Raw genomic sequence first — 230,686 nt, forward strand, 5'->3', positions numbered from 1 at the left:
TCTTGCCTTACTGAGGAGGGACACGCATGAAAAGCTTGGATGCCTCTCGGCTGCAAGCACTACGAAGCCGTGAAATCATACTCGAAACTCTCGAAGATCGCGTGGTGCTGGATGCTTCCATTCCTGTTGAAGCTTCCCAGGTTGCCTCAGCTCAGGAACAAGCACACGATGACGTGTCAAGCAATGCGGTCGAGCCTCTGGAAGCGATAAACTGGTTCGACGGACAATGGCACTACTACGGTGATGGATGGTGGTATCAGCGATGGCCGAACAACTGGGATTCCTGGTACCATGGACCGCATCAATGGTATGCGCAGGAACTCTCTACAGGCGCATGGTTCTGGTACGACGACGTCGAAAATCGCACATGGGAACCCTGTTGGCAGTGGTACTACGATACTCAGTGGATTTATAACGACAGCATAGGAACCTGGTACTACACGGACAGCAACCACTCTTTCTGGCATGACATTGCCAGCGACACCTGGCTTAAGCAGTCCGGCAGCTCATGGATCGCATGGAATCGAGGGGACACCGGAACTCAGGCAGATCAGATCATCGAATACTGGATTCTGCACTACGTGAACGACATCAGAGTTGCAAACGGCTTACCTGCCTTTGTCTCCAATGCCAATATCGATTGGGTCGGAGAAATCAACACTGACAATATCTGCAATACCCACGTGTTCGCGCATGAAAGCACGGCCTTCCCTGCCGGGTGGCAAACCCTTACCGAGCGCTACGCTCAAGTCGGCTGGACAGGCTGGGGTTCAGGCGGCGATGTGGGAGACAATCTCTATGCCGTTTACTACAATACTATCGGCGATTACAACTGGAACAGTTATTCCGATCTACAGTTGAAAGACATCGCATATGATGTGGTGTACTCTTGGGTTTATGACGATGCTGGTAGCAACTGGGGCCACAGAGCCATAATTCTGAACGAGAATAATTGGGATGTGTTCTATGCGGGTGTTGCGGCGCAAAACGGCGTGGTTACTATGACATTCTCGCAATACAATCTCTGATACAAGTTCGCATCAAGAAGGAAAACCTGGAAGAAACTCCTTGTTTCGCTTCAGAAACCAAAGAGGGCGGCACGGAGGCCACCCACTACCGGCTTGCAGTAGGGCCCGGCGTCTCTGCCGGGCCACTCGGTTTTATCCGTTTATTGGTGCCAAATGGGAGTAATAGCCGGAAACTAAGAAAATCCACAATCCTTATATGCGCTAACTTTGTTGTAATTCTCTGTCTCGCAGGGACTAAAGAGAATAGCCCGGTAATTCATTGCCGGGAATTTGTATATCAGCCGTCCCTCCGGGACTCGAAAATTATTAGGTTTTTCCGTAACCGGCGATGAATCGCCGGCCTATTGTCAGTTGTTCCTCCGGAACAAACGACCAAAAACACGATAAGTTAGCGTCTATACTCACAAATCCTTATTTCATTACTTTGGGTTCCCGCCAATCGGTCACGGGTTTCATCGTTCCTGCGGGCACGTCTGCTTTGTAGATCTTACACTTGTTCTGAGGGGCGTGGCTCGTGGATGTGTACGTAACCGGCGGCATGATTCCCGCCAGATCATAGTTGTTCAAGGTCTCCAGTGCAGACTTCAGCGATTCCGGGGTCAAATCCGTGCCGGCACGTTTCAGACCCTCTTCGAAGAGCAGCCCGACAGCCGCACCGGAGGTGTACAGCGAAGTGAGCATCTTCTTGGGATCCCGGTTGTATTTCTTGGCAAGCTCACGGACTTTGGCCATTCCCGGAGAATTGTCTTCCCAGCCACCGACGAAACTCACGCCATAGTAGTTGTTGGCCGCTGTTTTACATGCATTGATCACCATATCGTCGCAGGACCAGTTGATACCGAACACGGTGGGTTTGTAATCGAATTTCTCTGCATCCCTCAGGAAGGTGATAATGGGCGGGACAAGGTTACACGTGACCACGTAATCTACCCCGGCCTTTTTGAGGGCAAGTACCTGGGAACTGGCATCGACTGTGCCGATATTCAGAACCTGTTCTGCTTCCAGTTTGAGTCCATACTGCTGTGCTCGTTTTCTTGCCGCTTCCAATCCTTTTTTGCCGAACTCGGTTTCCGCGTACACTACCGCAATCTTGGGATTCTTTGCTTTAAGATCTTCCATGATGTAATCGAACATAATGTCGATCTGGGCTTCGTACGCTGCCCCGAAAATGAACATGTACGGTCTGTAGGGATTGTACATTTCCTCTGTAAGAGCGTTGGGAATGTTGGGGACTTTGTATTCCTGAATAAGGTCCATCAATGCGATTGTCTGTGGAGTTCCTCCGCATGTCACAATTGTGAGCACGTTATCGGTGAAGAGGAGTTTCTTGAATTGCGCGATTGCGTTGGGAGTTTTGAACTGATCGTCCTCCCAAAAGAGTTCTATCTTGCGCCCGTTTATACCGCCTTTTTCGCTCGCTTGACGAAAGACATCTTCTGTGCCCCAGCCGTAAGGAAGACCCAAAGCGGCGACCGGACCCGTTTTCACCATGATCATGCCCATTTTGACACTGTCTTTAGTAACACCTCTGGTTTCGGCGAAGCAGCAGGTGGACAACAGAGCCACCATTGCCAGCACAGTGCAGAGAATCCCCAACGATTTTCGGTTCAGCATTCTTCCTTCTCCTTCTTCGTCTTTGATTCTGAACTGGTGATTAATAGGTGAAAGGCCAATTTTTGAAACTCGTTCTGATTCGAACCCAAATTCCGTTCAACCCTGTAGGCTCGGCAATGAGAAACAGCATGATGAGCAGCCCGAATGCCGCTATATTCCATTCCTCATTGTAGCTTCCGTGAAAGAAAGCCATGTATTGGCCGAGAAACGTGAGACATGCTTTGATTACGTCCGGCATGACAGTCAGGAAAACCGCGCCGAATATTGTACCCAGAATCGACCCGAGTCCACCGACAATGATCATCGCAATATATTCAATGGATAGCAGGAGCGTAAAATTCTCGGGATGCAGATAGGTGATGGAATAGGCATAAAGACCACCGGCAACTCCGGCGTAGAACGCACTTATGGCAAACGACATCACTTTATAGTGCGTGAGATTAACCCCGATCACGCTTGCTGCAATGTCCTGATCGCGGATTGCCACGAATGCACGTCCGACTCTCGTCCGCATGAGATTCTTTGCCGCCGCTGTAAGGAGTATGACAACTACCAAAATCAGGTAAAACATGCTGTATTCGTTGGAAAGCGAATACCCGAAGAGCGACGGGCTCGGTACCTTTATCCCGCGGACACCCATTGTGAGCGATTCCCAGTGAGTGACTGCATATTCTACAACTATCCCGAAAGACATGGTAGCCATAGCGAGGTACAAACCTTTGAGACGCAGGCACGGAAACCCGAGAAGAATCCCGAATGCGGCAGCCACTATTCCGCCGCCTGGCAGCGTGATCCAAAAAGGTAGACCAAATCTCGTTGAAAGAATGGCCGCAGAGTACGCTCCCAATGCTACAAACGCGGCATGACCGAGGGAAATCTGGCCGGTAAATCCGGTGAGTATATTTAAACCGAGGGCAGCAATGATGGCTATCCCTGAAATATTGGCCATATAAACAAAATAAGGTCCTCCCCACCACGGAAGGGTCAAAAGTGCCGCCAGGAATAGCGTGAGCCAGGACTTGGTCCAGACCGTATTGAATATCTGAATGTCTTCTCTGTAGGATTCTCTAAAGGTCTTGCTTCTCATAAGCCTTCTTTCGAGCTGTCTTGTCAGACACGTTCAATCTCTTCTTTGCCGAACAGCCCGTACGGCCTGACCATAAGAACAATGAAAAGGACTACGAATGCAGTCAAATCCCGAACGCCCGGGAATGTTTGATCCAGGTATCCACCTACAAGGGTTTCCAGAATACCAATGACTATGCCGCCGATAATTGCTCCCGGAATACTCTCCATGCCGCCCAGAATCACAGCAGGGAATGCTTTGATGGCGACCAGAGCGAGACCGATATTCAGAACCATGACGTTCGCCAGAAATATCCCGGCAAGAGCGGCAATGACAAAAGACAGTCCCCATGTCATGGCAAAAACACGTTTAACGCTAATTCCCATGAGCATAGCAGTATCCAGATCGTTCGCTACACCCCGCATTGAAAGACCCAGGCGGGAATACCGGAAAAAGAGAAAGAAAAGGATCACCATAAGGGCGGAGACTCCGATTGCCCATAGATGCGTCTCGGAAAGCACAATGCCTTCAAAACTGATGGGAGCTTTAGAAAAAGGAGATGGGAAGACTTTATTATCATGGCCGAAGACGATTCCCGCCAGGCTCCTGAGGAAAATGGAAAGCCCAATGGTGATCATCACTGTCGAGAACTGTCCTTCTCCCACCAGTGGACGCAAGACGAGCCGTTCTGTCAGCATCCCGAATAAGAGGGCAAGGCCGCCTGTAATAATGACTGCCCACAGGAAAGGGACTCCAAGCATAATCAACGTATAACACACGAGAGCGCCGATCAGCATGGCCTCTCCATGAGCAAAGTTCAGAATATCCGTGGCCTTGTATATCAACACAAAGCCAAGTGCCGCCAGTGCATAGAGACTGCCCACTGCAATCCCTGACGCCACCAACTGCAGAAAAAAGAACAATCCGTCAGACAAGCCGTCATTCCTTTCAGTGAAAAGCGAGGTTCATTTGAACTCTGCATATGCTCGGGATCGGATTCCGTACCGCATATGATATCTGCATTGTCATTAATACATTTTATCGATCAAGTCTTTGTACTTCCGCTCCACTACGCTTCTTTTTACTTTCATGGTAGCAGTGAGCTCTTCGTCGTCCTGATCCAATTCCTTGTCCAGGATGGTGAACTTCTTGATAGTCTCCACACGGGCGAAGTTCTTGTTACTGGTTGCGACCTCTCCCTGGATCAGCTTCTGCACTTCAGGATGATTCGCAAGACTCTTGTAGTTCGTGTATGCAATACGATTCTCCTGCGCCCAATGTGCAACATTTTCATATTCAAGTTGAATGAGGCAACTGAGATATTTTCGCCGGTCTCCGATAACCACCGCTTCTTTTATGTACGGACTGAATTTGAGACTGTTTTCTATTTCGGAAGGTGAGATATTCTTTCCTGCGGCCGTTATGATGACGTCTTTCTTGCGGTCCGTGATGCGGAGATTTCCCTGCTCGTCGAACTCGCCCACGTCTCCGGTTCTCAGCCAACCATCATCCATAATTTCGCTGGTCGCCTCGGGTTTTCCGTAATATCCTACAAACACGGAATCGCCTCTCTGCATGATTTCACCATCGTCCGCGAGTTTCATCTCTATTCCGGGAATCGGAGGTCCTACCCATCCGATTTTCGGTTCGTTCGTGCGTGGCAGACATGAAATACCGGTACACTCCGTCATGCCGTAGGCTTCACGTATGGGAACTCCTATAGCAATGTAGAACCTGACGAGCTCCGGGGATATGGGAGCAGCTCCGCTCACGCAAATTCGGGCTTCCAGGAGACCGAGATGATTCTTGAGAGGCCTGAACAGCATCCAATACGCAATGCCGTTGAGAAGCTTCCACGCGGCGGGCAAAGGCTTTCCGCTCAGTCTGTAATCCGCAACCCGTTCTCCGATGCCAAACATCCATTTGTACACCCATTGTTTGAAAAACACGGATTCTTTCATGCGAATCACAACACTTGAATGCATCTTCTCCCAGATTCTCGGGACGCTGAGGAAAGCGGTCGGCGATATTTCTGCGAGATCTTGCTGGAGAGTTTCCACGCTTTCCGCGAAATTCACCGTGCATCCCGCCCACATGGGGAAAATCAGGGAAAACATGCGCTCCGCAATGTGGCACAGCGGCAAAGCAGACACGAACGAATCGGTATCCCGGAAATTGAGTATCTGAGACACGCCTGCAATCATGCTGAGCATATTCTTGTGCGTCAACATGGCACCTTTCGGTGCACCTGTCGTACCTGAAGTATACACAAGGATGGCCACACCTTCGGGCTGAGTGGCTCTGACCATATCCTCGAACAAACCCGGATGCTTCGCATCCAAGTCTTTTCCCAGGGATTCCACATCCGAAAAGCTGACGATCATGGGATCGGAGTAGCGCCTGAGACCCTTCATGTCTACGACGACAATATTCTTGAGCAAGGGGAGCTGGTGCTTTACCTCCAAGACTTTGTCCACCTGCTCCTGATCTCGTGCAACCACAAATGAGGATTCCGAATTCTCGAGTATATATTTTACCTGAGCTGCAACATTGGTGGGATAAATACCTACTGAAACCGCCGAAGATCCTTGCGCTGCGAGATCTGCGTAAAGCCATTCCCTGCAGTTGTCACCGAGAATGGATATCTTATCGCCGGCGTTCAGGCCCAGTACCTTGAGCCCCAACGCGAAATTCTTCACATGTTCCCAGTATTCGTTCCAGGAAGTGCGTTGCCAGATTCCAAGATCTTTCTCTCTGAGGGCGACTCTGTCGCGGTATATGTCTCGATTTTTCAGAAATAGTTTGGGAATGGTGTTATCACTCATGCGAGTTCCTCATCATTTCGGGTCACGGCTAATTTCCAAGATATGCCTCGATTACTCTCCGGTCGGAGCGCACTTCCGAGGGGGTGCCTTCGCTGATCTTGGAACCGAATTCAAGAACCGTAACCCGATCTGCTATGTCCATAACAACACCCATATCGTGCTCAACCAACATGATGGTGATGCCCATTTCATCTTTGATATCCAAGATGAATCGGGCAATATCTTCGGTTTCTTCCACGTTCATGCCCGCAACAGGCTCATCGAGCAGCAGGAGCTTGGGATTCATAGCGAGTGCTCGGCCAATCTCCACTCGTTTCCGAATACCGTATGGTAAGGTGGAAACAACTTTCTTTCGGACTTTCTCGATCTCCAGAAAATCTATGATTCGTTCCACGCGAAGTCTGTTTTCCACTTCTTCTTTCAACGCTTTTCCGAAAAAGAACGCTCCGGAGAAGGGCCCTGAACGCATGCGTATATGACGGCCCAAGAGCAGATTTTCTATGACCGTCATATGGGTGAATAAAGCGATATTTTGGAACGTACGAGCAACCCCCATTGCTGCAATCGCATACGGTTTCTTGAAAGTAATGGGATTCCCGTCGAGATGTATGCTGCCGGTCTTCGGTTTGTACACACCACTTATACAGTTGAAGAGAGAAGTCTTTCCAGCCCCATTAGGGCCGATTACCGCATGTATCTCCCCCTTGCGCACAGCGATTTCCAGTCTGTTGAGCGCAGTGATTCCTCCGAAGTGCAGAGAAAGGTCTCTTATGTCTAATAATTCCATTTCCGCAACCTCAGGACAGCCATCGTTTGCGGCGTTTATAGTGTTTTACATCCGCATAACTTTTCTTGTCCGAGTCTTCAGTGACTCCGAGATAAAATTCCTTGATATCTTCATTCTCCATGAGAGTCTGAGAAGAGCCGTCAAGGACAATTTTTCCGTTCTCCATGATGTATCCGTATTGAGCAAACTTGAGGGCGATAAGGGCGTTCTGCTCCACCAGAAGCAGAGAAGTCCCACGTTCTCTGTTTATTCGTGCCAAAATTCTGAAGATTTCTTTCACGACAAGAGGAGCCAGGCCGAGCGAAGGCTCATCCAACATGAGCAGCTTGGGACGTGCCATGAGAGCCCGCCCGATCACCAGCATCTGTTGCTCGCCTCCGCTGAGCAACAAAGCTCGCTGCTTGAACCGCTCACGGAGCAAAGGGAAATATTCGAGGACCATTTCAAGATCGCGGGAGACTTGTTTCCTGTCCTGCTGTGTATGTGCACCTATGCGGAGGTTTTCCGCGACACTCAAATCCTCGAAAACGCGTCTGCCCTCGGGAACAAGGGAAATTCCCATACGGACTATCCGGTCAGGATCCAGGCTGGTGATTGAATTCTGGTCGTACCGTATTTCGCCTTCTTCGACTTCACCGTTCTGGTATTGTACGATGCCGCTGATGGCCTTGAGAGTGGTAGTTTTTCCGGCGCCGTTTGCACCGAGCAGTGCCACTACACTCTTGTCGGGAACTTCCAGTGAAATCCCTTTCAGGACCATAATGACATTATTGAAAACTACCCGAATGTTGTTCACACTGAGCATGGCTTTACGTTCCGGGTCGATTATAGCAGTTGACGTAATTTCTAACCATTTGGACACCCTACCATTTATACGGAACGGTAGGGCCCGGCGTCCCTTGTATGTTTCTGTCCATGAAGTACTGAATCTCTGGAACCGGTACCGAGCTGAGGGGAGGGGCTGATACTGGATCAATGATACGAGGTACTTCAAAAAATAGGACTCTTGGTTGCCAAGATATAAGAGTCCTGATAGAGGGGGGATGCACGTCTGTCAGACTCTCTGCAGGAGTCGGGCAGAGGCACCGGTAGATCGTTCGTCCCTTGGTCCTCTGAGACTGCCCGGCAGCTGGATCACCGGAGGCCTTCGTGTAAAAAGCCCGAACAGTCGCCTGGACTCGTTGAGAAGTCCGTATCCACAAGGGTGGGATGTTACACATGCATGAAGAAGTTTTTGTTGGCATAGATATCTCTAAAGATCAGTTGGATGCGCATGTGCTGCCAAAAGGCATGCACACCACCGTCAAGAATGACACTCAAGGCATCGACTCGCTGATTGAGATCCTCCACGCAGAGACCCCCATGGTAATCGTGATGGAAGCCACCGGAGGCTACGAGATAACCGTTGCGGCCCAGTTAGGTCTCGCCGGCCTGCCGATCGCTGTCGTCAACCCTGGTCAGGTGCGGGACTTTGCCAAAGGCATCGGAAAACTCGCCAAGACAGACGCCATCGATGCTTATGTGCTGGCACGCTTTGCCCAAACGGTTAGGCCCATACCGAAGCCGCTGCCAACGGAGGACGAAAAGCAAATCAAGGAACTCGTAACACGTCGAAAGCAGCTTGTTGATTTGCGTGCATCAGAAAAGAATCGCCTCCATCGAGCCCGTTCCAATCGCGTGCAGCGCAGCATTCAAACGGTCATAGCAGCCCTAGATAAGGAAATCGAAGACATCGATAAAGATGTCGATGACCTTATCAGGAAATCGCCTCTGTGGCGTGAAACAGAGGAACTCCTCCGAACCTTCAAAGGCGTGGGCCCCATAACTGCCAGAGTGCTCATGGCAAAACTGCCCGAACTGGGACATGTCAGCCGTCATGAAATCAGTCGCCTCGTCGGCCTGGCGCCTCTCAACAAAGACAGCGGAAAGAAGAAAGGCAAGCGCGAGATTTCGGGTGGACGGGCGGATGTACGCTCAACCCTGTATATGGCTGCAGTCGCGGCCATAACGTCCAATGTAGTCATCAAGCCTTTCTATCAACGCCTCATTGAGGCTGGAAAACCTTTCAAGGTTGCCATCACGGCTTGTATGCGTAAGATGATCGTCATCCTAAACGCAATGCTCAAGAAAAAACAGCCTTTCCAGGTAGTTTTTCCTTGACAAGAAACACAGTCGCTGCCGGGCCGAACGGGTCGATTTGTTCTGAAAAAATGTGCCGGCACGGAGGCCGGCACCCACCAATTTTCGAGAAGCGCTTTTCGCAATCTGACGAAAATTGTGACATTTGCCGTAACACGAAGATATACGTGATAACTGAATTGAGAGATCTGCTTCCTTATCATTTGCAGCTACTCGAGACGCTCCAAAACCATGGCGAATCCCAGTCCGCCGCCGGCACATAGTGAAGCTACTCCAAAATTAAGATTTTGAGCCAGCATGCTATGAAAGAGCGTCACGATAAGTCTGCAGCCCGTCGCACCCACAGGGTGGCCGAGGGCAATTCCGCTTCCGTTCACGTTCACCTTGGTCCGATCGAGCTCCAATTCTTTCTCGCATGCAAGATACTGCGCCGCGAAGGCTTCATTGATCTCAAAACGGTCTATCCGATCGAGCCCAAGTCCAGCCTTTTTCAGAGCGCCGCGAATTGCCGGAACAGGACCGATCCCCATGATATTGGGATCGACACCCGCGACATGATAGGATTTGATACTTACGAGAGGGGCGAGTCCCAGTTCGGCAGCGGTTTCAAGAGTAGTAACGATGAGACCCGCTGCTCCGTCATTCATGCCGCAAGCGTTTCCGGCAGTCACCGTGCCGTCCTTCTTGAATGCCGCGGGGAGCCTGCTGAGCTGTTCCAAGGTAATATCTTTTCTGACGTGCTCATCGGTATCGAATATGATGGGCTCTTTTCTGGGCACAGGGACCGGTACAGGGACGATCTCGGCATTGAAGTCCCCCCGGGCGATAGCGGATGCAGCGCAATGATGGCTTCTGAGTGCGTACTCGTCCTGCTCCTGACGGGAAATGCCGTACTTCTCCGCCAGGTTTTCCGCTGTCAGACCCATGCCTACTCCTATGGGATACTCCTGCATCCCCCGCCACAGGAGATCATAGGCCTGAAGATGTTTGATTCGTTGGCCCCAGCGGGCGGATTCCATGATGTAGGGTGCGCAGCTCATGCTTTCAACGCCACCCGCGAGAACCATCCGAGCTTCACCACACTGAACGGACTGAACTGCATTAATAACGGCTTGCATAGACGATCCGCACGTGCTGTTTACCGTAAATGCCGGGACACTTTCCGAAATGCCCGCTCTGTACGCAGCGATACGTGCTATATTCACATCCAGAGGGGCAAAGCAGTTCCCCAGGATGACTTTGTCGATGTATGAGACGTCTTCGACAGTCTTTGCTACTTTCTCAATAACCAGTTGAGCCAGATCGGCCGGCGAAATCGATTTCAGCGAACCACCGAAATCGCCAACCGGAGTTCTCATTGCAGACGTGATGACCACTGTCACGAGTTACCTCCAACCTGCTGAACCACTTCGTGATCTCTATACACATTCGCTCCTTTTGACCGATTCGGTCCGGAACAGAGACCGGTCGCCACTGGTTGACAGTGGGGACTCGGCTTCCAAGCGCTCATGGTTTTTTTGTCCATTTGTCGGCGATGGTATGTGTGTATATTACGAAGTCTTTTTTTCCACAAAAAACAATATCCAAGCTCTCTCTCTACACGATATAATACCGATCCACATTCATCCGAATTACACAATCAAAGATTTGCGTTTGCTAGATCATAGCCGAATGTCGGAATCTCATCGTTAGCATCTTTGTTTCCAAAATGCACGTGCAAAACTCCTTCCCGGATCTCTGTCAATCACACGATCCAAAGAAGTATTCGCTTTGATTCCTGGAAGCCTTCGAAGCCATAACCGATATATTGTCGCAACATGTTTTGATCAGTCCGTGGAGCAGGATTTGTCTGAACGTGTGCACGTACGTTTCTTCGTTAAGACGGCTTCTATTTAACACCCCTTGATGAAGAAATCCAATACGAAGGGAACCTAACCGGTGATCGAAGCCACTGTCAAGTTTTTTTTCTTATATTTTCAGATAGTAAGCGGTATTATACAAAGTATTTTGAATATCGGCTCCAGCTCAACACTTTTTGATCGCCCATACTTGCCGCAGAGTCAAACAAGTTCAGATTTATCCAACTTCACTGCATGATACGGCTCCAGGGCGTCCTGGCATATATTCGTGACTTAAAGGCTCTGGAGGCAGGAGGACCTCCTCCACGATAAACTGAATGGATGCGCCATACGCTTCCGTTTTCCTTGACAAGCCCCTGGAGAGGAAAGTAGCATTCCGCCCGTTCACTATCACGCCTCTACAAAAGGAATCCTGTCATGGAATATACGCTGTCCGACGATCAGAGAAATATAGTAGAAGCAGCCCGAAAATTTGCCACCAAGGAATTTCCCCAGGTTGCGCGGGAATGCGATAGGGATGAGAAATTTCCTCGGGAATTATGGCAAAAGGCGGGCGAATTGGGGTTCATGGGGATATTCATCTCTCCAGAGTATGGTGGATTGGGTCTCGGCATTCTGGAGCATGCAATGGTCATGGAGGAGTTTTGGAGAGTTGACCCCGGAGTTGGCAACATTCTCCTTGCAGTGTTCGGAGCTGAAATCCTGGGAGCGTTCGGCACTGCAGAACAAAAACAGAAATATTTGCCCGCAATTGCTGAAGGCAAAGCAATCATGGGCTGCGCCATCACCGAGCCCAATGCAGGGAGCGATATCTTCGGGGTCAAGACGAGAGCTGCTAGGACGGAGAATGGCTACAGGATCAGCGGCACAAAGCAGTTCATAACAAACGGCAGCATTGCAGATTTCCTGGTCGTGTTCTGTCTCACCAATCCTGATGCCGAACCGACGAAACAGTTCAGTTTTGTCATGATAGAGCGGGACAGAAAGGGATTCACTTCAAGCAAACTTACCGGAAAAATGGGAATACGAGCATCAGATACGGCAGAGCTCTCCTTCGATGAGGTGGAAGTTCCGGCTGAAAACCTCATAGGCGGAAAAGAAGGGCAGGGGTTCAGGCAGGTCATGCATCTGTTCAACCTAAATCGAATTGTTGCTGCCGCTCAGGGAGTAGGCGTAGCTCAGGGTGCTCTGGACAAAGCCATATCGTATGTCAAGGAACGATCGCAGTTCGGATCTCCTTTGGCTTCTTTTCAGGGACTCCAGTTCAAGCTCGCGGAAATGGCAGCAGATATCGAGAGCGCACGATTACTCTACCATAAAGCTGCCTGGTCCGTGGACAACGGCACAATAGATCGCAAACTTATCTCCATAGCGAAGCTTCTCTCAGGCAAGACCGCTGTCCGGGTTACGGATGAAGCGCTCCAGCTCCACGGCGGGTACGGTTATATGGCTGAGTATGATGTGGAAAGATTCTATCGGGATGCCAAGATAGTGGAGATCTATGAAGGCACGAAAGAGATAGAAAAGGTCACCATAGCAAGGGAACTCCTGAAATAGAATTCTTGGCTGGTGACGAGGCCCGGCGTCCGCCGGGCCGAACGATACAATCCTTTTCTCAAGAGTAATAGTAATTACGGTGCTGTCAGGGATTAACGACGGACAAATGCCATAGCGACATCATAGAGCGCATCGATCACAGGTGCGGCATAGTATCGATTAGAGCGCCATCCGCCGCCTCCTCGACCGGCCAACAGCAGGCCCAAACCCAGTCCGACCCCGAACGCGATCAAGGTGGTTCTTTCAGGGTTTTTGTGAGCGTATTCGCTTACCTGGTGATACGAATCGCTCAGGACCTTAGATGTTTGATCGTATGCCTGGCTCGCGGCATGTTCCACTTTCTGGTAGGTTTCAGCACCGGCCTTCCGAATATCCTTTGGGATGACCGTGCCGCCTGTTTCTTCCAGAGTATGTTGTTCAAAGACTTGATCTTCAGTATTCATCTTCTTCTCCTCAACATTGATCGACCGTCTGTTGGTTGTAGATAATTGATGACCCCTGTCAATGTGTTAATCTGGATGTGTCACTTCGATGTTGTTCCAGGCGCGTGTTTATCCATTCCGTTGCTGCTTTTGTTGCAAGGCCCAACAGAGTCATCTTGATGATGCTCCGACCACTGTTTCTGGTCGAAAGATCGTGTATTGCAGCGGCAACTTGCTCCAGCGGATTGGCTCGTCTTCGAAATATTCCCGAGGCCAGAAAACCTACCCCTGCCGCAGCTCCTAAAGCCAAAAAGGGGTGTTTTCTGACCTGTCCTCGCCAATCCACTTTTTCATGAATCCGTTGGCCGAGCCGATTCACAGCTTCAGTGATAACTTCTTTCTTCTCATCGATATCTCTTCTTATCTCTTCTGCGCTGCGTCGGCCTTCCGTTCGCCTGGAACTCTGCATATTATCAGCTTCTTCGAGCATCTCATTTCTCCTTAATGCAAAAATGTCTCTTTCGAGTCCGTCCCTCGTGTTCTAAGTTGACGAACACCGACCAAGACCAAAAGCGATCCTATCAAGCCAAGTCCGATTCCTGTGAGCAGCGCAGCGACTTCAGGTTCCAAATAATACGTGAGAAGGATGATCAGTGCAGCAGTTAACGCAATGAGAGCGACCAGTAACACGGCGGCCCCGATAGCTACCTTGATAGCTCCCCTACTAAGATATTGCACTTCCTCGCGCGCTTCTTGTTTGATCAACTCTACTTCATCGCGTGCCAGTATCGTTGAATGATTAAGGATTTCTCCCACCAATTCGCTAAAGGATTCGCGCCGGTTGATAGGATGTTCCCTTATTGATTGGTGATTCATCGCAAAAAGCTCCCTCCTTACCTTCGTCGCACAAGAGCTCCGATGATCCAGCCTGCCGCTCCGGCAAGTAGAAGACTTAATCCGGGTTTTTCAGCGACGTGCTCTCGAATCTTGGCATTCATTCGTTCGTAATCAAAATGCTGAACATACTCTGCTGACCTGTCCAACCACTTAGACAATTCTCTCTCGTAACTACTTACTGTGGGTTCAAGATCTGAAGATGAGGCTTTCTGTGAAAGCTCTTCAGCAGCACTATGCAATTTTTCGGCAATCATCAGCTTGATATTCTCTAAACTGGAACTCTTGTCTTCGATTTCACGTAAGGTCAGGTCTTCACCGCTGCCCGAAAAACCGGAATCCTTTATTTCCATAATTACACCTCAATAATGCGAATCTACCGTATCATCAACCGCCTCTATCAATTTGTGCAGTCACAATCAGTGGAAGTAACACAATGTTCCGCATTTCCAAACCGAACCTTCTTGACATGCGCGACATCCGTTGACATGCCTTAAAGGAATATCTGTACGATTTTAGACAGTTCAAGGCCAGCAGAGTTTTATTTTCTTTCTTGTCGGCTTTTGAACCGAGCAATCCGGCATGTTTTATACCGATTCGCTGTTAGAGCGATTGCCCAAAATTCTGACCTTTATCCCACGCTTCAATACAAGATATTAATGGGGACCGGCGTTCCGTGCCGAAAGTGTCTCAAAAATCAAAATTTATCCCAGATCGTGGCACGAAGTTCTCATGATCTTCACAGACTGATTGTAGGGGCGCCCCTCGTGGGTGCCCGGTAGTGACCGGCCTCCGTGCCGGTCATTGCAGGAGGGTAGGCACGAGACCTACCTCTACAAGGATGATGAATCGTGGCACGATTTTTGTGTACTCGAGAATTTTGAGACAGTCTCTTCTTGTCGGTCCATTTTAGCGATATCATTGATCAAATAGAAGAGGTGCCGGCACGGAGGCACGGCACCCACCAATACTCCGATCCTCATTCGGACATCAATTTCGGCAATTGCTATATGCAATAAGATAGCGAAGGCTGGGGCGTTCTGAGCGGAGTGGTGAGACGTCTTTGCGTCGTCCGGAGCGAAGGATACCGCAGCCTCCCAGATTATGAAAAGAAAAGCGAATGTAATTAGAATCGACGTAGATGTAGGAAAACGTCTCCACTATGCGACAATTCTGAAGGTTCTCATGGCCGGGGAACCCGTTGCCGGTTCTCGATAAGAAGGGCTTCATGTGAGCTGGAATTTCCCTCGGTGTTCTTGGCACATCGGTTGCATTGGGTCAGGGCATCATTGCAGCATTGCCGCACATATCCGGGAGCAGACATGATAAAAGACCTTTTTGAAGAGATGATGAGAAGAATGGATTGGGCAAGAAATAGAAATCTCGAGATCCAGATTAACAAGACTGCTTCAGAGTATTCCTGCCGCATACCCATTGACGAGTCCGTCTCTTACACTGTGAGCATGCGATCGATGAAAGATCCTGGAGTGCTGATTCGTTCGTTCTTCCCGGATGGTGAAATCCATCATTATATCAAACTGGAAAGAATTGAACTGGAGGAGGCTGTCTGTATGCTCCACGCCGCGTGTTTGCTGACATACGGAAGACCGGCTGAGGTGTGTGAGGCAAAAAGTCCGCAAGCCGCTCGAAATCGTAGATGACATGACGATCTCACCAACGGATTATACGGACGTGAGTCAAGATAATTCCTACTGGGGCGGAAGCACGGACCCGCAGGGCAGGTCCGTGGTACCCGAAACCGCTTTCGGTCTCGGTACGGGGGTGCCACTGACCTGCTCCGCAAGTCAGTGCGGTATAGTCAGTGCCAAATATTCTGTCGTTTATCCCTCGTGTGAATTACAGGATATTGGTAGGGACCGGCGTCTCTGCCGGTCCATTCTATCGATATCATTGATCATATTGAAGATGTGCCGGCACGGAGGCACGGCACCCACCAATATTCCTAATCTTCAATCAGTCACTAATTTTGGCAACTACTAAAGTATCTTGAATGCAAAACGGATTGAACGTCGGCATGTTCACAGCGGTCGGGATATGCCGTCTTTCCGCACTCTCCAGAAATGCCATGCCATGAGTCCGGCCATGAGACCTGGTAAGAGCACTACGTGCCATACATAGATGCGGATTAAGTTAAAATCCCCAGCGTCTGACGGACCGAAAAAGAGTCCGGCAAAAATCGATCCTGCTATAGGGATTGTCTCTGCAAGATTCCGTGCAATGGTCCAAGCCCAGAAACTTCTGTCGTCCCACACGAGTATATAACCGGTAAAATCCACAAGCACGGTAAAAACCAGCAGAAGCATGCCGATTATCCAGTTGAATTCGCGTGGCGATCTGAAAGAGTGCGTCACAAAGACGCGAATCATGTGGAGCACGACAACCACAACCATAGCCTGGCCCGCCCAATAATGAATATTGCGAATAAAGAACCCATAGGGTGCAATGTGGGCAATGTCCTGTATGGACAGGTACGCGGCAGACAGTGTCGGAACATACCGCAAGAGGAGCAAAAGGCCGGTGATTGTCTCAACAAGGAAGAACCACAGTGCGAGCCCGCCGAGGCACCAGGTGAACCGCAGTCCGCTGGATTCTTCCGGAACAGAGTGAGGATGAACGTGCAGGAGAAGCGAAGAAAAAGACCCTTTGGCTGACATGGTCACCGGATTCCGGTCACGACGGTTTTTGGGGGAAACCGGTCAAGCGCACCGTTCCATTTTCGACGATAAGATGAAATTTCGGCAGAGCACGAGATGCTGGGCCCCGTTTGACATCTCCTGACAAGTCGAATTCGCTGCCGTGGCAAGGACACTCGAACAGGTTTCGTTCCGGATTCCATTTTTGGCGGCAACCCAAATGCGTGCACCGATCTTCCAAAGCAACCAGCGAGCTGTCGGACGATTTTCGGTATATCCAGGCCGAAGCTTCCGGTACATGGAGCGGAGCATCGGGCACAAGCTTTCGAAGCATTTCTTCCGAAAACTCCCGTGTCTTCTTTTCGCCGGAATTAAACGAGGCGAACAGTCCAATCCCCCCGGCGATACTGATTCCAACCGCTCCGAGAATCCATTTGACCATGGTTGTCAGAAACGATCTTTTCTCGTGTGATACCATCATATGAATACGTGCACCACAAATTCACCAGTGCGTGAGAAAACGCTCGGCTTCCATACCGGTGAATTTGGTTTATAGAGATTGTCAAAAACAACGATCTCAATTTGGTACGGCTGGTCCCTTGAAAATCCCCCCAGCCCCCCTTTAGAAAAGGGGGGGCAAAGACGGCATCTATACCCCCCTTTCGTAAAGGGGGGAAGGGGGGATTTTGATTCGGACAGAGTTTTGGACAACTGCTATAATTCAATACCTGTGAGATCTCATGCTCGGAAAGACCAATCTCAGAACCAAGGAAAGTGCTCCCATTCGAGGGCACATTCTCGGACAAATGAAGACATTGTATGCTTTCACACCATAGAATGAAATCGGGGGGAATTTTTCCCAATCAAAAAGTCCCCCCAAAATCTTGCTGAATGCGAAACTGTATGAATCCGAATGCTAGCAGCCTTCTTCGGGCAGTTTCGGTTTGCCTGCGGATTTCATAGCTTTTTCCGCTTCGTCCTTGGTCTTGAACGGACCTTTCACTACGGATTTGACGTCAGCAGGCTTCGCATCCACAACAGCCGTCTTTCCGGAAGCATCTTTGACGACGTAGAATTCCGCCCCAATCGCCAGGGTAGCAGTACCAAAACAAATCAGTGCGAAACACACTACCACCAGTCGCATCATTTTGCTCATGCAAAAACCTCCTTAGACATACTTTGTACATTCTACACGAATAACACTGTATTTTACAATTCCAGGTTATTTGTCATACGGAGCCCAGCGTTCTCCATACCTGGTAAGCCAAAATGCTCCCAATGCCATGACCAGAATGAGCACAGCCATGACCTCTTTCGGGATACTGAAAACTTGCCATAAAGTGAGTCTGCCCAGATCCGAACTATTGTAGAAACTTCCCCACAGAGGAAACCCCGCTGCAAAAACCCAGATACCGGCTATCATCCCCACTATAAAAACGATCGCATCGAGTTTACCCGACACTACACCAACAGCCGCAGTTCCCGGACAGTACCCACCGATTGCGAACCCGAGTCCGAAGAGAATGCCGCCCACAAGCTGTGGCCACAAATACGTCTTCAACAAGGTCAGGTCGACCAGCGTGGAGTAATTAAACAAGCCCAGCCAACTCAGCACTATCAGGCCGACCATAGCGGTGCACAGGGCCGAGAACATGACTTTCAGAACTCTCATGTCTCTGAAATAGAAAATGTTTGTGAGATTCCGTGCATCTCCGAATCCCGCTCGCTCGAGAACAAACCCGAAAAGGAAGCCGATCCCTATTGCAATGAGATAACCGGTTTGCTGGCTGAATGCGCCTTCGATATACAATGGTCCTGTCATGACCATTCCCTCCTGACGAAATATGCTGTTACGAATGCAGTGGCAAACACGGCCATCATGAAGACCCAGCTACCTGCGGCCATTGTTGCCCCACCGCTGAGTGCCTGTCCACTCGTGCACCCAAGGGCGAACCGTGTTCCAATTCCGCCGACTATTCCGCCAACGAATGCCAGAGACAATCTCAATCCCACCCCGGCAGTAGGCCCTCGCCCGACACCGGGTCGAAATCTGCGTGCTGTCAACGCTGCGACCAATCCGCCGATGAAGACTCCGATCACTTCAAAAACAACCCAATTGTAAAATGGATGTTTTCCGCCGGGTTTGTAAAAACTTTTGTAGTAGGGGTGCTGTTCGACCGATTCGGGAGCGACACTGTGCGCGACCACGGCCGCGGTCCTGGCAACCGCCCCGGAAGCGCCCAATCCAGTTCCCATGAGATAAAATGTTAACAGCAATACCAGTCCCAGGGCCACTCCCGCGGCGTATGGGTTCCAGAATCCCTTCGCGTAATCAAGTTCCTGCATAATGTCTCACCCGCCATCTATCTAATTGGGCTTATTCTCAGAGCCCGTTTGTTTGAACTTCGTTTCAACCGCCAGTTGCCCGGAAACACCAAGTGCCATGTTCTCCTGTTTTTCGGAAACAATCTGGCTCCAAAGCTTCGGCGAAGGATCGTTTACGGGTAGATCCGTCGGGCACACGATCAGAAGCTTTGAGGTAAAGTGAAAGATTCCGGCAACAATCACGGCGATGATGGAAACTCCGACTGCCGTAATTATCCCGGCCGCAACCATACGGCCTCGTTTCTCGGCGATATGATTGCGATAGGGTTCGTCTTCAGTCTTTGCCTCAGCAGCTTCAACAGGGCTCGGCTTCAGATCTTCGTCTTCCGGCTGAGTCTCGGGGGTCCGGGTTTCTTTTTCTTCATCGGCCATTGCAGATCTCCTTGTATCCGGCAGCCGCACATCTCACGAGAGATTGCGTTGCATTGATTGCCAGTAGTAGACATTCGGGAGCCTCGTGATCTCGAACGGTCTCCATTAATTCGTTAAGCCAGTCCATATGATCGGCACAAAAAACGCGTGCTTCGTCCACAGGTCGTGTTCTCATCAAAAAAGAGAGAAATCCGAGCAACACCGATAAGTGGTCCGGTGAGAGCACTCGCGGGTCGCTCAACTGTAGGCCGAATCCGTCGAAAAGTTCGATCATATGGGTAGCAGGATCGCCCCATGACAGTCCTTTCACATTCGAGAGCGGATGGGCAGTTTCTGAAGTCCAAAACTTGTACACAGATTCTTCCAAAGAAATTCTTTGCCCTTGCAGGAAAACGAATGCCTGCTCGTTCCATACTTTCTCGAAAGTGCCCGGGTCGAGGAGTGTCATGGGAATCCGCGAATCTCCCAGCAGAAGACGAAGTGTCTCCAGCGCGTCTTCAGCTTCATCCGAGCGTATCGGATGAATTGTACCCAGAAGCACCGAAAGTACGTCGGCCGCCTCGGACAATGCGTCCGGCCCGGGAATCTCTGGGGTGACTGTGACTGGGGTCATCACGGCAGTTGTCCTTCTTAAATTATCTGGGGTGGTGTCCCGGAGAAGATGATCAGCGCTCGGAGACTCATGCCTCCAATCAAAATGCATAAGTCAGCGCCTATAACGAGATACTTCGGCATGTGGCCGTATTCGTGATATTCCACGACACTCAAAACCAGCGGAATAACGATCCCCAGCGCCACCACGAGAGCCCAGAAATAAGGACTCAAGACTCCAGACACGAGCATGCTCGCGGAAGCCGCGGCTTCGACAGACCGGGTCATGGACATGAAAATGAACAGCATCAGCACCGCGCCTTCTATGCTGAGGAAAATCACGTGGCCCAATGCGAAATTCGACAGTGTTCGTATGGTGTTGATGTCCAGGATAGCGGCACCGATCATGGCAATGGAGAGACCTGTAGACAAAGCCGAAGCGAGAAACAACACGGGCATCAGAGGAGTGTTCCAGAATGGAACACCATTTACCACAGCAATAAGCACTCCGGTGTATCCCGCGGTAGCCAGGGCAAGGAAGCTACCGACGATCTCGAGATGTCGGACATATTTCTTGGAGATTCGCCCAATAACGGTCAGCTCGTTCAAAGCCGCGGCATACAGAAACGCCACGGGAATGAAAGCCGACAATATGATGACGCCCCAGGTGATCATACTGCTCAGATTGGAAATAAGGTAAATCTGACGCCAGGGCTGCCATAGCCCTGCTTCCAGATCCAGGACCAGACAGGCTGTGCCAATGGCAACCAGCGGACCCGCTGCAAGTGAACCTGCTCGGGCAAGGGCTTTGGACCAGTCCGGAGCCAAAAGATCGCACGCCACTGCTGCAAGGAAAGCCCCGGCACCTGCTCCAGCAAGAAACAAATAGACAACAATAAGCCATCCCCACGCGCTCTCCGGCATGGTCAACTCCTTTTGTAGAAGATTTTGGGTCGGGTGTTCAGGTCCGGTCGCAGCGGTTCAGCTCGATGCGCGGCGATGAATTTGGAGACTTTGCTGGACGGATCGTCCAGGTCTCCAAAAATGCGCACCTGCGTCGGGCATGTAGTCACGCATGCCGGTTCTCCTCCGTTTTTGACGAGATCTTCGCAGAACCAGCACTTGACAACGATACCTGCATGATGATCGACGATCCTGACTTTGTACGGGCATGCTTCCATGCAATACTTGCATCCCACGCACCTGTCTTTGTTGACCATGACTATGCCCTCAGGAGAAGTGTACACCGCTCCTGTGGGGCAGACTCGCTGACAGGGAGCGTCCTCGCACTGGTTGCACTGGAGAGGCACAAATTCCTTCGCAAACGACGGAAACTTGCCGCGTTCTCTTTCCTTTATCCAGTTGAAGGACTGGTTGTACGGAAGCCCCTGTTGATTCTGGCAAGCCACCCGGCATGAGTGACAGCCCACACATTTCGTCGTATCTATGGCCATTCCGTATCGTGGCATGGTCAGCTCCTTCGCTTTCTCAGATGCTGCACAAACTTTTCCATCACGTCTTCTCCACACGCACGATGATTTCCCCTGACATAGTGTGGCCCAGTACGGGCTCGAAATAAGTGGGGAGAAAATCATTGTACGAGAGGCCGTATCCGAACCCCGTTTTCAGGTTTTTCGCAAAAACGCCGTAACCGCTTGGGAGAAAAACGCATTCCGGATGAATGCCATCGGTGACTCTCGCTCGTACTCGCCCTTTGCCGATAGAGGACGAGACGGTCATGCAGTCACCGTCTTTGATACCGAGTGCTTTAGCTCTATCGGGATGTATCCAGACCCTACCCCAATCATTCATGATAGTGATCTCTTTGAGATAGCTCTGATTCACGGTTCTTGCATGCGTATGATGAGCCTGTTTGCCGTGAATAAGCCTGAACGAATGAGGGTCCTTGGCATCCGGTGTCACCAGAGGCTCTTCCCAGGTCGGCACGGCCGGAAAGTTGTACTCCTGCAATGTGCTGGATACGAATTCCAGTTTTCCGCTGGGAGTCTTAAATGACGGCTCTCCGGGTTTCCATTCACCACCCAAATCGACGACCCCCTCTTTCTTGATTCGATCTAGGGAGACCCCCAGTGGTGCAAGTTGGGCTGCGCTGTACTCCTCCAGCGTGAAGTTGAAGTATTCGCCGATACCGAGATGCGGGGCCATTTCTTTCAAAATTTGAAACATGGGCTTCGTATCGTACAGGGGTTTTACTACAGCCTGTCGGATGGCGACCTGTTTGGATCTGTAGCAATGGTTCGTATGAACCACGTCGTCGCGCTCGAGGTAAAAGGATTCCGGTAGAATGTAGTGGGCCACTGAAGCTGTTTCGGACAGCACATAATCGAAGCTCACCAGAAGATCGAGTTTCTTGTAGCCCTCGATGACTCGAGCCGGGTTGGGATTCGTCCTGAGCGGGTTGTTGTGATACACGAATCCGGCTCTGAGTTTCCCCTGGATGGCAAGTTCGGGAATAGCGTGAGCCAAACCATGGCCTTTCGGGGTGATAGGGTATCGCTCCGGATCTGTGCTGCCGTCAACCATGGGACCGTCGACTTTGGGTGGGTCGGGATGTTGCGTCTTGTCCAACTTGCCGAGCTTTACTTTTGGCCCTTCGTACAGTCCACCGAGTTGATTATAGTTGCCCATAAGACCGTTCACACATGCAACCGCACGGACTAACTGAAGACTATTCTTGTACTGGGTTCCCATGGCGCCGTGATATCCGCGATGAATTACGGCTTTCGGTGCTGCTGCGGCCAATTCTCTGGCGAGGTCGACGATCGTTTGTTTGGGGATAGAGGTTTTTTCAGAAGCCCATTCAGGAGTGTACTGCTCCACTTCTTTGGAGAATTCTTCGAAGCCCTGTGTATATTTCTCCACGAAATCTTTGTTGTACAGATCCTCTTTGATCATTACACGGGCTATTGCCAGCATGAGGGCAAGGTCGGTTCCAGGCCGAATGCGTATCCATTGTTGACCGACAGATGCCGCTTCGCTGTATCTCGGGTCTACAACGACAATCTTTGCTCCACGGGTTTTTGCGGAACTCATGTCGTTGAGTTGCCTCAACTGGAGACCCGCTGCAGGATTTCTCCCAATGAGGAGGATGAAACGACTGTTCTCGAAATCGTGTTCAGGCTTGCTGCTGCCTGTAGTCAGCCACCAACCGATATTTCTCGGTAGAAAACATGTGGCGCCATGGGAAAAGACATTCGGCGACCCCAGCGCATTCATGAAACGCTGAGCAAGCGGAGCATTTCCTTCCGGATAATGAAGCCAAAAAAGTGATTCTGGCCCGTGATCCTGCTTGATCTTGGCCAATTTTGCTCCGATCTCCTTGTACGCCTGCTCCCACGAAATCGGCTCGAACTTGTTCGGCCCCACTCTCTTGAGTGGCGAACGTATACGGTCAGGATTGTACATTTCATGGAGCAGAGCATGCCCTTTTGCGCAGATTCTCCCCACATTGTTTCCCGCAATGGGGTTTCCCACGGCTTTCCACACCTTATCCCCTTTGGTGTACACGTTGATTGCGCACCAGTTGCCGCATCCGTCACAAAGGGTAGGAGTGATCCGAATGTCTTCTGAAACATTCTGTTTGGCCGCCCAGGAATTGAAAGTGAGGTAAGAACCTGCCAGGAGGGTGGCTCCACCGGCTGCAGAACCGATAAGGAACTTACGTCGAGTAATGCCTCGTTTTTTCATTCTTCCTCCATGAGAGGGATCTACTATATACAGATATATGAATATAGAAATTGTGTCAAGCGCTTTCGAAGGATTCTGCAAAAAAATTCTTCGTTGGAACGCGAGGTAAATTATTGGTGTAGTCGTAGTCGCAAAATCGGACAAACGGCATGCAAAGCCCAACGAATCGTTCCGATTTTTGCACTGCCTCGAACTTAGCCGTAGTTTGGAATGAGCAGCTCTGTTACAGACTCTCGCACGAAGTATCTTTCGTCGATGAGTAACGCGTTTTCACGTGCTCGATTCTTGACCGTCCGTAAAGATCTCCGATCCGTTGTTCTCCGACAGATGATCTCTGCGGTTCCTCGCTTCGCGTTGTCTTCAGCCTTGTGGTAGGCCTAATCCGGATAGCTGAAGAGGATCAGTCAGTATCTCGCCCGATGATCTCGGAACGCCGACTCGCTCTTGCTCTGAGTTCAATTTGTCTTTATTTTCAGAATGCCTGAGAAAATGCTTGCACACGTAATCGAAAAAAAATTGACTCCAGCCCGTTTTTCGGTATTCGATTATGATTCATGTTTGCAATTCTGAATTGGAAACTGACTGCCGCTATCGATGCCCATCCATGCGGATTATGGAGAAGCCCAATTCAATGAACCAACAACAGAGGGGGAATTATGTTCGTGAGAGAAATGGTTTTAGAGCAACTTGAGGAGAGAATCGTTCTTGATGGCGCGGTTGCCAATGCGCATGACGTCCAGGACCAAACGTCTCATACCGATTTGGTGGACAGCCTCGGCTGGATCTATGTCGAGAATGATTGGTGGTTTAATGATGATGGGTCTGGCTGGTGGTTTAACCAAAACACTGGCTGGTGGTGGAATCAAAATGATGAATGGTGGTTCAAGAACGACAAAGGTTTTGATTACTGGTATCACGGGGTTCATCAGTATTGGGCCGAAGAGAATTCAACAGGTGCCTGGTTCTGGTGGGACGATGTGAATGACCACACTTGGGAAGCCGCGTTTAGCTGGTCTTACGACTGGGATAATCGGATGTGGTGCTGGAATGACTGGAATGGAAGCCAATATTTCAGAGATTCATCGCACTATTTTTACCAATCACATGATTCATGTCAGATTCATGTAAATCTAAACGGTCAATGGTATGAAAATCCGGAAGGACTACCGACGAATATAGATTTATATGATGGTAATTGGCACCAAATGGATGCTGTTGAATCATTCAGATACGGGAATCATTACGGACATTGGGGGTATGAATGGGGATCCAGGATAAATGGTCAACTGTATAGAGATGTCATATATTATCCTGACGAATCCAATGACCATGGGTATAGCTATATTTATTATGTTTCTAACGGGCAAATAATAGGAACTTACCTTTATGTCTCAGACGATGTGGACTATTTGGGAAATGGGAAATTTCTGGCCATTAGCATTGAAGGTCATACAGCCACGTGCAAATTATGGGATGTTTCTGTCAGACCAGAAAGTGCCAGTGATGATAGATTCTTATTGGAATGGACCGGCTACAACATGCTATCGGATTTTGATTATTTTGATGATCCTCTTAGGGTTCTGTTCATAAACACGACACAAGAAAGTTCAAATTATAAAATAAGCTACTTGGAAAATAACACTATCGTTTTCAAGTACTGGGACAGCAGTGATTTCACAATCGGCGAACTGGTATCGGATTTGCGGTCGCTCTCTCAGGCTTTTGCTCGCCAAATCGACACAGTAGCAATTGATGATCATGGGTATTACAATGTTATAAAAATTGGAGACGATTACGTTTCTTATGGACAACCACAAACAGGATCAGGCTGGACTTCTCGGCTTGTTACTGAATATGAAAGTGCCTTTCGCGAATGGGGTAGTCTTATGTCTTCGGACGGCCAGATCCAGTTTTATAACTGCTACGTGGCAGGTGGTTCGGGAGATATTGGCGCATGGAGCAAACAATTGCTGTCGACAATATCTCAATATACAAATGCTGACGTGTTCGCTAATGACGATCTCGCTAAAGTTGTCTTTGATTCTAATACGGGGGCATTGGTGTCTGTCGAAAATTGGGACGCTGACTGGAGATCAAACACCAGCCTCACATTTGACTCTCTTTACCTTTGGGCATAAATCGTTCGGACCCAAAAACCGGCTTTTTTCTGAATGGCGCGCAAAGCCGGTTTTTTGACCTTGAAACAGTTGTTCAGAAACTGTGTCAATTCACGCTATGTGTCAACCGTCTGCAGACGAGAACGCCTTTATTATTGTTATACAGTAAAAAATGATCGCAAAACGAGATGTTTTGTGTTGACTGACCTGCCATGCTCATGTACAGTTGGATCATCCCGGAAATGATGCCCGGCAATAATTTCCCGGAACAATGCCGATATGTCTGAATGTCGCTGAATCCGAAATTGTGGATTCACTTGCGGGAAAGAAGAGCACATGGAGAACACTCAACGCATTGCAGTGATAAGTCGCAAATTGAGACTGGCTTGTAGTGGCTTGATTTTGTGCCTACCTTTTGTAGTTGCAGCTTTTTGGGTTTTCTTTAACCAGGTTTATTCATCGTTGCGGATGGTTCCCCTGCCTGTTCGCGTGGATCATGACCTTTCCGGCCTGACTCGTCTCCTGGCATTCTCGGCTGACTTGATTCCTTTGGCCGCAACAATTTACGGCCTGCTAAGGCTGAGAGACTTGTTTGGCTTGTACGAAAACGGTTTGATTTTTACTGAACGAAATGTCCATTGTTTCAGGAGCCTGGGGAGGACTCTGCTAGTCTGGGTGGGATGTGACATCGTCCGGTATTCGATTCTGAGCGTTGTCCTTACCCTAGAGAACCCTCCAGGCCAGAGATTGCTGGTAGTAGGTATCAACTCAGGGGAGTTGGCTGGAGTGTTTACAGCCATCGTTGTCCTCATCATTTCCTGGGTAATGGAGGAAGCGAGAAAACTCAGAGAAGATCAGCAGCTTATTGTTTAGGAATCAAAATGTCCATCATAATCAACCTGGACGTAATGCTCGCCAAACGCAAAGTCAAATCAAAAGAATTGGCTGAATATATTGGAATAACAGAGCAAAACTTATCGCTACTCAAAACCGGCAAGGTCAGAGGTATTCGTCTCTCCACCTTGAATTCAATCTGCGAATTTTTGAATTGTCAACCAGGTGATATCCTGGAGTACAGAGAGTCCGAACGTTCTCGAGAAGCATCTGACTGAAACACGCGACTGCTAAAAAGACAAAAAGACGTAACCATTCAGTTGTAAGCGGGCACTAGGAATTCTGCGCCCTGAAAGGGCGGGCCAATAGTAGTCCCTTCGGGGCTATAGAACCCTTTTCCACGCGTAACTGAATGCTTACAAAAAGACCGTTTTTTTTCTTGACAGAGGGGTCCACCTCAATTCGCTTTTCTTTTCATAATCTGGGAGACTCGAGGTATCCTTCGCTCCGGACGGCGCAAAGCCGTGATCGCTCCGCTCAGGACACCCCAGCCTTCGCTATCTTATAGCAGATGACATAATTTCTGACCTTTTGAACACATTGTGCGTTAAATGAACGGTAGGGGCCGGCGTCCCTGCCGGCCCGAACTAGTTGATTTATATTTGAAAAATGTGCCGGCACGGAGGCACGGCACCTACCGATTGTCAAAAAGTACCTTTCGCAATTGAACACTGTTTCATACACTTGCTCTATGTGCACAACTGCGAAATGGTGTGAAACACCCGATTGCCCAAAAGGCCATTTTTTGTCTTGACTGAGGGGGTACACCTCATTCCTTGGAATGGTTCTTTTTAAGAGATTAGGTCTTTGTATATACGAGAACGGTAGTCAAAAGTCTTGTATCCGAATGAGAATTCTATTTGAAGTGATCCCATCCGCGGGGGAAGAGCGCGTTAACCGTGCCGTCGGTCTTTACGAGTTCCGCATTTCCGGTGTCAGTCACCTCTCCGATGACGGTCAGCACAATACCTTCTTTGTTTGCTTCCTGGAGAAGTGCGTTCACGGATTCACGCTTGACGGTTGCCAGAAGCACGTAATCTTCTCCACCGTGAAGAATCCACTTGAGAGGACCTTTGTTCATCAATTGAGCCGCAGTAAGCAGGGCAGGGAGTGCAGGCAGTTTGTCAGCGTAAACACGTGCTCCGACTTTGGACTGTTCACAAATGTGATTGAGATCGGAAGACAAACCATCCGACACGTCAATGGCAGCAGTCGTTACACCTGAACGGGCAAGAAATCGTCCTTCATGCACATGAGGTCTGGGGCTGAAATGGGCCTGGATCAAAGGTGCTTCTACTTCTTCCGGAAATATCCTTTTGTGCCGCAACAGATCGACACTGGCAGCCGATGCGCCCAGGGGACCGGTGAGCACAAGAGCATCTCCGGGTTTTGCGGTGCTCCGAAGCAGCAGTTCCGTGCGGTGGACCATACCGGTTAATGCCACGTTTATGACCAGATGTCCCGCTGATCGCGTTGTATCACCGCCCAGGAGATTCACGTCAAAACCTCGGGCCATTTCAGCCATTCCGCGGTAAAACCCGTCGAGCCATTCAATCTCGATATGATCGGGTACGGCTATGCTGATGAATGCATCGAGCGGTTTTCCGCCGCATGCTGCAATGTCCGAAAGGTTTACGGCCAGGGACTTTGCTCCAAGTTCTTCAGCCGATATCCATTCCAACAGAAAATGAACTTTTTCCACGAGCATATCGGTCGTGACAAGGAGATAGTTGTCTTCAGCCAGGGATAGGACTGCACAGTCATCTCCGATCCCTTTGATTACCCCATCCGATCTGATGCTACCCAACGGGGCAATGCGGTCGATAAACCCAAATTCGCCGATATCCTTCAGTTTCAGAAGAATTCTCCTCTCATGGTCATGCAGGAGTCTTCAATTCTCGTCTGCAGGTGTTTTCCAGCCAACTTCCCGTTTCTCAAGCAGGCTTCGATTGCAAGGTTTTCGCCAATTTCTTACGTCTGCGGGATTGTTTCCGCCGCCATTTTCGTTGTACCCAGAAAGCTTGCGTAGGATCCAGCCTTATCCATTCCTCAAATTTGTCGTGGAATTGTTGACTGACGTTTATCAGGTCCTGACGAGCATCACCGGTCAGATGTAAATGGATTTCCTCCCCGAAAATGCTCTGATATCGACCGTCTTCAAGCCTGTACGTGCATAGAGGCAGAATGCGAGCTTTGCCTTCTATGGCCATCTTGGCGAAGACCTCGTTTGCCGGAGCCGGGGTACCGAAGTAGTTCACAAAGATCCCTCGCTCCGCATCACCTCTCTGATCGGCAAGACAGGCGAGCATTTCACCCTGGTGAAGCCGCGAGATCATCTCTTTCACGACACCTTTATGAGGAAACGTGCGTATGCCCGTGTGCTTTCCCGCTCTCGTGAACATGTACCGTGAGATGAACGGATTCTTCAGGGGAGTCATCACCAGATTTAATCTAACGCCCAGATGCTTTATCGTGGCTGCACTGACTTCAAAACATCCGAAATGGGAATTGAGGAGTACAATTCCGTCGTTTCCGGGAAGCATCGCCAGATCGAATGCTTCTTTTCCTTTGAGGAGAATGTGAGATGCCATTTCTTCTTCAGACCATTGACGAATCCGGAAAAATTCCACTCCCAGCAAGCCAAGGTGCTCGAAGCTCTTCAGAGCAGTGCGTACGATCCAGTCACGGCTTTTTTCCTTGCCAAATGCGATGGTGAGGTTTTCTATCGCAGCTTTGCGCCGGTCAGGAAAGAGTACGTAACCCAACCTGCCCAGAAAACGCCCCAGAGCATTGGCTGCCCGCTCGGGCAAAGCACACAGCGCTGCTTCCAAAAGTTTAACCAGCAAGAACACCAGGAATTGGAAAAAGAGCGGCAGACTCAGGCGACGCATCATCTCCTCCGTTCATTTCTTGTTTTCACCATAGCACATATGCAGGATAAGTTCAGGGAGACTTTGAAGAGGCTTGAAGCACTGCGAGTCAACAGATTGGATCAAATTTGGCAGGTCTTTGTAATCACGAGATAAAAGACTCTACCTCATATAATCGGAATTTACCTTTCACTCCTTTGAGCAGCCTGGAGCCTGCTCGCTGCAATTGGAACAGATCGCTCATCACAATTTGATCGTACGTTTCCTGTCCGATAAGAATTTGGTCGGGTTCGGCCGATTGAGAAATTCTCGAAGCGATGTTCACTGCATGTCCCAAGATTGTGTAATCCATACGTTCATCCGAACCGAAATTGCCGACGATTGCAGGTCCGGTGTTTATCCCATATCTCACGCTGAAACGCAGATGCTCCGGTAAGGACTGAACTGCATTCTGGAGCTTTTCTCTTATCCTCAATGCTGCTCGAACTGCACGAGCAGGAGCATCTTCTTGAGGCAAAGGTGCCCCGAAAATAGCCATTGCGCCGTCACCGATAAACTTGTCCAGCGTACCTTGTTCGTTGAAGATAATCTCGTTTACACACTTACAGAATAAGTTCAAAACTTCCTGCAACTGTACAGGCAAACATATTTCACACAGGGCAGTAAAGCTCACGATGTCGCAGAAGAAAATGGTAGCCTCGGTTTCTTTGACTGCGAGATCGGCAGCGCCTTCGAGAATCAGGTCAACCACCTGCGCGGAATGGAATCTGCTCAGGTTTTGACGAATCACGGCATTCTTGACTGCCTCTTCCCTGAGGCGTTCCGTAAGCTTCCACCGTTGAATCGCCAATGCGGTCTGGTGACCGATTGCTGTGAGCAGGTCAAGATCTTCCGATTGGTACCCGCCGACGACATCCAAACTGTCCACATAAATGACCCCCAAAATAGTCCTTTCTTCCCAAATGGGGGCCGCCATAACAGATCGTATCCCGTCGATAATCACACTTTCGCCCATTTCGAAGCGTGGATCTTCAAGGGCATTGTCAGTGAGTATGGCGACGCGATCTTTTAGAATCCGGTTGACGATTGTGCTGCTAATCGGTCTGATATTCCCTTTGCCCTCGGTAGACCTCTGTTTTATCGGGATTGGGATCTCATCTCTATCGCGAAGTAAAATAGTGGTTTGGGATGGATTGAAAATGTTGAAAATCTGATCCATCAAATATTCTAGAATCTCGTTCAAATCTTTCGTAGCAACAAGTTCTTCGGTAATTCTGTACAGCGTGAGGAGATTTCTGTTGAGACGCTCTCTCCTGACTTTTGTAGGAATACGCTCGACCGTACCCGCCGTTTCCGACAGATAGTTCGTGATCATACCCAGGGGTTTCACCACAATTTCGGCTTCATTTCGATGCACAAAAGGTTGATCGGAGGTTAATGCCTTCATGTCGAGGGTTTGGGCATGAAAGTTGACCTTTTCCCGCGAATCCGGCCGGAAAAGCAGCCGAAAAGGACCCACCTGAATTACGTCTCCACTTTTTACCGTGCGTCTATTCTTGATTCTTCGACCGTTTATCCAGGTTCCGTTCCGGCTTTCAAGATCCTTGACAACAAATCTCTTGCCTTCCTGGAGAATGAGGCAATGATTTCGGGATACCATTCCATCTACCAGACGGAGGTCGCACTTTTCGTGTCGCCCCACAATTGTTTGATCACCCACAAATTCCTGGGCTATCTCCTGGCCGTCCGGTCTGAGTATAAGCAGGTTAAACATGGTCAGGCATTCTTCGGTTATCCCAGAGTCACAAATTCGATCAGTTTCGAAAGGTTTCTTCTGGCTTCTTCGCTGATGCGAACGATTTCAAATCCGCAAACATAATAGCCTCTGGAATTCTCTTTTCTGGTCCAGCGACAGATGACCTCCAGATACAAAGGAGAACTCTTGAGGTAGTCCGATGCCTGAATAACGAGGGTTTTCGTGGTGTTCTCGTCAACTCTCACCCCAAAGAGCTGAACACCTTTTTCGTTTATGTCCTGGACGAGTCCTAAAAAGCGCCGAGTTTCCGCATCATATGCAGGAATCCTGAAGAGCATGTATTTTCTTGCAGCCTGTCTTCGATTCTCCCATGAATCCATAGGGGGCTCTCCTGACCCTCTCCCAAAATTCCAGCCAAGATGAACTCATTGCCAAATAAGGAAGAGTATGTTCGGTATCGATCTCCAAAATCTCGAGGTTATTGCGGCATACCGGGAGCCGCAGTTATTTTTTCTTAACTACTTTTTTGACCTTACCTTTATGCGTGTTTTCCAGGATTCGATTCACCGATCGATTCACGAGGAATCTAAAAGAACGGATCAGGTTTTCCGGATCTTCAGCACGATTCATTCTGCTCGCAAGAGAACGACCCGCCCTGGAGATTGTCCTTGCTTGCTGATCGACCATTTTGTAGAAAGCTGCGGGGTCCTTAATCTGCAGTTGATTCAGAATGGCCGCACTGTTATCGGGCAAACCTTCGGCTCGACGCACTATGGATTTATATTGCTCATATCGCATCAAGATGAAGTGAAAAGATGCAAGCGGATCTTCGTCGGATTCGGCCAGCCTCGTGTCAAGGTAATCGGAAACTTCGAGCAAGAAACGAATAGATTCGGGGTGAGCACGCGACATACGCTTCACAACATATTCAAGTACTATTCTCATAGAGAGTGCAGCAAAATCGACGGTGACATCATCCTGAAATTTCAGACGCATCTTCTCAATTTCGCTGGCAAGAACGGTGATAGAGCGCCTGGAAATTTCCCATTCAAGAGTGAGGATTGCTTCCTGGAGTTTGCGAACCGGTGATGAAGCCCGTACTGCATGAGGTTCCGGCGCGATAACCGGTGGCTGTGCCACGTGCGCTGTTTTGGCCGGCTGCTTCTTGATAGTTCGTGTGACTTCTGACGTCGCTGCAGGTTTGGGCGCCGGTTTTGGAGCTGGTTTCGGAGCCGATCTTTGAACCGGTTTCGGTGCTGGTTTTGGAGCCTGTCTTTGAACCGGTTTTGGTGTCGGTGCAGGTTCCGACACAGTGTCACTGAGAATAGACTGCATGTGTCGCTGAATTTCCTGCGCCATTATATCGTCGTAGGAGGGTTCCGGTGTCTGGCTTTCGTGCCGATCCGGTTTGGACGGCACTGCGCGTGAAGCTGCAGATTGCTTTCTTTGGGCATGCGCCTCGACATTCCTCAGGAAATCCTCATCATCGGGCAATTCAGTTTCGCCCACTTCCAATTGCGCAGTTTCCGGTGGAGGACTATCAGGCTCCTCAACGAAGAGAGTCTCAACTGCAAGATCGATCTCACGGTCCGTTTCATCGTCACCCGATGTGATTACGCTGGAGGACGGACGTTCGGGAGTCTCATCAAAAGAGCTGACGAAAAGACTGTCTACGGCTTCATCCAGCGACGGACCTCCATAACCCGGGGGGGGCGCATTCTTGGGAGAAGCAGCTTTCGGTTCCTCATCGAGCCGCGTCCCTCCGGGAGATACTCCGCCAAATGCCTCTTCTTCAGTCGGGGCTTCTACAAAGAATGTGTCCACCGCCTGATCGATAAGGGCATCCAGATCTTCGTCCACCACTTTTGCCATAGATTCACTCTTCGGATTCACGAGGATTTGAGCTTGTGATGCACAGATTTAATCGTAATCTTGCTTATTTCTCGTAGAGTCTCGAATACGCCGGGACCCTGGAGAGCGCTCGCAAGTACCGTAGGTGCAGGATTTTTCAGCATAGAATTCAAATCTACTTCCATTGCTTCTCTTGCCATAACCGGTATGACACTGCCTTCCAGGTCGCGTTTATTCAATTGCAGCACAAGGGGCAGTTCATCCATATCCAGATTGTCTTCCGCCAGATTCTCTCGCAAGTTCTGGAGGCTCTCCTTATTAGCTTCCGCCTGAACTTCCATGGAATCAGCAACGAAGACCACACCATCAACCCCTTTCAACACCATTTTGCGGCTCTCGTTGTATAGAACCTGGCCTGGGACGGTATAAAGTTGAACCCTGATGTTGAATCCGCGGATTTTGCCCAGGGAAAGGGGAAGGAAGTCGAAGAAGAGCGTTTTATCACCTCTGGTATCGATGGATATCATTTTACCCATGAACTGAGCATTCATTTTTTGATTCACGTACAAGAGATTAGTGGTCTTGCCGCATCTCCCGGGACCGTAGTAAACCACTTTGACTTGAATCTCTTTTGCGCTCTTATTTATAAACGCCATACTCAAATCTCCCTTTTAGGAAGCTTCTCTTCCAGCAGTTGAGAAACTTCGGAGATCTTTAATCGCAAGAGTCCCAGGGATAACTGGTTATCGAAAATAGTTACGATGATATATTCCGTGCCGACTCGACTGAAATGAAACGATTCATTGTGTCCTTTGTAAAAAAGAAGCACAAAATCGCGTTCTCCAATCAAGCGGGCAATCTGTTCAGTGGCTGCGAAATTGGCTGCAGCAACTGCTGCAAGTGAAACAACATCCAATTGTATTTTGTTGCCAACGGTGCATATAAGCGATCCTGCGTTATCGATAATAAGCACGGAAGAGATGCCTTCAGTGATAATTTCACGATTGAGCAGTTGTTTCACGTCTTCAAGAACGTCTATACTGACAATGATGTCAGCACTGCGTCCTGTCTTTATTCTTTCTGCCCGCTCGAGTTCTTTATCCAGCATTGCTCTTTCCAGGAGCGCGTCTGAGGATACGTCCCGCCGGGGACCTGCAAGCTGCTCGATCTGCTGTATTTCGGCGGAAAGGACAGTCTCCAACTCTTCCCAGTTCATTTTGCCTGAGCTGAATCGATTCTGAAAAGAGGCGTGTTCTACCACTCTGCTTTTCAGGTCATCATTACCGAGCTGATCAGCCGCTGCCTCCAATATGGATCTCAGCTTGGAAATTTTATCCATATATTCCTGCTGATTAGCTGTTGTCCTGGCTTCCTGCAGGAATTTTCGGCAGGCCTCTGCGTAGGCCCACAACAAAGATGGAAGTTTGCCCAGGATTTCTACTTTTTCGGACCCCTTAAAAATATCCTGATACGCACTATCTTGAGACGTCATTTCAGGCATCCTTTTCGCTCACTGCTCTCATGCCATTGACCTTCATCAACGGACAATTTCAAACCCTGTGCTGATCAATGGAACCATTCCTCTGGAAACAAAAAAATACATTACATAAAAAAAGCCTGTTCCGTGATCCTAGGTGTGCACGAGACTTTACCATAAAATAACGTTTTTTTTAAGGCTATAATCGTATACGGCCAATTATTGTGACTTAAACATACATTGCAGACCGTTCTTCGTGAAGTGTTCTTGGAACGTTCGCACTGCAAAGATCCAGGAAAACTTCCTTAAAACGGTAAGTTAGTGCCGCTCAACTTTTGTCTCCTTTTGCTTCTACGAGGCGCCGGGCCTGGGTCGAGATTGCCGCCGAGACGTTCTTGCTCTTTGCCAGTTTTCGCAGATCCGGCTCCCGTATTTGGGACAAGAGCTTCATGGCTATGGGGATCGGGGTCTTGGAATTACTCGCGAGATTCAGCTTAATAGTGTAGGATTTCATCCATTCTTTTGTTCCTGCGATTTGCCGGAGCACTTCTTCACACACCTGACGGGACTTGGAAATTGTCTCTACTTCCGACTCTTGAAGCTTTGGACTCTTGGCAACCGCTACGGCGACCATCTTGTTCGAATCTCGTACGAGGATATCTCTTGCCTCTTTCGACCCCATGAGAGCCAATTTTATTTTCTCTGCAACCCCCATATTGAGTATCTTGTTGTACAGACTTTCAAATTCCGCTTCTGACAGCTCCCACTCCGGCAGTTCACCCGGCCGCGGCACGCTTGCCATTTCATTGGGTATGAGCTTCATTGCCTCAGTAAAGAAGTCAAGAAGCGTCTTATCCAGCGAAACCGGAAAACCCGGATCTGCCGGACGAATCAGAAAACGTATGCCGTTCCATGAAACAAGAGCCGCCATAGATTGGAGCGACCCCTCTTTTCCGCTGACATGGGCGTGAAGCACTCTGCTCTTGTCTCGGTAAATTTCCCCGGAACCTTCTTCACAGACAACGGACATCATTACGGGAACAGGGGTGCCTTCCAGAGCTGAAAGCGCTTCAAAAATATCCATTACGCCGAGACTCCCGACAATCAGCCGACCGGTCCCTTCGATCTCCTGAGGATCAAATGCAGGCGTTGTCATTTCCAGCAGCTCTTCAGCCGCAGAGGCATCCATGTTTTCCTGGTGAAAACAGGTTCTTGTAACATAGCGGAATCTGATGCCTGTTGTTTTCAGCATCTCCTTCAAAGCAGAAATCCCCGTGAGATCGCCCCAGGTTGCTCCAATCGGTCGGCCTTTCCTCAGGAACACTTTTCCCGACAGGGAGGGAGACTCCAGAACGATGGTACCCGATCTCATGCCGTGTCGCGCGGATCTCGTGATTCCAAGAAGGCCGAATAGCCCCAAAGGACCTTCTACCTTGAAATCGGTTTTACCGGAAAGTATGGCCTCTTCAAGATTTTCTATTTGCCGCTTTAAGTTCGGATCTGTCACCACCCCGAAGAGCTTTTCTGCTACTGCCGGACTCTTTTCCAACAATTTCTTGTTCTCGGCGAGCCGAGTATAGACCTCTTCATTCTTCCAATTATCAAGGATATACAGTGCCGTTTCTTCGAGGATGCTCTCGGATGCGCACGCGAATCCGATCACTGATTCGTCTCGAATGGTTTCCCGTACCAGGAAGTCCATTACGGATGGATGCAGGTCGGACCCGAACCCTTTTTTGTACGTGGGAATGTCCAGAGACGCGAGAGTCTTCTTGGCTGCCTCCCGGACCGCCTGGGATTCGTCGTGGGAAAGATAACTGAGCAGAACCAGCTTTTCCGTGGTGCTCACCGGCACGTTACCCTGAGCAGCCCGGAGTCTCACATCATGTTCGGTCGCAGCACTGATGTATTTATGAACAGTTTTGGAAATCTTGACCTTGATGGCTTTTCGGACCAGGGGATTGGAATCAGTTTCCAGGGATTCCCGAGCCTTCTGATCGTCACTGAACACGAGCCGGACTTTGTCCAGGACCGGCAACATGAAAAGATCTTTGCCCTCGAAAAGTTCGTCGATGATGGCGAGTTCACTGGCAACCTTGTCACTGACGGTCACCCCTTCGTCCAGGAGACGCATAGCCTCAATGATGAGGTTTTGCATACCGACATGAATGACTTCTTCGACCCCCTCACCACCTCGCTGGATTACAAATGTGGCATTCGGCCAGGCAAGAAGATGGCACGCTGCATCCATTCCTGTCATGCCCGCCAATTGGGCATTGACGATACGCCCGTTCTTAAAATAGAGAAAACCTTCATCTCCCGCCTGCTTCAGATGACACATGGCCATCTTCGCATTCATCTCGAACACTTCAGCAATTTCGAAGATGTTCATCACTTTCAAATGGCCGTTTACACGCCATGTCCGGCTGATCTCCCGTTCGTAGGGATCCTCATCCGGTGCATGTTCCAGAGCGTCCATTACGAGATTCAGGGTATTGACTTTGATCCGGTTCTTGAAATCACCAGGAGCGGCATGGACATATTCGAAATCCGCATCGATCCAGCCGAAAGCCTGATACAGCGCATCCATGCCATCGTAGTCCAGGTACGTGGCGCCGACGACTTTACCGTTTTCCGTAAAGACCGTTGCAGTTTCCTGCGGTCCCTTGACCTTTATCCAAACAGTACGGCTGTTGTGGTCGACTGCTTGTATGATCTCGCCGAGGCCCAAAAGCCCGATATTTCCCTGGACCGATTCGAACTCTGCGAGCGGCTTGTCTGCCTTTTCACCGAGTCCGATCTTTTCGATGACCTTTATTACGATTTCGTGGATGGGCTCGGGAAGTTCCGGTCGATCCGGTCGGGTGTACCAATTTCGTGCTGCGGGGATCAAATTCTTCCGAGCCTGCGAAGATATTTCCGTATCGGGATCTCTGCTGAGATAACAGAGTATTATCAGTGTGTCGCGAAGAGTGAATTCAGCCTGCATTGCTGCCGCTTGCAGCCTTTTTTCGCGCGTGGACTTCGAGCCTATAAACTTCGACAGGCGTGAACCGACTGATACAATTTTTCTTTCCTGATCGCTCATAAAGAAAGACGCGCTCAATGACTACCTTAGAATTCCAAAATATTATAACTAATTAACTCATTTGTCAATGTTTCTGCACAAATGGAGGCTTCTGAAGGAACTTTCCATTATTTTCCACATGAAAATAACGGTAAAATGTTATCATGGCACGATAAGACAAGCTTTTTGTTCAAAACCGGACAAACGTTCGAAGGTCACAACCGAGATATTGAAATCTGATCTTAAATATGGCCTAACTGACCAGTATCGTCGCAGTCCAGGCGACGCGTAAGACAAGCGAAAGCAGACGAACTTGAGGCGCAAAAGGCATATTACCGTCCTCTATCGATTTGTACGAAAGTGGTTTCGCCCATCACTGACCGGTGGTCTCGTGGCGGTCTGTGTACTGCTCATCGCCGGAGGTTGCGGAAAGAAGCACGTACGCAGCGGCATGCCTTTCGAATTGGACAAAGTCTTTGTCGGAATTCCCAGCACCATTCAGGAATCGGCAAAAGACAAAGGTATACGCCTGGCAAAGGAAGGTCAGTTCAAGTCCGCAATAGAGGCATTCGAAGAACACATCAAAGAAGAGCCCCAGAGCTTCTTCGGTTTTAACGGACTCGCTGTCTGCTACAAGAATATTGGTGATTACGCGAATGCTATGAAGAATTTCGAACAAGCTCTAAAATACACCGGCTCTCAGCAGGATCGAGCCAAGGTGCTTGCGAACATTGGAAACTTGTATTTCTCCGAAGGCAAACCTCAGGCCGCACTCGGTTACTACAAAGAAGCTGCGGCAGAATTCGACAAAAATCCGCTCTATCTCATCTTCATTGCACAAGCTTTCGTTGTTCTGAACGATTACGACCGTGCCAGAAAAGTCCTGACCACTGCGGAAGAATTTCAACAGAATCTGGAAAAATACGAACGTGATGAAGATCGCGGCCTCGGGTCTTATCTCATGGCCAAGTGCTATCTGGCGCTCAATGATGAAAACAAGGTTTACCATCATCTGGAAAATGCGTTGCGATCGAATGCCGAAAAATATGTCTCACGCATAGAAACCGATACATCGGATGAAAAGAATCTGTTATATACCTTAAAGGATGATAAACGGCTCAGAAGCATACTGAACAAGTTTTCTTCACTCTCGAAAAATCCGGAAGTCCGAAACCGCAGGATCGGATCGACATAAAGGGTCGAGACGTTTTCCTGAACGCGGAATTCAACATATTCTCTCTTGATACCGGTGCCTTACGGAATAGACTGGACATGGCTGCACAGAATGATGATAATTGCATAAGATGCTTGGCATCTCAGAGGAGTGGCTCGGTTTTGGCTAAGAAAAACCGGGAACAGGTTCTGTTTCCGGACCGGTGCTGCGTGTAGTGTATGGAGATAAGTGTGGAGACCAAATCGCTGAGAGAGCGTTTCGGAAAACTGCTGGACTCCGCGGGACAGATGTTTTGGGAACTGGATACCGAGTTCCATGTTGTTTATGCCAACGATTATCTGAAAGACGTTTTCGGCGACCCGGTGGGCAACACGTGTCATCGGTTCATGGCGAATTCGGACGAAATATGTCCGGAATGTCCGGTGAAAATAGTTTTCGAAGGGGGAGAACGCGCGATTTCAGAACGCATGAGGATCGACAAAAGCGGCGAACCCATTTGGCTGCAACACACGGCAACGCCCATACGGAATAGTGCCGGAAAGGTCATAGGAGCGAGTGAACTGACCATAGATATTACACATCGCAAGAATACCGAATCATGGTTGAGAGATTCCGAGCGTCTCTATCGAAATCTTGTGGAGCAAGTCCCTGACGTAATCTTCTCATTGGATCGCAATGGATACTTCAACTTTGTAAATACGCAGGTGGAGAAACTACTCGGGTATCCGGTGCAGCAGATCTTGGAAACTCCGCTGAAAAATTATATCGCGCCTGAAGACAAAGAGCTCGTGGACACGATTCTTGAACTTGCCGAAGATGATATCTGGGACGAGGACGTCGCTGTCATGGATTCCCAGGGGACCCGGAAATTTGCCAGAATCAGATGCAAAGCCTCTTTTGGTGAAGATCACGTGCCCATCGGTTATGAAGGTGTGATGAGAGACAGAACTGTCAGACGCAAGCTGGAAGAAGATCTGAAGGCGTCAAAGGTAGCTCTGGTAGAAAAAATCAAAATTATCGACGAATTGTACGAACACATCGTTCAGTCCGGAAAATGTAAGGCAATCGAAGAACACACTGCCGAAGTTGCCCATGAGTTGAGGCAACCGCTTGCAATTGTCGGGGGATTTGCCCGGAGAATGGCGAGGCACTTCGATTCGGGTGAAGCTCTGGACATCGAACGCCAAAAACAATACGCAAGTATCATCGTAATGGAGATTCAAAGGCTCGAGAAGATTCTCGATCGGTTGATCGAGTTCACCAAGAGGGACAGGCTGAAGCTTCAGACGATGAATCCGCACGACCTAATAGAATATATTTTAGGCATAATGGAGAGCCGCATTAAGGACAAGCAGCTTTTCCTCAATGTTCAAATGGGACCGGAGATCGGGGAGATTCCGCTCGACCCGGGAAGATTTCAACAACTCGTTCTTAATCTGGTTTCCAATGCAATTGAAGCCTCTCCTGTGGGAGGAGTGATTGAGCTTCACACAGGAGTCTCTATACCAAGCGAAAAAGCTCTAAAAGCGGGTTCGTTGGAGTCCGCCGGCTTTTTCGAGATGAAGATTCGCAACAGCGGGCCGGTTATTCCTCCGGAAGCTATGCAGAAAGTCTTTAATCCTTTCTATACTACGAAACAGCACGGAACCGGTCTTGGTTTAACCGTGAGCAAGAAAATCGTAGAGGATCACCTGGGGTCGATCAGTGTGAAATCTGATAAAACCGGAACGATATTTACTATTTGGCTGCCTTTGATCGACTCGTACGAAGAGCGCGGCAGGATGGGCTTCTGCTATCTGGGGTAGAATTGTTAAGAGATATCGGTCCCTTTTGGGACAAATCTGAACGGATGAAATCTACAACAGTAATTTTTTGCCACGACTAAACGTATTGACTATCTTGCGCCACAAAATAGCGCCCGCTACTGCCAGGCTGAAGAAAACGGTCCCCAGATCTTTTCCGGAAACCAAATGTGCATGTAAGTGAAATACTACCTGGCCCCCACCTCGATTCACGTTTATAAAAACACGATATCCTGATTCAGCTATCCCTAGATCGCGTGTGATTTTGCGGGCAACAGACCCAATATGCGTGAGGATCTGATCTTCCTCCGGAATGTCATTGAATGTGGCAATGTGAGTTTTCGGAACAAGCAACAGATGAATGGGAGAAGCGGGATACGCATCCCAGAAGGCAACAACCTGCTCGTCCTCATAGATTATCTTTGCAGGTATTTTACGCGCAATGATATTGCAGAATATACAATCAGTCATGAGAGCTCAGTCACCTTTTGCTATTTTTTCGCCAGTACCTGTCCGGGAAACCAGATGAGCGTGAAGGTGAAATATAACCTGTCCTCCACCTCTGTTCACATTGATGAAAAATCTGTAACCGCTCTGGGCAACGCCAAAGTCCTCGGCAATTCGCGTCACAGCAGATCCAATATGAGAAAGAACCGGATTTCCCAGCGGTATGTCGTTTAATGTCGGTATATGTTCTCTCGGAACAACAAGTATGTGGACCGGTGCGGCTGGATTTGCATCTCGAAATGCAACAACGAACTCGTCTTCGTATACAATTTCCGCGGGAATTTCCTTTTTGACGATCCCACAGAAAACGCACCTGCCTGTTGAACCAACCATATCCGTATCCTCTTGGAAAGCGGCGGATCAGGATGATTGCGAGTACTCCGCAGTCATCCGTTCGCATCATTTGTTCATATCAGTTGATATATTTTGTGTCCAGAATGTTCCGAGTTGTTTTCGATTATACAATCTCAGTTGCTCCGTCGAGCACTTCGCGAACTCTTCGTGCAAGCACTTCCACGGTAAACGGTTTTTGCATGAAATGAACTCCCCTGTCCAGGACGCCTCTGTGTACAATGAAATTTTCCGTGTATCCGGATACATAGAGGACCTTCATGCCGGGTCTGGTCGGAGACAGTGCGTTGAACAGGCTTCGTCCGTCCATGTTGGGGAGAACCACATCCGTCAATAACAGATGAATATGACTGAGATGAGCACACGATTTGGCTGTTGCCTCTATGGGGTCCGAGGCCCTCAGTACTGTGTACCCCAGCATCTCAAGTGCTTCGCTCGCCAAATTCAACACGAGTTCCTCGTCCTCAACGACCAAAATCGTCTCTGTTCCATGGGGCTGAGACATCTCCGAAGCTCTTTGTGCTGCAGGTTGTACCATGTTTCTCATAAACGGCAGATAAATCTTGAAAGTAGTCCCTTTTCCCGGTTCACTGTAGACGTTGATGTGGCCTTTGTGCTGCTTCACGATGCCGTACACCATAGAAAGTCCCAGCCCGGTACCTGCGCCCTTTTCTTTCGTGGTGAAGAAAGGTTCGAATATGCATTTGAGCGTTTCCGCATCCATTCCTCTGCCGGAATCACTTACACTGAGAACGACGTAATGGCCCGGTTCGACGTCAAGGTGGGTTCTGCAGTAATTCTCATCCAGAAATGTAGTATTGGTCTCGATAGTCAGGTTTCCACCCCGCGGCATGGCATCTCTTGCGTTGACAACGAGATTCATCAGTATCTGTTCGATTTGGACCGGGTCTGCTTTCGTTTGCGCCGCTGATGAATTCAGAAGAGTATTCAACTCGATGTCTTCCCCGATGAGGCGCTTCAGCATTTTTTCCAGGTCTGAAATCACCTCATTCAAGTCGATAACTTTTACATCCAGCATCTGTTTTCGACTGAACGCAAGGAGTTGACGCGTAAGATCGGCTGCCCGTTGCGAAGCTTTTGTTATCTGCTCCAGTCGTTCTCGAACCGGTGTACTTGCCTCAACAAGGGTGGATGCAATGGTGGCGTATCCCATAATCGCAGTCAAAATGTTGTTGAAATCATGCGCAATCCCACCGGCAAGGCGGCCCACCGCTTCCATTTTAACCGCGTGCCGTAGTTGCTCCTCCATCTTTTTGCCCTGGGTCACATCCCGAAAAATACCTCGAAATCCGGTTGGCTTGTTGTTCATCTCTCGTATCAGGGAAATGGAAATAGAGACATTCAGTTTTTGGCCGTCTTTCCTGATGATTTCTAAGTCGAATGCCGTATTGGGTTCTTGAGTCCTATAAACTCGGTTGTACGCAGCAAAGACCCGCTTTGCATTTTCCTCGTCCATGAGCTGACGGTAATCTGTTCCAAGGAGTTCTTCTCGAGTATGCCCGGTGATTTCACACATCGAATCATTCACCAGCACGAGATTTCCTCGCAGATCCACTTCATGATAACCATCCGCGATGGTCTCCAGGATACGTCTGTACTTGGCTGCAGATCTTCTCAACTCAGCTTCGGCATTCTTGAGTTCTGTAATGTCGGAGAAAACAGCGACTCCCGCGGTAATCTCACCATCATTAGTCAGTACCGGAGCAGCATTGATAAGAATCCAGTGGGACCTTCCGTCCGGACGCTGGATGACTGCCTCAACATTCTTGGAGATCTTGCCCTGCAATATGGCTTGAGTGAGTGGAAATTCTTCTGCGGTGAAGGGCTCTCCGAAAGGATGATACATTCCCCATTTGGGGAAACAGTGGCAATAGGAAGAATCCGAGAGAGTTTTGACGGTTTCTCCGAGAATATGCATGGCAGCGTTGTTAGCAAGACGGATGCTCATGTGAGGAGCATCGGCAATGAGGATACCTGCCGGAGTCTGATCGATTGCCGCAGAGAGAAGCGCCTGCAGTTCAGCAACCTCTCTTTCGGACTGTTTGACTAATGTGACATCACGCGCTACGGCAAAAGCCAATCCTTCTTGGGGCAAGGGAAAAGAATTCCAAGAAATCCACCGAAAAAAACCATCCTTGCAACGCACCCGGTTTTCAAAAAACTGCACTGTTTCGCCGGATGAGAGGCGTTCAAACATGGCTATGCTTTTCTTTTTATCGTCGGGGTGCAAGAAATCGACAAAAGGACGGTTCATGAGATCGGCTTCCGACCAACCCAGGGTTTTGCTCCATGCCGGATTCACCTGCTTTAGGAACCCGTCAAAAGTTGCTATGCACAGCATATCAACGGAAAAACTAAAGAGTCTGTTGCGTTCCTCTTCCAATTTCTTCTGTTCGGACACATCGAGGCCGGTTCCCAGGAGGCACATTCGATTGTCCAACTTGAGACGACGGCCTGTAAATATATACGGATAAGTCATGCCACTCTTGTCCACGAAATCGGCGTGGATCATCATGGCTTCTCCCGTGGCAAATGCAGTTTCAATTGTCTCTTGGACGCTTTCCCAATGATTGCCCTGGAAGAAATCGGAAGGCTGTAATTGCAGAATTTCTGCAGGGGAATATCCCGTCACTCTCTCGAAATTACGATTCCAGCGGAGGAACGAACCGTGTTCGTCAAAAAGAAAAAACGTTCCCGGAAGGCTGTCAATCAACAAGTCCGAAAAATCCTTTTCATTCTTGATACGTTCGGTCAAAAGCTTGTGCTCCGCGTCTCTGCGTTGGAGTGCTTCTGCCATTTGGTCGAATGCCAGCGCGAGCCGACCTATTTCTCCATTGACGGCTTTCGCAGGAATGCGAGTATCCAAATTGCCCTCAGTAATCTGGCGAGCCGCAAGAGCCAGCGAATTGAGTCCTCTCATAATAAACACGTATCCAAATGCCCAGACACAGATCAAACCAAGTATCGCCGACAACACGACTAATATTAGATTCTGAGAGAGCATTCGGTCCACTTTGGAAAATGCCGGCTCCTGAGGTATTCCCACGTAAACAAATCCACCTTCCGAGAGTCCTCCCATTGGTTTGAATCCATACAATTTCCTGATGCCGTCGATGCCTGTGGCTTCGGCCACTCCCTCTCGTTCTAAAAGCACTGTCTGCACCACTTCGGATTCCGGAGCGGCAGTACCAACCCATTTCTCCGGATCCGGGTATCTGCTCAAGATAGTGCCGTTGGAATCGACTATGGCCAGAGTCGCTCCGGCGGGGAGATCTGCGGCTGCCGCAAGGTGGTTAAACCAGGACAGATCCAGGGATGCCATCAGGACTCCGCGCACTTGTCCTCCTTCACCGATAACGGGGTACCCGAAGCCGATGGTCCTCGCATGGGAAATTCTCCCCACCTGGAAACTTCCCACCGAAAATCGTTTTTCTGCTATGGCAAATTTGAAATACTGGCGGTCGCTTACATTCACGATATCATTCACCGGCAACGCGCTGCAGACAATATTCCCTCGATCGTCGCTTAACGCGACGTTGGCGTAAAACATGAACGGACGCGAATCAAAGAAATCCTTGAATAAGGCGGAACATGCTTGAATGCTGAACGACTTCACCGACGGATTTTCGGCCAAGTCCCGTAAAAACCTGTGGGTCATCTCGATCATCATTTTCTGATCTTTGGATACATCGCTGGCGAGTCTCAATGCACTTTCCTGAACGTATCCCGCTGCTACGCGACGCTGCTGATGAGCGCTGAGATACACGATGAAAAGAGCTGGCATTACTCCCAGGATGACAAGAATGACCAGACGAATTCGAAAATTATCCCATAAGTGGGACATTAATAAGCCCTCCAAATGCACATGAAAATAGAGAGGAAGACCTGCCTCGAGTCTCTGCGCCGTAAGTGCCTACAAAGCTGGTACTATTGGGACGCACGAGCCTGACAGGATCGATTATGTTCGGGTGCTGAGAGGGGTGACCGACTACAGTTTATCGCAGGTTGCCTGGATTCAGAAAATATATTTCAAAGTAGGTGTTCCGGTTGCCTGAATGCACCCGCGGCCTGGAGCGCCGAATATCGGGCAAATGTCATTGCCTCATTTATCGGTTCGATTCCCGTCCTGTATCGAGCGGGAAAAGCACGGTCACAGTGTTTCCAGAGAAGCCTTTTGAGCCCGATCCCTCGCCCATGCCTCGATCTTTTGGATACGTTCTCTCATAGTTCTGGAGAGCGGAACGATACTTCGCAGCGAATTTGCCAGTACATGCTCCGTCAACTCAACGTTCTTGGAAGTACTTTCGAAAATTGCTGAAATTACGCCTTGTTCGATTTCAGCTCCGTTCAACCCCTCAGTCGATTCGGCCAGGTATTCCATGTCGAAACGGGCCGGATCGACTTTTCTTCTTTTCATGTGTATCGACAGTATTTGAAGACGCTCGTCCTTTAATGGAAGTCCCATGTAGAATAGCTCGTCGAATCGGCCTTTTCTCATGAGTTCCGGGGGTAGGACTTCGACTTCGTTTGCTGTTGCTCCCACAAAAACAGGAGAAGTTTTCTCCTGCATCCATGTGAGAAAGAGGGCAAGGACGCGTGCTTCTTTGCCGCCAGCCTGCTTCTGGTTTTGGTTGGCAATCCCGGCTTCTATTTCGTCAATCCACAGAACACAAGGAGCTACTGCTTCCGCTGTCTTGATAGCATTTCGCATCGCTTCTTCCGGCTGACCTGCGAGCCCGTCATACAGTTTTCCCATGTCGAGTCGCAACAGCGGGAGTTTCCATTGAGAAGCAATGGCTTTTATGCAGAGGCTCTTTCCGCAGCCGCTTATTCCCATGACAAGGACTCCTTTGGGTGGAGTCAACCCGTGTTTTGCGGCATCCGGTGAAAATGCGCGATTCCTCTCATTCAGCCATTTCTTCAAATTGACAAGTCCACCGATCTGCCATGAGCCTGCTCTGGTGCTGACGTATTCGAGGACTCCGCTTTTTCTGACGAGTGCCTCCTTTTCTTCCAAGACTGCGTCAACCGCTTTCAACGTGATCGATTCCTGGTTTAAAAGCGCAGTTTCAAAAGCATCTGACGCCTCTGTTGCAGTAAAACCCGAGGCAGCTCGCACCATTTTGTCTCGCAAATCGCGGGTGAGTGATTTCTTCAGCGACTCGGATGAGGGATGGCCTTGAATTACTGTCTTCAAAATATTCAGGAGTTCATCGAAGCGGGGAAGTGGAACGTCCTCGATCTTGAAAAAAGGGATCAGCTCGTCGGGTAATACGAGCCGCGGACTCACGAAGAAAATCTTCTTGCGGCTATTCCGCAGTTCGACCGAACACTCTTTGAGCTGTCGTATCAACTGTGGATTCTCCTCTATGAGGAGATGCAGGTCTTTGAAAATCAGGACAGCATTCTCTTGTAGAGCGACGAAATGCGAAAGACAGGCAACCGGGTCAGGAACGATCTCCGATGACCGGTCTCCATTCGAGCTTGTCACGCAGGACCACGTAAGAAACCGTGCAGAATTCAAACCGGCCTGGTCTGCTGCCACACGAAGGAGCCGCTCAACGCGATCTTCTTCGCTGGAGATGAGATACATCAGGGCGGATTTTCCCTGAAAGAACCGCTGAAGCGTTTTAACGATCATAATCGTACCCTTGCTCTATAGCATGCCACAATCGCACTAACATTTTCAATGATTTAGTCCGATTCTTCCTTCTTTGAAGGCGAAGTTGAAAATCTTCAAGAACTAAATTATTCTTCAGAAGTCATCGAGCAACTGAAATCCCGAAACATTCTTTATGCCGCGGAAAATTCTCCAGGGGGAAAGCTCAGATGTTCGTGAGATTTCCTAATAAGGACTACAGCCATTCATGACTCAGGAACTACTTTCGATCCGAGGTTTGAAAACGATTTTTGCCTCCAATGGAGGAACTGCCGTTGCAGTTGACGGAATTAACCTCAGCCTCAAGGAAGGGGAGACCCTTGGACTCGTCGGCGAATCCGGCTGTGGGAAGACTGTCACCGCGTTGTCCATTATGCGTCTGGTTTCCGATCCCGGAAAGATAGTGGAAGGTGAAATCATTTTTGAAGGCCACGATCTTCTCAGCCTATCTGAAGAGGAAATGCGAGAAGTCAGAGGCGACCGGATTTCCATGATCTTTCAGGAGCCTATGACTTCATTGAATCCCGTGTTTCGTATCCAGGACCAGATAGGAGAGGTTTATCGTGTCCATCGGAACATGAGCAAATCTGAGGCACGGGATGCGGCAATTGTCATGCTGAAAAAGGTGGGGATTCCGTCACCTGAAAAGAGATCGAAGGATTATCCGCATCAAATGAGCGGTGGTATGAGGCAGCGTGTAATGATAGCTATGGCTCTTGCCTGCGATCCCAAGCTGATGCTAGCGGATGAGCCCACTACCGCTCTGGATGTGACAATTCAAGCTCAAATACTTGAATTGATGAATGAGATAAAGCATCGCCTCGGAACAGGCATCATCCTGATCACTCACGATCTCGGTGTCGTCGCGGAGATGGTCGACAGAGTGGCTGTAATGTATGCAGGAAAAATCGTGGAAGAAGCCCCGGTGAATCAGCTTTTTGCCAGCCCCCAGCATCCGTACACCATTGGGCTGCTTAAATCCGTTCCACGAATTGATGAGGCAACACGAGAGGCAAGCAGGTTGCATGTGATTCCCGGAATGGTGCCTGATTTGCGAATGCTGCCCGAGGGTTGCTCGTTCAGAGGCAGGTGCCCGGAAGAACAAGAGATTTGTAAGCGACCTCCTGCTCTGGAAGCCAAGTCTTCCGGCAGTCGGGTCAGATGTTGGATGAGAGAATAGTCAGGCTATGCCGTTGAGCATTCGATTCGATAACCCCTAGTGAAGATCGATCGAGAGTGGCGCTGCAGGGTCAGGTCTTCTGCTGCCTGATTTAGTCAGTATGAGCGATGAGTCAAACCGATTGACGGAGGAAGTGCATGTCAGCAACTGCCGAATATAGCATTGGAGAAAAGAGTTACGTAAAGATACGATACCGGGTTCGAGTCCCTGACGGTCCTTTTATCAAAGGAGCTGTAGAACCGGAAGTAATGGATTTCATAACCAGTTTCAAGCAAGTCATTCCGGGTTTGGAGAACCGACTCATGGGGCATGTCGTGAGTGAGCGGCTTTCGTTTACGGTGCCTCCGGAAGAAGCTTTCGGACCTCGATACGATCAACTGGTGTTTGAGAAGAATAAAGCGGATTTTCACTTTCCTCAGGGGATGGAACCGTACAATGGCATGCAGATCTCGGTCATCTGCGGTGACGAAGGTCCCGATGTGGGAACCATTCGGGAAGTGAAGGAAGATACGATTGTCATCGACTGCAATCATGCTTTGTCCGGATTCCCACTGCAGTACGATCTGGAGATTATCGAAGCTCGACCCGCGCGTCAAAATGAGATTTGCCAGGAATGGGAAAGCGAATGCGGAAGTTCAGAGTGTTCGGGATGCAGTCCGCACGAAATAGTGCTGGGAAAGGACAACACCGAAAATAACTGATCGCGTTATTGGGGGGAACTTCTCTGGACTTTGGGGGCTGCCCTGCTGCTTGCAGGCTCATCCGAGAGTGAGACGACAATTAAAACCCCCCTTCATAAAGAAGGATTAGTGGGATTTTGAGAGTTTTGTATCAAAAATCCCCCCTGCCCCCCCTTCACAAAAGGGGGGACTCTGTTGGTAGATTAGTTCTTATCCTTTGATACTGTTACAGAAGGGAATGCCCCGGCAAGTCAGTTCCTGTAGGAGGGGGCTTTTGACATCATGCTCCCGTTCAATAAGAGACTAAAATGTTTTGCAAGGGCCTTACGGCGGAATATGACCGACGCTGAAAACCGTATCTGGGCAAAGATCAGGAGAAAACAGCTAAAAGGCCATCAATTCTACAGGCAAAAGAATATAGGCAACTATATTGTGGACTTCTATTGTCCGGCAGCGAATCTCATTATCGAGATCGATGGCGGGCAGCATTATTCCGATGAAGGCCTAAGGCGAGACGCCGTTAGAGAGAAGTATCTGGAACACTTGGGCTTCGAAGTAATAAGATTCTCGGATAGAGATGTTTTTGAGAATTTGGAGGCAGTTCTCGATATCGTGTCTGATCATCTTGTGTCCGTGGAGCCATGATAGTCTCTGATAAGTTCAGGGCAGGCGCCAACTTGGGACAGAGTGCTTGCGGATATATCGCAAAGTCAAATAGCCGGCAAAGTCCCCCTTTTCTAAAGGGGGATTCAGGGGGATTTTCAATGGCTTGAACAAAATCCCTTTATGCGCGCAACCGGGGAATTCGCGCCAAGAATGATACCGGTGAATGCATTGTTGCAAGCACGTTTCTTATTCCGGAACGGATCCTCACAGCGAACAACCGATTTATTGGGATTGAAACGGTATCACGGCAGGGTTTACTTGTCCGGTCGAGACAATACCTTTAAGTGAACGGCTTTTTGGCTGCAGTCTTGAAGACATTTGAGGCACTTGGAGCAGGCGAAACTATCGAAATCTCCGTTGGGGAGTCTAATTCCGAACTCACAATTCTTGACACACTTTCCACACATTCTGCAGCCTTCTAAATCAACGACAGGCTGGAGAGTGCGGTTAGCCTTTGCCAGTAAGCCTCGTATTAGCCCTGCCGGGCACGTGCATTTCCAGCCCAAGGCGAAGAACAATCCTGCGGCAAGCGGGACACTCAGAAAGATCAGCTCCCAACGCAGCCGAATATGGACCGCCAACTCGATCAGGTTGCGCGAGAGCACTCCTACAGGGCAAAATATGCTGTAAGCAGGAAAACTGAAAAAGGCTATCCCCAAAAGTAATCCTGCCGTCAGAGCCAGACCGTCACCCCACGAAAGCTCTATGGAGCCGTGTAACCGTTGGCGTAATTCACCTATTGCATTTCGGACTCTCTCCAATGGTCTTGGAAGAGACTTGGAGATAAGGGAATCAGCTTCATGGGCAGCAATTCTTGCCGGACACACCCATCCGCAGAAGGCTCGGCCCAGCAGCACCACCAAAGCTGTGGAGAGCACAAATCCGGGCAACATTCGGGTAACCACAGTCTTGGTGGAAAGGCAGCACTCTACGAATCCCATTGGACAAACTAACTTCAGAATCCCCAGATCTACGGCGCAGAAGGTAACCGGAAGTCCGGACCAGGCTGCTATCACTACCGCGATCGGCACTGCACGCTGCCAGTACCTCCTCATCTTGGCAAGGTCAGGTGTCATCGCAGATTCTCAATAGGTTCCAAGAACATGACCTTTTTGGGACAATAATGCACGCAGAGACCGCACCCCACGCACAACTCAGGGTTAATGTATGGCTTGAGACTTGAGTTCACGAGTTTAAGCCGCGTGGGAATGTCCCGTTCGCGCGTGAACGGTTTGCCTTCAGGATTTGGAAATAGCAAAGCACCTTCAATCGGGCAACGCTGGAAGCAAACCATGCAGTTCACGCACGGTTCGGGTTCGAGCCATACTCGACCGATCTTCAGCGTTGAAATCTCAACCGCCGGATCTAAGGCGCCACTTGGGCAGGACTCTGCGCACCGCAGGCATTTCTTATTCCACGCGACGCAGCCGCCGAAGACCGGGTTTATTACCGGCGTTGAGATGTTCTTGAAATCCAACGTAATATCCAACAAGCTAACAGCACGGGTGGGGCAAACCTCCACACATATCGAGCAGCGGATACAACGTGATGTGAAATCGGTCGGCGGTAGAGCCCTCGGAGGACGGACATAGCTGCCCGTACTGCTGGTAACGCTGAGTCCTCCAATGAGACCGACTGTCAGTCCGGCCTCCAAGGTGTAACGCAATAATTTGCGTCGCGTAATCGATTCCATTTTGTTTATTGGTCCGAATGGCTCTACCGGTGAAAATCCGTGGTCTTACGCGCCACAACGTTTTCGACCTCAGGCCTGGGAGGAACTGGTTTTCTTCTTGCCAATGAGCTTTACAGCCGGGCCTAGAACGAAAACGGCTACAGCCATAAATATGAAAACCATGCCGGCCCGGGGTTCATGCTCGTGATAACCGCCTATGGCCAGACTGAGCAACGCGACTACGGACACTGCCCAAGCCAGCCACAGAACCGCAGGCAAAAATAAGCGAGGGGTGATTTCAAGGTCGATACGCATTGCGATTCTCCTTATCCTTTCTTGGGATCAATGCCATAGCTGCTAAAGTTGGCCTCCCATATCTCCTTGTCGCTGCGGCGACGGCCATACCCGAAGGCATCGTCGAGACCCAACCAGATTCCGTCAGCCAAAGGCGCTTTGTCCACCATAAAATGCACCAGATCATGGCCCCATGACGGCCCTTTGGTAAAGGGGCACACAGCCACACAGTTGCTGCAACTAGAGCCATTTTCCAACCAGAAATGGAGGCACTTCTTTGTGTCGCTGTACCATTTCTTGACTCCATTAAGGCTGCACTCGTTAGGTCCTTCCCAGGCCTGCTCACCGGTCGGGATGGCTTTTGACGGGCACTCTCTTGCGCATTTCTTGCACGCAGCACAGAATTCCTCAACCCCGAATCGGATGGGCTTGTCAGAAATCAGCGGCATATTGGTTATGACTTTTGAGAGCCTGATGCTGGGACCGAACTGAGGGGTTATCAGCAAACCCATGCGTGAATTCTCGCCGAGCCCGGCCTCAATCGCCATGGGCACGCTGACCCCGGTGTCATTCTTGGACGGAATGGCCCAGTAGCCCAAACCTCGAATGAACTCTGCCAGGAAAATGGATCCGACGCCCATTCTGCCATAGCCGAGGTTGGTGGCTGCACTGCTCAAGAAGCTCGGGCTGGTCTGGACCATAAGGCGGTTCATCTCGTATGCCATCACCACGACCGATTTTGCGTCACTGGGGATAACCAACTCTCGTTCGTCACCCTGGGGCTTGGGAACATCCTTGATGACAATGTCCTTTGTCTTCGGTTCGCCGGGATCATAGGTATTTGTTTGGGTAGACGAGTAAATCCATGCCGGGTTGAAAGGGGCGATTCCCACCAGATCGGCGCCAAAAAGGCGAGCCACCACCTTGATTTGCTGGGTGAGGTTCTCGGGGTTTTTCTCATCGGGCGGCTTGTCCGTGATGAATTTCGGCATCTTGTACGAAGACCAACTTAGAATCCCTTCGTTTTCGTGACCTTCGCCGTGAGCACCAGTGCTAACGTTCCAGCTTGTGGAAGCAAAAGCCAGGGAGGCAGCGGAGCGAGCCTGAGCCTGGCCCACGGGCTCCAGTGCCTTTCCTGTCCGTCCTTCACCCAAATTTTTCGCCAGGTTTTTTTGGTAACCGACTTTGTACCAGGACTCGCCAAGTTCGCGAGAAACAACATTGAAGGCTATATTCCGGCTGGAAAAGCGCTGAAATTTGTTCTCATCGATTTGAATTCGAGAACCTTCGACCACCTGAAGTTTTTCTCGGTTCTTTTTGATTTGTTCTTCGGCCTGAGCCAATCCAATTATCGGACCAGCCGTCGCTGCTGCTCCAGCGCCGAAAAGGGTTGCCATTATCTTTCCAAAATCTCTCCTGCTGTGGCCCTTGGGGTCACCTGTGTCCATGGATATCCTCCAGTCGTCAGTCTCTCCGAATTGATCGGGTAAGCCTGTGTAGGACTATGCGAATTCAGAATTCTCGTGCTTTTTAGCAAGCAGCGGGCCAGGTTGTCTTCGAACCGTAAAGTCAACGAGATGTGTCAAAATGAGATCAACTGTTAGTATACCAAGTTTTCTATTTGACAATATTAGTCAAATATGACAATTGATTGTCGTATAGAGCAATTAATGCAAATCAGCCCACAGATTCTGTTAAGCAGTCAACATGGCTCAGTCCTCTCTAAAAGACGATTTCGATTTCTTCCGCCAGGCCGTCCACGCCATCTCCAGCACTCTTAATCTGGAACAGGCCATGGTTTCGATCTTTCATTTTCTCAAACGGCACTTCCCTTTGGAAGCTGTGAGCATGCATTCGTTGTCCCTCCGAATGAGCGCTCTGCACTTGCTCTTCCTCGTCATTAGAGGCCGATTTCATTACCTGGACGAACTCATTCCTCTAGGTGAAGGCGCAGTGAATTACCTGCAGAACCTGGAACGGGAAGTCAGGATCACCAGCAAACCCCACTCCGAGCAAACGGAGGTCTCAAAGCTACACAGCCTTGCTATAAGCCCGTATCTACCGCAAAAAGACCGAGCCTATCTAGTGGCATTGCTTTCCACGGAACAGGGCCCGGTTGGCCATCTCGCTCTCATTGGGTCTCGACCCGGGTGCTTCAACGCGGAACACGAGCGAAAGCTGGATATTCTCATACCTGTCTTGAGTCTGGCGATGATCAACCTGCAAAGCCATCGGGAAGTCACCGAACTTCAGAGGCGGTTGGAAATAGCAAATCTTGGTTTGGCCGCCGAGATGCGCCGTCTCAGCGAGACCCCTATGATTGGAGCCAGGCATGGACTTCGCAGAGTGATGGATGCCGTGGCTCAATTGGCAGGCAGGGATGTTCCAGTGTTGATTTTGGGTGAGACAGGCACAGGAAAAGAGCTTATCGCCAACGCTATACATCGGGTTTCATCGCGCCATGAAGCCCCTTACCTCAAGGTCAATTGTGGGGCTATCCCTGACACTCTTATTGACAGCGAATTGTTCGGTCACGAAAAGGGAGCATTTACTGGAGCTGTCACCGGCAGACCCGGACGTTTTGAGCAGGCTCATGGAGGGACACTGTTTCTGGATGAAGTGGGTGATATGCCCCCGCACGCTCAGACAAGATTCCTGAGGGTGCTCCAGGACGGCATTATCCAGCGCGTGGGAGGCTCCAGAGTGAGATCCGTGGACGTGCGTATAATTGCCGCTACCCATCGTAATCTCAAGGCCATGGTGGAGGCCGGAACTTTTCGCGAGGATCTTTATTATCGGCTCAACGTGTTTCCATTAGCAATACCGTCTCTGCGGGAAAGAAGTCAGGATATCCCAAGTTTGATTCATTATTACGTGGGCCGCATTTCCAGGCGACTGAGACTGTCCCAAACGCCCCAACTTGACGCTGAGTCTCTACCGAAGCTTTTGGCGTATTCGTGGCCTGGAAACGTGAGAGAACTGGAAAATCTGGTAGAACGCGCCTTGATCCTCAACCCTCAGGGGCCTCTGCGACTTCATACGCACTTGCCTCTTGAATCCGGCTCAAAGGCTGGCGAGCCTATGGTCGAAATGACACAGCCGCAGTTGGTAGTTTCCCACCCTCGGAAAAGTCCGGCCAATGGGGACAAAAGCCTTGCGCGAGAGTTCCTTTCCGATCCCACGGGGCCAAGCAACGATTCCTTGCCGACCCTCGATCAAGCGATGACCGATCACATTCTCCATGCTCTTCGTCAGTGTGGTGGCAAGATACACGGACCGAAAGGCGCCGCCGAAGTGTTGGGGGTCAATCCCAGCACCTTGCGCAAGCGCATGGACAAACTGGGCATCCCTTACGGTCGCAAAAGAGCATGTGGCTAAATCACGGTTGTTCGATTCAAATCTTTGCCGCCCATATGATATCCCTCTCCTCTGGGCAAGGCCACACATCATATAGTCAGTGCCAAAAATTCTGTCGTTTATCCCTCGTGTGAATTACAGGATATTGGTAGGGACCGGCGTCCCTGCCGGTCCATTCTATCGATATCATTGATCATATTGAAAATGTGCCGGCACGGACGCACGGCACCCATCAACATTCCTACTCTTCAATCGGTAACTAATTTTTATAGGAACTGCTGTAAGTCTCATCTTTGACGGTTAAGTAAAGGAGAAAGTGTCCGTCTAGGACTATTTCCTTCCCATCTTTTTCCGTATTTCACTCAAAGGATAGCGAACGGTCAGAGGTCGCCCATGCGGGCAGACATCAGCGGATGAGGACGCATCGAGACTCGCAAGGAGCGCTCGTATTTCAGACGGGTGCATCTCGGAGGGTTCTTTTACTGCGGCTTTGCAGGCTATATTCTTGAGCAGCTCTTCATTAAGGCGTGTAGGGTCGCCTCTCAAACCGGTATCCAGCATTACCTCGATCAGTGAGGCAAACAAATCCTCCACATCTGCCTCCCGGAACCACGGCGGCACTCCCTTTACGATGATTTCTTTGTCACCGAATTCTTCCACTGCAAAGCCGGTTCTTCGCAGCAGATTCACGTGAGCAATCAGAGCGCGGAATTCCACACGTGAATATTCCAGCACCTTGGGAATCAAGAGCCCCTGACACTCGGATGAGACACTTTCCCTTTCTATGGCCAGAAGCCTATCGAACAAAACCCGTTCGTGTGCAGCGTGATGATCCAGAATCACCAGCTCTTCCCTGGTGTGGAGCACCAGAAACGACCCGGGGAGTTGTCCGAGCACTCCCATTGACGCATACCTGCCCGGTTCTGCGTACGTGAGAGCAGCAGGTTCCGGTTCCGACGGTTTTGCCGGAGGTAACGGCACAGCTTCAAAACGGGACGGCACCAGTGTTTCTCGTTCCCGAGGGGGGTCTTCTTTGCGCTCGGGAATGGGAATGTAAGGGCGTTCGGGAATGATCGGCTCTCGAAAAATGGGCTGTGGATTGAACGGAGCACCCATAAGCGCCTCGTGCACGCCGTTCAGAATTGCGTCCGACACCACTTTGGGCTTCCGGAATCTCACCTCCGCTTTTTGCGGATGCACGTTCACGTCAACCTGCTCGGGCGGCATTTCCAGAAAGAGGATTGCGAGCGGATATCTCCCGCGTTCCATGAGATTGGAGAATGCTCGCATGACTGCAGAGTTCACCAATCTGTCACGAACCGATCTTCCGTTGACGAACGTGAAGACTGACCGCATGTTGGATTTGACGTAAGGTGGCTTGGCCACATGCCCGTGCACTCGAACGTCTTTGAAAGCGTAGTCGATTGCAACGAGATTATCGCGTACTTCTCTTGAATAGACCGTATGAACTCGCTCGATGGATGACTTCACAGGGGGCGCGTCCAGTTTCAACCTGCCATCCTGGGAATACGTGAACCCAAGATGGGGAAACGCAAGGGCAAATCTTGTAATCAGCTCGTCTATCAGATCGGATTCCCAGCGGTTCTCTTTCAGGAATTTGAGTCTGACTGGAACGTTATAGAAAAGGTTTGCCACTTCCACGAGCGTGCCGCGTCCGGACCCGATCCTTTCTGCTTTGCGCAAGACACCGCCTTCCACGAGCAGCTCTGTGCCGGGTTCGTCCGATTCGTCACACGTGATGAGTCTCAGTCTTGAAACCGACGCAATGCTGGCAAGAGCTTCTCCTCTGAACCCCATGGTGGCAATGGATATAAGGTCTTTTTCTGACGTGAGTTTGGATGTGGCATGCCTCTCCAGGGCAAGGAAGGCGTCGTCGTGACTCATGCCCGTACCGTTGTCCCGCACCCGAATCAGCTTCTTACCGCCTCGTTCGATGTCGACGCGAATGGCGGTGGATTTGGCGTCAATGGAATTCTCGACAAGCTCCTTCACCACGGAAAAGGGTCTATCGATGACTTCACCCGCAGCTATGCGATTGATTACTCCTTCGTCGAGAACTCGTATTCTGGTGGACACGCTCACGCTCCGGTTTCATGCAACAGCTTGACTGGCGTTCGCATACTTATAATAGTTGACATAATTTTCTGACTTTTTGAACACTCTGTCCTTTATAAGAGACGGTGGCGCCCGGCGTCCCTGCCGGGCAGAACCACCTGATTTATTTTGGTAAATGTGCCGGCACGGAGGCCGGCACCTACCAATTTTCGAGAAGCGCTTTTCGCAATCGGAGAAAAATTCTGACATTTGCTACAGGCTTGTGATCCGATCTTTCGGCAGGATTGTACAAATGCTCTTCTCAAGCTTCCGGATCGTCACGGAAGAGTGTTTCCTGGTTGTTGAACTGTCGTTTGTGTTTCAGGTGTTCGTACGCCCTTCTTGTTGCCACTCGGCCTCTCGGAGTCCGATCGACGAATCCTTCCTTCACCAGGTACGGCTCATACACGTCTTCCAGGGTGTCACGCTCTTCTCCCACTGCTGCGGCAAGGGTATCGATGCCGACCGGACCTCCATCGAATTTCAGGATGATGGTCTCGAGAAATTTTCTGTCCATCGCATCGAGTCCCACGTGGTCCACGTCGAGCATATCCAAAGATTTCATAGCAATATCTTTGGTAATTCTGCCGTCCCCCAAGACCTGAGCGAAATCCCTGACCCTTCTGGTGAGCCGGTTCGCAACGCGAGGGGTGGCTCTCGATCTGCTCGCAATTTCTCGAGCGCCCTGTTCTTCTATTTCCACATTCAAGATGAGAGCCGATCGCGAAACAATGGACGCGAGCTCTTCCACGGAGTAAAAATTCAGGTGGAACAATATGCCGAACCGGTCCCTCAGCGGATTTGTCAGGAGACCGCTCCTCGTCGTTGCTCCCACGAGTGTGAAAGGAGCGATATCGATCTTGATGCTCCGGGCACTCGGTCCCTGGCCGATGATGATGTCGAGCTTGAAATCCTCCATTGCCGGGTAGAGGATCTCTTCCACCACGGGTGAGAGCCTGTGGATTTCATCGATAAAGAGGACGTCCCGAGATTCGAGATTCGTCAGGATGGCGGCCAAATCGCCAGCCTTTTCGATTACCGGTCCGGACGTGGTGCGAATCTGGACCCCCATCTCCTGGGCTATAATATGGGCCAGCGTGGTTTTTCCCAATCCGGGCGGTCCGTGAAACAAAATGTGGTCGAGCGCTTCTTCCCTGTTGAGAGCCGCACGGATGAATACCGAAAGGTTTTCTTTGATCTTGGGCTGACCGACATAGTCCACCAGCGTGCGAGGTCGTAGGGTTCGATCCGTTTCAATGTCGCCATTTTCAGGTCGACCGTTGAGCAGACGATTCATTTTCTTTTCTTGATCTGAAGCCATATCTCTGATCTTCTGGTGAACCATTTCAGGAAACGCGGACGAATGGTTCAAGTGAGTGTCAGTGAGATATAACACATATCCTAAAAAATCGAAGATGTCATTTACTCGGCCCTGTCCTCCACCGAGGAAGACACAATTCCGTATCTGGTCAAAAAACCAATGCAAAGCTAAAGTCATTCGTGGGTAAAATCCCTCCTACCCCCCTTATAAAAGGGGGGTAAAGAAGCAGCGTACAATTCCCCCCTTATTAAAGGGGGGTTAGAGAGGATTTATGAAGTCGGAGGCTCCATGATCGGGAGAAAAGGTTTTCTCTACCCCTTATAACTGAATGGTTACAAACCAATCCTATTTGCATTTTCCAGTGGAAATCCGGTATAGTATAATTACGGAGTAGTTTGCTGGATCGTTACGGCGTGTAATAGTGCCATTCCACGCGGTTAGCGCTCATCCCCGTTTTGCGGGAGAACAAACTCTTGAGTGCAGGAGAAAGATATATTAAGAAATCGATACGGATCCGGTTTAACACTGGTCGGACGTCAACTCGGCAATTCAATAAGAGTAACGATATATCGGGAGGATAGTGTATGTCAGGTCACAATAAGTGGAGCACCATCAAGCACAAAAAGGGTGCCGCGGATGCAAAACGGGGAAAAATGTTCTCCAAGCTCATTAAAGAAATCACTATTGCGGCCCGCATGGGAGGCGGCGATCCCGAAGGCAATCCGCGGCTTCGGACGGCAGTCCTCGCGGCTCGTGGCGCAAATATGCCGAAGGACAACGTTGAACGTGCGATCAAGAGAGGAACCGGGGAGATTGAAGGCGCAAATTACGAGGAAATAAATTACGAGGGATACGGTCCGGGAGGAGTCGCGGTGTTGCTGGAAGCCCTGACGGACAACAAGAATCGCACGGTAGCGGAAATTCGGCATATTTTCGATAAGTACAACGGAAACCTCGGGGAGTCGGGCTGCGTGGCCTGGATGTTCGACAAAAAGGGAATCATTGAGGTCGGCGCACAGGGTCTCAGTGAAGACGAGGTCATGGAATTGGCATTGGAGCACGGTGCTCAGGATGTAAAACAGGATGGGGACGTTTTTGAGATAAGCTCAGACCCGGGCGACTTTGAAACAGTCCGCAAAGCGGTGGAAGAAAAAGGCTGGAAAATCGAGCTTGCCGAGATAACCATGATTCCCCAAAACACGATTAAACTCGAAGGTAAGAAAGCAGAGCAAATGCTCAAGATGATGGACGCCCTTGACGACCATGATGACCTGCAGAGGGTGTTCGCGAACTTCGACATTTCAGAGGAAGATATGCTCAAAGCTTCGGCCTAGGCCGCGGCCAGGGTAGGGCAGGCCTCCGGAGCGAAAGAATCGCTCTCCTCAAAGGAATCTACTATGGAACGAAAACGAGAAATTCAGGGAAAAGAGTTTATTCAGGACGTGCGTTCAGACATGTCTCGCGAAGATCTCATGAAGAAATACAAGTTGAGTTCAGTAGGATTCCAAAGCGTCCTGAGGAAGCTCGTGAAAGCCAGGCTTCTGTCCAAAGACGAAGTGCGCGGCCGTGGCTGGTCGTATAAAGCCGCATCGTCCGAAGACGAGCTGAGGAAGTACTCCAGGACAGAGGTAAAATTCCCTCTGGTGGTTTGTCCTGCGGATAATCCGCAGGAGAAGGGCTTCGTTCGGGACATATCTCCGCGCGGCTTATCCGTTGAAGGCGTGAACGCGTCCGTAGGCGAATCGAAAAAGCTCCGAGTCAGATCCAATGAACTCGCGGATTCAGGCACCTTTGAATTTCAGGTAAAGTGCAAGTGGATTGAGGAAAATGAATCTGATGACGAAAAGATAGCCGGATTTGAAATCACCAGTATTTCCACGGGTGCATTCAAAGAATTGGAAAAGATCAGGGAACGTTGAGCCTCATTCCCAGGGTGAGGAGCCTTATAAGATTTCGCAGTTCACGTAGATCTGCAGCTTCTATTGCCGAAATCCGGAATCCGGCCACAGGCCTTGCTTCAGGTCCTTCTTCACAAAACCACCTGCATTCGACGTGAACGGTAATTTCCGAAGCAATTTGCTCTTTTCTCGGCAGCAGGATCAATGTCTTCGCATCTCCGGGTTCCGACCTGATTCCGCACACCCGCATGCCTTTATCGCTGAGATCGAATACCCACCCTCGTGATTGCGGGTTATCCGCTTCCCGAACAGAAATGAGCGGGGCAAGCAGGTAGCGCGGCAATCCTCTCCTGAAATCCGTTTCTATGGTTTCATCGAGCATAATGGGCCGAACGTACACTTCTGCTCCACTCATCCGCTTTTCTTCAAGTATCCTGTAAAAAAGCGCTCTTAGCGATTTGGTGGAAAGCCGATACTTTTCCATTAGCTCCGAATCGATGAAACCGGAGCGCACATCCTGAACGAACTCAACAACAAGTGTTTCCGGAATTTCTGTCATTGGACTTCGCTCATGTATGCACTGGCTTGTCCATGAATAGTTGGGCTTACGGTTTCGGAAACCTCTGATACGATCCGGCGCAGTGCCGATTCAACGAGAATCCTCAGGTCGGGTTTCAGTTTCTTGACGTGCTGAAACACATTGAGGAGCCTGGAAGCGACGAAAGGGTTAAAAGCCGCAAATTCGATGATAACGTTCGTAATCCAATCGATTCCCACGTCTGTCCATATCATTTTCGTATTTGCCGCCATTGTCAAGAACAAAGCTCTACACCATGTAGGATTTGTGATGTTAAATGTAGGTCGCTTTTTCTCCTGTTCGATCATCTCAAATACATCTTCACGCGTACCTGATGCCACTATACGGAGATAATTGGCATATCCGCTAATATGCGGATGCCACGCCTGATATATGCTTTCCAAAATCTCTCGCCGTTGGGGAGCGGAACTGCGATTCAACACCGTGAGCGCGGACACTTTGTCCTGAGCGGTTGTAGCTTTTCGAAAATGGTCGAGGATTAAATCGTGACTCTCGGGGGAGTCGTCAACAGCCACTAAATCCAGAAGAACATGTTTTAGAATGCGTTCCTCGATGCCATCTTTGGGGGAGTGACGTTCCCCGTACGTGTCGACATCAAGGAAACTCTTTACCAGGTCCGGTTTGAATGACTTCGTTACTGAGGACATGAGCGACTGCCTAGCAGTCACGAGTTCGCGATACCATGCCGCATATTCCCTGTTCAAAGGCTGTTCGTCTATGCGGAGAAAAAATGCTTTCAGTCCCGGCGAAACAGAAGATTCTTGCAGGAGTTCCCCATACAGATGCAGCCAATCCGAATCAACCTTGGCATCGGGATCGTTGAGTAGCATAATTCGCTGTCGGTCCGTCAAACGTCTGACCGCCTCGACCCTGTTGAACAAATTGGGATCGATTCGAGCCTGAAGCCTCAGCCTGTCCGTGTTCACTTCCTGCTCTTTCAGTACGCCGTAAAAAGAATAGCTTCTGTTGAGCGAGGCAAATGCCGGTTCCTCGGGAAGATTCGGGAACATCAACGAGTCGGTCTGTTGCGAGAGCTCGAAGACTGTCTGGGTTCCGGAGATGTCCTGTCCATCCTTTCCCACAAGAGCAACTTCAATTGGGAGCTGAAAGTTGCCCGGCACAGAGGATTCCTGCTGAAAGCGAATGGTAAATGTCCGAGTATCCGGATCGTAGTGAGGAACCGCGGTAACCGTAGGATAACCGATGTGATAGAGCCAGTTTTCCTTGAATCGAGAAAGACTGCGGCCCGAGACCTCCTCGAAGCATGCGAAGAACTGATCGGTATTCGCGTTGGAATGCTTGTACAGATTGAAATATAATTCTTTGCCCCGATTGAACGCCTCTTTTCCAAGTATCATCCGCAACATGCGTATCACTTCTGCTGCTTTCACGTAGGTAACCGCATCGATAAGTTCGTCCGGATCGTTGAATCCTTCCCGGACTATTCGCCCTGCATAGCCCGCATCTTCCACTGCAAGCGGCCCAAGAAGCGGGTTTCGTATGGAGTCTATCTGCGTAAGCCTCACGAACACGGAATCGAATACGTCAGCCATGAACATTCGTTCCACATCAACGGTGTACGCTTCGTTCAGCCATACGTCGAAGGGTGTTTCCATGGTGGTTTCACTGCCGCACTGATTGTGCTCGAATTCATGAACGATGACCGCGTGAGCGTACATGAGCAACTGATCCAGCGTATGGTCGTCAATCAAAGCTGCATCCGTAACAATAGTGGTGTTGCCGACGTTCTCCATGCCTCCGAAATTGGATTTATTCATGGTGATCGTCCTGTACGTGTCACCGGTATATTCATAACCCTGAGTCTTCTCGACCCAGAGAACCGCCTGTTTCAGTATTTCCATAGGAATGACCGCATTCAGAGTTCTCCCTGGCGGCACGAGATATTCCAGCCCCACGGTTCGACCTGAACCGTACGTTACATGATCTGCGAGAGTGTCCCAGGTGCCCGCAGCAGCTATGAACAAGTAAGGAGCCATGGGCACGGGATTTTCATAGGTGATGATTTGTCTGGAAGGATCTCCTGGTTTCGGGACCGGTTTGCCTGTAGGATTATGTTTGCGGCTTACGTTTCCATTAGAAATCAGGTGCGTATATGCAGCGGACGCTTCCATGGTGGTGGTCATCGTGCATTTGGCTCGACAATCGTCGAATATGGGCATTATACGCTGAAAACCCCACTGTTGACACTGCGATATGTACTGCTGTGGTGCTCCGGGAGGGGTGGAATCTTTGTAGATCCCTTCCAGGATATGGTCGGAAGGTATACAGCGGGTCACAGTTCTAATCCGGAACCGTTCGCCCGCTTGGACCTGTTTGGGCAATTCCACTATGAGCTTATTTTGATCGCTATTATATTTGTATAACAGCGCCCGAGATGCATTACTGTCTTCCGATACTTCTGTCCATTCCACACTGACGATCGTTAATTCTTTCGCGTCCAGCTCAATGCTATTCAATGTGAAATGTGCGGTAAGATCCAGGCAATTTGTGGCCTCAATGTATTCATCCAGAAAGTTCAAATAGATGGTCAGATGGTTGAGCTGGACCGGCAACTCACCAAAATTTTCTTTTCTATACTTGAATGTGTCCTGAACCAAAATAGACCCTCCCTCCAGTCACGTATGCATCCACAGTATTTTTATCAGGCTAAAGACAGGGAATTCAAAAGTCAAGGAAGCTACAAACCTGTGGGCAGGATTTGATTTTTGTCCTGCCGTTATTACAATAAGATCAAATTGCTGCTGTCAGGAATGGTGCGATATGAAAAGATTATTACTGGTTGTATTATTATTCGGCCTCATGGGGATGTCCGACATGGCTCAACCGACAGAGATCTGGTGGGGAGAATTCGTACGGGCAATAGACGGAAATCTTATCGTAGCCAAACCCATTGGTTACAATCTTGAAGAGACTATCAGGCTTTCAGGAATCGATGCTCCCGAAATGGGAGAGCGACTCGGCAGAGAAGCCCAACAATTCATAACAGAAAAGCTGAAAGGCAAACAGATTGCCGTGGATACTCAGGTAGGGTCTCCCGATTTTTTCGGAAGAATTCTCGGCGTGGTTTATTATCTGCAGCCCGGAAAAGTCACTGCCGATGCGTTCAAAAATCTTAACGCTGAACTTCTCAGTGCCGGGCTCGCTTACTGGGACCAAATGAGATCTCCCATGAGCTATGCGTACGAAGAAGCACAAAACAACGCTCGTCTTGCAAGTAAAGGCATTTGGGGAACGCTTGACCGCTCCGACACCAGGCTGTCCTCAGCCGAGGAACCGGGGTGGTATGTGATCAAAGATTCGGGAGGAAACTATGACATCATGAGTTTTGAGCAATTGCCCAAAGTTGTCTCAGGACCGTTTGAATCAAGAGAAGCCGCGGATAACGCAAGGCTTGCAGCCAGTGAGGACCGCAATCGATTGCAGGCAGGTGCTGAACCACCACAATAGTAGAATTTTGAGTTGCTGGAACTGATTTATAGCGATTGCAAAAAATTCTGACGTTTATCCAATGTTACAATACGAGATATTGGTGGGACCGGCTTGCGTCCCGAGACTGTCTCAAAATTCTCGAATGCACAACAATCGTGCCACGATTCATCATCCTTGTAGGGGCAGGTCTCGTGCCTGCCCTCCCGCAATGACCGGCACGGAGGCCGGTCACTACCGGGCACCCACGAGGGGCGCCCCTACAATCAGGTCGGGAAGATGATGGAAAATTCGTGCCACGATGTGAGGTAAATTGGGACTTTTGAGACAGTCTCTCGGTAACACGGACCTACAGGGCAGGTTCGTGGTCATCCAAGGTTGACATGGGCCGAATACAGGGGTGCCACCGACCTGCGGAGCAGGTCAGTGGAGTTACACTGCAAAATGAAATTTAATCAACTGGTAACACGTCCCGAGCGGCAACTCTTGCGCAAAACGGTTCTAATCGAAAATCAGTGGATCTGCAAATTTGATTTTGTAAAAGAGTTCGATTCAACGAAACCCACTCCGTGAAGTCGTCTTCTGGCCAGCCCTCGATTGTGGGGCATGATCGAATGTCCTCTTTCTCCTTTTCAAACATGAGATCGTCCACAAACTGATGCTCAAAGTCGCGGTTTCTCATGCAAACTTCTCCTTTAATTTCGCTCTCTCTTAATAGGATGCGAAAATCGGAGAGGAGATTCTCGGCTTTATTGAAGAGTGCTGGAAGATTTCGGGAAGAGACTCGGCGAAACGATTCTTACGATAAGGCTCCGTCCCAGAAACGCTGAAGAAGAATGTTCAGTCAGTGCCAAAAATTCTGTCGTTTATCCAGCGTGTGAACTACAGGATATTGGTAGGGACCGGCGTCCCTGCCGGTCCATCATAGCGATATCATTTATTAATATTGAAGATGTGCCGGCACGGAGGCCGACACCCACCAATACCCTTTTTCTGAATCAAGTCATTTAGCTATGGCAATTACTGTAACGCCTACGGGTATTCCGGGGTTTCCTTCTTTCATCGCAAATCGTATCAAGTCCCCAGAGGAGATTGCCATGCTTTCTTGAGCTGATGGATATCAGCATCTATCACCGCATTATCTGTAAAGCCTTCTATTCTCAGCTTTTGCTCTGCAGTGACTTCACCGATGAGGCCAAGCGGAAAACCGCGCAGAGCCTTCTCAAAATCCGGTTTCCGTTCCGAACGGACACTTATGAGAAACCTGCACTGAGATTCCGAAAAAAGCGCAACATCAGCACGGCTTACGTTTTCCACAGGTACATATTTCAGGGAAACGGATGCTCCTAAACCGCCTGAAAAAGCGCTCTCCGCGAGGGCAACTCCAAGACCTCCGTCAGAAAGATCATGGCAGGATGCGACAAGTCCGTCTCTCATTGCAGCATGGAGTGCACGGTACATCCGAATCGCAGATTCAGGCGAATGTACCTTGGGCACTTTGTTCCCGATTATTCCTTGAGACGCGAAATACTCCGAACCGCCAGTTTCATCCCGCGTCATTCCCAGCACATACACGCAATCTCCTGCCGATTTGAAATCTGGAGTTACGGCCTGACGCACGTCGGGAACGATTCCGACAGCAGTGAACAACACAGTCGGAGGTATGGAAATCTTCGTATTCCCTATGCTGTAATCGTTCTTCATACTGTCTTTGCCGGAAATGCAGGGAATCCCGTATTCGGTTGTTATATCGTACAGCGCCTGGTTGGCCCGCACGAGTTGGGCCAGCTTGTATTCGCCATCAGGAGTTTTTTCCGATCGGACCGGATCGCACCAGCAAAAATTGTCGAGACCGGCCATATGGTCAGGATCTGCGCCCACGGACACAATATTGCGTACTGCTTCATCGATCACTGCAGCCATCATCCAATAGGTATCGAGGTCCGAGTAACGCGGCGCGATGCCGCATCCCACAGCCACTCCTCGGAATCTGTCTAAAACCGGCCGTTGAACCGCGGCATCTCCGGGGCCGTCATTGGAAATTCCCACGAGAGGTTTTACGACCGTCCCGCTTTGCACTTCATGGTCGTACTGCCGAATGAGCCGTTCCTTCGAACAGATATTCCAGCGGCTCATGAGTCCTATCAGAGTGGGTGTGAGATCTGCCGGACAGGCGACATCGGGCTCCGGATATTCCGGGGCCTTCCAGGAAGCACTGAGCTTCATCGGGGGCAATCCGTCGTGCAGGAAATCCAGAGGCAAGAGCACCGCAATCCTGCCTTCCCATAAAACCTGAAAGAATCCGTCATTCGTGAACTCGCCAAGATCGGTGGCTTCCACATCGAGTTCTTCGGCAAGGGCAAGGAAGGTATCGAGATTTTCGGGGGGGACGGCTACGGTCATGCGCTCCTGAGCTTCAGACAGCAGTATTTCCCATGGCTGGAGTCCCGGATATTTGAGAGGAGCACGGTCGAGATGCATTTTAGCTCCGCCTGCTTCCCGAGCCATTTCTCCGACGGAGGAGGAGAGGCCCCCCGCACCGTTGTCCGTGATCGACGTGTAAAGGTCCATATCCCGTGCCATGAGCAAGAAATCCGTCATTCTCTTCTGCGTGATGGGATCGCCGATTTGCACTGCACTGACAGGGGAGCCCTCATGGAGCTCCTCGGACGAGAACGTCGCTCCATGGATGCCGTCCTTACCGATGCGTCCGCCGGTCATAATAATGTGATCCCCTGGATTGGCACGTTTCACGTGAGCAGGCTTGCCGTTTATCTTCGCGGGCATGATCCCCCCGGTACCGCAGTACACGAGAGGTTTACCGAGATAGCGTTCGTCGAACACCACTGCTCCGTTGACGGTGGGAATACCGCTTTTGTTGCCGCCGTGCTCCACTCCTTCCCGCACACCCTCAAAAACTCGTCGAGGATGCAACAGCCTGGGGGGGATAGTTCCTTTGTAGTCAGGAGGGGCAAAGCAGAACACATCCGTGTTGAAGATCAATCGTGCACCGAGGCCGGTACCGAAGGGGTCCCGGTTCACGCCCACGATTCCGGTCAGAGCCCCACCGTAAGGATCGAGCGCTGACGGTGAATTGTGTGTTTCTACCTTGACCACCAGGTTCCAGTCATCGTCGAACCGAATCACACCGGCATTGTCCTTGAACACTGAAAGGCAGAAGTCCCGTTCTCCGAGACGTTTCCGGATCTCTTCCGTAGATCCCTGGATATACGTGCGGAAAAGGCTGTTTATTTCTCTGGTGTTTCCTGAATCCGTGTATTCGATAACAGCGTTGAATATTTTGTGTTTGCAGTGCTCGGACCAGGTCTGAGCGAGAACTTCCAGTTCACAGTCTGTGACCTCTTCCCCAAGCCCTACGCTTTTTCGCCGAGACAGGAATTCCGTATTTCGGTAATAGTCCCTGATGGTCTGCATCTCTTCCAGGCTAAGCGCGAGGACACCTTCCCGGCTGATGCGGATTAACTCGTCATCGTCCACATTCAGGTCAAGAGAGCGTACCACTGCTTCGGATCGAGAGGTGACCTTCGGTACCGTGATGCTCGCGCGGTTGTCTGCGGGACCGTAAACCGTTCTGGTTTGGATCAGGTCGTTCGCGAGGAGATCCCGTGCGATTCTCTCCACATCGTCGCGGTTGAGGCCGCATCTGATGAAGTAGAGCTTCCGCGTGTACAGGCCTTCTCCAGGCTGGAATTTGACATCTAAAGTTCGCTGGACCGCTTCTCGAGCTGTTCTTGCCACATTGTCCGTAACCCCCGGCCTGAATCCCACTTCGATGAGCCAGTCGAAAGGTATCTGCAATGGTTCGTCAATAACGGCATCCTGAATGACAGGATCGCGAAAGACTTCTTCCACAAGGGTTTGCAGATCGTCTCTGGAAAAATCCTTGTCTATGATGAATTCGTCGGCAACTCTCAGATCTTCAATCTGAAGACCAAGGTCTGAAGCTATTCGGGACTTTGTCCGACGACCTGCCGGGTCCGGTAGATTCGATTTGAGGCAAACTTCTATTCTATGAGGCATGAGCGACATTTCCTAATGGTTCTATGGAATGCGGTCCACATTTCTCTGAGCAGACCGACTAGAGATTAATGCAAGTCGGAGACGAGTCCGTCTTGAATTAAGAGAGAAGCATTCAAGAGAATTGTTTCGATCATCCTGCGTGTAAGAATATACGGCTTCTCACAGCGATTCAGGTTCGTTCAGTCTCGGATAACAAATACTGTCTCCCGAGGACATACTATCAAACTCCGTCCAAAAGAATAAGCTCAGCCTCTCGATACTGGGCCCACGTAGTCTTGCGGCAGTTCACTTCGTAGAGATGTTTGGTGAAACACGGCCAAGGGTGTCAGGCCTACGAATTCTGTATTCAGGCTTTTTGGCAATACCTATTCTTTTCATTTCCTTAAAGAAAGCATCTAACCGATGCAAGTCATCAGGATTCGGGGTCTTTGAAGAGAACTCTGAAATTACTTGACCGATCTTGTTTACCACTGACATTGAATACCTCTCTGCTAGAAGAAGTCTCTACTGTTCATATATAACTGATAACCGTTACGAGCAATATACTCAGTCAAAAAGTCATTGTATGAGCGAACAAGCGGCCTCAAGATTTGATCGGATGAATAATCATTTATCTCCAGCCTGAGTTTGCTCTTCAAGGTTTCCGGCCCTATTCTTCTACTGTGAGAATGCCAATACCGATTGTTACCTAATTCGACAGCTATTTCTTCGGCCCGTTCCTGTTTTTCTTCCAAGGTGACCGGCTGGCCTTTTTTGTGGGGATTGGTGTTGTGGTGAGTCCAATTTTTGAATTTGTGCTCCACAAGCCATTTCTTTAGCAATGTCACAGTTAGATTGCGGGCTTGTTCATAAGCTGACAATTCAGCCAAATCTTGGTTCTGAAGAATCAGGAATTCAGCATTACTTAAAATTCCAGCATTCGCCTTTGCCAGCATTTCGTCGACCTTGTCCAAGTAACCAAGCGCCGGGACCCATATTTTTCCATTCCATACTTGTGGGTCAATTGGACCAAGGGCAGAGGAGTAGTCCATATAGATGCGATCCCCTGACATGCAGAGAATAGTACCCGCTGACATCGCAGCATCAGGCACTACGAAAAAAATCTCGGCATAGTAATACCGCATGATCTCTACCATCTTCTCGGCAGCTTCAACGCTCCCCCCAGGAGTATTGATGAAGAAGATTAATCTCTGATTCTTCACCTTTGTTTTAGCCGTCAAATGTTCTATAAAATCTCGAAAGGCACGGAGAAATTGCGGATCAATGAAGCCGTAGTAAAAAGCCACATCACCTTGCAAGTGCTTTTCGAGCTTCATAAGGCGAGTTCTCACTGTGTGCTTGATTGTTCTATCAAAAAACTGCATGGCTATATTCCTTGCATTCTTTCGACGGGTCAGTCACGCGATATTTGTACGTCTCCAGGTTGTCTAGAAATTACCATTGTAAGTATTCGGTTTCTAGGTCCACCTTACGGATCCACATTTCTTATTCATTCTCACAAAATCAAAGGCTTGAACGAGTGCCGCATCCGAATTATTTGGGCGACTCAATTATGCCAGAACAAGAAAAGCAGTTCTAGAGCTTTATGATTTTAAGTCCAGGTCAGAAAAATCCTGCAATCCAGGGCTTGTGCCCCTTGAGGAGTAACGAGCAGCGGATTGACATCTATGGATGAAATCTCCGGGAATCTCACCATCAGGTGCGCTATTCTGTGAATTGCATCTTTCAACGCAGTCATATCGATCGGCGGTCTGCCCCGGACTCCTTTCAGGATTTCGGAGCCCGGCAATTCCTCGATCATGGCTTCGATTTCCGCGAGAGAAAGCGGGGCCATGCGCAGCGTAGCTTTTCCGAATACTTCGACGAAGATGCCTCCATGGCCGAGCATCACCATAGGACCGAATTGGGGGTCCCGCTTGCCCCCAACGATAAGCTCGAACGATCCGGGGGGCCTTTGAACCATGGTCTGGACGAGCATCCCCGCTGGATCGGCTTCGGAAAATCGCTCCATCATCTCCGCGCAGGCACCGGCAAGGGCATCCTTGTCGCGTAAGTTCAGAACGACGCCCCCCACATCCGATTTATGAGAAACACTGTCCGCAACGATTTTGAGAGCGTATGGGCCGGGCACGAGTAAGTCGGGGGGCTCGGAATTCCGGACCAGCTGATATTCGGGTGTGGAAATGCCCACCAGCCTGATGATGTCCAGCGCTTCGTTCAGGAGAGGAGACCGACACTGATTGTTCAGCGTGTCGATCAATGTGCGAATCGCAGAATCGTCTGGGCGGGGCTCGGGATTGGTAACAACAGCGTTGCCGGCCATGAACCGTTTGCGATCGTAGTATTTGATGGATTTGTCCAGCGCGGCAATTGCACGTTCAGGGCTCATGAAAATGGGAAAGTCGATCTCTTTGTGAAGACGGGAAAGTTCGGATTGCTCGGTCTGTACGCATAAAGCAACCGGTTTCTGGTACTTCTGGGAAACTAACGCGGCGGATTGAAGCATTTTTCTCGAGGCTTCACCCTCTATGGCCGCAAAATAGGTCTGAAGAAGCAGAATACCATCCACATTATCCTCTTGGATCGTATGCTCTACAATACGAAGGTATACCTCGAAGTCGAACAGATCTCCCAGATCGAGAGGATTCGCCAGGTTGATCACATTTGCACGCAGGTGTTTTCGTATCTCCTTTAAGAAATCTTCTCTCAACGGCGGCAAATGGAAGTTGTACGTGTATGCCGCATCCGCTGCAATGACTGCATGGCCTCCGGACCGTGAGACAATGGCAAGGTTTCTCCCCTTCATCTCAGGCAATTGCAGGATTTTCACGAAATCCAGGTAGCTTTGCATCTCTTTGAAACGGACTACGCCCGCCTGCCACAGAGCTGCATCGACCACTTGATCGTCATTCGCGAGAGCTTCCGTATGGGAATGTGCGATATGACTGCTCAGATTGGCAATATTGGCTTTGTGTACCACGACGGGCTTATCGGAACGAGCCGCGATCTCCGTAAATCTGCGGCCGTCCTTTACTGATTCCAAATACATGCAAATAACGTTCGTTTCCGGGTCTTCCATATAGAATTCAAGAATATCGTTTTCATCAATATTCATTTTGTTGCCGAGAGTCGTGAATTTGCTGTAACCGATTTGTTCGCAATCGAACATGTTCAGAAAACTCAAAGCTACCCCACCACTCTGGGCAGCAATGCCAACGCCACCTTTGCGGAACACATTCTTCATAGTAGCGAATGGAGTTGATAGTCCATTGCTGGCATTCATGATACCGATGCAATTCGGTCCGATGAACCGAATATCGTACGTGTCGGCAATCGATTTGAGCATTTCGCCCAGTCCTCTGCCTTCGTCACCGAATTCTCCGAATCCGCCGCTCTCGATGACTATCCGCTTGATACCTTTGCGGCCGCACTGTTCTACTATGTCGGGAACGGTTCGAGCGGGCGTCAGAATAACGGCCAAATCGATCGGCTCGTCAATTTCATCGAGAGACTGGTGTATGCGACGTCCGAAGAATACCCCTTCTTCAGTCCCAACCAGGTGAATGACACCGTTGTAGCCGAATTCAAAGAGATTCCGGGCTATCTCCTTACCCATATTAAAAGGTTTTGTGGAGACTCCGATAACTACTACCGACGACGGATAGAACAGAGATTTCAAGGTAACCTCTCAGGGGAAACAGTGGTGTTTTGTGAAAGAGAAGACGTCTCGATCGATACAAATTTTCAGTAGGACCCTGCAAGTTTTTCACAAAGCAATGTGCGTGACAAGAAGAAATGTGTTGAGGACGGTTTCTTGATTGGACGGAAGGATGAAACGAAGATCTTTTCAGGTCGATGCGTCTTTCATCATTTCCTTTAATGCGCGCTTCACCGCTTCCGGCAAGGGGATGTGCCCGGCATCCTTGAGAACTTTCTTCGCCACTGCAGCCGCCGCACGATCCTTGTAGCCCAGATTGACCAGAGAAGAGACCAGGTCTTCTTCCAGAGATGCTTCAGCAGGTTTGCCGGCAACGACTCCTCTGAGAAGGGGACTCTTTCGGATCTTCTCTTTCAGTTCCAGGATGATTCTTTCAGCCGATTTTCGTCCAATCCCAGGGATTACGGTAAGTCTCTGCGCATCTTCACCCAAAACCGCTTGTCTGAATCCTTCCGGTGAGATCCCCGAGAGTATGGACAGCGCTGTTTTCGGCCCGATTCCCGCAACAGTGATAAGCATTTCAAAGAGAGTTTTCTCTTCGAGCGTTTCAAAGCCGTACAATTCGAGAGCGTTCTCTCGCATTACCGTACTTACGTGGAGGAAAATCTCACTCCTCACTGCAATACTCGCCAGCGTAGAGATCGAGACTGCGACATCATAGCCAACGCCCATAGTCTCGAGCACAATGCGGTTGATCCCGAGAGAAATAGCGGTTCCGCGTAAAGAAGCGATCATCCGACTGCTCGCTGGGGTAGTGACATATGTGAGTGATACAGAGCCATAGCGAGAGCGTCCGCCTGATCGGGGGATTTCAATGTCGGCAATCCGAGAATCTTCTTTACCATGAATACCATCTGATCCTTTTCTGCCCGTCCATAACCGGTCAGCCCCTTTTTGATCTCCATGGGGGAATACTCGAAAATGGTCATATTATAGGATTCCCCGAGAAGCAGAATCACCCCGCGTGCCTGACTGAGTTTAATCAGGCTCTGACTATTGTTTGCGTGAAAGAGCGATTCCACTACCATTACTGATGGATTGTACTCTCTGATAATTTCATCTAATCCCGCATGGATCTCCAGGAGACGCTTCGACTGTTTTGAAGACGATGTGCGAATCACTCCACTGCACACGTGTTTTGAACGCACCCCGTCCTTTTCGACAAGGCCGTAACCTGTGACATTGCTTCCTGGATCGACACCGATTATAAGCATCCGCCTCCTCAGAGAATCCTGGAGAATCGTGACGGTTGACCTCTATACTACTGAATCTCATTCTTTTCCACAGATAAATGCATTGAAGCCTAATCGTTCAGTTACGAGCGGGAAATAGGGATTCTGCGCCCTGGAAGGGCGGCCCAATAGTAGCCACGGGTGTCAGAAAGCGTCTCAAAACCTGCGCACTGCGGCGAATCACGCAAGCCGGACGGGAGGACCTGCTTCTGGGAAAAAAGCAGTCCCGTCAAGTGAAGATCAGGCGAGGTTCGATCCGAGTGTACTGTCCGTTATAAGGTCATGGTCTCCCTCCGGCTGCTTACGTGAATGCCACCTCGCCGGATACCCAATGGTGGTAGAGCTTCCTGAGATTTATGGTCGTGCAAATAAGGTCCCACTGGGCCTTTACGTTGTCGATTCCGGCCACGGTCCATCGCCGAAAGCTTAATGCGCTCTTGATCCAGGCAAACGGTGGCTCGATAATCTTCTTTCGAGTCTTCAGGCGCTCTTTGTTCTCTGGTTTTTCCCTCTTGCTGCGGTGTCGTTCTAGGGCCGCCTCGTAAACGCTGAGGTCTATGAGGCGTCCGTTCTTGCTCTTGGAGCATTTCCAGCGATTGGGACACGTTAGAAAATCCTTGCAGTGATACCTGCGAACCTCATTGTGGTTCTTGCCGTTAATTTTCCGCTGATGAAAAGGCAACAAGCGCCCTTCAGGGCATATGAAGCAATCACGCTCCTGATCAAAGACGAACCGGGATCGGTGATAGAGATCCTCATCCGCACCTCTCTCGGAAACAATTTCCCCTGACGATTTCCCGATAAGAATGCCGTATTCTCGCTCATGGGCCAGACCTATCTGCCCTGAGGAAAAATATCCCCCGTCCGCCACATTTTCCTCTGCCACAGCGCCCAGATTCTCTTTCACCTTGTCGAGCATGGGGACCAATTGCCCGTTGTCGGCCCCATCCGTGACCACATCTGCGGCCACGATAAGGCCGCTCTTTTGGTCGGCAACCGCCTGAGCGTTGTACGACAAGTCTTTGGTCCGGCGATTCTTCATAAAGCGAGCTTCCGGTTCCGAAGGGTGAACTGACTTCTTGTCCGATTCATCCAACTCCTTCAGAGCCTCTTGTATCCGCTGTTTCCGTTTCAATCCGTCTTGCATGGACTGCGGAAGGCGATACTCACCGGTCTCTTCCCGCTCGGCTCTCTCTATCTCAGTCATCGCATCGGCAATCGTGCGGTCCAATCTCTCCGAAACACTTTCCAGAAACCTCTCCAGGTGCTCACGACCCCGAGCCTTGTCGTTGGATGAGACGGCTTGGATCTTGGTCCCGTCCACGGCATGAAGAGCTAGACCGATCAGATCGGCCTTCAGAGCAACACGAATCGACTGTCTGAACAGATGCCTCAATGATTTCTTGTTCGCCTTGAAGAATCGCCATAAGGAATTATGATCCGGAGCATTCATCCCCGTCAGCCAAATCAGCCCCATATTCTCAAGGCAACCCTTTTCAAGCTTACGGGTACTCCTGATCCGATTGAAGTATCCGAAAAGCCACACCTTCAACAGAAGATCTGGCGCATACGGAGGACGTCCTGTATCGCTGTCGGGAACCTCGATTCCCAACTCGGACAGATCCAAGGAATCCACGAAATCTCGGATAAAGCGCGCCGGGTGATCCTTAGCCACCCAGTCTTCCACTGACGGCGGAAACATCAAGATCTGTTCGTAATCGGCCCGGATCTGTTTGCCCATGACAGCCTCGTGGTTGTTGAATTCCTCTCCTTTCTAGTACATCTCTTGGCAAATCGCGAGCCCAAAATGGAGTTTTGAGACAGTTTCGTCAACCCGTGGACAGCGCGATGTCCATAAACATAGTTCAACGACCCTGAAAGGGTCGACCAACAGGCAATGATTCCCAAATGTCATTGGTGGACCCTTTCAGGGTCATGAAGACAAAGGATATGCCGTTCCGCTTCCGTGGGTTTGCACCCACGGCTACTGTTGGGCAGCCCCTTCGAGGCTGAAGAAACCTCTCCCCATGCTTAACTGAAGGGTTTGCGCTGGAGTGTTCCTTCAATTACCCACGGAGGTGCGACGCTAGGAGACATGTCATCGCAATGATAGCCATTCAGACGTTCCGGCATCAACGATGTGGTTCGCTTTGCTCAGCACATCCTAGGAGGATTGGTATTTTTAGCGCCGATGGGGGGAGGGGATTTAGAAAGTCAGTGGTATCATAATCACAGGAGGAGATCTTCTCTACCCCGTGGACAGGTGGGTGCCCCCGACAACGGACGTGTACGCGTTTTAACTTTCCAGCCCATTGTCTTTCCCCTATACTCGTACTAGGTTTCTGTTTTCAGTGAGGCTGTTGTTGCCTTGAGGAGGATTTATGAGATTCGTCGTCATAGGCGGTGATGCGGCAGGGATGAGTGCTGCATCCAAGGCTAAGCGTAATAATCCGGATTTGGAAGTCATCGTCCTGGAGCAAAGCGAGGATGTGTCTTATTCAGCCTGCGGAATGCCCTACAACATAGCGGATCCGGATCGTGAGATGAACGATCTCGTGGTACGGACTGCGGCGGTTTTCAGAGGAAAGCAAGGCATAGACCTCAGAACCGGGCACAAGGTCGATCGGATCGACCGACAAAACAAGACCGTTTCCGGTACCGATGCGCACAGCAACAGATTCCAGATTGCCTATGACAAGCTTCTCATTGCAACGGGTTCGCGCCCGAAAATGCTTCCGATCCCGGGCATAGATCTTCCCGGAGTCAAGGTCCTCAGATCGCTCGAAGACGGTCGCAGAATCAAATCATACATTGACTCACATAATGTCAGGAGTGCCGTCATCATCGGCGGGGGCTACATCGGTCTTGAAATGGTAGAGGCCCTCTGCGAGCGAGGCATGCATGTTCAACTCGTGGAGATTCGAGATTCTTTCCTCCCATGGTTACCGAAAGCAATGGATGATCTGATCCGGACGGAACTGGAAACTCACGAAGTGAAGGTCAAGTTGGAAACGAGCGTGACACGTATTGAAAGTCACCACGATCGTCTTAAGATCTTCTATTCTGACAGTGAGACCGTAGTAGACCTGGTGGTGTTAGCAGTAGGCGTGGTACCGAATTCCGAACTGGCCGCGGATGCAGGCCTGGTTTTGGGGCCCGGGTTTTCCATTGCAGTAGATCGCTATCTGCGGACGAGCGACCCGGATATCTACGCTGTGGGTGACTGCGCGGATGCCTTTCATCAAGTTACCGGGCAGAGAGTATGGATTCCTCTCGCATTGAGAGCGAATAGGGGAGGTTGGGCAGTAGCGGATAACATTACGGGCCGTGCTTCCGACATCCCTGACATCGTCGGAACAGCAGTTTTCAAGGTGCTCGATCTGGAAGTGGCTCGGACCGGTCTGAGTTTTGAGGAAGCGCTGAATGCCGGCTTCGATCCCGTAGAAAACATAATACAATCATCGTCTCGGGCGCACGCTCATCCGGGCGCTACAACGATTCACGTGCATTTGGTCGCTGACAAAAAGACAGGAAGGCTTCTGGGCGCCAGCATGATTGGAAAGGAAGGAGCCGCTCACAGAATAAATGCGCTTGCCGTAGCGCTGCATGCATCAATGACTGTTCGGGAATTCTTTGGCTGCGACCTGGCGTATGCTCCTCCTTTTTCGCCGGTATGGGATCCCATGCTGACTGCAGCAAATCAGTTGCTCAAAAAATTGTGAGCGACTCTATGTTTGCGTTTCTTCCGCCAAGGAATCATTCAGTGACTCAAGCAGATTCTCGCATTATGCACGGTCAGCGGGGCGTCTCCTGGACAGTTTCGCCGTTCTACGGGCCTGTTGAGTTGGACTTTCTCGTAACAAGCGAAGCTCATTCGTGCCCGTACAGGCCCGGTATGGATGCTGTCGAGCAGGTATTCGCAGCCGAAGCGTTTCCTCCTGAATTGTATCACGATTTCATGGACATCGGATTCAGGAGATCGGGCAATTATTTCTATCGTCCTATGTGCAGCTCTTGTTTGGAGTGTCGGTCGATCAGAGTAGTCCTGAAAGAGTTCCGTCTCAGTAAATCCTTGAGGAGGATTTTGCGCAAGAATCTTGACGTCACGGTCTCCATAGATGCTCCCAGGTTTTCCAGGAACAAGTATCGCTTGTACCAGTATTATCTTCACTCACGACACGCCGCGACTGGAGCCGATTCATTCACGTCTGTGCGCAAATCGCTCTATGCCTCTCCGGTACATACTGTCGAATTTGAATATCGTCTCGGACTTCGGCTCATCGGAGCAGGGTTGGTAGATGTCTGCTCCAGATCGCTTTCCAGCGTATACATGTTCTTCGACCCGGATCTTGCAAACAGGAGCCTCGGGACGTTTGCTGCTATTCAGGAGATTCTATTCGCACTTCAACTCAACATTCCTTTCTATTACTTGGGATTTTTTGTGGCTGACTGTAAAGCAATGAATTACAAGGCGCGCTTCAAACCACATGAGTACCTGGATCAAACCTTTGTCTGGAGAGGTTCAGCGGAGGAGACCTGGTGAAGGCGTGCTCGCCACATATTACGTTGTCTTGAGAGAAACTTTTTGGCAGACCATGTTCTCTTAAGATATAGGATTTTACATAATCGTCCCGACGGGTCGGACTCTCAAGCTGTGTTTGCCGGTTTTCGAGTACGGCTCGGAAATTCTTGCAGCACACGTTGGAGAGATGATTTCTCGGAGCGAAGAATCCAGGAGTATTGACCTATGGCCAAAGAGAAGTAAATTACCTGTTAAATCTTACAGAACAGAAAAGTGTCGGTCTTGGAAAGGCTTTGACGGATGAATGAGTATGATGAAACAAAAGGAACAAATCTTCCGGATCCGAAAGAGATCGAACGGGAGATCAATGAATTCCTCGCAAATAAGTACGGCAATCGAATTCGAGTTATGGGGACTCAGATAGGGCCTTGGCCCGGAGCAGAAGAGTTCGGTGGCGGTACCACTGTCACCACGGGTGATACGAGTCCCATTCGGTTCGATATGAAACCGGCGGAGCTGCACGAATACCTCGATAGGTTCGTTATTCGTCAGGATGCTGCCAAAGAAATACTTGCAACCAAAATATGCACGCATTTCAATCGTATTCGTTACTATCACGAGCACGGCGGACTGGAGGACCGTGAAGGAATAGGACGAATTAAGAACAATATTATATTGATCGGCCCGACCGGTGTGGGCAAAACATACTTGATCAAATTAATTGCTCGCAAACTTGGTGTACCCTTTGTAAAAGGCGATGCTACGAAGTTCAGTGAAACAGGATACGTCGGTGGTGACGTGGAGGACCTTGTTCGTGATCTTGTGCAAGAAGCCGACGGTGATATAGAAAAGGCCAAGTACGGAATCATCTATGTTGACGAAATCGATAAAATAGCATCGTCCGGAAACGTGATTGGATTGGATGTTTCGCGGAGCGGCGTGCAGCGAAATCTTCTGAAACCCATGGAAGAAACCGAGGTGGATCTCAAAGTTGCGCATGATCCGGTCTCCCTCATGGAAGCTGCATCGCATTTCCAGAAAACAGGAAAACGCCTCAAAAGGACAATAAATACTCGTGATATCCTGTTCATTGTATCCGGCGCGTTCAATGGATTGGACGAGATTGTCTCGAGGCGGTTATCGCGAAAGGGCCTCGGTTTCGGGGCAGCGCTGAAAGAGAAGGAAGATAAGTCCAAGCTGCTCAGGGAAGTCAAAGCAGAAGATCTTATCGAGTTTGGGTTTGAATCCGAGTTCATAGGTCGAATTCCTGTAATAGCAGTCTTGGAAGAACTGGATGAACAGGATCTCTACAAGATCCTCAAGAATCGGTACTCGTCTGTTGTGACGGCAAAGAAGCAAGACTTCAAATCGTATGGCATTGACATTCGGTTCTCTGATGGGGCATTGAGGCGCCTTGCCAATATGGCTCATACGGAGAAAACCGGCGCCCGCTCGCTGATCAGCGTCGTGGAACGGGTGTTGGTGGGATACGAGCGAATTCTTCCCTCTGTGGATGTGAACAGGTTTACGGTCAGTGAAGAACTTGTGGAACGTCCGAAAGAAATGTTGGAAGAAATCGTTGAGAACGAGCTTCACCCTTCACGAACAACCGAGTTTGACGAAATCGACCGGGTAGAAAAAGCGGAACTCCTGACAGAGTTGCAGAAACGTCATCAGGAATTCGAGCATCACTTCGGCAAAATCCTCACAGGTTGGGCGCTGGAAGCCATGGTGGATGCGGCCGTAAGGCAAGGCGTATCCCCGGAAACGATGTACAAACGGTACCTGCACATCGAGCAGGAAATCCAGGAATTCGAACGAGAGTTCGAGAAGATGTATAATTTGAAGATTCGGTTCTCTGACGAGGCACTAAGGGAGCTTGTAAGACTCGTGCTGAACGGTTCGGAAGAAGCATTGATAGTGTGCAGAAAAATCTTCCAGAATTATCATCACGGACTCAAGCTCGTTATGGAGAGAACCGGCCAGAAAGAATTCACGATTCCAGAGGAGGCGATCGGAGATCCCGAACGATTCCTCAATGAGATGATCCAAAAGACGTACAGATGAGATGTTTTCTCAATTCTTAAGAGCAGGGTCCTTACGGCCCTGTTTTTTTTGGGGGGGGAGGATGGCATTGATACCAACTCCCATGGCGAAGAGCGCCACAACGAAGGATGAAAGTCCCTTGAACTGAGATGAGAGCATGGCTACCTGCCTAGTATGAGATGAAATCAAACAACACTAGGAGGCGTGTCATGCCCTCAAGAAACCAGAATAACACTACCATATCAGTCGTGCACGAGATATCGTGCGGATTGGACGTCCACAAAAATTCCGTGTCAGCGTGTCTGTTGTATTCAGACAGTTCCGGTACAGAGCAATCCGAAATGCGTGAGTTCCAAACATTCACAGATGACCTTATCAAACTCAAGGAATGGCTCCTGGAACGAGAGTGTCCTGTAATTGCGATGGAGAGTACAGGACCATATTGGACTCCTGTTCATAACGTCCTTGAAGATTCCGTCAAGGTTATCTTGGTGAATGCCCGACACATGAGAAATGTTCCAGGCCATAAGACCGACATCAGCGACAGCAGATGGCTAGCCGGACTCTTGCGTCACGGCCTGCTCAAGGCCGCCTTTATTCCTCCGAAACATCAAAGACAGTGGCGTGATTTGACCCGAATGAGAAGAAACTACAAAGAAGACCTCGGGGATTTCCAACGCCGCGTTCACAAGCTCTTTCAACAGTCAAACATTAAAATCGATTCCGTGGTATCCGACCTGTTCGGCGCAACGGGCCGCAACCTCATGAAACTCTTAATCTCAGGCGACAATTCCCCTACGATTTCCGAGGTTGAAAATTGTCTGAGAGGATCGCTGCAAGACAAGGCAGCGGAGCTCCATCGCTCTGTCCAAGGCTTCTTCGAGGCCCATCACCGGTTCCTGTTGTCTCTTTTGCTCAACACGATCGAAAACCTAGAGACCCAAATCTCTATCCTTGAATCCCGTATCAAGGAAGTAATGAGAGACGCTCAGGAAGCGATCCGGCGGCTCGAAGAGATTCCCGGTGTAGGCGCGGTTTCCTCCCATGCCATATTGGCCGAGATAGGCCCAACCCTGACTGAGTTCCCCACCGCCCATGCCCTCGCTTCCTGGTGTGGCCTCTCTCCCGGAAACAACCAAAGCGGTGGCAAGCGATTCAGTGGCAAGAGCCCTGTCAAAAAGAACCACCTAAAAACCATCATGGTTGAAGTAGCCTGGCCGGCAATCAAGGCACGAGGATCCTACTACCGGGCCAAATATTACGCCCTGAAAGCGCGCTTGGGGGCCAAAAAGGCCATAATCGCAGTAGCCCACAAAATCCTTAAAACCATTTACCATGTACTCAAATACGGAGTACATTTCAAAGATCTCGGAGAGACTTACCTGCTCGAAAGAAACCGAGAGGCCAAGATAAAATACCTTACCTGGCAAGCGTCTCTCATTGGGTACGAACTCGTACCCCTGGATCAACCGGCAGCAACAGCCCAAGCACCTATATTCACTTAGAAGCGCATCAAAGTCGAAACGCAAACTGAAGCCGTGAGCTCGAATACCAACATGACCAATCGCCGGCTGGCACAACAAACTGTCGGCTCCTTTCGGAGACCACGCATGGGAATCTTCTTAAACTTGCCGGCTTTCTCGAATGGAGATCAACCATGAACATAAGAAAACCTCAAACCCTTGCTGTGTAGCTCGGGACTTTCATGGGAATTTTACATTCAAGATGCTATAGCAGTTGTCAAAATTGGTGACCGATTGAAGAGTTAGGAATATTGGTGGGTGCCGTGCCTCCGTGCCGGCACACCTTCAATATGATCAATGATATCGATAGAATGGACCGGCAGGGACGCCGGTCCCTACCAATATCCTGTAATTCACACGAGAGATAAACGACAGAATTTTTGGCACTGACTATAACTGCACTGACCTGGCTCCGCAGGTCAGTGGCACCCCTGTATCCGTGCCCGAATGTCAATCTTGGGTGCCACGGACCTGCCGTGTAGGTCCGTGTGACCGCCTTAATGAGAAATATCTTGACTGCAAGTCCGTATGAGAATCCATTCTTGCAGTCCTGTTTCGAAATAAAAAATCCGGCGTAATGTGCCGGATTTTTTATTTCCGAACGGTTGCTCTCACATTTCGTCAAAACGGCTTTTATTGCGGTCAAACATCGCTCTTGGAGAGGGGCCGGTATTTGGCGGGGGAGAAAAGATCTCTTTGAGCGTAGCCCATAATCCGCCGCCTTCCTGTTGCGGTTGCTGCTGTTGTTGCTGTTGCGGCATTATCTGGAGCGGAGTTGCCTGACCGGGCCGACCCTGAGAAGGATTGATGATTTGAGGACTGGTCGGCATCCCCTGAGCCGCGGAATATTGCTGCTGTTGAGGCAGTCCCGGCGTCTGACCCGCCTGACCGTAATATTGAGGCTGTGCAGGGGAAGGAGTAGCTCCAGCCTGTCCATATTGTTGCGCCTGCTGAGGTTGTCCGTATCCCTGAGGAACTGCCTGCTGATACTGCTGCTGTTGGACAGACGCCTGGCGAGCCTGATAACCTGCCTGTGAAGGCCTGGCTGCCTCGCCGCCTGTTCCCATGAGATCGTAATAACGATTCTGTGCGTGCTTGAGAGCCTCGTAAGCTTCCGCTACGGCTTTTTGATGATACTCCTGCTGCAGTGCCTTTTGCTTTTGCTCCTGACTACGCACTCGCTGCTGAGCCGTCTCCATCTGCTGCATTGCCTGCTGCAACTCCTGAGCGGCAGCTTGTTGTTGTGCAGACAATTCGGCAGCTCTCTGTCGAGCAACCGCCCTTTCGTAGGCTTTCTGCTGAGCCTGCTGTACCATTGGATCGCTACTCAAACCGCCCTGTTGACCCGGTTGCTCGGCTACCTGCTGCGCGGCCCCATATGCTCCAGGTTGCTGATATCCCTGCTGTTGCTGTTGGTATCCTTGTTGTTGCTGCTGGTATTGTTGGTACGCCTGCTGTTGCTGCTGATACTGCTGGTATGCGGCCAATTGCTGTTGGTACGCCTGCTGATCGTAACCCTGGGCCTGTTGCTGCTCGTAGGCCTGCGCAGCCTGCTGCTGGGCCTTTTGCTGCTTCATGCTCAGGCGTCTCTTCTTGGTGGACTGGGGCTGAGTCTGAGACGCCGGCGCCGTCTGATAATACTGCTGCGCCTGAGCTTGCGGCGTTGTCTGATAATACTGCTGAGCAGGGTATTGACTCTGGTACGTCTGCGCTGGCTGAGCCTGTTGCTGGGAATAGTAATCCGAAGGATTGTAATACATGGCAGTAGTCTGCGGAGAAGTCGCTTCGCTATTCTGTGAGGCCGGATAATAGCTGGTTATGGGAACGGAATTGCCGTAATTGCCCGTAACCGAGTGATATCCTCCCTCCCGCTGCATGCTATCCAAATAGGTATGCCAATACGGATAGTAATAAGGATTCTGACCTTCGAATTGACCGCTGGGTGATTGCATCAAGGTGCTTTGCCCTGAGCCGTAACTTGTAGACCACTGTGCAAAGGCCGGCGCAACGAGAAGCCCCAAACCAAGGGCAGCACCTACCAGGGCCATATATTTGCGTCGCATTGCGAATCTCCTTTCCGGGAAAGCAGTCCGTCAACGGAACAAGAGAAGCGTCGCTGTTGCGCTCTTCTCAAAACAGTTGTCACCATTGACACGAACCACCCACAATAGTGCATTTTTATTATACGTTTTTTGCATAGAGTAATCAAGAACAAAATGGACCGCTTGTATTTCCTAAAAATACCCAAATTCTAGAGGTATACACAAAAAGAAGGGAAATTGCTCATAGAGTTAGCTTTATTTCACCACTTTTAGGAGGCTTTTTGTTGGCTTGGTCGGCTCCGGCGGACCCGAGCCTTTGACCTTCTCGTTAAAAATCTTATTCTTCACTCGCACAGAGTTGATCAGAAAGTACACGACAATGGCTCGCTCCCAGTCTCTTGTGGGAGAAAACTCAGAAACTTTCTTGAGATACTTTTCTTGAAGCTGAGCCAGAGAAGCCTCGTCGAAATCCAGTATCCGATCCGCTAGGCCTAGCAGTACTTCCTCGATCCCCACATTTCCTCCTGTCAGGTTTTCCACGACAGGTTAAAACTTTTCGGATGAGCGGTCAAGGGGCTAACGTCAGATATCGTCCCGGTCTTTTCCGCTGGCTCGGAACTGCCTTTTCAGAACGCTTCGAAAGCGAATACCAAAAAGGTTTTTCCCGGGACTCGGAACGTCAGCACCGTCTCGCCAAACCTGCTTTAGCCCCTGCGTCCAGCGCAATGAGGTTCATTGCACGCACCCGTTCGTTGGGGTGAAGGGCAAGTCGGTCCTTTATCTCATCCGATTGGATGGGGAATTCTTCGATCATGCTCGCAAACCCCAATAACACGACGTTTTCCAGTTGGACACGTCCGAATTCCCGTGCCAGGCGTGCCGCATCCACGCGAAGCACACCATTTTCGCTCGATAGGGGACTATTCTCCACAATGACGCCCTGGGGCTTCAGGTAATGTTTGTTGTTCTCCGTTTCGGTAGCGTCCAGGGAGAGCAGAAAGTCTGCATGACCATTCCGGATGAGCGGAGAGGAAAATGCTCCGATTCTCAGATGACTGTTGATAGAGCCTCCTCGGACCGCCATCCCGTGGGTTTCCGAAGAAATCACGTTCAATCCTCTGGCCGATGCTATATCACCGAGGAGCCGAGTCAAGAAAACGATGCCTTGTCCGCCTCTGCCGCAGAGTATCAATTCTGCCATTTCATGCTCCTTTGACCTTTACTGCATGGGACGGACACGTATTCACGCAGAATCCGCATCCAGCGCACAAATCCACATCTATGGTCATGCGCTTTTCCGGTTCTTTGACAAACTTGAAGGCCGGGCACTCCAGATCCTTGATGCAGCTCATACAGAGATCGCATTCCTCCCCAACCTCAAATCGCAGTGACGAGGGCTCTGCAAGGGAAGACATTACACAGGGGCGTCTCGCTATCACCACAGAAACTCCCCGTGCTTCTTCAAAAGTGTAGTTTCGTGCCTTTTGCAGCGTCTCTCTGAGCTGCGCGTGATCGTACGGATCCACCACCTCGACAAAATCGACTCCACAGCCGTGAACAAGTCGTTCCAAACTGATAGGCACAGCAGGCGAGCCGTCGGCCAGCGTAGCTGTGGCGGGGGGCGGTTGACCGCCGGTCATGGCCGTGACTGCGTTGTCCATGATGACCAGCACGAACGAAGCGCGAGTATGGACGGCATTAATCAAGGCTGGGACACCTGCGTGGAAGAATGTGGAATCTCCGATCGTGGATACCACTCTGAAAGAGTTTTCCTCCAGCGGGGCTCTGAACAGACCGCCTGCCATACCGATTGATGCGCCCATGCACAAACAGGTGTCGACTACGCCCATATTGATGCCAAGCGTGTAGCATCCGATGTCTCCAGCGTACACGGATTTATCGAACACCTCTTTGATCATGTAGAAAGCCGGTCTGTGAGGACATCCCGGGCACAGAGACGGTCGCCTGGGTTTAATTGCAGGACTCAATCTGGTTGGCGCTGGTTTGTCCAACGTCTTGACGAGGATGTCTTCCACTGCTTCAGGAGTCAGCTCACCCTGTGGAGGGACATCGCCCGACATTCTCCCCGTAACTTTCGTCCGATTCCGAATCTGGAGTTCCAGCACGGGATACGTTTCTTCAATGACAAGAGTTTTGGCATGACTGTCTACGATGTCCTGGAGAGCTTCCGTATTGGCAGGGAACGGCATATCGACTTTGTACACTGCAATATCACCGTATTCAGGATCGGACGCCACGATGTCGCGCACATGGGAAGAAACCGAGCCTGAAGTAATCAGGGCTATGGAAGCGGAAGCATTGCCCAGAATCAGCGAAGGCACGCTCCCAGGTTCATCCCGCACGATTGTCGCGAGTTTTTCGTTTAATTCTCCGTGGAGGACCAGTCGATAACGCGGAATCGCAGCCCACCGCGTCCAATTGCGTTTGAACGGCCCGACATCGCCAATAGCCCCGGGCACGTTGAGTGCAACGTTCTGACGAGCATGGCAGACTCGCAGGCACGGCCGAAGCAATACCGGAACCTGGTACCTTTCGGACAGCTCAAAGGCCTGGATCATCATGGTAAGTGCTTCTGCAGGAGTTCCCGGATCCAGCACGGGGACTTTGGCGAACCATCCGAAGAAACGGCTGTCCTGTTCGGTCTGACTGGAATGTGGGCCGGGGTCGTCAGCAACAACCACGACCAGACCGCCCCGTACCCCGAGATAGGCCGCACTAAGGAACGGGTCGGAAGCAACATTCAATCCGACCATTTTCATCGCGGCCATGGATCGGGCTCCGGCTAGTGACGATCCGTAAGCGACTTCAAAGGCGATCTTCTCATTTACCGACCATTCCAGGTAGATGGGATGATTCAGCACCTTTTTCCACCGAACCAGGGATTCGAGTACCTCAGAAGAGGGTGTTCCCGGGTAAGCTGCTGCAACGCTGCATCCCGCCTCGATAGCTCCGCGGGCGATTGCTTCGTTGCCCATGAGGAACCTGACTTCAGAATTCTGCTTTTCTGTCATGCTCTATTCCTATGGAAATCCAGACTTCGGTCCGCTTATATGGAAACCGCAAACATTCCAGGCTGAATTATGCACGAGCAATCAATGGGTACTTTGAGAAGTATTCCTTCGCATTACGTTCAGTGCCGATAAGATTTCTCTTTTGGCTTGCTGATTGGTTTCTTTGTCAAGAGCACTCTGAAGAGCAGCAAAAGCCTTTTCCCGGTCGAGAATGCTTATTCTGGCCAGAGCCGTGGCTGCCGCGGCACGGACTCTAAAGTCAGCATCATTCAAAGATTTTTCAATAGCATCCACTCCGGAGGGAGGAACCTTCTTGAATGAGCTGATGGCGCTTATGGCCGCACTGCGAACGCGTAAGTCGGGATCTGCGCAAAGAGGAACCAACTGCGGGACAACTTTGTCCGGCTCTTGACCGAGTCCTCGAACAATCCCCACAGCGAGCATCCGGTTTTTCGTCTCCGGATCGTTCAGGGCCCCGAGCAGTCCATCTATGAACAGATCTGCACGGGATTTGTACCGCATAAGCATTGTCAATGCATCTTCTCGATCCAGTGGGTCGGGCTCTTTCAAGGCTTTCATCAAAACAGGAATGGCATAGTCTCCGGTCGTATCGATAGCGCTCAGTGTGTCAACAATTTCTATTTTCTCAGGCTGCTTTGCTCCATCGTACAGAGCGGCAACCTTCTGAACGGCAGGAGCAGCATGATTTTTCATGTGCGTCAGAATCCGAAGCGAGTTGATAATTCCCGGATTTTCCTTTTTGTCGAGCAACTCAATGAGTCCAGGCAGTACATTATCGGGCTTTTCCACTGCAACTTTGGTCAGAGCGATTCCTGCAGCCTTTGCAGTCGCTTCTTGTTTATTGTTGATGGCTTCCAGGAGAATAGGAATGGAAGACTCGTCCATATGTCCCAGCGTGGCCAATGCCACGAGGGCGTTCAGCTTGATAAGTGGATCGGGATCGGAGGATATGTGCTTGAGAGCATCTTCAACTTTTGGACGACCCTTTCCCAATCGACCTAGAGAGAGAACGGCGAGACGGCGTACCTCAATGCTCTCGTCTGAGAGACGTTCCATGAGAGGATCGAGAGCAGATGCCCCATCGCGGGAAAAATTGCCGAGGGATTCTGCAGCCATTGCTCTGACTTTAGGCTCAGGGTCTTTCAGGGCTTCAATGAGAGGCGGAACCGCCCTCGCAGGACGGTTTCACCCACAACCCAGTTCATGGGCCGCTTTGGCTCTTACCGCAGAGTCGTTACTCTTCAGTTCTTGAATGAACCTGTCAATCGAAGCGTCCGATGCGGCAAAGACTGTTCCGACTGAGAACAACAGCAAGATGGCACAAAGGAGCATACGTTTCATTTTCTTACCCTTGGGATCCAAGGACTTCTCGTTTCTTCTTTTCCAGGTATTCCTTATCGATTTTGAGAAATCCTTTTTGTCCGAACAGTACGAATCTCAACCATTGCATCCCGAAGTACAGGAGCGACAAGTCGTCTTCGCGGATCTTCTCCAGAATATCATCGTCAATTTTGAATTTTTGTAGAAAGCTGCTCTTGAAAATAAATTCCCTGAATCTGTCCAGATCGTAAAGGGCCATCAAGAACATGTCCTGCATTCTTGGGTCAGCGATTGGTTCTTCCCAGACCTGGTCTGCGGCCATTATATCTTTCAGATTATGGTCCGGATCGTCATAATAGCGTAAGTCCTGTTCTTTTCTCCATCTTTCAACGGTCCATGTTTCCGATTCCGCCAGACCATGGCAGGTTTCCGGCTTGGCGATGAATTTGTACTCCACTCCGTTTGCCGTGTCCAGAGGGAACAGACGGCAGGAATAAGGCCGATCCTGGTATATAGAACAGCCTTCTTCGGTAACAAACGGACAGGTCTTTCCTTCATTCTCGTTCATCCTGAGAACCACTGCAGGCAAACCAGTATTATGGGAAATCAAGCGATGGGTATGGCGTTCGAGAAATTCCTCGGACGTTATTCCGAGGGCCTTCCTCATGCGCATAACATCTATTGGAGTCAGGAAAATCGTTACATTCCCGCAGCATTTGTTGAAACAGTCGACACCGGGGTAACATTTGAAGCAGAACGAATCGTCCCATGTCATAAGTCGATCCTGACTGCTCGTCTGATCCTTTAATTTCATAAAGATTCCTTTCCATTGTTCCGCACTGATACGGATTCGCTGCTTCCTTGGTTTCCGATTGCACTTTGGCAGTTATTGGGCTTCTGTTCCTGCATCCTCGGACGATCCGACTCGTTTTATATTATCGAGGGCTTGTTTGTTTTCCGGATCGAGCTCGAGAGTCTTTTTCCAGCATTCCATTGCCTTTTGGGTGTCTCCCATAAGTTCAAACACGATACCCTTCTGGTGATGAGCACTTACATAATCCGGCCGAATAGCGGTGGCTCGATCGAAGCAATGGAGCGCTTTTGAAAAGTCTCTCCTTTTAATCATACAGATTTGACCCATGTTATACCAGGCTTGCACGTACGCAGGATTGATATCCACGGTTTTCTGGAATTGTGCCAGGGCCTCGTCTTCCCTTTTCAAGAACGTGTAAGCCACACCGAGATTGTAGCTGATAACCGGGTTGTCCGGTTCTATCCTCTGCGCCCGTTCGAGTCTCTGCGCTGCAAAGTCGTACTTGTCAGCCTCCATGTCGGAAAATGCCCGCTGAAGCTGGACGTTCACCACAAACGTGTGTTTTTCCCGGGTTCCTGCCTGAATTTCTTCGAGGGCCCGAAGTATTTGCGTCAGGTGCTGTTTCCGTTGCAGGTCTTGAGTCATCTCGAGGCACTGTCGAAAAGCCTCGGCTCCCTTTTCGGGCCGTTCCCCGCACGCGCGGGATATTCCCAGCATATAATGAAGATCGAAGAACCGGGATTCCGGAGCCACAGCGAGGGCCTTTTCATAATATTCTGCGGCCAGGAGATATTCTTCCAGCCCATCGTAACAGGAAGCTATAGCTTCCAGCAGGACATGGGGATCTCGAGCACTATCCAATATCGAGTTGAACAAATCGATAGCCTGATTCCAGTTCTCCAGGGACATTTCTTTGAATGCTGTCGACCGAATCTGTTCGGCGCTGTCCGCCTCCTGATGAGGAGAGTTTTCTCTTGCGAGACAACATTTTTTGTATTTTAATCCACTGCCGCAGGGGCAGGGATCATTTCTTCCCAAAAGGGCCATGAGGAACTCCTTGGAATTGCTAAGGGCACAATCTTTGAATTTACCATAGGCGCGAATTTCACACAAGGATGTACATGACGAATTTCATGAGAAAATTTCGCAAGTGTATGAAGAAAAAGGTCTTGACATCTTCGGCAGGATTTGATTGAATTTGACATTCCCATACGTGTTTCGGCACGGGCTTCGGACGTTAGCGGGACGGCCGGAGAGAGTCTTAATATTACTGCAAATCATTAATAATCGCGAATGGTTTTGAATAGTGACGTTTTCTTGGAAGGTGAATTCGAGGTGCGACTCTTTTTTACTAGGGCCGCAAACCGCGGAAAAGACGTTTTGACGGTGGAGGCAAAACGTGACGGTTCCGTCCAGGTACGAGTCTTAACAGACTCGCAGCCTGAAGGGTCACGCGTTTATCTCTGTGACCAGGAGAGAAAGGAGGAGGCTTCACAACACCGTAGCGCCTAGCGGCGCAGTGTGACATGGAGTTTATAAAGACTCACAAACAAAGCTCAAACTCATCAGGAGGTTGGTTCATGCCAAGTTATGTAATTTTGGAGAAATGTGATGGATGCAAGGGTCAGGATAAGACTGCTTGCATGTACATCTGCCCGAATGACTTGATGGTGCTGGATAAGGAAAAAATGAAAGCCTGGAATAGGGCTCCTGAAATGTGCTGGGAGTGCTACAACTGCGTGAAAATTTGTCCGCAACAGGCAATTGACGTGAGAGGTTACGCAGACTTCGTGCCTATGGGCGCTTCAGTTGTTCCTCTACGAGGTTCTGAAGATATCATGTGGACGGTCAAATTCCGCAGTGGAATGATCAAACGGTTCAAGTTCCCCATCCGGACCACTCCTGAAGGATCGGCAAAACCCGATGGCGGTTTCGGTGAGGTCACTCCTGATCTGGCCAGCCAATGTTTGTACAATGAGCCGACAGCACTCAAGCTGGATGCGTTGCCCACGGTGAAGAAGTAATCCTCTGGAGGTATTAAGATATGGCGAATTTTGAAACTATCGAAGTTACCACTGATATCCTTTTGTGCGGCGGCGGCATGGCTGCATGCGGCGCGGCAGTCGAAGCCTCCTACTGGGCAAACAAGAATGGCCTGAAGGTCACCTTGGTTGACAAAGCCGCTATGGACCGCTCCGGCGCAGTTGCAATGGGCCTTTCGGCCATCAACCAGTATGTGGATATCAATAGCGGAAACAACACCTGTGAAGACTATGTTCGCTACGTGCGCACCGACCTTATGGGTGTTGCCCGCGACGACCTGGTTTATGACATAGCCCGTCACGTCGATTCCTCAGTCCATCTGTTCGAAAAATGGGGTCTGCCGATCTGGTTGGATGCAGATGGCAAGTATGTCCACGAAGGTCGTTGGCAGCTCATGATCAACGGCGAATCCTACAAAGTTATCGTTGCCGAAGCGGCGAAGAACGCTCTCGCACAGAACGGTGGCGAGTACTTCGAGCGCGTATTCATTACCTATCCTCTGTTGGATGGCGACCGCATCGCAGGTGCAGTTGGATTCAGCACTCGTGAAGAGAAATTCTATGTATTCAAGGCCAAAGCCGTGTTGGCAGCCATGGGCGGCGCGGTTCACGTGTTCAAGCCCAGAAGCGCAGGCGAAGGCCTCGGCCGTGCATGGTATCCCCCCTGGAACTCCGGCTCCAGCCTGTATTTCACACTGATGGCCGGCGCAGAGCAGACCTGTCAGGAAGTCCGTTTCATCCCCGTCCGTTTCAAGGACGCGTACGGACCGGTCGGCGCATGGTTCCTCCTGTTCAAATCCCGTGCAACCAACGCAATGGGCGGCGAGTACATGGTGGAGCGCAAACCGGAACTCGAGAACTGGGCACCCTACGGCCTGGCCAAACCCATCCCCGCCAACCTGCGTAACTACTTGGGCATGCTGGATGAGTTCGAAGGCAAAGGCCCCATCTACATGAGAACTGAAGAAGCCATCCAAAAGATAGCCAATCAGTATGCTGACGATCCCAAGGCCTTCAAGAAGAAGATGAAAGAGCTTGAAGCCGAAGCATGGGAAGACTTCCTCGACATGACGATTTCCCAGGCCATTCTCTGGGCCGGAACGAACGTTCAGCCCGAAGAGAAATCCTCTGAAATCGCAGCCGCCGAGCCTTATTTCATCGGCTCCCACTCCGGCGCATCCGGTGCATGGGTCAGCGGTCCGAAAGATCTTGCCCCGGCAGATTATTTCTGGGGTTATGAATATATGTCAACCGTGAAGGGCCTGTTCTGCGCAGGTGACGCTTCCGGCGCTTCCAGCCACAAGTTCTCCTCCGGCTCCCATGCTGAAGGCCGTGCGGCTGGCAAGTCCATGGTGCGTTTCGTGATGGACAACAACACCCTTCCGAACGTTGACGCCGCTCAGGTTGCCGATCTGAAAGCAAAGACCCTGAAACCGATCGATCTCTTCACCGAATTCGGTGGAAAGTCCAGCGATCCCGATATCAACCCCGAGTTCATGAAACCGAAAATGTTCATGTTCCGTCTGCAGAAAATCATGGATGAGTACGCAGCAGGCGTGACCGCCGGTTTCAAGACCAACGAAGCCAAGTTGAACAGAGCCCTCGAACTCCTCGGCTGGCTCAAGGAAGACTCCGAGAAACTGGCTGCCCAGGATCTGCACGAACTCATGAGATGCCATGAGAACATTCAGAGAATGTGGCAGGCTGAGACTCACGTGAGAACCATCCTGTTCCGCCAGGAGACCAGATGGCCTGGTTACTATTTCAGAAGCGACTATCCCACGATGAATGAAGCTGACTGGAAATGCTTCGTGAACTGCTCTTTCAAGGGTGGAAACTGGGAATTCAAAAAGGTTCCTATTCTCACAATAGTTGACTGATCCTAACAACTGACCTTGAAAACTCCGGGCCCACCATTGTGTGAGCCCGGAGTTTCATTACCACAATTCGAAAGAAAACCTCGTGAGGGGACTGTTTTTCCGGTCCCCTCATAGCCCTTTTCAGGGAGGAAACATGGCTGGAGACAAGACCGTACTGGTCGTTGGAGGCGGAATTAGCGGAATTACGGCGGCAGTGGAGGCAGCCGAGGTTGGTTGCAAAGTCATTCTTGTGGAGAAGCTGCCTTACCTGGGGGGCAGAGTTGCCCAGTTGAACAAGTACTTTCCGAAGCTGTGTCCTCCCACGTGCGGCCTGGAGATCAATTATAAAAGAATACGGCGTAACCCGGATATTACGGTATACACCCGTGCCGAGGTCGTAAATATTTCCGGCACAGCAGGAAATTATAAGGCCACTATCAAAGTAACTCCACGATACGTGGAAGATCACACCGCAACCTCGAAATGCGTTGAAGACTGTCCTGTAGAGATCACGAACGAGTTCAATTACGGAATGGACAAGACAAAAGCGGTGTCCCTTCCGTATGAAATGGCATACCCTATGAACCTGGTGGCTGATAGAGATGCACTACTCAAAGCAAAAGGTCAACCGGGAGTGGCAGAGTTCATGGAAGCCTGTAATGCAAAGGGTATCCGCTTCAATCTCGATGCAGCACCTGAAACATTCGATCTGGATGTCAGCTCCGTTGTGTGGGCAACCGGCTGGCGACCTTACGACGCCAAGAAGCTGACAAAACTCGGTTTCGGAACCTGCGCCAACGTCATCACTAATGTGATGATGGAGAGGCTCGCAGCTCCGTCAGGACCTACAAAGGGTGAAATCCTCAGACCTTCAGACGGAAAGAAAGTAAATAGCATCGCCTTCGTGCAGTGTGCAGGATCGCGAGATCGTAATCATCTGCCTTACTGCTCGTCAATATGCTGTCTGGCATCACTGAAACAGGCAACTTACCTGCGTGATTATAATCCTGAAGCGCAGGCTCATATATTCTACATCGACCTGAGGGCGTATGGACGGTTCGAGTTTTTCTTCGATAGAGTGAGAAACGACGACAAGATTCTTCTGACAAAGGGAAAAATCGTTTCCATTACTGAAGACCCCGTTACCAAAAACGTAATCCTGGAAGGAGAAGACATCCTCTCCGGCCAGAAGATTCGCCGTACCTTTGATATGGCTGTCCTCGCCACTGGCATGCAACCGAACACCAGCCTGGAAAAGATTCCGGCTCAAAATGTGAAGTACGATGAATTCGGTTTTGTCATATCGGATGAAGGCATACACGCAACAGGCGTATCCAAGAGGCCCATGGACGTGGGCACGTGTCTTCAGGATGCAACCGGTGCCGCTCTCAAAGCACTTCAAGACACGGTGGGGAGGTAAGAATCCATGGACCTCAAAATCGGAGTTTACATTGATACAGGTTACGGAATAGGCGAAGCCCTCGACATCGAATCTCTTTCCAAAGTCGCAACGAAAGAGATGAAAGTGCCTATCTGCAGAGCTGAAGCTTACTGGAGCGATCCGGACAAGCTGGAGATCATCAAGAACGACATAGCGAACGAGGGCGTAAATGCGATCATCGTAGCAGGTGCCTCGCCTCGTGTTTTTCAGGAAGCGTTCAGGTTCGAAGGAGTCATTACCGAACGCATCAATCTTCGGGAGCAGGTTATCTGGTCACACCCAGCCAATGATGAAGATACCCAGATGCTTGCGGAAGACTACATGCGCATGGGTGTCACCAAGCTGAACAAATACGAAGACCGTGCTCCTTTCGACGAAGCAAACGAGAAATCGATCCTCGTAATCGGCGGCGGCATCACCGGAATGACCGCAGCTCTCGAAGCAGCTCGTGCCGGAACACAGGTGTATTTGGTGGAAAAAGAGCCTCAACTGGGTGGATGGGCCACCAAGTATCATAAAGTGTTCACCGGTCAAGCGCCGTACGACTCCATCGTGGATTCTCCCGTGCAGGACAAGATCGCTGCAGTCAAAGCCAACAGCAATATCAAAGTGTTCACCGGGCATCGCGTGTACAGCATTGCTGGCTCGCCCGGAATGTTTGACGTGACGATCAGAGAGGACGGTCCCTGGATCGATCGTCTTGTCAGAGAACAGAACGAATGGCTCGCGGCTAAGAAAGCGAAGGAGGCAATCGGCCAGGAAGAGGAGCAGAAGCCTAAAGCTGCTGCCGCCGCGGAGACTCCGGCGGAAGAAGAAGCACCGGAACCCACGGATTTCCCTCATGAAAAAATCCAAGTTGGTGCAGTGGTTCTCGCGGCAGGCTGGAGACCCGAAGATGCTTCCGCATTCGCGGAACTGGGATATGGTGAGTATCCGGACGTTATCACCAGCGTGGAACTCGAAGAGCTTGCCAAGAATGGTAAGATCAAACGGCCTTCCGACGGCAAAGAGGTCAACACTATCGCCTTTATCGATACGCCCAATCAGAAGGCGGATCATCCTCTCCTGTTCAGCTCCTCGGTAGCGTCATTGGTCGCTCTGAAGCAAGCGCATTACCTGCGTCAGACCAATCCGGAAAGCCGAGCGTACATTTTCTATGAAAATATGCGGACACCCGGGCAGTACGAGAAATTCTATCAGGCAATGCAGGACGACCCCGGAGTATTTCTGTCAAAGGGAACCCCAGTTGGCGTCTCCAACGGCGGTTCTGCACTGACTGTCGAACTCAAGGATACGCTCCTCGGCGAATACATGAAGGTCAAGGTGGATCTCCTCGTTCTCGCCACCGGAATGGTGCCGGTAACGAAGGATTCCGCCATTGTAAACCTGAAATACCGCCAGGGCCCATTTATGCCCGAGAACGTATACGGTTTTAACGATTCCCACTTCATCTGTTTCCCGTATGAAACGCAGCGGACCGGCATCTATACTGCAGGATGCGTCAAGAACCCGATGGATTTTCTCACTTGTGAGATGGATGCCGCGGGCGCAGCTTTGAAGGCGATCCAATGTGCGGAGCTAACTGCTCAAGGCAAAGCGGTTTCACCCAGGGCAGGGGACGAGTCCTTTCCTCAGATTTTCCTTCAGCGCTGCACCCAGTGCAAACGATGCACAGAAGAATGTCCTTTCGGTGCATACGATGAGAAACCGGACGGCACTCCGTTGCCGAACCCGACTCGTTGCCGCAGATGCGCAATCTGCATGGGCTCCTGCCCTGAGCGCTTGATCTCGTTCAGAGACCACTCCGTGGACATGATCGGATCCATGGTGAAGATTATCGACGTACCTGATGAGTATTCCGAGAAACCTCGGGTAGTCGTATTCATCTGTGAGAACGACGCATATCCGGTGGTCGATATGGCTGGTATGAACCGCCTTGAATACAGTCCACACGTCAGGTTCATCCCTCTGAGGTGCTTGGGCAATATCAACATGGTGTGGATCGCCGATGCCTTGTCCAAAGGCATTGACGGCATCATGCTGATCGGTTGCAAGTATGGTGACGATTACCAGTGCCACTTCGTAAAGGGAAGCGAACTTGCCGAATACAGAATGAGCAAGATCTCTGAAACGCTCCAGCGGCTCGCCCTGGAACCGGAACGGATTTCCGTGCATCAGTTGGCCATAGACGAGTACAACAAACTTCCGAAGATCATTGACGAGTTTATGGAAACGCTGTCAGGCTTCGATCCCAACCCGTATAAAGGTTTCTAAGGAGGCTTTACTCATGGCAAATGTGACAGTTGCCGAACCTGATCTCCAGTTTACCAAAGACCTCATAGCCGCCGGCGCGGATGATCTGAAGAAGTGTTATCAATGTGCCACGTGCTCGGTGGCATGCAAGATAGCCCCTGACAACGGGCCCTTTCCTCGCAAGGAGATGATTTGGGCCCAATGGGGTTTGAAAGATCGTCTTCTCAACGACCCTGACGTCTGGCTGTGCCACCAGTGCAACGACTGCTCGACCGAATGTCCCAGAGGTGCCAATCCGGGAGAAGTCCTGAAGGCCGTGCGCAAAATGAACATCCAGGAGAACTCCTGGCCTTCATTCCTGGGCAACCTGGTAGGCACTCCGGCGATGTTTATATTGGCTGCAGGAATTCCCATTGTTGCTGTCCTCTTCATCGTGTACGTGAGCGGATGGAGTTTTCCCTCAGGTCCGATACACTATTCGAGCCACAGTATTGACCCTGCAACGAGGGACGGATTCATCTATCTGCCGCTTCTCCAGGTGATTTTTACTCTCGCTTTGCTGTTCGGTGTGGTCTCGCTCGTGATGAGCTTAAAAAGCTACTGGAACCAGTTGGAATCTGGTAATCCCATAGGAATAAGAGGACCTGGTAAAGGATTTGTTCCAAGCCTTATCGAGTCGCTCCAGGAGATTCTGCCGCATTCGACATTCAAGGAATGCGAAGCCAACAATATCCGGTACGCAGCCCATATGCTGGCTTTTTGGGGTATGATCGGACTGTTCGTGACTACCGCTATTGTGGCTTTCAACTATGACATTCTCGGACTCAAGCCGCCGTCCCAAAACGGGCCGGGAACTGTGCCGATCAAAATCCTGGGTAATGCAAGTGCAATAGCATTTGTCCTGGGACTTGGCATCATGCTGATTCGCCGTTTGACCAACCCTGAACAGGCTGGAAACAGCTCCTATTTTGACTGGTTCTTCCTGTTCACCATCTTTGGAGCAGGTTCGACAGGTCTTTTGACTGAATTGTCACGGTGGTTGGGTTTTATTGCGCCCACGTACACGCTGTATGTCATTCACCTGATGTTCGTGTTGGCATTGCTCCTGTACCTGCCGTTTTCAAAATTTGCCCATCTCGGGTACCGGACTGTTGCCATAGCGTGGTCCAAATCTGTAGGACGGAACAGGACCCTTCCTGTCGTACCGAACTACGTCCCGCCCGTTTCGGAATAAATTCGATTCCGCAATCAGATGAGAAAAATCGGGGAGTCCGGCTATTAGCGGACTCCCCAAATCCTGTGTGCGCTGATTTGTGACACTTTGCTTTCAGAGTTAGACGAAAATCCCCTAACCCACCTTTGTAACGGGGGGAATTGGGGGATTTTGAATGTAAATTGGCATTATAGCAGTTGACATAATTTCTGACCTTTTTGACCACTTTGTCCTTTGAAATGACGGTAGGGGCCGGCGTCCCTGCCGGCCCGAACTGGTTGATTTGTATTTATAAAACGTGCCGGCACGGAGGCACGGCACCCACCAATTGTCGAGCAGTGCTTTTCGCAATCGGACGCTATTTTATAAACTTGCTATATAGCAAATATCCCTGCGGGTGAGGTCTTGCTTTTTGAGCAATGGCCTCACCGAATCCACCAAGGTCTTTCTTACTTTCCAGTTTGATGTACGTGCCTGAACAGGCCGAGTCAATTAAGAGAGGCCAAGCTTCCGGACAGTCGTCAGGTAGGAAAACCAGATTATCATCTAGCACGAAATCCTTTTTTCAAAACGATCCCACAACAACCCCGCTATTTCGGGGCTTACATCGGCCCAATCCTGATTTGCATCACTCAAATATCTGGACAGATCTCGAGTCCATTTTGACTTATCGCTTTCCATATAATTTCTCAGGAAACTGCCGTACAGTCCCTCATACATGTACGGAGTAATACGCTCCATTTCACGAATGATTTGTTCAGCTTTGACAGACGTTGCCATAGCAATCCTCCTGCAAGAACACGACTAAGAAACACTTCCTTGTTTCTTTAGATGTCCGGATACCCTCCAGGTTTCAAAAAAAATCTGCAGGTTGCAAGAAAGCTTCAGATTCACACATGTTCTCAATATTGGAGGCAAAATTACCCATCAAAGCAGCCGCCCGGATCAGGATTTCGGAACATTAAGGTTTTATGTAAGCAAATCCATCTCGTTGCAGGTCAATGAGCTCGAGAATGCCCGCGGGCACTCTCACATACCTCAAGCAATCATGGGAATTTGCGGATTCCGGGGGGCCGAATCTCAAGAAAACTAAAGGATAAGAATATGAGCATATGGTCAATTTTCCGCGTACTCGGATGCAATTCTCTGTTTGCATGTCCGGATTCAGCATGATATGGTGAAGCGCTCCTATCTGCGGAGTATGTTGTTGTTTCTTTTCTTCTGTTTGCTCTTTTGGAGGTCATTACCTTTACAAGCCTTGCTATTCACCGGGGCGAAAAGCCGGAAAGCCGTCACCGGGATGTGCGAGATATGCATGATCCTAGCTGAAAGGACGTTGTAGTGATTCCGAGATATACACGGCCCGAAATGGGCACGATTTGGCAACCCAGAAACCGTTATCAAAAGTGGCTGGACATTGAAATTGCAGTGTGCGAGGCCTGGGCAGAACGCGGTTTGATTCCTCAGGACAGTCTGACACGTATCAAGAGTAAGGCTGATTTCAACCCCGAACGTATTGACGAAATAGAGAAGATTACCCGTCACGATGTTATCGCATTTACGACGAATGTTGCCGAATATGTGGGCGAAGACAGTCGCTTCATCCATAGAGGTCTAACCTCGTACGACGTAGTGGACACGGCGTTTTCTTTGCTCCTGAAAGAGGCGGGTCTCCTTATTCGCAAAGGTCTGGTCGATCTGCTGGAAGCGCTTAAAGCAAGAGCTGAGGAACACCGGCACACTCCCATGGTGGGAAGATCCCACGGAATTCACGCGGAACCGATCACGTTCGGCCTTAAGCTCGCTTTGTTCTACAGCGAAATGGAAAGACATCTGCATCGGTGGGATAGGGCGGTGGAATCCATTTCCGTGGGAAAGATATCCGGAGCAGTCGGAACATTCGCTCACCTGGATCCCCAGATGGAGACGGAAATACTGTCACGGCTGGGACTGAAACCTGCTGCAGTATCCAACCAGGTAATTCAGCGTGACCGCCACGGGGAGTATTTTGCTGCATTGGCGCTTATGGCATCGAGCATGGAGAAGATAGCTGTCGAAATAAGGCACCTTCAGCGCACTGAAGTGGCCGAGGTGGAAGAATTCTTCCATAAAGGACAAAAAGGTTCTTCTGCTATGCCTCACAAACGCAATCCTGTTCTTACGGAAAATCTGAGCGGCCTTGCCAGGATCATCCGCGGGAATGCTTTGGCAGCGATGGAAAACGTTCCTCTGTGGCACGAACGTGACATCTCGCATTCCTCGGTAGAACGAGTGATCGCACCCGATTCGACCATACTTGCAGACTTCATGATTCACCGTCTGACATCGGTCGTACGGAATATGGTAGTGTACAAGGAAAGGATGCTGGAGAATCTTAATCTCGGGCGAGGGCTCATTTTTTCAGAGGCAATCCTGATCAGATTGGTGGACAAAGGGCTCACCAGAGAAGCTGCGTACGCGATGGTGCAGCGTAATGCCATGCGAGCTTGGGAGGAGAAGACACCCTTTATGGAGGAGCTCCTGAAAGATACTGAGCTCTTGGAGTATCTGACTCCGTCTGAGATCGAGTCGGCATTTGATGTGGATCACGCGCTGCGGTGGGTGGATGCAATATTTGGAAGAGTATTTTCAAAATAATTCAGCTAAGTTGTGCTGAAAAATTAAAGTAAAATCTTGACTTTTCGGTCAACAGCATATAAAAGGGATGCCTATGTTGGCTCCTAAACTAAAGAATTCCCGAACGCGGGGTTCGCTTATGCAGGCCAAAAAGAATATCCCCCTTGTGGTTCTCGTTGTCGCTTGTCTCTGGACCGGTGTCTGTGGCGCAGAACCCCTCTATCCCGCCGCTCTCATGAACTGGATGGTGGAAGGCACGTTTCATGTCCTTATTGTGGACAAATCGCAGCAACGTCTTGGGGTATGGCAGATAAAAGACGGAGAGCCTCTGTTGCTCGAGTCTTACCGCTGTTCCACTGGTGAAAACGAGGGAGACAAATGGGTCCGAGGAGACATGAGGACTCCCGAGGGAGTTTATTTTTTCTGTTCGGTGATCGACGGTCGGGCACTCCCCTCGAAATACGGTTTTTGGGCTTTTACAACAGATTACCCCAATTTTGTCGATCGCCGCAGAGGTAAGAACGGTGACGGCATCTGGCTCCACGGACGGGATAAGCCCCTTGCCGAAAAGCCGGATTCCAACGGATGTGTAGCTCTTGAGAATCAGGATCTGGCAAAGGTGTCGCGTTTTGTAAGGCTGCAAAGCACACCCTTGATCGTGGTGAACCAACTCGTTATGGCTCCCCGAACCACAATTATTCATCAGGAAAGGCAGCTTCGAAGCTTCATTGAGTCGTGGAGAAAGTCCTGGGAGTCCAAGGATCTGGACGAATACATGGCGCATTACTCACCCAATTTCCAAAGCGCATGGCTGGATCATAAAGGATGGAAAGAAAAGAAGCGGAAGCTGAACAGCCGTTATTCAAAGATAAAAGTGAAGCTGGGGAACATATACCTTTATCGTCAGGATGGTATTATTACCTCCATTTTTACCCAGTCCTACAGTTCCGACGGTTTCCGGAGCACGGGGATCAAGGTGCTCTACATTGTCCCCACGGGTGACCGATTCAGCATATACACCGAGGACTATCACCAACCTGTTGACGATCCTTTTCCGGTGGCCCCTTTGCTTGCCAGAATCGGTGTGGATGCCCCCACTGTCGCTTCCTCGGAAAAATCGGATTTCAGAATTCGTCTTGTGTCCACGGACGAGCCACTGCAAGACCAGCAAGGTGAATTAGAGACTCCACGACCCTCTGCTCCTTCGCGAGGAGTTGTACTGGACAGAATTGCCGGTAAGAATGTGAAGGACTTTGCGGTTCCCGAAACGGAAACCAACGCCAGGGTCGGGGGGCCGGGATGTGTTCCACGGTTGATGGTTCAACGGGAAAGCTCTGCCCCCATCGCGGAAACTGCAAACATAACCATGGCGAAGCGCGTGATCGTCAATGAAGGACCGACCGAGCCCATAGCCCAGCTTCATACGGAGGGAACCATCAGCGCAGGTTTGACTGCCGCAACGAGAGGACCCGTTGCTGTGGTATCGAAACCGGAAACCAAGTGGTCTGAATCCAAGGCTGCCGGTGACGGCAGTTCCTCAGCTCGGCTGCAACAGAATGAAAACGTCGTTCAAGAATTCTTGAACAAATGGAAATCAGCCTGGGAGCAAAAGAACCTTGACAGATACATGAAAATGTATCATCCCGAATTCGAGCAGACTGGAATGGATTACGCCGGATTGCTCAAATCGAAGAAAAGTTTTTTCCGTAAGTATAAGACCATCCGAGTGGAAATCGATCGGGTGGAAATCAGGAAGGAGAACGGACGAACTCATGTAAAATTCGTCCAGACCTTCCAGGGAGACAGTTACCGTGATAAAGGTTGGAAAAACATGGTCCTGGCTGACGACAAAGATAAAAAGCTCCGGATCGTCTCAGAAGGATGGACCGCCCTATCGGAATCTGCCTCCGATTCCGGTTCCAAAACCTCGAACTAAAGCCAGATACACACTGGTGCTGATTCATGAGACCGGCACCTCCAGTGAATTTGAACTGACTCCGCTCCGGTTCGGTCTCTGCGCTGCTCTCCTTGCAGGTATTATTGTCGTATCCGCGGGTGCATTATCCTGGAGTATCGGAATTTCGAAAAATCCCGGAAATGCTCAGTTGGAAGCGCTTTCCCTTAAAGTGAAGTCTCTGGAAGAGGAACTGCAGAAAAAAGAGCTCGCTCTTGCAATCCAAGAGAAAAAGCTGAAGGAGTCTCAAGAGGCACCAACCCTCGCTGCGGCATCCAAGCTTGGGGCTGATACTACGCCGGTGAAAACGCAGGACCCCAAGACCGAAGATTCGCGGGATTCGAACCCGCTCACAACGTTCAACGCTGCTCTAAAGACACCCTCGGAAAATGTTGGAGAAGAAGAGCAGGATGAGGTTGACACAGGTGTCCAACCCAGACCGGGGCCTTCACGAGTCGCTGAATCCATGAAATCCGAGCCGAAAAGTTCATTCGAACGTGGACCGACAACGCCGATGATCATGAACTTTGATGCGCAAAATGTAACGGCATTATCTCAGACTGCTCAATCCGGAACGCTATCCTTCCGATTGATCAAGGATCAGCCTGATATCATGTTTTCCGGATATCTGTTCGTTTTCGTGGAAATGACAGATCGACGGGGTGAGAACAAGATTTATGCCTATCCGAAAAAGGCAAGGCTCGGTGAGGAAGACCTTCCTGTCGATTTTCGCGATGGCGAGAGTATCGCGTTCAAGCGCAATTCGAAAGTCGAACTCCCGTACGAAGACATTCGTGCAGGCGCAAGTTTGTCACGGGTATCCATTCTCCTTTATGGCGAGAACGGCAGAATACTTTTTCAGCGCGGGTTCGATCGCAAAGAGTTGAAGTCAGCGTCACACAGGGGCACCGTTTCTTCCCACGAGACCAGACCCCGAACTGCAGAAAGACGTAGGGCTCTGTGACGGTATAACACAGAGATTGCCTCCCTGTTCATTGCTTGAAGCTTCAGATTCATGAAACCGGTATCCTCAAATCGGGGGTATCGGTTTTTGGCGTCAATCGTATCAAGTGCAAACAAGCTGATTAAATAGAAGCGAATGCGTATGCAACCAGTGCAGATTTTCCCCGTATCAAAGACGAGTTCCGGCTCACCTCGGAATTCGCATTCGATCGATGCGTTTGGGCGCATTGTGCTGATTCTTCTCGTATGCATGCAGCTTATTTGTGCGGGCGCTTGCATTGCCGAGACGAATCACCGGGTATATTTCAAGGGAACTGATGCTGAACTGGATGTCTACACCATTACCGGCAGCCTGCCCGGTCCCACCCTTCTGCTATTGGGCGGCATTCAGGGTGACGAGCCCGGCGGATACCTCGCTGCAGACCTTTATGCGGATATTTCCCTCAAACAGGGAAAAATGATTGTGGTCCCAAGGGCTAATTTTCTTTCCATCGTAGAAAACAGCCGGGGCGTAGCGGGTGACATGAATCGCAAATTCGCAGGAGTAAGCGATTCGTCGGATCGTGACGCCCGGGTTGTCGAAATCATAAAAGAGCTCATGAAGAAAAGCGATTTCTTCCTAAACCTGCACGACGGCTCGGGATTCTATGCTCCGAAATGGGAATCGTCCGAGCGAAACCCGTTTCGTTTCGGCCAGTCGATCATTGCTGATGCTTCCGATCACAAGCGCCCGGATGGCAAAATCATCCAGATGGAGAAGATCGTCGGTCGCGTGCTGGAAAAAGTGAATCCGCAAATATCGTCAGCGGAGCATGTGTTCCGGTTCAACAACCACCGAACCTTGAGCGATGACACTAAACACAAAGAACAGCGGCTGTCGGCAACATTCCACGCTCTTACCCAGGTCGGAATTCCGGCCTTCGCGATTGAAACATCCAAGAGTGTGAAGGACTTCAGTCTCCGGGTTCGTTATCAGACCATGGTGGTAAACGCATTTCTCCATGAATTCGGGATAATTCCCGATGCCCCCAGGATATATCTCGAGAATCCGCAACTCAAATATCTCATTGTCTCGATCAACGGCAGAGCTCCTATAGTGGTAAGCGGAAACGATGTGCTGAAGGTGCATGAGGGAGACATAATTAGAATCGTGCACATAGAGGCAAATTATTCTCGCGGATTAACTGCGAAAGTAAAAAACGCCGCGGGCAAACTCAACGACGTGAACCGCGATATCCAGATCACAAAGAACACCGACATACAGATCAAGAAAGACCGATTCGTCATCGGCAATATTCCTGTGGAAATAATGCCTGGCAGACCCAACTCTGTGGCAGGCATACACTTTGAGCCTCGAGTAAAGCATTTTTCTATTCGGGTAAACGATCGGACGTTTCAGATAGAACCGGGGGAGGAGTTTCCGCTGATCCGAGGGGATTCCATAGTCCTTCTGGAACCACAAACCAATCTTCCGTCGGATGAGGAAAAGTCGATCAGAGTAGATTTGCGGGGATTTCAGGCAGAATCTTCACCCTATCCCACAGACGACAGAGGCCACAGGGTGAACACTTCCACGGACCTCCAGGATAAGTACGGAACAGTACGCGGAAAATCCACGATATTTCCTCTCCAGGCGAAAATAGGTAGCAGAGTAATTGCCGAAAGCTATATTGCAGTGGGTGAGCCTCAAACCGAGTACATGGTCTTGAAAGTCGTGAATTCGGGAAGTTTCGTTATATATCCGGGCGATACCCTGGAACTACCGGCTCATCAGGTCGTCACCATAGAAGACATTAAGACGAATATCGCTGACAAAACCCCTCTTTTTATCACAATGCGGGGCAAAACCATAAGATGGGATCAGAAAGGTTCCGCTGGTATCGACGCTTCCAAACTGTCTGATAAGGAAACCCCACTGGATATCAGCCGGGACGGCGGACACACTATCGGCAGAATCTGGCTCAAGCAGGGAAGTGGATTCAGAGTCTTCTCAAAACAGAGCGAGCCAAAAGAATTACTCGTACCAGCCCGCTACTGAGGATGAGATTTGGGGAACCTTCTTTGGAAAGAAGGTTCCCCAAGCCCCTCCAAGAAACTTTCAATACTTGATATGGTTCTTTGCATCCACATAAATATTGCGGCTCTTATGCCCTTTACTCTCGTGAGCGTCCATTTGAGCGTACGAACAGATAATCACGATATCATTCACGGATACTTTTCGAGCTGCCGCTCCGTTCAGGCAAATTTCGCCTCCACCGGCGGTACCCGGAATGGCGTAGGTTATGAATCGTTCACCATTTGACACGTTATAGATATGCACTTGTTCGTATTCGTATATATCCGCTGCTTCAAGCAGGTTGCTATCTACGGTGACACTTCCTTCATAATCGATGCAAGCCCCCGTGACCGTTGCACGGTGGATTTTCGATTTGAGCATAGTCCGCATCATTTTCCCTTCCTCCAAGGGACTCGGATCCGGCACAGACGCATACTACCAATGCGCTTTCAAAGCAGTAAAATCTGGGGAACCCTTCTTGTAAGAAGTGTTTCCCCGATATTACCTCTTTGATTGCGAATGGGTATAAGCGACTATGCCGGATCCTTTCAGTTCTGGTTAAACTCCTCCAAGGAGCATGTTGTCAATCAAACGAGTCTTGCCTATACGCACCGCGAGGATTGCCAGAGCACCCGACCTGTCGACATGGTCGAGATTTTCCAACGTACGAGGATCGACAAGCTCGATGTAGTCGATCTGCGCGGAAGGCTCTTGCTCCACACGATCACGCATTATTGAGAGATAAGCCTGCGGGTTTCCCTCACCCCTTCCAAAAAGAGCATCGGCAGCGTTCAATGCCTGATAGAGACACACTGCCTGTTTTCGCTCTTCCGGGGAAAGGTACGAATTCCTCGAACTCATCGCGAGGCCGTCCGATTCCCGCAGGGTGGGGCATGGCACTATTCGAACATCCATATTCAGGTCACGCACCATTGTGGTAATGACTTGAAGCTGCTGATAGTCTTTTTGGCCGAAGTATGCAGCCGTAGCGCCCACGATATTAAAGAGTTTGGTTACAACCGTCGCAACCCCTCTGAAATGGCCGGGTCTCGACGCTCCGCATAAAGGCCCTGAGACACGCTCCACGTCCACATAGGTCTGAAAATCAGGGCCGTACATTTCTCTGGGTGTTGGCGTAAACAGCGCATCTACGCCGATATCGGCGCATTTTGCCGCATCCGATTCGGGCGATCTCGGATAACTGTCCAGGTCTTCGTTTTGTCCGAATTGAGTGGGATTCACGAAGATGCTCGCGACCAACAGGTCGTTCTCAGTGCGCGCTCGTCGCATGAGACTGAGATGTCCTTCATGCAGATAACCCATGGTGGGGACAAAGCCGATGGTCCGTCCCTGGCGCAAATGGTTACGCGACCATTCTTTCATACCGGTCGTTGTCTGTAGGGTTTCCATTTTCACTAAATAAAAAAGCCTCCCAAGATGGAAGGCGTATCTTTGTCTTATTCGATTTCGTCCTTCCGTCCCGGTCAAAAAGATCCAGGCGGTTTATAGTTAAGCGTTTACCGGTGATTCCGGGTCCCGAGAGACTCCAGATCATAGTATCACTATAGCGAAAAAACGCATCCGGTCAAGACTAAATTTGCAGTATTGACGCGCGGGCGCTGTACTATGCTACAAAGCACTCATGAAAACTTTCGTTTCCTTAAGAACCTGCAAGAATTATGAGCCCGAATCGTTGAATAACGTTGTCGAGACGCTTCTGAACGATTTGGGAGGAATCTCTTCTTTTGTAAAACCCGGCGATAGAGTGCTGCTAAAGCCAAATCTCCTGAAATCGGCCACTCCGGATGAAGCTATCGTGACGCATCCCGCGCTCGTTGAAGCAGTGGCCGCCGCGGTTCTTGATGTCGGCGCTTCTGTGTCCATTGGAGACAGTCCTCCGCTGGGAAACCTGTCGCGAGTGCTTTCCAAGAGCGGATATGATGCGCTCCTGCAGAGGCTTCCCGTCAAAGTCGCACCGTTCCGGCAGAAAATCTCCGTGGAATTTACCGACGATCGGCTGTTTCGGAAGATCGATCTCGCACAGGAAGTATTTGAGTATGATTGCGTTATCAATCTCCCCAAGTTAAAGACTCACACGCAGATGGTGTTGACCCTTGGAGTAAAGAATCTGTTCGGTACGCTGGTGGGAACCGATAAAGCATCATGGCATCTCAGGGCGGGAACGGACGTCGACACCTTTGCCACTGTGCTGGTCCAGATCTATGAGAAAGTGAAGCCGGCCTTGACTATCATTGATGGCATTCTTGCTATGGAAGGTAACGGTCCGAATAGCGGCACCCCGCGTCACCTGGGAATTGTCGGAGCTGCAACCGACGCAGTTGCTCTGGATTCGGTTATCTGCAAGCTCATAGGGCACGATTCGACAATGTTGAGGACCTGTGTTATCGGAAATGCTCTTGGCGCGGGAACGTCCGACCCTGAACAAATAACTGTGGTTGGAGACGAACTGCGGGGATTTCCCCTGAATAATTTCAAGATGCCCGAATCTGCAACCGTCACCTGGAATATGTCCGACCGAAATCCTCTCAGGAGATTCCTGCAGAAGCACATGGTCACGGTTCCGGAAATAGACGCCTCGATTTGCGAAAGATGCGGCATCTGCGCGAACCATTGCCCGCCCGCAGCAATACGAGAGATTCACGGCAAAATGGAGATAAACCGCGACAAATGCATCTCCTGCTTCTGCTGCCACGAACTGTGCTCCCATCGGGCAGTTCGCATCGTACAGCCTCTGTTAGGCAAAATCCTGACCAGAGTTATCCGGTGAGGGGGGATTTTGGGGAACCTTTTTGAAAAAAGGTTCCCCAAACCCTTCCAAAAACTTTCAACACTCGTGAGGAGATCGGTTTTTCGGCAGAAAAACCGATCTCCTCACGCATGCTAAAAGCTTTGGAATACTTCGAAAACATTCTTCACAGGAATATACGGACCTGCGCTCATGGTGAAATGATAGAAACAGTCCTGGTAGGGGTCAGAATGCCGATCCAAGATTACCCGAATCATTTCGTCAGGCATGCGTCCCGGCGTTTCGAAGGATACTTCTACCTAGCATCGGAATTGTCTATTCAGCATTGCTTTCAGATGATGTCATTGCGAGCGAAGCGAAGCAATCACCTGAAAGAGTAGCTACGCCGTTGACAGCGCTCAAACCTACGTGCTCGACTTCACTCTCCTGTAGTCGGTCAGCACCTCACGGATTTCTTCTTCATTCGCTCCATTGGACCGCAAGAAGCGCTCCAGCTCGACTGCGGACATCTCAGCCTTCTTGATCCGCACTACAAGAAAAGTGTCCTCGATGAATCGGTGAACGATCCGCAGAGATTTCAGAGTCAGTGATGGGGGCTGCTGATTGGCGATTTTTCGTACTCCGCCGCGCGAATTTCATCGGCAGCAATAAAGCTAATTTGTAATTATCCCAGCGCCTTCTTCACATTCGGCACAGTATCTGCCGGGCTCACCTTGTACCACGCGTGCACGATCTTACCTGCTTCATCGATAAGGAAAGACGATCTGATAATCCCTTCGTACGTCTTGCCGTACATCTTTTTCTCACCCCAAACGCCGTACTTCTTGGCGACGGCATTGTCCTCATCAGACAGGAGCGGAAAACCCAGGCCATACTTGGTATCGAACTTCTTCTGCTTGTCCGGCTTGTCCGGGCTGATACCCACAGCGGCAATACCCGCCTGACTCAAGTCAGGCTCCGCATCCCGGATGCTGCATGCCTGCTTCGTGCAACCCGAGGTGTCCGCCTTGGGATAAAAATATAATAACAACTTCTTGCCCTTGTAATCGGCAAGACTCACGGCCCTCCCATCCTGATCCTGCAACTTGAACGCAGGCGCTTTGTCTCCAACTTTAAGCGTCATGTAATCCTCCAATGAAAGAAGTAATATCGGGGAAACCCTTCTTGTAAGAAGTGTTTCCCCGAACCCCTTCGCAAGAACTTCCAATATTTTTCTGAATTTTCATTTCCCACCGGGAAATGTAAATTCAGAAAAGTGTTGAAAGCTTCTTGGAGGGGCTTGGGGAACCTTCTTCACGAAGAAGGTTCCCCAAATCTTACTGCTTTGATTGGGTGATTGCATGAGCTGAATCCTGGCGGCGGAGTTCTTTTCGGAGTATTTTTCCTACAGCGCTTTTTGGCAAGTCGCTTACGAACTCGATTTCTTTGGGAACCTTGTACCGGGTCATTTTTTGTCTGCAGAACTCGATTATCTCTTTATCGGTAGCAGTTTCTCCGGGTTTCAGCACTACGAATGCCTTCACTCTTTCTCCGGAGTAGCTATCTGACACGCCCACTGCGCATGCTTCCAGGATTTTGGGATGGGTATACAGCACTTCGTCGATTTCTCTGGGGTAGATATTGAATCCTCCAGAGATAATCATGTCTTTCTTTCGATCTACGATCGTGAAGTAGCCTTCTTCGTCCATTACCGCTATGTCACCTGTAAGCAGCCAACCCTCCTTGAGCACAGCTTTGGTCTCTTTGGGGTTGTTCAAGTAGCCTTTCATCACTTGCGGACCTTTCACGCACAGCTCTCCGGGTTCGTTAAAGGCAGTGATCTCTCTCGAATAGTCGTCTATGTCTACGAGCTTTGCTTCAGTGCTCGGTAATGGGAGACCTATGCAGCCGGGCTTTTCTTTTCCACCCAGGGGAATAGCATGGGTACAGGGGCCGGTTTCGGTCATGCCGTATGCTTCCGAGATCAGTATACCCGTGAGATTCCTGAATCCTCGAATTGTCTCCACTGCAAGAGGTGCAGCCGCAGAGAAACAGCCTTTTATGGACTTGAGCGAATACTTCTTGATATCGGGGAAGTTTATCATTGCGTTAAAGAGCGTGGGAACTCCGGGAATAAGCGTGACGCCATACTTGTCAACCGCATCGAGAATCGCTTTGGCTTCCGGCTTGGGAATCAGGACGTTACACCACCCATAAAATACGGCCAGATTCATGACCACAGTAAGCCCATACAGGTGGAAAAACGGCAAACACCCCAGAATGACTTCTTTTCCATCAAAGAAATCGGGACACCAGGCTCGCATCTGCTGACAATTAGCCGAAAGATTCGTGTGGCTAAGATCCACACCTTTGGATACACCAGTCGTTCCACCGGTATAAATGATGACTGCCGTGTCTTCCATGGCCGACGGATACCTTTTGGTCCAGGGTGTGCCGGATTTCATCAAATCCATGAAATCGTACACATCCTTTGCCTTTGGCGTCTTCAGATGCATACCTCTCTTGACCCAGGGGAAGAGCAGGTTCAGCGGGAAGGGCAGGTAATCGCGTATGTGGCAGGAAATAATCTTCTTGACTGCAGTACGGTCTCGCAACTTGATCAATCGGGGAACCAAGACGTCAAAACAGAACACTACTTCGGCTCCCGAATCGCTCAACTGATGTTCCAGCTCTCGATCCGTGTACAGGGGATTATTGGGGACAACGACTGCACCCAACCGAAATGTGGCAAAAGAAGCCACTACTGTCTGGATGAGATTCGGGAGAACCAGCGCAACCCTATCTCCCGGTTTTACTCCCAGTGCCGCCAGAGCCCCCGCGCATAGAGCAACCATCTCGTCGAGCTTGCGATAGGTTATCACCCTTCCTTGAAATATGAGCGCGGGATTTTCAGGGAATCTGGAAACAGTTTTGCTGAATGCATCCTGAAGAGTTATATCCTCAACGATTATTTCATGCGGTATTCCTGGAGCGTATGATTGCAGCCAAATTTTTTCCATGGTCGATCCTTCACGTTGCTAGAAGATTAGTCATCTTGGATGAGATCACGTTTTTTCTTATGTGTCCGGGCTGGAACACAGAAGATACCACGAAAAGATCGTGAGCTGGAACATCATTGTTTGCAAAAATGTCTCTCGTTCACTGCGAAATCTCATCAGAACGACTCTGCAAGCGCACGTTCTGCTGCCAGAAATCCGCACGTTCGGACCCGACTATAATCGCATCATAGGCGCGTTGATAGCTCATAATCCAAGCGAGTCCAAAAGAACTTGTCCTTGACAGATACCTGCACAGCATTATACCATAAGAGAACTTGAGGGGGCACTGTAGTGTTCGTTGCACACATTGAGCAAGATTGAATTGTTGCTTACTATAATTGTGTTATGGGGGAGAGAAAGTCCTCAACGATAAATCCGGTTTTCAGTAAAGAAGAATACATTAATTGCGCTGTAATATGAAATCCTCGGGGTATGTTATGAGAGCAAAGAAAATTGATGCGTTGGAGGCCTTGACCGATCTCCGCAAAGGGATGAGTAATGCCGAAATCATGGGGAAGTACAATTTATCGTATGTGGGGCTAAAAAGCCTGTACAGGCAGTTGCAGGAAGTAATGGTCGATCTGCAGGTGCCGGAATTTCCAGCAGTGACAAAACAGAAACAAGTCAGTGCTAGAGAGGTGCTGAAAGATATTCAGGCTGGTTACAGCCCTGATTTCCTGAGGGAAAAGTACAAACTTTCGTCCTCGGGCCTCAAGAGTCTGTATATGCAACTTGAGAAAGCAGGTCTGATAAATAATCATTCGGGAAGGCAACTGAGGGTGAACGAGCTTGCGGAAGATATACGCAAGGGGATGCTTGAACCAGACCTTATGGAACGTTACAATTTGACCTTGGTCGAACTCAAGTGGGTCCTGAACTCTCTTATTATCTCAAAGTTTCTCGAACCGGAAGAGATAGCATTTCTTGAATTTGCCCGTCCACAATCGGATGACAATCCGCTTCAAACGCGATTCCCTGTGGAACGTTTTGAGATTTGTGAGGTCGATAATCCTAAATTGACCGGAGAAGTGCAATATCTACGCGGCAATCAGATCTGCGTTGAAGGCATGTTTACCCGAAAGGGCGAGACGAAATCGGTCTTCTTGCGATGTGCATCTCTTCGAAGCAGGCAATTGTCTTTCGATGTCAAATGCGAGTGGGTTATTTCCGGTATGTTGGCGAATTTCAGAATAGTGCATATTGCTCCAGCGGTGATGAGAGATCTCATTCGGTTTACCGCTGCATTGACCAAAGTCTTCTGTGAGGAGAATGATGAATTCTTGACTGAAGGATTCGATTATTTCGATATTACCGATGTCACGGAATTAAATCCGCAATGAGTGCTCAGACATATTATTGTGATATTTTGTAGTTATATAATTTTGTAGAAGCAATTGGGATAATTCTCATAGCGGCAACAATTAGTACGCATTGATACGATATTACAGGAGACAACAATGAGCGACATCGATACAGCAAATTCCGCATGCGAAAATATGGCGGGGAATCTCCTTCACATTTCGAATTACTCAGTGGAAACATCAACTATAGATCTGGATTGTCTGCTCGCTACCGACGTCAAGTCTCTTGATGATTTCGATCTCAATACTCTAAGACTGAGTATTCTCAAGAGGCTTCTTCAAGAAATGGCAGTTCCCTCAGTGCTCGTGGATGAGAAATATTCTATATTGCTCGCCAACGGTGCTTTTCAAAAGATGATCCGAGCTCAGGTGGGCAATCGGCAATCATTTGTGTCCCTGTTTCCTCTTTTCTCGGAAGCCAATCGCATAGAATCCACGTTGCAGAAGGTATTTTGCGGGAAAAAACCGCAGTTGGGAGAGGGAAGATTCAAAATCGGAAAGTTCAACCTGTGGTGTCGCATGCATTTTCGATGCATTCGATTTAGCAAGAATCAATTCGTTCTCGTCCAGATAGAGAATTTAAGCGCGCAGAAGAAATTGTTATCTGTTCAGAAGTACAAGAAACTTGTCCAGATGTTTCCTGTAGGCATAGCAGAATTTACTATCGACGCACCAATTTCATACAAAAGCTCCGGAGAACAATTACTCGAACACATTATGACGGCAAAGCTGATGGACGGTAACGATAGTTTTGCCCGGACGTATAAGCTTCCACGCATTACGGATCTCATGGGACTGAGTCTCGAAAAACTCGTGCCCTCTCGAGGCAAGGCGAAAGAATTTTTTGAGAAGTGGATCGCCCACGGATTCAGTCATAAGGCTTTTGAGACTCGTTTGCGGGGAGGTCCTCAAGGTGTGCGACACTTCGAAAACACATGGATCGCCAATGTAAACGATGAGCACCTCATGGGGCTGTGGTGGCTGAAGAGGGACATTACGGAAAAGAAACACCAGGAAGACGAGATGCTCAAGGCGCAAAAACTGGAGTCTCTCGGTATATTGGCAGGTGGAATTGCGCATGATTTCAATAATTTGTTGACAGGTATACTGGGTAATATCAGCCTGGCACAGATGCATATTAACGATCCGGAAGATGTTCGCAAAAAACATGAATTGGCGCTCAACGCAGTCAGAAAAGCACAAGCGTTGTCAACTCAGTTGCTCACCTTTTCCAAAGGCGGTGAACCACTCACCACCGCGTGCAGTGTGTCGGATCTCCTTAAGGATTACACCAGCTTCGCACTTCGCGGCTCCAATGTTTGCTGTGAGCTCAACATTCCCGACGATATCTGGCCGATTCAAGTGGATCAGAGCCAGATGAATCAGGTCATCAATAATTTGATGATTAATGCAGCGCAAGCAATGCCCCAGGGAGGCACGATCCGGGTAAGTGCGTCTAATGTCGAAATTGGTATGGGGAGCGAGCTTCCTTTAGCGGAAGGAAAATACGTCCGAATATCCATTTCTGATAGTGGAAACGGAATCCATCCTGAAAACCTGTCCAAAATATTCGATCCCTATTTCACGACAAAAGAAAGCGGCACCGGTTTGGGGCTTGCCACAGCTTATTCCGTCATGAAGAAGCACAGAGGGTACATTGGCGTCAATTCGAGGGTTGGATTAGGCTCGACATTCTTCTGTTACATACCCACCAGTCAGGTGGAGCCTCGAAAAGACCCATCGGAGAAGAACCATCTGGTGAAAGGCAGCGGAAGAGTGCTCATCATGGACGATGATGAAGGCATAAGGACTCTGGCTGAGGCTATTCTATCCGAAATCGGGTACCAGGTTGTGACGGTTCGAGATGGCAATGAATGCCTCAAGGAATACCATGCAGCACTCCTGGACGATAGATTCGACGTTGTCGTCATGGATTTGACCGTGCCGGGAGGGATGGGCGGAAAAGAGGCAATTCAACATCTTCGCCGCATCGATCCTACTGTCAAAGCGGTGGTATCCAGTGGATATTCAAACGACCCGATCATGTCCGATTACGAGAACCACGGTTTTGTCGATGTGCTCACGAAACCGTACGATGCTGCAACGCTGAGTCATGTGCTGGGAAGGATTACAGCTTCCATGCGCTAAACAATTCTTGGCCTGATTGAAAGGAAATCTGGCAATTGTCAGGATTAAGGTCCGATAGAGGGTGGGGGTATTGGTGGGTGCCGGCCTCCGTGCCGGTACATCCTTAATATGATTCATGATATCAATGAAATAGACCGGCAGAGACGCCGGTCTCTACCACTTTCTCATATTGGAGAGTGGGACAAACGTCAAAAACTCTTGGCAAATCGCTCTATAGCGGTTGTTGAAAGTCTTGACGGAATCCAATGCTGCAATGGGAAGAATCAGTAGCGCCGGCGTCCTGCCGGCGATAACTGGTTGATTTGTTCGGTGAATTGTTCACCGGCACGGAGGCCGGTGCTACCAATTGCTGGGAGCTGCTCTTCACAATCCGTGATTACCTTCGAGAATCGGTATAGACTATCGATAGCTTTTCTTGCAGATGCAAGCTGCTCCAATCCCAATCCGGCGACCTGAATATCTCGGGTTCAAACAGGCTTTTCACCGGGAAGATACTTTTCCTTTACCTGCTGGTCGAAATTCTGGAGTACAATTGAACTGTGGCTGAATTTACTGCATGAAGACAGGGTATTTGTGCAGTATTCGAGCTATACTGTTGTGAATCGGGACGGCCCCGGTTTGCAGAGATATGCTTGGAATCATCAAAGTGGAGGAGACGGATATGTACGTTTTGGTGCTCTATTACTCAAGAGGTGGCAACACCAGGAAATTGGCCGAACAGATTGCCGAGGGAATCAAATCCGTGGCGGGAGTCGAAGCGGTTCTAAAGTCGACTCAGGATGTGACCAAAGAAGACTTCACCGGAGCTGCCGGGATTGTGGCAGGCTCGCCCGTCTACTTCGGGGTGATGGCTGCAGATCTCAAACGTGTTTTCGATGAGTTCGTGGGGATCCGTTCAAAAATGGAAAACAAGGTCGGTGCGGCCTTCGCGAGCAGTGCTTTTTGGGCGGGGGGCAACGAGACGACCATCATGTCTATTCTGCAGTGCCTGCTCATTTATGGGATGATCATCGTCGGCGATCCAATGTCCGCGACGGGACATTACGGCGCCGCCTCAGTAGCTGCTCCGAACGAAAAGGATAGCGAGATCGCGCAAAAACTCGGGGCTCGTGTAGCCGATTTGTGTAAACGCCTTCAGAGCTGACAGCAGGCTTCTCATCACAGCTTTTTGACCGCGAGAACACTATCATCCATGAATACCTCACGAAAAACCCTCTTGCATGCATGGCACCTGGCACGCGGCGCGCATATGGCTGAATTCGCTGGTTGGGAGATGCCTCTCTGGTATCCGACCGGCGCGGTGGCAGAGCACAGAGCCGTAGTCACTGCTGCCGGTTTATTCGACACGAGTCATATGGATGCGCTTACCGTAGCAGGTGGGGATGCTTTCGATCTTCTGCAAGAATGCTTTACCCGTGATCTCCGATCATGCGTGGGGAAGGGAAAGCTTCCCCTCTCAGAGGGTGCATGCGTGTACGGAGCATTTCTCACTGAAGAGGGTTGGGTCATTGACGATGCCGTGGTGTACAGAACGGGCCCGGAGGCTTTCTTCATAGTCGTTAACGCCGGAATGGGTCCGAAAATTACCGATCACCTCCAGAGCCGGTTACGCGAAAGAAAAGTGACTGTATCGGACGTGAGCCGGAGCATCGCAAAAATGGATCTTCAGGGACCTGATTCAGCACGTATACTCATGCGTATCCTTGAATCCCCTGAAAACGTGCTGACGAATTTTCAGTACTTCACGTTTCGCGGTTCGTACGACGAATCGGGTTTCTCCGGTCCAAAATTCAGGAAGACACAAGCGCCTGTTCTGGTGTCAAGAACGGGGTATTCAGGGGAACTCGGCTTCGAGCTGCTCGTATCTCCGGAACGGCTGCTCGATGCATGGGAGGAAATCCTGGAACCAGGAGGAGACTTGCCGCTCATTGCATGTGGACTAGCTGCACGGGATTCCTTGAGGACCGGTGCGATGCTCCCGCTTTCGCACCAGGATATCGGTTCCTGGATGTTCATCAATCACCCCTGGGAATTTGCTCTTCCGTTTAATGAAGATAGAAGCGGTTTTACAAAGAGGTTCGTCGGCGATTGTGTGCTGAATGCGAGGGGATCGTCGGATTTCACGTACGCGTTCGCAGGGTTCGATCCTCGGAAAGTCTCCGCCGGGGAGCGCTCAATTGTCCTGGATGAAGCTGAAAACGAAATCGGGATCGTTTTGACCTGTGTCAGTGATATGGCAATTAATCGAGTGAACGAAAGAATCTACAGCATGGCCAGTCCGGGTAAGCCTGACGGGTTCAAGCCTCTGGGACTGAATTGCGGATTCGTGAAAGTACGCGTTCGCTTGCCTACAGGAGCTACAATTTATCTGAGGGACCAGAGAAGGACGATCAAGGCCCAAATCATTGACGAAATTCGACCCGACCGGACTGCCCGTCGCTCTATAAACCGGATGCTATAGGAGGGTATTTATTCAGTTATTCGTGGAAAAATCCCCCCTACCCCCCTTTCTAAAAGGGGGGTAAAGAAGGCGCGTGCAATTCCCCCCTTAATAAAGGGGGGTAGGGGGGATTTAGAAAGTCGGTGGTGTCATAATCACAGGAGAAGATCTTCTCTACCCAGCGTAACTGGACGGTTACATAGGAGGAAATTGTGAAAGCGCTTGAAGAAGTGAATTTGCCGGACAATTTGCGTTATGCAGAGACACATGAATGGGTGAGACTGGACGGGGACATTGCCTTTGTAGGGGTATCGGATTACGCCCAGGACAGCATGGGCGACATCACGTTCGTCGAATTTCCCCAGGTGGGAGATACGCTCCAAAAGGGCGAACAGTTTGGCAGCCTGGAATCGACCAAGGCGGTGTCCGAGCTGTTCATGCCTGTGAGCGGAGAGATCCTCGCTATCAACGAATCTCTGGCTGAATCTCCGGGATTAGTGAATTCAGATCCGTACGGTGAAGGGTGGATCGTACAGGTGAAACCGTCTCATATTGAAGATATGGAATCTCTCGCCGGTGCCGATGCGTACAGAGAAATGCTTGGAGGGCTGGAGTAGATGCGTTATCTCCCCCACACGGAAGAAGATATTGCTTCCATGCTGGAGACCGTGGGAGTCGAACACCTGGAAGATCTTTATAGTACTGTTCCGTCGGGATGCAGGCGTTCAACTCCCTTGAACCTCCCGGAGCCTCTATCGGAATGGGAGCTTGACAACCATATGTCAGGCCTGGCCGCCACAATGGGGGCATCCCCGGAATACACAGTCTTTCTGGGGGCAGGTAATTACGAGCACTTCATTCCGGAATCGGTTCGTTATCTTCTTTCGCGATCTGAATTTGTCACCGCGTACACGCCGTATCAGCCCGAACTGAGTCAAGGCACACTCCAGGCTATTTACGAATATCAGACGTTGGTATCGCGTCTTCTGGGGATGGAGATCGCCAATGCTTCCCTGTACGACGGAGCCTCCGCGTTGGCCGAAGCGCTCCTCATGACGGTGCGAATCACTCATAAAGAAAAAATCGTCATATCCGGAGCAGTTCATCCTGCATACAGGCAGGTGGTACGGACGTACTTCTCTTCAACAGGATATGAAATCATCGAGCTTCCGTACCTGGAAGACGGGAGAACCGATCTCTCTGCTTTACGCGGGATGCAAGACGTGGCAGGAGTGGCCCTGCAATCTCCGAACTTCTTCGGATGCATCGAACAACTCTCTCAAGCTGCAGAAATCACCCATTCATTCGGAGCACTGTTCGTGACGGCATTTTCAGAACCTCTCGCGTACGGGTTATACAAGAATCCCGGAATCCAGGGAGCGGACATTGCATGCGGAGAAGGCCAGAGCATGGGAATTCCCCAGTCGTTCGGAGGTCCCGGACTGGGAATGTTCGCAACCTTCATGAAGCACGTGCGCAGCATTCCCGGAAGACTCGTGGGGTTATCTCGTGACGTTTCGGGCAAAAGGGGATTTGTTCTGACTCTTGCCACCCGAGAGCAGCACATCCGTCGTGAGAAAGCCACATCCAATATTTGTACCAACGGAAGCCTGTGTGCACTCGCAACCGCCACGTACCTGGCATCGTTGGGACGAACCGGCCTTGGGGAACTGGCCAGGTTGAATTTCGACAAATCGGAATACCTCAAAGCGGCGTTACGGTCTGCCGGATTTCGCATACGGTTCTCATCGCCCACGTTCAATGAATTCGTGGTGGAGTTCCCGCCGGGGTTCGATGCCGTGTATGATCGTTTACTGCAAAAGAAGATTATCGCGGGAACGCGTCTGGCTCGTTATTACCCGGAATTGGAAAACTGCTGGCTGCTGTGCGTCACGGAGACAAAAACCCGGGAGCAGATGGACCGGCTGGTGCGGGAGGTGAAAGCGTGAACGGATTTCCCGGTACGTCGGGCTTGATCTTTGATGAGCTTCTCCTCTGGGAAAAAGGCGCGAAAGGCCGGAGGGGAATGAGTCTTCCGCCTCGAGATGTGGACTTAACTTCACCCGACCAAGCACTGGTGGGAGAATTGCCCGATCTTCCCGATTTGAGCGAAATGGACGTGGTGCGGCACTACACGCGGTTATCTCAGTGGAACTTTGGAGTCGATCAGGGAATGTACCCTCTCGGTTCGTGCACCATGAAGTACAATCCCAAAACCAATGAGAAACAGGCAGGCCTCCAGGGATTCGCCGCAGCTCATCCGTTGCTGCCGGATAGCCTGAGCCAGGGCGCGTTTAAGTTGATTCACGATCTGGAACGATTCCTTGCCGAGATCACCTGCATGGATGCAGTCTCCCTCCAACCTGCAGCGGGTGCTCAGGGCGAATTGACCGGAATGCTGATCATTTACGCGTACCACAAAAGCAGGAATTCGAAACGCACAAAGATTATCGTCCCTGATACGGCTCACGGAACCAATCCAGCGAGCGCGGCTTTATGCGGTTTTCAACCCGTAAACGTGAAGTCCGGTGAAAAAGGCATTCTGACGCCGGAAGTCATTGCACAGGTCATGGACGAAAGCGTAGCCGGGATTATGGTGACAAATCCCAATACTCTCGGGCTCTTCGAGGAACACATTATCGAAATATCTGAAATAGTCCATGAGAAGGGCGGGCTGGTTTATTGCGACGGTGCAAACATGAACGCAATCATGGGGATTGCCGATTCGGCAAAGATGGGAATAGACATTCAGCATCTCAATCTTCACAAAACCTTTTCCACGCCCCACGGCAGCGGCGGTCCGGGCTCAGGCCCTGTGTGCGTGAGGAAACATTTAGAGCCCTTCCTGCCTGTTCCACGCATTGCTTTTGAGGAAGGTGTTTACAGGTTATCGGAAGACTTCCCGCAATCCATAGGTAAGCTTCATGCGTTTTACGGCAATTACGGCGTGCTGGTAAAAGCGTACAGCTACGTTCTATCCATGGGACCATTGCTCCAGCGGGCCAGCCAATTGGCTGTACTGAACGCGAATTATATCAAAGAGCTGCTGAAAGACGTGTTTCACTTGGCCTATGACCGCCCGTGCATGCACGAATGCGTGTTTACTGATAAAGAGCAGCACGAGCAGAAAATCAGTACTTTTGAAATAGCCAAACGGCTGATGGACTATGGGTTTCATCCGCCAACCATCTATTTTCCCCTGGTTGTCAGCGGGGCAATAATGATCGAACCCACTGAGACAGAGTCCAAAGAGACCCTGGATTCGTTCGTGCAAGCCATGAAGAGTATCGCTCAGGAGGCTAAAGATCATCCCGAACTGCTGCGAGAAGCGCCCACTAAAACAAAAGTAAAGAGAATGGATGAGACTGCAGCCGCACGGCATCCCTGTCTCACGGGATAAGATGATTACAGAAGCGATTTGCGCTATCAATGGAGATTCTGGTTTTGAGGCAGAATCCACGGCGGGCCGAACAGAGGATTCATTCGGTCGTGGCAAAAATTACGCCGCCCAGGATCAAAATCCCGCTCACCACATGAATTGCATACACGGGTTCCCCAAGCAACAAGAGAGCCTCAGCTCCGCTGAACAGAGGAAGACAATAATAGACAAACGCCGCCCGGGTCGGTCCGATGATTGCCACAGACTGATTCCAGCACAGGTACGCGAGCAGGGACGGTCCTAGTCCCAGGTAGAGCAAGGCAACTACAGTGGAAGGCGAAAACTCAATCAGTCCATGCTGGATTGTTTCCTGGATGAACCATGGAAACGGGAGAAGTAATCCCAGTACGAACAGGGAAAAGAGAAACGTGAGAGGCTGCAGTCCTGCGGGTTTTTTCCGCAAGAGAATGCTGTAAGCGGCAAAGGACGTAGCCTGCCCCAGCATCCAGAGGTCGCCTTCGGAAAAGGTCAATCGACTGAGACTTGAAAACTGCCCTTTCGTTACGAGAAGGATGACTCCGGACGTGGCGGCGACGAGACCCACCACTCTCCGCATGGTAAGTGTGTCGCGAAGGAAAAGGCGAGCAAACAGTATGGTCAAGACCGGCGCAAAAATTGCGATCAGAGACATATTCAAAGCATTGGAGGTAGCTGCAGCAATATAAAGAAATGTATTGGAAGCAGTTACTCCGAGAAACGCCGTTACCACCAAGTAGCCGAGATGTTTCTTCATACCGATCATCTCGCTGCGCAAGGCATTCATTACGAATGGCAGCAATACAATGGAAGCAATTACCGAACGAAGAACAGTCAGGGTCACAGGTGGTACGGTGTCCGCCAGGATTCTGGCAACAATAAAATTACCGGACCAGATGATCATAGCTGCTATAACGAACAGATATCCTTTGACAAACCGATAATTCTGCAAAAGTATCCTCACAACCGATTATAACGACAACACTTTAGTCCGTTCCTATCCGGAAAAGAAGCCTCGATACCGATTCGCTTTTATGAACCCAATTTTGGCCGGAACGGAGGCCGACCATTACCTGTTGATGGTAGGGTCCGGCGTCTCTGCCGGACCTCCCGGTTTCATTAAATTATTGGCGAAATGCGATTTTTTTGGCAGAAGAAACGGAGCGAGAATATCCCTACTAAAGAAGTGTTGCCGAATTGTGCTCTGAGTGTTTCGCCAAAAGACGTGATGGTTCACATGTCATGAGTAATGGCGATTTTCTCGAACATAATCGTCATTCCCGCGGCAAGCCGGTAAATCGATTCTACCGTCAGATTCTCGTCAGCCGTGTCGTCAAAGAAGACGTTGAGCGACGATTCCATACCGCTGTCAGGTCTCCAATAGCAGATCAACATGGGTATTGTGGGCAAAGGATGCAAAATCACCGCGATGTCTGAATTGAAAGCACGAGGTGCACGTTTTGCAGCAAAGATATGAATCATGTGCTCGAAAAGATCCGTATGTGTATCAGCCACTCTCTTGAGCGGTTTTTCACAACGTTGACCGAATAGCGGAGCCCATGCAAGACCATCTTTGAGTTCGCGAAGCGGAACCCAGTTGCCTGTCACCGGTTTACCCGCGCAGGATACTACGTAATTGAGAATCGGTATGGTGATCCATCCGTGGATGTGGCAAACTGACGTGACATTCCCTCGGGTATCGACGTGAAAGTCTTTTCCAAGGGATTTGATAGTCAGCAAGCCGCCCGCGAACGACGCGCCCAATCGTTCTGCTGAAGAAGCCAAGTCAATATGGCTGATTTCCCGTCTCAACTGCTCCAGTGCTTCAGCTTCTCCACGTTCCAAAGTCCTGGAATCGGAATTTGCAACACTGAACATTTCGAGGGCGTTTCTATCCATATGCGGGCAATCTTTTAATCGCTGATCGCCCTTGAATACCGCCGCTGCAAAAGCGAAACAGGTGGGGACACGACAGTCCCGGCAATTGGTACGGGGCAATATTTTGAAGATTTCCATAGCATTTGTCAGTTGGATCATTTATTTGCTCCAATCATCCGTCCATCTCTATACGTATGATGCGACTGATGTGATTGTCCGGCAAATCTCTCAGGGAAAAGGTCTTCACAAGAGAGAATTTTGACCATGTACTGTAGCATAATTTTCCACTTTAGAAAATCCCCTGCAGCTCGCTCATATTCTGTCATCCTCTGCTTGATGAATCCTCTTTTTTATTTTATACGAGCTGCGAAATTGTCTGGATAAATCTCTATAAGGAGCGGCATAATAAAAGCTGAACACAATTTTGCATGGAGGAATGTGCCGTGAAAATTCGTATCATCATCGGTAACATAGTTATGGACGCCGAATTGAACGACTCGCCTACCTCCGAGAAAATAGTGGAGGCCTTGCCTCTTGAGACGTTCTTCAGCACATGGGGAGACGAGATCTATTTTTCCGTTCCTGTCAAGTCTGTCCTCGATGAGACAGCACAACAAGAGGTGCAGATAGGCGATCTGGGGTATTGGCCTTCGGGCAACGCTTTTTGTGTTTTCTTCGGTCCTACTCCCGTGAGCACTGGCGGCAAAATCATCCCCGCTTCCCCGGTAAATATCATTGGTAAGGTGATTGGCGACGCGACGCTGTTCAAGAAGGTCATGGGGGAGAGAACGGTACGAGTCGAATGTAGTCGGTAGCGTTCAGTCCTTGTTCAAAGAAGCTCCTTTTACCGGAGTCAACGCAATTTTCTTTTTCTGGAGAGATTCTGCAGTCGCATAATCCTGTTTCGCGAGATCGGACCGGCTTATGGATTCGTACAGCATTGCTCTGTGCCGATATGCTGTCGCGTTTTCCGGATCGCATAGTATGGCTGCAGAGAAATAAGCATGAGCATCCCTTAAGTAACCTCTCTGCATCAACTCGTTCCCCTTGGCGACATGTTTCTCGGAATTCTGAGCGTTGTTGTCGTAAACGAGTACTTGTTCATTGGAAAACATGCTTTCTCCTGCCTGATTCCAAGCAGTGACGGCGAAGTAGTAGATCTTCTCTTTTTCCATGCCCTGCAGCAGGATAGAACAAGCATCGGAGTTGACGGTACCTCGATATTCGCCTCTCTCGGTTCCCCAGAAAACCGTGTACGTGTGAGCGTCCGGGACACGTTCCCATACCAATTCGATTCCCGCGGGTAATGCCCGTAAGCTTAATTCGGATGGAGGCTTTGGGGCCGTGCCTATTCCTGATTTATCTGTCCCAATACAGGACGAGAGGGCCAGACAAACCAATACGCACAATACTATGTAGGGAATTCTTCTAACCACACCTCATCCCCCTTTCCAAAAAACACATATAATTCGTTTGTAACCATTATGCAAGAATCATTTCACTATGGATACAACTCCTGAATTATGTCGCGGGAATACGAAGTCAGAATTGCATGGGCGAAATTCCTTTGAGACTCATACCGATTCGCTTTTGTTTTTATAGCGATTGCCAAAAATTTTGACGTTTATCCCATGCTCCAACACAAGATACTGGTGGGGACCGGCGTCCCTGCCGGTCCATTCTATCGATATCATTGATCATATTGAAGATGTGCCGGCACGGAGGCACGGCACCCACCAATATTCCTAAGTTTTCAACCGGACACTAATTTTGGCAATTCGTATATAATCTGGCAGGCTTGAGGTATCCTTCGCTCCGGACGACGCAAGGCCGTCTAATCACTCCGCTCAGAACACCTCAGCCTTCGCCATCTTATATGCATAATTGCGAAATGGTATCAGATGATTTGACTTGAAATAGTAAGTATGGTATAAACTCCGACGATACGGAAAATAGTTAGTTATATTTGAATGTTACATAAAAACAAGAAAAGGAGACTTCAGTGTCAAGCAATCACTCTCGGCACATTTGGATTGCAGCAACGTTCATGATGCTTCTGCTGGTGAGCGCTCCGCACTCTTTCGCCCAGACCGACAAAGTCGTGGCAAAGATCGGTAATCAGACCGTAACTGAGTCCGACCTCAAAGAAATCTCGAATGCAGTACCGGAGAAGTTTCGCCACCTGTACCTTACTCCTGAAGGTAGGAAAAAAACCTTGGATTATGTGGTGAACATCTATGTGCTCGCCGCGGAAGCCGAAAGACTGGGGATGGACAAGAAGCCCGAAACTGACAAGCTCCTGCAGTTTACCCGACGAGATCTCCTTGCAAGATTGTACCTCGATCAGATGAGCAAAGATTTGCCCGCACCCACCGATGCGGAAGCCAAAGAATTTTACGAGGCGAATAAGGCCCAATACGCCACTCCCGAAAGTGTCCACCTGCATCACATTCTGGTCTCCTCTGAAAAGGAAGCGAAGGATGCGATGGACAAATTGAAGAAGGGCGAGAAATTCGCGGACCTGGCAAGCCAGATTTCGATCTGCCCGAGCAAGATGAAAGGCGGAAATTTGGAATGGCTGCCCAAAGGAAGCCTGGTGCCGGAAATCGAAGAAGTGGCATTCAGCATGAAGAACGGTCAGATTACAGGACCGGTAAAATCAAAGTTCGGATATCACGTTCTTCTGCTGGAAGATAAAAAGCCGGCCCAGGAAAACAGCTTCGATCAGGTTAAAGAGTACATTCTGGAACAGCTTCGGTTCCAAAAACAACAAGATCATTATGAAAAGATTTCCAATGACTTGCGGAAGAAAATGCAGGTACAAATTAACGATCAGAATTTACCGTCCGGAGTTCCCATTCCGGCAGGCCCGACCTCAGCGCCCAAGTGATGCTTTGAATTCGTACATATAACCCTCAGGGAGGAGACCTTCTTGTGAGAAGTTTTCCTCCCCAGACTTCCTTCTCTTATTCCTCCAACGGAATAAACATCTCCTCCGCTTCTTCGGTAAATTCGCTCATGTCCCCGACCTGCTGCTGAATTCTATCGAAAGCTTCTTCCGCTGTTCGCGTCTTCAGGTCTTCTTCCCGGACCATAATGGAAACGAGTTCATTAAAGTAGTGTTCGTTGGTGAGATATATTCTCATCAGAATGTCGAGAGTCTCTTCATCGCTCACTTCCAGGTCGTCGGGCTTGAGTTCGCCGCGATCCAGCTTGACCATGAAATCCGCGGGAAAAGAGGCTGCATCTTCGTCTTCGGGCTCGCCCGATTTTACGGAGGGCCGGATGATCTTGTCCTGAAACGCGGATGCCACAACTCGAATGTCCAGCCTGGAAAGGAGCTGTGTGAAGGTTGCGTCATCTTCCTCAAGAAAACTTACCATCCAGTGATAGGCCGTTTGGGGGTCTGTTACCCCCTTTGTAGAAAACAGTTCCTGATCCAAATCGAGAATAGCTTGGACCCGTTCCGGATTGACGAGAGACAATACGCCAATATGCGTAGAACTCTGGGATTTCATAATCCTGAAAAGAGTTCTATCCCCGATACCTTCGACAACATCGCGGCTTTTGTCGTCATCCATCAAAAACAGCAGTTCCTGCGCAGATTTCGGATCTTTAAGAGCCTGATGGCTCACGAGCGAAATCTGCTCATCCCGGGGAAGGCTTTCCATGATTTGAGATGCTTCTCTCCGGTCGGTCTTCAAAAGGTCAACAACTCGTTTTCCTCGAGCAGTGACGGGAACAAGGATCGTATCCTGCATTACATCTCCTCGTCTCTCACCCAATGGGGATCTTCAATTGCTCGGACGGTTTCCAACATGGAGTCGTCTCCTCCGAAATCCTCCTCCGTCCATCCCTCATTGGGTGGAGCGTACGATTCTCCGAGATTGAGGACTATACGTCCTTTTTCTCTGCTGATTGCCATCAGTTGGAGGGCTCGGACAAGTGAAAAATGGTTCTCCTCATCGTTACCGTCTCTGATGGAAAAGATCACGTTTCTTAATGTGTTCGCGTGGGCCTTATCCAACTGAATTCCCTTCGTGGCCAGGACAGAATCGAGGGAAGGCGGAATCGAATCGTCCTGAACTGAATTCAGCAGGAATTCCAGCAGCTCCCGTGAAAGCCGGACAAGATGTCGCATGCTGAAGGCCAACGTCACAGCATCCATATCCAACGGATTATTGCTCACCAGTTCAAGGTAGCTCGCTTCTCTTCCGGAATTTTCTGAGCAAAATTCAGTAAAGTTCTGGAAATCCTCGCTTACTTCCGGACTGACATTAATTTCCTGGTCCAATGGCATCGTGAGATCCTCCTGGGAATCCGGGCATTCTAACGATCTACTCTGCGGCTTGCAAGGAGTATGGCCTTACTCATGCATTTCCAACCATGTACAATATATAATTCTAAAGCCATGGCCGACAAGTACTCAATAAATGCTACACACAATTGTGAATCGTCAAGCGACAGCTTGCCGCTTTCATTCAGGAATGGAACGCTTTGAGAGTTCTTTTGACAGATGTTTGCAGTAGCGAACCCGGCGAGCACCTTCGTTGAAAGATGAAAGATCGGGAAACACAAGCCCTGAGGCTCTGACTCCTTAGGATTTAATCAACTTCATTCGTGGAATTGCGAGCCGAATAAGACTTATATAAGAGATGGAATGGACAATTGCGGGCGGCTTTTATTTGGGCTCGACAACAGAGCCAACATTTTCTGCAGAATCTTCCGCGATAACGTGACAGAGCCTGTTGTGCGTGCGATTATTACTATAGCAGTTGCCAAAATTAATGTCCGATTGAGGATCGGAGTATTGGTGGGTGCCGGCCTCCGTGCCGGCACATCTTCAATATGATCCATGATATCGATAGAATGGACCGGCAGGGAGAGACTGTCTCAAAAATCGAAAGTCATCCCGGACCGTGGCACGAAATTCCCATCATCTTCCCGGCCTGATTGTAAGGGCGGACCTGCGTGTCCGCCCAAATGAGGGCAGACACATAGGTCTGCCCCTACCAGGGATGGAGAATCGTGGCACGATGTTTTGTGCCTTCGAGATTTTTGAGGCACTTTCGGGACGCCGGCCCCTACTAATATCTTGTACTGGAGCGTGGGATAAACGTCAGAATTTTTGCCAATCGCTATAAGCGTATCGATCCATCTCGCGTCGAGAAGGGCATATTTGAGAAACGACAATAGAAAGCACCATTCAGGAAAAAACTGCGCCGGAATGAAAACCTCTTGACAATACAACAGTATAAGTTATATTCAGCTTAGAAGCGATGCCAAATACCAGTCAAGTTTCAAACCCGAACCGGCATCAAGAGAAAAACTGGTTTTGGACGCTATTATCCTGCTTGCGGAAGAGCCTACGAAGGTTTGAGCGCGAGTACCACACGGCCGACAGGGGAAGTAGGTTTCCATATGATCACTGCAGGGATTGACTGTGGTGCAAAGAACACTAAGACGGTCATTCTGAAAGACGGACGGATAGTCGGAAAAGGTATGGTTCTCACCGGTTTCGAGCAGGCAGCGGCTATCAAAGAATCACTGCAGATTGCGCTAAAAGAAGCCGGGATTAATGAATACGATTTGAAAAGAATTGGCGGGACCGGTTCCGGCGCAAATGCCATTGTACAAGCAAACTTCAGAGTCAACGATATTAAAGCCATAGTTACGGCAGCACACTTCTTTTTTCCTGATTCCCGGACTGTTGTCGATGTTGGAGCCGAAGAAAGTCGCGCAGTGAAATGCGACGAAAATGGCGCAGTCGTGGATTTTGCGATCAACGAAAAATGTGCGGCAGGAGCAGGCGCATTCATCGAAGCCATGGGGAGAGCTCTCGAGACACCGCTGGAGGAAATGGGGAATCTCGCCTTTTCTTCAGACAATCCCATTCCCATGAATGCTCAGTGCGCCATCTTTGCTGAATCCGAAGTGGTGGGCCTTATACACGCGAAAGTAGAGAAAAGAGACATTTGCAGGGCAATTCTCGATGCAATGGCAAGCCGGATCGCGTCCATGATCAGGCGCATCGGCGCGAATCCCGATATTGTCATGCTCGGTGGCGTTGCTTGTAATCCCGGATTCGTTACTGCCCTGAAGAGAGACCTGAACATCGATAGCGTGTACGTTCCGGAATTGCCGGAATATGGCGCTGCCGTGGGAGCTGCTGTTGCCGCTGCAGAAGCCAAATAGAGCATGTCGAAACCCTTGTGACGGATATACGGATGGCCGACGAGAACACACAAGAATTCTGGAAATGGCAGGAAACCAATTGGGTGAATCCCTGTATCAATTGGGAGAACGGCCGGTGCATTACTGTCGGAATCGATGTGGGTTCGGTGAGTTCCCAGGCGGTAGTCATGGTTGACGGCGAAATGTTTGCATACGGGAACATGAGAACCGGGTCCAACAGTCCCGACAGTGCTCGAAACGCTTTACGGTTTGCTCTGGAGAAAACCTCGCTCACGGAAGAGAAGATACATTATCTGATAGGAACCGGGTACGGTCGTGTCAATGTTCCCATGGCCGATAGAACCGTCACGGAAATCGCATGCCACGCAAAAGGCGCAAATTTCTTCTACGGACCCAGTGTGCGCACGGTTCTGGATGTCGGGGGACAGGATATCAAGGTCATTCGCTGCGACGAAAAAGGCAAGGTCACGAATTTTCTCATGAATGACAAATGTGCCGCAGGAACGGGCCGCGGAATGGAAGTCTTTTCGGATTTGCTTTCCGTTCCCATTGGCGATGTGGGAAGACGTTCCTTTGAAGTAGATGGAGAACCGCCGCCGGTTTCCAGTACCTGTGTAGTGTACGCCAAATCCGAGGCAACCGGGTTGTTGCGTAAGGGTTTGAGTACGAATGAAGTTCTCGCTGCCTACTGTTCCGCGATGGCTAATCGCATTTATTCTCTCCTGGAACGGGTGGGCGTGGAACCGGAATTCGCTGTCACCGGCGGAATGGCAAAGAACCAGGGAGTCATCGGAAGGCTTACCAGGAAGCTGGGTTTGGAACCTCTGAAAACGAAATGGGATACTCAATTGGCAGGTGCTGCCGGTGCGGCCCTGTTTGGCTATGCCCTCTGCCGACAAGGTAAGGGACGGAAGTAGTATCGGCCGGTTGCCGGGTTGATTGTCAGCGATCGACGAACTGTTCCGGACAGAGACATAGAATGAAGGCGAATTACGGCTACAGTGACGCTTCAGGAGATTACTTCATCACCATTGATACGGACAAGTGCGATGGATGCGGTGAGTGCGTGAGCGCCTGTCCTGCCGGGGTCTTTCAGGTCGTTGACTGCGATCCCAACGATCCTATGAATGAAGAGCCGGTTGTCACGGTGATTCCTGACAAAGAAAAGAAGATTAAGTATGAATGCGGTCCGTGCAAGCCATTCACGAACACGCCGTCTTTACCCTGTGTGCAAGTCTGCACACACTGTGCGATTGCATTCTCCTGGTGACCTTGTGAAAGAAGAGAGAAATATCGTCTCGCGTTTAGAAAAACAGTGCTCGTGCAGCATTGAAAGAGACGGGTTCCTGCGGAATCGAAGCCGCGTTCTTCTCGATTCGGACGCTCTCCAGGGACCCATCCTGTCTATTCATAATGATGAATATGGCGGACAGCGGAAGATCGGGAAACAAGGATTTGTTCCCTGCATTGCACGGCGTCCTGCGGGGATTGATAGTCCTTGGCATTTGGGATATAGAGAGAATGGAAAGGCGGATGAGTTCCACAGAGGTATTCCCTTCGGGGGTGCTTCGTCGTATGTGCATCCGTTCGTGCGAATCGGTTTGCGCGGAAAAGTCGATACCCTATCCATTCGTGCTTTGAAATGTTCGACTGCAGACGACGAAAGTACGATCTTCGGCTGCTTATGTAGCCGATGAGTCTGTCGCTCGAATACATCCTCGTATTTACAGCCGACGACGTCGAGAAAGTTCCTGATTCTGAAAGAGCTTTCAGACCGGATGGACTGTGAAGTCCATTAGCGGGCAACAAGAATCGAGAACTTCTCATCGAGCCCTTGAAACCTGTAAGCATGCACAATTCTTTGTTCAGGAAGAAGGCAACATGTTTTCCGTCCGGGAAAGCAAACACGTAAAGCAGCGTCTTGAAAGCACGCTGTAATTCGGAGCAGTGGAGGTGAGGAAGAAGCAAGCACGACGAATCGGAGTTCCGTCCGGACACTGTGTCACATCTGCGCTCGAGTCGCGATCCCTGTGAAAGCCGGGATTCGGATTTCTGCATTCGCAGGGATCGCGAGATCAATCGAACGCATGTTTTGGCACCACTACTAATACCGATTTGCTTTCAAAGTTAGACGAAAAATCCCCTCTTACCCCCTTTTATTAAAGGGGGGAATGGGGGGATTTTGAACGCAAATTGGTGTTAACGAGATTTACCCGAATAGGAACGGGAGGTACAGAAGACTATGGAACGTAACGTGTGCATCGTTGCCGGAGGAATGTCCAAGTGGGGCGTCAGAGACGGCAGCCAGAGGGATTTTTTTCAGGAGGCCGCAAAAGCCTGTTACGAAGACAGCCCTCAAGTGAACCCGAAAGACATTGATGGTTTACTGGTTGCATCCGCGTACACTGAACGGACTTCCTATCAAACCCATCTCGCACCACTGGTCGCAGAATACGTGGGCATAAAGCCGAAGAACATCTGTGCACGAGTGGAATTGCTGTGCGCGAGCGGCAGCTCGGCGATTATCCTGGCGTTCGCCATGATCAAGTCCGGCCAGGCGGACGTCGTCATGGTCGCCGGGGGCGAGAAACTCTATACCCCTCAAAAATGGGAAATATTCTACAGTGAGCTTGCTTCCGTAGACCACGACTGGGATGGCTCACAGGGATTGGGACTTCCTCCGCCCGTTTTCGCGATGGTGGCAAAACAGCACTTCAAGCAGTATGGGACCAAGAAAGAGCACCTGGGCATGATTTCCGTCAAGAATCGACGGAATGCCGCAAAAAACCCCAAGGCGCAGTTTCAAACACCCGTGACCATGGAAGAAGTCATGTCGGGCAAGATGATTGTCTCTCCTTTGACTCTTTACGATTGCTGCCCAATCACTGACGGTGCTGCAGCCGTAATCCTGGCTTCCGAAGAAAAAGCCAAAGAAATGACAGACAAGCCTCTGGTATATATCCGTGGAACAGGACAGGCCTCCGTGAACAACATGTCCGCGAATATGCCCAACTGGACAACATGGGAAGCTCTGAAAATAGCCGGACAACAGGCGTACAAGAAATCGAAAGTGGAGCCCAAGGACGTTGACGTGGCAATGACGCACGATTGTTTCACCATTTCCGAGATCATTGAAATGGAAGACCTGGGGTTCTGCAAGAAAGGTGAGGGCGGCTTCTTCGTAGCGGACGGACAGAATGATTTCGGTGGAAAGATTCCGACCAATACGGACGGCGGTCTCCTTGGCTGCGGTCACCCGTTCGGAGGAACCGGCATTCGTCAGGGAATCGAAGTTATGAAGCAACTGCGTGGGGACGCGACTCAGCAGGTTCCGGGAGCAACGATCGGCCTTACTCACAACCTGAGCGGTTTCATTGCCGCACACACAGTTATTATCTACGGCAAGGAGGTCGCATGAGCACGCCCGGAATTTCCGTACTCACCGGAAAATACATGGTAACTATGGATCTGTTTCCGCAGCAGTCCAAAGAATTCAATCAAATGCATCCATTCTACGAGCACCTCAAAGAAGGGCGCTTGACCACGACAAAATGCAAAGCTTGTGGATCTGAGCCCTTTCCTCCGAGGTTGATGTGTCCGGACTGCTACAGCACCGACATGGAATGGATTGACTGGCCGCTCACGGCTACAGTCATAGACGTTACCGAAGAGATGGTGGGCGTTCCCCTGGGTTTCGGAAAGCCTCCGTTAATTCATGCACTGATCGATCTTCAAGGTAAGAAGACCTTTTTTGCACGTATCATCAATTGCAAGGAAGGCGAGTTGAAGTCCGGCGATCAGGTAAAGCTGTCGGTATTTGAAGTAGACCCGGTTCCCCAGGAAGTAGGGCGGAATGTAGTTGAAATGCCGCGTGTTTTCTATGCCTTTGAACCGGTCAAATAAAGACTGATACCAATTTGCATTCAAAATCCCCCACTTCCCCCCTTAGTAAAGGGGGGGTAGAGGGGATTTTTCGTCCAACTTTGAAAGCAAATTGGTATGAACCACTATCGGCCGGGTTCCTGACAGAACCCGGCCTCACCAACAATCGATTCATCTCGTTTCGCAAGAAACATAACACCGCTTCAAGCGGCTCCGAATATCGAAATCTTACACTCAGGAGGAGCAAATATGGCATTAGAATGGTTGCCAAGGGACAATGAAATAAAGGATCACATACTCATTGGTTCCGAACACTGGGGAAGCGAAGCTCCTTGCACGGTTTACGAGAAAAAACCTCTTACCGACCCGAACGGCAATCCGGTGGAAGGGCTCTATGTAGCCTGGATCAGACTCAATAACCCCCAACAGTATAATTCCTACACTACCGAAATGGTGAAAGGCGTTATCGCAGGATTTACGGCTGCCAGCCAGGATCGGTCCGTTGTTGCCGCAGTGTTTACCGGGACGGGCGACAGAGCTTTCTGCACGGGCGGAAACACGAGAGAGTACGCAGAATACTATGCGAGAAGGCCTCATGAGTACGGCGAGTACATGGATTTGTTTAACGGCATGGTGGATTCGATTCTGAATTGCAAGAAACCGGTCATTTGCCGTGTGAACGGAATGCGAGTGGCTGGAGGACAGGAAATCGGAATGGCTTGCGATATTGCCGTCTCCAGCGATCTGGCCATTTACGGTCAGGCAGGCGCACGCCATGGTTCGAGTCCTGATGGTGGGTCGACAGACTTTCTGCCCTGGTTCCTTTCCATGGAAGACGCCATGTGGAACTGCGTGAGCTGCGAGCTTTGGAGCGCCTACAAGATGAAGGCCAAGAACCTGATCTCCAAAGTAATTCCCGTGCTCAAAAAGGACGGCAAGTTCATCCGGAATCCTCTCATCATCACCGACGAATACGTGAAAGACGGCGAGATCGTCTACGGAGAATTCAAGACCGGCGCCGCTGCAAAAGAAGCACGTGAAATGATGAAAGATATTCCCATCGATTTCGAACTCCTGGACAAGGAAGTCAGTCGGATAGTATGGACTTTTGCCAATTTGTTCCCCGGTTGCCTTATCAAAGCTATTGACGGGATTCGCGCAAAGAAAAAATTCTTCTGGGATCAATCAAAGCTCCCCAACCGTCATTGGCTCATGGCCAACATGGGGTATGAGGCATTCCTTGGATTCAACGCGTTCAATACCAAGAAGCTAACCGGCAAGGACGTGATCGATTTTATCAAGTTGCGTCAGCTCATAGCTCAGGGGTCTCCGATGAACGCGAATACCTATGCTGAGGTATTTGCGAAACCGCAAGAGTAGCGTCGGACAAACCGATATATGCATTTCAGCGTGTCTAAGGGCGCATCAACTGCTGGTCGTCCGGCCCACGCAGGTAGGAGACGGTGTCTTATACCAATTTGCATTCAAAATCCCCCCATTCCCCCCTTTATAAAGGGGGGGTAGAGGGGATTTCGTCTAACTTTGAAAGCAAATTGGTATTATACGAATTGCCAAAACTAATGTCCGACTGAAGATTAAGAATATTGGTGGGTGCCGGCCTCTGTGCCGGCACATCTTCCATTTGATCGATGCTACCGATGGAATGACCGGCAGAGAGAAAGTGTCTCAAAACCGCATTGACATCAGAATCGTGCCACGGTTCTCCATCCCTGTAGGGACAGATGGCGTAGCCAATGTAGGATGCGGTGAACCCGCGATCCGCCCGGGTTCACCGCATCAGTCGAGGTATTTCTCGACCGCTTCGCTCATCACATCCTACGCGAGGTGAATATCGTTCAAGACCGAACTACTACCATTTCGCATTATGCACATAACGTAGCGAAAGCCGGGGTGTCCTGAGCGGAGTGATTAGACGGCTTTGCGTCGTCCGGAGCGAAGGATGTCCCCGGCCTTCCAGATCATGAAAAGAAAAAGCGAATAGGTACAATTCCTTAGAAGGGAACTGCTATGGATTACAAGCTTATCAAATGTGAAAAACTATTTGACGGCGCAGTGTTCAAAGTTGTCCTGAATGCTCCCAAGGCGAATATCCTCGAAGCCGCCATGCTGGGAGAAATATCTTGCGCACTTGACGGTCTCTGCAGCGAAAAGGATTTGAAGCTGATCGTATTTGAAGGGGAAGGAAAACACTTTTCCTTCGGGGCGAGCGTCCCGGAGCATACCAAAGAGAATGCGGCAATGATGCTCAAAGCATTTCATGGCGTATTCTTCCAGTTAGTTCGTTTGTCTGTGCCGGTCATGGCCATTGTGAGAGGCCAGTGTCTCGGAGGCGGAATGGAGTTGGCTCTGTTCTGCAATTTCATCGTTGCTGACGGCAGCGCCATGTTCGGCCAGCCTGAGATCATGCTCGGGGTTTTCCCTCCTCCTGCTTCTGTCATGTTGACTCGCAAAGTAGGCCAAACCTATGCGGATGATATGGTGCTGACCGGACGTTCGGTTAGTGCCGCAGAAGCCCAGAAAATGGGTCTGATCACGTTGCTTGCCGAAGAAGGTCAGGATGCGTGGGAGACTGCTTCACAATGGATTGAAAAGCATATTCTCCCCAAGAGTGCAGAATCGCTCCGCATTGCAAATAGAGCAGTAAGAATGGATTTCTTCAGAGCTGTCATGGAAGATTTTCCCAGAATGGAAGGGCTCTACCTGAAGGACCTCATGGAATCACACGATGCCAACGAAGGCATAACGGCTTTCATCGAAAAGAGAAAACCGGTCTGGCAGAATCGTTAAAGCTTTGGGAGGAACTTCTTGTAAGAAGTTCCTCCTAAAACCCCACCTCAAGAACTTCTAACACTTGATGACTGAAGTTGAATCAAGAATTGCGCGAACATATACAGATCGATATCACTTTTCATCGGACGGAAGTTTGAATCCGGTGGACACGCCGGTGTTCCCAACCGGTGTCCTGCTTTCACGGTCGAAAATACGAACACCCCGCCTGTACAGACACGTCTTGTAAACGATATTATCCCGGCGAAGCCTCACGACAAGGCGCTGGTTCGGGCATCGTCCGTGATTCTCCGACTCGCACGCTCGGCCCTTCCCCCGGTCAGGACAGGGTTCCACGATATTCACAACACGCCAGCTTTCACCCGGTTCGCAAAACCTGTCGTTCAGACCGTCTTTATCTGCAAGGAATCTCAGGCCGACGAGATTCCGTATTACCGAGCCGATTCTAACACCCTTGAAAATATTTATGCGGCTATTGCATGTCGGGCAAAGGATGTACGATCTCCCAACGGGCACCTTTCCGTCCGGGAGTTTAGACGTTGTTCCACATTGTGTGCATTTTAGTTTCACTTTTTAAAAGTAGCGCACTGAATAAAAGGCTGCAACATCTTTTCTCATTATCATGCGGTTTTTTGGAGCTTTTATGCTCATGAGAGAGATTTCGCAGGCAAATGTTGTGACTACACCGCGAATTCTGTACTGATTCTCCTAGGAGATTCTTTTCACGCTCATCGCTTTCAGAGCGAATCAGTGTTATTCCTTGGCATCACGAACATCCGTGTTCATTCCCTTGACCGGCAACAATTCTGAGTTCCTCTTTTTGAGGAAAAAATAAAGATTTGGACAGGTGTTAAGAGTTTTTGGGAAGGGTTTGGGGAACCTTTTTTGCAAAAAAGGTTCCCCAATTCTTACTTCTGCTCCGCCCGCCCGGGCCGTTAATTTTTGTTTCAGGTTGGGACCAGTTGTGGTGGCTGTCCTTCCGACGTCGGAGGAACCACGAGGAACACCGCCTGGCTCTCGGTAGCTCCTGAGCACGTCTTCGTAGTGTTTTCCGCCTGGTTTGGAATGCTAGAACCCAGAACTTCGCCATCCATCTGTTTTCGCATGCCCTGCAAATCGGATATGAGCGAATTTGTCGTATCGATCTGTGCTTCAATATCTGAGCATGCTTTCTGAACAAGATCGCTCCAGTCTCTTTGGACCGCTACAACTGCCTGATTGGTTTCATATTTCTCATCTGACAATTTGTCCCGGAATCGGTCGAGAACCTCGAGCTGACGCTTCAATTCTTCTTCTGACCTTCTCAATTGTTCTCCTACGCGGATTTTGGCCAAAACCACCTCATTTTCGGCTTTTTCCCGAGCTTCCCGTATCTTCTCTATCTGAGCCTCAATTTGAGTTTTCGTATCCTGAATTCTGTTTTCGACTCCGGATTGTTGTGCGAAAACCGAGGTACCCGCGAATACCCAAAAAATACTGCATGCCACGAACAGGAATCTTCTCATGTTCCCAACTCCAGCGTAAATGCTGCGAACGCTGTGGCAAGATATATCAAAAATATGAAATAATTACAAGAAATTCTTAATGTAAATCGTCAAGAAGATGCGGCGCTGTGGCGGGGTCGACGATATGGTCTTCCAACACCTGCCTGAACGTCGCAAATTCAGCATATTTGGCAAGATTCCGTGCCACATGCAGGCCCGTGCGAGGTATTGCGGAGAGGTAGCGATCGGAGTTGCGTACCCATGACTGGTAACCGAACGTTCCGAGCGCTTTTATGTTGCGCTGCAAGGACATGATGTCAAAAATATATCTGAATCGAATCGGATCGGGATCACTGACAGAATCTGTATAACGGCTGATGAGGGTCTCTATCAGATCCTCAGGGAGAGATATGTACGAATCGCGCAATAGTGAAGCCAGGTCATACTGAGCCGGTCCCATTCTCGCATCCTGAAAATCGATCATGAACAGCCGATCCTCGTGGAGAATGAGATTTCGTGAATGGAAATCGCGGTGGGCAAAAATGCGCGGCTCCCGTGCAAGGTTTTGGCAAATATTCAGGAAAAACGATTCGAGAGTTTTCAGTGCGGCCGGTGATGGCTGAAGGCGTGCGAAACCAATCACAAAATGCTCCAGAAAGAAATGCATTTCCTGCATCAATTTCTCTTCGTCAAAAGCGAGACTGTAAGCACGGCAACCGGGGTCCGGAGTCTCCGTAGCAGATCGCATGCGTACCAGCAGGTCCACCGCATCGCTGTACAATCGGGAAATGTCATCGCTGGAAGCGTTTTCGACAACAGATTCCAGCAGCTCGTCCCCCAGATCCTGCAAAAGGAGAGCGCTTTCTTCCTTGCTGTACGCGAGAATCGAAGGAACAGGGAGTCCTCTGCTCTCGAGGAATCGACTCAGCTCGATGAAAGCAGCTTCTTCATTGGCTCCTGCAGTTGCCTGCAGCATGGCGATGACCGTCTGACCCGTCGGGTAGGCCACCCTGAAATATGTCCTTGTGGACGCATCTCCCGCGAGCTGAACGATTCCCGATGGTTCGGGCCGATCTCGTAGCACTGAGTAAAGCCGTTTTCGTGTTTCTTCAGTCAATCCGTACGAATTCATCTCGGATGCCGCCATGTGTAGCTTCATTTTCGGATCATACTTCCTGGTCACAGGTTATACCGATTCGCTTTTCTTTTTATAATCTGGCAGGCTGGAGGTATCCTTCGCTCCGGACGACGCAAAGCCGTCTAATCACTCCGCTCAGAACACCTCAGCCTGCGCTATCTTATATGCATAATTGCGAAATGGTATTATACCCGTTCTTTGCCGGTCCCGGCAAATCTCCTTCGCTACGAACGGCGCGGCCTGACTTCGCTTCGGAGACATGCCGGGCCGGATTTACTAGACGTTACTTCTTTGAACGCACATTGACACTAAGCAGAAATGTCCAGGTCACCGAATCTCGTAACGATTTTGTTGCGGACATCATTTCTGAGAACGACACCCGAGCCCGCGATGCAGTTGTGCACGTGAGTTTTTTCCGTGACCTCGACATCTTCCCAGAGGATTGAGTTTTCCACCACAGATTCCGAACGGACGAGGCAACCTTCCCCTGCAGTAGAAAAGGGACCGAATGTTGCTGATTCCTCGATTCTGGCTTCCGGGGAAACGCACGTATAAGGAATTTTCGTTTGATTGACGCGCAGCCTGGTCCGCATGTTCAGGAGATCTCGCTGTGCTTCCAGGTACCGCTGGGGACTGCCAACATCGTTCCAATAACCACTCACGGGAAAACCGAGTACCTTTGCTCCTCGCTTGATCGCTTCCGGATAAACCTGCTCGTTTATTTCGTACGGCATAGCATGAGGAATAAATTGAAAAATTTCAGGTTCGAGAATGTGAATTCCCGTGAAGACATACGCTTCAGGCAGTGCATTTCCCATCCTGCTGATATGTGGGAAATTCAGGAGATTGCCATCGGCATCGATCCGCACCGGAAAATACCTGGGAGGAGAGGGCTGAGGAAACATCAACAAGGTCGCAAGCGCACCGTGCTCCTTGTGAAATGCGAACGCTTCGCGAAACGAGAAATCTATGACGATGTCCCCATTGACCATGAGGAACGTGTTATTATCGAAGAAAGCTTCATTCGCTTTCAGAGGGCCGGCTGTGCCGAGAATTTCCGGTTCATGCGCAAAAGAAACAGGCATATTCAGACCGGGCCCGCGCTCGAAGATCTGTTCGATGGAGTGCGGCAGGTGGTGAAGGTTTAACCGGAATTCATCAACACCCTGAGACATCAGGTTTTCGAGCAGCCAGAATAAGAGGGGTTTTCCCAATAGGGGGATGGTCGGTTTGGCTCGTTCCAGAGTAAGGGGTCTCAACCTGGTGCCGAGACCGGCAGTGAGGATCAAGGACTTCATACAGGCTTCCTGTCAGTCCTGATGGTCAGTTTTTCGCGATGCCTTTCCTGAGCCAGTCCGACAAGTCTGTCCACGAGCTGTGCGTATGGCAGACCCGTAGCCTCCCAGAGCTTCGGATACATGCTAATGGAGGTAAAGCCGGGCAGGGTGTTGATTTCATTTACCACAACCTGATTGTCCGGCGTGAGAAACATATCCACTCGCCCCAGCCCCGAACCATCAACCGCTCTGAATGCAGTTATTGCAGCTTCCTGCGCTTTTTGCAGCATACCTGCGGGGAGTTCCGCGGGGATCACGAGCTCCGCTGTATCTTTGAGGTATTTCTCTTCATAATCGTAGAAAGAACTGTGAGATATGACTTCACCAGCAACGCTTGCTTTGGGATGGTCATTGCCAAGAACGCTCACTTCCAGTTCGCGTCCTTCAATACCGTCTTCCACCAGGATTTTTCTGTCGTATGAAGCAGCCAGGTTAACAGCGGCTTCGAATCCGGAAGGATCCGAAACCTTGCTGATTCCCACAGACGACCCAAGATTTGCAGGTTTGACGAACAGAGGAAAATGCGCGGATTTCAACTTTGCAGTGATTTTGTCAGGATCGCTCTCCCATTCAGCGCGAAAAAACCAGAAATAAGGTCCGATGTTCAGCCCGTTTTCTCGGAATGCTTTTTTCATCAAAATCTTGTCCATGCCTACTGCTGAAGCAAGAACACCGCAGCCCACGTACGGCATGTGCGCCATTTCCAGGAGTCCCTGAATGGTTCCGTCTTCACCGTACGTCCCGTGGAGCACTGGAAAAACCAGATCCACATGCATCGGCTGAATGCCAGATTCTCCGTCCACTTTCAGGAAACCTCTGTGCTGCGGGTCCGGAGAAAAAATGAGTCGGTTTGATCGAGCCGGACTCACCGAGGGATCGAATGAAGCAGCCTCTGCGGGCATGCTGTACCAGGAACCCTGTTGCGTGATCAGAATCGGAAGAGGATCGTATTTGGATCTGTCCATTGCGTCGAAGATAGATCTCGCGGAACGCAACGAGACTTCATGTTCCGCAGACTGTCCTCCGTAGACCAGGGCTATGCGCAATCGTGGGTTCTGCATGGAGCCTCCCTAGAAAAGGCATTGCGGGCTGCATACCACATCCGGTGTTGTCGTTCAAGTGCAACGCTTACGTGAAAAACTGCATTTATTGTCAGTGCTGAAAATTTTGTCGTTCACTTGGCGTGTGAATTATAGGTATTGGTAGGGACCGGCGTCTCTGCCGGTCCATCTTTGCGATATCATTTATTAATATTGAAAATGTGCCGGCACGGAGGCCGGCACCCACCAATACTCTGTTTCTGAATCGGACGTTAGATTTGGCACTGACTATGACTGCTCGCAACAGTACTGTCTGCATGTTGCTGCAGAAGTTCACCATCGTTTTCCTGAATCCAGCCGGTGATGCGAGGAAACACTTCCTTGTCCGACCGTTTTCCGACCAACAGGTCCATGTGGCCGTAATCTTCCATGCATCCCGTTTCTTTCCCCATCACCATGCATTCACGCCTTCCTCCGGGGTGTTCCGGCGCGCAAACCTGGGGACTGATGGCTTTGGGAGCCATGAGATCCTGGGAGCCTGCAATAAAAAGAATTGAAGCAGGAGACCGGTCGAGCCCGTCGAAATAGGACTTTCCGTTTTCAGGCGCACATTTGCCCATTTCGATATATCTGCCGAACGTGAGCCAGATTTTATTGGAGGTGACCAATTCTGAAGCCAACGCTACGACTTTTCTGGCAATCTCGGGGTGTATATTCGGAGGATGGAAGAGTCCCAGGAGGCTTCTCCCAATGGAGTGGGATATTGGCAGCAGGACTCTGCCGAAGAACGGCAAAGGAGAAATGGGAAGCCATGCATACAGAGGTCTGATTGCCAAGAGAAGATCGATTGAACGATTGCGCATTCCGGAAAAATCCACCGGAGACCCCAATGTGACAACCGATTCGATCCGAGCAGACGGAGTCGCCGCAAGATGAGCCAGTATCAACATCCCTCCCATGCTGTGTCCCACCCAGTGCACTTTGGAAGCTCCGGTTTTCTCCAGTACGAAATCGATAATTGCCGGGACATCATTCTCCAGGTGATCGCAAAATTCCCAGTCGTAGGGAACGTCAGAAAAGAATACCTTCGGCCCTGCACTCATGCCTGAGCCTCTCAATTCGGCCGACCAGACGTCGAACCCCTGGTTCTTCAGGAAGACAGCAAGAGATGCTGTCCCGGGAAGATCGAAGGCATATCTGTTGGAACTCAGGCCGTGACACAATATAACCGGAAGAGCACCGGACTGCCGGACAGGTCGGTACCGATGGACACTGATCTTCCAGCCGTCTCTTGCTTCAAAGAAGAATGTTTCATCCTGTGATGACGGAGCAGAGTAGTACCAGTTCCACCAGTATCCGTTCGCTATGAGCAGGCCGACCAGGATGAGTATGGCAAAAACCGCAGTTAACAAGAATTCAACCATGCAAGCTCCAGGGGGAACGGCGAGGCGTTCCTTTGAATATGCGGATCACGTATCAAAATCGTTGCGATCAAGTCCCAACACTACCGTGAAACAGTCCGGCTGCCAGACGGTATACCCAGAAAACAAACAGTGCCGCCGCGGCAATCCAGATTACCACTCCGAGACGGTCGTGAATCCATTTCAATCGGCCCTTCACTTTGTCTTCCCGGAAATAAGCCCATATCCGGTACGGGATCTGCAATACGCACAGCATGAACAAAGCCGGTCCAACAGCATTGTATTCCATTGCAAGCCTGAACTGGCCGTGAGCCACTGCGACAAAGCTGCGAGTCAGGCCGCATCCCGGGCAAGAGACTCCCAGAATTTTGCGGCTCAAACAGCCGTCTGCGAGAGGTATGTGCAGGCCGATGACTGGCAGTCCAAAGGAGACGATGCCTTCCGGTTCGATGCGGCAGCAAAATGCAGCGACCAGAATGGCCAAAGCCATACACAGCAGAAGCAGATGCTCGTTTGCATGCGACCTGCGCTCTATGTTGGGTGCCGGAATCATGGAAAAAGCATCTCGTCTTGCAGTAAAGTTGTCAAGTAGTCTCCGCGGCTATTTGGCAGCAGAGGTGTCGGCTGTCTAAGACAATATACGAATTTTCAGTGAGGGGAACGGACCTGCAGAAACGGGTTCGTCCTTCCGAAATGAGAGATAGCTCGAATATCGCACAATGCCGATAACTCATCTTATAGCAGATGGCATAATTTCTGATTCTTTGAACATATTGCACCCTAAATGAACAGTAGGGGGCGGCGTCCCTGCCGACCCGAACCGGTTGATTTGTATTTGAAGAATGTGCCGGCACGGAGGCACGGCACCTACCAATTGCCGAAAAGTGCTTTTCTCAATTGGAGACTATCTTACACACTTGCCATATACTATTTTTGCATTTATTCATATAAGGCAACAAAGGCTGAAGTGTGTCCTGAGCGGAGTGATTAGACGGCTTTGCGTCGTCCGAAGCGAAGGATACCTCCAGCCTCTCAGATCATGAAAAAAGTCGACATCGGTTATTTCCGATTGTATTTGAGCATAAAGAAATCTCGAGAATAAAATAATCCGCTCTGTGCCAGCCCAAAGAATTAAGATTTCATCCTAATTTCTTGACAATATTCCCATCTTCTGCTAATTCCACCGCAATCGTGAGTCCCGAGATTTCAGGGACTCTCTCCTGGAGGATGCTCATGGCGCCATTTCTCAGGGATCGATTCCATCCGATAGGGATGGTTTTCACGGCCCTGATTCTTCTTTTTTCCGTTGTCGCGTACGCAGATGACTGCAAACGGGTCAAGAACATCCTCGTACTTTTCGATGCTTCCGGTTACATGAAGGAAAAAGACCGGTATCAGCAATTGCTGACGCAAATGGGTCTGTTTGAGAAAGGCATGCCGGTAACGGCTGACGGTTTTTTCAATGTAGGACTTCGCCACTACGGGCTCAAGGTGGGAATGGGGTGCGAGAACACGGAAAGCATTCTCGCCATTCAGCCATGGGATCCGGAACGATTCTTCAATGCGTTTCCCAGAACCGTTTCGTACGGCGTCAGCTCTCTTTCCGCCGGACTGCGTGGTGCCGCGGACGATGCTTCTCAAGCTGAAGGAAAAACTGCAATTTTGGTTATTGGCGGAGGTATCGAGTCCTGCAAAGCTGAGCCTGGGCGAATAGCCGAACAGATCATGAGGAACAATCCCGATCTGGAGATTTATACATTCCAGATTGGACAGGCGCAGGAAGGCTCTTTTTTCATGCGTCAGATTGCAGAAGTGGGAAAAGGGACTTACGTAAGGGTGGAAGAGTTCAATTCACCGGCATCATGGTATGGATGGATGAAGAAGAATTTAGTCATGCCATGCGCTTCCAATGTAGTTCCCCCCTCGGCAACTCCAACATTTGGATTCGCACCTGTTACCTTCGATCTCAACAGCGTGTCGGTGACGTCCAAAGATCCGGCAGCCTCAGCCGCAAATCAAGCTGCACTGCAGACAGTCGGTCAGTTGTTGAAGACGAATCCGCAATCGCGCCTGGTGCTCCATGGCTATTCCAATGGCCAAGGCAGCCCGGAAGTCAACCTCAAGCTTTCGCGGAAGCGTGCCGAAACTGTGGCAAAGTTCATCATATCACGATATGGGATAGCCTCTTCTCGCATCGGAATCGTGGCGCATGGTGCGGCTCAGGCGACTATGCCGCCTCCAGGTTTTTCCGGTGACAGAATGTCCCGGCGGGTGGAATTCGAAATATCTCAGCAGTAGAGATTCCTGAACATTTCGTGAAAATCGCTTCCAAAAAATCCGCGGAAATACTACATTATAGTTTGTAATCCAATATTGGGCGCTCGGACCGGGTACAGCCCATACAGGTAGCAGCTTTGGAGAGATTCGGGCGGATCTTCAGTTTCGTTCTTTTTAGTTTCTTGGTTTATTCCTCTTGCACATGGGCTCAGAGTCAGAGTGCGCCGGACGCGGAAAAACTGCTGAAGAACGGGCAGCTTCTTTCGGATAAAACTAATTACCTTGAAGCGCTGGATCTTCTGGACAAGGCTCGGGACATTTTGGAAGCGTCAGGGGCAGACAATTCTGCCTTGTTTGCCGATGTACTATTTGCCTCGGCCCAAACGAAAATACGAGCCCGGCTACACCAGGATTTTCCTGCGGATTACGTGAAGATGGCCCTTCAGGAGGTCCAGACCGCGAACCGGCTTAGAGAGACGTTGACGGGAGTGCTGCCGCAAAAGATGTCTGAAGGATATTTCCTGGAAGGGTACATTCACAAAAGATTTTTCATGCGGTACAGCGTGGCCCGGATATGCTTCGAAAGAGCATTGAAATTCGATTCCGGTAATGCTGCCGTGAAGAGAGAGTTGAGTGAGCTCCAGGTTTCGGATGACCAAAAATAGATCGACATGTACGGCATGTGCGGAAGCGGATATGAAGAAAACGATGGAAAGAGAAGAAGTAACAGAGAACTTTGACGATAACCTCGAGAGACTCAGATCGATTGTTGAGAAACTCGAGCACGGAGGACTGCCTCTCGATCAAAGTCTCAAGTTGTTTGAAGAAGGAATCGGCATTTCCAGGAAATGTATGGAAATACTGAATAATTCTGAAGGAAAAGTGGAAGAGTTGCTCGCCACTATGGAGAGAATACCGTTTGGCAGAGTGGAAGATAAAGAGTGACTGCCCCCAACATAAAAGAATACATGGAAGCAAGGCGTGATTTGGCTGAAAAGGCTCTTGACGCCATGCTGCCGCCTGAAGATAATGAGCCCGCTGTTTTGCACCAGGCTATGCGGTACAGTGTTTTTGCGGGCGGTAAGCGGATAAGGCCGGTGCTTGCCATGGCGGCCGCTGAAGTAGTAGGAGGCAGCGGAAAACAGGTTTTGCCTCTTGCAGTGGCATTGGAATGCATTCATACATACTCTCTGATCCATGACGACCTCCCTGCTATGGACAATGACGACCTGCGGCGGGGAAAGCCTACTGTCCACAAAGTATTTGGCGAAGCTGTAGCGATTCTTGCCGGAGACGCTCTCTTGACTTATGGCCTGGGTGTCCTGAGCCTTCCTGAAGTAAGCCGCACATACAGGGCCGAAAACCTGTTGGCAGCGATCCGGGAACTCGCTCTGGCAGCGGGTTCTACCCGACTCATTGCCGGGCAGGTCATGGACATTCTGTGTGAAGGCAAGGACGTAGATAAGCACATGGTCGAATATATCGTGCGAAATAAAACCGGCGCCTTGATCAGAGCTTCACTCGTCTGTGGGGCTACATTGGTTGACGGCGAACTGGAGCGGATTGAAGTATTGGGAAAATTCGGGGATCTTCTCGGTATGATATTTCAAATACGTGACGATCTTCTGGACATAGAGGGTGATCCGGTAAAGATGGGGAAAGCCGTTCAGAAAGACGGTGACAGAGGAAAGGCGACTCTTCCCAGGTTGTTGGGAGCAGAGCGCACTGAAGAAATTATGTACTCTCTCATACGCAATGCAGAGGACACTATAAGACCCCTCGGGGAAACAGCAAATCCGTTGGTCCAAATTACTCATTATATCGGTAAGAGGGTGAGCTGAGATTCAGATGAACGGAAACATTATGAACAAAAATGAATTGATCCTGGCTGGAATAGAATCTCCTGCGGATGTCCAGGACCTCTCTTTGGAAGCTCTGAAAACCTTGAGCGATGAGATCCGGGAGACGATCATCCGAACAGTAGCCCAAAGAGGCGGGCATTTGGCTTCAAGCCTTGGGGTTGTCGAGTTGACTGTAGCTCTTCTGAAAATATTCTCACCCCCCAAGGATCGCATAGTGTTTGACGTCGGTCACCAGGCGTATGCGTACAAGATCCTCACCGGGAGACGCGATGCATTCTCAACGTTACGCACCAAGGGCGGGATTTCCGGATTCCCGAAACGGGAAGAAAGCCCGTACGACTTCTTTGACGTGGGACACGCGGGTAACGCAATCAGTGTCGCGGCAGGACTCGCCCAGGCACGATGTTTCAATGGAGACGACCACAAGGTCATCGCTGTTGTGGGCGACGGTTCTTTGACCTGTGGTGTGTCGTACGAAGGTCTGAACCAGGCAGGCGCTGCGGAAAAAGATCTTATCATCATCCTGAACGATAACGAAATGTCCATATCCCCGAATGTGGGCGCTATGGCTGCGTACCTCAACCGCATTATGACAGGCCAGATAGTCACCAGATTCAGGGCGGAAGTGAAAAACATTCTGAAAAACGTCATGGGAGAGCCCATATATAGCCTTGCAAAGCAGTTCGAGGACGCACTCAAGGGATTCATTACTCCGGGCAAGCTTTTTGAGGACCTCGGATTCAAATATGTCGGTCCCATTGACGGCCATCAGGTGAAACACCTTGTCGAAACCTTCAAAAATATAAAGAGATTTCGTGAGCCTGTCCTTGTGCACGCGATCACGTGCAAAGGCAAGGGATACTGTCAGGCGGAACAAAATCCAAGCAGATTTCACGGAGTAGGGCCGTTTGACATAGAAACGGGGAAAGTGCATTCACAGCCCAGGCCGCCTTCTTACACCACAGTATTCGGTAAGGCCCTGGTGAAGCTGGCAAGCAAAGACCCGAAGATTGTCGCTATCACTGCTGCAATGGAGTACGGAACCGGACTCGCAGAATTTGCTCGCCTTTTTCCCAGGCGTTTTTTCGATGTGGGAATAGCCGAGCAACACGGAATAGTGTTCGCGGCAGGGCTCGCCAGCGAAGGATATCATCCTGTTGTCGCGATCTACTCTACGTTCATTCAGCGAGGATACGATCACCTTATCCATGACGTTTGTATGCAGAATTTTCCTGTTGTCTTCGCCATGGACCGGGCGGGGATAGTGGGAGAGGACGGACCGACTCATCATGGAGCATTCGATATCGCGTTTGCGCGGAGCATTCCGAATCTTACTGTCATGGCTCCTGCAGATGAAGATCAGTTGTCTGACATGCTGGCCACAGCATTGACCCTGAACAGCCCTGTTTCCATACGGTACGCCCGAGCCGACGGACTGGGAGTCCCTATCAAGAAGGAACCGGAACTGATTCCCGTCGGCAAGGGACGGATGATGACAGAAGGTGAGGACCTCCTGATAATCGCGATCGGATCGATGGTCGATCCAGCCGTGCAAGCAGCAGACCTTCTTGCCAAGAAAGGCATATCCGCCGGAGTCCTGGATGCGCGGTTTATCAAGCCGCTGGATGAAGATCTCATCCTGGAGAAATCCAGAGCGGCAGGAAAAGTACTGGTGGTGGAAGAAGGAATCCTGGCAGGAGGATTCGGCAGCGCAATTCTGGAGCTTTTTTCCGACAAAGGGTTGGGGGGGGGCAGCGCCGTGCGCATGGGTATTTCCGATGCTTTTGTGGAACACGGCACAAGAGCCGAACTTCTGGCCGATCTCGGGTTAACGCCGGAAGGCATTTCAGCACAAGCCGTATCCATGTTGAAAGATCGACCTGAATCGAAACTGAGACGATTCTCATCAATCAGACTCTAGCTCATATATCGTCTGTTAATCGGGGCGTCCTGAAATGACAAACGAGCTGCGTGAAGAGCAGCATACCCTGAAAGAGTGCCCGAACACCGCTACCACGCCTGAATCCGGCCTCGATTCCGCAAAAATGATGCTTTTGTTCAATGCTGCAAAGGCATTGGCTTCCACCACGAATGTCGATCAGCTTCTCGATGTCATCGTCAGTGAAGTCCAAATGGTGCTTAATTGCGAAGGGGCGGGAGTGTTGCTGTACGATGCCGAACGCGATGACTTTTACTGGAGAAAAGTTCAAGATCGCGAGAGCTTCTTTGCGTCGGCCCGCGAGGAAATCCGTATACCCAAAGATCAGGGGGTCTGCGGTTGGGTGTTTCGGACCGGAGAACCGGCACTGGTGCAAGATGCAGTTACCGACCCCCGCATTTACCGGCCGGTTGAAGATAAATCCGGTTTCACCACGCGCAACATGGTATGCGTTCCGCTCCAGGTTTTGGACAAACGTTTGGGAGTGCTGTATGCGCTGAATAAAGAGGGCTCCTTTTCCGATTCAGATGTGGACATTCTGACTGCGCTCTCGGGAAACGTAGCCCTTGCCCTGGAGAACGCGGCCAATTTCGAGAGCCTCATGAATTCCAACAAAGAACTGGAAAGGCTCAACAGAGTAAAGAACAAGATACTGAATCATCTGTCACACGAACTGAAAACACCCCTGGCTATTGTGGAGGCTTCTCTCCGGATTATGCAGAATCGCCTGGAAGAGGCAGGAGCAGATATCGGAAAGCTTCCCTTCGGCCGCATTTCCCGAAGTCTCACGAGACTGAAAACCATAGAAAAGCAAGTGGCGCATATCGTGGAAGATAAGATCTATCTCGAAAGAGAAGCGATTCTGAGCTTTCTCGACAATCTTCCCGATCTGCTCGAGGTGGAACAGGAGCAAGAACCATCAATGGAACAAGCTCTTGAGTTTCTCAAACAAAAGATCAAAGAGCAATTTCCCGACAAGATACAGGAAACAGAAGGAATAACGGTCCGCTCGGCTTTTCGGGCAGTAGAGTTGCGGCTCAATCAAATGCTTGGGGAAAGGCAGTTGGACATACGTTTCCTTGAACCCGATCGGGCAACCCTGAGGATACAACCTCAGATCATGGTATCCGTGCTGGGCGGGTTAATTCGCAACGCCGTGGAAAACACCCCGGATTATGGAAGAATCATTGTTTCAGGGGAAAATGTTCCCTCAGGGTACAGAATTACTATTCGCGATTACGGAGTAGGCATTCCGGAGAGCGAGCAGCCCAATATCTTTGAAGGATTTTATCCCGTCCAGGAAATCGATCTCTACAGTTCAGGCCGAAGGTATGATTTCAATGCCGGAGGGACAGGAACGGATCTCTTGAAGATAAAGATCTTCTCTGCACGATTCGGTTTCAAGGTGGGCTTCAGCAGTTTCCGTTGCCCGCATCTTCCCACGACTCGGGATATCTGTCCCGGCAGCGTCCTCCGTTGTCCTCATTGTAACAGTATTGAAGATTGCATGGAAAAGGGGGGGACGGAATTTTTCATTGATATACCTTCTCAGTTAATTGAGAACGAACAGACCTCCGCGTGAGGATTTTCCACTTATACCAAAGTGCCTTCATAGAGGGAATTTGAGAAATCTGTTATTTGCCGGTCCCGGCAAATCTCCTTCGCTACGAACGGCACCGCCTGACTTCGCTTCGGAGACATGCCGGGACCGGATTTACCAGATGTTACGTCTTTGAACGCACATTGGTATTATTCGGCACTTTCGTACGATCGTAACTCACGAGCAAGGCTCTTGAGCTGGCTGTCCAATTTAAAGAATGACTCCATCATCAAATCATGAATGACAACGAGCCGGTTCTGGGTACTGTCGGCTTTTCTCAGGCTATCATCAATTTTTTCCTGTAACGAAAGCAATTCAGGATGATCCTGCAAAAATCGATCTCTTTCCAGCAATGCTTTTGCATGCTCATCCGATTTAACTGTACTTAAATGAGACATGACGCACCTTTACTAATTACTTCGTTCCCCCCTATATAAATGTTAATGCACGGAAGTCCGCGAATCTATAGCATCGGATCAATCACCGGAATCTGATGATTGTAGATCCAAATCATATTCTTTCAATTTGTGCTGGAGTGTGCGGCGGGTAATTCCGAGAACCCGTGCAGCGCGAGTCCGGTTGCCGTCATTGTCCTCCAAAGTTTTCATAATAAGTTCTTTTTCCATTTCCTTTATTGTCATGCCCGGACGGATACCTTCTCTCACCTGTTCGGAAAGAGGATCGCCTGCAGATCCTCTGATGGATTCGGGAAGTTCCGCGAAAGGAACATAATCGTCCTTGGAAAGGATGACTGCTCGCTCGACAATATTTTCCAGCTCACGGATGTTTCCGGGCCAGGAATATCGCATCATGGCATCGAGAGCTCGCGGATGAAATCCGAGCAGATTGCGATTGTTCTTCTCGTTATAGAGCTTAAGAAAATGTTCAATCAGCAACGGAATATCCTCGCGGCGTTCTCGAAGCGGAGGAAGATTTATAGGGACGACGTTCAGTCGATAAAACAGATCCTCTCGAAAGTTTCCTTTTTTCACTTCTTCTTTCAAAATTCTGTTCGAAGCGGTCACTATGCGAATATCCACTTTGACCGTGCGGGTAGATCCAAGAGGTTCGAATTCGCGTTCCTGCAAGACTCGCAGCAATTTCGATTGAGTAGCAAGAGTCATCTCCCCTATTTCGTCGAGGAAAATAGTGCCGCCGTCTGCAAGTTCGAATCTTCCAGGCCTGCGTCCGACTGCCCCTGTGAACGCACCCTTTTCGTGACCGAAAAGCTCGCTTTCGAGAAGTGTTTCCGGCAAAGCCGCACAATTGACTTTGATAAAACGTTTTTCAGCCCGGGCAGAGCCCTGGTGAAGGGCATTTGCTATAAGCTCTTTACCAGTTCCGGATTCTCCCAGAACGAGCACCGTTGCCTCTGTCGGAGCCACCATGGCAACAGTTTCAAGGACCGCTTTCATTCTTTGGGATCGCCCCACAATTCGAGACGCATCGAAGAGATTTTCAATACGCCGCCGCTGAAGAATGTTGTCCTCTTTGAGGCGCCAGAATTCCAGCGACTGATGGACTTTTATCTTGAGCTCCTCAATATCGAGCGGTTTTGTGAGGTAATCGTGGGCTCCTGCCTGCAACGCTTCGACAGCAGTTTCCACCGATGCGTAAGCGGTTATAATGATGACCGGGATTCCAGGTGATATATTCTTGATCTCTTTAAGCGCCTCAATCCCGTCCATGCTGGACATTCGATTATCCATCAGGATCAGATCGAAAAATTCTTCAGAGACCCTCTTTATTGCGCTTGTGCCATCATCGGCTTCAAAGACCTGGTAGCCTTCAAGAGACAAATTGGCGTTCAGCATTTTTCTTTGGGACGGTTCGTCGTCCACCACAAGGATTTTAGCCTTGAGAACTGTCATATCATTACCCGTTTCGGAGAACTTTACAGCAACGAATCCATTCTTCCGGATATTCCCGGCCTGACCGAGGCTGATATTTTATCACATATGAATGAAATAGGGTTTGCGAGCGAGCATCAGTTCTGAGACGCAGCAACAGTTATGCCGGTATCTGCAGTTATCTGTTCGACTTCTTCTTCCACGGTCTTATAGGCATTCAGCAGCACAATGAACCGAGTTCCTTTCCCCGGCTCGGATTCTACTTCTATTTCCCCGCCATGTCCTTCGATAATTCCTTTGACGATTGCCAGCCCGAGTCCTGTACCCTTTTTCTTTGTAGAAAAGAAGGGGTCGAACAACTTATCCAGATTCTCCCGGGGAATTCCTTCACCCGTATCTTCGAAGATTATCTGTACCCTGCCTTGATCGTCCGTATCACTGGATACGATTATGCGGCCTCCCCGCGGAGTGGCTTCGAGACCGTTCAGCAATATGTTCAAGAAGACCTGAGTCATCTGATCCGTGTCCATCAGAACCAGGGAAAGGTTATCCGGACTCGGTTTTCGTATCAGTTCAATGCCCGCAGCCTGAGTCTCCCTTTCCAGTACCCGGATGCAATGATCCAAAATCTCGTCGACTGAACGGACATTCAAGCGCGGCTCTCGCGGCTTGGAATAGGCCAGCAACTTGGAGATTACTCGATTGAGCCGATCCACTTCGGTAAGCATGAGGTCCGTATACTTGTAATCTTCCTCATCGAGCGGGAGCTTCTTCTGGAAATATTGTATGAAACCTCTGATCGAATTCAGAGGGTTTCTGATTTCATGGGCCACGCCGGCGGAAAGTCTCCCGAGAGCCGCGAATTTTTCGCTAACCAGAACTTTCTGTTCCAATTCGCGAATTACCGTTAAATCCCGGACAATGATAACCGCTCCGCGGCTGATTCTCGAATCGGGTTCTTTCAATGCGGAAACCGAGATATTCAAGAAACTCTTGGACTTGCCTTCCGTGGATATCTTTATCTCTTTTTCAAGGATCAGGTCTGAATCCGCAAGAACCTGTTTGGCTTCATCCTCCAGAGGCAAAAGATCGGCAATCGGCTTACCGTCCACTTCTTCTTTGGGTTTCCTGAGTATTTCCAGAGCCGTCGGGTTAAATGTGGCAACCCGCAAAGAGCGATCCACCGTGATCAGGCCGTTGGCCATACTCTCGACCACGTTCCGGGTATAGGTCCGCATTTCATCCAGGGTCCTTCGTACGAGGTAGGCGTTCTGGACGACAAAGATGAAATAAACACCTGCAGAACCTATGATAAAAAGCACTGCCGCCATAAAGATGGCAAAAAGTATGTCCTGCTGACGCATCTGTTGAAAGCGGTCCATTTTGAGGGCGAGAAAAAGCACCTGCTTTTTCTCTCGGTCGAATACGTCCAAGAGTTCCTTACCAATGCGAGTATGTCGGGCGAGACTCTCTGTCTGGGCAATCTGATCGGGGAAAGGCGTAAACGGTTTCCATATCTCGAATATGGTCCGGCCGCCCGGAAGATCTCTCTTGAAGGATAAGGGTTCCCCGGTTCGAATAACCGTTCGAACCGTATTCATTTCCTGCCCCATGAGTAATCGCAACCCGATTTTCGCGGGCTCGCTGTGAGCGATGATTATACCTTCGCCACTGATGAGTCCGACCCATTCCACATCAGGATCTTTTGCCGCCTGCTCGATGAGCATCTGGAGATGTTCTATGCCCCAATCGCCTTCCATGAACCCCGTACGGGTTCCCGCTTCCAGAGTTCGTATGACGGAGACTCCCTGGCGACTCGTGAGTTCTTCCATGCGTTCGTTTTGTGCATTGATGTTACGCAGCGTGAACAGCACCACGATTACAAGCATAATCGCCGCCACGAGCACAATGGACAAAACCGGAACATATTTGAGAATACCCTTGATCGTCATCCCTCAAATCCGAACTATCAGCATGATCTCTCTCGAACAACAATCGGCGCGCCGCGCCGCAATCCCTCAGATCGTATCATAATCATGAAATCATTTTAGATACAACAGATCCATTGCGGTCTTATCACTTTCAAAGTATCGGGTGGTCCCTTTCAGATTATACGGAAATTGACTGGATAAAACGAGAAACAAGTTGAAAAGAGGCTTCAAATATGTTAAGGATAACTTCACAAAAATGAGCCAAGATGTTTTAATACATCTTTTTTTGGCGAAGAATAAACAGCACCCGGAATACCATGAGTATACCAATGATAGAAATCCACTCGAGCGCTCCGGAATTCTCTTTGGTTGCGAAGGGACGAGAATCTCTGGAACAGGGAGATCTTGCCTCAGCAGTAGAATTCTACGAAAAAGTCTTCGATCCTGAGGCGCTGGATGAGACCGAGGCTCGTAGCATGCTGATTGAAGCGCGATCGCATTTATCCCGCAAGCATCTGGTTGAGGCTTTGGAAAGCTTTGAAGAGGCTTTGCTCATGGGGACGGAGGTCCAGAGACGCCAGGCATTGGATGGGATTCTCTCGGTCGGGGAGTTGATGTCTCGTCTCGGATCGCTTACGCCTCAGGTGAAGAGTTCTTTGGAAGAAGCTTCTGCACTCGATCCTGGAGTTCGCCACAAAATTGACATTGTTCCGGGCGAAGAAAATATCGTGTTGATATCCAACACAGTGTTGGATCGGTTGCCAGGGCATCTGTCGAAATCTCCTCGGATATCAAGGCTTCCACAACATCTGATAGATCAGAAATTGTCTATCAGTAATGCTAAATGCGTGGCATACGCCGACGAAGAAGACGTCCGTTTCATAGCAGAATTGGCAAAATCTGTGGCAAGCTTGACCGATCCGGCGCCGGAATCGTGATCGATCCTATGCAGCATTGCAGGATCGCGTAAATCCGGATTCCCGGATACCGCTAACCTCCAAGTATTCACTCGTTTGCAATTTCTACCCAAGTACTATAAATTTGGTCGCACCAAATGAGCACGGGATTCGATTCTATTCCCGACACGTTTAGGATTCTTCTTCAGGTGGACTCTTGCGCATTCTTGGTTTGGACATAGGTTCGAAACGCATCGGCGTAGCCCTGAGCGATGAACTGGGCTACACAGCTCAGGGCGTCGAGACCGTAACTTACACCGATCCGGAATCCGCGGCGGATCGCATCCAAGGAATAGCCGAGTCTCGCAACGTTACGGAAATCGTCATCGGTATACCCTACAATATGAATGGGACTGAAGGGCCCCAGGTTCGCAACGTCCGGGACTTTATCGAGCGTCTTCGAAAAAGGATAAACGTGCCGATTCATGAATGGGACGAGCGGCTGACGACATTTGCAGCGGAACGTGTCCTTCTGGAAGCTGATATAAGCCGCGCAAAAAGAAGAAAAGTAGTGGACAAGCTTGCCGCTGTTTTGATTCTTCAGGGGTTTCTTGACAGTCAAACATTCAAAGGCTCAACCGGAGTATAAGATTGTCGTTCTTTTCCATTCTCAAGACAGTATTCGCCATCGTATTACTCGTCGCGCTCGGCATTGGAGCTTATACAGCGTATTCGAAACTTCCGATCTTGCTGCACGATTTGATTTCTTCGTCTGGTCGTGCTCCTGCAGTTCCTGGTCAGGAAGTCATTGTGTCGATTCCCAAAGGAGCTTCCCTGTCCCAGGTGGGCAGCATACTGCAGGAGAATGGTGTAATTTCAAGCCGGTTGGTTTTCAAACTTGTGGCAATGATTCGGGGAGAGCAGCGGAAGATCAAAGCAGGAGAGTATGCTCTCAAGACTGGAAGCGATGCCGGCGATGTCCTGGATCAATTGATATCGGGAAAGACGCTCATGTTCTCGATCACTGTTCCAGAAGGATATGACATGTACCAGATTGCCGATCTCATGCAGCAGTCGGAAATCATATCCAAAGAAGAGTTTATAGCACTCTGTCAAGACGAGGCATTCCTAAAAGAACTCGGAGTAGAAGGCTCGAATCTGGAGGGGTATTTATTCCCTGACACGTACTTTTTGAGGCCGTCGGAAAAAGGAGACGGAAAACTGATCGTGCGCCGTATGGTTCAACGATTCTTCAGTGTTTACGACAAAAACGTCCGGCCGATTGCAGAAGAAAACGGCTGGTCGGTCGCTCAGGTGCTCACTCTTGCCTCATTAATCGAAAAAGAGGCTCGGGCATCGGAGCATGCGCTGGTATCTGCAGTGTTTCACAATCGTCTCAGGCAAAACATGAAGCTGCAATCGGATCCTACCGTGATTTATGGAATAAAGCGTATGGGATCCAAAATAACAAAAGAAGATCTCAACCGTAAACATCCTTACAATACGTATCAAAACACTGGCTTACCTCCCGGCCCCATTGCGAACCCCGGGAAAGAATCCCTCCTTGCTGCCATAAACCCCGCAGATGTAGATTATCTATATTTTGTTGCGAAAAACGACGGAAGCCATCAGTTTTCAAATAATCTGAAAGAGCACAATCACTGGGTTAATCTCTACCAAAAGACGCCTCGTTCCGAAATGCAGTAGGTTGACTCTGTTTTTGAACCCCAAGCTTTTATACTGATTCGCTTTTCTTCTCATAATCTGGGAGGCTGGAGATATCCTTCGCTCCTGACGACGCAAAGCCGCCTCTGAACCAGTGATCTACAGCCAAGAATGAGGCAAAGCGTTACAGTACGTTAAGAATTTTGACATCCCAATCAATCCGCATCTCTTGAAAAAAAGCTGATCAAAGCGTATTTCTCTACAAAAATCTGCCAGTTGAAAAAGCAGTCTCTTGGCACAGCCGTTGCTTTGCCAAAAAGCTACATTCGTTTTTGAGAGGTACCACCCCAGTGAATATAGCGGAATCTTCCGTACGACTACCAATTACAGTTATCGTCAGAGTCCTTCTGGTCCTGGTATTCGGATATGTGTGTGTCACTTTCCTAATTGTTGAACTCAAGCCCGATACCGAGCAGCCGGTGCTGGTGGTTACCACCCGATTTTCCGGAGCAGCTCCCGAAGAGGTGGAAGGAGAAGTCACCACCAGGTTCGAAGAAAGCATCTCCGGCGTCACCAACATGGTTTACACCCAGAGCTTCTCCCGTCACGGTGAATCCCTGATAATGATCTTCTTCAAGCCGGGGACGAACCTTGACATCGCGGCTTCAGAGCTTCAGCGCAATTTGGATCGAGTACGGGATCTGCCCAGAGCGGTCGAAACACCGCAAATTTTCAAAGCAAGCGATCGAGTGAGTCTGCCCGTTTACCAGTTCGCCCTGACCGGAAGTGCTGATCTGGTGACCATGTCTACCTGGGCGGACAAGGAAATAGCACCACGGATAAAGAGAATTCCAGGGGTGGGCGATTGCCAATTCGATGGGAACCGTACTCGTGAAATGCGCGTGACCTTCGATGCAGAGCGTCTGAAAGCACGGCGACTCACTGTAGAGGAGATAAAGCGATTCATAGATCGGACAAATCTCAATCAGAGCGGCAGCTATTTCAACGAAGGGGACAGAGAATGGACAGTGAGAACTGTGGGAGAGCTGCTTACTGCGGAAGCATTCCGTAAAGTTCGCATCTCAAAACCGGGAGAGCCGATTCTCCACCTTTCGGATGTCGCGCGTGTAGAAGACAAATACGAAAGGCCGGAATCCTATTGCCGTATAAACGGCCAAGATGGAATCGTCTTCAATGTTTTTAACCAGGTCGGGGCGGACATAATCTCGACAATCGATGAGGTGAACGAAGAAATCCGTCTCATGCAGCAGGAATACGGACCTTTGGGGGCAAATTTTCAGGCGCTTTACAATCAAAGCACGTATATTCGGGACGCCGTTCGTATCGTGAGATCCAGCCTGCTCGAGGCCATAATTCTTGTCTTACTCGTATTGTTCGTGTTCTTGAAGCATTGGCGCAGTATCTTCATTGTTGCCACATCAATCCCAGTCTCTATAGTCGGCACGTTCATAGGCATGTACCTGCTCGGGTATTCCATAAATGTTCTCTCACTTGCCGGGCTTGCATTGTCCGTGGGAATGATCGTCGACGACGCTATCGTTGTCCTCGAAAACATTTACCGCCATCGGTACGAGGAAAAGAAGGATATTGTCTCTGCATGTGTGGACGGGACCCGTGAGGTGGGAACCGCTGTCCTCATGTCAACTCTTACCACGGCGGCTGTTTTCGTACCGGTCCTCATGCTCACGGGCGAAGTTGGTACGCTATTCGGACCGGTTGCTTTCATCATATCCTGCGCAATATTCTTATCTCTTTTCGATGCGTTTACCGTCGTCCCCATGCTCGCCTCCCGCTGGATGACCGAAGAAAAGGAACCGTCGGGATTCCTGAAGAAATTGATGTCACCGTTGTACGAGCTGGATCGCGTGGGGAATAATGTATCCGAAGCGCTCATACGTACACTGAGATTTTTCCTCAATTCCTGGATAAGGAAGACAGGTCTCATTCTCGGAGTATTAATTATACTTTTGATATCCTATTGGTTGTTGCCTCGTATGGGATATTTGCCCACCGGAGGGACCCATTTATTACGAATAAAGGTGGAAACATATGAGGGAACAAGCCTGCAGGAAAAAAGTAGGCTTATGAACATCCTGGAGAACCGGTGGAAGGATATCAAAGGAGTGCATCATGTTGTAAGTATTCCGAACCGGAACATGCCTCGTAATCAGATTTATCTGGTTTGCGAACGAGAAGAAGACAGCGGGGTCTCCATAAACCAAATTGCCCGGGAAGCCTACGCTTCTTCCAAGGATCTGCCGCTGAAAGCCATCGATCCCGTCAGATTTCCTCTTTTTGGAAACATGTATTCAAGATCGAATGTTGTGGACGTCCGCATACGAGGAAAAAGCTACGAGGTAATCAATGAGATCGTGCAGCAGATTCTGGAAATCGGAAGAAATACACGGGGTGTGGTCTTCAGATACACGGACCTGTACTTACGAAAACCCCAGGTGGAAGTGAGAGTGGACGATGAGCGGGCAGTTCATTACGGATTTGATGTGAAAGACATAGCGGATGCTGTAGAGAGTGCTGTTGGCGGTCAACGGACCGACACCCAATTCGATGTGGACGGTCGTTACTTCTACATTCGCGTGATGGGACAGGAGACCGATATCACGACAGTGTCGGATATCGGTCGCATTATCCTGACTTCTCCTCAGGATTCCAACATCCAGATTCCTCTTACCAGTGTTGCAACAGTGACCACGACATTCGGACCGTTGCAGATAAATCATTACAATTCGAGGCGCAATGCTCGGGTGCAGTTAACCATCCAGGACAGGTCACTTGGCGAAGTATTCGATGAAGTCGTATCCAAAATCAACTCAACCGTGGCTTTTCCGGTTGGTTATACGTATGTCCCGTTTGGGGCGGTGAATGAATTACGTAAGCTCAACGAAGCGATAAAATTCGTTTTTCCACTTTCGGTAGTGGTGGTTTACCTGTTGCTCGTCATGCAATTTCAATCATTTATTCGACCTCTGTCGATTCTGCTGAGCCTACCGCTTTCTATCATCGGAGCGAATTTTATCGTGAAGTTAACAGGCACGCCTTTTGATTCGTTTACTATCTTAGGTTACATAATGATGGTAGGCTTAGTGGTAAAAAATGCTATTATTCTTATTACCTATGCAGTTCAACTGATGGATGAGCAGGGAGTCGGGCGGGATGAAGCCTTGGTCCTGGCGAGCATAAGAAGAATGCGTCCCATATTCATGACGGCTATTGCAATGGTTCTTGGAATGTTGCCTCTGGCTCTGAAGAGCGGAGCAGGTGCAGAAATTTACAACGGTCTTGCGATGGCGGTAATAGGAGGGCTATCGGTTGCGACACTTTTCACGCTTATATTTATTCCTGTTGTTTATACTGTCCTGGATGACATAAAACAGCGTGTCTGGAAAGTGAGTCCTCTCGTAATCGATAAGCCGTAAGTTCTTCTGTAGCAAAGCTGACCCGGTGTTTCTTACGTGTTCTTGCCGGGCGATATCGGCTATGATTGTAGCCCCCGGATGAGGAAAGGATAAATTCTGCATCATCTGGAAACTGGTAAATTTTATAGTCAGTGCCAAAACTTCTGTCGTTTATCCCTCGTGTGAATTACAGAATATTGGTAGGGACCGGCGTCGCTGCCGGTCCATTCCATCGATATCATTGATCATATTGAAGATGTGCCGGCACGGAGGCACGGCACCCACCAATATTCCTAATCTTCAATCGGTCACTAATTCTGGCAACTGCTATATAAGCAAGCACAAGAATTTGCATTCAAAGAGAGAAGATATGGGAAACCCTTCTTGTAAGAAGTGTTTCCCATATTACTGCTTTGAAAACATCTTCCCATGAAAGTCCCCGGGTTACGATGTCTGGGGTCGAAGGCTCAGGGATTCATTCTGATGAGGCTGCTTTCTTCAGGATATGATAAATACCGAATTGGGCTACAGACCTATAATTCTCCCGTATAAATTCATCCAGAATGGTGATTCCGGTGCTGACGGAGCTTGCATTGGGTTCTGTGGACTGCTTTATATCCACCAGGACAATCCATTGCACATTGTGACGGGAAAGTGCTTCTATTATTTCTTTCTGCACAGGCAGTGAATCTGCAAGACCCGGGCAGAGTTCATGATATCTTGTTGCACATGTACGATTTGCGAGAAAATAGAACCCGATATCATTGATGAACAACATGTCGTGTCGGAGATTGCCTACAAATATGGGCTCTGACTGTGAACTATGGGAGTGTAGGTACTCTATCGCGTCCTGCTGATCTCTATCAGTGAAAACACCTGCGGCTCTTTCCAGGCGAGAATGGCAGTGCATGAGAGAAAAGTTCTTACTTGTCGATGCGATTTCAGGTGCTTGGAAATAAAGGTAAGGGACTGCCAGTATGACTGGCATGACAGAGGAAACCGCTCTGGAAAGTCTTCCCACATTCTTCGTGCACATTTGAAAGATATGAGCGGCCGCCACCCACATGAGAATTGATGTAGGCAGCACATGAATATAATCGAACCTGCTATACGCTTGATTGAAGAGTAACAGACCGAACAGACTGGAAGCCATTCCACCGAATAATTCAGTTTTTCCAGGGAAAGGAGAATTTACCAGCAAAGCACGGCCGTAGCAAAGAAGAGCCGTGACATAAGTCATGAGGGGTAAGTAGAATTTCAGCCAATTGTAAGCGCCTGTGCTCGTCAATGTCGAAAAAGAAATCGGCGTTATGACATCATAGATCTGCATCAATCCAGGGATGGGAAGACGTCTGATTGCAGGAATTTTAGTGGCAGGAAATACCACCGTCTGGTCGAAGAGATCGTGAAATCCGCATTGAACGGCAATGCAGGAATATCCCAGGAGAAATGTTGCTCCGAATCCGGCTGTCACGAGCGTGGCAGGCTGCAACCTCGCAGGCCACATTCTTTCGTCCGGATTCCGAATGAGAGAATTTACCAGGATGATACTTGAACCAATGCTTGCCAATCCATAAAAAGCAATGTCCCATCTGAAGAGAGAGGCAATTCCCAGCAAAACACCCGCGAGAACGAAAGAGGAAGGTCTCTTCTTTTCCAACGAAACCATGCTCACAAGAAGCGCACACAAACACAATGCCATGGCAGGGAAAACCGCGTACCCGTAATGACCTACGGAGCTGAGTAATACGACCGAAACGGAAGTAGCGAGAAAGCTCAGCCAGCGCGTTGCGAGACGCTTCGTTATGGCATAGATAAGCACAACAAGACATAAACGAACAACCGTATCGTACAGTCTTGCAGCAAGCACGTATGAACCGAAAACATGAAATACCGCGCGTAGAACATAGAATTGTCCGGGAGGATACGTCGTCCAAAAATCTTTGTACGGTGTATCCCCCTGCATGATCCTGAGAGCATTGAAGACTGCGGAACCTTCGTCGAAAAGATTGAAAGGGCTTTTGATCGGGAGCAACAGAATCAAAAAACCGCACCCGAAGAAGAAATACGTAAAGACTCGCACCATGCTGCAACGGTTCCCATTCGATATACTTACAACCAGCAGTTTCACACAGTTGACCTGCTCGAATCAAGCGAAGCATGAGCCCTGGCATCCGGAAAGTCACATCATCCACACGAGCTAACGGACGGAAAATGATGATGGCACGAAACTGCCTGTAATAAGGGCGAAAAAAAAGAGCAGCTTTCTTTGTCGGGAAGTTTTTGCTTTGTACTGCAATTTAGTAAATACAACTCTCTTACTTTCCGCTATAATGACTCAAAATTCATTACGAGCGGTCTAGTCTGTGGAGTTCTCCTAAAAGGGGTTGTTGCTTTCTGAATATCACAATCTCGTCCGAAGGTGAATTGTATGCAAAATGAGCAAGATGCGGTGAAATTTGAATATACAACCGAGATTGAGCGACAGAGGCGGGAAAACGAAATTATAACGAACAAGCTCGGCTCTCAGCAGCAACCCTGTATTCAAGAAACACAAATGAACGAACCATCGGAAGACCTTCTTTCCGCAATTTCCCAGGATCATATGTATGTACTGACTAGGAATGGCACTTTTTTCAATGTGAGCCCATCTGCTCTCGAGACAATAGGGCTGAAGGAAGAAGAAGTAATTGGAAAAAACTGGAGAGAGATAGAATTCCACGAAAATTTGCTTCCACTCTTTGAAAAGAATCTGGAAAAAACCTTTCGCACGAACAGAACTTGTTGCGGTGAACTTACTATGCCAACCGCAGCGGGCGTCAGGTCTTACGAGTACACACTCAGCCCGATTCGGCTTAAACACGATCCCGATTGTGTACTTGTCATCCTCAGAGATGTAACAGAAACAGCGGAAACGATTTCCGATTTGCAGTGGAACGACGAGCCCGGCCAGCGGCCGGTTCAAAGCCTGAACAGCATAGTCCTGCGTTTGCACGTCGATGGAACGATAATGTTTCTCAACAATTTTGGACTGAACTTTTTCGGATATGCAAAGCATGAGATTCTCGGTAAGAACGTTGCAATCCTTCTTCCGGAGAAAGACAGGTTCGGCCTTGTTCTTTCTTCACTCCCGGATGAAGTGTTAAAAAATCCTCAATCGTACAAGCATGTTGAAAATGAAAATATAAGGAAAGACGGCAGTCGGGCATGGGTTTCCTGGACCAACACCGCACTATTCGATGAAAGGGGTCAAATAAAGGAAATCGTCTGTATAGGAAACGACATTACTCGCGTAAAGGAATTGGAAGAGCGTCTCACCAGAAGCAATGAAGAATTGGAACAGCGGGTAATCGAACGCACGGCCGAACTGGAACGAACAAACCGTCAACTTAAGCTAGAAATTGCCGGACGCAGAGCAATTCAGAAGAGCCTCGAAGACAGTGAAGAGCGATTCCGTCTCATAGCTGAAAAGGTCGATGACGTCTTTTGGATCGTCGATCCTCACGATGCAAAGGTCCTGTACGTGAGCCCGGCGTATGAAAAAGTCTGGGGTAGAAGCCGTGAAGGCCTCTATACCTCGCGAGGCGATTTTCCCCAAAACGTCCATCCCGATGACAGATCAAGGGTTTTTGAAGCAACACAGGAGTTGCTCCTTGAAGGCAGCTTTTGCTGCGATTATCGCATTATTAGACCTGATGGGACCATCCGATGGATTGAAGACAGGTCGTTTCCCGTTCGAGACTCGGATAAGATACTGAAATACGTGGCAGGAGTCGCACGGGATATCACGGAACGAAGGCTTGCCGAAATAAGGTTGCGTGAAAGTGAGGAGCTTTTCCGTCGCACCTTTGACAAAGCTCCCATTGGAGCTGCGTTGGTTTCCATGGATCTGAGGGTTCTGAGGGTGAATGAAGCATTGTGCAAAATGACACAATACTCGGAACGAGAATTTGCGAAATTAGGCATGTGCGGAGTGGCACATCCCGGTGAAGTGGAACCCGACCTGGAACGCATAAAGCAACTGGAGCGGGGAGTTATTGAAAGCTACTCTGCCGACAAGCGCTATTTTCGAAAAGACGGAAAGATGATCTGGGTTGACTCGTCCGTCCGTTTAATTCGTGATTACATGGGAAATCCGCTTTACTATTTGCCCATGATGACAGAAATAACAGATCGCAAGATAGCGGAATTCCAGTTGAGTGAAAGTGAAGAACGTTTTCGCCTTGCAGCCCAATTTGCGTCAGATTTTGTGTACGAATGGAATCTCAAAACTGACTCGGTCCGGACTTTTGGTACGGGAGCGCCTCCTCTGGGATATTCGGATGAAGAGTTCGAAAATATTACTCAGTGGATCAGCAAGATTCATCCTGATGACATTGACCGTGTCCGTGATGGGGTACGGAATAGCATCGAAGCAGGAACACCTTATTCTGAGGAATATCGGGTAGTTCACAAAGACGGATCCTACAGATATTGGTGGGGACGAGGCAATGCCTTACGAGATGAAGAGGGGACTGCTTACAAATGGATCGGAGCCGCTTCGGACGTCACTGACCGCAAGATCACGGAACTGCGGCTGCAAAGGCTCAATCGTGCGCTACGGATGGTGAATGCGTGCAACGAACTCCTCGTCCGAGCTTCAAGCGAATCCTCTTTGCTCGAAGGAATCTGTGATGTCATTGTAAATACCGGTGGATACCACATGGCATGGATCGGTTTTGCCCTTGATATTGAAGGAAAGGAAGTAAGGCCGGTGGCATGGTCGGGTAGCGAATCGGAGCACCTGCAGTCTGTTCATGTGAGTTGGGATCCATCAAGGCCGGACGGGCAGGGGCCTATAGCGCAGGCCATTCGCTCAGGTGAGTACTGTGTCGTAACAGACATACAGTCCGATCCCGGAACTCAATGTTGGAACGACTTACCCTTCTTTCAGAAATGTAAGTCTGTCGCGTGCCTTCCTTTATTCGTGCACAAGAAAATCATCGGGATTTTGACCATATACTCCGATCGGGAAGAAGCGTACGATGCAGAAGAAATAAGTCTCTTGATGAGTTTGAGTGAAGATCTCAGCTATGGACTTACCACACTCAGATTAAGGGCCGCACATGAGAACATGGCAAAGGTCCTTGAGCAGAGAGAAAAGCAGTACCGTCTGCTAACAGACAATTCTCTGACCGGTATTTTCATCTTTCAAAATGAAAGACTCGTTTACGTGAACGATCGACTGGCTTCTACCTACGGTTATAGCCGGGAAGAAGTGCTCGGACGAGAACCCCGGCAATTTCTCGTCGAAGAAGATCGTGAATGGGCAATGGCGCAGAAAAACTCTTTATTTCAAGGAGCAGAACTCGAACCGGCCGAGATTCGAGTATACGATAAAGCCGGAAACGTGAGATGGGTGCAGGTATACGTCTCCTCTATCGAGCATAATTCAGAGCCCGCGATCATGGGAAACATTGTCGATATCACCGATCGGAAAAAAGCGGAGCAAAATCTGCAGGAAACTCTTAGCAGGCTTGAAATGGTCAACCAAGAATTGGAGCAATTCACGTACGTATCGTATCACGATCTTAAAGAGCCGCTCCGAAATATTATCACGTGTCTGCAGATGATTGAGAAACACGATCGAGACCGAGTCAGTGAAGATGGAAAAATGCTGATGATACATGCCGTCGAAGGTGCACATCGACTGGTTCGTCTGATCGACTCACTTCTGGATTACACAAAAATACGGAGCAGCGAGAGAGAAGATGTTGTAATCAGTTCAGAATCGAGTCTCACGACTGCCATTGAGAACTTGGACACAGTCATCCGGGAGAGCGGCGCAAGAATTACCTATACACCGTTGCCTGATGTAAAGGCCGATCCGGTCCTTTTGACTCAGGTTTTTCAAAACCTTTTATCAAACGCGATAAAATTTCAATGTGAAGAACGCTCGAAGATCCATGTCTCTGCTCTCCGTCAGGGATCGGAATACGTGTTTGCCGTTCAAGATAACGGCATCGGGATCGATCCGCAGTATTTTGAAAGAATCTTCGTCATTTTTCAGCGGCTTTTCAGTGCCGACGAATATCCTGGAACAGGAACAGGACTTGCCATCGTGAAAAAAATTGTGGAAAGCCATGGCGGAACCGTTTGGGTGGAGTCCGAATTAGGGAAAGGATCGACCTTCTTGTTCAGCCTGCCTGCGCCACGTAGTGCATGATGTTTCATACATTTTGCAGTTACGCACACAAAATAGCGAAGGCTGGAGTGTCCTGAGCGGAGTGATTAGACGGCTTTGCGTCGTCCGGAGCGAAGGATACTCCAGCCTTCCAGATTATGAAAAAAACCGAATCGGTGTGATACGCTCGCCTGATCGGGATTCTGTGTGGCCTTTTGGAATTACTGCCCGTCAATCCCATCGGATGTTTGCTTGACTTTATCCGTGCCCCGCAATTAAGCTGCACTTCAACATGAACGCGAAAGGTGTAATTTGTATTTGCTGATTCAGGCAACCTCCACATCCGGATTGTCATCACATTGAGTATTCATATGAACACGTTACCTTCGTACTTGCCGAAGAAATTTCAACGTATCCACATCGAGCTAACCAACAGGTGCAACTTCTCCTGTATTTTTTGCCCCGATGGATTGATGACGCGCAAAAGAGGATTCATGCCTTTTTCCCTGGCATGCTCCGCACTGGACCGGATTTCCGAACTGGATCTCGCAGAAAAAGTGACGTTTCACGTCATGGGTGAGCCTCTGCTTCACCCCGAATTCTTCCGGGTCCTCGATCATGCAGCGTCCAGAAATGTCCCCGTAGGACTCACTACGAATGGAGCATTACTCAAATCAGACACTATCCGGGAGATTGCAGGTCGCGATCTGTACCAGATCGATATTTCGCTCCAAACACCGGACAGGGAAAGCTTTCATGCAACCCGCGGTACGCGGATGGATTTCGAAAAGTACAGGGACAACCTTCTTTCCCTTCTCGCTGCATGTTCGACACGCCCTTCACCGCCTATTTTCAAGATCCGCATGATGACCACCCGATTTGCCGGAAAGATGCGAAAGCAACTCGGAGTGCCGAATTTCATGCCGGATTCTGCAACCCTGCAGAGGACGGTGCTCGAGTGGACCGAACGCATCTACGAGCGTCTAGGGCTGGAGGCGACGGCAAATAACGTCAAGAAACATATAGGAAAGATCCGCATTCACGGTTGGAATGTGATAGAGATCGCTCCGAAAATATTCATTGAAACGTACGTCCTTACCGACTGGGGAAATGCGTTTGCCGAAAACAATCTTATCGAGGCAAACCGCGGCTACTGCTTTGGAATGCGAGATCATTTCGCAATTCTGTATACTGGTGACGTGGTGTTGTGCTGCGTAGATTTCGACGGCAAAACAGGCATTGGAAACCTGAACGACAAGAACTTGTCTGAGATCCTCGCTTCTCCCGAGCTGGAGAAGATTATGGAAGGATTCAAGACCGGCAAGCTCGTGCACCCTCACTGCCGCCGCTGCCTGGGCACATCGAGCAGGTTGGCCTCCTGGATCAAACCCGTAGCATCGGTTTTGGGGCTGAAGGTTTTGAAACCGTTCTTTTATAGAAAATACAAGTTGTACGAATAGAATCCCAATTGTATCCACGGGAGCAAGAAAGTGTCTCAAAAGTCGAAATTTATCCCAGATCGTGGCACGAAGCTCTCATGGTCTCGCTGGCCTGATTGTAGGGGCGGGCCTCGTGTCCGCCCAAATAAGGGTAGGCACTAGACCTACCCCTACGAAGATGTCGAATCGTGGCACGATTTGTTGTGCATTCGAGAATTTTGAGACAGTTTCGCAAACCCGCAGCTACTCATGGTCTGTCCCTTCAGGAAGTTTCAGTCTTGAACCGAGTGGCCCCCAACGCAGAACCGGCAAATTAGCGGAGCATAAGGGCATAATCCAAGAATTATTTCGTCAAAAGCAAATCCACCATATCCTGTCTTCCCGCTTCTGAGGCAACTGTCAGCGCACTCTTCCCTTCCCAGTCCTCTGCTGCTATATCGGCTCCTTCGGCAAGGAGCATTTTGGCAACCGCTTTATGCCCGTTCTGTACCGCTTTCATCAGCGCAGTTTTTTGGCGGTTGTTTGCTCCATTGATCTCCACGCCTTTGGTCAAGAGGAATTTCACGATTTCCACATGACCCCCATCGGCAGCGGCAATCAAAGCAGTGTCGCCATCCCTGTTTTTCGCATTCTTATCCGAACCCGCTGACATCAAATATCTCACCACTTCACGATGACCGTTTCTGGCGGCTACAATAAGTGGCGTATTCCCTTCGCTGCCCGCTACGTTCACATCCGATTTTTTTTCGCAGAGAGCCTTGACTGCCTCTATACGGCCCTTTGCCACCGTAAGTATCAATGCGGTGTTGCCGTTTGCCGCCTGAGCATTTGGAAACGCCCCCGCATCCAGAAGGACTTTCACGACATCCGCGTGTCCGTTTTCCGCTGCTCGCATTAGTGCCGTATATCCGTTGCTGCCACGCAGATTGATGATGGCTCCCTTGGAGATGAGCAGTCTCACTGTATCAGAATGTCCCAAACCTGCTGCAAACATCAGTGCAGAGTCTTTTGACTCAGTCTGAGCATTTGCATCGATCATCCCGGACAAGGCCCGATTGGTTTCCTCAAGGTTGCCGCTCAAGACAGCCATGATAAGGCTGCGCTCGGGTGCCCCTTTTCCGGAAACGAGTACATCGGCTCCTTTTGCCAGGAGATACTTGATTATATCCAGGTGTCCTGCCCGGGCGGCTTTGATCAAAGGAGTCGCAGATTCCAAATCCGCGGAATTAATGTCAGCACCCCAATCCACGAGGAGCTTTACCAGATCCAAACGTCCGGCTCCTGCAGCAAGGCTGAGTGCCGTGTCGCCTGCATTTGTCCTGGCTCTCACGTTTGCATTTTTTTCCAGAAGCAGTTCTGCTATTCTCGCGTGCCCGCGTTCTGCAGCAAACGCAAGAGGAGTGTAACCTTCACTATTTTTCTGGTTCACATCTGCGCCGTGTTCCAGGAGAAGCGGCACAACGTGCTCATGACCGGCTTTGCATGCGCTGGAAAGCGCAGTCGCTCCCTCCTGAAAAACCGCATTGACGTCAGCACCCTTCGCCAACAATAACTTTACGGCCTCAGACTGGCCATGAGCTGAAGCGGAGATCAAAGGGGTTGCGTTCCGTTCGTCCCGGACATCCACGTCTGCTATCTGGCCCATCATATCCTGCAGTTTTTCGAGGTTTCCCGTCTCGGCCGATTTGAACAAACGTTTTTTCAATTCCGCAACAGGAACTCGCGGTCCAACAAAGGACAAAGGGAAAGCTCCAACCACTTTGCCTTCAAATTGTGGGTGTTGGCGACCTTCGGTCTTCTTTTTGGTTACGGAATAAGCGTACTCGTACGCTTCATTGAGGGTAACGAGTCCGTCGTGGTCCTTATCTGCTTTGCCCTTCAACCCTTCGAGAAAACTGTGGGTGAAAATGCTGTTCTTGAAATCGGGCGATTCCCAGGAAAGCTCGCCGCTTCTTGCGGAAGTAATAATCGCTCTACCGGATGAACTCTTTGCTTCCTGCAGAAATAATTCGAGGGAAGGGCTCAAGGCCTTTGCCTTCATCTGAGAGAAGCCCCCCGCATAACACGCGTCGGCAATGATGAGCACCCGCTCCGCATTCAAGCCTTTGAGAAAATCCAGGCCGCTCATTTTAACGGAAGTGGTGCCCAGATAATCGGGTTCTGCATCGTGAGGCAAGAAGAGGAAATCATTCGGGCGAAGTGGGTCGAACCCGCCATGACCGCTGAAAAAAAGGATTACCGTATCGTCCTTCGATGCCTTGGGAAGCGCGTAATAGAGATATTTTTCTACTTCGGATTTAGTGGCTTTCTCATTCATGAGAAATGTCACGTTCGTATTTCTGAATATTCCTTGCTGAGTAGTAAGAAAATCACCAAATTCTTTCGCGTCTTTGTCTGACAGGTCGAGTCTGGGAACCCGGGGGTCCTTGTACTTTGAAATTCCCACTACGAGAGCATACAAGTCACCGGATTTGGTTTGAGGAAGAACGGACGCCCCAGGCCGAGACGCTGCTGCCTTCTTTGTTTCTGCAGCGTTGGCCGGAAGACCGGAAAAAAGGAGCAAGAAAACAAATAGGCCGATAACGAGCGCCCGATATGGCATGAATTACCTCCTTTTTTCTGAATCTGATAATCGCATGAAAAACGATACGTACTTCATTGTTTCGACATCGAAAATCATTCAGAGTTCTCTGCGCATCTTTTTTTTCTGAAAACGCGTACCCCGAATGATGTACTCATAGCTCGATACGCGAAAAATCTCAATTCTTACTGAATGGAGAGCTACATATTAACTTTGGTTACTTGGCAACCGTCTCTGGGGCGGGCTCCTGACTTGGAGTTTATGTGAATATTGTATACCTTGCCAAGATAACGCAATAAGGGATGAAGAGATTTTTGGATGTGCTCGTGTGTCCAACGTTGTTGTATTATCCTGGTGTGTTAACCAAATTCCAGAATACAAATAATCTGACAACTTGTAAAAAATGCTTCCATTTTTCTGAAATTATTGTATTATTCGCCCTCAACATACTGCTTCGATCCCAAAGGTCCGGCAGGAGACATCGTGAACCTCGACAAAAAGCTCGTCCTCATTTCGTTTTTGTACTTTGCCGAGGGCTTCCCGTTTGGAATCATCGAACAAACTCTACCTGTGTATCTCCGCCTGCACGGAATGTCTCTTGCATCAATGGGAATGCTGAGTCTGGTAAGTCTGCCCTACGCTCTGAAATTTCTTTGGGCCCCCGCTGTGGACTTTCTGGGAAGCCGCCGCAGATGGATTGCCGGTTCGCAGCTCATACTTGCCGGTTTGATGTGCACGCTTGTCGCTCTCGACCCTGAGTCTCCCAATATCATGCTCTGGGCGATCATTGCATCCCTGGCGATCATGTCCGCAACCCAGGACATTGCGATAGATGCATACTCTATCGAGCTGCTGGACACTCGCGAGATGGGTGTGGCTAACGGCTTCAGGCAAGCGGCATATCGTGTGGCATTGATCGTTTCAGGCGGACTCTTTGTTGCCCTGGGGGGCTGGCTGGGATGGACGACCGCTTTCATGGCCACTGCAGCAATACTCTGTATTTCCGGTCTGATTTCACTCGGGCTCCCGCATGTGGACGTAAGACGTTCTCCGTTTTCTGCCGCATCGCTCAAGGCCCCCTTTAAGGACTTGTTTGCCCGAGCCGGCGTAGTTCCGGTGATTCTCTTTATCCTTTTCTACAAACTGGGAGATCTGGCCATGGGGCCGATCGTCCGGCCATTCTGGTTGGATCGCGGACTTACAACGGAAGAAATCGGGCTCATCACCGGAACCCTTGGAGTATTTGCAGCCATCTCAGGGGGACTTGCGGGCGGCATGCTGATGAACAGGCATGGGATCTATCGAGGATTGTGGATCTTCGGATTGGCCCAGTGCTTCAGTCATTTTGCGTATGCATTTGTTGCCGCGTACCCGGTGACGGGCCACATCGGGGTCTATTTTGCCTCACTTGCCGAATCTTTTTGCAGCGGTCTCGGAACTGCCGCTTTTCTGGCTTTCCTCATGAGCATCTGCAACAGGGAGTTTTCTGCAACTCAGTATGCATTGCTTTCTGCGATCTTTCGGGTAACGGGAATCGCCGCAGGCACATTCAGCGGATTTGCGACAGATGCGCTGGGATACGCATTCTATTTTGGCGTGACGTTTCTTTTGCCGCTTCCGTCTTTCGCATTTCTCAGCCACGTGAGGAATTGGATTCCGGAAGAAAGCAAGTCGGCTGAAGTGAGATCCAAGAGCGACATCGATCATGTGAGAGATTCCGCAGAGGAGCCAACAATTGTTCGTCTCCGCAAGAAAGATTATCCCGCAGGGGAACCGGCTAGACCCGCATATAGGGAAGGTGCGCCGGAAATTTCCGAAATCAGAGACAGCCGAGCGCCATAAGCGGGACATTTTCCTCCCTTTTGCCCCTCTTGTGAGTTCCCCATTTTCTTGATGACCGTCATGCGTTTCTGATACAGTCAATTCCCCAAATCATGAAAGGCTGTTCCCCGAATGGGTCGTATTTTGTATGGCGTCATGGGTGATGCTCAGGGACACGTGAGCCGGTCGCTTGCAGTCGCTCAGTCTCTGCCGGACCATGAATTCCTGTTTCTCGGAGGAGGATCGGTCCACACGGTGACAAAACTCGGGTATAGAGTGGAAGACGTGCCCATGGCCGGAACCTTGTACCGAGGCACTCAAGTCGACCTCGTAGGGACAGCCAAGAACGCGCTGCAAGTGTTTGCAAGAAGTTCCCCTGTCGTTCGGAGGGTTGCATCAATAATCCGCGAGCTTGACCCGGACCTCATTATCACGGATTACGAATACTTCACTCCGTTGGCAGCGAAAAATCTAGGACGCCGGTGTGTCAGCCTCGATCATCAGCACGTGCTGACCCATTGCAGCTATGAAGTTCCGAGAGAGCAGCTTCTGAACCGGTTTTTTACCTGTTCCGCGGTGCGTTACCTGTACAGCAATGCAACACGTTACTTCATTATCTCTTTCTTTATGCCGCCTCCGAAAAATCCGGACACTGTGGAGTTGTTCCCACCCATACTGAGAAAAGCCGTTTTCGAGCACAGTGCGACAGAAGGCGAGCATGTTGTGGTGTACGTGAGGAGCAACACCTTCAATAACCTCTTACCGCTCTTATCCGAAAAGAAAAGCATCTTCCACATCTACGGAATGGAGCCTCGTAATGCTGCAAAGAATATCGTGTTCAAGCCACATTCGGTGCACGGATTTCTGGAAGATATTGCATCGTGCCGCTACATCATTGCGACCGGAGGGCATGCGCTGATCAGTGAATCGCTCTATTTCGGCAAGCCGTTACTATGTATTCCGGTTGGGATGGCTTACGAACAATTCCTGAACGCTCATTTTGTCGAGAAAATGGGACTGGGCAGATGCTGGACCGGTAAGGAGCCCACGCATGCAGTACTCGATGATTTCGAATCACATTTTATTGAATATAGAGATGCTATTCGTCGGCACGCACGTTTCGACAATCGACCCTTGAACTCAAGATTGGAGCAGTTGATTAGCGAAGGATTCAGCAAGAAAAGCCAGTCATAGTAGTGATTCGCTAGCAGTAAGATTTGATAATGTTTTCAAGAAATTTGGATAACAAGTTGATATCTCAAATAGGTCTGCTCATCCTCTTACGCTGTCGCGAAATTGGAAGATATGAAAAGAAGGTATGGAATTAAATGAATAAACAATTCTATCATCTAAGGTCCCCGGGTCCGGATAAGCCCCATCAAATTTATGGGCGATCGGCATGGGAGAGAACCTTTGGCAGAGCAGAATGGCCCGCGATTGCAGCCGGATTCGCTACCGGTCGCATGTATTCGCCACATGGGTACCCGAAAAAAGATCTGGCCATTGTGCTTCCAACATCCAAGATAGGTGATTTCGTATGGACATGGTACAGCGAGTGCATTGTTCCGGATAAGACATTGGCGCTTTTCAAGGAAGCGAATTTTACGGGTTATGAAACTCGTCCGGTTATAATTGAAAAAGTCAAGGGTCTCAAGAAGAAGCATAGAGAAGAAGCGCCCATTCCCCAGCTATGGGAACTGTTGATCAGAGGCAAGGGAGGAGATGCCGCGCCTGAATCCGGGATAGCTCCTTATCAATATGAAGATAGTTCCGGTGTCGTGCACAGTGGCTACACCTCTTATCGCAATGGGATCATCGTTGACGAAACCAACTGGGACGGCTCAGATTTCTTCACAATCAATGGATATCCCAAATTCCTTTTGGTTACTGAGCGGGTCAAAGAGTTCATAATGGATCGGCAACTGACCAATTGCGCACTCGTACCATCCGACAAACTGAGATGGGGATCGGACGTAACGCCTGAAGAATCTTTGGCGCAGGACCGTGAGTTGGCCAGCCGTTCCTTTGAGGAACTCCTTGCGGAACTCGAAGACCCTGAATCGGCCAGGAGAGCCATGTACGGTCTGGGGTGCAAAGGCGATCCTCGGGCATTAGATTCTCTCATTGAGAGATTCGATCATCCGGACGTTTTGATCTGGCGTCCGGCGGCAAGTGCAGTGGCAGCTATTGCCAAGCACAAGTCATCATCCGAACAGACTCGAGAGGAGATCTTTTCAAGACTTTGTGCATTGCTCGATCACAAGGATCCGCGGATACGAAAGACTGCAGCCATGGCCTTGAGTTACATTGGGAGCGAGCAAGCGGCTCAGAAAGTCATGAGAGTGCTGAGTGATCCGGACGAATCGGTGCGAAGTACAGGCGTATTTGTAATGGGTTTCCTTCGGTACAGGCCTGCATTGGAGGCCGTAAGACCTCTGATTCGGGATCGGAGCAAAAACGTACGCGAACATGCTCGACGAGTAGTCGCAGAATTGGAATGCGAATTCCGCTGAAAAGTGTCGTCCGGATTCAGTATGCAGGATGCTGGTGAGCGAAGCGAACCGCATCTTTCGAGTTGGTCACCGCATCTACGCTGCCTAGATCGGCTTTTCCGGCGTGCCCCCCAACTTCTACATTCAGAGATCTACTAGCGAATAACTCGTGCTCCGGCCTCCACCGGTATCTTTTTGCAGAATGCCCAACTCAAGAAGCTCTGTGATGTCACGCAAAGCCGTATCCTGAGAACATTTCTCAATGTTGGCATATTTCGAGGTGTTCAGCTTGCCTTTGAAGCCTTCTAACAGGCGCATGAGAATATCTTTCTGCCGCTGATTGAACGTCACGTTAGAATGGCGCTCCCAGAAGCGCGCTTTTTTGAGGACGTCGGCCAGGATCTCCTCGGCTCTTTCGATAGCACGATCCAGACAGTCCAGATACCAGCGCAACCATTCCGTGATATTAAGATCTCCTTTCTGTACTGCTTCCAGTTCCTTATAATAGACGTTTCGTTCCTGCCGGATCTGCGCTGACATGCTATAGAAGCGCTGCGAACTCCCCTCGGATTGCGCCAAAACCATATCTGCAATGGCCCGCGCGATGCGGCCGTTCCCGTCGTCAAATGGGTGGATCGACACAAACCACAAATGCGCAATACCTGATTTCAGAACCGGATCGATCTTTTGCTCGGCGTTGAACCATGCAAGAAAGCGTTTCATTTCACGGTCGAGACGTCCAGCATCGGGAGCCTGATAGTGAACTTTTTCCCTGCCAATAGGACCGGTAACAACTTGCATAGGTCCGGCGCTGTCATCCCGCCATGCCCCGACTCGGATGCGCATCATGCCACTCCGCCCTGTTGGAAACAGCGAAGCATGCCAGCCGAACAGGCGTTCGTCGGTCAAAGGTTCATCGAATTTCTGAATCGCATCGAGCATCATCTCGACAACGCCCTCGATATCCCGATCCACCGGCACCAGACCGGCGGCATCCAAACCCAAACGCCGCGCAATTGAGGAACGCACCTGAACCGGATCGAGAATTTCACCTTCAATTTCGCTGGATGTGAGTACATCCCAGGTAAGGGTTTGAAGGATGGCTTCGTCCCGCAAAGAAAAGCCAAGGCTTTCCATTCGTCCGATTAGTCGCCCTTGCCGATGCCGGACAGCAGCCAATTGATCGGCTAACGCCTCTTTATTCCATTGAAATTTAGGCCACTCAGCCCGCTCGTGGATATATCTCATAATAATAGCCGCACCTCTTGCGGAGATTATAAGCACTATTCGTCGCAAAGTCCAGATCATTCTCCGCAAAATATGCAGAGAATATATGCTCTAATCACCGCAGAAGATGTACCGACCCGGAGGCCGACACCCGCCAATGTTCTTATAGTGTCTGCCAAAAGTTTTGTCCGATTCAAATCCCCCCAACCCCCCTTTACGAAAGGGGGGTAAAAGGCAACATCTTAACTCCCCCTTATTAAGGGGGGGCAAGAGGGATTTTTCGACTAACATCTGCACTGAGTTTCGGTCATCTCTTTTGGCAATGACTATAATAACCGATCGGACATTAATTGTGGCATTTGCCATACTTCGAGTCTGTAGGATGCAATGACCATCGGGACCGCATCGTTATACAGATTCGCTTTTCTTTTCATACGGGAGGCTGGAGTATCCTTCGCTCCGGACGACGCAAAGCCGTCTAATCACTCCGCTCAGAACACCCCAGCCTTCGCTATTTCATATGCATAATTGCGAAATAGTATTAGTGATCTTTCTTCAACCGATGCGATTCGCTGCGCTCATCACGTCCTTACTCAAGGACTTGATGTGGGGTTCGGGGAGCCCCGCGAGACACGAGTTTACAGGAATCTCCCCTGATTTTCTCAGCACCATCAACGAATCAGCACCCTAGCTACCACGAGATTTCCTTGCTCTTCCACTTTGGCGATGACTTCCCCCCCAAAACCGGTTTCAAAGCAGCTCAAAGCTTCGTTGCGGAATTCCAAAGTCGCTGACCCGTATTCGTCCATTCGAGTGACGGCTATATCGCGAAGGTCGAATCTGAGGCCTGTTCCCATAGCTTTCAGGGTAGCTTCTTTCAGCGACCACATTTTCGTCAGATCCAGCCAGCGAGAATCGGAGTTGCCTGCAGATCTGATTTCCTCTTCCGTGAAGTAATCCTCCACCCAGGAGTCGGTGCGTTCTTCTATTTTCTCGACATCTATTCCGATTCCTCCGAACACGTTCGGCAAAACCGCGGCAGCCATAGCGAGTCCATTGGAATGGGACAGCGACAGATCGCAAATCCTGTCATCGGGCATGGTGTCGATTTGAGCAAACGGTTTGCCCTGAGCATCCTGAGCAATTCGGATTTCTCGTTCGTCCGGAAAAGCCTGGGATGAGAGTCCTGCAATCTTCCGAACGACACGTTTCATGGCGATTCTTCCCGCCAGCCATTCTGCTGCCCGTTTCGGTGTTGCTTTCCGGCCCAATTCTTCAGCTTCTTCAGGCTGCAGGAATTTGTCGGCCAGAGAATCTGTATCGTCTACTTTTGCGGCGATTTCCTTCACAGACTCCATGCACTCGAACACGTGAGCGGGAAAACTTTCCCTGGCTTCCGCTTCCATCATCTGCACGCCGGTGAATTCAATCATGACCCTGCCTTCTGTGTCCCGAACGAACCCATTGAATGTGAAGACCGTTCGTCCTTCCGGTCCGTCCTGAGAAACTTTCACACAGTGAAGCTCTCCGTCTTTCGGCATGGCTCCGGCATGGAAGAAGGTTACTTCAGCTATTCCGATGGGGAGCGCCATTATTCCGCGAGTTTCCTGGCCGAATGCCGCACCGCCCTGAAACACGGCTTCCATCGCTGCAGGAACCCGGTCCGTGAACATGGAATCTACCTCGGGCGTGTCCCTGTACCGGAATCGTATTCCTCCACCCTGCGATTCGATCTGAACGTATTCAAGGAGCATAAACGCAGGCCCATGGAAAAAGGACTCATAAATGACCTCCCTCGGAACCCAAATGGACTCCGGCCAGAATTCCGACTTTACCGCGGACGGCTTTCGATCCGGTGCGAGGCGGATCGTACTTTCATGATGCAGTCTTTCTGCACCGATCTTTCTGCCTCGTGGATCTATGAACCACGAACTGATTCTGGTGTGGAAACTATTTGAACCCGTCTCGGAATCCTCAATCTTGCGTGCTTCCACTTCAGCTTCGAATGGGTCCTGTTTGAAAACCTTTATCGGACTGTGAAACTTTACGTTTTCCATGAGCACGGGGATGTCATTGCCAAGACCGGCTGCTGTCCGCATTATTTCCATGCCGCCGACCCCGGGCACAACTGCAGCCCTGTTGATCCTGTGGTGATCCAGGAGCGGATGTGCGGGGTGCAATTGGACCGTGGCCTTCAAGTATTCACCCGGTACGGAATGAACCACTGTGCCTTGTTGACCGGCAAAGGTCCGTTCTTCGAGTGAAGCCTCATCCTGCTGTCCGAATGCGTCAGGCGCAAACGGTCCGAATCTTCCTGCAGCAACCACCTCACAAGAGCCAGAGCTTCTGCCGAGTTCCTGAATGAGGAGTTCCACACCTCTCCGAGGAGGAATAAAATCGATTCCGGCAGCTTCCAGGGTTTTCTGGACGCTCCCTCTCGTCGCCATGCCGATTTCCGACCAGGGTGCCCAATCAATGATGGATACTTTTGCATCCAGATCCCGATCCGCTTTCCTGAGTAGATGCGCCAGTCCGTTATTTCCTGCTGAATAATCGAGCTGTGCGAGGTTTCCGAATCTTCCGGAAACACTGCCAAACCCCACGATTCGTCGGGGCGGCATTTCATGACGGTTCAACGATTCCAAAATATTCTTCATTCCCTGAATCTTGACCGCTACGACTGTCTCGATCTGCTCCAGAGTCTTGCTGCGGAGCGCCCGGCTATTGTCTATTCCCGCTGCATGGATCACGACGTCCACCCGACCGCAGGTGTCGGCAACATTCTGGATTGCCGCGTCAACAGCTTCGGCATCTCGGATATCCAGCGCGCGGTAGATCACTTCTGCGCCGGCTTTTTTCAGACTTGAGATCGTGCGGAATACCTCCGCCTCTCCCTGCAATCGAGACAGTTCGCGTTCCACCATGACCGGAGTTACCGCGGTCTGAGTGCGTTTCAGTCTCTCCACGATCTTGCTCTTCTCCTCCTGCCAACGATCCGGGCTGAATTCCGCCAGTTGGCCGCTTCTCCCGGAGAGTTCCGTGCGCCCGAGTATCACTACGGTAGATGCATTTCCCTCAGCCAAAACCCGGAGGCATTCAGCGGTTATCCCTTTTGCTCCGCCGCTTACCAGGATCACATCGCCCGATCTAATTCCGGAATCTCCAGACACTGCTTCGGCAGGGACACAGCGGATTGCATATACGCTTCCCTTATCGTCAATCCCGATTTCGACAGGGAAATCGTGCGTGATGCTGCGTACGACCTGCTCGGAGACCTTTTCTGGCGGGAGTTCCGGATGCACATCCAGAACTCTGACGAGAGAATCAGGGTACTCTTTGGCAAAAGACTTGGCCGCTCCAGCAACTGCTCCCGCGACATACCCCAGGTCGGAAGGCTGATTGAAGCCGTATGCTCCGTCCTCTGATACCACCGATATGAAAAATGCGGGGCCGTTTTCAAAAGCCGTAGCGCTTGCGAGAAATAAAGCGAAGCTATCTCTCATGGAAGCGTCATTCGGTCTCAGCGCTTGAAGATCGATAATTCCGATCTTCTTTCCCGAAAATTGCTCCAGGGAAGTCACATCGGTCCATCTGGTGATTGCGCCGTATCCCTGGGATTTCATAGCTTCAACGATTCTCGTCGAGAAATCTTCCGGTCCTCCGACAACGATCACTTCATCCGCCAGAGGAGCTGTTCTCGTCCGGACATTGCCCAGGGCAACAAGGCGGGTCTCGAACATATGGATTTCTCCCCCGGATGAAAGAACGTCTTCTGAGCTGTCATCCAAAGGCTTCGATAGCACCTGTGGGAGGGCGGACTGAGACTTCTCCGCTACAAATCCGATAATGTGATTTATTGTGGGAAAATCAGCTATCTTCAATCCTTCAATACGAGGAATATTGAATGCGTCCCGCACTTCGGAAATGAACTCCGCCTGCTTTACCGTATCGATCCCCAGATCGGCTTCCAAATCCAGCTCGGTATCCAACATGTCCGCGGGATAACCGGTCTTCGCGGAGAGCAACGACAATACTTTCTCTCGTATTGAGTTGGTATCTACAGATGTGGTCTCCTGAACCGGTTCTTCTCCGTCCTTCATCGTGTGCTCGTGCACAAAGTTGATGATATGCTCGATTGTCGGGAATTCCGCTATCTTGAGACCGTCAATTCGAGGGATATCAAATGCTTCTCTCACTTCAGAGATGAACTCCGCCTGCTTTACCGTATCGATCCCGAGATCCGCTTCAAGATCGAGAGCGGTATCGAGCATTTCCGCGGGATATCCTGTCTTTTCCGAAAGGAGTGAGAGAATACGGGAACGTATCGCTTCAGACGGCAGAGACGTTTCCGCAGGCTTTGAAGAGGGTTCCGATGCGGCAACAGCCCGTGCAGGTTCCACACTCGGAATAGCAGCTATTTTCTCAACCGATCGCTCCGTCACTTTGAGTGTTCTGCTTTCGACCGATATAACCGGGTCAGCGTATCCGGTCATCTCTTTCAACCAGTCTCGGTGTGAATTGAGGTCCGAAATGCGGTTCTCATCGCGACATAGAGATTTGTATAGCGCCATGACGATTTGCGAACCGAATCCGGCTGCCAGCCGCAAGGCGTACGTTGCATTACACGATCCGCCCCTGCTCAAGGTCATATCCGCAAAATCCGGGTCCGGATGTCTCAGATTGGGGATCGGTGGCAAAAGCCCTTTCTGAAGACATCTGAGCGCCACCACGTCTTCGACACCCACACCCATGGTATGTCCTGTGAATCCCTTTGTATTGGTTATTGGGATTTTCCTGGCCAGATCGCCGAAAGTATTCCTCAGAGCTTTGATTTCCGCTGCAGAACTGCCGCCTCGTTTGGGGGAATACGTTTCGTGAGACATGAAAAACATGTCGGACGCAAGGTTTTCTCGTGAAATCCCGGTTTGTTCCTCCCATTTGGCAATCATCTTTTCCATGACCGTGGAAATGTGCTCGACATCCAGGCGAGTACCGTGGAAACCACTGTTTGCCGTCACAGCAGCTTCGACGGAAGCTATTGGCTCCATGCCGCGTTTCTTGACCATGTCTCCATTTTCCAGCACGATTCCCACTGCAGCAGACCCGAGTATCAAACCGTTTCTGCGATCGTCAAAGGGCAGGGCGGCTTCACTTATGTTTCCATTGGTCGTTGCTGCTCCCATGGCGAGAAAACCGCTGCCGATCCACGGGAACAAGGATTTGCCCGCAACATCGTCTGCAGCAATGATGATGACCCGTTTTGCCTGACCGGTTCTGATCCAGTCCCTTGCAAGCACTACAGCCTGAGTAGTTCCTGCACACGCGGCATCCACGTGAGTATTCGGTCCCTGGGCTTTTATCAACTGAGCCAATTGGCCTTGAGCCATGCTCATGACACGGAGGAGGAAATCCCTGTTGAACGTGTACAGATGCTCCCGGGAATCGGCAGGACTCATCTGAGCGAACTCATCGGCAAACCAGCGGGTGATACGCTCGCGCTCGCTGTCGTCCGCAACACGCTGAATCAGGCCCGTATAGAAGTCAATAAGACGGTTCTTGGCTCCCGATCCGAATCTGGCAGCCGTTTCCCTGGTCACTTCATCCACAAGGGAGGCCATGCCCGGAAAGGCCGAAGCGAAGATGATTCCCGTTTCCGCACGCAAATCCGGCGGTAAAGCCCAGGAGTCCGGCAACTCCGCTCCGGTGCTTGTGATTCTCACCTGTCGCATGAGAGGAATGCCTGCATCCCTGAGCGCCTCTATCCCGGCTGCTACGGCAAGTCTGGTGGTCACGTCCATAGCTCTGACAAGACGTTCGTCCAAACCGTATTCGTCAATGGCATCATTTTCGCTGAAGAATCCCGCCAACTGAATCACGCCGGACAAATCGTCCACAACCTGCAGTTCCGCTTCTCCCAATGGGCCTTTAACAAGGCGTTCGACATTCTTCTCCAGCATGAGCCTACGATTGTGATCCGTTACTTTTTTAATGAAGTTTCTTCCCAGAATCAGATCGTCGAGGGTTTCTCTGTCGAAGGGGAATCGCACGTCACTCGGCAGACCCGCGGCTATTCCACTCACCACAGCAGGAGCGAAATTCATTCCTTCGGATTGGACGGTCTTGACTGTCCTCTCCATAGGGAGCACGTTTTCCACGAACGATTTGAAACCGGTTTTGATGAGAGCCCGAATAGGTTCGCCCTGAATTTCCAGGTACCTACGGAACTCCTTCTTCGTTGCGATTTCCCGGATTTCCGCGTCAAGGAGATCCGTCAGAAGCTCAGGAGCAGATTGTACAACCGGGGCTGGGCTTGGAGACACCTGGGGAGCATCGACCACTCTCAATTCGGCTTTAACCGGTCGAGCTGACTTTTGCTGTTTCGGTTTTTCGCCTGCATCGAAATCCACCGGAATGCCCTCTGCGGCCAATGCTGCAAGAGTTTCCATCAACTGACCGATCCCGCCCTTTTTGGGATGATTGGTGGGGAGAGCGAGGACGTCCGCGGATAAGGTATCCAGCGTCAGGTTGGTCATGACCCGTTTGGGTCCGCATTCAAGGAATATCCGGATTCCTTCGCTGTAGAGCTTTCGTAGCGATTTCACCCATTCGACCGGGGCTGCGAACTGTTTGCCAAGAAGATCCAAGATCTTTGTCGGCGCTGCGGGTCCTACGGGGTAATAGTCTCCGGTAACATTGGACAAAACGGGAATATTGGGCGGATTGACAGTTAATCGTTCCAGAGTTTTCATGAACGGCTCTCGTGCGGGAGCGACAACTCCGGAATGAAATGCCGCGGAAACCGGGACGAGGATTCCTTCCAGACCACGAGCTTTGAAAAGCTCTCCTGCTTTCTTGACAGCGGCCGTTTCGCCGGAAATCACTGTTTGCTTGGGCGAATTCTTGTTTGCAGCCACAACGTATCCGTCGACTTCGGCCAGCACTTCTTCCACCAATCTCGCGTCAGCGGGAATGCTCATCATGAGTCCCGGGTCTGCGATACTGACACGTGCCATTTCGCGACCTCTGACTGCAACCGCCTGCAACGCATCTTCAAACGAGAAAACACCGGCAGCAACACACGCGGCATACTCACCGAGAGAGTGTCCGGCAACGGCTGCAGGATGAATCCCCATTTCGCCGAGAAGCCGGAATATTGCCGTGTTCGCTGTCAAGATCATCGGCTGAAGGAGCTGAGTGTCCTTCATGGCATCCCCCAACTCCTGAGGCGATCCACTTTGGAGTGAGGGAAAAACGGTTTCCGTGACCCCCGGCAAACCGAAGGAAGTCAATATCCTGTCAGCTTCGCTGAATGTCGCCGCAACTATGGGAAAACGCTCGGCAAGATCGCGCATCATGTACGGATACTGCGACCCCTGGCCGGGGAAGATGAAAGCAATACCACTCTTCGATCTGGCATTTCCGGCTTCTGCATAGTGAATGCCTCGCGCCGGAAAGAACGATCTCTTGGCAGGGTCAGTTATTCCCTCTCTGATCAACTCCAATTTCTGGATTGCCGTATCGAAATTGTGAGCTGCGAATCCGCACCGAATTTTGTTTGCAGCAGCTTTCGCCCTGAGATTAGTGAGCACGTCAAGACTGTTTTCCCGGGTCAACTGTTTCAACAGAGCCGAGATCTCCTCCGTCATGTCGGCAGGATTGTCGCCACCAATCACCCATGCGTTCCCCTGTACTTCCATCTGAGGGGGCTTAGGCCAGTTCGGCAGTGGAGGAGTCACTGGTGCGGCGACCGACTTTCTTCCGGAAACAACCCGGAGTTCGGGGACATGTTCCTGCACGACCACATGAAAGTTTGTCCCCCCAAACCCGAAAGCACTGACTCCCGCCCGTCTCGGATATCCATTTTCCGGTTCCCACGGCTTCGGCTCGTTAACCAGGAACAGCGGTGAAGAATCCCAGTCTATGCACGGATTGGGATTTCGGACGTTGGCCGTTGGAGGAAGCGTTTTGTGATAAACGCTCAGGATTGCCTTGATTACACCGGCGGAACCTGCCGCGGCTTTCAGATGCCCGATCTGGGATTTTACCGAACCCACACCCAAGGAAGCCAGTGGCTGACCTGACGATCTGAAGAAAGCATCCAGAACCTTCAATTCCGTGGCGTCTCCCACCGGCGTTGAGGTTCCGTGTGCTTCGATAAGACTTATGCTCCGGGGATCGATTCCGCCCGATTCGAGGCATGCTTTAAGCGCACGCTCTTGTCCGGCTGCATTGGGTGCAGTAATTCCTTTGCCTCTGCCGTCGGATGATGACCCTACGGAAAGGATGACTCCGTAAATGCGATCCCTGTCTCGCACTGCGTCCGAGAGCCGTTTCAGGACCATGATCCCCGCGCCCTCGCCCATGACGAATCCGTTTGCCCCCACGTCGAAGGGCCTGCTGCCGTCCGGTGAAAGAGCGCCGACTTTGGAGAATTTCACGAAAGAAGACGGGTGCATGGCCGCATCCACTCCACCAGCTATTGCGAGATCCACAGATTCATCCCGTAAAGCTGAAACCGCGTTCATCATCGCTGCCATAGAAGACGCACACGCTGCGTCCACGGTGAAGTTGGGGCCTTCGAGATTAAAAACGTTTGCGACCCGCCCGGAAATAACGTTGGCAAGCTCACCGGGAAGCGAGTCTTCTGTAATGGGCGGAAGCGCGCCAAGGTACTTGGATTTGAAATCTTCCATCAATTGCTGCTTGGCATTGGGATCGAGGCCTAAGCGATCGAACGATTCTTCAAGGCATGCCAGTGCTCGCGGGAATGACACCCGTTCGGCATAAAGATCTGTTTTCTGGCCTCCCATGCTATTGCCAAGGACTATTCCCACGCGCCGACCTTTGAGCTGTTCGGGGGTCAGCCGTGCATCGGTAAGAGCATCTCCCGTGCAGGCAACGGCCAACTGCTGAGTCCGATCCATGAGAGCAGCCACTGCAGGAGGAATGCGGTACTTCAATGGATCGAATTGAAAATCCGTAACAAACCCGCCAATCCGGGAATAAGTCTTGTCCGGAGCTTTAGGGTCCGGATCGTAATAGAGATTCGGATCTCCCCACCGATCGCTCGGAACATCCACAATGCCGTTTCTCTTGGTTTTTATGTTTTCCCAGAAGGAGTCAGGGTTGGCTGCACCCGGGAATCTGAGACCGATGCCGACTACTGCAATGGGTTCTCGTTCTACCGTCACTTCAATATTCTGCACTAAGACCTCTTCTTCAGGCGCATCAAGCTGTTTTTTGGTTTGAGACGCTTTCTCGAAAATTCTGCGGCCGTTTTCGACGATTTCGGCATGAAATTCTGCGATGGTCTGTTTTTGATCGAGGACGGAAACGACTTGTCCCATGAGGTACAAACCGCGGTCAAGCTGCTCTTCCGGCGTCAAATCGCAGAAAACAGGACAATCCCAGGTAGCGGTTTCCGGGTCGATTGCGCAGCCTTTGGATGCAAGGCGAAGCGCTCCGAGATTATCCTTTTCGTATTGTTCCTTTCGTTCGGTCAGTCCCACACCATTCCTGATGCGTTCATGTTCCCGGAACAACATCTGTGCGGCCATGGGCGAGTTGGCTGCTCTTGCCCTGATGTTTACTGTGCGACCGACCACGGCGGTCTTCTGACTCTTGAAAATCAAATCCTGGTAAGTTTGTGTAATCGCGCATGTGGAGACGGCTTCTTTTGTCGTCAAATATGCGGTCCCCATCTGAAGCCCAACGTTGAGGCCCTTTTCCACGAGATCCGCGACCATTCCGGCGACAAAAGCCGAAGCCCTTCCCGAACCGATTCCCCCAGCCAGGAGAACAGTCACTTCGCTCAAGAGAATACCTGCTGTAGCTGCGGCTTCCAGCTCGTTTAGATTGGCGCTCCAGAGGCTCAGGCTGTCGAACGTTCCTATGTGGCCGCCAGATTCGCAGCCTTCAAACACGAAACGCCTCAATCCCGCTTTTAAGCCTTCCGACAGAATTGCAGGAGAGGGGCAATGCAGATAGCAGCGGGTTCCGATTGCTTCAATGCGCTTGGCAAGATCGACGCTCCCTGCAGCGAGGATTGCGTAGGGTGGAGGATTCTCGGCCATGATCTCCAGATGCGGTTCATAATTCCTTCGGTTTATCTCCAGACCGATCAAGCCTACGCCGAATTTGCCTTTGGTTTTTTCTCTCGCCAGAGAGATTCCTTCCCTCGCAATAGGTGGCGGCATATTTCCCATTGCCAGAAAAGGCAAGGCTCCCTGTTCGGCCACTGCAGCAAGGAAATCAGGATTGTCGCTCACGTGCGCCATGGGTCCCTGCACGAGGGGGAAACCGGTATCGTGATCCGTGCATACACGGGAATCCTTGGTGAAAGGCCATGACGATGCTGACAAGGTGCAACGGCGTCCGAATTCGGCGATGATGTCTCGAGTTTTTCCGAACTTCCTGGCAAGCCTTTTTGCGAAGACAATGTCGTCTGAAAGCGGAAACAGTACATCTCCCGTATCCAGAGACTTTATCGGCGCTCGCAATGCAGTGCGAAGCTTTTCACGATACGCATCGAAATCCTCGGGATGTAGTGTGTCCTCAAATTTCTTTAATTCTCGGGTGATCTTTGTCGCCACCCGTGAGTAGACTCTCAACGGTGTGCTTGTGCTTTCCGCGAGGAGTGTGGTGGCCGGCATATTCAAAGCGCTCAGGAGTTCTTTGATAGAGGTATCCAAACCGGATTCAGGCATGAGCGAGAGATGCACGTCCAGAACAATTCCCAATGCACCGGCCGCAATCGCGCCTGCTGCGGTTCTGAAATCGATTCCACCCTGCAGGAAAACCGGCAAAGCGCAATTTCCGAGGATCTCCTGCAAAAGTACAAATCCAGCGGTCTCACTCACCCAGCCGGAACCTTCGTGGCCTTTTGCAATAAGCGCAGTGGCGCCGGCTTTCTCAGCCGCTTTTGCCTGTGGAGCATCTGCAACTTCAGCCAGGACGGGAAAGGCAAACTGCGCAAAGAAATCAGGCGCAAGCTCAACCATGCGCTCTGCATCTTCAAGGCTGATTATTGCTGCAACAGGCTGCTGAACTGTCCCAAGATCGTCAAGACCGATCCTTACACCATACGGAACGCCAGGCGGCATGGCGGCAGCAACCGGACCGGCTGTTGCATAATCGAAAAATCCCAGCCCTCCTGCACGCGTCACTTCCTCGACCAGAGTAGAGGTGTTATTTGCCGGAGGATTGACGAACAGAACCGGTACCTTCAATGCAGAAAGCAATTTCATGAGACCACCTTCAATGAACTGATTTTTTCAGATTCTTTCTGAACCACGAATCCGTAAAAGAGCACTTCTTTAACGGTTTCTATTTCGTGGATCAGGGATCCCTCGGCACCTTCGTGCAGCCATTTTTGGATGACGCCGTTGAGGAATCCGATAATTCCGTAAAACACGGTGAAATAATTCATCTGTTTGAGTCGGCCCGAACGGGATGCCTTCCAGCAACGCCTCTTCAGGCCGGGTAACCCGAGAATCAGCTCGCTGATGAACTTCTCGGAAAATTCTCTGCCGAATTCTTTGTGTTCCTGAATGATGACCTTGAAGAAAGCGGAATTGCTCTCGAAAAAGCTGAGATACATTCTGATGACGCTTTCGATGATTTTCAGGATGTCTTCTTCTGTGCTCAGGTCTTTCCTGGCAAGCTCGACGAATTCGGAAATAGTCGATTCCTTGAGAGCATTGAAGAGTCCTTCTTTAGTGCTGAAATAACGGTACACCGTGCCTTTGGCTATTCCTGCACGTTCAGCAATGGAATCGATGGTTGTCGCGTGGAACCCCTTTTCGGAGAATTCTTCAAGAGCCGCATGGAAGATTCTCTGCCTGGCATCCTTCTGTTTTTTTCGTTTGGATTTGTCAGGATCGCTTGGTTTACGGAGTGTTTGGAAAAGCAAGTCTTCCAGGATCGCAGCTTTTTGAATTCCCGAGGAGACCGCAGTGTCCAGCACGCTCCGGTACAATTCCCGCACGAGCGCATCCGAGTAAATCGGCGAAGCTGCGAGTGCTTCCGTTGCTTTTTCCACGAACAGCAAGACCAGTTCTTCCCGAGTGGTGTCTTCGTCTGGATTTTTTTGGAGTTCCGAGTTGAGAATCTTGATGAGCGCAGGAATAGCGAAGGTGTCCTTGTGGACTTTGGTTTTGGCAATAACCGTATTGATACGCTTTTCGAGGTCTTCCATACATGTCTCCTGACGGGATGCGCTCCCAAAAAAACACAATGGTCAGTCAACGATTTTCGAGTGACTGACCGGCTAGTCATGAGTCTATTTTTAGTGAACTCGTGAGTACATTGTCAAGATGTTTGTCAACAAACCAACTCGACATTCAATAATGATGCGAATTTAGTGAATAATTTTTGAGGAATGCGGGATGTGAAAAACTGGTAGATGGCGGCGTAGACGTTCATATATCAAATGTGGTCCCCCTTTTTGTAAACGCATTGTGAATTACCGCAAAGTTAGCGCCGATGGAGGCGGGGGATTTTTCCACGAATAACTGATTGCATATTCTGTTATGGATTTTTTCTTGACACCCGAACACCAAGGTTTTATACTTCGAAATATGTCGAACAATAGAACCATAAATTTGGAGCGATTCGCCGACATGTTCAAGGCGCTGGGCAATTCTCATCGACTCGCCATTTTTCTCCGACTCATCTCCTGTTGTCCTCCGGGTACCAAGTGGGTGGCAGGGCCGGAATCACGACGTGTGGTAGGTCAACTGGGTGAAGACCTGGGCATTGCCCCGTCAACGCTTTCTCACCACATAAAGGAACTCCGTACAGCCGGACTCATCAGTGCAGAAAGGCGAGGCAAAAACATCGAATGCTGGATCGATGCAGAGGCGCTGAACACCTTGGTGGATTTATTGACAGCTCAAGAATCGAACGATTCGGCTGCAGGTCAGATCCGTTGCTGTGCGTGCGAAGAGTCTGACTGAAGCCTAAGCCGCCAGGTCGCTCGACTCCTGAAGAGTCATCAACATTGATGGAGCAGGTTCTGACTAGCCTGGTCTCGTGGACATCTTCGTCCCTCTGAACAGTCTGTCAGAGCGCGAGAGTGGTTTGTCCTTATCACATGAAAAAGGAGGATGATTCCCCATGCTTTCAACAAATGCAGTGTCAGAGGACTTTGGTCGTATGATGGAACTTGCCCGACAAGGATTCCATTGCAGCGACATACTTGTCTCCATGGGCCTGGAGGCTCAGGCAAAGGTCAATCCCGACGCCGTTCGACTTGCGTCTGCCCTCGCCGGTGGAATCGGTTCGTCCGGTGATATCTGTGGAGCATTCACGGGTGGCGCTTGTCTTCTCGGTCTCTACGCCGGTAGGGGTGCACTGGATGAAGAAGAGGACCCGAGACTGAGAGTGATGATCTCAGAGTTGATGGACTGGTTCTCGGCTGAGCAAGAAAAGAGATACGGCGGAATTCATTGCAGCGAAATCATCGGGGATGATCCGCAAAATATGCCCATGAGATGCCCTCAGATTGTCGCGGCTGTTTACCGCAGGGTAAGGACAATTCTTGACCAGCATGGCTTCGACTGGAAGGCTGGACCCAAGCCGGTGAGACCAAAGAAAACTACGCACTCTTGCGACGCAGCCTGCCCGGTTGCAGCGAGGTTGTGACCGAGATCGATCATTTGAAGGGGGCACCGAATGAAAGACAAAGAGCCGAGTGAAATCAGAGAAGCCGTGCGGAGAAGATACGGAGAAATAGCTAATCATAGGACATCATGCGGGTGCGGGCCGCCAAGCTGTTGTGGAGGCCCGGTAGCGGCGCCGGACGGTTTGTCAGCACTCCGAGTGGGATATTCGCTGCAGGATCTGGAAATTGCGCCAGAGGGGTCCGATTTGGGGCTTGGATGCGGCAATCCGCAAGCTATAGCCGCCTTGCGGCCAGGAGAGACAGTTTTGGATCTTGGTAGCGGCGCAGGATTTGATAGTTTCTTGGCAGCCAGACAGGTTGGGAAAACCGGACGCGTAATTGGGGTTGACATGACTCCGGAAATGCTTGCCAAAGCAAGAGAACTTGCGCGGGGAGCAGAGCACTCGAAGATCGAGTTCCGTCTCGGAGAAATCGAGAATCTACCTATTGCAGACTCAAGCGTGGATGTCATCATATCAAACTGCGTCATAAACCTCTCACCGGACAAACAAAGAGTGTTCCAAGAAGCCTTTCGAGTCCTGAAACCGGGAGGGCGATTGGCCATTTCGGACGTGATTGCTACTGCACCCTTGCCCGAAGCCGTCCGGAACGACTTGTCCCTGTACTCCAGTTGCATTGGCGGAGCCGTTTCTGCAGATGAACTTGAAACGATGCTCCGTGAATCCGGTTTTGAGAGTATAAGGATTCAACCCAAAGACGAGAATCGTGAACTCATACGTGACTGGGCTCCGGAGCGCAATGTAGAAGACTACATCGCTTCTGCCATCATTGAAGCTGTAAAACCAAATTCTTGAATTAGAGCCCAATTCGTGGATGCTTAGGACAGGAGACGAAATACGTTGGAGTATCTGTCACGTCGTTGCTCGGATAATACCTAGTCGGGAATGAGCCGCTGATACAGTTCAAGAACCTTCTTGTGGTTGATTTCGGGATTGAACTGCTCCAGAACTCGCGTTCGGCCCTGCTCGGCCATGCGGGTTGCTGCAGATCTGTCTTCGGTCATCCTGAGTACGGCATCTGCAATGGCTTGAGCATTCTTTTCAGGTATAAGCAAACCTGTGACGCGATCCTCCACCAGCTCGGCTATCCCTGAAACGTCGGTGGCAATCACGGGCACTCTGTGCATGAGCGATTCCATCAGCACGGTTGGGATTCCGTCGCGATCCCCGGATTTGTGGATCACGCTGGGCATGATGAAGATATCAGTGGAGTAAAAGAGATCGGAGACCTTGTCATAGGGCAGGAATCCGGGAAACGACACGCATCCGTCCAGGCCGAGCTTGTTGGAAAGCCGCTTGAGCTGCATTCCTCGAGGCCCTGCTCCAGCAAGTGTCAGATGAAAACGGATTCCTCCACCCTTCAGAATGCTGCAAGCCTGAAGCAGGAAATCATAGCCTTTTTTCCCCACGAATCTGCCAAGGGCTAGCAGTTGGTACGGCTGGTTCATTGTTACCGGGGCTTCGCGTTCGGACTTGAGTGGAACCCCGTTGTACGTGAGATACATTTTCTCAGAACCGGAGCCTGCAAACTCTGTCAGGTATTTGATATTTGCCCGGGTTTCGCTCCTGAGAAAAGTAGCGTCTCGGATCTTCTCTTTCAGCGCACCATCCGGCGGATAAATGTCCCAGGCTCGTGCCGTGAAACTGAAAGGAATGCCGGTGAGCCGCGATGAAATCCATGCCGCTGTGGCAGGACCGTTGGCCCAGGGTGCATGAATATGGCGGACTCCTTCTACTTCAAATTTGCGGGCCAGAGTGAATCCGCAGAGAAAAGACCAGAGATTCTCCCCACCTTTTTCGAACCCGTTCCATCTGCGAAACGGGACGGTTCGCAGAAGTTCCGCTGTAAGCCGGCGGTTTCGTCTCCACCAGTATGCGACGTCTTTGAATGCATACTTGAGGAACGGGATGCCCAGACGATCCATCTTGTGGCTGACAGACTGCATTTCCGCGGACAGGTTCTTCGTATGTTCGCCATAGAGCGTATAGACTTTGAGATCCAAACCCATATTCCACAAATTCATGACTTCCCGGAAAATGAAAGTTTCCGAGGCCAAGGGGAACCAGAGAAGAATATAAGCAGTTTTCGGGCCTATCATGGGATTGAGTGCTCCAAAACGGATTCAGGATATTACCATAGATTCTTCACAGGACCTGCAGGTCTGGTAGGCAGCCCGCGAACGGGTTTTTTCATTCCGTCAGCGCTCTTAAGCAGTTTTTCGGTGTATTCTTCGATACGCCTGCGCCATTCCAAATCGGTTTCATTCGCAAGGGCTCGCTCGAAATAATTCATGGCTTCAACCGGTCTTTCACCGAGCATACAGGCGATACCCAGATTGCCCAGAGCATCGGGATTGTTCGGATTCAGTCGCAGAACAGTCTGATAGTCCTTAATGGCTTCACTGTACCGTGTCAGTGCAGTAAAAGCGAGACCTCTGCCGAGAAAAGCTGATGAAGAAGACGGTGCGAGCTTAATGGCCGTATTGTAGTCGCTCAAAGCAGTTTCGTGATCGAGATTGAAATTGTGGGCATCGCCTCTTTCCACATACCCTGCAGCATCGGACGGTTTCAGCTCGATATACTGGTTGAAGTCCTTAATGGCAAGATGAGGCATTCCCATAGCGAGTCGAGTCTTTCCTCGATACAAATAAGCTTGGGAGTTGTGTGGATCTTTTCGTAATGCAAGAGAAAGAGATCGAAGTGCCGCTGCGTAGAGCTTATTGCCAAACTGCTCTTTTCCCTGTCTCACATGAACTGCTGCGGATTGCTTTGCGCCGGCAGCCGGAGCTTGTGCCAAAGCATGCGTGCCGAACAATACGATCAACAATGCGATGCACGAGCAGCGCGTGAGGAAAAGAGTCTTCATCATCGTCATCCATTCCAGCATTGGAAGGCAGATTGTACGAAGAGAACACGTTTGTCAACGGTTGTAGAATGTAAGCCCGTGAACCCAATGGGCTTTCTCTTCTCGGGCATTGTGTGCTAATTTCCTGGTAGTCTCCTGATGCGCTTTCAAAGCGTAATATCCGGGAACCTTTTTTGTAAAAAAGGTTCCCGGACCCTCCAAAAAACTTTTAGCACTCGCCCAAGCCCATAGTTTTTCGATAGAAAAACCATGGGCTTGGGCGCATATTAAAAGTTCTTGGGAAGGGTCTGGGAAACACTTCTTACAAGAAGGGTTTCCCAGATTTTATCTCTTTGAATGCGCATCGGTATCAAATACGCTGCGGAGGTTCTCTATGAACTATCAGAACATTCTGGTTGAAACTCAGGACGCGATCGGAACGCTTACGCTCAATTCACCCAAGACCTTCAATGCGCTTTCCAGGAACATGATCGGAGAAATCATCGCAGCTCTCGAGGATTTTGCATCCACTGATTCGGTGAAAGTGCTCATTGTCAAATCGAGCGCCAAGCACTTCTGTTCGGGTCACAATCTTTCGGAAATGATTGACGGCTCCCTTTCAGAGTACAAATTCATATTCGAGCAGTGCACCCGGATGATGACGCTTGTTCACGAAATTCCTCAAACCGTGATAGCTCAGGTGCATGGTGTAGCAACAGCAGCCGGTTGTCAGCTCGTCGCAACCTGCGATCTTGCCATAGCCGACACAACTGCCAAGTTCGGGACTCCTGGTGTAAGAATCGGGCTCTTCTGCACTACTCCCATGGTTGCATTGTCCAGGGCAGTGGGCAGGAAGCGTGCTCTGGAAATGCTTCTCACCGGACGCCTCATTTCAGCGGAAGAAGCCGAAAATTACGGGCTCGTAAACAGGGTCGTTTCTGAAGAGGCGCTGGAGAGCACGTGCATGGATATGGCCAAAGCTATTGCTGAAGCGAGTCCTCTCGTGCTTCGCCTCGGGAAACGTGCGTTTTACGATCAGATCGAATTGGATGAACCAAGGGCGTACGATTATGCGACCAATCTTATTACTCTCAATCTCATGGCCGAAGATGCGCAGAACGGGATAAAGGCGTTTCTCGAGAAACGAAAGCCGGTCTGGACAGGACGTTAACACCATGAAGAATCAACAATTTTATAACAATTGCCAAAATTAATATCTGATTAAGGATGGGGGTATTGGTGGGTGCCGGCCTCCGTGCCGGCACATCTTCAATATAATAAATGATATCAATATAATAGATCGACAGAGACGCCGGTCCCCACTGATATCTTGAATTGGAGCGTAAGATAAAACGTCAGAATTTTTGACAATCAGTATAAATGGGAAAAATCTAGAGACTGCTTTCGGCTTCCTTCAAAAGATTTTGAAGATCCGATTCCCGACCGATCACTACGAGCACATCACTGGGTTTTATCCTGAAACCCGGGCCCGGCAAGAAAATGAAACTTGGCGGAACCAATTCCTTCACCGCGATGACAAACACGCCGTATTTATCTCGAACGTTCAGCTCTTGCAACGTATGCCCGTGGAAAGAGTCGGGCGGTGCAATATCCATGACGCGGAAATCCTCTGCAAGAGGAATAAAGTCGAGCAGATTCGGATTGGCAATTTGTGCAGCAAGCCTTTGAGCAGTCTCACGTTCCGGGAAAATGGTCTCCGTAGCGCCAACCGCTCGAAGAATAGCTGCATGATCCTCTGTCACAGCTTTTGCTCGGATGGTCTTTATTCCGATCCTTTTCAGATGGAGAGTGCAGAGAATACTTGCTTCCATACTTTCTCCCAGACTTACGATTGCCTCATCGAAATCCGGGGTGACGAGCGAACTGAGGGTTTGGAAGTCTTTGGCATCAATAATGAGAGCGCGCTGCACTTCATCAACGATCAGGTTTACTCTCGCCTCACTGCTATCAAGGGCCAAGACTTCGCAGTGCTGGGCCAATTCTCTGGCGATATGGCTTCCGAACTGACCCAATCCCACAACACAAATCAGTTTTTGTCCGGATTTCATCCGATCATTACTCTCCCTTTAGGGTAACTCACCTGAACAGGGGATCTGGGAAACATCCACAGAGTTATCGTAAGAGGTCCCAGTCTGCCCATGAACATGGTTGCGCTGATCCACAACTTTCCCGCAATGGAAAGATTCGGCGTAACTCCAGTTGAAAGTCCCACAGTTCCAAATGCCGATATTTGTTCAAAAAACAGGTGCAACGAATCCACTCTTAAGTGGGTTTCAGTCTGATACAAGAGCAGAATACCGATAACATTCCAGACTGTCGCCACAGCAATCAACAGATCGGTACGTCCTACCAGTTCTTGAGACAAGCGCCGGTCCATCAAATGGACATCGGTGTCCCCGTACACTCCTGAACGCAGCCGTGCAAGCCAGATGGCCACGGAGGTGGTTTTGATCCCGCCCGCGCATGAACCAGGCGATCCTCCAACAAACATAAGCACAATGAGGATAAAGAGCGATCCGGAAGGCAGCAGACCAATATCGACAGTGTTGAACCCGGCTGTCCGGGAAGTGACGGATTGGAAAACCGCATTCATTCCTTTGTCGTACCATGTAGTCTCCTCAGGGGTGAGACCCGAGGCCATCAACATGAAAGTGCCACCCACAAGCAGAATTGAAGTGACGTACATGACCACTCTACTATGAAATGAAAACCGTCTCTCTCTATAGCGCATTACCGGAAAAAAACCGAAACGTCGGCCCCCGGCAATCCACAATTCATGAAGAACCATGTATCCGAGTCCGCCCAGCACAATGAGAGCCATAATTACGAACAGCACCACAAAATCGTGTCTCAGACCGATAAGGCTATCGCTACGAATGGAAAAACCGGCGTTACAGAAGGCCGATATGGAGTGAAATACAGAACTCCACAGAGCTTCGCCGAAATCCATGTTCGGAATGAAACGGATAAACAAGAAAAAAGCACCCAGAGCCTCAATGCCGAACGTGAGTAATAAAATTGTTGCGAATGTTCGTTTGAACTCAGCACCCACATCTTGCTGAAAAAAAGAATCATGCACCACCGCCTGGGTTTGCAGGGAAAGCCTTCTGCCAAGAATCTGGAATGCGAGCGATGCGAACGTCATGACCCCCAGACCGCCGATCTGAATAAGAAAGAGAATGACCGCCTGACCGAAGAATGTGTAGTCAGTGGCAGTATCGACTACTATCAACCCGGTGACACAAACTGCAGATGTTGCAGTAAAGAGAGCATCCACGAATCCGATTTTATTCTGGGTTTGGGCCCAGGGAAGCATGAGGAACAGGGCTCCGATGAGGATTACTCCCGCGAAGCTTCCCACCAGGATTGTCTGGGGCGATCCGAGAAATCTCAAGAACGGATTATTCATCTTGGAAAAGAAAGCCATGCTCAGCGACCATCCCTCATGGTTGCAGGTTGTTTCATTTCGGCAGGGAAGCCCTGGCAGAATCTTTTATAGGAAAACTCAATATTAGTCCAATGACAGGGAGTACCATAATGGACTGCAAAGCAGTCGGAACTCCGTATATATCGGCGATAGTACCGAGAATGGTAACTCCTATTCCGCCCGTTCCTATAGCGAATCCAACCATGAGGCCGGAAGCTACCCCAAGATTTTTGGGGAGAAGTTGCTGTGCCATGACAATCGTTACCGTGAAGCTTGAAATCAAGAGAGTCCCGAAAACTCCGAGAGCAATGAACAGCATAATGCCGTCAGCCATAAAGACAACCGGAAAAAAGAGCGACGTCGCAGTCAAGGAAAGAATCAGGAATTTTCTGTGACCCCATCGATCGGCGAGCAAAGATCCGATTATCGTACCTACCACACCTCCAAGGAGGAACACCGAAACAAGCTTACCTGCATACATGGGATCGCCCTTGAGATAATCGATATAATAAAACGGGATGTAGGTCATCAATCCTATCTGAGTCCAGGATCTCATGACCACGGTCATAATGAGGAGAAAGAGCGAAAAATGGGCCCCTGAAGGAGTGGGAATCTCCAGAGCTTTTTCTTTCCCGGCACTGGACGAGGAATTCTCGGTCACTGTTCCCCATGTGTAACCGATCATCCCGAGAAAGACTAAAGAAAAGACAAACATTCCAGGAAGAAAACTGAATCCGTACGTTCCGATAACAAACAATGAGAGTAGCGGTCCCAGGGCAAATCCGAGATTTCCACCCACGGAAAACACGGACATACCTGCTGCCATTTTGTCGCCGGTAAAGAAATGGGCAGTCTTGTATCCTTCGGGATGGAAAGAGGCAACTCCGAGACCGCTGACGATTACCAATGCAATTACTGCCCAGTAGCTTGTGGGAATGGATAGCAATGACAATCCCAGTCCTGCACAAACGCAGCCTGCCGGCAGCAGGAAAGATTTTTCTTTTTTGTCCGACAAGTACCCGAACAATGGCTGTATGACAGATGAAGTCAAATTGGATGCCAACATGATTGCGCCGGTCATCGTGTACGTGAGCGCCAATTTCTCCTTCAAAAAAGGAAGAATAGCGGGAAGGGCGCCCTGGTATATATCCGTGATTAGGTGCCCTGCAGACAAGATAAGAAGAATTTTCAGGTTGAAAACGCGGTGTTCGGTATTCGATGTCATATTTCGCTCCAACGGGCAGTTATACACTATCCGCAGGAACCCCGAAAGGATCGCCTCTCTCTACTCGTGATCATGGGACATATCGTGAAAAGGGTAGGGATTTCAGTGTGGAAACTATGTTCGTTCTTGATAAGAGATAACTGACGGATAATTGGATTTCTTAAATTCGGCTGTTACATTTTTCTGGATTCTGAATCCAATGTCTTGAGGAATGCGTGGAGAGAATACATGTCGTACTCTGAAATTTCGCTTATCTTGAAACCGGCTACCGGTCGTCCGAGATAGGTTGCCACCCACCTGCATTCCGCTTTCAACTCGAATGGGTCCAGAAGACCGAGGTCATCTCCCAGAACCGCGAGCTGCGTCATTTGCCCCACGACTGCATCCATCCCTACCACTGCGAGACCGTTTTCGGCCACATCTTTGATTGTGCCCTTGTTGCGAGAATTCACTGAATCCTGCACAGGTACTGCAATTCCTATAGGACGTCGCTGTGCTTCTCTTCTATCCGCCGGGATCGAATCCTCCGTCCGACTGCGCCACCGGTCGATTTCATCTGCAGTGAGCAAGTTCTCCTGCAGGAGAACCTTAAGCGAAGCGCGCACTCCTTCTGAAGAGAGCTGATATTTTTCCATCAACTGTGAATCTTTTATTCCTGCCTGGATGTCCTGAGCAAGCGTACGAGCAACATGAGACCGCTCGTCGAGAATTTGCTTAATCGTCTTGGCTATGCCTTTCTTGGAAATATTATACTTTTCCATGAGCTGATCCGGGGTCATGCCCGATTTAATATCGTCCATTATTTCTCGAGCCTTGATTTTGCGAATCGACATGACTTCCCCCTTCACTTCATCGCCACGTGGTTGAGAGCATCAACCGCTGAATGTAGTAATTAAAAAAACAATCTATAATTAGATCACGGTACCATTAACCAAAAACTTAAGTGAAACCAATCTGTACAGTACACCATAGGCTACGACGGCTCTCCCGTCAAGATTTCATTGTACAGATTTATTCGGAACGAGTCCGAGAATTCCATTGGCATCAGCAAAATCAGGACTAATTCCAATGCGTTTTCATGCGAGTAATGTCGGGAAGCGGATCGGTTGCCGGCTCCGGTGGATCTCCTCCGCTACGGACGGCGCAGTCTTACTTCGCTTCAGAGACCCACCGCAGCCGGTTTGAGCATTGTCTTCTTTGATAGCGCATTGGAATAACATGCCCGACCACGCGCTGCTCGAAAGATACTTTACAAGCTGCTTCAAATAGAAGAAACTAGGTTCCGAGCCGGTTTTTCAGCAGTTCCATAAGCGGGGGCCAAATGCGTACCTTGAAAGCTAAGCACGTTGTTGCTGATTTCCGAGCAAGATTGACTGATTTCGAATTGATGGCGAAATATGACCTGTCTTTAGAAGAGCTCGAAAAAGTACTCGCGCAACTCGTCAAAGCAGGACTATTGAGACCGGCGGAACTGTACGAACGAGGACTTTTCTATGACGAGCCTCAAAATAGAGTGCTGACCAGGAGTAGCGGACGAGTCTATCTGAGGGTTCCCATTCCCATTTGTCTTCTGGACGATCCTACTCGCGCGGGGTTTCTTACGGATTTGTCATACAAAGGCTTTCGTACTCGCATGTTAAATATTCAAGAAGGGGAGGAGGCCACGTTTCTCGTGCGCGCAGATGAGGTAACTCAGCTCAAAGCATTCGAACTTACCGCAATATGCATATGGGTGAATCCGGGCGAAAGAAGACCCCAGGACTTTCAGGCCGGTTTTTCCATCACCCGGATCGAACCGGAAGAAGTGCAAAAAATTGACTCACTGATGACACTCTTGTCATTTGGCGATCGTAATCTCATGCGAAAGAAAACCAGCACTTGATACCGCGAAGAATTCCGGAATCTTGTTCAAAGCTGACCTGAAAATAACGAACTTAGACTGAATGCCAAAGATTCTGACGTTTATACCGATTCTCGAAAGTAATCACGGATTGTGAAGAGCAGTTCCCAGCAATTGGTAGCGCCGGCCTCTGTGCCGGCGAACAATTCACCAAACAAATCAATAAGTTCTTGCCGGCAGGGACGCCGGCGCTACTGATTCTTCTCATTGCAGGCATTGGATTCCGTCAAGATTTTCGATAACCGCTATATCTCACGCTCAGATTCAAGATATCAGTGGGGACCGGCATCCCAGCGTCCCGGAGGTGTCTCAAATCGAATACGCAACAAATCGTGCCACGATTCGCCATCGTTGTAGGGGTAGGTCTCGAAGGCTGCCTCAAAACTTTCTAATCGTTTAGGATGTGGGTAAGCAGAAAAGTCAACACCAGAACGACTCGACAGTGAATAACAAGAATCCTTGGGGTCCTCATGGTTAGTGCGACTTTAGTGCTTGTCATTGCGAGCAAAGCGAAGCAATCGCCTGAAATTAAGCGCTTGAGGACTAGGCGATTGCCACGTCGCTGCGCTCCTCGCAATGACAACATTTGAGTACGATTTCGATGCTATTTCGTGGCAGAGGCATCCCGCGAAACGCCGAACGCGTGCCTACCCAAATTCGGGTAATCCCGACGCCAACCGAATGCAAATGGCCCTTCTTTTCGGATCACACGTCCATTGGTTTCGCCTGCATCGGAACTTGCTCTTCTTTCAACTCGTCGAATGCGAAGCGCACTGTCACAACGCCTTCAGAGTACGTCTTATGGAGTACGTACGGGAGCCGCTCAAATACTTTGAGCATCGGCTTATTTGAGAAGAGCACATCTGCGCAAAATCCCTTTACTCCTCGTGCTTTTGCTATCTCGATCATATATTGAACCAGAAACGTTGCTATGCCGCGTCCCTGATAGTTCTCATCGACCATGAAAGCAATATCCGGGTATCCTCCGTTGGGTTCGAACACGTACCTGGATTCCGCAATTATCCTGCGATTCTCACGCGGACCGATGGTTACGACCAGTGAAAGCCCCTGATCTTCCGTTATAGAGACGTATTGTTGCACATTCGCATGGGGCATGCTTCTTCTCGGACTAAAATACCTGAAATAAACAGAACCTTGCGAAAGGGTATAGAAGAGATCTCGGATCATAGATTCGTCGGTCGGTTTTATCACCCGTATATGCGCGAGAAGATCACCCTTGAACATGTGATCCATGCGCACACTCTTGCGCAGTTGGGGAGAAGCGGACATGAAATAGAATTGATCCGGATAAACATATCCCATTTCCCGGGCGTCTCTCATAAGGTCTTCCCGATGATTCGGGTGAGCAATCTCAATGAGTGCCATGGCCCGTTCCCTGATGGACTTGCCGCCGAGGTACGCAATCCCGTATTCCGTGACAATGTAGTTGACTTCTCCACGATTCATAATTACAGCGGATTTGGGACCAAATGACGGAACAATGGTAGATCTGCCGCTCTTGAGTGAAGTGGAGCGCAGGCACACGACCGACCTCCCATTCTTGGCCATGCCTGTGCCTATCATAAAATCGTTGTCCCCTCCCGATCCCTCGAAGGCGGTCCATGTTGCTATTCCCTGGCGAATTTGACCTCTGAGATCGACCTGTAGCGCCAGATTTACCGCTACCATATTGTCATTGGTCGCTATGGACATCGGGTTGAGCAGGACATCGGAGGGGTAGAATTCCACGAGTGCATTCTCATGCACGTAATCGTACAGCCGGCGTGTTCCCATGCAGGAAGTAGTGAGGCATTTTCCGCGGTATGTGCGTTTGGTGCTGTTAGTGATAACACCTCTTTCTATAAGATCTGCCAACGGATCGGTGAAGATTTCCGTATGGATACCGAGATTCTTGTGATTCGTGAGAAAATCCAGGAGTCCATGAGAAATTCCGGCAAATCCGAGCTGCAGAATAGATCCGTCGTCAATGAGTTCTGCAACAAACTTGCTTATGATTGCCTCGCGTTCGCCGAGAACCTCCGCTGGAGGCTCGCACAAGGGTTCCGGTCCATCCACGAGATAATGAATCTTGTCGACGGGAACGAACGTGTCACCGTTTGTACGAGGCATGTAAGGATTAACCTGGGCAATGACGGTACGCGCGGATTCCACTGCGGCCATTGTAATGTCAACGGAAATGCCGAGACTGAATCTGCCGAATCTGTCTGGCGGCGCGACTTGAACGATTGCCACGTCGATGGGAATTCTACGGTTTCTCAGGAAAAATGGAATTTGGGAATGGAACAGGGGAACGTAATCGGCCTCTGATACTTGTTGTTCGTCGCCTTTCTTGCCACTCACAAAGAAAGTCTTCATACGAAATCGTCGAAGCCCTTTGGACGTGAGCTCAGAAGCTGCAGATCCGTTGATAAACTGCACAATCTCAACATCTTCCAGGTACGAGTCACCCAGCGCTTTGATGATGGAAACGGGCTCGGAGCACATGCTCCCAAGGTAAATTCTGTCGCCGTTCTGTACTTTCGAAGCTGCTTCTTCCGTTGAGATTATTTTCGACCGATATGATGATTTCCAATCGCTCACCATGAACGGGTACTCCCTCCGAATGCTTTAGATCACAACAACTGTTTGGATCGCAATAGCGTGTTCGACCATGTAACCGTTCAGTTACGCGGGGTAGAGAAGATCTTCTCCTGTGATCATGGTACCACTAACTTTCAAAATCCCTCCTAATCCCCCTTTATTAAGAGGGGATTGGCACGTGCCTTCTTTACCCCCCCCTTTTTTTTTATAAAGGGGGGAAGGGGGGATTTTTTCCACACATAACTGAATGACTACTCGACTATGATATATGTTCGAGACAATTGCCCAGATCTCTTAACACTGAAAGAATTCTCCCGAATACCGGTGCGTTCTTCAGATGCCCCGAGCGGTACTTTTTCGATTCTATTGCATCCGATCTGCCAATCCCCGGGCAGCACGTTACCGTGAGATCGCCGAAGTGGCAATACCCCCGAGAATCTGCGTTGCTCATCAGCAAAATGAAACCAGTAGTAACCATTGGGTTACATGGGTAGAGAGAATCTTTTCCCGCATCACGTTCCCTCCGACTTTATAAATTCCCCCCACCCCCATAGGCGCTAACTTTTCTGCCATTCTTTGTCCCGCAGGGACTAAAGAAAATAGCCCGGTAATTCAGAGACTGTCTCAAAAGTCGAAATTCATCCCATATCGTGGCACGATCTTCTCGCCGGCTTTCCGGCCTGATTGTAGGGGCGCCCCTCGTAGGTGCCCGGTAGTGACCGGCCTCCGTGCCGGTCATTGCGAGAGGGCAGGCACGAGACCTGTCCCTACAAGGATGATGAATCGCCGGCCTGTTATCAGTTGTTCCTCCGGAACAAACGACCAAAGATGCCATAAGTTAGCGCCTATGCCCCCCACCCCCCTTTTACTAAGGGGGAATTGCACGCTGCTACTTTACCCCCCTTTTATAAAGGGGGGCGGGGGGCATTTTACCCACGAATAACTGAATGGATACAACGAAAAGCTTTTCGTGCGAAACGAGACAATGCTCTTACCTTGCTGATTGTTTCCTGGACGCCAAGAGTTCCAAGAAATTATCGATCTGCGACTCCAGAGATTCTATCGTGTACAAGCGCGGGTCATTGTGATCCGCTTCCAGAATCAGACCTGGAATACCGGAACGCTCCGTTATGGCTCGCCGCACTTCCGGAATATCTTGTGAAACGAATTTACAGCTTCTATTTGAATGATACAGAAATCCATCTAACTGATATTTAGCGGCAATCTCCAGGTAATCGTCTATTCTTTTCCCAAGGTGGAGATTCGCCAAATACAAGTACTGATTTGTCCAATCCGTGAGTGGATCTTCCTCACCAACTGCAAGCCGAGCCCAGGCCCATGTGTACAATGAAGTAACAAGGCTGCCCCCGCGCTCTTCCAGAAAGAGTGATAGACGTCTGAGCTCCGGCCAAATGGGCAAATTGTCCCAAAAGAGGCGGAAACGTTCGTTTTCGCATGCGCCGATTCCCTGATCGACCCGCGCCTGCAGTTCCGCGGCGAGATCGCGGTAAAAATCCACAGCAACCTGAGTGCCTCGTTGAGCCACAATGGGAGCCATTGATATGAACTGATCGAATACCGTTATAGGAGCCGGCCTGTGCATTCCGGATTCAAGTACACGAGTCCACAGGTCTGAAGCTTCTTTGGAAAGGCGAATAGCTTCTGTCAGACGATTCCGATCGAGCGATTTGCCGGTGATTCTCTCGAGGAGAAGAATCAGGTCCTCCAGTTGCGTTCGGACGTATCTTTCTCCTGCAGGGTCCGGCTCGCCGTGACCGGAATGGGGCACGTCGATGAGAAACATGGGGACATTGTAGAGTCTGCTCAGTACCTCGAACCATTTGGTGAGCGTACCGCATTGGCTGTTTGATATGAGAAGCAGATCGGGTTTCGGAAGTCCCCAGGTCGGACTCAGCCCCGTCTTTATGGACCCCAGATCGCACCGGGCGTACGAGCACAGGTCCATCGAGTAACCCATTCCCTCGGCCGCTGCTGCGACTTCCGTGGACATTTTGCGAGCGCCGATGATCACTGCATGATTCTCGGGATAGATCGGGATCACGTCCATTGCGTACAGAAGCTCAACCGGAGTAAATGCGTTTACATATGCAATGAACTTGTTGTTCTGTCGGGCTGCGTGTGCGCCGCCGTAATAATCGATGTTGATTTGCTTGAGCTGCTTGAGCGCTTCAATAGGCTGCATCGTATTATCTCCTACATATCACGGCAGGTCTTCTGCCAGCATTTCCCGAAACGCCTCGAGTCTCAGGCGAACCTGATCGATTGAAACGCCCCGTGCAGAGGTTTCCAGTATGAGTGACGGAATATTTTTCGCTGTAAGCGCCTTCTGAAAGTCGGGAGTATCGAATCCTGCCGCCTCGCAGAATTTCGGATTCAGAAAGATCGCTCCTTGAGCACCGCTGTCCTTTACCCTGCGCACAAAGTTGTTTGCAGCCTTCGCTGGGTCGGTATGATATCCGGCGTATGGGGGCATGGCAAAATGACGATTTACAAGAGCCTTGAGTGGATCTCCCTCTTCATGGGCATCGATTTGTATTCCTCTGAATCCGGTTACTATCTCGTCGCTCGTCACAATCAACCCGAGATTATCCATGAGGTTCAATATTCCTGGGGGATCCCACACTTTCCCACGGACGTATACACGAGTTATTTCCTTTGCTGCGGATTGGCCGTCGTTTTCCCAGGGGAGAGCTTCCATCCACTTCAGGTGCTCTTCCCGGGGAGTCCTCATGGCAGAGGCCACCAGGAGATTAATGCGTTCCGCAGTCCATTCCGGGGATTGTGCATGATACTTCTTGTAGGCTGCTCTCAGCTTCGATCTGCTCTGATTGTACAATCTTATGGATGCTTCCAGTGCGGAAAGATCCGCTGTTCGACCTGTTAAGCTGCAGGCCCATGCAAACAACCGCGAGAATTCGGCATGCAAATAGTCGCGTGCCGCTGCAAGATCGATCCGTTTCGGGAGCCGCAAGAATTCATTGTTCATCTGAGGAAAACAGGTATCCCAAATGTGAAAGAGGTTTCTCGTCGTATCGCACACGTACGGAATCACCATGCCGTCCAGCACGTCGAGTTCCTCAGCCAATCCCATCTCCAGAGCGCCCATGGCATGGCTGCACGTATAACCGGGAATATGTGCCTGAGCCTGGGAGATGTGAATTCCCGCCCCTTCGATAGCTACAGGGAGCGCTCCGGACGCGTGGAGTATTTCTTCCGGAACGTCAGGCAGCAGGTGCCCAATGACGCGGCCGTGCACTGCAGATTTCCACTCTCCCGCTTTGGCCGCGGGAGACTGCATCATCTCCCTGAAAATGGTCCAGGGATCTTGAACACTCATAAGTTACCTCCGCTCGGCTCGATTCCCACGCGTCTCCTTCGGCGCGCATTCGACCCCGAGGATTCATTCCCAAACAGTCGATCGCAAATCACCTCTCTTAAATCGCATTATTCACGTCATTTGGGAAGAAGTTAAATGGAGAGCACTTGAATTCAGACCGGATTGTGCGATTTGTGGTAATATGTTTCGCGAAAACTAACCCGAGTCGCCCCGCGAGAGGGAGAATAATGGGAGCCCGGGCTGATGATTACAGAAGCACTGCTTACGGCATATCTCAAACGAAAATACAATCAGACCCTTCAATTCGATCAAGTGGGACGCATTGAACCACCGCGACCGCGTCAAGGAGCGGAATACCTCCTGTACGTTCATATTCCCTACTGTGAAGAACTGTGTCCGTATTGTTCCTTTAATCGATATCCTCTGGACAGGAGCGTGGCACGGGAGTACTTTCGTAGCCTCACGGAAGAGATCCTCATCTACAGGAAACTCGGCTTCGAATTCACCTCGGTATACGTAGGGGGCGGAACTCCAACGGTTCTCCCGGAGGAATTGGGCGCACTGTTAGATGATCTCAGAACGTGGTTTCAGATCAGGGAAATCTCAGTAGAAACCAATCCCAATCATCTCACGGATGAAATTCTGGAAATCCTTCAGAAGGGAGGGGTGAATCGACTATCAGTAGGTGTTCAGAGCTTTGATGACAATCTCCTGAAGCAAATGGAGCGGTATCACAAATACGGGAGTGGTGACGACATCAGGGCACGTCTTGCATCGATCATGGGGAGGTTTGACACTCTCAATGTGGATATGATCTTCAATTTTCCCACACAAACCATGTCGATGCTGGAGCGTGATCTGGAAATAATCAGAGAAATGCAAGCGGATCAGGTTACGTTTTATCCACTCATGGTGTCCGAGATAACAAAGAAAGAATTGGCGAAAAGATTCGGTCCAATAAGCTATGAACAGGAACGAGCTTTTTATGAGAAAATTGCAGAAACGCTCGATAATGAATATGTATGTGGTACAGCCTGGTGCTTTTCACGAAAAAAAAGCATGATAGACGAATACATTGTCGATTACGATGAATACGTCGGAGCGGGAAGCGGGTCCTTTGGATACGTTAACGGCGCCTGCATAGCAAATACTTTTTCCATCCCTGAATATATGCATCAAGTAAGTACGGGAAATCTTCCCATATTGGCAAAGAAGAGCTTTTCCGCTAAAGAACAGATACACTATGATTTCATGATGAAGCTTTTCGGGACCTCGTTGAACATCAAAGACATTGAAGAGAAGTTCGACGGCAAATTTCGGAAAGTTCTGTGGAAAGAGATTCCATTGTTCAAGCTTCTCGGCGCTTTGATCAATGAGAACGGCTCATTACGATTGACCCGCAAAGGCAGATACTTTTGGGTTATCATGATGCGAGAGTTCTTCACAGGAGTGAACAACTTCAGAGACATGTGCCGAGCCAAAATCAAAGTACCCAACGAATGTGGGCAGTGAACTCACGGAGATCTAGTCTGATGCCCAAACCAACATATGAACAACTGGAACGGCGGGTAAAAGAACTCGAACGAATAGCGGGCGATTTCATCGATAAGGAAATCGGATTCGAACAGGACGAGGGATTTGAGCTCTCGATTTTGTTCAATATTTCTCAAGCCGTTGCCTCCACTATGGAAATGGACGAGCTTTTGGCCATCGTTTGCGATGAAGTCCGAAAGGCTCTATTGGCTGAAGGTGCCGGCGTGCTTCTGTATGACGAAAACCGCGGAGATCTTTACTGGAGGCAGGTACGCGATTCCAAGCACATACTCGCTCCCCAATCGGACGATTTGAGGTTGCCCATAGACGGAAGTATTGCAGGATGGGCATTCAAGCACAACAAACCTGCTCGCGTAAACGACGTATCCATAGATCCTCGTTACTATCCCGAGATGACAAAGAAAAGCGGGTTCCAGATCCGCAAAGTCTTACAAGTACCACTGAACACGAGAGATAAAACCATCGGCGTGCTCATGGTTATGAACAAAATCGGAGGCGATTTCACCGAACAGGATGAAGCCCTGGCAATGTCCATGGGAGGGACTATTGCCCTCGCTATTGACAATGCGACAGTCTACAAAAAGCTCAAGAAATCCAAAGACGACCTTGAGATGATTTACAGAGCCAGTATGGCTCTTGCGACCACTCTTGATCTGGATCATTTGCTGTCCGTTGTCATCACCGAGCTTCGGGAAGCTCTGACGACTGAAGCAGCAGGATTGCTTCTGTATGACGAACGACGCGGAGATCTCTATTGGCGAGAAGTTCAGGATGAAAAGGGGGTAATCTCATCGAAAACCGCGGAACTGAGGCTTCCTTTGGATAAGAGTATCAGCGGCCAGGTCTTTCAGACCGGAGAGCCTGCTCTGCTGAACGATCCGTCGAGCAATCCCCAATTCTTCAAGCCTTTTCAGGAGCGAAGCGGCTTCGCCATTCGCAATGAAATCATCGTTCCTCTGCATACGAGAGAGAAAACCATCGGTGTCCTGGTTGTAATCAACAAGAAAGAAGGGAATTTTTCGGAAGAAGACGTCCATATCCTTACTTCCCTCGCGGGAGTTGTAGCCCTGGCTGTGGAAAACGCGCAATTCTTCGAGGAACTCCTCAGTTCCTACCGCGAATTGGAAAACCTGAACCGTGTCAAGTCCAAGATCCTCAATCATCTAAGCCATGAATTGCGTACTCCCCTGGCAATAATCCGGGGCACGTTGGCAACTATGTGGAAACGTCTCAGGGATATGGGAATTAACGACTTCGATCGATCCATAGACCGCATGAATCGACACGTTCAGAGCCTCAACCGACTGGAAGCCCAGGTCGAGAGCATCATGATGACCGGGTACACCTTTGAAAAACGATGGATAACGGATTTCCTGCAAAAAGCTCTCGATTTGATGGTGGTTCAGACCGAGTGGACACCAAAAATAAAAGAAGCAGCCGAAATCATCCACCATTGGCTCGAAAAAACATTTCCGACGCGGCGCGATGAGCTTCAGCGGATAAATATTCGGGAATTCGGTACAAATGTATATCACCTCGTGTCATTCAAGGCTAAAGAGCAAAATCGCAAAGTGAATATCCAGTTCAACCTGGAAGACGGCGTACTACTCATTCCCGGTCATGTCCTGACTGCGATTATGGAGGGACTGATCAGGAATGCTATTGAAGCAACCCCCGACAATGGCTCCGTGTTCGTAAACGGGGTCGTCAAAGGAGACTGGTATATTTTCACGGTCAAAGACACGGGAGTCGGAATTCCGGAATCTGACAAGAAATTGATTTTTGAGGGTTTCTATCCTGTGCAGGAGACGGAGAATTACTCCAGCAGAAGACCGTATTCCTTTAACGCGGGAGGCAAAGGAATCGATCTCTTGCGCATCAGAATGTTTTCCGAATTGTACGGCTTCAAACTGTCGTTTACGACGAAACGTTGCCAGCACCTCGGTGAGGACGCCGAAATGCCGGGTGATACCGAGCGATGCGCTCATTGCTCGTCTCCGGAAGAATGTGCGAACCTGGGAGGCTCCGAATTTACGGTGGATTTCCCACTCGCAGACTCAAAAGCGAGTGTTCGGGGGCTGCAGGAAGAGGCAGCAGCATAAGAAATGCAAAGGCGAATGCCGAAGGTCCGACTTCAATACGGTAAAGGAGTTGATCATGTATTTACCTGGAATATTTAAACAGTTTCTCGAAGAGTACAAGGATATAGCTGACGCGTATCGAAAAGTGGGCGACCTCTGCGACCAGGCTGGTCCTTTGGATCCGAAAACACAGCATCTCATTCAACTGGGAATCTCAATAGGTACGGAATCCAAGGGCGGAGTGCGTTCCCATGCGAGACGTGCGCTGAGCGCGGGTGCTACCGAACAGGAAGTGCTCCAGACAGTGCTCCTGTCCATGAGTATCGTTGGATTCCCGGCCATGATTGCCGCTTACGGATGGGTCAAAGAGGTTCTGGCCTCACGCTGATCCTGTCCGTTTTTCCACAAATATTCCAAATTCGCGCTTAGAACGATTGCCGAAAATTCTGCCGCTTATCCTGCGCTTGAATACAAGATATTGGTGGGGACCGGCGTCCCTGCCGGCCATTCTATTGATATCATTGATTATATTGAAGATGTGCCGGCACGGAGGCACGGCACCCACCAATATTCCTATCCTCAATCGAGGTTAATTTTGGCAATTCCTACAACACCGACCCCTCTGTACGCAAGAAACTGGAGGCGATGCAATCGATCCGCCTCCAGCCTCATTCCGAGCTTCTTACCAACCAGAAATGGAAACGGCTGGCAAATCGAACCGCTCCGCTCATGAAGAGCTTTTGGAGGATGCGGTCTGCTGTTCCGAAAGCACCTTCGAACCAGGTGGCATATTATAGTCAGTGCCAAGAATTCTGTCGTTTATCCCTCGTGTTCTCGTGTGAATTACAGGATATTGGGTAGGGACCGGCGTCCCTTGTATGTTTCTGTCCATGAAGTACTGAATCTCTGGAACCGGTACCGAGCTGAGGGGAGGGGCTGATACTGGATCAATGATACGAGGTACTTCAAAAAATAGGACTCTTGGTTGCCAAGATATAAGAGTCCTGATAGAGGGGGGATGCACGTCTGTCAGACTCTCTGCAGGAGTCGGGCAGAGGCACCGGTAGATCGTTCGTCCCTTGGTCCTCTGAGACTGCCCGGCAGCTGGATCACCGGAGGCCTTCGTGTAAAAAGCCCGAACAGTCGCCTGGACTCGTTGAGAAGTCCGTATCCACAAGGGTGGGATGTTACACATGCATGAAGAAGTTTTTGTTGGCATAGATATCTCTAAAGATCAGTTGGATGCGCATGTGCTGCCAAAAGGCATGCACACCACCGTCAAGAATGACACTCAAGGCATCGACTCGCTGATTGAGATCCTCCACGCAGAGCCCCCCATGGTAATCGTGATGGAAGCCACCGGAGGCTACGAGATAACCGTTGCGGCCCAGTTAGGTCTCGCCGGCCTGCCGATCGCTGTCGTCAACCCTGGTCAGGTGCGGGACTTTGCCAAAGGCATCGGAAAACTCGCCAAGACAGACGCCATCGATGCTTATGTGCTGGCACGCTTTGCCCAAACGGTTAGGCCCATACCGAAGCCGCTGCCAACGGAGGACGAAAAGCAAATCAAGGAACTCGTAACACGTCGAAAGCAGCTTGTTGATTTGCGTGCATCAGAAAAGAATCGCCTCCATCGAGCCCGTTCCAATCGCGTGCAGCGCAGCATTCAAACGGTCATAGCAGCCCTAGATAAGGAAATCGAAGACATCGATAAAGATGTCGATGACCTTATCAGGAAATCGCCTCTGTGGCGTGAAACAGAGGAACTCCTCCGAACCTTCAAAGGCGTGGGCCCCATAACTGCCAGAGTGCTCATGGCAAAACTGCCCGAACTGGGACATGTCAGCCGTCATGAAATCAGTCGCCTCGTCGGCCTGGCGCCTCTCAACAAAGACAGCGGAAAGAAGAAAGGCAAGCGCGAGATTTCGGGTGGACGGGCGGATGTACGCTCAACCCTGTATATGGCTGCAGTCGCGGCCATAACGTCCAATGTAGTCATCAAGCCTTTCTATCAACGCCTCATTGAGGCTGGAAAACCTTTCAAGGTTGCCATCACGGCTTGTATGCGTAAGATGATCGTCATCCTAAACGCAATGCTCAAGAAAAAACAGCCTTTCCAGGTAGTTTTTTCTTGACAAGAAACACAGTCGCTGCCGGTCCATTCTATCGATATCATTGATCATATTTATAGCTGTTATCGAAAGTCTTGACGGAATCCAATGCCTGCAATGGGAAGAATCAGTAGCGCCGGCGTCCCTGCCGGCGATAACTTATTGCTTTGTTTGGTGAATTGTTCGCCGGCACGGAGGCCGGCGCTACCAATTGCTGGGAACTGCTCTTCACAATCCGTGATTACTTCGAGAATCGGTATAAGATGTGCCGGCACGGAGGCACGGCACCTACCAATCTTCAATCGGTCACTAATTTTGGCAACTGATATAGCAGTTCTCGAAAGCAATCACGGATTGACTTCACGTGCGGCTATTTTTTCTCGGTTGCTCGTTTCGCAATTCTGACAGTCGGGTGCCACTGACCTGAGCGTGCTCAGGTCAGTGGCACCCGAGACACGACCTTGCCTCTTGCTGAATGTTAGGCGCAAAACGCAAAAACTTTTCAGAACCGTCATAGTACATACTGAAATTACAGCATAAAAATCTTCCCTGCCGTATTTCGGTCATTTCTTGTCAGATTTGCTTCCAGGTTACGAATCATTATTCAAGCCGGTCGAAACAGACCGGAAACACAAACCTGACAAGAAATGTCAAGGAGGATTTAGATGAAAAGGTTCTTGTATCTTCTGACGTTGGCAGCCTTCCTGTTGTCTGCACCCCTGGCTATGGCAGGCGAGGGAACTCTCCCAGTAGGAAAGGCAGCCAATGTCGGCGACAAACCCGCCGTAAACTGTTGCGTGAAGGGCAAATGCAAGCAGGCCGGTACGGAAGCGGATTGCGCCAAAGAAGGCGGGAAAATCGTCAAAGATTGCAAGGAATGCAAGTAATCTCTATCTCTTGAATCTTGGAACGTCGGGGCGGGGGCCCGCCTCGATGTTTTCTTTACAGGGGTCAGATCAAACTTACCGTGGACAAGACTTGAAGGCATGCTATCATAAGCGAGGCTCTTGATCCATTCCTTCAGTCCATGCAGGGCGACAGGAGTTGCCGTCAGGAGCCGGATTAAGATCTTGGTGCTCTCGGTGACATCATTGTGAGCAGACACCTAAGCTGGCTGGAGCTGTCTGGGCATGTCGCTTTACGGTAAGACTCCTGACATAGACTTGGTACAGGAATGTCTCAAAGGATCTCAAACCGCATGGAACGAGTTCTATACTCGCTTCCTGGGATTGGTCAAAAACATCGTGAGGAGAAATACGGGATCTTCTCCACAAGATATAGAGGACTTGACGCAATCGGCTTTTCTGGAGCTCGCATCCGCGTTGAAGAGTTTCGTTCCGGGGAATTCTTTGACGGGATTCATTTGCACAGTCGCTCAGAGAGTGGCCGTTGACGAGTTCAGGAAAACTAAAGCCTCCAAGAGGGATGCTCGCACTGAACCTGTCGATCATCATGATGGGGAAGATGAAAATTCTACTATCGTGATTTCGAATTCGGTGTCTCAGGACAGGCAATTAGAAAGAGCGCAGCTTGCCGCACAGCTCAGAAGAGCATTGACCGGGCTGGATCCCAGGTGTCGCGAGCTGATCGAACTGAGATATATGCAAGAGCTGCCCTTTAGCGAGGTCTCCCAGCTCATGGGAGCAACTGAAAACACCGTCACCGTTCAGACGAAAAGATGTCTGGACAAGCTCAAGACGGCGTACAAGGACATGGAACTGAGAGGGACTTCTCGTGAAAACACCTGAACCACCCCACAATATGGAACACCCGAAAGACTTGCTTCTGCAGTATCTGGACGATACTCTGAGCCCGGAGCAGAAACTGGAGCTTGAAAGGCATATAGACGCGTGCTCGACGTGCGCATTGGAACTGAAGGACCTGGCAAAGATCACGGGTGCACTCAGGGAAAACAAGGAGATCTATTGTCCCGATTCCCTCGAAATAGAAGAATTCGTACGTGAAAACCGAGACCCTGCAGGCCGTATTGCCGCACACCTGGAAGTGTGCCCGGCCTGTTCCGCATTCGCGGAGTCACTACGACAGGAAGACTATGCGCGAGAAATGCCGGTGGAACTCTGGCACGGCATTCAAGAGCGACTCGAAATCCCCTCTGAGAAACGCTCTGCACCGGTTCAACCCCAACCGGAAGCCGGGCTGTTTGAGCGATTCTTCAACCGGTTCAGAATTCCGTCCTTTGCTGCGGCTGCCGTTGTTGCTGCGGTTCTGCTGCTGATCGTGGTTCTTCCCAGGGATACAACCTCGCCCCTTGTCGGACTGAGCTCCGTTGCATGGGAGAATGTACCAAAACCAAAAGTTATGCGTCCGCGAGCCGCATTTCTGGTCACTTTCCCCAGTACGACACAACACCTGTCCCAGAAACAGGTGGACTCTATATATGCAGCTTTACAGCCTGATCTGGACCTACTTGAAAAATATGAAATAGTTCCTCCATCGGAACTGAAGAGTGCAGCGAAATCCGGTGAGGTAACCATCAACCCCGAACAACCAAAAGAAATGTTCGAGAGCCTCAATAGCAAACTTGGCGTATCAATAATCTCACTGGTTGAAGTAAGCCGCACTGACGGCCTATTCCGCATTAAAGTGGACGTTGTGGATACGCAAAAAGGCAGCAGCATGCGAGAGAATACTCGCTCCGGAATATCCGAAGAAGCGCTGCCGAAGGCTATCCGAGAAATGGTCTTTGCAGCTCTGCAGCCCTGAGCAAACCATCAATTTGTGATAATTGGGCGGAATCTGCGAATGACGAGGAGAAGAGCCACTCCCGCCGCGAATGCCACGCAAGCAATCACGAAGAAGAAGACGTCCCGGGGCAGCTTTTCCCAGTATCGGCCAAGATAGCCGGCTCCGTAGTTCCCTGCGAAAGATGCAAGGAACCAGACTCCCATCATTGTTGAGACAATCCGTGCCGGCGACACTTTGGTAACGAAAGACAATCCGATTGGCGATAGATACAGTTCGCCTAATGTGATCAGGAACGTAAACGCTCCCAGCCACAGAAAACTTACGGGCGCACCGCTTGTCGCATGCAACCTTGCAGGAACGATCATAACCAGAAACCCTGCAGAAAGCAGAAAGCATCCGATAGCCATCTTTGTCGGTGCCGAGGGCTCGTTCCCTCTACGGGACTGTCTCGACCAGAAGGAAGTCAGGAACGGTGTGAGCAGAAATATCAGCGCCGGATTGAGTGCCTGAAACCAGGATGCAGGAAATTCCCAGCCGAGAATCCTTCGATCTGTATTCACGTCAGCCCACAAGGCCATGGTATTTCCCTGCTGTTCGTAAGCAGCCCAAAAAGCGATGCTCACGAGGCATACCGCAATGAGTCCCCACAGTCGATCCTTCTCTTCCGGAGTAAAAGCCCGCTCGGGTTGCACGGTCTGATTTTTGATATTCTCCAAGGCGTCGGGCGGCAGCAAATGGTTACCGAGAAGATAGATAACCAGCCCTGTCACCATGCCTACTCCCGCTGCAGCAAAGCCATAATGCCATCCGTACAGTTCTCCCAGGGTTCCGCATATGAGAGGAGAGAAGAAAGCTCCGATGTTGATTCCAACATAAAAGATGCTGAACGCTCTGTCGCGGCGGGGATCTCCCGGAGAATACAGATTGCCTACCTGGGTGGAGATATTCGGCTTGAACGCACCATTGCCCAGGATCAGAAGCGCGAGGGCAGGCAAGAACAACGATTCCCAGGCCATGGTGAAATGGCCGATAGACATAAGGACACAACCGATTATGACTGCCTTGTGCTGTCCTATCACTCTGTCTGCGAGCATTCCGCCGAAGAACGGGGTCAGGTACACAAGCCCGGTATAAAGACCGTAGATGTGGGAAGCCTGATCCTGGGGAATTCTGAGATGTCTGACCATGTAATAGACGAGCAAAGCTCGCATACCATAATAGGAAAAACGTTCCCACATTTCCGTGAAAAACAGTACGAACAAACCCTTTGGATGACCTGAAAACATTCGGGTAAGCACCCCGCAAGACAATTTCGTAATCAATAATATAATGGGCGATGAGGAAGATGTGGATATTTGATTACATCGCTCTGCAGCGCGGATACGTCATCCACTCGACTGTACTGTTCAAGGATACAAAATAAGGTATGGGGCGTAGCGGGTGACAAACAGGACCTGCCTGTCCTCGCAGCAGTAAGATCCAAAGTAATCAAAAGCGTATTACAGAATAGCAGCTATCGTGTAGGCCCCTTATCCGATTTGAGCTTTACAAATACTTCATCAGGATCTTGTTCCGCAAGTGGGACCATATTTCGACCATGATGCAGCACCATGCGATCGGGATCGCTGTTTTGGACCAGCAGCGTCGAAATCGCGCCGGAATCCCAATGCATATTCAGGACCGGCGGCCGGAAAGAAAAGCCTCCCTGGCCTGCTCGAACCCATTTTTGCGATTCGTCCCCGCGATACTCGGCGCGGAATGTCCCGTCGGGATTAAAGGCTAACCTCATGAATCTCTGAGTTACCGGGTTTTCCGCCTCGTTTTCGACACGAGCTTTCAGATCCCAAATCCCTGCCAAAGCGATTCCTTGATCGCTTCGCTGAGGTGCATTGGACTGTCCCAAACAAGCGGTTAGAAAGAGGGCCATCGTTACGAGAATGGCAAATCTGGCTGCAAAACGGAAGAGAATTACGTGCATTTTTCCTGGCTGTAAAATGCGCGAGGCGATTACCCCTGAGGGATTAATCGCCTCGTTCAGTTGCGACCACCAATGGTGTTCGGTTTAAATCTTTTTAGAACCAGCCGCTGGATGAGCTGCTTGCAGGATAGTATCCGCTGCTGGAAGAAGAAGCCGGCCAATAACCGCTGCTGCTGCTGGATGCAGGCACGCAGCAATAATTGTAGCCGCTGCTGCTGCTGGATGCGGGCATACAATTGTAGTTGTAGCCGCTGCTGCTGCTGGATGCGGGCATACAATTGTAGTTGTAGCCGCTGCTGCTGCTGGATGCCGCAGGCCAGTAACCGCTGCTTGAGGAACTTGCCGGTTGATAGCCGCTGGATGAGCTGCTAGCGCCACCCCAAGAAGAATAGGGGGCCCATGCGTAGAAGCCCACAGCAAATGATGCGAACAGCGTAACCATACCGACAACCGCAAGCGCCACTGCAAATCTTTTCATTTAAATGAAACCTCCTCATGGAATAAACGTCACATTCTCTGTTCTCTAAATCGAAAACAGTTACTCCCTCGTATTAATGCAAAAGATTTACCTATTCGCTACCACGAAAAAATGCTTTTGTCAAATCATTTTTCCGTTATAAAGCCCTTGGTGCGAGTGCCTGTAACGTGTACATCCAAAAGACTTGACTCACCCAAGTTGTCTGCTAGGATTCTCCTAATTTCATTTGTTGTCAAGGAAATTTTCGCAATGATCCAAAAACATAGTCTGACACAAGCTTTATCGCTACTTCAGGTACGTAAACAATTCGTAAGAAACTGTCTTACACGAAGGATAGTCTCTTGGGGGTGCATAATTCTATTCTGCGTCCCGGCAAGCGCTTACCCACAGGGCTCAGCTTCTCTCGATTACCTGAATGTTCAGACTTCTCTATTGAGTGATACCAAGGATTCCTGGTCGCCGACACATCCTGCCAAGGCCGGTGAAGAAATCTCGGCTGGATTCCGGCCCGATTCCGTTGCAGAGCAAATCCGCAGCGCAGGAGAACTCCTGGGGAAAGGGGAGACTGCTCGCGCCAGAGAAGCTGTGAATAACGCGCTAAAACAGTGCGAGTCCGTGAATGCACCTCAGGACTGTGCAGAGTGGGCTGAAGCAATTCGCGGGCTCAAGAACGCCCTGCCGAAATCGTCGGAACGGATTACTCTAACCAATTCAATAGGAATGAAACTCGTCCGTATTCCCGCTTCCGAGTACATGATGGGGAGTCCCAAGCAAGAAATGGACTGGATACGACTTACCTTCAAGAAAATATGGAGAGAAGGACATAAACAGTGGTTTCAGGACGAATTGCCCCTCCATCCCGTACGCATAACCAAACCCTTCTACATGAATTCCACCGAGATCACGGTAGGTCAGTTCCGCCAATTTGTTAAAGAGACAAACCATAAGACGGATGCCGAAAAAGGCGACGGAGGCATGATCTATAGCAAGAAGGAGGAGCGCTGGGTACCTCAGAAAGGTATGAAGTGGGACAATGTCCCCTGGCAGATCGCAGACGATCAGCCGGCGGTCTTTATATCCTGGAATGACGCGCAAGCGTTCTGCCGCTGGCTGAGCCGAAAAGAAAAGCGGACGTACAGACTTCCCACAGAAGCTGAATGGGAAATGGGGTGCAGAGGTGGCTCCGCGTGGGTCCGGTTTCCCTGGGGAGACAGGCTTCCGGGAGATAGGGATCTGAATTTCGGAGACGGTAACCCGAAACTCCCCGAGAGCATGACAACCGTGAATGACGGGTACGAATACGTATCTCCTGTCGGAAGTTTCCCCCCGAATGGGCTGGGCCTCTACGACATGGAAGGCAATGTCATGGAATGGGTGGAAGACCGGTACGAGCGTAATTATTACGAAACGTCTCCTATAGAGGATCCGAAGGGCCCCGCTTCGGGAACATCGAGAATCAACAAAGGCGGAAACTGGTATGCAAGTCCCGCTGACTGCAGATGCGCTTTCAGAGGATTCTCGGGCCCGGAGATGAGTTTTTTCAATCTTGGTTTCAGGGTAGTCCTGGAGGACGAGAATCAGCTTAAGACCGATCTCGCTGCGCGGTCCGACGACCGCGGAACCCGGTCTTCTCAAGCAACTTTGCCACCCAGCGAAGAAGATGGGCTTCGCCTGTTCCGGGAAGCCATGTTTGCTGCACAACAGCAGCAATGGGATCAGGCAATCAGAGACCTGGAGGAGGCCCTCAAACTGTATGAACGACGTGAGGATCAGAAGTGGATCCCAAGGGTCAAGGCCACACTTGCCGGATTGTATGCAGAAAGGAACCGCACGTACAAGAGCAAGGAATTATATACCCAATCTCTCGCGGAATTCAGAAAGATAGGGGATTTCAACAGCGCTCGCGTCATCTTGGGTCGCCTGCAGGAACTTGAAACGTCTCCGGGCGTGAAAGTGGATGAAGTGAAAAAGGGCGGGATTGCAGATCGGGCCGGAATAGTCAAAGGCGATCTTATAGTAGAATATGCCGGAGAGACCGGTTTCCGGGTAATAGGTTTCAAGAAGCTCGTCGAGGATTTCGCCCGGGCGGATCAGGTTACCATCAGCGTGATGAACAACAACGAGATCACCACTACGGTGGTTCGGGGCGGACTGTTGGGTGTGGCGGTGGAGGATATTAAAAGGCCGCCGCGACCGGCACGGCCTCAAGAAGAGGACCGCCGACGGGATCGTCCGCGACAAAGGCAGCGTCCCAACAGACGTTAAAGAAGCAAAGGCTCAGCCTTCGCCTCGAATTTTCTTAATGAGCGATGTTGTGGAAATTCCGGGGACAAACTTTGCGAACTGCACTCTACCGCCCCGGGCATTGACCACATCTGAGCCCACGACTTCTTTGCCGGCCCAGTCTTCCCCTTTGACCAGCACGTCAGGCTGAACTTCCTGAATGAGTTTGAGCGGGGTATCTTCCGAAAAAGGTACGATGTAATCGACGAAATTTAATGCAGCCAGAACTGCAATGCGATCCGGGAGTGCGATGATCGGCCGGCTCGGTCCTTTCAGCCGCCGCACGGATTCGTCGGAGTTGATCCCAACAACTGTAACTTCGCCGAGAGAAGATGTCTGCCTCAGGAGATCCAGATGCCCGGCATGGAACAGGTCAAAACAACCGTTGGTGAAAACGATTTTGTGACCTGCGATACGGTGGTTGCGCAATACGGACGAAATGTCCTCGAAGGAGATGCACTTATTGTCCCGAACCTGGCCGTTGAGAGAATCGACCATCTCATCCAGGGTCACGGAAGCTGCTCCAAAACGGGCCACCACGAGAGACGCCGCAAGATTCGCAAGGCCGGCCGCACTTTCAATGGACAATCCGTTTGCAACCGCAAGGGCCATGGTAGCAATCACCGTGTCTCCAGCGCCGGTAACGTCCACAATTTCCACCTGACGGGCTGAAAAATCCTGCGCCTTCTTCCGGGTGACCAGAGTACTTCCGTCTCTCCCGCGTGTGATAATTACAGCCTGAACGTCTGCCTGCTCCAGGAGCGCCTTGCCCGCGTTTACAAGCGATTCTTCAGAATGGATCTCTATTCCGGAAGCGAGAGAAGCTTCCTTCAAATTGGGTGTGATGTATGTGGCCCCTCTGTATCGCCGGAAATCCATGCCTTTGGGATCGACGATGATGGGAATCCCCTGTGCTCTCGCACCTGAAATAAGGGCTTCCAGGATACGCGGAGTGAGAAACCCCTTTCCATAATCCGATATAACCACTGCTCTCACCTGGGTGATGGCAGAGCCGATTTCCTTGACTATCAGATTTTCAAGCTCTGTGGGAAGCGGCCCCACATGTTCTTCGTCGATACGCACAATCTGTTGATTCCGAGCTACCACCCGAGTCTTGATCGTGGTCGGACGAGAGGCATCTTCTTTCACCCAAAAACTTTCCACACCTATGTGCTCGCAATAATTCTTGAACCACTTTCCGGGGTTGTCCTTTCCGACCGTGGCAAAAAGAGCGACTTCTCCTCCCATTGTGACAATATTCTGAACCACATTGCCCGCTCCACCCGGCTTCCGCAGACGATCTCTGGCCACGAGAACCGGAACGGGAGATTCCGGCGAAATGCGTTCCACATCCCCAATAATGTATTCATCTACCATAACGTCTCCCGCAACGAGGATAGGCGCGGGTTTCAGTTTTCTAATAAGCATTTCGTTCAAAACAAGTCCTCCGAGTCTGCGGGATAATAGAAGAAAGTCATGCCAGGGGCGGGTTGTTGAAGCCGGCGGCACCGGCGCATGAAAAATATAAAGAAGTGATACATTATGGGAAATTAAGACAAAATCTTAAACTAAAAAAAGATTAAATGCAGCCTGCATTTTGGAATTATTATTGATTTAAGCTCATTTTTCTGGTATACACACTGCGGCGAACCTTCCAATGCCTGCTGTATCCTCCGGAAAACGGATGCGGCAGATCGGTTCGTTACACCAGAGAGACAAGCGGGTATAGCCCGTTATCGAATCTGAGGAATCCGAACTGGAGCCGTTACTCATGTTGTACCGGCTCGAATTCGGTTGCCAAGCAGTTTAACGTCATGCCCGGGACGGGGTTTGGCATCCTTCTTTGCAGTGACTAACCCTTGGAACCATGAATCTTTTCAAGGGAGCCTCCTTTCCCTCAAGAGAGGATCGCTGATCGGTCGTTTATAATTATTCACCCAGACCCGGCATTGTCAAGCCTTATGCAATGGATTCAACGAAAGCGGTCATGGCATGAGCAGCAAACTTTTCAGATGGAGCATATCAGCAGAGTCGATCCGTTCGATGTACGGTTGGCGGCTTATTCTTGCCATTCTCATTGGGTCGTCAGCGGCTTGGCTTATAGCCGCATTCGCTATTCATTTCGGGACCATTGCTCCGCTTCGTGCAGGATTAATTTCGGATCGCGCAAATGCTCTTGCGAGACAAATCGACTCTGTCATAAAAGTCAGGTCTACCCTGATTTCGTCCGCTGTAAACGATCAGCATCTCGAAAAAATCTTGGATTCGGCACAATTGGAGGCCTTGGTAAAGCACATAGAAAACCGTTTTTCCGATTTCATAAGCCTCGAGGTCATGAATCACAGGGGAGAGATTCTGGCAATCGTCGGGGAAGTTGCTCTTTCCAAGGGCAATCTCGCTCCATTGGATATCAGAGAGGCCCTTTTCAACTTGGATGCTCGGACAGGAAATACCGGCCTTCTTCGGGATGACCCGGAGAATGACAGCTTTTTTATAACATGTCGGCATCGAAATTCCGACGGGACTCTTTGGTATTCGAGAAGCAGATTCGGCCGGAGTACACTGGAAAATATTCTGAATCACGAAAAAGACAAGGGATCGGCTTCTCTTGTTCCGATTTCGGGCGTCAGTTCCGATGTGCGGCAGATTGCCGAGAACCGTAACCGAATCTACAATAGCTGGTGGTCAGGTCTTCAGGCTATAGAGGTATCCCTGGAAAGTCCGGGATGGATGTTGAAAATGGTTCCGAACAGCTCCGGATCTCCTGTTCGGCGTGCGTCCGTGATAATTCCCGGACTCCTTCTCTTGCTCTTCGCTGCAGCTTATCTCATCTTCGCACGTCGCGAGAATACGTACGATGCGCCGGACGATCATTCATCACGGACACCAAGCACCGTCGATAAGAAGTCCTTGACACCCATTGTAATTCCGGAGCAAAAGACGGAAGAAGAATTTATCGAGAAATCACCCGAGCCCGTCAGTCCAGCGGTTGTTGCTGCCGCTCATGCGATTCCTCCTTCAGTCTTGTCCCCCTTAGCCGTGGCTAAGCTGGTTCCCGTGACAAATCTCCCTCCATCGTATGATGTGGACCGGGAGCACGAAAGCTCTGAGGTATACAGCGAACTCCTGTGTCCGCCTCAACTTGTCTTCGCGCCGATGCCCGATACGTTCGGTTTGCCTTGCCAAGATCCGAATCCGAAGAATACTCAGGAGCAGCAAACGCCCGAGATCGAAAAAGAAGCGGAATGCCCTTCTGAAGAGTATTTTTGTCAGGGGCCGGAGAAGGTCGAACCGGATCGTGCAGACACTGAGCCGTATTTGGCAGAGGAGCGCATGAGCGCTTTGTTGGAGTGGTCAGAAGACGACCGCACCATGGAACCAATCTTCGAAGCTATTCCTGAATGCCGTGTCGAAGAGACAATCCCGTCCGAACCCGAAAAGGACATGCTGTTGCTCGAAGCGGTTGACATCGACGAACAACCGACCGCTTTCGCTCCTGTGGATGAAACAGAATCTCTTGTCATAGGTGAAGAAGAATGCTGGGTTCTTGAAGACGAGGACGTAGAAGTGTCGGATTACAGAGCAGCCGATGACACACTTGTGGAAATCGCATCGGAAGAACCTGAGAATTGTGAAGAAGAAGAGATTATCTTTCCCGATTATTGTATCCGGGTAGATTCGGTGCAGCCCGAAATAGATTCAGGAAGCTCCTGGAAAAGCATCGATTTAGGACCGGTTACGGAACTGCTCGTAACTCAAGATGAGTACTGGATTGTGTCTGATGACGAGCGTCAAGAGGATGCGACGCTTGAAGCTCAGATCGCCCCCGAAATACCTGAAGAATTGACTGTCGAGTGGGACGACGAAATTGTAGTTCCGACTCTTCCTGAGATTCCGCGTGATACGGTTTACGCTGTCCTCGCGACGCCGGACACAGGGATTCCCGAAGTGCTCGAAGTAGAATGGAACGAACCCGTTGCTGAAGAAGAATCCGAAAATCCCCGAAAAGAGCGAGAGGTCATCCTGTTCTCGGAATTCTTCAATTTCTAAGTGTAGAAAGATACTTTTGTTCGCCTGCCAGCATGTGATAAAGTCACTCACAATGGATGGATTGGTCCGGACGGATCGAAGCTTGTGGAGATCGTACACGGTTTACGTGGCACAGGTCTGACAAGGTCGCCTCTGTCTGTGGTTGAATGGTTTTTGCCGAAAGAGATGTTTCGAGATCGTTCTTGAACGCAAACCGGCGATGATTGACTCGCGAGGTCGATCCGACCGATCTAACCGGACCTCCTTCAATAGATCGTAAGCCAAAGATGTCGGCAAGATTAATGAGAGCGTGCCGGTAGGTGGCACAGCAACGTCTTGAGATTTTTCTCTTGTCGAGAAAATTGCGAGGTCATTCAGAGAATCACGAGAAAGTATGCGCATTCAAACCGACGCGCTTTCGAGTGATAAGATGTGGTACCAATTTGCTTTCAAAGTTGGATGAAAATCCCCTCTAACCCCCTTTATTAAAGAGGAGAATGGAGGGATTTTGAATGCAAATTGCTACGAGGAATATTGAAGAGAAAGGGTTCTCGGTCTTATCCTCTTAATTGTGAATCTGTGTATCGATCGGGAGCATACACGAGTGTAGTGGGGATGCTATGCAAAAAATTCTCACCATTGCAGGTTCTGATTCCGGTGGCGGATCGGGTATTCAGGGAGATCTGAAAACAATTCTCTCACTCGGCGGCTATGGCATGAGCGTGATTACCGCTGTCACAGCCCAAAACACCATGGGAATTCAGGGAATCGTTCCCATGGATCCGGATTTTGTAGCACTTCAACTTGAATCAGTGCTGAGCGACATAGGAGCAGACGCAGTAAAGACGGGCATGTTGGCCAATGCGGATATAGTCTCTGTTGTTGCAGAAATTCTCTCCAAATATAAGATCGACAAACTCGTTGTGGACCCTGTTCTGGTTTCGGAAAGCGGAAAAGAGCTTCTGGAAAAAGAAGGCATTTCCAGACTTGTTGATAAGCTGTTTCCCATGACGTATCTGCTGACACCTAACATTCCTGAAGCTGAAGCTCTGACCGGAAAGAGCGTGACCACCGTCTCGGACATGATCAAGGCCGGAAAAAAGCTCCAGAAGATGGGCCCCAAATATGTACTCGTAAAAGGAGGCCATCTACAGGACTCTCCTGTGGACGTTCTTCATGACGGTTCGCAGTATTATGAGTTTGCGACACAAAGGGTGCGGACCCGACACACGCACGGTACGGGATGTACGCTTGCTTCCGCAATTGCCACACTCATGGGACGAGGGCTTCCTCTCATGGAATCCATCGATCAGGCCAAACGGTACCTGTACCGTGCTCTCAGATTTTCTCTGAGGATCGGCAGTGGCATCGGCCCGACAAACCATCTGGCCTCAATTACCCGGGAAATGGCCAGGACTCAGACAATTGAGGAACTGGACAAAGCACTGGAACGACTGAAACGGCTCAACATAGGACATTTGATTCCTGAAGTTCAATCCAATCTTGCCTATGCCATTCCCTTCGCGGAATCCGTGGAAGACGTTGCATCCTTTCCGGGTAGGATCATCCGGATGATTCACACGGTGGCTACCATGACCGGCGCGAAATTCGGAGCATCCCGGCAAATTCATCATCTCGTGCTTGCCGCAATGGATTACGACCCGGAAAGACGCGCAGCCATGAATATCGCTTTCTCGGACGTCCTGGTGAGGAGGATCCGCTCACTTGGATTCACCGTGGCGGAATTCGATCGGAATCGCACGCCTCCGGATCTTCAGGAAGAGGAGGGCAGCACGTTGGCCTGGGGTGTGCAAGATGTCATGGAAGAGCTGGGACGGGTTCCGGACGCTATTTTCGATAGGGGAGCAGTCGGAAAAGTTGCCATGATCCGTCTGTTCGGCAAAGATCCGGGCTCCATTGTCGATCTGATTGCCAAACTGTGATCCCGAGATTCCTCTTTTCATGGTTTTCCGTTTACATCCCGGCCTCGTACTTGAATTTCGTGAGGATACCACTATTATAATGAGTGACCGGAGGGGCAACATATGAGCGACAATACAATCGGGTTACCGGTCCCTGCCGAAATGCGTTAGGTTTCCCGTTAGTTGTGGGGAATGTTATGTCAAATAGTTTAATGGATGCGTACGGACGTACGATTCAATACCTTCGAGTTTCCATAACGGACCTGTGCAATCTTCGATGCATCTATTGCCGTCCCCCTGAAGGTGTCCCCCTCGTTACCCACGAAGAGATCCTCCGATATGAAGAAATCCTCGCGATAGTCGGCATTTTCCGGGATCTTGGCATAAAGAAGATACGGGTCACCGGAGGTGAGCCTCTCGTCCGTCGCGGTGTTCGGGAATTTATCGCGAGACTGGCGGCAATGAAGGGCATAGAAGATGTCGGTTTGACTACCAACGGGGTTCTGCTTGCTTCCATGGCCAAGGATCTTCGGGCTGCCGGACTCAAAAGAGTAAACGTAAGCCTCGATTCCATGGATAGGGAAAACTTCAGGAGAATTACGGGGTCCGACAAGCTGGAGCTTGTCCTGAAAGGGATCCGGGAGGCTCTTGCTGTAGGTTTTTCTCCGGTAAAGATTAATGTGGTCCTTCTTCAAGGCATAAACGAAACAGATGTTGCAGAATTTGCAAGGCTAACAATCCATGAACCGGTATACGTGAGGTTTATCGAACGCATGCCATTTGGCTCCGAGTCCCTACCGAGTTCGCCCGATTCATTCAGCGCCCACAGGGTCTTGGAGATGATCCGGAAAGAAGTAGGGGAACTCAAAATAATGGATCGTGAACCCCTCGACGGGCCGGCAACTATGTATACCCTCAAAGGGGCTGCCGGACGCATTGGAATTATCGATCCGGTTACAGGTCATTTCTGCGGCACGTGCAATCGCATGAGGCTGACGGCGAGAGGAACCTTACGACCCTGTCTTCTCGGTTCAGCGGAAATCGATGTGAAGACTCCTCTGAGACACGGCGCAACCCCTGCGGAGCTCACAGAAATCGTTCGATCCGCTGTTCTCGCCAAACCGGTCGGACATCCGGGTGAACCCCAACGTATGTGCGACGGTATGAATACCATCGGCGGCTGAAGGAAAATCGGGGAGGAACTTCTTGTAAGAAGTTCCTCCCCGAACCCCACCTCAAGAACTTTTGACACTCGCCGGAACCGGATTTCCGGGACGGAAATCTCCGTTCCGGTGAATGATAAAAGTTTCTTGGAGGGGGATTGGGGGGCACATTCTTTACAGAGAAGGTCCACCCAATTTTAACTTCTTCAAGGATTTAGATGGATTACAATCGGGAGACTGTTGTCAGTTTTGTCGTGGTAAACCGCAACACGGCTGCCTTACTCATTCGTTGTCTCAATCACATTTTTCAATCAAGACTGCCTCAAATTCCCCAGGTAATTGTGGTGGACAACGGGTCTACTGACGATTCCGTGGCTCAGGTTCGGAATGCGTACCCTGATGTGGAAATCATCGAAGCAGGCCGAAATCTTGGGTTTGCAGCGGCGAATAACCGCGCTTTTAGGATCTCCCGGGGGCAATTCCTCATGCTCGTCAATACAGATGCTATGCTGGAGCCGGAGTGTGCGGGCAGACTCTTGGATCTCATGAAAGCCGATCCTCAGATCGGCATGGCAGGACCTCAGTTACTGAATAACGACGGAACTCCCCAGACTTCGTTTGAAGCGGTGCCGACTCTTGCAACGGAGACACTAAACAGAAGCCTTTTGAAAAGACTCTTTCCCGGGAGATTTCCGGGAAAACGAGTACGTCTCGAGTGTTCCACGCAGGTAGAGGCGTTGATCGGCGCGGTTATGATGATTCGCAGGAAAGCTATCGAAGAAATCGGTGAGTTTGATGAGAATTATTTCTTCTTCCTCGAGGAAACGGATCTTGCGGTACGGATGAGAAAAGCCGGGTGGAAAGTGGTACACGATCCGTCTTCAAAGGCGGTTCATCTTCAAGGTGCGACCGCGAAAACCTACAGGGCCGATGCGCGAATAGAATTCTACCGATCGAGGTATCTCTTTTTCAGAAAACATTACGGATTAGTTGCTGAGAGCATTCTAAGGGCTGTTATCGCGGTGAATCTCAGCTTGAACGTGATCGGACTCGGACTGGCCACTGCCGTAACGTTCGGAAAATCTCGATCTGTTGCGGGAAATTTCCATGTTCGCAATGAACTGTGGAAATGGCATCTTCATGGATGTCCCGATGGAAAGGGGCTTCCGAGAACATGAAGAAACAACTCACAATAAATACAGTACGAAATCTTTTATCATTTAATTTATTTCTTTAGTAAAATTCTCATGACTCTCCGCACCCGAGTGGTAGAATGTACTTACTGCATGGCATTCCCCTCACCGGAGGTGCTTGATGTCTGTATTGCGAGTCGCAAGTCTGATGCTGCCTCTATCGGAGTGCGCTACCGTTCCGGAGACTGCCACCTTACGAGAGACAATCTCGGTCATGGAAGCGACACGTATGATGTTTCAACGCTGGGATTATCGTCCCAGAATCGTCCTGGTATTCGACAAGAATCATAAGATCGTAGGGAGCTTGAGACACTTCGACGTTTTGCGCGGACTGGAGCCGAAGTACAAACAACTGGGAGAGATGAGAAGCCTTGCGCGGCTGGGATTCAGCCCCGAATCCGTGGTTTCGATCAAAGAGAACTTCAGGTTATGGAATCATTCTTTGGAAACTCTCTGCAAGAACCTGTCTGAAATCAGTGTCGGAGAGATCATGAGCACCATAACCGAGCAAGAGACGATCCACAAAGGTGCTTTGATTACTGATGCGATCCATCGCATGCTCATGGGCAATTATCCTTCGCTTTTTGTACGGGAGAAATCAGAAATCCAGGGGATATTGCGCATGTGCGACGTGGGAGAGCATGTATTCAAAGAAATAAAGAGAACCAATCAGTTTCGGGAAGTTAAGTCCGGATAAGTACTGGTTATCGATCGTAATGGTTATAACGATTGTTCAAAATTCTGGCGCTTATCCCGCGTCCCGAGACTGTCTCAACAGTCGAAATTTATCCCAGATCGTGGCACGATTTTCTCATCAACTTCCGGCCTTATTGTAGGGGCGCCCCTTGTGGGTGCCCGGTAGTGACCGGCCTCCGTGCCGGTCATTGCGGAAGGGCAGGCATCCCGCGTGTTCGCGGGACCCCTATCAAGGATGGCGAATCGTGGCACGATTTGTTATGTATTCGAGAATTTTGAAACAGTCTCTCCCTGCCGGTCCATTCTATCGATATCATTGATCATATTGAAGATGTGCCGGCACGGAGGCACGGCACCCACCAATATTCCTAATCTTCGATCGGAAAGGGACTTTCATCGTTCGCTGTGGCAGTTTCTGCCTTGGGCGTTGCTGTAAACAAAGCCGAGGTTCACACCAGAGACGCCGAACCATAGCGGGCGTGTCTCCGTGCCGGTCATTCGGAATATCAACAAATAGTAATCTCGTATTGTTCCTGGAACAGGTTGGGGTCGGGGTTCAGCAGGATCTTTGTGTTGTATTTTCTCTGGATTTCTTCGAGTTCATCATTCTCCTGCTCGAACAGGAGCTTCAACACTTCGGGATTTGCCGTGACCTGCAGGCATTCGGAATATTCATCCGCCAGCTCTCTGCCGATAGCTCTTAGTATTTCATAACACACGGTAGTTTGCGATTTCAGAAAACCTTTGCCCTCGCAGTACGGACACTGCTCACAGAGAGTGCGAGTCAGGCTCTCTCTGGTGCGTTTTCGGGTCATCTGGACAAGGCCCAGTTCGGAGATCTTCAGAATGTTCGTCTTCTGCTTGTCTTTGCGCAGGGCTTCCTGGAGCGCATTGAATACCTTGTCCCGGTCCGTCGGACGATCCATATCGATGAAATCCACGATAATGATTCCACCGATGTTCCTGAGACGCAATTGGTAGGCGATTTCGCGAGCTGCCTCAAGGTTCGTCTTTAGAATGGTTTCCTGGAGATTTCTTTTGCCGACGAATCGACCGGTATTTACGTCAATGGCCACCAGCGCCTCGGTGAAATCGATGTTGATGTACCCGCCTGATTTCAGCCATACCTTTCGACCCAGGGCTTTGTTCAATTCCATCTCGATACCGAAATAGTCGAAGATGGGCTCCTCACCCTCATAGAGTTCGACCTGAGCTTTGAGGGACGGCATGAACGTGTCCATGAATTCGATAACGCGATTATAGTATTCACGAGAATCCACGATGAGGCGCGATACGTTTTCCGTGAACAGGTCTCGTACTCCGCGCAGGCAAAGGTCCAGGTCTTCGTAGATCAGTGAGGGGGCTGGGACTTTCTTTTCCTTTTCCAGGATCCGTTCCCATGAGCCCTGAAGAAACGTCAAATCGGCCTGAAGCTTTTCCTGGGTCTCGTGTTCGCTCACCGTTCGTACGATGATGCCGCAGGACGGCGGTTTAATTTCAGCGATAATATCTTTGAGCCGCTGCCGTTCCACTTCATTTTCTATTCTGCGCGATATTCCGATATGATCCACTGTAGGCATGAACACGAGATGCCTTCCGGGTATGGATATGTGCGAAGTGATCCGAGCCCCCTTACTGCCGAGAGGCTCTTTGGAGATCTGCACCAGGACGTCTTCACCTTCCTGAATCAACTCTTCGATTGGGGTATACGAGGGAATAGTGTCATGAATGCCGTCAGGTAAGCCGTTTTCCTCTTCCTGCTGCGCCTCGGACTCCTCTTCGTTCATCATGAAATCCAGGTCGTGAATGTGATGATGAATGTCCCCAACATACAGGAAAGCAGCTCTTGGGAGTCCAATATCCACAAACGCTGCCTGCATTCCCGGCAATACTTTGATAACCCGACCTTTATATATGTTTCCTACAATGCCTCGTTCGCCCTTGCGTTCGAGGTGGAGCTCCACAACCTGACCGCTTTCGATCATGGCCAGACGCGTCTCCCGCTTCGTGGTATTCATCACGATTTCACTTGTCAAAGCGGAAGCTCTTGCCGTATCAGTCACATTCATGGGTTCCTGCATCTGTCTTGATAACGTGCAGATCTCTTGCAAGCTCTTTGTCTATGCCCAGTACTGCCGCAACCGCATCCAGAGGATGCACCGATCCGGACGCATCTGCCCTGATGGTAACAGTGAGAGCACCGTCCGACAAATCCAAGCGCTTGATCCATTCCTTGAGATCTTTGGTCTTGAATTTGCCTTTGTGCTTTCTGACAAGCGGGAACTCAGGCGCACTCCAAAACTGGTCGATCCGTTCCTGCGCTTGCTCGGGCTCCAGTGTGTCCAACAACTTAATTTTGTAGGAAAACTGCCGAATTCTAGCAGAAAGAAGCGGTTCGTTCAACAAAATTTCCTGCAATTTTAAGGGTGTTATCCCGTTTGGAAGATTTTTCGTCAGGATAACCATGATTTCATCAGGCTTTAATTCAACATTCACGAGATCGAAATCCAGGAATTCCGCAACACTTTCCACGCCAAGAGCTAAAGGAGCAGAGAACCTGAGTCGAGGATGCGGATGGAAACCGTTGGAAAAATCCAGGGTCATGCGGGAACGCCGAAAACTCCGCTCGAAGAGTCTGATGAGATCTTGATGCCCGAGGAAACGCATTCGTCCGACTTTTCCGTACTGAAGACGAAATCGGCGAACGGTTCGGTCGGATGCTTCAGCGGACAACGCCGACTGCGGTTCCGTATTTCCGGGAGCGACGCGAGCATCAGGAGCAAGAGTCGGAGCCAATTTGGAGAAATCGCACACACCGCATGCCTGGCACCATCCTTTGCGGCAATCCACCGTGCTTTCTTCCCTCAGGGCTTTATCGCATTCTTTTGAGAGGTATTCTTCAGTAACCCCTCCGTGGATGAACCCCCAGGGTAACGGATCCGCTTTTACGCGTGCAGCGAGATAACGTTCCGGATCGATTCCGGATTCGCTGAATGCATCCATCCAGATATCGAATTTGAGTTGATCGTCCCATCCATCGAACCGGGCGCCTTTCCTAAAGGCGATTTCGATCGCATCAGACACTTTTTCATCCGCCCGGGCGAAGACTCCTTCGAGAAAAGAGACTCTGGGATCGTGAAACTTTACTTGAATTCTACCTCTGCCGAAGCTCTTTCTGATGTGCTGTTGTCTGCGTACGGTCTCCTCGATGGATATCTGCTCTGCCCATTGAAAAGGAGTGTGTGCTTTGGGCACGAACGTGGAAATGGAAGCCGTTACTTTGCCTCCTTTTGCCCATTTGAAGGCTTTTCTGACAAGCGTCACAATTCCATCCAGGTCTTCATCCGTTTCATGAGGCAGTCCGATCATGAAATAGAGCTTTACCGATTGCCAACCCAGGTCGAATGCGGCAGTGATCGCCCGTTGCAGGTCTTCTTCCGTATTCCCTTTGTTTATAATTTTTCGCAGTCTTTCTGTTCCTGCTTCCGGCGCCAGAGTAAAACCGGTCTTGCGCACTCTTCTGATCTGCTCTCCCATGTCCGTATTGAAGGTATCGGTACGCAGCGACGGGAGCGATACTGCAATCTTTTCGGAACCGAATTTCTGCACCATGCAACCGATAAGATCTGAAATGCAGCTATGATCCCCGGTGGAAAGCGAGAGAAGGGCCACTTCTTCCCAGCCTGTGCTTCGAAGATTCTGCTCGGCCAGATGGAGGACGCGTTGAACGGATTTTTCTCGAACCGGCCGGTAAATCATCCCGGCCTGACAGAATCGGCATCCTCGTGTGCACCCCCGCGCCACTTCCACTCCGATGCGGTCGTGAACTGTTTCACAGAACGGCACAATGAAGGCTGAAGGAAAATCGGATTTTTCCAGATCGGTGGTGACGCGGCGCTGGATAATATCTCTCGGTGTGTGCAGAGAAGGGACGAATACTCCGGGAATTTCTTTCCACATGCGGAGCAGTTCTTCTCTCGGGGCATTGCGTTGCTTCCACACGCAATGAGCTGCCGAGACTTCCAGGATGGCTTCTTCTCCGTCTCCTATGACGAATGCATCGAAAAACGGTGACAGAGGAACCGGATTAAACGCTACAGGTCCTCCTCCGATCACGAACGGATGATCTGATGTTCGGTCATTCGCTCGTAAGGGAATACCCGCAAGATCGAGTATCTGCAAAACGGTAGTCGCGCAGAGCTCATATTGAAGAGAAAAACCCACCAAATCCAGATCCGCCACAGGAGTTCCGGTTTCCAGGGTCACCAGTTTGAGACCGTTGCGTCTCATCTGGTCTTCCATATCGGGCCACGGAGCGAAAACTCTTTCAGCGTACAGATCGGTCCGGGCGTTCACGATGGAATACAGGATCTTCAACCCAAGATGGGACATTCCCACTTCGTACACGTCAGGAAAACACAGTCCGATCCTCAGATTGACTTTGCTGACATCCTTTCGAATCGCATTAATTTCTTCTCCGATATATCGTGCAGGCTTTTGCACGTGGACCAGTATTTTTT

At 50.1% G+C, this 230,686-nt stretch carries 175 protein-coding genes (1 of these 175 only partly in view); 79 read left to right on the forward strand and 96 right to left on the reverse strand.

Features of this window, described 5'->3' with window-relative positions; genetic code table 11:
- Window positions 1-26 precede the first annotated feature (26 nt).
- A complete protein-coding gene (locus DESTI_RS06800; RefSeq protein ID WP_014809225.1) occupies window positions 27-1,028 on the forward strand; it encodes a hypothetical protein in 1,002 nt (333 codons plus the stop codon).
- Between the two features lie 411 nt (window positions 1,029-1,439).
- Here DESTI_RS06800 and DESTI_RS06805 read toward each other — a convergent pair whose 3' ends face one another.
- The 6 genes from DESTI_RS06805 to DESTI_RS06830 all read right to left on the reverse strand — a co-directional run bounded on the left by DESTI_RS06805 (window position 1,440) and on the right by DESTI_RS06830 (window position 8,125).
- Complete coding sequence (locus tag DESTI_RS06805) at window positions 1,440-2,642, reverse strand: ABC transporter substrate-binding protein (RefSeq protein WP_014809226.1); 1,203 nt, start codon at window positions 2,640-2,642, stop codon at window positions 1,440-1,442.
- 40 nt (window positions 2,643-2,682) lie between these two features.
- Window positions 2,683-3,729, reverse strand: coding sequence for a branched-chain amino acid ABC transporter permease (locus DESTI_RS06810; RefSeq protein WP_014809227.1), 1,047 nt, complete (start codon window positions 3,727-3,729; stop codon window positions 2,683-2,685).
- A gap of 23 nt (window positions 3,730-3,752) precedes the next feature.
- Complete coding sequence (locus tag DESTI_RS06815; protein ID WP_014809228.1) at window positions 3,753-4,643, reverse strand: branched-chain amino acid ABC transporter permease; 891 nt, start codon at window positions 4,641-4,643, stop codon at window positions 3,753-3,755.
- A gap of 93 nt (window positions 4,644-4,736) precedes the next feature.
- Complete coding sequence (locus tag DESTI_RS06820) at window positions 4,737-6,533, reverse strand: AMP-dependent synthetase/ligase (protein WP_014809229.1); 1,797 nt, start codon at window positions 6,531-6,533, stop codon at window positions 4,737-4,739.
- Window positions 6,534-6,561: 28 nt separating this feature from the next.
- The gene (locus DESTI_RS06825) at window positions 6,562-7,320 is read right to left on the reverse strand and encodes an ABC transporter ATP-binding protein (protein ID WP_014809230.1); all 759 of its coding nucleotides are present in this window, start codon (window positions 7,318-7,320) and stop codon (window positions 6,562-6,564) included.
- 10 nt (window positions 7,321-7,330) lie between these two features.
- The gene (locus DESTI_RS06830) at window positions 7,331-8,125 is read right to left on the reverse strand and encodes an ABC transporter ATP-binding protein (RefSeq protein ID WP_014809231.1); all 795 of its coding nucleotides are present in this window, start codon (window positions 8,123-8,125) and stop codon (window positions 7,331-7,333) included.
- Window positions 8,126-8,538: 413 nt separating this feature from the next.
- On the opposite strand from DESTI_RS06830, the gene DESTI_RS06835 reads away from it, so the two are divergent.
- Window positions 8,539-9,480 carry an IS110 family RNA-guided transposase gene (locus DESTI_RS06835; RefSeq protein WP_014809154.1) on the forward strand — a complete coding sequence of 314 codons (942 nt, stop codon included), beginning with the start codon at window positions 8,539-8,541 and terminating at the stop codon, window positions 9,478-9,480.
- Between the two features lie 188 nt (window positions 9,481-9,668).
- Here DESTI_RS06835 and DESTI_RS06840 read toward each other — a convergent pair whose 3' ends face one another.
- Complete coding sequence (locus DESTI_RS06840) at window positions 9,669-10,841, reverse strand: thiolase family protein (RefSeq protein ID WP_014809233.1); 1,173 nt, start codon at window positions 10,839-10,841, stop codon at window positions 9,669-9,671.
- Between the two features lie 894 nt (window positions 10,842-11,735).
- Here DESTI_RS06840 and DESTI_RS06845 point away from each other — a divergent pair.
- Entirely contained in the window at window positions 11,736-12,875 is a 1,140-nt protein-coding gene (locus DESTI_RS06845; protein WP_014809234.1) for an acyl-CoA dehydrogenase family protein, read from the forward strand.
- Window positions 12,876-12,967: 92 nt separating this feature from the next.
- Here DESTI_RS06845 and DESTI_RS06850 read toward each other — a convergent pair whose 3' ends face one another.
- Genes DESTI_RS06850 through DESTI_RS06865 form a run of 4 tightly spaced genes read right to left on the reverse strand, consistent with a single transcriptional unit; the run spans window position 12,968 to window position 14,544 of the window.
- A complete protein-coding gene (locus tag DESTI_RS06850; RefSeq protein ID WP_014809235.1) occupies window positions 12,968-13,318 on the reverse strand; it encodes a hypothetical protein in 351 nt (116 codons plus the stop codon).
- A gap of 58 nt (window positions 13,319-13,376) precedes the next feature.
- The gene (locus DESTI_RS06855) at window positions 13,377-13,787 is read right to left on the reverse strand and encodes a hypothetical protein (RefSeq protein WP_014809236.1); all 411 of its coding nucleotides are present in this window, start codon (window positions 13,785-13,787) and stop codon (window positions 13,377-13,379) included.
- 11 nt (window positions 13,788-13,798) lie between these two features.
- Entirely contained in the window at window positions 13,799-14,173 is a 375-nt protein-coding gene (locus DESTI_RS06860) for a phage holin family protein (protein WP_014809237.1), read from the reverse strand.
- Window positions 14,174-14,190: 17 nt separating this feature from the next.
- The gene (locus tag DESTI_RS06865; protein ID WP_014809238.1) at window positions 14,191-14,544 is read right to left on the reverse strand and encodes a hypothetical protein; all 354 of its coding nucleotides are present in this window, start codon (window positions 14,542-14,544) and stop codon (window positions 14,191-14,193) included.
- A gap of 969 nt (window positions 14,545-15,513) precedes the next feature.
- Here DESTI_RS06865 and DESTI_RS06870 point away from each other — a divergent pair.
- Entirely contained in the window at window positions 15,514-15,852 is a 339-nt protein-coding gene (locus DESTI_RS06870) for a hypothetical protein (RefSeq protein WP_014809239.1), read from the forward strand.
- A gap of 378 nt (window positions 15,853-16,230) precedes the next feature.
- On the opposite strand, the gene DESTI_RS06875 is transcribed toward DESTI_RS06870, so the two are convergent.
- From DESTI_RS06875 to DESTI_RS06920, 10 genes are all read right to left on the reverse strand, one after another.
- The gene (locus DESTI_RS06875) at window positions 16,231-16,866 is read right to left on the reverse strand and encodes a cytochrome b N-terminal domain-containing protein (RefSeq protein ID WP_014809240.1); all 636 of its coding nucleotides are present in this window, start codon (window positions 16,864-16,866) and stop codon (window positions 16,231-16,233) included.
- Window positions 16,867-16,882: 16 nt separating this feature from the next.
- Entirely contained in the window at window positions 16,883-17,326 is a 444-nt protein-coding gene (locus DESTI_RS28515; RefSeq protein ID WP_014809241.1) for a QcrA and Rieske domain-containing protein, read from the reverse strand.
- Between the two features lie 435 nt (window positions 17,327-17,761).
- Window positions 17,762-18,001: a hypothetical protein gene (locus DESTI_RS06885; RefSeq protein WP_014809242.1), complete on the reverse strand. Its 240-nt coding sequence runs from the start codon at window positions 17,999-18,001 to the stop codon at window positions 17,762-17,764.
- Between the two features lie 66 nt (window positions 18,002-18,067).
- Window positions 18,068-18,667, reverse strand: a complete 600-nt coding sequence (locus tag DESTI_RS06890; protein ID WP_014809243.1) for a YeeE/YedE thiosulfate transporter family protein — start codon at window positions 18,665-18,667, stop codon at window positions 18,068-18,070.
- Window positions 18,664-19,191: a YeeE/YedE thiosulfate transporter family protein gene (locus DESTI_RS06895; protein WP_014809244.1), complete on the reverse strand. Its 528-nt coding sequence runs from the start codon at window positions 19,189-19,191 to the stop codon at window positions 18,664-18,666. The genes DESTI_RS06890 and DESTI_RS06895 overlap by 4 nt, the downstream gene beginning before the upstream one ends.
- A 21-nt stretch (window positions 19,192-19,212) precedes the next feature.
- Entirely contained in the window at window positions 19,213-19,602 is a 390-nt protein-coding gene (locus DESTI_RS06900; RefSeq protein ID WP_014809245.1) for a hypothetical protein, read from the reverse strand.
- On the reverse strand, window positions 19,592-20,215 hold the full coding sequence (locus DESTI_RS28520) for a molecular chaperone TorD family protein (RefSeq protein WP_014809246.1): 624 nt from the start codon (window positions 20,213-20,215) through the stop codon (window positions 19,592-19,594). The genes DESTI_RS06900 and DESTI_RS28520 overlap by 11 nt, the downstream gene beginning before the upstream one ends.
- A gap of 17 nt (window positions 20,216-20,232) precedes the next feature.
- Window positions 20,233-21,117 (reverse strand): NrfD/PsrC family molybdoenzyme membrane anchor subunit, encoded by an 885-nt coding sequence (gene nrfD, locus DESTI_RS06910; RefSeq protein WP_014809247.1) that lies wholly within the window; start codon window positions 21,115-21,117, stop codon window positions 20,233-20,235.
- A 2-nt stretch (window positions 21,118-21,119) separates the two neighbouring features.
- Window positions 21,120-21,662, reverse strand: a complete 543-nt coding sequence (locus DESTI_RS06915; protein WP_014809248.1) for a 4Fe-4S dicluster domain-containing protein — start codon at window positions 21,660-21,662, stop codon at window positions 21,120-21,122.
- A 43-nt stretch (window positions 21,663-21,705) separates the two neighbouring features.
- Entirely contained in the window at window positions 21,706-23,901 is a 2,196-nt protein-coding gene (locus DESTI_RS06920; protein WP_014809249.1) for a molybdopterin-dependent oxidoreductase, read from the reverse strand.
- 671 nt (window positions 23,902-24,572) lie between these two features.
- Between DESTI_RS06920 and DESTI_RS06925 the strand changes: the two genes are divergently transcribed.
- The 3 genes from DESTI_RS06925 (at window position 24,573) to DESTI_RS06935 (ending at window position 27,130) form a co-directional block, all read left to right on the forward strand.
- Window positions 24,573-26,039, forward strand: coding sequence for a DUF4347 domain-containing protein (locus DESTI_RS06925; protein ID WP_237671480.1), 1,467 nt, complete (start codon window positions 24,573-24,575; stop codon window positions 26,037-26,039).
- Window positions 26,040-26,354: 315 nt separating this feature from the next.
- Window positions 26,355-26,891: a DUF2975 domain-containing protein gene (locus DESTI_RS06930; protein ID WP_014809251.1), complete on the forward strand. Its 537-nt coding sequence runs from the start codon at window positions 26,355-26,357 to the stop codon at window positions 26,889-26,891.
- A gap of 8 nt (window positions 26,892-26,899) precedes the next feature.
- Window positions 26,900-27,130 carry a helix-turn-helix domain-containing protein gene (locus DESTI_RS06935; RefSeq protein WP_014809252.1) on the forward strand — a complete coding sequence of 77 codons (231 nt, stop codon included), beginning with the start codon at window positions 26,900-26,902 and terminating at the stop codon, window positions 27,128-27,130.
- Window positions 27,131-27,768: 638 nt separating this feature from the next.
- On the opposite strand, the gene thiL is transcribed toward DESTI_RS06935, so the two are convergent.
- The 8 genes from thiL to DESTI_RS28525 all read right to left on the reverse strand — a co-directional run bounded on the left by thiL (window position 27,769) and on the right by DESTI_RS28525 (window position 37,954).
- On the reverse strand, window positions 27,769-28,797 hold the full coding sequence (thiL, locus tag DESTI_RS06940; RefSeq protein WP_083846649.1) for a thiamine-phosphate kinase: 1,029 nt from the start codon (window positions 28,795-28,797) through the stop codon (window positions 27,769-27,771).
- 49 nt (window positions 28,798-28,846) lie between these two features.
- A complete protein-coding gene (locus tag DESTI_RS06945; protein ID WP_014809255.1) occupies window positions 28,847-29,803 on the reverse strand; it encodes a lysophospholipid acyltransferase family protein in 957 nt (318 codons plus the stop codon).
- A gap of 124 nt (window positions 29,804-29,927) precedes the next feature.
- Window positions 29,928-31,556, reverse strand: a complete 1,629-nt coding sequence (locus DESTI_RS06950; RefSeq protein WP_014809256.1) for an adenylate/guanylate cyclase domain-containing protein — start codon at window positions 31,554-31,556, stop codon at window positions 29,928-29,930.
- 17 nt (window positions 31,557-31,573) lie between these two features.
- Window positions 31,574-31,918, reverse strand: coding sequence for a PilZ domain-containing protein (locus DESTI_RS06955; RefSeq protein ID WP_014809257.1), 345 nt, complete (start codon window positions 31,916-31,918; stop codon window positions 31,574-31,576).
- 124 nt (window positions 31,919-32,042) lie between these two features.
- On the reverse strand, window positions 32,043-33,410 hold the full coding sequence (locus DESTI_RS30635; RefSeq protein WP_014809258.1) for a hypothetical protein: 1,368 nt from the start codon (window positions 33,408-33,410) through the stop codon (window positions 32,043-32,045).
- A gap of 17 nt (window positions 33,411-33,427) precedes the next feature.
- Entirely contained in the window at window positions 33,428-34,045 is a 618-nt protein-coding gene (locus DESTI_RS06965) for a GTP-binding protein (protein WP_014809259.1), read from the reverse strand.
- A 2-nt stretch (window positions 34,046-34,047) separates the two neighbouring features.
- Window positions 34,048-34,881 carry a roadblock/LC7 domain-containing protein gene (locus DESTI_RS29765; RefSeq protein WP_014809260.1) on the reverse strand — a complete coding sequence of 278 codons (834 nt, stop codon included), beginning with the start codon at window positions 34,879-34,881 and terminating at the stop codon, window positions 34,048-34,050.
- A gap of 313 nt (window positions 34,882-35,194) precedes the next feature.
- Window positions 35,195-37,954 (reverse strand): DUF4388 domain-containing protein, encoded by a 2,760-nt coding sequence (locus DESTI_RS28525; RefSeq protein ID WP_014809261.1) that lies wholly within the window; start codon window positions 37,952-37,954, stop codon window positions 35,195-35,197.
- Window positions 37,955-38,324: 370 nt separating this feature from the next.
- On the opposite strand from DESTI_RS28525, the gene DESTI_RS28530 reads away from it, so the two are divergent.
- Together DESTI_RS28530 and DESTI_RS06985 are read left to right on the forward strand one after the other, a co-directional pair.
- On the forward strand, window positions 38,325-39,128 hold the full coding sequence (locus DESTI_RS28530) for a tetratricopeptide repeat protein (RefSeq protein WP_014809262.1): 804 nt from the start codon (window positions 38,325-38,327) through the stop codon (window positions 39,126-39,128).
- A gap of 209 nt (window positions 39,129-39,337) precedes the next feature.
- The gene (locus tag DESTI_RS06985) at window positions 39,338-40,912 is read left to right on the forward strand and encodes a PAS domain S-box protein (RefSeq protein ID WP_014809263.1); all 1,575 of its coding nucleotides are present in this window, start codon (window positions 39,338-39,340) and stop codon (window positions 40,910-40,912) included.
- Between the two features lie 51 nt (window positions 40,913-40,963).
- On the opposite strand, the gene DESTI_RS06990 is transcribed toward DESTI_RS06985, so the two are convergent.
- From DESTI_RS06990 to DESTI_RS07005, 4 genes are all read right to left on the reverse strand, one after another.
- On the reverse strand, window positions 40,964-41,380 hold the full coding sequence (locus DESTI_RS06990) for a histidine triad nucleotide-binding protein (RefSeq protein WP_014809264.1): 417 nt from the start codon (window positions 41,378-41,380) through the stop codon (window positions 40,964-40,966).
- A 6-nt stretch (window positions 41,381-41,386) separates the two neighbouring features.
- A complete protein-coding gene (locus tag DESTI_RS06995; RefSeq protein WP_014809265.1) occupies window positions 41,387-41,749 on the reverse strand; it encodes a histidine triad nucleotide-binding protein in 363 nt (120 codons plus the stop codon).
- Between the two features lie 124 nt (window positions 41,750-41,873).
- Window positions 41,874-45,632, reverse strand: coding sequence for a PAS domain S-box protein (locus tag DESTI_RS28535; RefSeq protein ID WP_014809266.1), 3,759 nt, complete (start codon window positions 45,630-45,632; stop codon window positions 41,874-41,876).
- Window positions 45,633-45,938: 306 nt separating this feature from the next.
- Window positions 45,939-47,429 (reverse strand): AAA family ATPase, encoded by a 1,491-nt coding sequence (locus DESTI_RS07005; protein ID WP_014809267.1) that lies wholly within the window; start codon window positions 47,427-47,429, stop codon window positions 45,939-45,941.
- Window positions 47,430-47,655: 226 nt separating this feature from the next.
- On the opposite strand from DESTI_RS07005, the gene DESTI_RS07010 reads away from it, so the two are divergent.
- The 3 genes from DESTI_RS07010 to DESTI_RS07020 all read left to right on the forward strand — a co-directional run bounded on the left by DESTI_RS07010 (window position 47,656) and on the right by DESTI_RS07020 (window position 49,952).
- Window positions 47,656-48,627, forward strand: coding sequence for an ABC transporter ATP-binding protein (locus DESTI_RS07010; RefSeq protein WP_014809268.1), 972 nt, complete (start codon window positions 47,656-47,658; stop codon window positions 48,625-48,627).
- Window positions 48,628-48,764: 137 nt separating this feature from the next.
- Window positions 48,765-49,328, forward strand: coding sequence for an FKBP-type peptidyl-prolyl cis-trans isomerase (locus DESTI_RS28540; protein WP_014809269.1), 564 nt, complete (start codon window positions 48,765-48,767; stop codon window positions 49,326-49,328).
- A gap of 261 nt (window positions 49,329-49,589) precedes the next feature.
- Complete coding sequence (locus DESTI_RS07020; protein WP_014809270.1) at window positions 49,590-49,952, forward strand: endonuclease domain-containing protein; 363 nt, start codon at window positions 49,590-49,592, stop codon at window positions 49,950-49,952.
- Between the two features lie 275 nt (window positions 49,953-50,227).
- Here DESTI_RS07020 and DESTI_RS07025 read toward each other — a convergent pair whose 3' ends face one another.
- The 4 genes from DESTI_RS07025 to DESTI_RS28545 form a co-directional block, all read right to left on the reverse strand.
- Entirely contained in the window at window positions 50,228-51,049 is an 822-nt protein-coding gene (locus DESTI_RS07025; protein ID WP_014809271.1) for a 4Fe-4S binding protein, read from the reverse strand.
- On the reverse strand, window positions 51,046-51,666 hold the full coding sequence (locus DESTI_RS07030) for a 4Fe-4S dicluster domain-containing protein (protein ID WP_014809272.1): 621 nt from the start codon (window positions 51,664-51,666) through the stop codon (window positions 51,046-51,048). Before DESTI_RS07030 ends, DESTI_RS07025 begins: the two co-directional genes overlap by 4 nt.
- 69 nt (window positions 51,667-51,735) lie before the next feature.
- Window positions 51,736-51,960 (reverse strand): hypothetical protein, encoded by a 225-nt coding sequence (locus tag DESTI_RS07035; protein ID WP_014809273.1) that lies wholly within the window; start codon window positions 51,958-51,960, stop codon window positions 51,736-51,738.
- A gap of 11 nt (window positions 51,961-51,971) precedes the next feature.
- Entirely contained in the window at window positions 51,972-53,387 is a 1,416-nt protein-coding gene (locus DESTI_RS28545; RefSeq protein WP_014809274.1) for a reductive dehalogenase, read from the reverse strand.
- 259 nt (window positions 53,388-53,646) lie between these two features.
- Between DESTI_RS28545 and DESTI_RS31200 the strand changes: the two genes are divergently transcribed.
- A complete protein-coding gene (locus DESTI_RS31200; RefSeq protein ID WP_014809275.1) occupies window positions 53,647-55,317 on the forward strand; it encodes a sigma-54 interaction domain-containing protein in 1,671 nt (556 codons plus the stop codon).
- A 309-nt stretch (window positions 55,318-55,626) separates the two neighbouring features.
- Here DESTI_RS31200 and mutL read toward each other — a convergent pair whose 3' ends face one another.
- Window positions 55,627-57,393 carry a DNA mismatch repair endonuclease MutL gene (mutL, locus tag DESTI_RS07050; RefSeq protein ID WP_014809276.1) on the reverse strand — a complete coding sequence of 589 codons (1,767 nt, stop codon included), beginning with the start codon at window positions 57,391-57,393 and terminating at the stop codon, window positions 55,627-55,629.
- A 280-nt stretch (window positions 57,394-57,673) separates the two neighbouring features.
- Window positions 57,674-58,708, reverse strand: coding sequence for a Holliday junction branch migration DNA helicase RuvB (gene ruvB, locus DESTI_RS07060; RefSeq protein WP_041286870.1), 1,035 nt, complete (start codon window positions 58,706-58,708; stop codon window positions 57,674-57,676).
- A 608-nt stretch (window positions 58,709-59,316) separates the two neighbouring features.
- Between ruvB and DESTI_RS07065 the strand changes: the two genes are divergently transcribed.
- A complete protein-coding gene (locus DESTI_RS07065) occupies window positions 59,317-60,066 on the forward strand; it encodes a YebC/PmpR family DNA-binding transcriptional regulator (RefSeq protein WP_014809278.1) in 750 nt (249 codons plus the stop codon).
- A gap of 63 nt (window positions 60,067-60,129) precedes the next feature.
- A complete protein-coding gene (locus tag DESTI_RS07070; protein WP_014809279.1) occupies window positions 60,130-60,651 on the forward strand; it encodes a PilZ domain-containing protein in 522 nt (173 codons plus the stop codon).
- Here DESTI_RS07070 and DESTI_RS07075 read toward each other — a convergent pair.
- A complete protein-coding gene (locus DESTI_RS07075) occupies window positions 60,638-61,189 on the reverse strand; it encodes a hypothetical protein (protein ID WP_014809280.1) in 552 nt (183 codons plus the stop codon). The two genes, DESTI_RS07070 and DESTI_RS07075, sit on opposite strands and share 14 nt — an antisense overlap.
- Window positions 61,186-63,846 (reverse strand): M1 family metallopeptidase, encoded by a 2,661-nt coding sequence (locus tag DESTI_RS07080; protein ID WP_014809281.1) that lies wholly within the window; start codon window positions 63,844-63,846, stop codon window positions 61,186-61,188. Before DESTI_RS07080 ends, DESTI_RS07075 begins: the two co-directional genes overlap by 4 nt.
- 163 nt (window positions 63,847-64,009) lie before the next feature.
- Between DESTI_RS07080 and DESTI_RS07085 the strand changes: the two genes are divergently transcribed.
- Window positions 64,010-64,696: a thermonuclease family protein gene (locus DESTI_RS07085; RefSeq protein ID WP_014809282.1), complete on the forward strand. Its 687-nt coding sequence runs from the start codon at window positions 64,010-64,012 to the stop codon at window positions 64,694-64,696.
- Window positions 64,697-65,749: 1,053 nt separating this feature from the next.
- Here the strand turns inward: DESTI_RS07085 and DESTI_RS07100 are convergent.
- The 6 genes from DESTI_RS07100 to DESTI_RS07130 all read right to left on the reverse strand — a co-directional run bounded on the left by DESTI_RS07100 (window position 65,750) and on the right by DESTI_RS07130 (window position 75,407).
- A complete protein-coding gene (locus DESTI_RS07100) occupies window positions 65,750-68,716 on the reverse strand; it encodes an AIR synthase-related protein (RefSeq protein ID WP_014809284.1) in 2,967 nt (988 codons plus the stop codon).
- Between the two features lie 491 nt (window positions 68,717-69,207).
- Window positions 69,208-70,032, reverse strand: a complete 825-nt coding sequence (locus tag DESTI_RS07110; protein WP_211213748.1) for an SDH family Clp fold serine proteinase — start codon at window positions 70,030-70,032, stop codon at window positions 69,208-69,210.
- Window positions 70,033-70,307: 275 nt separating this feature from the next.
- Entirely contained in the window at window positions 70,308-72,395 is a 2,088-nt protein-coding gene (locus DESTI_RS07115) for an acetate--CoA ligase family protein (RefSeq protein ID WP_014809287.1), read from the reverse strand.
- Window positions 72,396-72,563: 168 nt separating this feature from the next.
- Window positions 72,564-73,169: a Holliday junction branch migration protein RuvA gene (gene ruvA, locus DESTI_RS07120; protein ID WP_014809288.1), complete on the reverse strand. Its 606-nt coding sequence runs from the start codon at window positions 73,167-73,169 to the stop codon at window positions 72,564-72,566.
- Window positions 73,166-73,648, reverse strand: a complete 483-nt coding sequence (gene ruvC / locus DESTI_RS07125) for a crossover junction endodeoxyribonuclease RuvC (protein WP_014809289.1) — start codon at window positions 73,646-73,648, stop codon at window positions 73,166-73,168. The genes ruvA and ruvC overlap by 4 nt, the downstream gene beginning before the upstream one ends.
- 319 nt (window positions 73,649-73,967) lie before the next feature.
- Window positions 73,968-75,407 (reverse strand): IS1182 family transposase, encoded by a 1,440-nt coding sequence (locus tag DESTI_RS07130; protein WP_014808019.1) that lies wholly within the window; start codon window positions 75,405-75,407, stop codon window positions 73,968-73,970.
- 640 nt (window positions 75,408-76,047) lie between these two features.
- On the opposite strand from DESTI_RS07130, the gene DESTI_RS07135 reads away from it, so the two are divergent.
- The 4 genes from DESTI_RS07135 (at window position 76,048) to DESTI_RS07150 (ending at window position 81,739) form a co-directional block, all read left to right on the forward strand.
- Window positions 76,048-77,388 carry an FAD-dependent oxidoreductase gene (locus DESTI_RS07135; RefSeq protein ID WP_014809290.1) on the forward strand — a complete coding sequence of 447 codons (1,341 nt, stop codon included), beginning with the start codon at window positions 76,048-76,050 and terminating at the stop codon, window positions 77,386-77,388.
- A gap of 41 nt (window positions 77,389-77,429) precedes the next feature.
- The gene (locus DESTI_RS07140) at window positions 77,430-78,209 is read left to right on the forward strand and encodes an arginyltransferase (protein ID WP_157212114.1); all 780 of its coding nucleotides are present in this window, start codon (window positions 77,430-77,432) and stop codon (window positions 78,207-78,209) included.
- Between the two features lie 279 nt (window positions 78,210-78,488).
- Window positions 78,489-80,255 carry an AAA family ATPase gene (locus tag DESTI_RS07145; RefSeq protein ID WP_014809292.1) on the forward strand — a complete coding sequence of 589 codons (1,767 nt, stop codon included), beginning with the start codon at window positions 78,489-78,491 and terminating at the stop codon, window positions 80,253-80,255.
- A 188-nt stretch (window positions 80,256-80,443) separates the two neighbouring features.
- Window positions 80,444-81,739 (forward strand): IS110 family RNA-guided transposase, encoded by a 1,296-nt coding sequence (locus DESTI_RS07150; RefSeq protein ID WP_014808525.1) that lies wholly within the window; start codon window positions 80,444-80,446, stop codon window positions 81,737-81,739.
- A gap of 629 nt (window positions 81,740-82,368) precedes the next feature.
- Here DESTI_RS07150 and DESTI_RS30640 read toward each other — a convergent pair.
- The 8 genes from DESTI_RS30640 to DESTI_RS07190 all read right to left on the reverse strand — a co-directional run bounded on the left by DESTI_RS30640 (window position 82,369) and on the right by DESTI_RS07190 (window position 90,033).
- Window positions 82,369-83,820, reverse strand: coding sequence for a hypothetical protein (locus DESTI_RS30640; protein WP_014809294.1), 1,452 nt, complete (start codon window positions 83,818-83,820; stop codon window positions 82,369-82,371).
- A gap of 234 nt (window positions 83,821-84,054) precedes the next feature.
- Window positions 84,055-84,315, reverse strand: a complete 261-nt coding sequence (locus tag DESTI_RS07165; RefSeq protein WP_014809295.1) for a hypothetical protein — start codon at window positions 84,313-84,315, stop codon at window positions 84,055-84,057.
- A gap of 163 nt (window positions 84,316-84,478) precedes the next feature.
- The gene (locus DESTI_RS07170; RefSeq protein ID WP_014809296.1) at window positions 84,479-85,000 is read right to left on the reverse strand and encodes a 2-oxoacid:acceptor oxidoreductase family protein; all 522 of its coding nucleotides are present in this window, start codon (window positions 84,998-85,000) and stop codon (window positions 84,479-84,481) included.
- A 1-nt stretch (window position 85,001) separates the two neighbouring features.
- Window positions 85,002-86,831, reverse strand: coding sequence for a thiamine pyrophosphate-dependent enzyme (locus tag DESTI_RS07175; RefSeq protein WP_014809297.1), 1,830 nt, complete (start codon window positions 86,829-86,831; stop codon window positions 85,002-85,004).
- Window positions 86,832-86,912: 81 nt separating this feature from the next.
- Window positions 86,913-88,007, reverse strand: a complete 1,095-nt coding sequence (locus tag DESTI_RS07180; RefSeq protein WP_083846656.1) for a HEAT repeat domain-containing protein — start codon at window positions 88,005-88,007, stop codon at window positions 86,913-86,915.
- A gap of 30 nt (window positions 88,008-88,037) precedes the next feature.
- Window positions 88,038-88,193, reverse strand: a complete 156-nt coding sequence (locus DESTI_RS30645) for a hypothetical protein (protein ID WP_157212115.1) — start codon at window positions 88,191-88,193, stop codon at window positions 88,038-88,040.
- A 4-nt stretch (window positions 88,194-88,197) separates the two neighbouring features.
- Window positions 88,198-88,986 (reverse strand): YkgJ family cysteine cluster protein, encoded by a 789-nt coding sequence (locus DESTI_RS07185; protein ID WP_014809300.1) that lies wholly within the window; start codon window positions 88,984-88,986, stop codon window positions 88,198-88,200.
- A gap of 72 nt (window positions 88,987-89,058) precedes the next feature.
- On the reverse strand, window positions 89,059-90,033 hold the full coding sequence (locus DESTI_RS07190; protein ID WP_014809301.1) for a tetratricopeptide repeat protein: 975 nt from the start codon (window positions 90,031-90,033) through the stop codon (window positions 89,059-89,061).
- A gap of 533 nt (window positions 90,034-90,566) precedes the next feature.
- On the opposite strand from DESTI_RS07190, the gene aprB reads away from it, so the two are divergent.
- The 5 genes from aprB to qmoC all read left to right on the forward strand — a co-directional run bounded on the left by aprB (window position 90,567) and on the right by qmoC (window position 97,815).
- Entirely contained in the window at window positions 90,567-91,010 is a 444-nt protein-coding gene (gene aprB, locus DESTI_RS07200) for an adenylyl-sulfate reductase subunit beta (RefSeq protein WP_014809302.1), read from the forward strand.
- 20 nt (window positions 91,011-91,030) lie between these two features.
- Complete coding sequence (gene aprA / locus DESTI_RS07205; RefSeq protein ID WP_014809303.1) at window positions 91,031-92,908, forward strand: adenylyl-sulfate reductase subunit alpha; 1,878 nt, start codon at window positions 91,031-91,033, stop codon at window positions 92,906-92,908.
- Window positions 92,909-93,041: 133 nt separating this feature from the next.
- Window positions 93,042-94,307 carry a CoB--CoM heterodisulfide reductase iron-sulfur subunit A family protein gene (locus DESTI_RS07210; protein ID WP_014809304.1) on the forward strand — a complete coding sequence of 422 codons (1,266 nt, stop codon included), beginning with the start codon at window positions 93,042-93,044 and terminating at the stop codon, window positions 94,305-94,307.
- A gap of 6 nt (window positions 94,308-94,313) precedes the next feature.
- Window positions 94,314-96,602 carry an FAD-dependent oxidoreductase gene (locus DESTI_RS07215; protein ID WP_014809305.1) on the forward strand — a complete coding sequence of 763 codons (2,289 nt, stop codon included), beginning with the start codon at window positions 94,314-94,316 and terminating at the stop codon, window positions 96,600-96,602.
- Between the two features lie 13 nt (window positions 96,603-96,615).
- Window positions 96,616-97,815: a quinone-interacting membrane-bound oxidoreductase complex subunit QmoC gene (gene qmoC / locus DESTI_RS07220; RefSeq protein ID WP_014809306.1), complete on the forward strand. Its 1,200-nt coding sequence runs from the start codon at window positions 96,616-96,618 to the stop codon at window positions 97,813-97,815.
- Between the two features lie 525 nt (window positions 97,816-98,340).
- Here the strand turns inward: qmoC and DESTI_RS07230 are convergent.
- Window positions 98,341-98,574: a hypothetical protein gene (locus tag DESTI_RS07230; protein WP_014809307.1), complete on the reverse strand. Its 234-nt coding sequence runs from the start codon at window positions 98,572-98,574 to the stop codon at window positions 98,341-98,343.
- A 561-nt stretch (window positions 98,575-99,135) separates the two neighbouring features.
- Here DESTI_RS07230 and purB point away from each other — a divergent pair.
- The 4 genes from purB to DESTI_RS28550 all read left to right on the forward strand — a co-directional run bounded on the left by purB (window position 99,136) and on the right by DESTI_RS28550 (window position 105,365).
- Window positions 99,136-100,431 (forward strand): adenylosuccinate lyase, encoded by a 1,296-nt coding sequence (gene purB / locus DESTI_RS07240; protein ID WP_014809309.1) that lies wholly within the window; start codon window positions 99,136-99,138, stop codon window positions 100,429-100,431.
- 118 nt (window positions 100,432-100,549) lie between these two features.
- Window positions 100,550-102,346 carry a L,D-transpeptidase family protein gene (locus tag DESTI_RS07245; protein ID WP_041286033.1) on the forward strand — a complete coding sequence of 599 codons (1,797 nt, stop codon included), beginning with the start codon at window positions 100,550-100,552 and terminating at the stop codon, window positions 102,344-102,346.
- 16 nt (window positions 102,347-102,362) lie between these two features.
- Complete coding sequence (locus DESTI_RS07250; RefSeq protein ID WP_014809311.1) at window positions 102,363-103,328, forward strand: hypothetical protein; 966 nt, start codon at window positions 102,363-102,365, stop codon at window positions 103,326-103,328.
- Between the two features lie 141 nt (window positions 103,329-103,469).
- On the forward strand, window positions 103,470-105,365 hold the full coding sequence (locus tag DESTI_RS28550) for a M99 family carboxypeptidase catalytic domain-containing protein (RefSeq protein WP_014809312.1): 1,896 nt from the start codon (window positions 103,470-103,472) through the stop codon (window positions 105,363-105,365).
- A 60-nt stretch (window positions 105,366-105,425) separates the two neighbouring features.
- Here the strand turns inward: DESTI_RS28550 and panD are convergent, their stop codons facing one another.
- On the reverse strand, window positions 105,426-105,776 hold the full coding sequence (gene panD / locus DESTI_RS07260; RefSeq protein WP_014809313.1) for an aspartate 1-decarboxylase: 351 nt from the start codon (window positions 105,774-105,776) through the stop codon (window positions 105,426-105,428).
- A 165-nt stretch (window positions 105,777-105,941) separates the two neighbouring features.
- Complete coding sequence (panC, locus tag DESTI_RS07265; protein WP_041286034.1) at window positions 105,942-106,793, reverse strand: pantoate--beta-alanine ligase; 852 nt, start codon at window positions 106,791-106,793, stop codon at window positions 105,942-105,944.
- A 232-nt stretch (window positions 106,794-107,025) separates the two neighbouring features.
- Between panC and DESTI_RS07270 the strand changes: the two genes are divergently transcribed.
- Window positions 107,026-108,171, forward strand: coding sequence for a DUF362 domain-containing protein (locus tag DESTI_RS07270; RefSeq protein WP_014809315.1), 1,146 nt, complete (start codon window positions 107,026-107,028; stop codon window positions 108,169-108,171).
- 643 nt (window positions 108,172-108,814) lie between these two features.
- Here DESTI_RS07270 and bcp read toward each other — a convergent pair.
- Window positions 108,815-109,273, reverse strand: a complete 459-nt coding sequence (gene bcp / locus DESTI_RS07275; protein WP_014809316.1) for a thioredoxin-dependent thiol peroxidase — start codon at window positions 109,271-109,273, stop codon at window positions 108,815-108,817.
- A gap of 193 nt (window positions 109,274-109,466) precedes the next feature.
- Window positions 109,467-111,149: a long-chain-fatty-acid--CoA ligase gene (locus DESTI_RS07280; RefSeq protein WP_014809317.1), complete on the reverse strand. Its 1,683-nt coding sequence runs from the start codon at window positions 111,147-111,149 to the stop codon at window positions 109,467-109,469.
- 476 nt (window positions 111,150-111,625) lie between these two features.
- On the opposite strand from DESTI_RS07280, the gene DESTI_RS07290 reads away from it, so the two are divergent.
- From DESTI_RS07290 to gcvPB, 7 genes are all read left to right on the forward strand, one after another.
- Window positions 111,626-112,528: a hypothetical protein gene (locus DESTI_RS07290; RefSeq protein WP_157212116.1), complete on the forward strand. Its 903-nt coding sequence runs from the start codon at window positions 111,626-111,628 to the stop codon at window positions 112,526-112,528.
- Between the two features lie 117 nt (window positions 112,529-112,645).
- Window positions 112,646-114,697 carry a hybrid sensor histidine kinase/response regulator gene (locus tag DESTI_RS28555; RefSeq protein ID WP_014809319.1) on the forward strand — a complete coding sequence of 684 codons (2,052 nt, stop codon included), beginning with the start codon at window positions 112,646-112,648 and terminating at the stop codon, window positions 114,695-114,697.
- 661 nt (window positions 114,698-115,358) lie between these two features.
- Window positions 115,359-115,841, forward strand: a complete 483-nt coding sequence (locus tag DESTI_RS07300; protein ID WP_014809320.1) for a flavodoxin family protein — start codon at window positions 115,359-115,361, stop codon at window positions 115,839-115,841.
- A 48-nt stretch (window positions 115,842-115,889) separates the two neighbouring features.
- On the forward strand, window positions 115,890-117,158 hold the full coding sequence (locus DESTI_RS07305; RefSeq protein ID WP_014809321.1) for an aminomethyl transferase family protein: 1,269 nt from the start codon (window positions 115,890-115,892) through the stop codon (window positions 117,156-117,158).
- Window positions 117,159-117,367: 209 nt separating this feature from the next.
- Window positions 117,368-117,754, forward strand: a complete 387-nt coding sequence (gene gcvH, locus DESTI_RS07310) for a glycine cleavage system protein GcvH (protein WP_041286878.1) — start codon at window positions 117,368-117,370, stop codon at window positions 117,752-117,754.
- Complete coding sequence (gene gcvPA / locus DESTI_RS07315; protein ID WP_014809323.1) at window positions 117,755-119,086, forward strand: aminomethyl-transferring glycine dehydrogenase subunit GcvPA; 1,332 nt, start codon at window positions 117,755-117,757, stop codon at window positions 119,084-119,086.
- Window positions 119,083-120,537, forward strand: a complete 1,455-nt coding sequence (gene gcvPB, locus DESTI_RS07320; RefSeq protein ID WP_014809324.1) for an aminomethyl-transferring glycine dehydrogenase subunit GcvPB — start codon at window positions 119,083-119,085, stop codon at window positions 120,535-120,537. Before gcvPA ends, gcvPB begins: the two co-directional genes overlap by 4 nt.
- 79 nt (window positions 120,538-120,616) lie before the next feature.
- Here gcvPB and DESTI_RS07325 read toward each other — a convergent pair whose 3' ends face one another.
- Together DESTI_RS07325 and DESTI_RS07330 are read right to left on the reverse strand one after the other, a co-directional pair.
- Window positions 120,617-121,504, reverse strand: a complete 888-nt coding sequence (locus DESTI_RS07325) for a DMT family transporter (RefSeq protein WP_014809325.1) — start codon at window positions 121,502-121,504, stop codon at window positions 120,617-120,619.
- A 281-nt stretch (window positions 121,505-121,785) separates the two neighbouring features.
- Window positions 121,786-122,589, reverse strand: coding sequence for a DUF3786 domain-containing protein (locus DESTI_RS07330; protein ID WP_014809326.1), 804 nt, complete (start codon window positions 122,587-122,589; stop codon window positions 121,786-121,788).
- Window positions 122,590-122,873: 284 nt separating this feature from the next.
- Here DESTI_RS07330 and DESTI_RS07335 point away from each other — a divergent pair, with 284 nt between their 5' ends.
- Window positions 122,874-123,245, forward strand: coding sequence for a cyclophilin-like fold protein (locus DESTI_RS07335; protein ID WP_014809327.1), 372 nt, complete (start codon window positions 122,874-122,876; stop codon window positions 123,243-123,245).
- Between the two features lie 3 nt (window positions 123,246-123,248).
- Here the strand turns inward: DESTI_RS07335 and DESTI_RS07340 are convergent, their stop codons facing one another.
- Entirely contained in the window at window positions 123,249-123,866 is a 618-nt protein-coding gene (locus DESTI_RS07340; RefSeq protein WP_014809328.1) for a hypothetical protein, read from the reverse strand.
- 566 nt (window positions 123,867-124,432) lie between these two features.
- Between DESTI_RS07340 and DESTI_RS07345 the strand changes: the two genes are divergently transcribed.
- On the forward strand, window positions 124,433-125,320 hold the full coding sequence (locus DESTI_RS07345) for a peptidylprolyl isomerase (RefSeq protein ID WP_014809329.1): 888 nt from the start codon (window positions 124,433-124,435) through the stop codon (window positions 125,318-125,320).
- Between the two features lie 76 nt (window positions 125,321-125,396).
- Here the strand turns inward: DESTI_RS07345 and DESTI_RS07350 are convergent, their stop codons facing one another.
- Both DESTI_RS07350 and DESTI_RS07355 read right to left on the reverse strand, forming a co-directional pair.
- Window positions 125,397-126,191: a hypothetical protein gene (locus tag DESTI_RS07350; protein WP_014809330.1), complete on the reverse strand. Its 795-nt coding sequence runs from the start codon at window positions 126,189-126,191 to the stop codon at window positions 125,397-125,399.
- Window positions 126,191-126,730, reverse strand: coding sequence for a hypothetical protein (locus tag DESTI_RS07355; protein WP_014809331.1), 540 nt, complete (start codon window positions 126,728-126,730; stop codon window positions 126,191-126,193). Before DESTI_RS07355 ends, DESTI_RS07350 begins: the two co-directional genes overlap by 1 nt.
- Before the next feature lie 1,121 nt (window positions 126,731-127,851).
- Here DESTI_RS07355 and DESTI_RS07365 point away from each other — a divergent pair.
- The 3 genes from DESTI_RS07365 to DESTI_RS07375 all read left to right on the forward strand — a co-directional run bounded on the left by DESTI_RS07365 (window position 127,852) and on the right by DESTI_RS07375 (window position 129,895).
- Window positions 127,852-128,625, forward strand: coding sequence for an acyl-CoA dehydratase activase (locus DESTI_RS07365; RefSeq protein ID WP_014809333.1), 774 nt, complete (start codon window positions 127,852-127,854; stop codon window positions 128,623-128,625).
- Between the two features lie 32 nt (window positions 128,626-128,657).
- Window positions 128,658-129,542 carry a benzoyl-CoA reductase, bzd-type, subunit Q gene (gene bzdQ / locus DESTI_RS07370; RefSeq protein ID WP_014809334.1) on the forward strand — a complete coding sequence of 295 codons (885 nt, stop codon included), beginning with the start codon at window positions 128,658-128,660 and terminating at the stop codon, window positions 129,540-129,542.
- Between the two features lie 62 nt (window positions 129,543-129,604).
- Complete coding sequence (locus DESTI_RS07375) at window positions 129,605-129,895, forward strand: 4Fe-4S dicluster domain-containing protein (protein ID WP_014809335.1); 291 nt, start codon at window positions 129,605-129,607, stop codon at window positions 129,893-129,895.
- A gap of 34 nt (window positions 129,896-129,929) precedes the next feature.
- Here the strand turns inward: DESTI_RS07375 and DESTI_RS30650 are convergent, their stop codons facing one another.
- Complete coding sequence (locus DESTI_RS30650; protein WP_157212117.1) at window positions 129,930-130,169, reverse strand: hypothetical protein; 240 nt, start codon at window positions 130,167-130,169, stop codon at window positions 129,930-129,932.
- 698 nt (window positions 130,170-130,867) lie between these two features.
- Between DESTI_RS30650 and DESTI_RS07385 the strand changes: the two genes are divergently transcribed.
- The 4 genes from DESTI_RS07385 to DESTI_RS07400 all read left to right on the forward strand — a co-directional run bounded on the left by DESTI_RS07385 (window position 130,868) and on the right by DESTI_RS07400 (window position 135,315).
- Entirely contained in the window at window positions 130,868-132,043 is a 1,176-nt protein-coding gene (locus tag DESTI_RS07385; protein WP_014809337.1) for a thiolase family protein, read from the forward strand.
- Window positions 132,040-132,528 carry a Zn-ribbon domain-containing OB-fold protein gene (locus DESTI_RS07390; protein WP_014809338.1) on the forward strand — a complete coding sequence of 163 codons (489 nt, stop codon included), beginning with the start codon at window positions 132,040-132,042 and terminating at the stop codon, window positions 132,526-132,528. The genes DESTI_RS07385 and DESTI_RS07390 overlap by 4 nt, the downstream gene beginning before the upstream one ends.
- Window positions 132,529-132,756: 228 nt before the next feature.
- Window positions 132,757-133,887 (forward strand): 6-oxocyclohex-1-ene-1-carbonyl-CoA hydratase, encoded by a 1,131-nt coding sequence (gene oah / locus DESTI_RS07395; RefSeq protein ID WP_014809339.1) that lies wholly within the window; start codon window positions 132,757-132,759, stop codon window positions 133,885-133,887.
- A gap of 648 nt (window positions 133,888-134,535) precedes the next feature.
- The gene (locus DESTI_RS07400) at window positions 134,536-135,315 is read left to right on the forward strand and encodes an enoyl-CoA hydratase-related protein (protein WP_014809340.1); all 780 of its coding nucleotides are present in this window, start codon (window positions 134,536-134,538) and stop codon (window positions 135,313-135,315) included.
- 114 nt (window positions 135,316-135,429) lie between these two features.
- Here DESTI_RS07400 and DESTI_RS07405 read toward each other — a convergent pair whose 3' ends face one another.
- From DESTI_RS07405 to DESTI_RS07435, 7 genes are all read right to left on the reverse strand, one after another.
- Window positions 135,430-135,831, reverse strand: coding sequence for a hypothetical protein (locus DESTI_RS07405; protein WP_014809341.1), 402 nt, complete (start codon window positions 135,829-135,831; stop codon window positions 135,430-135,432).
- Between the two features lie 431 nt (window positions 135,832-136,262).
- Window positions 136,263-136,820 carry a hypothetical protein gene (locus DESTI_RS07410; RefSeq protein WP_014809342.1) on the reverse strand — a complete coding sequence of 186 codons (558 nt, stop codon included), beginning with the start codon at window positions 136,818-136,820 and terminating at the stop codon, window positions 136,263-136,265.
- A 76-nt stretch (window positions 136,821-136,896) separates the two neighbouring features.
- Window positions 136,897-137,958 carry an aminoglycoside phosphotransferase family protein gene (locus tag DESTI_RS07415; protein WP_083846659.1) on the reverse strand — a complete coding sequence of 354 codons (1,062 nt, stop codon included), beginning with the start codon at window positions 137,956-137,958 and terminating at the stop codon, window positions 136,897-136,899.
- A 287-nt stretch (window positions 137,959-138,245) separates the two neighbouring features.
- Window positions 138,246-139,235: a nucleotidyltransferase family protein gene (locus DESTI_RS07420; protein ID WP_014809344.1), complete on the reverse strand. Its 990-nt coding sequence runs from the start codon at window positions 139,233-139,235 to the stop codon at window positions 138,246-138,248.
- Complete coding sequence (locus DESTI_RS07425; protein WP_014809345.1) at window positions 139,232-140,335, reverse strand: D-alanine--D-alanine ligase family protein; 1,104 nt, start codon at window positions 140,333-140,335, stop codon at window positions 139,232-139,234. The genes DESTI_RS07420 and DESTI_RS07425 overlap by 4 nt, the downstream gene beginning before the upstream one ends.
- Before the next feature lie 251 nt (window positions 140,336-140,586).
- Window positions 140,587-141,738, reverse strand: a complete 1,152-nt coding sequence (locus DESTI_RS07430) for an alpha/beta hydrolase (protein ID WP_014809346.1) — start codon at window positions 141,736-141,738, stop codon at window positions 140,587-140,589.
- 67 nt (window positions 141,739-141,805) lie between these two features.
- Window positions 141,806-142,288: a DUF2752 domain-containing protein gene (locus DESTI_RS07435; protein WP_014809347.1), complete on the reverse strand. Its 483-nt coding sequence runs from the start codon at window positions 142,286-142,288 to the stop codon at window positions 141,806-141,808.
- A gap of 680 nt (window positions 142,289-142,968) precedes the next feature.
- Between DESTI_RS07435 and DESTI_RS28560 the strand changes: the two genes are divergently transcribed.
- The 6 genes from DESTI_RS28560 (at window position 142,969) to DESTI_RS07465 (ending at window position 149,395) form a co-directional block, all read left to right on the forward strand.
- Window positions 142,969-144,033 (forward strand): OmpA family protein, encoded by a 1,065-nt coding sequence (locus DESTI_RS28560; protein ID WP_014809348.1) that lies wholly within the window; start codon window positions 142,969-142,971, stop codon window positions 144,031-144,033.
- A 116-nt stretch (window positions 144,034-144,149) separates the two neighbouring features.
- Complete coding sequence (locus DESTI_RS07445) at window positions 144,150-144,677, forward strand: hypothetical protein (protein ID WP_014809349.1); 528 nt, start codon at window positions 144,150-144,152, stop codon at window positions 144,675-144,677.
- A gap of 31 nt (window positions 144,678-144,708) precedes the next feature.
- A complete protein-coding gene (xseB, locus tag DESTI_RS07450) occupies window positions 144,709-144,957 on the forward strand; it encodes an exodeoxyribonuclease VII small subunit (RefSeq protein WP_014809350.1) in 249 nt (82 codons plus the stop codon).
- Window positions 144,954-145,853: a polyprenyl synthetase family protein gene (locus tag DESTI_RS07455; protein WP_014809351.1), complete on the forward strand. Its 900-nt coding sequence runs from the start codon at window positions 144,954-144,956 to the stop codon at window positions 145,851-145,853. Before xseB ends, DESTI_RS07455 begins: the two co-directional genes overlap by 4 nt.
- A 22-nt stretch (window positions 145,854-145,875) precedes the next feature.
- Entirely contained in the window at window positions 145,876-147,795 is a 1,920-nt protein-coding gene (dxs, locus tag DESTI_RS07460) for a 1-deoxy-D-xylulose-5-phosphate synthase (protein WP_157212118.1), read from the forward strand.
- Between the two features lie 34 nt (window positions 147,796-147,829).
- A complete protein-coding gene (locus DESTI_RS07465; protein WP_014809353.1) occupies window positions 147,830-149,395 on the forward strand; it encodes a GAF domain-containing sensor histidine kinase in 1,566 nt (521 codons plus the stop codon).
- A gap of 167 nt (window positions 149,396-149,562) precedes the next feature.
- Here DESTI_RS07465 and DESTI_RS07470 read toward each other — a convergent pair whose 3' ends face one another.
- The 3 genes from DESTI_RS07470 to DESTI_RS07480 form a co-directional block, all read right to left on the reverse strand.
- Window positions 149,563-149,811 (reverse strand): hypothetical protein, encoded by a 249-nt coding sequence (locus tag DESTI_RS07470; RefSeq protein WP_014809354.1) that lies wholly within the window; start codon window positions 149,809-149,811, stop codon window positions 149,563-149,565.
- 78 nt (window positions 149,812-149,889) lie between these two features.
- Entirely contained in the window at window positions 149,890-151,284 is a 1,395-nt protein-coding gene (locus tag DESTI_RS07475) for a sigma-54-dependent transcriptional regulator (RefSeq protein ID WP_014809355.1), read from the reverse strand.
- Between the two features lie 116 nt (window positions 151,285-151,400).
- A complete protein-coding gene (locus tag DESTI_RS07480; protein ID WP_014809356.1) occupies window positions 151,401-153,215 on the reverse strand; it encodes an ATP-binding protein in 1,815 nt (604 codons plus the stop codon).
- Between the two features lie 308 nt (window positions 153,216-153,523).
- Between DESTI_RS07480 and DESTI_RS07485 the strand changes: the two genes are divergently transcribed.
- The 4 genes from DESTI_RS07485 to DESTI_RS07500 all read left to right on the forward strand — a co-directional run bounded on the left by DESTI_RS07485 (window position 153,524) and on the right by DESTI_RS07500 (window position 159,210).
- Window positions 153,524-154,132 (forward strand): tetratricopeptide repeat protein, encoded by a 609-nt coding sequence (locus DESTI_RS07485; protein WP_041286039.1) that lies wholly within the window; start codon window positions 153,524-153,526, stop codon window positions 154,130-154,132.
- Window positions 154,133-154,307: 175 nt separating this feature from the next.
- Window positions 154,308-154,739 (forward strand): Holliday junction resolvase RuvX, encoded by a 432-nt coding sequence (gene ruvX / locus DESTI_RS07490; RefSeq protein ID WP_014809358.1) that lies wholly within the window; start codon window positions 154,308-154,310, stop codon window positions 154,737-154,739.
- Between the two features lie 2 nt (window positions 154,740-154,741).
- Window positions 154,742-155,797, forward strand: a complete 1,056-nt coding sequence (gene mltG, locus DESTI_RS07495; protein WP_014809359.1) for an endolytic transglycosylase MltG — start codon at window positions 154,742-154,744, stop codon at window positions 155,795-155,797.
- Between the two features lie 308 nt (window positions 155,798-156,105).
- Entirely contained in the window at window positions 156,106-159,210 is a 3,105-nt protein-coding gene (locus tag DESTI_RS07500; RefSeq protein WP_014809360.1) for an efflux RND transporter permease subunit, read from the forward strand.
- A 454-nt stretch (window positions 159,211-159,664) separates the two neighbouring features.
- On the opposite strand, the gene DESTI_RS07505 is transcribed toward DESTI_RS07500, so the two are convergent.
- Window positions 159,665-161,320 carry a glycosyltransferase family 39 protein gene (locus DESTI_RS07505; protein WP_014809361.1) on the reverse strand — a complete coding sequence of 552 codons (1,656 nt, stop codon included), beginning with the start codon at window positions 161,318-161,320 and terminating at the stop codon, window positions 159,665-159,667.
- Window positions 161,321-161,746: 426 nt separating this feature from the next.
- Here DESTI_RS07505 and DESTI_RS28565 point away from each other — a divergent pair, with 426 nt between their 5' ends.
- Together DESTI_RS28565 and DESTI_RS07515 are read left to right on the forward strand one after the other, a co-directional pair.
- Window positions 161,747-165,394, forward strand: coding sequence for a PAS domain S-box protein (locus DESTI_RS28565; protein WP_169316374.1), 3,648 nt, complete (start codon window positions 161,747-161,749; stop codon window positions 165,392-165,394).
- A 329-nt stretch (window positions 165,395-165,723) separates the two neighbouring features.
- Window positions 165,724-166,812, forward strand: coding sequence for a radical SAM/SPASM domain-containing protein (locus tag DESTI_RS07515; RefSeq protein WP_014809363.1), 1,089 nt, complete (start codon window positions 165,724-165,726; stop codon window positions 166,810-166,812).
- A gap of 322 nt (window positions 166,813-167,134) precedes the next feature.
- Here the strand turns inward: DESTI_RS07515 and DESTI_RS07520 are convergent, their stop codons facing one another.
- Window positions 167,135-169,393, reverse strand: a complete 2,259-nt coding sequence (locus DESTI_RS07520; protein ID WP_014809364.1) for an ankyrin repeat domain-containing protein — start codon at window positions 169,391-169,393, stop codon at window positions 167,135-167,137.
- A gap of 462 nt (window positions 169,394-169,855) precedes the next feature.
- On the opposite strand from DESTI_RS07520, the gene DESTI_RS07525 reads away from it, so the two are divergent.
- From DESTI_RS07525 to DESTI_RS07535, 3 genes are all read left to right on the forward strand, one after another.
- On the forward strand, window positions 169,856-171,214 hold the full coding sequence (locus DESTI_RS07525; RefSeq protein ID WP_014809365.1) for an MFS transporter: 1,359 nt from the start codon (window positions 169,856-169,858) through the stop codon (window positions 171,212-171,214).
- Window positions 171,215-171,325: 111 nt separating this feature from the next.
- Complete coding sequence (locus tag DESTI_RS07530) at window positions 171,326-172,387, forward strand: glycosyltransferase family protein (RefSeq protein ID WP_014809366.1); 1,062 nt, start codon at window positions 171,326-171,328, stop codon at window positions 172,385-172,387.
- 134 nt (window positions 172,388-172,521) lie between these two features.
- A complete protein-coding gene (locus tag DESTI_RS07535) occupies window positions 172,522-173,706 on the forward strand; it encodes a HEAT repeat domain-containing protein (RefSeq protein WP_014809367.1) in 1,185 nt (394 codons plus the stop codon).
- A gap of 123 nt (window positions 173,707-173,829) precedes the next feature.
- On the opposite strand, the gene DESTI_RS07540 is transcribed toward DESTI_RS07535, so the two are convergent.
- The 3 genes from DESTI_RS07540 to DESTI_RS28570 all read right to left on the reverse strand — a co-directional run bounded on the left by DESTI_RS07540 (window position 173,830) and on the right by DESTI_RS28570 (window position 187,108).
- Window positions 173,830-174,933, reverse strand: a complete 1,104-nt coding sequence (locus DESTI_RS07540) for a Fic family protein (RefSeq protein ID WP_041286886.1) — start codon at window positions 174,931-174,933, stop codon at window positions 173,830-173,832.
- A 650-nt stretch (window positions 174,934-175,583) separates the two neighbouring features.
- Entirely contained in the window at window positions 175,584-186,158 is a 10,575-nt protein-coding gene (locus DESTI_RS07545; protein WP_014809370.1) for a type I polyketide synthase, read from the reverse strand.
- On the reverse strand, window positions 186,155-187,108 hold the full coding sequence (locus tag DESTI_RS28570; protein ID WP_014809371.1) for a TetR/AcrR family transcriptional regulator: 954 nt from the start codon (window positions 187,106-187,108) through the stop codon (window positions 186,155-186,157). Before DESTI_RS28570 ends, DESTI_RS07545 begins: the two co-directional genes overlap by 4 nt.
- Window positions 187,109-187,532: 424 nt before the next feature.
- Here DESTI_RS28570 and DESTI_RS07555 point away from each other — a divergent pair, with 424 nt between their 5' ends.
- The 3 genes from DESTI_RS07555 (at window position 187,533) to DESTI_RS07565 (ending at window position 189,390) form a co-directional block, all read left to right on the forward strand.
- Window positions 187,533-187,868 carry an ArsR/SmtB family transcription factor gene (locus DESTI_RS07555; RefSeq protein ID WP_211213752.1) on the forward strand — a complete coding sequence of 112 codons (336 nt, stop codon included), beginning with the start codon at window positions 187,533-187,535 and terminating at the stop codon, window positions 187,866-187,868.
- 160 nt (window positions 187,869-188,028) lie between these two features.
- On the forward strand, window positions 188,029-188,556 hold the full coding sequence (locus tag DESTI_RS07560) for a DVU_1555 family C-GCAxxG-C-C protein (RefSeq protein WP_014809373.1): 528 nt from the start codon (window positions 188,029-188,031) through the stop codon (window positions 188,554-188,556).
- A 30-nt stretch (window positions 188,557-188,586) separates the two neighbouring features.
- Window positions 188,587-189,390, forward strand: coding sequence for an arsenite methyltransferase (locus DESTI_RS07565; protein WP_014809374.1), 804 nt, complete (start codon window positions 188,587-188,589; stop codon window positions 189,388-189,390).
- An 80-nt stretch (window positions 189,391-189,470) separates the two neighbouring features.
- On the opposite strand, the gene DESTI_RS07570 is transcribed toward DESTI_RS07565, so the two are convergent.
- The gene (locus DESTI_RS07570; RefSeq protein ID WP_014809375.1) at window positions 189,471-190,694 is read right to left on the reverse strand and encodes a glycosyltransferase; all 1,224 of its coding nucleotides are present in this window, start codon (window positions 190,692-190,694) and stop codon (window positions 189,471-189,473) included.
- A gap of 32 nt (window positions 190,695-190,726) precedes the next feature.
- Window positions 190,727-191,464 (reverse strand): tetratricopeptide repeat protein, encoded by a 738-nt coding sequence (locus DESTI_RS07575; RefSeq protein ID WP_014809376.1) that lies wholly within the window; start codon window positions 191,462-191,464, stop codon window positions 190,727-190,729.
- A gap of 370 nt (window positions 191,465-191,834) precedes the next feature.
- Between DESTI_RS07575 and DESTI_RS07580 the strand changes: the two genes are divergently transcribed.
- Window positions 191,835-192,611, forward strand: coding sequence for an enoyl-CoA hydratase (locus DESTI_RS07580; RefSeq protein WP_014809377.1), 777 nt, complete (start codon window positions 191,835-191,837; stop codon window positions 192,609-192,611).
- 220 nt (window positions 192,612-192,831) lie between these two features.
- Here the strand turns inward: DESTI_RS07580 and DESTI_RS07585 are convergent, their stop codons facing one another.
- From DESTI_RS07585 to DESTI_RS07600, 4 genes are all read right to left on the reverse strand, one after another.
- Window positions 192,832-193,509: a potassium channel family protein gene (locus tag DESTI_RS07585; RefSeq protein WP_014809378.1), complete on the reverse strand. Its 678-nt coding sequence runs from the start codon at window positions 193,507-193,509 to the stop codon at window positions 192,832-192,834.
- Window positions 193,506-194,888, reverse strand: a complete 1,383-nt coding sequence (locus tag DESTI_RS07590; protein ID WP_014809379.1) for a TrkH family potassium uptake protein — start codon at window positions 194,886-194,888, stop codon at window positions 193,506-193,508. The genes DESTI_RS07585 and DESTI_RS07590 overlap by 4 nt, the downstream gene beginning before the upstream one ends.
- A gap of 34 nt (window positions 194,889-194,922) precedes the next feature.
- Entirely contained in the window at window positions 194,923-196,113 is a 1,191-nt protein-coding gene (locus tag DESTI_RS07595; protein WP_014809380.1) for an MFS transporter, read from the reverse strand.
- Between the two features lie 173 nt (window positions 196,114-196,286).
- Window positions 196,287-196,946, reverse strand: coding sequence for a PilZ domain-containing protein (locus tag DESTI_RS07600; RefSeq protein ID WP_014809381.1), 660 nt, complete (start codon window positions 196,944-196,946; stop codon window positions 196,287-196,289).
- Between the two features lie 488 nt (window positions 196,947-197,434).
- Here DESTI_RS07600 and DESTI_RS07605 point away from each other — a divergent pair, with 488 nt between their 5' ends.
- Entirely contained in the window at window positions 197,435-197,995 is a 561-nt protein-coding gene (locus DESTI_RS07605) for a PilZ domain-containing protein (protein WP_014809382.1), read from the forward strand.
- A 723-nt stretch (window positions 197,996-198,718) separates the two neighbouring features.
- On the opposite strand, the gene DESTI_RS07610 is transcribed toward DESTI_RS07605, so the two are convergent.
- The 3 genes from DESTI_RS07610 to DESTI_RS07625 all read right to left on the reverse strand — a co-directional run bounded on the left by DESTI_RS07610 (window position 198,719) and on the right by DESTI_RS07625 (window position 203,972).
- Window positions 198,719-200,617 carry a GNAT family N-acetyltransferase gene (locus tag DESTI_RS07610; RefSeq protein ID WP_014809383.1) on the reverse strand — a complete coding sequence of 633 codons (1,899 nt, stop codon included), beginning with the start codon at window positions 200,615-200,617 and terminating at the stop codon, window positions 198,719-198,721.
- 988 nt (window positions 200,618-201,605) lie between these two features.
- On the reverse strand, window positions 201,606-202,817 hold the full coding sequence (locus tag DESTI_RS07620; protein WP_014809384.1) for a 2-hydroxyacyl-CoA dehydratase subunit D: 1,212 nt from the start codon (window positions 202,815-202,817) through the stop codon (window positions 201,606-201,608).
- Window positions 202,818-202,835: 18 nt separating this feature from the next.
- Window positions 202,836-203,972: a 2-hydroxyacyl-CoA dehydratase subunit D gene (locus DESTI_RS07625; protein WP_014809385.1), complete on the reverse strand. Its 1,137-nt coding sequence runs from the start codon at window positions 203,970-203,972 to the stop codon at window positions 202,836-202,838.
- Window positions 203,973-204,215: 243 nt separating this feature from the next.
- On the opposite strand from DESTI_RS07625, the gene DESTI_RS07630 reads away from it, so the two are divergent.
- The 7 genes from DESTI_RS07630 (at window position 204,216) to DESTI_RS07665 (ending at window position 212,442) form a co-directional block, all read left to right on the forward strand.
- Window positions 204,216-205,484, forward strand: a complete 1,269-nt coding sequence (locus DESTI_RS07630) for a coproporphyrinogen III oxidase family protein (RefSeq protein ID WP_014809386.1) — start codon at window positions 204,216-204,218, stop codon at window positions 205,482-205,484.
- A gap of 20 nt (window positions 205,485-205,504) precedes the next feature.
- On the forward strand, window positions 205,505-207,628 hold the full coding sequence (locus DESTI_RS07635) for a GAF domain-containing sensor histidine kinase (RefSeq protein WP_014809387.1): 2,124 nt from the start codon (window positions 205,505-205,507) through the stop codon (window positions 207,626-207,628).
- Between the two features lie 55 nt (window positions 207,629-207,683).
- Window positions 207,684-207,995, forward strand: coding sequence for a carboxymuconolactone decarboxylase family protein (locus DESTI_RS07640; protein ID WP_014809388.1), 312 nt, complete (start codon window positions 207,684-207,686; stop codon window positions 207,993-207,995).
- A gap of 805 nt (window positions 207,996-208,800) precedes the next feature.
- Window positions 208,801-209,742 carry an IS110 family RNA-guided transposase gene (locus DESTI_RS07650; protein ID WP_014809389.1) on the forward strand — a complete coding sequence of 314 codons (942 nt, stop codon included), beginning with the start codon at window positions 208,801-208,803 and terminating at the stop codon, window positions 209,740-209,742.
- A gap of 641 nt (window positions 209,743-210,383) precedes the next feature.
- Window positions 210,384-210,605 carry a hypothetical protein gene (locus tag DESTI_RS07655; protein WP_014809390.1) on the forward strand — a complete coding sequence of 74 codons (222 nt, stop codon included), beginning with the start codon at window positions 210,384-210,386 and terminating at the stop codon, window positions 210,603-210,605.
- A gap of 243 nt (window positions 210,606-210,848) precedes the next feature.
- Window positions 210,849-211,466, forward strand: a complete 618-nt coding sequence (locus tag DESTI_RS07660) for an RNA polymerase sigma factor (protein ID WP_014809391.1) — start codon at window positions 210,849-210,851, stop codon at window positions 211,464-211,466.
- Window positions 211,453-212,442, forward strand: a complete 990-nt coding sequence (locus DESTI_RS07665; RefSeq protein ID WP_014809392.1) for an anti-sigma factor family protein — start codon at window positions 211,453-211,455, stop codon at window positions 212,440-212,442. The genes DESTI_RS07660 and DESTI_RS07665 overlap by 14 nt, the downstream gene beginning before the upstream one ends.
- Before the next feature lie 8 nt (window positions 212,443-212,450).
- Here DESTI_RS07665 and DESTI_RS07670 read toward each other — a convergent pair whose 3' ends face one another.
- The 3 genes from DESTI_RS07670 to DESTI_RS07680 all read right to left on the reverse strand — a co-directional run bounded on the left by DESTI_RS07670 (window position 212,451) and on the right by DESTI_RS07680 (window position 214,880).
- Window positions 212,451-213,710, reverse strand: a complete 1,260-nt coding sequence (locus tag DESTI_RS07670) for a peptide MFS transporter (RefSeq protein WP_014809393.1) — start codon at window positions 213,708-213,710, stop codon at window positions 212,451-212,453.
- Between the two features lie 227 nt (window positions 213,711-213,937).
- The gene (locus DESTI_RS07675) at window positions 213,938-214,402 is read right to left on the reverse strand and encodes a hypothetical protein (RefSeq protein WP_014809394.1); all 465 of its coding nucleotides are present in this window, start codon (window positions 214,400-214,402) and stop codon (window positions 213,938-213,940) included.
- A gap of 94 nt (window positions 214,403-214,496) precedes the next feature.
- A complete protein-coding gene (locus DESTI_RS07680; protein ID WP_014809395.1) occupies window positions 214,497-214,880 on the reverse strand; it encodes a hypothetical protein in 384 nt (127 codons plus the stop codon).
- A gap of 249 nt (window positions 214,881-215,129) precedes the next feature.
- Between DESTI_RS07680 and DESTI_RS28575 the strand changes: the two genes are divergently transcribed.
- Window positions 215,130-217,145, forward strand: coding sequence for an SUMF1/EgtB/PvdO family nonheme iron enzyme (locus DESTI_RS28575; protein ID WP_014809396.1), 2,016 nt, complete (start codon window positions 215,130-215,132; stop codon window positions 217,143-217,145).
- Between the two features lie 12 nt (window positions 217,146-217,157).
- On the opposite strand, the gene rfaE1 is transcribed toward DESTI_RS28575, so the two are convergent.
- Window positions 217,158-218,591: a D-glycero-beta-D-manno-heptose-7-phosphate kinase gene (gene rfaE1, locus DESTI_RS07690; protein ID WP_041286891.1), complete on the reverse strand. Its 1,434-nt coding sequence runs from the start codon at window positions 218,589-218,591 to the stop codon at window positions 217,158-217,160.
- A 564-nt stretch (window positions 218,592-219,155) separates the two neighbouring features.
- On the opposite strand from rfaE1, the gene DESTI_RS07695 reads away from it, so the two are divergent.
- The 5 genes from DESTI_RS07695 (at window position 219,156) to DESTI_RS07715 (ending at window position 226,167) form a co-directional block, all read left to right on the forward strand.
- Window positions 219,156-221,213: a hypothetical protein gene (locus DESTI_RS07695; RefSeq protein WP_041286043.1), complete on the forward strand. Its 2,058-nt coding sequence runs from the start codon at window positions 219,156-219,158 to the stop codon at window positions 221,211-221,213.
- 599 nt (window positions 221,214-221,812) lie between these two features.
- Entirely contained in the window at window positions 221,813-223,135 is a 1,323-nt protein-coding gene (gene thiD / locus DESTI_RS07700; RefSeq protein WP_014809399.1) for a bifunctional hydroxymethylpyrimidine kinase/phosphomethylpyrimidine kinase, read from the forward strand.
- 176 nt (window positions 223,136-223,311) lie between these two features.
- Window positions 223,312-224,298: a GTP 3',8-cyclase MoaA gene (gene moaA, locus DESTI_RS07705; protein WP_014809400.1), complete on the forward strand. Its 987-nt coding sequence runs from the start codon at window positions 223,312-223,314 to the stop codon at window positions 224,296-224,298.
- A 197-nt stretch (window positions 224,299-224,495) separates the two neighbouring features.
- Window positions 224,496-225,455 carry a glycosyltransferase family 2 protein gene (locus DESTI_RS07710; protein WP_014809401.1) on the forward strand — a complete coding sequence of 320 codons (960 nt, stop codon included), beginning with the start codon at window positions 224,496-224,498 and terminating at the stop codon, window positions 225,453-225,455.
- 136 nt (window positions 225,456-225,591) lie between these two features.
- Window positions 225,592-226,167, forward strand: a complete 576-nt coding sequence (locus DESTI_RS07715) for a CBS domain-containing protein (protein WP_014809402.1) — start codon at window positions 225,592-225,594, stop codon at window positions 226,165-226,167.
- Window positions 226,168-226,672: 505 nt separating this feature from the next.
- On the opposite strand, the gene DESTI_RS07720 is transcribed toward DESTI_RS07715, so the two are convergent.
- Window positions 226,673-228,235, reverse strand: a complete 1,563-nt coding sequence (locus DESTI_RS07720) for an Rne/Rng family ribonuclease (protein ID WP_014809403.1) — start codon at window positions 228,233-228,235, stop codon at window positions 226,673-226,675.
- Window positions 228,222-230,686 carry the 3' portion of a TIGR03936 family radical SAM-associated protein gene (locus tag DESTI_RS07725; RefSeq protein WP_014809404.1) on the reverse strand. Its footprint extends 55 nt past the window's final position, so the window shows 2,465 of its 2,520 coding nt (coding positions 56-2,520); its start codon lies off the right edge, out of view; it ends in the stop codon at window positions 228,222-228,224. The genes DESTI_RS07720 and DESTI_RS07725 overlap by 14 nt, the downstream gene beginning before the upstream one ends.

Source organism: Desulfomonile tiedjei DSM 6799, from assembly GCF_000266945.1.
GTDB lineage: Bacteria > Desulfobacterota > Desulfomonilia > Desulfomonilales > Desulfomonilaceae > Desulfomonile > Desulfomonile tiedjei.

Bases quoted from the DNA above. Each gene is read 5' to 3' on its own strand.
- DESTI_RS06915 (WP_014809248.1), bottom strand. From the start codon at position 21,662: ATGCCACGATACGGAATGGCCATAGATACGACGAAATGTGTGGGCTGT.
- DESTI_RS28515 (WP_014809241.1), bottom strand. From the start codon at position 17,326: ATGATGGTATCACACGAGAAAAGATCGTTTCTGACAACCATGGTCAAA.
- DESTI_RS07555 (WP_211213752.1), top strand. From the start codon at position 187,533: ATGTTCAAGGCGCTGGGCAATTCTCATCGACTCGCCATTTTTCTCCGA.
- DESTI_RS07300 (WP_014809320.1), top strand. From the start codon at position 115,359: ATGTACGTTTTGGTGCTCTATTACTCAAGAGGTGGCAACACCAGGAAA.
- bzdQ (WP_014809334.1), top strand. From the start codon at position 128,658: ATGGCCGACGAGAACACACAAGAATTCTGGAAATGGCAGGAAACCAAT.
- DESTI_RS06830 (WP_014809231.1), bottom strand. From the start codon at position 8,125: ATGCTCAGTGTGAACAACATTCGGGTAGTTTTCAATAATGTCATTATG.
- DESTI_RS07650 (WP_014809389.1), top strand. From the start codon at position 208,801: ATGCATGAAGAAGTTTTTGTTGGCATAGATATCTCTAAAGATCAGTTG.
- DESTI_RS07410 (WP_014809342.1), bottom strand. From the start codon at position 136,820: ATGAGAAGATTCCTGTTCGTGGCATGCAGTATTTTTTGGGTATTCGCG.
- DESTI_RS07010 (WP_014809268.1), top strand. From the start codon at position 47,656: ATGACTCAGGAACTACTTTCGATCCGAGGTTTGAAAACGATTTTTGCC.
- DESTI_RS07365 (WP_014809333.1), top strand. From the start codon at position 127,852: ATGATCACTGCAGGGATTGACTGTGGTGCAAAGAACACTAAGACGGTC.
- DESTI_RS28555 (WP_014809319.1), top strand. From the start codon at position 112,646: ATGAGCGACATCGATACAGCAAATTCCGCATGCGAAAATATGGCGGGG.
- DESTI_RS07605 (WP_014809382.1), top strand. From the start codon at position 197,435: ATGCGTACCTTGAAAGCTAAGCACGTTGTTGCTGATTTCCGAGCAAGA.
- DESTI_RS31200 (WP_014809275.1), top strand. From the start codon at position 53,647: ATGGCTCAGTCCTCTCTAAAAGACGATTTCGATTTCTTCCGCCAGGCC.
- DESTI_RS07570 (WP_014809375.1), bottom strand. From the start codon at position 190,694: ATGATAGGCCCGAAAACTGCTTATATTCTTCTCTGGTTCCCCTTGGCC.
- DESTI_RS07695 (WP_041286043.1), top strand. From the start codon at position 219,156: ATGAGCAGCAAACTTTTCAGATGGAGCATATCAGCAGAGTCGATCCGT.
- DESTI_RS28560 (WP_014809348.1), top strand. From the start codon at position 142,969: ATGGCGCCATTTCTCAGGGATCGATTCCATCCGATAGGGATGGTTTTC.
- DESTI_RS07025 (WP_014809271.1), bottom strand. From the start codon at position 51,049: ATGACACCTGACCTTGCCAAGATGAGGAGGTACTGGCAGCGTGCAGTG.
- DESTI_RS07020 (WP_014809270.1), top strand. From the start codon at position 49,590: ATGCTCCCGTTCAATAAGAGACTAAAATGTTTTGCAAGGGCCTTACGG.
- DESTI_RS06820 (WP_014809229.1), bottom strand. From the start codon at position 6,533: ATGAGTGATAACACCATTCCCAAACTATTTCTGAAAAATCGAGACATA.
- DESTI_RS07625 (WP_014809385.1), bottom strand. From the start codon at position 203,972: ATGAGTGTTCAAGATCCCTGGACCATTTTCAGGGAGATGATGCAGTCT.
- DESTI_RS06850 (WP_014809235.1), bottom strand. From the start codon at position 13,318: ATGAATACTGAAGATCAAGTCTTTGAACAACATACTCTGGAAGAAACA.
- DESTI_RS07270 (WP_014809315.1), top strand. From the start codon at position 107,026: ATGAAAACTTTCGTTTCCTTAAGAACCTGCAAGAATTATGAGCCCGAA.
- DESTI_RS07595 (WP_014809380.1), bottom strand. From the start codon at position 196,113: ATGACATCGAATACCGAACACCGCGTTTTCAACCTGAAAATTCTTCTT.
- DESTI_RS07280 (WP_014809317.1), bottom strand. From the start codon at position 111,149: ATGGAAAAAATTTGGCTGCAATCATACGCTCCAGGAATACCGCATGAA.
- DESTI_RS06955 (WP_014809257.1), bottom strand. From the start codon at position 31,918: ATGGATTCATGGGAGAATCGAAGACAGGCTGCAAGAAAATACATGCTC.
- DESTI_RS06810 (WP_014809227.1), bottom strand. From the start codon at position 3,729: ATGAGAAGCAAGACCTTTAGAGAATCCTACAGAGAAGACATTCAGATA.
- nrfD (WP_014809247.1), bottom strand. From the start codon at position 21,117: ATGCCGGAGAGCGCGTGGGGATGGCTTATTGTTGTCTATTTGTTTCTT.
- DESTI_RS28545 (WP_014809274.1), bottom strand. From the start codon at position 53,387: ATGGACACAGGTGACCCCAAGGGCCACAGCAGGAGAGATTTTGGAAAG.
- DESTI_RS06900 (WP_014809245.1), bottom strand. From the start codon at position 19,602: ATGGCCGATGAAGAAAAAGAAACCCGGACCCCCGAGACTCAGCCGGAA.
- DESTI_RS06835 (WP_014809154.1), top strand. From the start codon at position 8,539: ATGCATGAAGAAGTTTTTGTTGGCATAGATATCTCTAAAGATCAGTTG.
- rfaE1 (WP_041286891.1), bottom strand. From the start codon at position 218,591: ATGCTTATTAGAAAACTGAAACCCGCGCCTATCCTCGTTGCGGGAGAC.
- DESTI_RS07350 (WP_014809330.1), bottom strand. From the start codon at position 126,191: ATGCAGGATACGATCCTTGTTCCCGTCACTGCTCGAGGAAAACGAGTT.
- aprB (WP_014809302.1), top strand. From the start codon at position 90,567: ATGCCAAGTTATGTAATTTTGGAGAAATGTGATGGATGCAAGGGTCAG.
- DESTI_RS28550 (WP_014809312.1), top strand. From the start codon at position 103,470: ATGCAACCAGTGCAGATTTTCCCCGTATCAAAGACGAGTTCCGGCTCA.
- panC (WP_041286034.1), bottom strand. From the start codon at position 106,793: ATGGAAACCCTACAGACAACGACCGGTATGAAAGAATGGTCGCGTAAC.
- DESTI_RS07630 (WP_014809386.1), top strand. From the start codon at position 204,216: ATGATTACAGAAGCACTGCTTACGGCATATCTCAAACGAAAATACAAT.
- DESTI_RS07545 (WP_014809370.1), bottom strand. From the start codon at position 186,158: ATGAAATTGCTTTCTGCATTGAAGGTACCGGTTCTGTTCGTCAATCCT.
- DESTI_RS07035 (WP_014809273.1), bottom strand. From the start codon at position 51,960: ATGCGTATCGACCTTGAAATCACCCCTCGCTTATTTTTGCCTGCGGTT.
- DESTI_RS07230 (WP_014809307.1), bottom strand. From the start codon at position 98,574: ATGGCAACGTCTGTCAAAGCTGAACAAATCATTCGTGAAATGGAGCGT.
- DESTI_RS07355 (WP_014809331.1), bottom strand. From the start codon at position 126,730: ATGCCATTGGACCAGGAAATTAATGTCAGTCCGGAAGTAAGCGAGGAT.
- DESTI_RS07565 (WP_014809374.1), top strand. From the start codon at position 188,587: ATGAAAGACAAAGAGCCGAGTGAAATCAGAGAAGCCGTGCGGAGAAGA.
- DESTI_RS06945 (WP_014809255.1), bottom strand. From the start codon at position 29,803: ATGCGTCGCCTGAGTCTGCCGCTCTTTTTCCAATTCCTGGTGTTCTTG.
- DESTI_RS07540 (WP_041286886.1), bottom strand. From the start codon at position 174,933: ATGAGATATATCCACGAGCGGGCTGAGTGGCCTAAATTTCAATGGAAT.
- DESTI_RS07435 (WP_014809347.1), bottom strand. From the start codon at position 142,288: ATGATTCCGGCACCCAACATAGAGCGCAGGTCGCATGCAAACGAGCAT.
- DESTI_RS07475 (WP_014809355.1), bottom strand. From the start codon at position 151,284: ATGACAGTTCTCAAGGCTAAAATCCTTGTGGTGGACGACGAACCGTCC.
- DESTI_RS06845 (WP_014809234.1), top strand. From the start codon at position 11,736: ATGGAATATACGCTGTCCGACGATCAGAGAAATATAGTAGAAGCAGCC.
- DESTI_RS06930 (WP_014809251.1), top strand. From the start codon at position 26,355: ATGGAGAACACTCAACGCATTGCAGTGATAAGTCGCAAATTGAGACTG.
- DESTI_RS07530 (WP_014809366.1), top strand. From the start codon at position 171,326: ATGGGTCGTATTTTGTATGGCGTCATGGGTGATGCTCAGGGACACGTG.
- DESTI_RS06935 (WP_014809252.1), top strand. From the start codon at position 26,900: ATGTCCATCATAATCAACCTGGACGTAATGCTCGCCAAACGCAAAGTC.
- DESTI_RS07070 (WP_014809279.1), top strand. From the start codon at position 60,130: ATGGAACGAAAACGAGAAATTCAGGGAAAAGAGTTTATTCAGGACGTG.
- DESTI_RS06950 (WP_014809256.1), bottom strand. From the start codon at position 31,556: ATGTTTAACCTGCTTATACTCAGACCGGACGGCCAGGAGATAGCCCAG.
- DESTI_RS07640 (WP_014809388.1), top strand. From the start codon at position 207,684: ATGTATTTACCTGGAATATTTAAACAGTTTCTCGAAGAGTACAAGGAT.
- DESTI_RS07590 (WP_014809379.1), bottom strand. From the start codon at position 194,888: ATGGCTTTCTTTTCCAAGATGAATAATCCGTTCTTGAGATTTCTCGGA.
- DESTI_RS07305 (WP_014809321.1), top strand. From the start codon at position 115,890: ATGAATACCTCACGAAAAACCCTCTTGCATGCATGGCACCTGGCACGC.
- DESTI_RS07330 (WP_014809326.1), bottom strand. From the start codon at position 122,589: ATGATCCAACTGACAAATGCTATGGAAATCTTCAAAATATTGCCCCGT.
- DESTI_RS06990 (WP_014809264.1), bottom strand. From the start codon at position 41,380: ATGACTGATTGTATATTCTGCAATATCATTGCGCGTAAAATACCTGCA.
- DESTI_RS07215 (WP_014809305.1), top strand. From the start codon at position 94,314: ATGGACCTCAAAATCGGAGTTTACATTGATACAGGTTACGGAATAGGC.
- DESTI_RS28520 (WP_014809246.1), bottom strand. From the start codon at position 20,215: ATGACCCCAGTCACAGTCACCCCAGAGATTCCCGGGCCGGACGCATTG.
- DESTI_RS06920 (WP_014809249.1), bottom strand. From the start codon at position 23,901: ATGAAAAAACGAGGCATTACTCGACGTAAGTTCCTTATCGGTTCTGCA.
- DESTI_RS07580 (WP_014809377.1), top strand. From the start codon at position 191,835: ATGAACTATCAGAACATTCTGGTTGAAACTCAGGACGCGATCGGAACG.
- DESTI_RS07610 (WP_014809383.1), bottom strand. From the start codon at position 200,617: ATGGTGAGCGATTGGAAATCATCATATCGGTCGAAAATAATCTCAACG.
- DESTI_RS07135 (WP_014809290.1), top strand. From the start codon at position 76,048: ATGAGATTCGTCGTCATAGGCGGTGATGCGGCAGGGATGAGTGCTGCA.
- DESTI_RS06890 (WP_014809243.1), bottom strand. From the start codon at position 18,667: ATGACAGGACCATTGTATATCGAAGGCGCATTCAGCCAGCAAACCGGT.
- DESTI_RS07130 (WP_014808019.1), bottom strand. From the start codon at position 75,407: ATGGGCAAACAGATCCGGGCCGATTACGAACAGATCTTGATGTTTCCG.
- DESTI_RS07430 (WP_014809346.1), bottom strand. From the start codon at position 141,738: ATGGTTGAATTCTTGTTAACTGCGGTTTTTGCCATACTCATCCTGGTC.
- DESTI_RS07150 (WP_014808525.1), top strand. From the start codon at position 80,444: ATGCCCTCAAGAAACCAGAATAACACTACCATATCAGTCGTGCACGAG.
- DESTI_RS07175 (WP_014809297.1), bottom strand. From the start codon at position 86,831: ATGACAGAAAAGCAGAATTCTGAAGTCAGGTTCCTCATGGGCAACGAA.
- DESTI_RS28540 (WP_014809269.1), top strand. From the start codon at position 48,765: ATGTCAGCAACTGCCGAATATAGCATTGGAGAAAAGAGTTACGTAAAG.
- oah (WP_014809339.1), top strand. From the start codon at position 132,757: ATGGCATTAGAATGGTTGCCAAGGGACAATGAAATAAAGGATCACATA.
- DESTI_RS28525 (WP_014809261.1), bottom strand. From the start codon at position 37,954: ATGAGCGATCAGGAAAGAAAAATTGTATCAGTCGGTTCACGCCTGTCG.
- moaA (WP_014809400.1), top strand. From the start codon at position 223,312: ATGTCAAATAGTTTAATGGATGCGTACGGACGTACGATTCAATACCTT.
- DESTI_RS07585 (WP_014809378.1), bottom strand. From the start codon at position 193,509: ATGAAATCCGGACAAAAACTGATTTGTGTTGTGGGATTGGGTCAGTTC.
- ruvC (WP_014809289.1), bottom strand. From the start codon at position 73,648: ATGCTTATAATCGGTGTCGATCCAGGAAGCAATGTCACAGGTTACGGC.
- DESTI_RS07390 (WP_014809338.1), top strand. From the start codon at position 132,040: ATGAGCACGCCCGGAATTTCCGTACTCACCGGAAAATACATGGTAACT.
- DESTI_RS07560 (WP_014809373.1), top strand. From the start codon at position 188,029: ATGCTTTCAACAAATGCAGTGTCAGAGGACTTTGGTCGTATGATGGAA.
- bcp (WP_014809316.1), bottom strand. From the start codon at position 109,273: ATGACGCTTAAAGTTGGAGACAAAGCGCCTGCGTTCAAGTTGCAGGAT.
- DESTI_RS07075 (WP_014809280.1), bottom strand. From the start codon at position 61,189: ATGACAGAAATTCCGGAAACACTTGTTGTTGAGTTCGTTCAGGATGTG.
- DESTI_RS07210 (WP_014809304.1), top strand. From the start codon at position 93,042: ATGGCTGGAGACAAGACCGTACTGGTCGTTGGAGGCGGAATTAGCGGA.
- DESTI_RS28535 (WP_014809266.1), bottom strand. From the start codon at position 45,632: ATGTCCCACTTATGGGATAATTTTCGAATTCGTCTGGTCATTCTTGTC.
- DESTI_RS06865 (WP_014809238.1), bottom strand. From the start codon at position 14,544: ATGGAAATAAAGGATTCCGGTTTTTCGGGCAGCGGTGAAGACCTGACC.
- DESTI_RS07415 (WP_083846659.1), bottom strand. From the start codon at position 137,958: ATGAAGCTACACATGGCGGCATCCGAGATGAATTCGTACGGATTGACT.
- DESTI_RS30635 (WP_014809258.1), bottom strand. From the start codon at position 33,410: ATGGCAAAAGTGGTGGACGAAGATCTGGATGCCCTTATCGATCAGGCG.
- thiD (WP_014809399.1), top strand. From the start codon at position 221,813: ATGCAAAAAATTCTCACCATTGCAGGTTCTGATTCCGGTGGCGGATCG.
- DESTI_RS07375 (WP_014809335.1), top strand. From the start codon at position 129,605: ATGAAGGCGAATTACGGCTACAGTGACGCTTCAGGAGATTACTTCATC.
- DESTI_RS07400 (WP_014809340.1), top strand. From the start codon at position 134,536: ATGGATTACAAGCTTATCAAATGTGAAAAACTATTTGACGGCGCAGTG.
- DESTI_RS30645 (WP_157212115.1), bottom strand. From the start codon at position 88,193: ATGAAACGTATGCTCCTTTGTGCCATCTTGCTGTTGTTCTCAGTCGGA.
- DESTI_RS07190 (WP_014809301.1), bottom strand. From the start codon at position 90,033: ATGGCCCTTTTGGGAAGAAATGATCCCTGCCCCTGCGGCAGTGGATTA.
- DESTI_RS07620 (WP_014809384.1), bottom strand. From the start codon at position 202,817: ATGCAGCCTATTGAAGCGCTCAAGCAGCTCAAGCAAATCAACATCGAT.
- DESTI_RS07710 (WP_014809401.1), top strand. From the start codon at position 224,496: ATGGATTACAATCGGGAGACTGTTGTCAGTTTTGTCGTGGTAAACCGC.
- DESTI_RS07465 (WP_014809353.1), top strand. From the start codon at position 147,830: ATGACAAACGAGCTGCGTGAAGAGCAGCATACCCTGAAAGAGTGCCCG.
- DESTI_RS07170 (WP_014809296.1), bottom strand. From the start codon at position 85,000: ATGGCAGAATTGATACTCTGCGGCAGAGGCGGACAAGGCATCGTTTTC.
- DESTI_RS07290 (WP_157212116.1), top strand. From the start codon at position 111,626: ATGAGAGCAAAGAAAATTGATGCGTTGGAGGCCTTGACCGATCTCCGC.
- panD (WP_014809313.1), bottom strand. From the start codon at position 105,776: ATGATGCGGACTATGCTCAAATCGAAAATCCACCGTGCAACGGTCACG.
- DESTI_RS07420 (WP_014809344.1), bottom strand. From the start codon at position 139,235: ATGAAGTCCTTGATCCTCACTGCCGGTCTCGGCACCAGGTTGAGACCC.
- DESTI_RS07715 (WP_014809402.1), top strand. From the start codon at position 225,592: ATGTCTGTATTGCGAGTCGCAAGTCTGATGCTGCCTCTATCGGAGTGC.
- DESTI_RS06995 (WP_014809265.1), bottom strand. From the start codon at position 41,749: ATGGTTGGTTCAACAGGCAGGTGCGTTTTCTGTGGGATCGTCAAAAAG.
- DESTI_RS07600 (WP_014809381.1), bottom strand. From the start codon at position 196,946: ATGTCGATTCGCAAAATCAAGGCTCGAGAAATAATGGACGATATTAAA.
- DESTI_RS07110 (WP_211213748.1), bottom strand. From the start codon at position 70,032: ATGAAGCTCGAAAAGCACTTGCAAGGTGATGTGGCTTTTTACTACGGC.
- DESTI_RS07660 (WP_014809391.1), top strand. From the start codon at position 210,849: ATGTCGCTTTACGGTAAGACTCCTGACATAGACTTGGTACAGGAATGT.
- DESTI_RS07520 (WP_014809364.1), bottom strand. From the start codon at position 169,393: ATGCCATATCGGGCGCTCGTTATCGGCCTATTTGTTTTCTTGCTCCTT.
- DESTI_RS07065 (WP_014809278.1), top strand. From the start codon at position 59,317: ATGTCAGGTCACAATAAGTGGAGCACCATCAAGCACAAAAAGGGTGCC.
- DESTI_RS07030 (WP_014809272.1), bottom strand. From the start codon at position 51,666: ATGGAATCGATTACGCGACGCAAATTATTGCGTTACACCTTGGAGGCC.
- DESTI_RS07670 (WP_014809393.1), bottom strand. From the start codon at position 213,710: ATGTTTTCAGGTCATCCAAAGGGTTTGTTCGTACTGTTTTTCACGGAA.
- DESTI_RS06860 (WP_014809237.1), bottom strand. From the start codon at position 14,173: ATGAATCACCAATCAATAAGGGAACATCCTATCAACCGGCGCGAATCC.
- DESTI_RS07575 (WP_014809376.1), bottom strand. From the start codon at position 191,464: ATGATGAAGACTCTTTTCCTCACGCGCTGCTCGTGCATCGCATTGTTG.
- DESTI_RS07385 (WP_014809337.1), top strand. From the start codon at position 130,868: ATGGAACGTAACGTGTGCATCGTTGCCGGAGGAATGTCCAAGTGGGGC.
- DESTI_RS07675 (WP_014809394.1), bottom strand. From the start codon at position 214,402: ATGCACGTAATTCTCTTCCGTTTTGCAGCCAGATTTGCCATTCTCGTA.
- DESTI_RS07720 (WP_014809403.1), bottom strand. From the start codon at position 228,235: ATGAATGTGACTGATACGGCAAGAGCTTCCGCTTTGACAAGTGAAATC.
- DESTI_RS29765 (WP_014809260.1), bottom strand. From the start codon at position 34,881: ATGACGTCTCAAGATAGTGCGTATCAGGATATTTTTAAGGGGTCCGAA.
- DESTI_RS06875 (WP_014809240.1), bottom strand. From the start codon at position 16,866: ATGTCAGCCAAAGGGTCTTTTTCTTCGCTTCTCCTGCACGTTCATCCT.
- DESTI_RS07485 (WP_041286039.1), top strand. From the start codon at position 153,524: ATGATAGAAATCCACTCGAGCGCTCCGGAATTCTCTTTGGTTGCGAAG.
- DESTI_RS07245 (WP_041286033.1), top strand. From the start codon at position 100,550: ATGCAGGCCAAAAAGAATATCCCCCTTGTGGTTCTCGTTGTCGCTTGT.
- DESTI_RS28565 (WP_169316374.1), top strand. From the start codon at position 161,747: ATGAACGAACCATCGGAAGACCTTCTTTCCGCAATTTCCCAGGATCAT.
- DESTI_RS30640 (WP_014809294.1), bottom strand. From the start codon at position 83,820: ATGCGACGCAAATATATGGCCCTGGTAGGTGCTGCCCTTGGTTTGGGG.
- xseB (WP_014809350.1), top strand. From the start codon at position 144,709: ATGAAGAAAACGATGGAAAGAGAAGAAGTAACAGAGAACTTTGACGAT.
- DESTI_RS07470 (WP_014809354.1), bottom strand. From the start codon at position 149,811: ATGTCTCATTTAAGTACAGTTAAATCGGATGAGCATGCAAAAGCATTG.
- DESTI_RS07145 (WP_014809292.1), top strand. From the start codon at position 78,489: ATGAATGAGTATGATGAAACAAAAGGAACAAATCTTCCGGATCCGAAA.
- DESTI_RS07425 (WP_014809345.1), bottom strand. From the start codon at position 140,335: ATGCAGAACCCACGATTGCGCATAGCCCTGGTCTACGGAGGACAGTCT.
- DESTI_RS06965 (WP_014809259.1), bottom strand. From the start codon at position 34,045: ATGGCGTTTATAAATAAGAGCGCAAAAGAGATTCAAGTCAAAGTGGTT.
- DESTI_RS28575 (WP_014809396.1), top strand. From the start codon at position 215,130: ATGATCCAAAAACATAGTCTGACACAAGCTTTATCGCTACTTCAGGTA.
- DESTI_RS07655 (WP_014809390.1), top strand. From the start codon at position 210,384: ATGAAAAGGTTCTTGTATCTTCTGACGTTGGCAGCCTTCCTGTTGTCT.
- DESTI_RS06925 (WP_237671480.1), top strand. From the start codon at position 24,573: ATGGTTTTAGAGCAACTTGAGGAGAGAATCGTTCTTGATGGCGCGGTT.
- ruvA (WP_014809288.1), bottom strand. From the start codon at position 73,169: ATGATCGCTTCTTTACGCGGAACCGCTATTTCTCTCGGGATCAACCGC.
- aprA (WP_014809303.1), top strand. From the start codon at position 91,031: ATGGCGAATTTTGAAACTATCGAAGTTACCACTGATATCCTTTTGTGC.
- DESTI_RS06870 (WP_014809239.1), top strand. From the start codon at position 15,514: ATGATAAAAGACCTTTTTGAAGAGATGATGAGAAGAATGGATTGGGCA.
- DESTI_RS07635 (WP_014809387.1), top strand. From the start codon at position 205,505: ATGCCCAAACCAACATATGAACAACTGGAACGGCGGGTAAAAGAACTC.
- gcvPA (WP_014809323.1), top strand. From the start codon at position 117,755: ATGCGTTATCTCCCCCACACGGAAGAAGATATTGCTTCCATGCTGGAG.
- DESTI_RS06825 (WP_014809230.1), bottom strand. From the start codon at position 7,320: ATGGAATTATTAGACATAAGAGACCTTTCTCTGCACTTCGGAGGAATC.
- DESTI_RS07100 (WP_014809284.1), bottom strand. From the start codon at position 68,716: ATGCCTCATAGAATAGAAGTTTGCCTCAAATCGAATCTACCGGACCCG.
- DESTI_RS06855 (WP_014809236.1), bottom strand. From the start codon at position 13,787: ATGCTCGAAGAAGCTGATAATATGCAGAGTTCCAGGCGAACGGAAGGC.
- DESTI_RS07680 (WP_014809395.1), bottom strand. From the start codon at position 214,880: ATGAAAAGATTTGCAGTGGCGCTTGCGGTTGTCGGTATGGTTACGCTG.
- DESTI_RS06895 (WP_014809244.1), bottom strand. From the start codon at position 19,191: ATGCAGGAACTTGATTACGCGAAGGGATTCTGGAACCCATACGCCGCG.
- DESTI_RS07085 (WP_014809282.1), top strand. From the start codon at position 64,010: ATGAAAAGATTATTACTGGTTGTATTATTATTCGGCCTCATGGGGATG.
- DESTI_RS07480 (WP_014809356.1), bottom strand. From the start codon at position 153,215: ATGACGATCAAGGGTATTCTCAAATATGTTCCGGTTTTGTCCATTGTG.
- DESTI_RS06805 (WP_014809226.1), bottom strand. From the start codon at position 2,642: ATGCTGAACCGAAAATCGTTGGGGATTCTCTGCACTGTGCTGGCAATG.
- dxs (WP_157212118.1), top strand. From the start codon at position 145,876: ATGAACAAAAATGAATTGATCCTGGCTGGAATAGAATCTCCTGCGGAT.
- qmoC (WP_014809306.1), top strand. From the start codon at position 96,616: ATGGCAAATGTGACAGTTGCCGAACCTGATCTCCAGTTTACCAAAGAC.
- DESTI_RS07535 (WP_014809367.1), top strand. From the start codon at position 172,522: ATGAATAAACAATTCTATCATCTAAGGTCCCCGGGTCCGGATAAGCCC.
- DESTI_RS28570 (WP_014809371.1), bottom strand. From the start codon at position 187,108: ATGGAAGACCTCGAAAAGCGTATCAATACGGTTATTGCCAAAACCAAA.
- DESTI_RS07005 (WP_014809267.1), bottom strand. From the start codon at position 47,429: ATGATCGTTAAAACGCTTCAGCGGTTCTTTCAGGGAAAATCCGCCCTG.
- DESTI_RS06800 (WP_014809225.1), top strand. From the start codon at position 27: ATGAAAAGCTTGGATGCCTCTCGGCTGCAAGCACTACGAAGCCGTGAA.
- DESTI_RS06885 (WP_014809242.1), bottom strand. From the start codon at position 18,001: ATGAGCAAAATGATGCGACTGGTGGTAGTGTGTTTCGCACTGATTTGT.
- ruvB (WP_041286870.1), bottom strand. From the start codon at position 58,708: ATGAATCGTCTGCTCAACGGTCGACCTGAAAATGGCGACATTGAAACG.
- DESTI_RS07515 (WP_014809363.1), top strand. From the start codon at position 165,724: ATGAACACGTTACCTTCGTACTTGCCGAAGAAATTTCAACGTATCCAC.
- DESTI_RS07185 (WP_014809300.1), bottom strand. From the start codon at position 88,986: ATGAAATTAAAGGATCAGACGAGCAGTCAGGATCGACTTATGACATGG.